153 protein-coding genes and 5 pseudogenes are annotated in these 163,514 nt (G+C 58.0%); 94 read left to right on the forward strand and 64 right to left on the reverse strand.

Going from position 1 to position 163,514, the window contains the following annotated elements:
* A partial coding sequence (locus ACTJJ7_RS17385; RefSeq protein WP_440968289.1) for a HAMP domain-containing protein occupies positions 1 to 315 on the reverse strand: 315 nt, incomplete at its 3' end.
* Positions 308 to 1,003: a response regulator gene (locus tag ACTJJ7_RS17390; RefSeq protein ID WP_440968290.1), complete on the reverse strand. Its 696-nt coding sequence runs from the start codon at positions 1,001 to 1,003 to the stop codon at positions 308 to 310. The genes ACTJJ7_RS17385 and ACTJJ7_RS17390, both read right to left, overlap by 8 nt.
* Before the next feature lie 992 nt (positions 1,004 to 1,995).
* Between ACTJJ7_RS17390 and ACTJJ7_RS17395 the strand changes: the two genes are divergently transcribed.
* The 3 genes from ACTJJ7_RS17395 to ACTJJ7_RS17405 all read left to right on the forward strand — a co-directional run bounded on the left by ACTJJ7_RS17395 (position 1,996) and on the right by ACTJJ7_RS17405 (position 3,627).
* Positions 1,996 to 2,688, forward strand: a complete 693-nt coding sequence (locus tag ACTJJ7_RS17395; protein ID WP_440968291.1) for an RNA polymerase sigma factor — start codon at positions 1,996 to 1,998, stop codon at positions 2,686 to 2,688.
* A gap of 87 nt (positions 2,689 to 2,775) precedes the next feature.
* Positions 2,776 to 3,300: a DUF4142 domain-containing protein gene (locus tag ACTJJ7_RS17400; RefSeq protein ID WP_440968384.1), complete on the forward strand. Its 525-nt coding sequence runs from the start codon at positions 2,776 to 2,778 to the stop codon at positions 3,298 to 3,300.
* A 9-nt stretch (positions 3,301 to 3,309) separates the two neighbouring features.
* A complete protein-coding gene (locus tag ACTJJ7_RS17405; protein WP_440968292.1) occupies positions 3,310 to 3,627 on the forward strand; it encodes a cupredoxin domain-containing protein in 318 nt (105 codons plus the stop codon).
* 123 nt (positions 3,628 to 3,750) lie between these two features.
* Here ACTJJ7_RS17405 and ACTJJ7_RS17410 read toward each other — a convergent pair whose 3' ends face one another.
* Positions 3,751 to 4,731 carry a nitrilase family protein gene (locus ACTJJ7_RS17410; protein ID WP_440968385.1) on the reverse strand — a complete coding sequence of 327 codons (981 nt, stop codon included), beginning with the start codon at positions 4,729 to 4,731 and terminating at the stop codon, positions 3,751 to 3,753.
* Between the two features lie 89 nt (positions 4,732 to 4,820).
* On the opposite strand from ACTJJ7_RS17410, the gene ACTJJ7_RS17415 reads away from it, so the two are divergent.
* The 3 genes from ACTJJ7_RS17415 to arr all read left to right on the forward strand — a co-directional run bounded on the left by ACTJJ7_RS17415 (position 4,821) and on the right by arr (position 7,085).
* Positions 4,821 to 5,690: a LysR family transcriptional regulator gene (locus ACTJJ7_RS17415; RefSeq protein WP_440968293.1), complete on the forward strand. Its 870-nt coding sequence runs from the start codon at positions 4,821 to 4,823 to the stop codon at positions 5,688 to 5,690.
* 155 nt (positions 5,691 to 5,845) lie between these two features.
* Positions 5,846 to 6,445: a Crp/Fnr family transcriptional regulator gene (locus tag ACTJJ7_RS17420; protein ID WP_440968294.1), complete on the forward strand. Its 600-nt coding sequence runs from the start codon at positions 5,846 to 5,848 to the stop codon at positions 6,443 to 6,445.
* 217 nt (positions 6,446 to 6,662) lie between these two features.
* Complete coding sequence (arr, locus tag ACTJJ7_RS17425) at positions 6,663 to 7,085, forward strand: NAD(+)--rifampin ADP-ribosyltransferase (RefSeq protein WP_440968295.1); 423 nt, start codon at positions 6,663 to 6,665, stop codon at positions 7,083 to 7,085.
* Positions 7,086 to 7,395: 310 nt separating this feature from the next.
* Here the strand turns inward: arr and ACTJJ7_RS17430 are convergent, their stop codons facing one another.
* From ACTJJ7_RS17430 to ACTJJ7_RS17440, 3 genes are all read right to left on the reverse strand, one after another.
* A complete protein-coding gene (locus tag ACTJJ7_RS17430; protein ID WP_440968296.1) occupies positions 7,396 to 8,304 on the reverse strand; it encodes an NmrA/HSCARG family protein in 909 nt (302 codons plus the stop codon).
* Positions 8,305 to 8,371: 67 nt separating this feature from the next.
* Entirely contained in the window at positions 8,372 to 9,214 is an 843-nt protein-coding gene (locus tag ACTJJ7_RS17435) for an endo alpha-1,4 polygalactosaminidase (protein ID WP_130272102.1), read from the reverse strand.
* A gap of 332 nt (positions 9,215 to 9,546) precedes the next feature.
* The gene (locus ACTJJ7_RS17440) at positions 9,547 to 10,806 is read right to left on the reverse strand and encodes a D-tagatose-bisphosphate aldolase, class II, non-catalytic subunit (protein ID WP_440968297.1); all 1,260 of its coding nucleotides are present in this window, start codon (positions 10,804 to 10,806) and stop codon (positions 9,547 to 9,549) included.
* Between the two features lie 457 nt (positions 10,807 to 11,263).
* Between ACTJJ7_RS17440 and ACTJJ7_RS17445 the strand changes: the two genes are divergently transcribed.
* The 14 genes and pseudogenes from ACTJJ7_RS17445 to istB all read left to right on the forward strand — a co-directional run bounded on the left by ACTJJ7_RS17445 (position 11,264) and on the right by istB (position 26,649).
* Positions 11,264 to 12,322, forward strand: coding sequence for a porin (locus tag ACTJJ7_RS17445; protein ID WP_440968298.1), 1,059 nt, complete (start codon positions 11,264 to 11,266; stop codon positions 12,320 to 12,322).
* Positions 12,323 to 12,627: 305 nt separating this feature from the next.
* Positions 12,628 to 13,434 carry a DeoR/GlpR family DNA-binding transcription regulator gene (locus tag ACTJJ7_RS17450; RefSeq protein ID WP_105733177.1) on the forward strand — a complete coding sequence of 269 codons (807 nt, stop codon included), beginning with the start codon at positions 12,628 to 12,630 and terminating at the stop codon, positions 13,432 to 13,434.
* On the forward strand, positions 13,359 to 14,378 hold the full coding sequence (locus ACTJJ7_RS17455; protein ID WP_440968299.1) for an N-acetylglucosamine kinase: 1,020 nt from the start codon (positions 13,359 to 13,361) through the stop codon (positions 14,376 to 14,378). Before ACTJJ7_RS17450 ends, ACTJJ7_RS17455 begins: the two co-directional genes overlap by 76 nt.
* Positions 14,375 to 15,625 carry an ABC transporter substrate-binding protein gene (locus ACTJJ7_RS17460; protein ID WP_440968300.1) on the forward strand — a complete coding sequence of 417 codons (1,251 nt, stop codon included), beginning with the start codon at positions 14,375 to 14,377 and terminating at the stop codon, positions 15,623 to 15,625. Before ACTJJ7_RS17455 ends, ACTJJ7_RS17460 begins: the two co-directional genes overlap by 4 nt.
* A complete protein-coding gene (locus ACTJJ7_RS17465; RefSeq protein WP_440968301.1) occupies positions 15,625 to 16,527 on the forward strand; it encodes a carbohydrate ABC transporter permease in 903 nt (300 codons plus the stop codon). The genes ACTJJ7_RS17460 and ACTJJ7_RS17465 overlap by 1 nt, the downstream gene beginning before the upstream one ends.
* Positions 16,527 to 17,378: a carbohydrate ABC transporter permease gene (locus tag ACTJJ7_RS17470; protein ID WP_440968302.1), complete on the forward strand. Its 852-nt coding sequence runs from the start codon at positions 16,527 to 16,529 to the stop codon at positions 17,376 to 17,378. Before ACTJJ7_RS17465 ends, ACTJJ7_RS17470 begins: the two co-directional genes overlap by 1 nt.
* Before the next feature lie 13 nt (positions 17,379 to 17,391).
* A complete protein-coding gene (locus ACTJJ7_RS17475) occupies positions 17,392 to 18,336 on the forward strand; it encodes an SIS domain-containing protein (RefSeq protein ID WP_440968303.1) in 945 nt (314 codons plus the stop codon).
* Positions 18,337 to 18,349: 13 nt separating this feature from the next.
* Complete coding sequence (locus ACTJJ7_RS17480) at positions 18,350 to 19,669, forward strand: alpha-glucosidase/alpha-galactosidase (RefSeq protein ID WP_440968304.1); 1,320 nt, start codon at positions 18,350 to 18,352, stop codon at positions 19,667 to 19,669.
* A 10-nt stretch (positions 19,670 to 19,679) separates the two neighbouring features.
* A complete protein-coding gene (locus ACTJJ7_RS17485; RefSeq protein WP_440968386.1) occupies positions 19,680 to 20,735 on the forward strand; it encodes an ABC transporter ATP-binding protein in 1,056 nt (351 codons plus the stop codon).
* Positions 20,736 to 20,826: 91 nt separating this feature from the next.
* Positions 20,827 to 22,074, forward strand: a complete 1,248-nt coding sequence (locus tag ACTJJ7_RS17490) for an ABC transporter substrate-binding protein (RefSeq protein WP_440968305.1) — start codon at positions 20,827 to 20,829, stop codon at positions 22,072 to 22,074.
* 18 nt (positions 22,075 to 22,092) lie between these two features.
* A complete protein-coding gene (locus ACTJJ7_RS17495; protein WP_440968306.1) occupies positions 22,093 to 22,956 on the forward strand; it encodes a carbohydrate ABC transporter permease in 864 nt (287 codons plus the stop codon).
* Complete coding sequence (locus tag ACTJJ7_RS17500) at positions 22,953 to 23,774, forward strand: carbohydrate ABC transporter permease (RefSeq protein WP_440968307.1); 822 nt, start codon at positions 22,953 to 22,955, stop codon at positions 23,772 to 23,774. Before ACTJJ7_RS17495 ends, ACTJJ7_RS17500 begins: the two co-directional genes overlap by 4 nt.
* Positions 23,775 to 24,324: 550 nt before the next feature.
* Positions 24,325 to 25,850, forward strand: a pseudogene (gene istA, locus ACTJJ7_RS17505) (IS21 family transposase).
* A complete protein-coding gene (gene istB, locus ACTJJ7_RS17510; protein WP_223616131.1) occupies positions 25,840 to 26,649 on the forward strand; it encodes an IS21-like element helper ATPase IstB in 810 nt (269 codons plus the stop codon). The pseudogene istA and the gene istB overlap by 11 nt, the downstream one beginning before the upstream one ends.
* 137 nt (positions 26,650 to 26,786) lie before the next feature.
* Here the strand turns inward: istB and ACTJJ7_RS17515 are convergent, their stop codons facing one another.
* The gene (locus tag ACTJJ7_RS17515) at positions 26,787 to 27,671 is read right to left on the reverse strand and encodes a LysR substrate-binding domain-containing protein (RefSeq protein WP_440968308.1); all 885 of its coding nucleotides are present in this window, start codon (positions 27,669 to 27,671) and stop codon (positions 26,787 to 26,789) included.
* 99 nt (positions 27,672 to 27,770) lie between these two features.
* Here ACTJJ7_RS17515 and ACTJJ7_RS17520 point away from each other — a divergent pair, with 99 nt between their 5' ends.
* On the forward strand, positions 27,771 to 28,781 hold the full coding sequence (locus ACTJJ7_RS17520; RefSeq protein WP_105733205.1) for a YeiH family protein: 1,011 nt from the start codon (positions 27,771 to 27,773) through the stop codon (positions 28,779 to 28,781).
* 91 nt (positions 28,782 to 28,872) lie between these two features.
* On the opposite strand, the gene ACTJJ7_RS17525 is transcribed toward ACTJJ7_RS17520, so the two are convergent.
* Complete coding sequence (locus tag ACTJJ7_RS17525) at positions 28,873 to 29,730, reverse strand: nitroreductase family protein (protein WP_440968309.1); 858 nt, start codon at positions 29,728 to 29,730, stop codon at positions 28,873 to 28,875.
* A gap of 493 nt (positions 29,731 to 30,223) precedes the next feature.
* On the opposite strand from ACTJJ7_RS17525, the gene ACTJJ7_RS17530 reads away from it, so the two are divergent.
* Positions 30,224 to 33,223 carry a type III effector HrpK domain-containing protein gene (locus ACTJJ7_RS17530; protein WP_440968310.1) on the forward strand — a complete coding sequence of 1,000 codons (3,000 nt, stop codon included), beginning with the start codon at positions 30,224 to 30,226 and terminating at the stop codon, positions 33,221 to 33,223.
* Between the two features lie 87 nt (positions 33,224 to 33,310).
* Here ACTJJ7_RS17530 and ACTJJ7_RS17535 read toward each other — a convergent pair.
* Both ACTJJ7_RS17535 and ACTJJ7_RS17540 read right to left on the reverse strand, forming a co-directional pair.
* Positions 33,311 to 34,108, reverse strand: a pseudogene (locus ACTJJ7_RS17535) (YjhT family mutarotase); the annotation flags it as partial.
* 58 nt (positions 34,109 to 34,166) lie between these two features.
* A complete protein-coding gene (locus tag ACTJJ7_RS17540) occupies positions 34,167 to 35,723 on the reverse strand; it encodes an ISL3 family transposase (protein WP_440968311.1) in 1,557 nt (518 codons plus the stop codon).
* On the opposite strand from ACTJJ7_RS17540, the gene ACTJJ7_RS17545 reads away from it, so the two are divergent.
* From ACTJJ7_RS17545 to ACTJJ7_RS17555, 3 genes are all read left to right on the forward strand, one after another.
* Positions 35,722 to 36,072, forward strand: coding sequence for a hypothetical protein (locus ACTJJ7_RS17545; RefSeq protein WP_440968312.1), 351 nt, complete (start codon positions 35,722 to 35,724; stop codon positions 36,070 to 36,072). The genes ACTJJ7_RS17540 and ACTJJ7_RS17545 overlap by 2 nt on opposite strands.
* A 7-nt stretch (positions 36,073 to 36,079) precedes the next feature.
* A complete protein-coding gene (locus ACTJJ7_RS17550) occupies positions 36,080 to 36,937 on the forward strand; it encodes a hypothetical protein (protein ID WP_440968313.1) in 858 nt (285 codons plus the stop codon).
* A gap of 666 nt (positions 36,938 to 37,603) precedes the next feature.
* Complete coding sequence (locus ACTJJ7_RS17555; RefSeq protein WP_440968387.1) at positions 37,604 to 38,515, forward strand: nucleotidyltransferase and HEPN domain-containing protein; 912 nt, start codon at positions 37,604 to 37,606, stop codon at positions 38,513 to 38,515.
* Between the two features lie 243 nt (positions 38,516 to 38,758).
* Here the strand turns inward: ACTJJ7_RS17555 and ACTJJ7_RS17560 are convergent.
* Positions 38,759 to 39,135 (reverse strand): annotated as a pseudogene (locus ACTJJ7_RS17560) (12-oxophytodienoate reductase); the annotation flags it as partial.
* A gap of 70 nt (positions 39,136 to 39,205) precedes the next feature.
* On the opposite strand from ACTJJ7_RS17560, the gene ACTJJ7_RS17565 reads away from it, so the two are divergent.
* Both ACTJJ7_RS17565 and ACTJJ7_RS17570 read left to right on the forward strand, forming a co-directional pair.
* Complete coding sequence (locus ACTJJ7_RS17565) at positions 39,206 to 39,655, forward strand: alpha-isopropylmalate synthase regulatory domain-containing protein (RefSeq protein ID WP_440968314.1); 450 nt, start codon at positions 39,206 to 39,208, stop codon at positions 39,653 to 39,655.
* Positions 39,656 to 39,730: 75 nt separating this feature from the next.
* Complete coding sequence (locus tag ACTJJ7_RS17570; protein WP_440968315.1) at positions 39,731 to 39,877, forward strand: hypothetical protein; 147 nt, start codon at positions 39,731 to 39,733, stop codon at positions 39,875 to 39,877.
* A 139-nt stretch (positions 39,878 to 40,016) separates the two neighbouring features.
* Here ACTJJ7_RS17570 and ACTJJ7_RS17575 read toward each other — a convergent pair.
* A pseudogene (locus ACTJJ7_RS17575) lies at positions 40,017 to 40,671 on the reverse strand (carbohydrate ABC transporter permease); the annotation flags it as partial.
* Here ACTJJ7_RS17575 and ACTJJ7_RS17580 point away from each other — a divergent pair.
* Positions 40,642 to 41,274, forward strand: a pseudogene (locus ACTJJ7_RS17580) (ThuA domain-containing protein); the annotation flags it as partial. The pseudogenes ACTJJ7_RS17575 and ACTJJ7_RS17580 sit on opposite strands and share 30 nt — an antisense overlap.
* 130 nt (positions 41,275 to 41,404) lie before the next feature.
* On the opposite strand, the gene ACTJJ7_RS17585 reads toward ACTJJ7_RS17580, so the two are convergent.
* Both ACTJJ7_RS17585 and ACTJJ7_RS17590 read right to left on the reverse strand, forming a co-directional pair.
* Positions 41,405 to 41,710 (reverse strand): hypothetical protein, encoded by a 306-nt coding sequence (locus ACTJJ7_RS17585; RefSeq protein ID WP_440968316.1) that lies wholly within the window; start codon positions 41,708 to 41,710, stop codon positions 41,405 to 41,407.
* Between the two features lie 288 nt (positions 41,711 to 41,998).
* On the reverse strand, positions 41,999 to 42,805 hold the full coding sequence (locus ACTJJ7_RS17590) for a GntR family transcriptional regulator (protein ID WP_440968317.1): 807 nt from the start codon (positions 42,803 to 42,805) through the stop codon (positions 41,999 to 42,001).
* A 228-nt stretch (positions 42,806 to 43,033) separates the two neighbouring features.
* On the opposite strand from ACTJJ7_RS17590, the gene ACTJJ7_RS17595 reads away from it, so the two are divergent.
* The 4 genes from ACTJJ7_RS17595 to ACTJJ7_RS17610 all read left to right on the forward strand — a co-directional run bounded on the left by ACTJJ7_RS17595 (position 43,034) and on the right by ACTJJ7_RS17610 (position 46,914).
* Positions 43,034 to 44,056: an ABC transporter permease gene (locus ACTJJ7_RS17595; RefSeq protein WP_440968318.1), complete on the forward strand. Its 1,023-nt coding sequence runs from the start codon at positions 43,034 to 43,036 to the stop codon at positions 44,054 to 44,056.
* 33 nt (positions 44,057 to 44,089) lie between these two features.
* Positions 44,090 to 45,031, forward strand: coding sequence for an ABC transporter substrate-binding protein (locus ACTJJ7_RS17600; RefSeq protein ID WP_440968319.1), 942 nt, complete (start codon positions 44,090 to 44,092; stop codon positions 45,029 to 45,031).
* Between the two features lie 62 nt (positions 45,032 to 45,093).
* The gene (locus ACTJJ7_RS17605; RefSeq protein WP_199538024.1) at positions 45,094 to 45,906 is read left to right on the forward strand and encodes an ATP-binding cassette domain-containing protein; all 813 of its coding nucleotides are present in this window, start codon (positions 45,094 to 45,096) and stop codon (positions 45,904 to 45,906) included.
* Between the two features lie 12 nt (positions 45,907 to 45,918).
* Complete coding sequence (locus ACTJJ7_RS17610; RefSeq protein ID WP_440968320.1) at positions 45,919 to 46,914, forward strand: zinc-binding alcohol dehydrogenase family protein; 996 nt, start codon at positions 45,919 to 45,921, stop codon at positions 46,912 to 46,914.
* 382 nt (positions 46,915 to 47,296) lie between these two features.
* On the opposite strand, the gene ACTJJ7_RS17615 is transcribed toward ACTJJ7_RS17610, so the two are convergent.
* The 4 genes from ACTJJ7_RS17615 to ACTJJ7_RS17630 form a co-directional block, all read right to left on the reverse strand.
* Positions 47,297 to 47,944 (reverse strand): glutathione S-transferase family protein, encoded by a 648-nt coding sequence (locus ACTJJ7_RS17615; RefSeq protein WP_130272006.1) that lies wholly within the window; start codon positions 47,942 to 47,944, stop codon positions 47,297 to 47,299.
* Entirely contained in the window at positions 47,941 to 48,381 is a 441-nt protein-coding gene (locus ACTJJ7_RS17620; protein ID WP_105733286.1) for an SRPBCC family protein, read from the reverse strand. Before ACTJJ7_RS17620 ends, ACTJJ7_RS17615 begins: the two co-directional genes overlap by 4 nt.
* Positions 48,378 to 48,716 carry an ArsR/SmtB family transcription factor gene (locus tag ACTJJ7_RS17625; protein ID WP_105733287.1) on the reverse strand — a complete coding sequence of 113 codons (339 nt, stop codon included), beginning with the start codon at positions 48,714 to 48,716 and terminating at the stop codon, positions 48,378 to 48,380. Before ACTJJ7_RS17625 ends, ACTJJ7_RS17620 begins: the two co-directional genes overlap by 4 nt.
* A 174-nt stretch (positions 48,717 to 48,890) precedes the next feature.
* Positions 48,891 to 49,154, reverse strand: a complete 264-nt coding sequence (locus ACTJJ7_RS17630) for a hypothetical protein (protein WP_130272002.1) — start codon at positions 49,152 to 49,154, stop codon at positions 48,891 to 48,893.
* 52 nt (positions 49,155 to 49,206) lie between these two features.
* Here ACTJJ7_RS17630 and ACTJJ7_RS17635 point away from each other — a divergent pair, with 52 nt between their 5' ends.
* The 5 genes from ACTJJ7_RS17635 (at position 49,207) to ACTJJ7_RS17655 (ending at position 54,154) form a co-directional block, all read left to right on the forward strand.
* Positions 49,207 to 50,037, forward strand: coding sequence for a transporter (locus tag ACTJJ7_RS17635; protein ID WP_440968321.1), 831 nt, complete (start codon positions 49,207 to 49,209; stop codon positions 50,035 to 50,037).
* Between the two features lie 114 nt (positions 50,038 to 50,151).
* Complete coding sequence (locus tag ACTJJ7_RS17640) at positions 50,152 to 51,153, forward strand: helix-turn-helix transcriptional regulator (RefSeq protein ID WP_440968322.1); 1,002 nt, start codon at positions 50,152 to 50,154, stop codon at positions 51,151 to 51,153.
* A 242-nt stretch (positions 51,154 to 51,395) separates the two neighbouring features.
* On the forward strand, positions 51,396 to 52,424 hold the full coding sequence (locus ACTJJ7_RS17645) for a DUF1254 domain-containing protein (protein ID WP_440968323.1): 1,029 nt from the start codon (positions 51,396 to 51,398) through the stop codon (positions 52,422 to 52,424).
* Between the two features lie 62 nt (positions 52,425 to 52,486).
* A complete protein-coding gene (locus ACTJJ7_RS17650) occupies positions 52,487 to 53,308 on the forward strand; it encodes an acid phosphatase (RefSeq protein ID WP_245457834.1) in 822 nt (273 codons plus the stop codon).
* 48 nt (positions 53,309 to 53,356) lie between these two features.
* Positions 53,357 to 54,154 carry a hypothetical protein gene (locus ACTJJ7_RS17655; protein ID WP_130272000.1) on the forward strand — a complete coding sequence of 266 codons (798 nt, stop codon included), beginning with the start codon at positions 53,357 to 53,359 and terminating at the stop codon, positions 54,152 to 54,154.
* Between the two features lie 77 nt (positions 54,155 to 54,231).
* On the opposite strand, the gene ACTJJ7_RS17660 is transcribed toward ACTJJ7_RS17655, so the two are convergent.
* Positions 54,232 to 55,452, reverse strand: coding sequence for a hypothetical protein (locus ACTJJ7_RS17660; protein WP_440968324.1), 1,221 nt, complete (start codon positions 55,450 to 55,452; stop codon positions 54,232 to 54,234).
* 211 nt (positions 55,453 to 55,663) lie between these two features.
* Between ACTJJ7_RS17660 and ACTJJ7_RS17665 the strand changes: the two genes are divergently transcribed.
* The 3 genes from ACTJJ7_RS17665 (at position 55,664) to ACTJJ7_RS17675 (ending at position 57,071) form a co-directional block, all read left to right on the forward strand.
* Complete coding sequence (locus tag ACTJJ7_RS17665) at positions 55,664 to 56,353, forward strand: Crp/Fnr family transcriptional regulator (RefSeq protein ID WP_440968325.1); 690 nt, start codon at positions 55,664 to 55,666, stop codon at positions 56,351 to 56,353.
* Between the two features lie 182 nt (positions 56,354 to 56,535).
* Entirely contained in the window at positions 56,536 to 56,796 is a 261-nt protein-coding gene (locus ACTJJ7_RS17670; RefSeq protein ID WP_105733841.1) for a CopG family ribbon-helix-helix protein, read from the forward strand.
* Entirely contained in the window at positions 56,796 to 57,071 is a 276-nt protein-coding gene (locus ACTJJ7_RS17675; protein ID WP_105733292.1) for a type II toxin-antitoxin system RelE/ParE family toxin, read from the forward strand. Before ACTJJ7_RS17670 ends, ACTJJ7_RS17675 begins: the two co-directional genes overlap by 1 nt.
* 159 nt (positions 57,072 to 57,230) lie before the next feature.
* On the opposite strand, the gene ACTJJ7_RS17680 is transcribed toward ACTJJ7_RS17675, so the two are convergent.
* The 7 genes from ACTJJ7_RS17680 to ACTJJ7_RS17710 form a co-directional block, all read right to left on the reverse strand.
* On the reverse strand, positions 57,231 to 58,391 hold the full coding sequence (locus ACTJJ7_RS17680; protein WP_440968326.1) for a helix-turn-helix transcriptional regulator: 1,161 nt from the start codon (positions 58,389 to 58,391) through the stop codon (positions 57,231 to 57,233).
* 410 nt (positions 58,392 to 58,801) lie between these two features.
* On the reverse strand, positions 58,802 to 60,634 hold the full coding sequence (locus ACTJJ7_RS17685) for an ABC transporter ATP-binding protein (RefSeq protein WP_440968327.1): 1,833 nt from the start codon (positions 60,632 to 60,634) through the stop codon (positions 58,802 to 58,804).
* A 4-nt stretch (positions 60,635 to 60,638) separates the two neighbouring features.
* Entirely contained in the window at positions 60,639 to 62,420 is a 1,782-nt protein-coding gene (locus ACTJJ7_RS17690) for a gamma-glutamyltransferase family protein (protein WP_440968328.1), read from the reverse strand.
* 19 nt (positions 62,421 to 62,439) lie between these two features.
* Positions 62,440 to 63,315 carry an ABC transporter permease gene (locus ACTJJ7_RS17695; RefSeq protein ID WP_440968329.1) on the reverse strand — a complete coding sequence of 292 codons (876 nt, stop codon included), beginning with the start codon at positions 63,313 to 63,315 and terminating at the stop codon, positions 62,440 to 62,442.
* Complete coding sequence (locus ACTJJ7_RS17700; RefSeq protein ID WP_440968330.1) at positions 63,312 to 64,259, reverse strand: ABC transporter permease; 948 nt, start codon at positions 64,257 to 64,259, stop codon at positions 63,312 to 63,314. The genes ACTJJ7_RS17695 and ACTJJ7_RS17700 overlap by 4 nt, the downstream gene beginning before the upstream one ends.
* Positions 64,260 to 64,331: 72 nt before the next feature.
* On the reverse strand, positions 64,332 to 65,837 hold the full coding sequence (locus ACTJJ7_RS17705) for an ABC transporter substrate-binding protein (RefSeq protein ID WP_440968331.1): 1,506 nt from the start codon (positions 65,835 to 65,837) through the stop codon (positions 64,332 to 64,334).
* A gap of 108 nt (positions 65,838 to 65,945) precedes the next feature.
* A complete protein-coding gene (locus tag ACTJJ7_RS17710; protein ID WP_105733297.1) occupies positions 65,946 to 66,668 on the reverse strand; it encodes a FadR/GntR family transcriptional regulator in 723 nt (240 codons plus the stop codon).
* A 259-nt stretch (positions 66,669 to 66,927) separates the two neighbouring features.
* On the opposite strand from ACTJJ7_RS17710, the gene ACTJJ7_RS17715 reads away from it, so the two are divergent.
* Positions 66,928 to 67,194, forward strand: coding sequence for a helix-turn-helix transcriptional regulator (locus ACTJJ7_RS17715; protein ID WP_440968332.1), 267 nt, complete (start codon positions 66,928 to 66,930; stop codon positions 67,192 to 67,194).
* Between the two features lie 16 nt (positions 67,195 to 67,210).
* Here the strand turns inward: ACTJJ7_RS17715 and ACTJJ7_RS17720 are convergent, their stop codons facing one another.
* From ACTJJ7_RS17720 to ACTJJ7_RS17760, 9 genes are all read right to left on the reverse strand, one after another.
* Positions 67,211 to 67,900 (reverse strand): nitroreductase family protein, encoded by a 690-nt coding sequence (locus tag ACTJJ7_RS17720; protein WP_105733299.1) that lies wholly within the window; start codon positions 67,898 to 67,900, stop codon positions 67,211 to 67,213.
* A gap of 87 nt (positions 67,901 to 67,987) precedes the next feature.
* Positions 67,988 to 68,650, reverse strand: coding sequence for a GntR family transcriptional regulator (locus tag ACTJJ7_RS17725; RefSeq protein WP_440968333.1), 663 nt, complete (start codon positions 68,648 to 68,650; stop codon positions 67,988 to 67,990).
* 66 nt (positions 68,651 to 68,716) lie between these two features.
* Positions 68,717 to 69,346 carry a DedA family protein gene (locus ACTJJ7_RS17730; RefSeq protein WP_105733301.1) on the reverse strand — a complete coding sequence of 210 codons (630 nt, stop codon included), beginning with the start codon at positions 69,344 to 69,346 and terminating at the stop codon, positions 68,717 to 68,719.
* A 183-nt stretch (positions 69,347 to 69,529) separates the two neighbouring features.
* On the reverse strand, positions 69,530 to 70,978 hold the full coding sequence (locus ACTJJ7_RS17735) for a M20 family metallopeptidase (protein ID WP_440968334.1): 1,449 nt from the start codon (positions 70,976 to 70,978) through the stop codon (positions 69,530 to 69,532).
* Between the two features lie 60 nt (positions 70,979 to 71,038).
* A complete protein-coding gene (locus ACTJJ7_RS17740) occupies positions 71,039 to 72,583 on the reverse strand; it encodes an ABC transporter substrate-binding protein (RefSeq protein ID WP_440968335.1) in 1,545 nt (514 codons plus the stop codon).
* 22 nt (positions 72,584 to 72,605) lie between these two features.
* On the reverse strand, positions 72,606 to 74,237 hold the full coding sequence (locus ACTJJ7_RS17745; RefSeq protein WP_440968336.1) for an ABC transporter ATP-binding protein: 1,632 nt from the start codon (positions 74,235 to 74,237) through the stop codon (positions 72,606 to 72,608).
* The gene (locus ACTJJ7_RS17750) at positions 74,234 to 75,052 is read right to left on the reverse strand and encodes an ABC transporter permease (RefSeq protein ID WP_105733305.1); all 819 of its coding nucleotides are present in this window, start codon (positions 75,050 to 75,052) and stop codon (positions 74,234 to 74,236) included. The genes ACTJJ7_RS17745 and ACTJJ7_RS17750 overlap by 4 nt, the downstream gene beginning before the upstream one ends.
* Positions 75,049 to 75,993 carry an ABC transporter permease gene (locus ACTJJ7_RS17755; protein ID WP_105733306.1) on the reverse strand — a complete coding sequence of 315 codons (945 nt, stop codon included), beginning with the start codon at positions 75,991 to 75,993 and terminating at the stop codon, positions 75,049 to 75,051. Before ACTJJ7_RS17755 ends, ACTJJ7_RS17750 begins: the two co-directional genes overlap by 4 nt.
* A gap of 188 nt (positions 75,994 to 76,181) precedes the next feature.
* Positions 76,182 to 77,090 carry a LysR family transcriptional regulator gene (locus tag ACTJJ7_RS17760; protein WP_440968337.1) on the reverse strand — a complete coding sequence of 303 codons (909 nt, stop codon included), beginning with the start codon at positions 77,088 to 77,090 and terminating at the stop codon, positions 76,182 to 76,184.
* Positions 77,091 to 77,391: 301 nt separating this feature from the next.
* Here ACTJJ7_RS17760 and ACTJJ7_RS17765 point away from each other — a divergent pair, with 301 nt between their 5' ends.
* The 3 genes from ACTJJ7_RS17765 to ACTJJ7_RS17775 all read left to right on the forward strand — a co-directional run bounded on the left by ACTJJ7_RS17765 (position 77,392) and on the right by ACTJJ7_RS17775 (position 81,869).
* A complete protein-coding gene (locus ACTJJ7_RS17765; protein ID WP_105733844.1) occupies positions 77,392 to 77,910 on the forward strand; it encodes a DUF992 domain-containing protein in 519 nt (172 codons plus the stop codon).
* A 325-nt stretch (positions 77,911 to 78,235) separates the two neighbouring features.
* The gene (locus tag ACTJJ7_RS17770; RefSeq protein WP_130271970.1) at positions 78,236 to 79,459 is read left to right on the forward strand and encodes an oxalate decarboxylase family bicupin; all 1,224 of its coding nucleotides are present in this window, start codon (positions 78,236 to 78,238) and stop codon (positions 79,457 to 79,459) included.
* A gap of 109 nt (positions 79,460 to 79,568) precedes the next feature.
* Positions 79,569 to 81,869 carry an FdhF/YdeP family oxidoreductase gene (locus ACTJJ7_RS17775; protein WP_440968338.1) on the forward strand — a complete coding sequence of 767 codons (2,301 nt, stop codon included), beginning with the start codon at positions 79,569 to 79,571 and terminating at the stop codon, positions 81,867 to 81,869.
* Positions 81,870 to 81,891: 22 nt separating this feature from the next.
* Here the strand turns inward: ACTJJ7_RS17775 and ACTJJ7_RS17780 are convergent, their stop codons facing one another.
* The 6 genes from ACTJJ7_RS17780 to ACTJJ7_RS17805 all read right to left on the reverse strand — a co-directional run bounded on the left by ACTJJ7_RS17780 (position 81,892) and on the right by ACTJJ7_RS17805 (position 87,759).
* On the reverse strand, positions 81,892 to 82,827 hold the full coding sequence (locus ACTJJ7_RS17780) for an alpha/beta hydrolase (RefSeq protein ID WP_440968339.1): 936 nt from the start codon (positions 82,825 to 82,827) through the stop codon (positions 81,892 to 81,894).
* A 55-nt stretch (positions 82,828 to 82,882) separates the two neighbouring features.
* Positions 82,883 to 83,419: a DUF1003 domain-containing protein gene (locus ACTJJ7_RS17785; protein ID WP_105733311.1), complete on the reverse strand. Its 537-nt coding sequence runs from the start codon at positions 83,417 to 83,419 to the stop codon at positions 82,883 to 82,885.
* Between the two features lie 82 nt (positions 83,420 to 83,501).
* The gene (locus tag ACTJJ7_RS17790; RefSeq protein WP_105733312.1) at positions 83,502 to 84,128 is read right to left on the reverse strand and encodes a response regulator transcription factor; all 627 of its coding nucleotides are present in this window, start codon (positions 84,126 to 84,128) and stop codon (positions 83,502 to 83,504) included.
* Entirely contained in the window at positions 84,125 to 85,639 is a 1,515-nt protein-coding gene (locus tag ACTJJ7_RS17795) for a sensor histidine kinase (protein ID WP_440968340.1), read from the reverse strand. The genes ACTJJ7_RS17790 and ACTJJ7_RS17795 overlap by 4 nt, the downstream gene beginning before the upstream one ends.
* A 103-nt stretch (positions 85,640 to 85,742) precedes the next feature.
* Positions 85,743 to 87,107 (reverse strand): sensor histidine kinase, encoded by a 1,365-nt coding sequence (locus ACTJJ7_RS17800; protein ID WP_440968341.1) that lies wholly within the window; start codon positions 87,105 to 87,107, stop codon positions 85,743 to 85,745.
* Entirely contained in the window at positions 87,094 to 87,759 is a 666-nt protein-coding gene (locus ACTJJ7_RS17805; RefSeq protein WP_105733315.1) for a response regulator transcription factor, read from the reverse strand. The genes ACTJJ7_RS17800 and ACTJJ7_RS17805 overlap by 14 nt, the downstream gene beginning before the upstream one ends.
* A 115-nt stretch (positions 87,760 to 87,874) precedes the next feature.
* On the opposite strand from ACTJJ7_RS17805, the gene ACTJJ7_RS17810 reads away from it, so the two are divergent.
* The 4 genes from ACTJJ7_RS17810 (at position 87,875) to ACTJJ7_RS17825 (ending at position 91,963) form a co-directional block, all read left to right on the forward strand.
* Positions 87,875 to 88,651, forward strand: a complete 777-nt coding sequence (locus tag ACTJJ7_RS17810; RefSeq protein WP_105733316.1) for an ABC transporter ATP-binding protein — start codon at positions 87,875 to 87,877, stop codon at positions 88,649 to 88,651.
* Positions 88,652 to 88,665: 14 nt separating this feature from the next.
* Positions 88,666 to 89,532 carry an ABC transporter permease gene (locus tag ACTJJ7_RS17815; protein ID WP_105733317.1) on the forward strand — a complete coding sequence of 289 codons (867 nt, stop codon included), beginning with the start codon at positions 88,666 to 88,668 and terminating at the stop codon, positions 89,530 to 89,532.
* A 52-nt stretch (positions 89,533 to 89,584) separates the two neighbouring features.
* Positions 89,585 to 90,595 carry an ABC transporter substrate-binding protein gene (locus tag ACTJJ7_RS17820; RefSeq protein ID WP_440968388.1) on the forward strand — a complete coding sequence of 337 codons (1,011 nt, stop codon included), beginning with the start codon at positions 89,585 to 89,587 and terminating at the stop codon, positions 90,593 to 90,595.
* 195 nt (positions 90,596 to 90,790) lie between these two features.
* Positions 90,791 to 91,963 carry an ABC transporter permease gene (locus ACTJJ7_RS17825; RefSeq protein WP_105733845.1) on the forward strand — a complete coding sequence of 391 codons (1,173 nt, stop codon included), beginning with the start codon at positions 90,791 to 90,793 and terminating at the stop codon, positions 91,961 to 91,963.
* Between the two features lie 11 nt (positions 91,964 to 91,974).
* Here ACTJJ7_RS17825 and ACTJJ7_RS17830 read toward each other — a convergent pair whose 3' ends face one another.
* Complete coding sequence (locus ACTJJ7_RS17830; RefSeq protein WP_440968342.1) at positions 91,975 to 92,751, reverse strand: class I SAM-dependent methyltransferase; 777 nt, start codon at positions 92,749 to 92,751, stop codon at positions 91,975 to 91,977.
* A 189-nt stretch (positions 92,752 to 92,940) separates the two neighbouring features.
* Here ACTJJ7_RS17830 and ACTJJ7_RS17835 point away from each other — a divergent pair, with 189 nt between their 5' ends.
* The 13 genes from ACTJJ7_RS17835 (at position 92,941) to ACTJJ7_RS17895 (ending at position 106,803) form a co-directional block, all read left to right on the forward strand.
* Positions 92,941 to 93,837 carry a LysR family transcriptional regulator gene (locus ACTJJ7_RS17835; protein WP_440968343.1) on the forward strand — a complete coding sequence of 299 codons (897 nt, stop codon included), beginning with the start codon at positions 92,941 to 92,943 and terminating at the stop codon, positions 93,835 to 93,837.
* A gap of 93 nt (positions 93,838 to 93,930) precedes the next feature.
* On the forward strand, positions 93,931 to 94,428 hold the full coding sequence (locus ACTJJ7_RS17840) for a GAF domain-containing protein (protein ID WP_440968344.1): 498 nt from the start codon (positions 93,931 to 93,933) through the stop codon (positions 94,426 to 94,428).
* A gap of 186 nt (positions 94,429 to 94,614) precedes the next feature.
* Entirely contained in the window at positions 94,615 to 95,637 is a 1,023-nt protein-coding gene (locus tag ACTJJ7_RS17845; RefSeq protein WP_440968345.1) for a LacI family DNA-binding transcriptional regulator, read from the forward strand.
* Between the two features lie 39 nt (positions 95,638 to 95,676).
* Positions 95,677 to 96,630 carry an ABC transporter substrate-binding protein gene (locus ACTJJ7_RS17850; protein ID WP_105733323.1) on the forward strand — a complete coding sequence of 318 codons (954 nt, stop codon included), beginning with the start codon at positions 95,677 to 95,679 and terminating at the stop codon, positions 96,628 to 96,630.
* Complete coding sequence (locus ACTJJ7_RS17855; RefSeq protein WP_130271947.1) at positions 96,627 to 97,442, forward strand: ATP-binding cassette domain-containing protein; 816 nt, start codon at positions 96,627 to 96,629, stop codon at positions 97,440 to 97,442. Before ACTJJ7_RS17850 ends, ACTJJ7_RS17855 begins: the two co-directional genes overlap by 4 nt.
* Positions 97,439 to 98,443 (forward strand): ABC transporter permease, encoded by a 1,005-nt coding sequence (locus ACTJJ7_RS17860; protein WP_105733325.1) that lies wholly within the window; start codon positions 97,439 to 97,441, stop codon positions 98,441 to 98,443. Before ACTJJ7_RS17855 ends, ACTJJ7_RS17860 begins: the two co-directional genes overlap by 4 nt.
* 50 nt (positions 98,444 to 98,493) lie before the next feature.
* The gene (locus tag ACTJJ7_RS17865) at positions 98,494 to 99,516 is read left to right on the forward strand and encodes a phosphotriesterase family protein (protein WP_440968389.1); all 1,023 of its coding nucleotides are present in this window, start codon (positions 98,494 to 98,496) and stop codon (positions 99,514 to 99,516) included.
* Positions 99,517 to 99,558: 42 nt separating this feature from the next.
* Complete coding sequence (locus tag ACTJJ7_RS17870) at positions 99,559 to 100,323, forward strand: glutamine amidotransferase (protein WP_105733326.1); 765 nt, start codon at positions 99,559 to 99,561, stop codon at positions 100,321 to 100,323.
* A gap of 52 nt (positions 100,324 to 100,375) precedes the next feature.
* Positions 100,376 to 101,218 carry a BtpA/SgcQ family protein gene (locus ACTJJ7_RS17875; protein ID WP_440968346.1) on the forward strand — a complete coding sequence of 281 codons (843 nt, stop codon included), beginning with the start codon at positions 100,376 to 100,378 and terminating at the stop codon, positions 101,216 to 101,218.
* Positions 101,219 to 101,222: 4 nt separating this feature from the next.
* Entirely contained in the window at positions 101,223 to 101,870 is a 648-nt protein-coding gene (locus ACTJJ7_RS17880) for a TenA family protein (RefSeq protein ID WP_105733327.1), read from the forward strand.
* 18 nt (positions 101,871 to 101,888) lie between these two features.
* Entirely contained in the window at positions 101,889 to 102,788 is a 900-nt protein-coding gene (locus ACTJJ7_RS17885) for a ribokinase (RefSeq protein WP_440968347.1), read from the forward strand.
* A 195-nt stretch (positions 102,789 to 102,983) separates the two neighbouring features.
* Positions 102,984 to 105,137, forward strand: a complete 2,154-nt coding sequence (locus ACTJJ7_RS17890; RefSeq protein ID WP_440968348.1) for a carboxy terminal-processing peptidase — start codon at positions 102,984 to 102,986, stop codon at positions 105,135 to 105,137.
* Between the two features lie 265 nt (positions 105,138 to 105,402).
* Positions 105,403 to 106,803: an amino acid permease gene (locus ACTJJ7_RS17895; protein WP_440968349.1), complete on the forward strand. Its 1,401-nt coding sequence runs from the start codon at positions 105,403 to 105,405 to the stop codon at positions 106,801 to 106,803.
* Between the two features lie 141 nt (positions 106,804 to 106,944).
* Here ACTJJ7_RS17895 and ACTJJ7_RS17900 read toward each other — a convergent pair whose 3' ends face one another.
* On the reverse strand, positions 106,945 to 108,048 hold the full coding sequence (locus tag ACTJJ7_RS17900; RefSeq protein ID WP_440968350.1) for a porin: 1,104 nt from the start codon (positions 108,046 to 108,048) through the stop codon (positions 106,945 to 106,947).
* Between the two features lie 375 nt (positions 108,049 to 108,423).
* On the opposite strand from ACTJJ7_RS17900, the gene ACTJJ7_RS17905 reads away from it, so the two are divergent.
* From ACTJJ7_RS17905 to ACTJJ7_RS17930, 6 genes are all read left to right on the forward strand, one after another.
* Positions 108,424 to 109,092: a GntR family transcriptional regulator gene (locus ACTJJ7_RS17905; RefSeq protein ID WP_105733332.1), complete on the forward strand. Its 669-nt coding sequence runs from the start codon at positions 108,424 to 108,426 to the stop codon at positions 109,090 to 109,092.
* 220 nt (positions 109,093 to 109,312) lie between these two features.
* Positions 109,313 to 110,272 (forward strand): biotin synthase BioB, encoded by a 960-nt coding sequence (gene bioB, locus ACTJJ7_RS17910; protein WP_245457848.1) that lies wholly within the window; start codon positions 109,313 to 109,315, stop codon positions 110,270 to 110,272.
* Positions 110,269 to 111,414: an 8-amino-7-oxononanoate synthase gene (locus ACTJJ7_RS17915; protein WP_440968351.1), complete on the forward strand. Its 1,146-nt coding sequence runs from the start codon at positions 110,269 to 110,271 to the stop codon at positions 111,412 to 111,414. Before bioB ends, ACTJJ7_RS17915 begins: the two co-directional genes overlap by 4 nt.
* Positions 111,411 to 112,049: a dethiobiotin synthase gene (bioD, locus tag ACTJJ7_RS17920; protein WP_440968352.1), complete on the forward strand. Its 639-nt coding sequence runs from the start codon at positions 111,411 to 111,413 to the stop codon at positions 112,047 to 112,049. The genes ACTJJ7_RS17915 and bioD overlap by 4 nt, the downstream gene beginning before the upstream one ends.
* On the forward strand, positions 112,046 to 113,326 hold the full coding sequence (locus ACTJJ7_RS17925; RefSeq protein WP_440968353.1) for an adenosylmethionine--8-amino-7-oxononanoate transaminase: 1,281 nt from the start codon (positions 112,046 to 112,048) through the stop codon (positions 113,324 to 113,326). The genes bioD and ACTJJ7_RS17925 overlap by 4 nt, the downstream gene beginning before the upstream one ends.
* Positions 113,323 to 114,297: a beta-ketoacyl-ACP synthase III gene (locus tag ACTJJ7_RS17930; RefSeq protein WP_440968354.1), complete on the forward strand. Its 975-nt coding sequence runs from the start codon at positions 113,323 to 113,325 to the stop codon at positions 114,295 to 114,297. The genes ACTJJ7_RS17925 and ACTJJ7_RS17930 overlap by 4 nt, the downstream gene beginning before the upstream one ends.
* 32 nt (positions 114,298 to 114,329) lie before the next feature.
* Here ACTJJ7_RS17930 and ACTJJ7_RS17935 read toward each other — a convergent pair whose 3' ends face one another.
* The gene (locus ACTJJ7_RS17935; RefSeq protein WP_158531303.1) at positions 114,330 to 114,983 is read right to left on the reverse strand and encodes a TetR/AcrR family transcriptional regulator; all 654 of its coding nucleotides are present in this window, start codon (positions 114,981 to 114,983) and stop codon (positions 114,330 to 114,332) included.
* A 103-nt stretch (positions 114,984 to 115,086) separates the two neighbouring features.
* Here ACTJJ7_RS17935 and ACTJJ7_RS17940 point away from each other — a divergent pair, with 103 nt between their 5' ends.
* Genes ACTJJ7_RS17940 through ACTJJ7_RS17955 form a run of 4 tightly spaced genes read left to right on the forward strand, consistent with a single transcriptional unit; the run spans position 115,087 to position 121,499 of the window.
* On the forward strand, positions 115,087 to 116,232 hold the full coding sequence (locus ACTJJ7_RS17940; protein ID WP_440968355.1) for an efflux RND transporter periplasmic adaptor subunit: 1,146 nt from the start codon (positions 115,087 to 115,089) through the stop codon (positions 116,230 to 116,232).
* Positions 116,229 to 117,314, forward strand: a complete 1,086-nt coding sequence (locus ACTJJ7_RS17945; RefSeq protein ID WP_440968356.1) for an efflux RND transporter periplasmic adaptor subunit — start codon at positions 116,229 to 116,231, stop codon at positions 117,312 to 117,314. The genes ACTJJ7_RS17940 and ACTJJ7_RS17945 overlap by 4 nt, the downstream gene beginning before the upstream one ends.
* Complete coding sequence (locus tag ACTJJ7_RS17950) at positions 117,311 to 120,400, forward strand: efflux RND transporter permease subunit (protein ID WP_440968357.1); 3,090 nt, start codon at positions 117,311 to 117,313, stop codon at positions 120,398 to 120,400. The genes ACTJJ7_RS17945 and ACTJJ7_RS17950 overlap by 4 nt, the downstream gene beginning before the upstream one ends.
* Positions 120,401 to 120,446: 46 nt before the next feature.
* On the forward strand, positions 120,447 to 121,499 hold the full coding sequence (locus ACTJJ7_RS17955; protein WP_440968358.1) for a CaiB/BaiF CoA transferase family protein: 1,053 nt from the start codon (positions 120,447 to 120,449) through the stop codon (positions 121,497 to 121,499).
* Between the two features lie 66 nt (positions 121,500 to 121,565).
* On the opposite strand, the gene ACTJJ7_RS17960 is transcribed toward ACTJJ7_RS17955, so the two are convergent.
* The 3 genes from ACTJJ7_RS17960 to ACTJJ7_RS17970 all read right to left on the reverse strand — a co-directional run bounded on the left by ACTJJ7_RS17960 (position 121,566) and on the right by ACTJJ7_RS17970 (position 125,059).
* The gene (locus ACTJJ7_RS17960) at positions 121,566 to 122,678 is read right to left on the reverse strand and encodes a porin (protein ID WP_105733342.1); all 1,113 of its coding nucleotides are present in this window, start codon (positions 122,676 to 122,678) and stop codon (positions 121,566 to 121,568) included.
* 589 nt (positions 122,679 to 123,267) lie between these two features.
* Positions 123,268 to 124,200 carry a hypothetical protein gene (locus ACTJJ7_RS17965; protein WP_440968359.1) on the reverse strand — a complete coding sequence of 311 codons (933 nt, stop codon included), beginning with the start codon at positions 124,198 to 124,200 and terminating at the stop codon, positions 123,268 to 123,270.
* A gap of 301 nt (positions 124,201 to 124,501) precedes the next feature.
* Positions 124,502 to 125,059 carry a TetR/AcrR family transcriptional regulator gene (locus ACTJJ7_RS17970; RefSeq protein WP_245421038.1) on the reverse strand — a complete coding sequence of 186 codons (558 nt, stop codon included), beginning with the start codon at positions 125,057 to 125,059 and terminating at the stop codon, positions 124,502 to 124,504.
* A 238-nt stretch (positions 125,060 to 125,297) separates the two neighbouring features.
* On the opposite strand from ACTJJ7_RS17970, the gene ACTJJ7_RS17975 reads away from it, so the two are divergent.
* The 12 genes from ACTJJ7_RS17975 (at position 125,298) to ACTJJ7_RS18030 (ending at position 136,106) form a co-directional block, all read left to right on the forward strand.
* Positions 125,298 to 125,552, forward strand: coding sequence for a hypothetical protein (locus ACTJJ7_RS17975; protein WP_440968360.1), 255 nt, complete (start codon positions 125,298 to 125,300; stop codon positions 125,550 to 125,552).
* 352 nt (positions 125,553 to 125,904) lie between these two features.
* A complete protein-coding gene (locus ACTJJ7_RS17980; RefSeq protein ID WP_105733346.1) occupies positions 125,905 to 126,951 on the forward strand; it encodes a glutamine synthetase beta-grasp domain-containing protein in 1,047 nt (348 codons plus the stop codon).
* A gap of 168 nt (positions 126,952 to 127,119) precedes the next feature.
* The gene (locus tag ACTJJ7_RS17985) at positions 127,120 to 127,545 is read left to right on the forward strand and encodes a hypothetical protein (RefSeq protein WP_440968361.1); all 426 of its coding nucleotides are present in this window, start codon (positions 127,120 to 127,122) and stop codon (positions 127,543 to 127,545) included.
* A 96-nt stretch (positions 127,546 to 127,641) separates the two neighbouring features.
* Positions 127,642 to 128,013 carry a YbaN family protein gene (locus ACTJJ7_RS17990; RefSeq protein ID WP_440968362.1) on the forward strand — a complete coding sequence of 124 codons (372 nt, stop codon included), beginning with the start codon at positions 127,642 to 127,644 and terminating at the stop codon, positions 128,011 to 128,013.
* A gap of 163 nt (positions 128,014 to 128,176) precedes the next feature.
* Positions 128,177 to 128,656 carry a GNAT family N-acetyltransferase gene (locus tag ACTJJ7_RS17995; RefSeq protein WP_130271898.1) on the forward strand — a complete coding sequence of 160 codons (480 nt, stop codon included), beginning with the start codon at positions 128,177 to 128,179 and terminating at the stop codon, positions 128,654 to 128,656.
* A 37-nt stretch (positions 128,657 to 128,693) separates the two neighbouring features.
* On the forward strand, positions 128,694 to 129,719 hold the full coding sequence (locus ACTJJ7_RS18000; RefSeq protein ID WP_130271896.1) for a glycoside hydrolase family 3 N-terminal domain-containing protein: 1,026 nt from the start codon (positions 128,694 to 128,696) through the stop codon (positions 129,717 to 129,719).
* Positions 129,720 to 129,752: 33 nt separating this feature from the next.
* Positions 129,753 to 131,405, forward strand: coding sequence for an ABC transporter substrate-binding protein (locus ACTJJ7_RS18005; RefSeq protein ID WP_440968363.1), 1,653 nt, complete (start codon positions 129,753 to 129,755; stop codon positions 131,403 to 131,405).
* A 55-nt stretch (positions 131,406 to 131,460) separates the two neighbouring features.
* Entirely contained in the window at positions 131,461 to 132,438 is a 978-nt protein-coding gene (locus tag ACTJJ7_RS18010; RefSeq protein ID WP_440968364.1) for an ABC transporter permease, read from the forward strand.
* A gap of 15 nt (positions 132,439 to 132,453) precedes the next feature.
* Complete coding sequence (locus ACTJJ7_RS18015; RefSeq protein ID WP_105733849.1) at positions 132,454 to 133,332, forward strand: ABC transporter permease; 879 nt, start codon at positions 132,454 to 132,456, stop codon at positions 133,330 to 133,332.
* Positions 133,329 to 134,144 carry an ABC transporter ATP-binding protein gene (locus tag ACTJJ7_RS18020; protein WP_440968365.1) on the forward strand — a complete coding sequence of 272 codons (816 nt, stop codon included), beginning with the start codon at positions 133,329 to 133,331 and terminating at the stop codon, positions 134,142 to 134,144. The genes ACTJJ7_RS18015 and ACTJJ7_RS18020 overlap by 4 nt, the downstream gene beginning before the upstream one ends.
* On the forward strand, positions 134,141 to 135,067 hold the full coding sequence (locus tag ACTJJ7_RS18025; RefSeq protein WP_440968366.1) for an ABC transporter ATP-binding protein: 927 nt from the start codon (positions 134,141 to 134,143) through the stop codon (positions 135,065 to 135,067). Before ACTJJ7_RS18020 ends, ACTJJ7_RS18025 begins: the two co-directional genes overlap by 4 nt.
* 136 nt (positions 135,068 to 135,203) lie before the next feature.
* Complete coding sequence (locus ACTJJ7_RS18030; protein ID WP_105733355.1) at positions 135,204 to 136,106, forward strand: AraC family transcriptional regulator; 903 nt, start codon at positions 135,204 to 135,206, stop codon at positions 136,104 to 136,106.
* A 3-nt stretch (positions 136,107 to 136,109) separates the two neighbouring features.
* Here the strand turns inward: ACTJJ7_RS18030 and ACTJJ7_RS18035 are convergent, their stop codons facing one another.
* From ACTJJ7_RS18035 to ACTJJ7_RS18060, 6 genes are all read right to left on the reverse strand, one after another.
* Positions 136,110 to 137,186, reverse strand: coding sequence for an ABC transporter ATP-binding protein (locus ACTJJ7_RS18035; RefSeq protein ID WP_440968367.1), 1,077 nt, complete (start codon positions 137,184 to 137,186; stop codon positions 136,110 to 136,112).
* Positions 137,183 to 138,118: a PfkB family carbohydrate kinase gene (locus ACTJJ7_RS18040; RefSeq protein WP_440968368.1), complete on the reverse strand. Its 936-nt coding sequence runs from the start codon at positions 138,116 to 138,118 to the stop codon at positions 137,183 to 137,185. The genes ACTJJ7_RS18035 and ACTJJ7_RS18040 overlap by 4 nt, the downstream gene beginning before the upstream one ends.
* A gap of 4 nt (positions 138,119 to 138,122) precedes the next feature.
* A complete protein-coding gene (locus tag ACTJJ7_RS18045; RefSeq protein ID WP_440968369.1) occupies positions 138,123 to 139,145 on the reverse strand; it encodes an SIS domain-containing protein in 1,023 nt (340 codons plus the stop codon).
* Positions 139,142 to 139,987, reverse strand: a complete 846-nt coding sequence (locus tag ACTJJ7_RS18050) for a carbohydrate ABC transporter permease (RefSeq protein WP_130271882.1) — start codon at positions 139,985 to 139,987, stop codon at positions 139,142 to 139,144. The genes ACTJJ7_RS18045 and ACTJJ7_RS18050 overlap by 4 nt, the downstream gene beginning before the upstream one ends.
* Positions 139,987 to 140,868, reverse strand: a complete 882-nt coding sequence (locus ACTJJ7_RS18055) for a carbohydrate ABC transporter permease (protein ID WP_440968370.1) — start codon at positions 140,866 to 140,868, stop codon at positions 139,987 to 139,989. Before ACTJJ7_RS18055 ends, ACTJJ7_RS18050 begins: the two co-directional genes overlap by 1 nt.
* A gap of 77 nt (positions 140,869 to 140,945) precedes the next feature.
* The gene (locus ACTJJ7_RS18060; RefSeq protein ID WP_440968371.1) at positions 140,946 to 142,184 is read right to left on the reverse strand and encodes an extracellular solute-binding protein; all 1,239 of its coding nucleotides are present in this window, start codon (positions 142,182 to 142,184) and stop codon (positions 140,946 to 140,948) included.
* 223 nt (positions 142,185 to 142,407) lie between these two features.
* On the opposite strand from ACTJJ7_RS18060, the gene ACTJJ7_RS18065 reads away from it, so the two are divergent.
* Entirely contained in the window at positions 142,408 to 143,622 is a 1,215-nt protein-coding gene (locus tag ACTJJ7_RS18065; protein ID WP_440968372.1) for an ROK family protein, read from the forward strand.
* Here the strand turns inward: ACTJJ7_RS18065 and ACTJJ7_RS18070 are convergent, their stop codons facing one another.
* Positions 143,623 to 144,951, reverse strand: a complete 1,329-nt coding sequence (locus ACTJJ7_RS18070; protein ID WP_440968373.1) for an aspartate aminotransferase family protein — start codon at positions 144,949 to 144,951, stop codon at positions 143,623 to 143,625. It abuts the gene before it with no gap.
* A gap of 149 nt (positions 144,952 to 145,100) precedes the next feature.
* Between ACTJJ7_RS18070 and ACTJJ7_RS18075 the strand changes: the two genes are divergently transcribed.
* Positions 145,101 to 145,649, forward strand: coding sequence for a cupin domain-containing protein (locus ACTJJ7_RS18075; RefSeq protein WP_105733364.1), 549 nt, complete (start codon positions 145,101 to 145,103; stop codon positions 145,647 to 145,649).
* Here ACTJJ7_RS18075 and ACTJJ7_RS18080 read toward each other — a convergent pair whose 3' ends face one another.
* Positions 145,650 to 146,237, reverse strand: coding sequence for a LuxR C-terminal-related transcriptional regulator (locus ACTJJ7_RS18080; protein WP_440968374.1), 588 nt, complete (start codon positions 146,235 to 146,237; stop codon positions 145,650 to 145,652). It abuts the gene before it with no gap.
* Between the two features lie 82 nt (positions 146,238 to 146,319).
* On the opposite strand from ACTJJ7_RS18080, the gene ACTJJ7_RS18085 reads away from it, so the two are divergent.
* The 5 genes from ACTJJ7_RS18085 to ACTJJ7_RS18105 all read left to right on the forward strand — a co-directional run bounded on the left by ACTJJ7_RS18085 (position 146,320) and on the right by ACTJJ7_RS18105 (position 151,182).
* On the forward strand, positions 146,320 to 147,066 hold the full coding sequence (locus ACTJJ7_RS18085; protein ID WP_440968375.1) for a CoA transferase subunit A: 747 nt from the start codon (positions 146,320 to 146,322) through the stop codon (positions 147,064 to 147,066).
* 1 nt (position 147,067) lies between these two features.
* Positions 147,068 to 147,709 (forward strand): 3-oxoacid CoA-transferase subunit B, encoded by a 642-nt coding sequence (locus ACTJJ7_RS18090; RefSeq protein ID WP_440968376.1) that lies wholly within the window; start codon positions 147,068 to 147,070, stop codon positions 147,707 to 147,709.
* Between the two features lie 295 nt (positions 147,710 to 148,004).
* Positions 148,005 to 149,264, forward strand: coding sequence for an efflux RND transporter periplasmic adaptor subunit (locus ACTJJ7_RS18095; RefSeq protein ID WP_440968377.1), 1,260 nt, complete (start codon positions 148,005 to 148,007; stop codon positions 149,262 to 149,264).
* Entirely contained in the window at positions 149,261 to 149,980 is a 720-nt protein-coding gene (locus ACTJJ7_RS18100; protein WP_105733368.1) for an ABC transporter ATP-binding protein, read from the forward strand. Before ACTJJ7_RS18095 ends, ACTJJ7_RS18100 begins: the two co-directional genes overlap by 4 nt.
* 2 nt (positions 149,981 to 149,982) lie before the next feature.
* Positions 149,983 to 151,182: an ABC transporter permease gene (locus ACTJJ7_RS18105; RefSeq protein WP_130271868.1), complete on the forward strand. Its 1,200-nt coding sequence runs from the start codon at positions 149,983 to 149,985 to the stop codon at positions 151,180 to 151,182.
* Between the two features lie 648 nt (positions 151,183 to 151,830).
* On the opposite strand, the gene ACTJJ7_RS18110 is transcribed toward ACTJJ7_RS18105, so the two are convergent.
* The 4 genes from ACTJJ7_RS18110 to ACTJJ7_RS18125 all read right to left on the reverse strand — a co-directional run bounded on the left by ACTJJ7_RS18110 (position 151,831) and on the right by ACTJJ7_RS18125 (position 155,538).
* Positions 151,831 to 152,463, reverse strand: a complete 633-nt coding sequence (locus ACTJJ7_RS18110) for an outer membrane protein (protein ID WP_105733370.1) — start codon at positions 152,461 to 152,463, stop codon at positions 151,831 to 151,833.
* Between the two features lie 378 nt (positions 152,464 to 152,841).
* Complete coding sequence (gene ubiA / locus ACTJJ7_RS18115) at positions 152,842 to 153,756, reverse strand: 4-hydroxybenzoate octaprenyltransferase (RefSeq protein WP_440968378.1); 915 nt, start codon at positions 153,754 to 153,756, stop codon at positions 152,842 to 152,844.
* Positions 153,757 to 153,791: 35 nt separating this feature from the next.
* Positions 153,792 to 155,207: a sensor histidine kinase gene (locus ACTJJ7_RS18120; RefSeq protein ID WP_440968379.1), complete on the reverse strand. Its 1,416-nt coding sequence runs from the start codon at positions 155,205 to 155,207 to the stop codon at positions 153,792 to 153,794.
* A 145-nt stretch (positions 155,208 to 155,352) separates the two neighbouring features.
* A complete protein-coding gene (locus ACTJJ7_RS18125; RefSeq protein ID WP_440968380.1) occupies positions 155,353 to 155,538 on the reverse strand; it encodes a hypothetical protein in 186 nt (61 codons plus the stop codon).
* A gap of 265 nt (positions 155,539 to 155,803) precedes the next feature.
* Between ACTJJ7_RS18125 and ACTJJ7_RS18130 the strand changes: the two genes are divergently transcribed.
* Positions 155,804 to 156,070 carry a helix-turn-helix domain-containing protein gene (locus tag ACTJJ7_RS18130; RefSeq protein ID WP_105733374.1) on the forward strand — a complete coding sequence of 89 codons (267 nt, stop codon included), beginning with the start codon at positions 155,804 to 155,806 and terminating at the stop codon, positions 156,068 to 156,070.
* Between the two features lie 88 nt (positions 156,071 to 156,158).
* Here the strand turns inward: ACTJJ7_RS18130 and ACTJJ7_RS18135 are convergent, their stop codons facing one another.
* The 4 genes from ACTJJ7_RS18135 to ACTJJ7_RS18150 all read right to left on the reverse strand — a co-directional run bounded on the left by ACTJJ7_RS18135 (position 156,159) and on the right by ACTJJ7_RS18150 (position 159,860).
* Positions 156,159 to 156,989: an alpha/beta hydrolase gene (locus ACTJJ7_RS18135; protein WP_440968381.1), complete on the reverse strand. Its 831-nt coding sequence runs from the start codon at positions 156,987 to 156,989 to the stop codon at positions 156,159 to 156,161.
* Between the two features lie 83 nt (positions 156,990 to 157,072).
* On the reverse strand, positions 157,073 to 157,987 hold the full coding sequence (locus ACTJJ7_RS18140) for an ABC transporter permease (RefSeq protein WP_105733375.1): 915 nt from the start codon (positions 157,985 to 157,987) through the stop codon (positions 157,073 to 157,075).
* 5 nt (positions 157,988 to 157,992) lie between these two features.
* Positions 157,993 to 158,775, reverse strand: coding sequence for an ABC transporter ATP-binding protein (locus tag ACTJJ7_RS18145; protein ID WP_130272123.1), 783 nt, complete (start codon positions 158,773 to 158,775; stop codon positions 157,993 to 157,995).
* Positions 158,776 to 158,885: 110 nt separating this feature from the next.
* Positions 158,886 to 159,860 carry an ABC transporter substrate-binding protein gene (locus ACTJJ7_RS18150; protein WP_105733376.1) on the reverse strand — a complete coding sequence of 325 codons (975 nt, stop codon included), beginning with the start codon at positions 159,858 to 159,860 and terminating at the stop codon, positions 158,886 to 158,888.
* Between the two features lie 117 nt (positions 159,861 to 159,977).
* On the opposite strand from ACTJJ7_RS18150, the gene ACTJJ7_RS18155 reads away from it, so the two are divergent.
* The 3 genes from ACTJJ7_RS18155 to kynA are packed head-to-tail and all read left to right on the forward strand — an operon-like array spanning position 159,978 to position 162,815.
* On the forward strand, positions 159,978 to 160,721 hold the full coding sequence (locus ACTJJ7_RS18155; protein WP_440968382.1) for a GntR family transcriptional regulator: 744 nt from the start codon (positions 159,978 to 159,980) through the stop codon (positions 160,719 to 160,721).
* 22 nt (positions 160,722 to 160,743) lie between these two features.
* On the forward strand, positions 160,744 to 161,979 hold the full coding sequence (gene kynU / locus ACTJJ7_RS18160; protein ID WP_440968383.1) for a kynureninase: 1,236 nt from the start codon (positions 160,744 to 160,746) through the stop codon (positions 161,977 to 161,979).
* On the forward strand, positions 161,976 to 162,815 hold the full coding sequence (gene kynA, locus ACTJJ7_RS18165; RefSeq protein WP_105733379.1) for a tryptophan 2,3-dioxygenase: 840 nt from the start codon (positions 161,976 to 161,978) through the stop codon (positions 162,813 to 162,815). The genes kynU and kynA overlap by 4 nt, the downstream gene beginning before the upstream one ends.
* Positions 162,816 to 162,832: 17 nt before the next feature.
* On the opposite strand, the gene ACTJJ7_RS18170 is transcribed toward kynA, so the two are convergent.
* On the reverse strand, positions 162,833 to 163,192 hold the full coding sequence (locus ACTJJ7_RS18170; protein ID WP_105733380.1) for a hypothetical protein: 360 nt from the start codon (positions 163,190 to 163,192) through the stop codon (positions 162,833 to 162,835).
* Positions 163,193 to 163,514: the final 322 nt, after the last annotated feature.

Here is a 163,514-nt window from a genome sequence, read left to right on the forward strand (position 1 = left end):
AATCGTCTCGGCTCGCGCCGAAAAGTCGCCGCCGGCAATGGCACGGACGGCCTTGGCGATGGATTTGAGCGGCCGGACGACATTTTGGGCGAGCCGCCAGCCGACGATGATGGCTCCCATCAGGCCGAGCGCCAGGATGAGACCAAGCGCCACTGCATCGCTGGCGCTCCATAATTCAGTGTAGGTCGCCTCCGGAAAGAGCCAGTCATAGACATAATAGGCATATATGAACCAGCCAAACGCCAGCAAGGCCAGAGCCGACAGCGTCAGAACGCTCATGGCAATGACCAGTTTTGTGATCAGGCTCTTAGCCATAATGATCCGCCAGCCTGTAGCCGACGCCGCGAACGCCCGACAGGAGCCGGTCAGCCCCGGCGGCGGCAAGCTTACGTCTGAGATTGCTCATATGGCTGTCGACGGTGCGCTCAAGCGCCTCGCCTTCCGGCAAACAGGCATCGACAAGCTCCGAGCGCTCGAACACGCGATTGGGTGAACGCGCCATGTAACTCAACAGCCGGAATTCCGTGCGTGTCAGTTCCAGCACCGCCGGGCCGGTCGGGTGCTCGACCGATGCCAGATAGGCACCCGGATCGACCGTCAACGGCCCCACGCGCATCGGCTGCTGGACGTCGCGGCCAGTGGCCCTGCGTAACACAGCCTTGGCGCGCGCAACCACCTCGAGCGGATTATAGGGTTTGACCACATAGTCATCCGCCCCGATCCGCAGCGCCTGAAGCTTGTCGAGGTCCTCGGCCAATGCGGTCGCCATGATCACCGGCGTATCGCCGCGCCGGCGGATTGCGGCAAGAACTTCATAACCATCCAGGCCCGGCAGCTTGACGTCCAGAATGATGAGGTCCGGCTTGAGACGCTGATGATGCGCCAGACCGATCGTTCCATCGCTGGCACTGATGGTTCTGAAACCTTCGCGGCTGAAATAGACGTCAAGTATCTCCACGATTTCCGGCTCGTCCTCGATAATGAGGATCAGTGCGTTTTCCATAGCCTTTCTCCCGCTGCCAATCATGATTGCCACAAGAGGCGCTTGTACCGTCAAGGTCAAGAATGGAACAGGCATCTCCATGCAAGCTCCACACAACCTTCACATGTCCTGAAGGCGGGCGATCTCGGCGGGACATTGGCATGGGGATAGTGCCGGACTTTGGTCCGTTCACAGTGATCGCGATGCAGGCGGTGAGCGTTTGCAGCTTCGGTCCTTTTGCTCCTGGCGGTCGTGATGATTCCGCGATCGAAGCAGCCGTTGAGAGATACTATGACGGCGTGCATACAGAATTCAGCCGGCGCCGTCTCCAAGCTCTATCGTCATTGAGTATTCCGCCCGAATATCCCAGCTAATCGCTCTTGATTGCGACCCCGCCTCTTGCCGATTCTTCCACCAGATCTCCATTCAACAGTCACGCAGTCTCAACAGCGATGGCGCAGAGATCGCAACCATCCATTCGCGGCCAGTTGCCTCATGAAACATGGTCGTTCGATCATCCAGATCCCTTGAACAGCCGTCGAAAGCGAAAAGGCCGAGTTGAAAGTGTCATCCTTTGCCCATTTCATCAAAAGCCTGAGTGAGGTTGAAATTACGCTTGTGGTTTCCTTCCTATCTTTGATCGTTTTGGCCCTCGCCTATGTGTTTGGAAGATGGTGCGGCAAGACCGGGCCATGGGCCAGGCCTTCAAACAATTACGGTGTGACGGAAGATCAGTTCAAACGATCGCCGGAACCCGGAGCGGAACACGCGCGCTTGCGGCCTACCGTTCGGCGGTGACTTTCGATGACGCGCTTGACGTAGCCACCCTGCACAAGAACGTCGACCTGCTTGAACGCCGGTTCAGAAGGCAGTATCCGGGAGCGGTCCGGGTGGTTGGCCATGCCGAGCCGCGTTTCGCGACAATCCTGTCCCAAGCTAGGTTGATCTGAGTTCGAACAACACCGGGAACCTTTTGCTGCAATTATCATCTATGGTGGCTAGAGGAGTTCAGGATGATGGCATTGCGAGCAAAGTCAGGTTTCCCATTCGGTCATGGGGACGATGTTGAACTTGTTCGACGCGCCCTTATCAGGGACGCCGATGCTTTCCGCATAATAATGCGGACGCACAATCGCCGGCTTTACCGCATTGCCCGCGGCGTCATTCGGGATGACGCCGAAGCCGAGGATATCGTTCAGGAAGCCTATTGCTCTGCCTTCTCTCATCTCGACCAGTTTCGAGGTGAATCCTCACTCGCAACCTGGCTTTCCCGCATTGTCATCAATGAAGCATTGGGACGTTTGCGCAAAAAGCGGCGTGCACCGGATTTTGTGACTGCGATAAGCCAGAATGCAGACAAGCGGATCATCCAGTTTCCCATCAAAACAGGTGAAGACCCGGAGCGGTTAATGGCACAGCGGCAGATTTTGCAAATGGTTGAACGGGCAACCGATGCTCTTCCCGACGTGTACAGGACAGTCTTTATCGCGCGCGTGATCGAGGGGCTCAGCCAGGAGGAGACTGCGGACCTGCTTGGTATCAAAACTGAAACGGTGAAGACACGCCTGCATCGCGCTCGTGCGCTTGTACGCAAACAGTTGGACGATCAGATCGGCCCGGTCTTGATGGATGCCTTTCCATTCGCTGGACAGCGCTGCGCCCGTTTGACAACAGCAGTCATGAAGCAGCTCGGCTTCATCGAGTGAACTCCGGGAACCTTTTTCGCTATTCAACATCAAATGGCTGTCAGTGGAAAAAGCGACCCGGATACCCTTCCGGGTGAAGGAGGTATTATGTTCTGTCGAACAATGACGGCCCTGGCCGTTCTTTCCCTATTGGGCAGCACTCATCTCGCTCATGCAGCGGACAAGCCAACCGACCCGCAAATTGCACACATTGCCTATACGGCAGGCATCATTGACGTCGAGGCTGCAAAACTGGCGATTGCCAAATCAAAAAACAAGGATGTTGTTGCATTCGCCAGGGACATGGTGCGCGATCATGATGCGGTCAATACGCAAGCGCTCGCACTGGTCAAAAAGCTGAAGGTCACGCCCGAGGATAACGACACCAGCCGTTCGCTCGTCAAGGCCGCTACCGCCGAACGCGCCAAGCTGGACAAGTTCGACGGAGCAGCCTTTGACAAGGCCTATGTTACCAACGAGGTTGCCTATCACAAGCAGGTCAATGGCGCGCTTGAAACCTTGCTCATTCCTTCTGCAAAAAATGCTGAGCTTAAAAGCCTTTTGGAAACTGGACTGAAGATATTCCAGGGGCATGAGCAGCACGCCGAACATGTAGCAGCTGGTCTCAAGTAGAGCAGACACATGGTATTACAACTCAAGGCGTGGATCTCAGTTGTCCTGATAATGGGTCTGGGGTCCATTGCTGCCAGAGCGGAAACCATACGGGTCACAATCGAGAAAATGGTATTCACCCCAGCCGTCATCACCGCAAAAGTTGGCGACCGGATCGAATGGATCAACAAGGATATCGTGGATCATACGGCAACAGTGAAAGGCAGATGGGATGTCGTGATCTCCTCCGGCAAAGCGGTAACGCTCCAGCTTGAGCAAGCGGGGTCCGTTGATTTCTATTGCCGCTTTCATCCCAACATGAAGGGGCGCGTCACGGTGACCCCCTAGGATGCACCTTTGTCCCACCGACATCTCCGGCCAGGATCACCGGGGTTCGTCTACCACTCCCTTCCATCTTCAAATCGGTCATTGTAGCCGGCGATTTTGTGTCACCACACGCACTCACTTCGTCTACTCTGTGCGCGAGGACGCCCGTGTTGAGACTTCAGAATACCGAGCTTCCATGGGCGAAAGGCCATCTGGATTGGGCTGCGTGAAGATGCCGTAGAGTTCGGGGCGCCGCCCACGGATCCAGCGTTGCCCCGTGCATTTGTCGAGCAGTGCCAGATCGAGATCAGCAGTGACGATCGCATCGTCAGCCAACCATGTCTCCGCCAAAATTCGGCCGTAAGGATCGAGAATCATGGCATTTCCGGTTCGCACTTCATCCTCGTCCTGGCCTACGCCATTGCTGAAGATGAGGAACATACCATTATCGTGCGCGCGTGATGGTAGCCAGCGCATGAACCATTCGCGGCCGTTCGGTCCCCGAATTTCCGCCTCGATGGCCTCCGGATCTTCATAACGGCGTACCCATTTTTCGACAGGTATCCGTTTCATTCCGTGCGGGCTCACCGACTGGCCGCCTCCGGCCTGATGGGGCGCGATCAAGAGTTCTGCGCCGAGCAAAGCAGTTGCTCGGGCGTTTTCGACGAGATTGTTGTCCCAGCAGATCAGAATGCCTGCGCGTATGTCCCATGGAGTGTCGAAGACGGTGAACCGATCGCCGCTCGATATCGCGCGATGCTCCCAGGCATGCAGTTTGCGGTGACAGTGGATTTGACCATCCGGCAGACACACGGCGTAGGAATTGTATATGGCACTATCATCGCCGAGCTCCAGAAAACCCACGCCGATCCCGATGCCATGTTCTCGCGCCAAACCGGCCACATACGATATCGATGGCCCCGACAGTGGCTCTGCAAGTGTGTGGATCGCTTCGGCATCGAGCTTTGGAACGTGCCAATAGCCGCAGATGCACATTTCCGGGAATATCACCAGCTGGCTGCCGTCGCCTACGGCTTGTTGCGCAAGGGCAGTAACCCGCCCGAGATTATAGGTCTTGTCATTCGCTCGATGCTGAAATTGGATAGAGGATACTTTCAACATGATTGCCATTGCTCCTTATATCTGGCGCAATTTGACCATATGCGTTTCATTCCGTAAAATGATAACTTTGATGAATTTAAGTCGTAAATCGAATGGATATCAAACTACTCCGCTCCTTTGTCCTCCTCGCCGATACCGGTCATTACGGCAAAGCGGCAGACAGGCTGTTCGTCACGCAATCGACCTTGACCAAACAAATCCAGGCACTGGAGGCAATGGTCGGCGGTCAACTGTTCGAGCGCGGGCGACACGGCGCGAGGCTGACGGTGCTTGGAAAGCTGCTCGAAAAGGAAGCACATAAGCTCTTGCGATTGAGCGATGAGCTCGATGTGAGGATGCGCCGTGCCAATGCAGGTCTTGCCGGTCACCTGGATATCGCGTTCGGAATTTCGACACTTATTCTCGCTCCCCGGCTGATTGCCGACTTCAGGGCGGCGACATCTGATTGCCAGATCACGCTCGACGATATGCCCTCCAATGAACAGCATCAGCGTCTGCTCGACGGACGGCTCGATGCCGGCTTTTGCCGAGCGCCGATGGAAGGAGAAGGGTTATCCTTCATGCCGTTGCTTGAGGAGCGGCTGGCGCTTGTGCTTCCGCTTGCCATGACTGAACCGTCCTCAAGTCAGCTATCGACGTTAAACAGTCTGGGTTTCGTTGCGCTTTTGCCAAGCCGTGGATCGGGATTGGATGCACAGATCGCGCGCTGGTGCTCAGCCTCGCACTTCAAGCCGCGTATCATTCAGTATGCCGACGACATCCTGACGGTTCACGCCGTCGTTGCCGCAGGGCTGGGGGCGGCGTTCCTCCCCTGGTATGGCGTGGAAGCCTTGGGCGGACGTACGCGCCAATGGCAGATGTCCGGCCCTGAATCAGGCTGGCCGATTGGGTTGTGCTGGCGCAGCGCAAACAGCAATCCCTTGTTGTTGCGGTTCGTCGACCATATTTCGAAGCACCGGTGAGACGGCCGAATGCTCACTCTCAACCCCGACGCTCGATGATCTGATCCGCTACCGGCACGCGGCGATTTCACAAGCCGCTTTCGGGTACTTAGATGCCACGGTCCAGCCGCCCGACGGTGTGGAACGATCGTCTCACCGACTTGAGGATTGGGCTCGTGAACACAGAAGCATTCTTCACCAAAATCGGAACCTTCACCCATCTGTCAGAGAAGGCCGTGCGCGCCTGGTCATCACCCCTTAGCTCGAGGCAGTATAGCAGGGAGGAGCCCTTCATTCGGGCGGGCGACGTACCGACGGCCTACGCCTTCGTTGTCGAAGGTCTATTGTGCCAGCACTATGTCGGCCGCGACGGCGACCTGATCATTAAAAGCTTCTTCCCCGAAAACCGCATTGCCGCTTCAGTCAGCGCGACCTTGCTCGGCGAACCTAGCCTATTCACGATAACGGCCATTGAGCACAGCATCGTCCTCGAATATGACTTCGCAGCTTTCAAGTCGCTCGTCAGTGACTTCCCAGACATTGCAGCGTTTTACATCAGCTATATGGAGCGCCATTGGATTATCGAGAAAGAACCGGGCGAGATTGCGTTTCTGTATGACGACGCGATGCAGCGCTATATCGATTTCAGCCGCAGGGAGCCGGAACTGCATAAGCGTTTGAAGCAGTATAACATCGCCGCTTGCTTGGGTATCACCCCGGAAAGCCTCAGCCGGCTGCGAAGAACAATCGCCATCACAAGGCCTGACAGACGCTGACGTGATTTCTTACCAAACATCAATTCTTTCGCGACCGGATTGCTCCATTTCTGTGGGCAAGGAACCACCGTGACGGTCACGGTGAGACGCCGAACGGCGGAGGGATTAGCCTGATTATCATCGAATCACGGATTGGCGAGCACTCGACTCCATCGCGGACGTTGGCATCGCTTGGCTCACTGACTACAAGCGAACTTATAAGATAAGGAGGATCACGATGACCGAAGCGCTGGATGAGGGACCCTTCTTTCACGGCACAGTCGCGGATTTGCGCGCGGGTGATTTCCTCACTGCAGGATACCGGTCGAACTATCGTCCCGAAGTGGTGATGAACCATATCTACTTCACTGCCATTGTGGACGGTGCCGGGCTTGCCGCTGAAATCGCGGCTGAACTCACCAAAGGTGGCGCAATCCCGCGTGTTTACGTCGTAGAGCCGACCGGGACATTCGAGAACGACCCGAACGTGACCGACAAGAAATTTCCTGGAAACCCCACGCGGTCGTATCGCAGTAGCGCGCCGCTCAAGGTCATCGGCGAAATCACGCATTGGACCAGATTGACGCCCGAAGCACTACAGGTATGGAGAGAACGACTGACCGCGCTGCGCTCAGACGAACGAGGCGAAATCATCAATTGATGCGAGGCGACACGCTCCTGTGCTCATTAAGCGACTGAACCATTAAAAGGAGACGATTAGATTTCCACCGCGAATTGAACAACCAGGCCGCCCCGTACGCAGAATGGCAGCTTTGAAGAAATGCCGTCGCCTGGCTGGAGGGCTGTGGCCTAAACGTGGTTGCTATCTTCATGGTCGGCGCATCGCGCGGCGGTTCACGTAGTCGACGATGAACCCAGCCTGACCTGCGACCGGCCAGCCTCCGTACGGCTTGCGTGGGAATTCGCATCACTGTGATCCAACAGACTTGAAAGTTCCACGCGATCAATGACTAAGATCGATTGGCCTGAACCATCTCGCTACCTGTTCTGAAAGCGGCATCCAAAGCCTTGTGGCCGCTGCCAGAAAGCCACGATTTGAACGAGAGTAGTTCCGGATTGAGTTCACGCATGACGTTCAGATCAACGAGTTCTGCCAGTGGGCCATCCTCCAGGCTGGACGCCATGTGCGCGAGATCCACATTAGCTGCCAGTACCTCATCTGAAAACCGGGAATAGGTGATAGGTTTGCCAGCGATTTCGGTGAAGGCAGCCTCCAACTCGTGACCTGTAACTCTGTCGCTGGCGATTTTTAATGTAACGCCGCCAAACCGAGCTTTGTCGGTGAACATCGCCGCAACAATTTTTCCGATGTCTTCCACAACAGTGAGCTGTATCGAGTGTTCGGGGCGGATCAGGGAAATCAGCCGGCCTTCGTCCAGGCCAAAGCCGGGCCGCACGAGCATCTCCATAAAGATCATGGGTCGGATAATGGTTGCTGTGAGCGACAGTTCGCGGATATGTGCCTCGATACGAGGCTTGGCATCAAAGCGCGGAACGCCCGTCAATGTGTTGCCAACGCTAGCGCCCGAGGAATAGATGAAGTGATCGACGCAGCTCTTTGTGGCCAGATCTGCGATGGACGTACCGTACCTGACCTCATCCTCCGCCGACAGGTTGGCTGGCAGCACGCTGAAGACGCCATGTACATCCTTCATTGCAGCAGCAATTACGTCGGTGTGTTCGAACGATCCCTGCACGATTTCAGCACCGGCGTCCTTCAATGCAATAGACGCGGGTTTTGAAGGATCGAGCACGAGGGCACGAACAGGCCATCGGGCTTCTAGCAACGCCCTGGCAACCGATCCTCCCTGCCGACCAGTGGCTCCGAAAACTAAAATTGGACGTCGATCATTTGTCATGGGATATCCTCGTGCAAGCAGGCAGCGTGGTGTATGATACAGCCAATCTGCTTCCTGCCAATTTGGCTTATTTGCACCACTTATATTCGTATTGTGGCGAACTGGACGGAACTACTTTTCGGTCGCGGTAAATTATCGAACTTGTCTTGCCGCGCGCCGCGCAAGCGGCATTGAAAAAGCTTATTGGATCAACAGGCGCACCGTTCGCATCCTTATCGTTGTCGTTATACTCGATTTCGTAAACTAAATTTCCATATCCGCCGGAGTAGGCATCGCATTCCGAAAAAACTTGGCACTCTTCCACGATTGCGAAATCGAAACCGATCTGCGACGCGCCAATGGATACCAGACTGGATGTATTTTTTTGCGCAATTGCGAGTTTGGCAGAATGCGCACGATTGACCAGCAATTTCGCAAATTCCGTATTGCTGGCTTCTGTTAAAACGCCTTTGGAGCGTGCAAAGGAGTCAAGATTGTCCGGTTCGACCGCATTGAAACCATCCGCAGCGCACTTATCAATCCAGGGACCAACTATCGCTATGAGCGCCGAACGCTTCGTCTCCGTAGAGGTATCCATCAGATATTCGTCTTCCCATTTTGGATCGGTAACATACTCACCGTTTTTCTTAACCAATAACTCCGGATGATTTGATTTCCACCAATCAGCATCGGCCGGCTGGGTTTGAAAAGTATTCACGTAGCAGATGTTGTATTTACCAGGGACAGGTGTAACTCGCCGGTCGCGAACAACGACTGCTACCTGGTTTAGAGGGGTATATTCGCCTCCAAGCTGATAATCGAATTGGCCATGAGCTGGTGGCAGTGTCACAGCTTGAGCATTGACCGAGAAAACAATATTGCTCGTTGCGACGATGGCGAGAACCGTCTTTCGAAACCATAGTACTCTCATTTGGGGTGATGACCTTGTCTGGCTGTTTTCCCCGCCTCGAGCAGGTCGCTCTGGCGTGGCAAGTGACGGATTGGATACCGGCTGGGAACAGCTGGAACATTTGTGACTAGTCCGTAAATTGTCGTCAAGGGGGATTACAACATCGAAAGCCAAGATTGTGTCATGTGAGTTCCCTGCGCGATTGTGATCGAACCAGCAGACTGCCGCAATTTCGGCAAGTGTTACCCGAAATTTTCTATCAAGCCCGCCGCATCATTCATGGAAGGAGGACATTGAATGCAAGAGCGTACTTTCCTTTGGCGGTTTGATATGAGGCACATCTTCTGCTCCTCCTATCCGCAGGCGTCAGCGTAGGTCGTGAGCACCCGCGTTATTGCTGCTTGAGTAAGGGCTGCTGCGGTAGGAGGGGTCAATCCATTCATGACTTCCGGCCACGCCATGGCAAGATGCTGGCTGATTAATGTTTCCGGCAAAAGATCATCACCAAGTCGAGCCATCAATTCGGCCACTGCCTTCAGCGCGGACGGATGTGTCCAGTAATAACGAATGCGATCCGAATAGCTGAAATGTCGTTGGATCCGTTGTTCGTTGGCAGCTCCCGGATAGTACTTTGCCCAGTGTTGTGGTTCCTTGATCATCAGGCTTTCCATTGTTACCTTCAAGCTGGGAGGTGTCCCGTTGAGTTCGGCGGCGATGAGATCAAGACCGTAGAGCGCTTCGCGAAGCGCAAACGTCAAACCCGGCCCCACCTTGAGAATGGCATATCCATCGCGAACCAAAGCCTGCAAAGCCGCTGGCGTTTGGTAATCTGTGGAATGCGCTTCAAAGATGATGTTGGGAAGCGAGTGAAGGCTCGCCGACAAAGATCTGGCTGCAGCGGGATTGTAGGCCACCACGTTTTGATTTCCAAACTCAACGCCCGGCTGCACGACCAGTCCCACCACCCGTTCGAACGCGCCTTCCAGTCCACGCGCAGCAAAGAACGACCTATGGATTTCAACAGTTTCACGCGCTGCATTTGCTGAGGTGATTTCGAGTTGTTCGACCTCCTCGAGCGCTCCGCCTGGAACTGGAACTTCTGTACCGATTACATAAACCAGTGACGCGGATGCATGACGCTCTGCAACGAATGCGAGTTCGGCAGCCCGGCTCGCCGTTGCCTCGTCGCCAAGGGCTATTGGCTCCCCTGCGCAACCCATTGAACAGTCCAGGTGAATCTTCTCAAATCCCGCCGCGGCGTAGGCAGCAACCATGGTACGGGTCTTGTCAAAAGCCTCATCAACCGGCAGATGCTTCCAGGGATTCGGACCGAGATGATCGCCACCAAGAATTAGTTTGGAGATGTCGAAATTTTCCTCTTTCGCAATGTTTTCAACAAATTGGCGAAAGGCGGCCGGCGTCATCCCTGTATAGCCGCCATCCTGATTGACCTGGTTACATGTTGCTTCAATCAGCACAGGTTTGCCCGTTCTCCGTCCATGCGAGAGAGTTGCGCGGATGACGCCGGGGTGGGCGGAGCAAACCGAAGTTACACCTTTAGGCTTACCTGAACGGTGAAGAAGAGACAGTGAGCGAAGCAGGTCTGTAGACATTTCAATCTCCTGAATGAGTGAATTGAATCAATATCAATCAAAAAAATGATTGACAATGATTCTTTTATGCGGAATCAGTGCGCTATGTTGATTTATTTGGAGGTAATTCTGCGCCAGAAACAGGCTGCAGCTACGCAACTGGGAAATCCTTTATGGCGTGTCCTCAGTGGGGGCGGTTGTGCAGAGCGGCGGGCGCTTCAGTTCCGGCGTCCGTGCCAACTGGCCTAGTATGAAGATCGCGGCGTGTTGAACCGCTTGCCAAATAGTCAGGGGCGATGTCGCCTTTAATCAATAAAGGCGATGTGGCTCGGAATTCAGCCCTGCAGTCTCGGAGTCGACGACAAGAGGGAAAACAACCCGGTTTTCTACCGGGAGGCGACGCGGATTTTTCCACGAAAATCCGCGTCGGTGAAATGCAAAAAACAAGCTTCTGAACAAAAACAATAGGGGATCAAATATGAAAATTGAGTGCTTTCTTCTTGGCTCGGCCGCGGCTCTGCTTGCGGTAACTGGAGCACGTGCTGCCGATGCAATTACCGTAGCCGAACCAGAAGCCGTTGAATATGTTCGCGTTTGCGACGCCTATGGCAAAGGCTTTTTCTATATTCCTGGTACAGAGACATGTCTGAAGATCAGCGGCTATGTACGCTATGACGCCATGGGCGGCGATGATGTCTATAAGGGTGGCAAATATGGAACGTGGCAGAAAAAAACCCGTGCCACTCTCCGGTTCGATGCCCGTTCCGAGACCGAACTCGGCACATTACGCTCGTACATCGAAACAGAATTCAATTATGAGAATGGCTCAACTGCTGACGGCATCAAGCTTCCACATGCCTACATCGAGCTTGGCGGCTTCCGTATCGGTGCAACCGACGAGATCTTTGGTTCATTTGTCGGATATGCAGGGGACATTATCAATGACGATGTCATCAATTATAACTCGGATGAGACCAATCAGGTCAGCTACACTTTCACCGGCAGCAATGGTTTTTCGGCTATCATCGCAGCGGAGCAGGGAGATGGTGTGTATGTCATCGATGATTACACGCCGCACCTTCTCGCGGGTGTGAAGTATGAGCAGTCCTGGGGAGGCATATCAGGTATTGCCGGTTACGATTCCAAGGCTGAGGAATGGGGTTTTAAAACGCGTCTGGATGTAAAGCTTACCGACAAGGTGTCCGCATGGGTCATGGGCGGGTATCAAACGAATTATGATGACGCACCGTTGGCCCGCCGCAACTGGTTTGGCACCTGGGACGGAGACTATGCCATCTGGGGTGGCCTGGCCGCCAAGGTTTCGGACAAGGCTACCATCAATGCACAGCTTGCCTATGAATCCGAAGGCACACTCGCTGGTGCTCTTAATGTTGCATATGAAATCGTTCCCGGCTTCACGGTCACGCCCGAGTTCAACTACACCAAGTTCGACGGTGCCCGTAAGAATGCTTCCCTCGCGAAAGGTGGCAACGATGATGCGTTCGGAGGGATCATTCGTTTCCAGCGCAATTTTTAATTTGGAATAGGGTAACTGGGCGGTGCTGGGGCTGATTGGTTGGAAACAGCGCCGCCAGTTCGATCATCCATTTGCAACGGAGCGACGTCTCTGACTATCGCACCTGGACAGGGTCCTTCCATCGGTTGGCGAAATGAGAACGTTTGATCCTCTTACTTGTACGTGGCTGGCAGGTGAGAGGCAATGTGCAGTTGCGAAGCCTGGTTCGGAAAGCTTCAACTTCATATCAGTAAAACAATCAATAAAAATCATGAATATGATTGACATTGATTTATATATGCAGAATATTCGCATGAAAGTGAACAATCGAGATGCTTATTCCCATGAAAATCGACCGTGCCCAAGCGATACGCCAATTCCTGTTTTCCAATGGATCATCGTCAATTGGTGCGATCGCGCTTGCTGTAGGTACGTCTATCCCTACGCTTCGTCGCGATCTTATTGAGCTCGAAGAGCAGGGTGTCGTGGTGCGAACGCATGGTGGCGCACGGCTTGCCGATCAGTTCGAGGTTGAGGTTGCTTTCGAACAGCGCGAAGCGCAGGCGTTGACCGCGAAGCGGGCCATCGGTGATCTGGCGCATGATATGCTGCGCCCGGGTTCATCGGTGTTTCTTGATTCCGGCACAACGGTATTGCAGCTAGCGCGGCGTATTCGCGTTAATCCGATGCCTCTCAACGTCTTCACCAATTGTCTACCGGCCGCGCAGATGCTGATTGATGTCCCCGAGGTAAAGGTCACGCTTCTGGGTGGCCAGCTTCGCAAGGAAAATTCGTCTGTTGTTGGACCTTTGGCGGAGGACATGCTCGGGCGGCTTTGGTTCAATCAGCTTTTCCTTGGTGCGGGTGCAATCGCTGATGATGGAGCGATGAGTTCCATCGATGAAAATGAAGCGCGGCTGAATTCAGTTATGGTGTCGCGGGCTGAAAATCGCATTCTTCTCGCCGATTCAGGAAAATTTGGCTCGCGACTTACTTACCAAGTGGCGCTTCTAACCGACGTGCAAAGTGTTGTAACGGATGCCGCGCTTCCCAAGGAATGGGTGGAGCGTATCCAGACGATGCGTGTCGACCTGCGTCTGGCCAAGCCGGCGAACGGAGCCGCCGCAGGATGACAACTGTTCTGGGGCTGGATTCCGGTGGCACGAAGACCTTGGCGGTTATTGCTGACGGGAGCGGAAACATCCTTAGGCATTGGACCGGTCCCGGGTTCGATCCGATGGCGGGCGATCGCTGGATCAGTGACCTATCGGATGCTGTTTCCTATCTTTGTACCGACGAAAACCCGGTTGCCGCTGTTCTGGGTTTGCCTTTCCATGGCGAAATTGCGGATGCGTCTGATCGGCAGATTGCCGCGGCGCGCTCAGTGTTCGCCTGCCCCCACCTTGTTCTCAACGATGTAGAAGTCGCGTGTGACGGTGCATTTGCCGGCGGGGATGGTGTCCTTCTGCTTGCTGGAACTGGCAGCATGGCCTGGGCAAAAGTTGGGACGCAGAGCCTTCGTACCGGTGGCTGGGGAGAGGCATTTGGCGACGAGGGTTCGGCCTATTGGATTGGCCGTGAAGCGCTGTCGCTTGCTTCGCAGACGCTTGATGGGCGGATTCAGGCGCCGGAATTCGCCGCGGCAATGCTTAAGGCGTGCGGGACTGACCGTTCGGGTTTGCTCGCATGGGCCTATGGACAAGAGAACCCACGTGCAAGCTATGCAGCGCTTGCTGTTCAAGTGAGCATGCTTGCGGAAGCAAACAATGGCACTGCCCGCGATCTTCTCAGTCGGGCAGTGCGATATCTGGGCGACCATATCATCGCAGTACGCCGCCTGCTTGAGCGGCCTGAACTTGCGTGGTCCTATGCGGGCGGCCTGTTCCAGTCATCGTATATTCTTAAGGAGGCACGCCTTTTGCTTGGCGAGCCTTTGCTGCCGAAATTGCCGCCTGTTGGAGGCGCACTTTGGCGTGCCGCCGCGCTTGCAGGCAGCGAGCCCGGTGACGATTTCATCCGTTCGCTTGGCGCATCGCTGGAAAAGCTTTCCTTTGTAACAGGAGCTGAAATACAATGAACCGTCGTATAGTGTTGTCGGGCGCTGTTGCTCTTTGTTTGAGCTCAGCCGGTCTGCCCTTTACCGCCACAGCTTCCGAACCGCTCTCGGTGCTGCTTCCGCCGTGGGTGACCCTTCCCAAGGAAATGACGGATAAATACACCGCGGAATCAGGTGGCAAACTTGATATCCAGACGCTCGGTTGGGACGAGATCCGAACCAAGATCGTCACTTCAATGATGGCAAAGACTGCGCCTGCGTCAGTGACTGAGATGGATTGGTCCTGGGTTGGACAGTTCGGGAGCGCGGGCTGGTACGATGATCTTTCCGGCGCTTTGTCCACGGAACTTAAAGCAGATCTGCCGACGACATCGATCTTTACCTATAATGGCAAGCTGATCGGTATCCCTTACAACAATGATTTCCGCGTCCTCATCTACAACAAGGCGCATCTGGCGAAGGCTGGTATCGTTCAAGCGCCGAAGACGCCCGATGAATTGCTGGCAGACGCAATGGCCGTGAAGGAAAAGGCCGGCGTGGCATATCCAATAGGCCTGCCACTTTCGGCGACAGAGGGTTCGGCGACAGTCTGGTACCTGCTGACCAAAGCATTCGGCGGCGATCTTTTCGATGCCAATCACAAGCCACTTTTTACCAATCCGGAAAGTGCTGGCTACCGGGCGATGTCCTTTGAAATACAGGCATTGAAGGACGGATTGATTGATCCCGCTTCGACATCGCTGAAGGATGTGGAGATCCAGGAATTGTTCAAGTCCGGTAAGGTCACATTCGATATCGCCGGCTGGGCGGGTAATCTTGCCGTGTATACCGATCCAGCAAAGTCGCAGGTTGCGGCCGATGCTGCTGCTGCCCTGGTTCCGAGTATTAACGGAAAATCCCGTACGATCGGCTTGCCCGGTGCGTTGGCGGTTCCTGTTTCCGCCGGGCACAAGGACACAGCCCGCGCCTTTATCGACTGGATGCTCGATCCTGATACGATGGTCGACAACTATGTAAAACTTGGCAACCTGCCAACCAGGATTTCGGTTCTGGAAAAGCTCAACCGGGATGGCAAGCTGACGCAGGGTGACGTGCTGGTTGCGCAGGCTGCAATGGTTGAACCGCTTTTTCCAGAGGGAACACCCGGCTGGTATCCTGAGTTTTCAGCGGCTGTCGCAAACAATCTCAATGCCGCCGCCAAAGGGCAGGTTTCCGTAGAAGAGGCTTTGACCGCGATCGCCGCTGCGGCCGAAGAGGCGCAACAGTGATGACCAGCCGCTTCATTCCGAAGCGACCATTGTTCGGACAGGAGGCACGGCTCGGGCTTTGTCTCACCGCTCCAGTCATCCTGATCATGGGCGTGCTCGTTATTCTGCCGCTGATCCTCACTGTCGTTGAGAGCTTCTACAGGGTTGAACCAATGAAGCAGGGCATTCCCTTCATCGGCTTCAAAAACTACGCCAACCTCATGCTCGACAAGGATGTGCTGAAAAGCTGGAATAATACATTTATCTATGTGGTCATTGCCGTTGCAATCGAGACCTTGGGCGGACTCGGTGCAGCGCTGGTGCTGAACAAGGTAAAGATCGGTCGCAGGTGGCTTCTGGCAGTGGTCGTGCTTCCCTGGTGCCTTCCGCCTGTCGTCAACGCCATTATCTGGCTGTGGATATACAATCCAAGTTACGGGCTGCTGAATGCCCTGTTGCGTTCTGTCGGGCTGATTTCCGAGAGTCACGTCTGGTTCAATGACCGGTTCACGGGTCTCTTTCTGGTTGCGGTTGTCCATGCCTGGCGCATGCTGCCCTTGACCGCGATCATCCTGCTTGCCGCGCTCCAGTCGATCCCGGCAAACCTCTATGAAGCAGCACGTCTTGATGGGGCTAGTGCATGGCGGCAGTTTTGGCTCATCACGCTGCCATTGATCTCAGGTGGCCTTGCAATATCACTCAGCCAATCTACGGTCTTCGCCTTTAACCTGTTCGATGAGGCGTGGATCCTGAATGGCAGTTCCATCGGCACGCGCAGCCTGATGGTCCAGGTCTATATGTCGGCCTTCCAGAACATGAAATTCTCCCTCGGCATGGCCCTGTCTATTATGGCGATGATTGCTTCACTGATCGTCTCGGCGATCTATGTCCTGAGGGTCTACAAAGAGACGAGGTTCGATTGATGCGCCGTCTCGGTTTTTATGCAGCACTTGCGATTCTCATCCTCTGGTCAATCGGTCCGGTCTACTGGGCATTGGTCACGTCAGTCACGCCGCCCAATGCGCTCGTCAGCGATCATCTTCGGCTCTGGCCGGAGCAGATGACATTCGAACATTACGCCAAACTCTTTGGCGCGACATCGACAAGCCAGGGCAACGAGGTACAATCGGTGTGGCCGCAATTCTCGCGGGCGTTCTTCAACAGCTTGCTGACTGCATTTGCGGCAACGGTTTTGACGGTCCTTATCGCTGCCTTCGGCGCGTGGGCCTTTGTCCGTTTGCGCTTCCCTGGCCGTGATCTGATATTCGTCGTGATCGTCGGGACGCTTGGGGTTCCAGCCTATACAGTGATGATCCCGCTTTACCGCATCATGATCAGCGCGGGGCTTGTTGATACCTATACCGGCGTTGTTCTCATTTATGTCTCGGCCTTCCTGCCGCTCGCGCTGTGGCTCATGCGTAGCGTGTATCAGGCGATGCCACTTTCGCTTGAGGAAGCCGCTTGGCTTGATGGAGCATCGAAGCTCTACACGCTTGTGCGTATTGTTCTGCCTCTTGCCGGTCCAGGCCTGGTTGCAACAGCCATCCTCACGTTTCTTTCGGCCTGGGGGCAATTCATGGTGCCGCTGGTCTTTTCACCAACGCTCGATACCAAGCCCCTGACCGTTCTCATTCCAGAGTTCGTCACCCGCAACTATGTCGACTACGGGCTGATGAACGCGGCCGGCATCGTGGCCATCGTTCCACCGGTACTGCTGGTGATCTTCCTCAACCGCTTCCTCGTGCAGGGCCTCATGGCCGGTGCGAGCAAATAAAGGACATGACAGAATGAATTTGACCGAGAAAGTCATCAAGGAGCAGTTCCCTTTCTGGGAACAGGCGATGAAACAGGAACTGCCCGACGTGCCGGGAAAAACGGTGGTGATCACCGGTTGCGGTACGTCGTACTATCTCGCGCAGTCTATTGCCGTTGCCTTCAACGCGAATGGACGAAGTGCCATTGCCGTTCCCGGCGCCGAATGGGCACGTCGCATGAAGGACTATCTGGCGGACCGCTCCGATATCTGCGTTATCGGCTTGTCGCGTTCGGGAACAACGACAGAAACCGTGCAGGCAATCGAGAGCTCCCGGCAGGCAGGCATCCCGACGATTGCCATCTCATGTGAACCGGAAACGAGCCTTCTCAAAGCTGCTGACGTCGCGATCTATCTGCCGACCCACAGCCAGGAAGGGATCGTTATGACCGCTTCCGCGTCGCTGATGCTTCTTGCCGGCCTTCGGATGGCCGGGGTCCAGTTGGGTTCCGTTGCCCACGCTAAAGATGCGCTTGATGCGGTCGAAGGTGCAACGCCACTTCTCAATGGCAGGAGCCATTTTGTCTATCTCGGGGCAGGGGCACTGTATGGGATGGCAACTGAAGGCTGTCTGAAACTCCAGGAGATGTCGATCACTTTCAGCCAGGCCTTTCACCCTCTTGAATACCGCCACGGCCCGATCAGTCTTATCGACGATCAGTCGCTGGTTGTCCTCCTCTACTCCGCCGAGACGGTGGATGAGGAAGCCAAGGTCGCCCGCGATGTCCAGTCGCTCGGAGCTAAGGTGATCGGCCTTGGCGGGCCGGGTGACTTCAGCATACCGCTCACCCAGAGCGGTGCTGCCCGTGCGCTCGAGCTCCTCCCGGCCCTGCAGGTTCTCGGCGAACGGGTCGCCAATCAGAAGCGGATCGATACCACGCAACCTCGTAACCTGACCAAAGTGGTCGTATTGCAGTAAGGAAAATTCGATCATGGCCAAAATTTGCCTGATTGGTGCGGGCAGCACCGTTTTTGCCCAGAATATCCTGTCCGACGTTTTGTCGAACCCCGATCTCGCCGATAGCGAAATTGCGCTCATGGATATTGATACCGAACGACTTTCGACTTCGGAAATCATGTCCAGGCGAATTGCCGATACACTCAGTTTGAAGAGCCTTCGCATCACGTCCTATACTGATCGCCGCCTCGCAATGAAGGATGCCGATTTCGTCATTCTGATGATGCAGGTCGGTGGTTACAAACCGGCAACGGTGGTTGATTTCGAGATCCCAAAGCAATTTGGCTTGCGCCAGACCATTGCCGACACACTTGGTATTGGTGGGATTTTCCGGGCGCTGCGTACGATACCAGTCATATTCGATATCGCCAGGGACATGCGCGATGTCTGTCCCGGCGCGCTGATGATGAACTACGTCAATCCGATGGCGATGAATTCATGGGCAATGGCGGAGGCTTTTCCCGATATTCGATATGTGGGCCTTTGTCATTCGGTGCAGGAAACCTCCGGATATCTCGCCCGCTCGCTTGGCGAGGACATTTCCACCATTGATTACCGCTGTGCGGGGCTCAATCACGTTGCCTTCTTCACCAAATTCGAGAAGCGCCACCCAGATGGACGTCGCGAGGATCTCTATCCGAAGCTTCGCGCTATTGCGGCGAGTGGTAATTATGACAAGGAAGAGGCAGTTCGCTGGGAGACCTTGAAGCATTTTGGTCATTTCGTCACCGAGAGCTCAGTCCATTTCAGTGAATACACGCCTTGGTTCATCAAGCGTGGCCGTGAGGATCTTCTGAAACAGTATCAACTACCGCTGGATGAATATATCACCCGTTGTGAAGATCAGATTGCCCATTGGCACGTGCTTCGCAAGGAACTGGAGGATGCCGGAAAGCCGCTCGAGGTTTGCCGGTCGAACGAATACGCTTCGGCCATCATCCATGGCATGGTGACAGGCACCAATTATCTCATTTATGGAAATGTGCGCAACGATGGCCTTATCGACAACCTGCCGCGCAATGCAGCCGTCGAGGTGCCATGCCATGTGGACCGCAATGGCGTACAGCCGATCCGGGTGGGCTCTGTACCAGTACAGCTTGCCGGCATCATGCGGATGTCGCTCAACGTGCAGGAGCTGACGGTTCAGGCAGCCCTTACAGGCAAGCGAGAACACATCTACCATGCTGCTGCTCTTGATCCGCATACCGGCGCAGAGCTATCCCTGGATCAAATCCGCGACCTTTGCGACAAGCTGATTGCTGCTCATGGCAATTACTTGCCTGCCTATCATTGAGGGGCAGGCCATGGCTCATGTATCACTCAACAACATCATCAAATCTTACGGCAGTTCGCAGGTTATGCATGGTGTGACATTCGATGTGGCGGATGGTGAATTCGTCGCACTCGTCGGTCCTTCCGGATGCGGAAAATCCACACTTTTGCGGATGGTCGCCGGCCTGGAGGACATCAGCGGCGGGACGATTTCCATTGCCAACCGGATCGTCAACGATGTCGAGCCGAAGGAGCGTGATCTGGCGATGGTATTCCAGAACTACGCGCTTTATCCCCATATGACGGTTCGCCAGAATATGGGATTTTCGCTTAAACTCAGAAACGCACCGAAGACCGAAATTGAAACACGGGTGGCGGAAGCTGCAGGAATATTGGGCCTGAAGGATTATCTCGACCGATTGCCCAAACAACTGTCTGGCGGGCAACGACAGCGTGTAGCCATGGGGCGCGCCATTGTCCGCCAGCCAGCTGTGTTCCTCTTCGATGAGCCACTTTCGAATCTTGACGCGGCGCTGCGTGTGCAGATGCGCGCTGAAATCCGCGCCCTCCACGACCGGCTCCAATCAACATCGATCTTCGTTACCCATGATCAGGTTGAAGCCATGACAATGGCGGACCGGATCATCGTTCTGCGATCGGGACGCCTGGAGCAGGCGGGTGCACCACTCGAACTTTACGACCGACCGGCCAACGCGTTTGTGGCCGGGTTTATCGGATCTCCCGCCATGAACCTTCTGAGGGGGCAAGCCGTCGATGGCATGATCAAGCTGACAACGAAGCTGTCTGTTCCGCTTCCGGCTGCTGCTGACGGCCCGGTGATATGGGGCATTCGCCCGGAACACTTAAGTCTCGTGCCTGCAGGGAGTGAGGGGGCTCTGCGCGTCCGGGTGACAGCGGTCGAAAGCACGGGCCATGCCACGTTCGTTATGGGCGACATGGATGGCATTATGATCACGGCCCTGTTTACTGACCGCCCGCCACTCAGCAAGGGCGATCAGATTTATCTCAAGGCCAGCCCCGAAAAACAGCATCTTTTTGATACGACCACAGAGGTGCGCATCAACTGACCTGCGCTAGCTGGAGCGAGCATAAATAAGTGTGCACTGGCCCGAGGGACGGCAGCAACACTTCAAAGAACAATACGAGGAGAACTAAGCCATGAAACTGCTGAAAGCCACCACCCTTGCGCTGTTGCTGACCACATCCTGCGCCTTTGCCGATACGGAAATCACCTATCAATTCTGGGGTAGTCCCCAGGAAGTTGGCGTCTGGAACAGCGTTGCCCGTGCGTTCGAGACCGAACACCCCGGTATCAAAGTCAAAATCGAAGCATCCGACTGGGACAGCTATTGGGAGAAACTCAAGGTGAAAGTTGCTGGCGGGACTCCGCCTGATGTCTTTGCCATGGATGCCCCGCTCTATAAGGATTGGCAGTCTCGTGGCGTATTGTTGAACCTGAAACCCTATCTGGACAAGGAACCCGGCATTCTGGACGGCGTCTATCCATTGACGTTGAAGGCTTACGAAACGCCGGATGGTTTCTATGGTTTGCCGCGCGACTTCCAGACCATCGTTCTATATTACAACAAAGACATGTTTGATGCCGCCGGTGTCGCCTATCCGAATGATGGCTGGACCTGGGAAGACTTTCGCACAGCTGCAAAGAAACTGACCAAAGACAAGGATGGCGACGGCAAGACCGATCAATGGGGCTTCTGGGAAGCCGGCTATGATATGGAGCCGTTCTGGGGGGCTCTGGTCTGGTCTTTTGGTGGCGAAGTCGTCAATCCAGAGACGCACAAGACGCTGATTTCGTCACCGCAAGCGATGGCAGCTTTCCAGTTCATGTCCGATATGTGGCTGAAAGATAAATCCATGCCCTCGGAACAGCAGCTTCGCCAATATGGTGCTGATGGATTTTTTGCCGGCATTTCCGCGATGGGTGTTTCCGGGCATTGGTCAGTTCCCGAATATAGCCAGGTTGCCTTCAAATGGGATATTGCACCCTTGCCAAAAGGTCCCGCCGGCCGCGTAACCTCAGCCAATTCCGCCGGCTTCGTCATCGCGAAGGACAGCAAGCATCCAAATGAGGCTTGGGAATTCGTGAAATATGCCTTTGGCGAGAAAGGACAGACGGAGCTTGCCAAGATCGGTCTGGCCATTCCGGTTCGCAAATCCATTGCCGAGCGCCCGGCCTATCTCGACCAGTCGACGAAAATAGATCATTCACTCTACGTCAAAGCGCTGGACTATGCGCATCTGAAACCTGTCTTCAAAGGCTATGAGGAATGGTCTGGTGCGGTCGGCGATGCGCTCCATATGGCATGGACCGGCGAGATGAAAATCACAGATGCACTTGCCGAAGCTGTTGCCAACGGTGACGAAGTTCTGGCCCGGAGCAAGTGAATGAGTGCCCTAAGGCCAATGGGATCCGAACGCTGGTGGGTTTGGCTTTTCCTTTTACCCACGCTTCTTGGCTTGGCGTTGGGCACTTTCGGGTCGATCTTCGCGACTATTGGCCTGAGTTTCACCAATTGGGATTTGCTGACGCCACCGCAATGGGCAGGGGTTGATAATTACGTCGATCTTCCTGCGGGCAGGATGTTTACCAAAGCGTTCTGGAACACGCTGGCATTTTCGGGCCTCTATGTCCCGCTCACGGTTGTGCTGTCGTTGGTTGTGGCGATCGGCCTCAACCGGCGGATAAAGGGTATCGGCTGGTTTCGGGTGATGTATTTCCTGCCGGCGGTTTGCTCGCCGACGGCGACGGGCCTTCTATGGAACTGGATCTATGCCCCGGACAACGGTGTTCTCAACGCGGCTGTTACTGCTGTCGGAGTATCACCAGTCAGTTGGCTTGGGCCGCGCATGGCGCTTTATTCAATCGTTGTCGTCAACGTCTGGGGTGCCATCGGTGGCGGAATGATCATTTTTTTGGCCGGATTGCAGGCGATTCCAAAGGAGTACTTCGAGGTAACGCGGCTGGACGGAGCAACTGCCTGGCAAAGGCTGCGTTTCGTGACCTTGCCAGCCTTGGCACCCAGTCTGTTTTTCCAGACGGTGCTGACCACAATCAATGCCTTCCAGGCATTCGATTACATCTACGTGCTGACAAGTAGCGGAAATGGCAATTCGACCATGCCAACGCTGGTATTCTCGATCTATCGCAGCGGGTTTCGTTTTTTCCGCATGGGGGATGCTGCAGCGCAGGCTGTTGTGCTGACGGCAATGATTTTCGCGCTCACGCTTGTCTATTTCCGGCTTCAGAAGAAATGGGGTGAACCATGATCCGAAAGAGCAAAGCTGACTGGGCAGCGTTCCTTGCCCTTTCGACAGGTGCCATAGCCATGGTCGGGCCGTTCATATGGTTGATTTCGACAAGCTTGAAGCCAATGGCGGAACAGTTCGACATGACGCTCGTGCCGCGTCATCCGACCCTTGCAAACTATATCGAACTCTTTCACATCATGCCGTTCCATCTGCTGATCTGGAACAGCTTGAAAATATCGGCGATCTCGACGCTGGGGCAATTACTGACCTGCTCAATGGCGGCTTTCATCTTTGCGGTTGTGCGGTTTCCAGGACGCAATGTTCTTTTTGCCTTGCTGCTCCTCACGCTCATGGTCCCGGCGCAGATCACCGCCATTCCGCAATTCATAATATTCAAGTTTCTCGGACTCTACGGAACGCAGGCGCCACTCTATGTACCTTCGTTTCTGGGAGGCGCTTTTGGAACGTTCCTGATGCGGCAGTATTTCCAGACGATACCGCTTGAACTGGCGGAGGCGGCGCGGATGGATGGTGCATCGCTCTCACGGATATTCTTTACAATCTACCTGCCGCTGGCAAAACCGGCGCTGGCTGCATTTGCCATTATCGCCTTCATGTTCTCCTGGAACGATCTTTTTACAGCGCTTATCTACCTGCCGTCCGATGTGGAAAAAACGACACTGACCGTTGGTCTTGCGCTTTTCCAGACTCAGTATTCTGGTCACTGGACTCTCATGATGGCGGCTTCCGTGATTTCCGTCGCCCCGATAGTGATTGCCTTTTTCCTGGCGCAGAAACATTTCATCTCAGGCATGGCGATGACTGGAATGAAGTAATGGCGCCTTTGCACTGTTTTATGTGTAGGCATGCGGTAAAGGCCGCAAATTACGCGGCCTTATCAGCGGCAATTGTTGTGGCATAAAGGCGCTCGGCCTCGACAAGTGCATTCGCGCACAAACGCTCGATTGTCGTGATTGCAGGCAGAATGATCTTCCTAGGCCTGCACTCCTCCACAAACGGGAAGCCAAGTAGAAGATCGTTGCCCTGCAGTTTTGCGCAACGCATCATTGTAACAGCTGCGTGAATAATCCGTATGTTGCAGGATGAGCACCAAACCTTCAGATCTTATTTTGCGAGATTTGGTAATCGCATACCTGGTAGCGGTTTGAAATATCACTCAAAGAGCGAAGTGCGTCGACCAACAAGTTAAAGTCACACTGCTAAAGAGGGAGAGGGTATCGAATATGGCGTGCTCGTTACGAGCAATCCGGAATATTGTTGATTTGCATTGAGAGCTGACCCGGGATTGCGGGAAAATATCACTGAGAATTGACCCATGTTTCAATCATCCCCTGTGGTTTCAGCGGGGGCACTGGAGTGATCGACATGGCGTTACTGAGCGTAATCCGACGCTGGCATTTTCGGGATGATCTATCGATCCGGGAGATATGCCGCAGGACGGGCCTATCGCGGAATACTATCCGCAAATACCTGCGTGGCGGCGACGTGGAGCCGAGATTCAAGGTACCGGAGCGACCGAGCAAGCTTGATCCGTTTGCAGATCGTTTCTCGGTCTGGCTGAAGACGGAATCCAAAAAGAGCCGCAAGCAGAAACGGACGATGAAGCAGTTGCATTCTGATCTTGTGAGCCTTGGCTATGACGGCTCCTACTGCCGCGTTGCAGCCTTTGCTCGCGAATGGAAAGCGGACCGGCAGAGAGAACTCCAGACAACAGGACGCGGCACGTTTGTCCCCCTGGCATTTGAGCCGGGTGAGGCGTTCCAGTTCGACTGGTCTGAGGATTGGGCGGTGATTGGCAATGAGCGCACGAAGCTGCAGGTGGCGCATACGAAGCTGAGCTACAGCCGCGCCTTTATTGTCCGGGCCTATCTGCTGCAAACGCACGAGATGCTATTCGACGCGCACAATCATGCGTTCCGCGTCTTCGGCGGAATTCCTGGCCGCGGCATCTACGACAACATGCGCACAGCGATCGACAAGGTTGGCCGTGGAAAAGAGCGCGACGTCAATATCCGTTTCATGGCAATGGCCAGCCATTACCTGTTCGAACCCGAGTTCTGTAATCCTGCAGCCGGCTGGGAGAAGGGACAGGTGGAGAAGAACGTTCAGGACGTGCGTCATCGCTTCTTTCAACCGACGCCGCGCTTTCCGTCACTGGAAGCCCTAAATGACTGGCTTGAGATTCAATGCAAGGAGTTCTGGGCAAAGACCCTACATGGTCAGATGCGCGGCACCATTGCCGACATCTGGGCAGAGGAAGCGCCGGCTCTCATGCCCGTTTCCAGGCCGTTCGATGGGTTCGTCGAGTACACGAAACGGGTCACACCAACCTGCCTCGTGCATCTGGAGCGCAACCGCTACAGCGTCCCCGCTTCTTTCGCCAATCGGCCAGTGAGCCTGCGGGTCTATCCCGATCGTATTGTTGTTGCAGCAGAAGGTCAGATCGTCTGCGCGCATCATCGCGTCATCGATCGTTCCCATGATCGGCCGGGACAGACCATCTACGACTGGCGGCACTATCTGGCTGTCGTGCAGCGCAAGCCGGGCGCTCTGCGCAATGGTGCTCCGTTCGCCGAGCTACCGGACGCATTCAAGAACCTGCAGCAATATCTGCTCAAGAAGCCCGGAGGCGACCGCGAGATGGTCGATATCTGGCACTTGTCCTTCAGCACGACGAGCAAGCCGTGCTGAAGGCCGTGGAGATGGCGCTGAAGTCCGGGGTTCCCACCAAGACGCATGTGCTGAACCTGCTGCATCGCCTCGTCGACAGCAAATCCTTCACGCCTCCAACCCTCGACGCACCTCAGGCACTGACGCTTACCAACGAGCCCAAGGCCAATGTGGAACGGTACGACACCTTGAGAAAGACGGAGGTCCGCCATGCGTCATAATCCGGCAAGCGGCGCGATCGTTATCATGCTGCGGCAACTGAAGATGCACGGCATGGCCCAAGCCGTCGGTGAACTGACCGAACAAGGAGCGCCGGCGTTCGAAGCTGCCATTCCCATCCTGTCGCAACTCCTCAAGGCGGAGACGGCCGAACGAGAGGTGCGGTCTACGGCCTATCAGCTCAAGACGGCACGCTTTCCTGCCTACCGCGATCTGAACGGATTTGACTTTAGCAGCAGCGAGATCAACGAGGCGCTCGTACAACAGCTTCACTGCTGTAACTTCCTCGACGACGCCAACAACATTGTCCTGGTCGGCGGCCCCGGTACGGGCAAAACGCATGTTGCCACAGCGATCGGTGTCCAGGCCATCGAGCAGCATCACAAGCGCGTTCGGTTCTTCTCAACTGTGGAGCTGGTCAACGCGCTTGAGCAGGAGAAGGCTCAAGGTCGCTCGGGGCAGATCGCCAATCGCCTCGTGCATTCCGACCTGGTCATCCTTGACGAGCTTGGTTATCTGCCATTCAGCGCTTCAGGTGGTGCGTTGCTCTTCCACCTGCTGAGCAAACTCTACGAGCGCACCAGCGTCATTATCACCACCAATCTCAGCTTCAGCGAATGGGCCAGCGTCTTTGGTGATGCAAAGATGACAACCGCGCTGCTCGACCGGCTCACCCATCATTGCCACATCCTTGAAACCGGAAACGACAGTTTCCGCTTCAAGAACAGCTCGGCTCATGAACCCAAAACAACGAAGGAGAAGCCTAGGAACTTGACCACCACCAACACGAGCGATACCTAAAGGCGGGTCACTTCTCGGCGCAAATCCCGGGTCAGCTCTCAGTGCAAATCAACAGACTTCGTCCTCTTGTTTGAAATAATCTGTACAAATAAGATCAATCAAACCCGCCATTGCCTTGCCCGAACTGGTGGCCACTATTATACGGCAAGGCACATCTCCATCAGCTTCGCTGCGGCTTGGCTCTGATGTCGCTCCTTATGCCTCAAAGCCGTAAAGGCGCGAGGTGGGAGAGAAAAGTCCACTATCGTCAAATCGCCCTGTCTCACGAAAGATGCCGAGACAATGCTGGAGAGGGCCGCGGCGCAACTGCCTTCTAGCAGGGCGGAAAGGACGGCCTCATTTGAGGGTAAGGTCATGGCGATTTTCAGACATGACAGATCGCAACCGCCAGCGGTCAACGCGGCTTCAAACTCCGAGCGTGTACCGGAACCCGCCTCTCTCATTATCCACTGTGTCTCAGTCAGGAGCTCCTCTCCCTTCACCCCCTTCCTGTTTGCGAAGGGATGGGAGGGGGAAACGACAACGACCATTGCATCCTGCGCTACGGGGCGGCTCGAAAGCGTGGGATCATTGATCGTACCCTCGACAAAACCGACCTCCGCCAGCCCGTCGTGAACAGCCTGCGATACGGTCTTCGTATTGCCGACGGTCAATCGAATGTCGATGCCCGGGAATGCCCGATGGAAGCGCATGAGACGCTGCGGCAGCCAATAGCTTGCAATGGTTTGGCTGGCATAGACATCAAGCGTTCCGCGTTCCAAGGCGCCGAGTTCACTGAGCACGAGTGCTGCCGAACGAGCCCGAGCCAGCGTGGCTTGTGCCTCTGCGACGAAGATTCGTCCAGCCTTCGTCAATTCAATGCCGCGCCCGACGCGGTGAAAAAGCTGAACCCCGTAGAACGCTTCAAGTGCTTTGATCGAGGCGCTGACAGCCGATGGCGTAAGGCCAATGGCGGCGGCGGCCTTGGTAAGATGCTCGCGCTCAGCGACGGCGACAAAAATGGAAAGCTGTTCGAAGGTCATGGTTATCATCAAGTTTCATCGAATGAAACATACAACATTATTCGATAGAAGTCCACAAATGAAGGTGGCATCAGAGGGTGGAAACACGAAGGTCCTCTCATGTCCATCAAGCAATACGTATTTTCCCATCTACCCGGTCTTGCCCTAACGATAGCCGTCGCAGTTGTTGCGCTGGCCATACAAATCATCGAAGTCGATTATTTTGGACAACCCTGGATCGAGGGGCTGGTCTTGGCCATCCTGCTCGGGACGGCAATCCACACGATATTTGGTCTCAATCCAGCATTCAATGCGGGCATCCAGTTTGCGTCCAAGACCTTGCTGGAGATCGCCATCGTCATGCTCGGCGCATCGATCAGTCTTTCCGCGATAGGCGATGCAGGGGGGATGCTTGTTTTGTCCATCGCAGCGGTCGTAGCGTTGGCGCTAGGAGCGAGCTATATCATTGGTCGGGCTCTGGGTCTGCCCGCCAAGTTGGCCATGCTCGTCGCATGTGGCAATTCGATCTGCGGAAATTCTGCCATCGTTGCGGCAGCCCCCGTTATAGATGCGCATTCAGATGATGTGGCGGCATCAATCGCCTTCACCGCAGCCCTTGGTATCTTCGTCGTACTGCTTTTGCCGCTGTCTCAGATATATTTCGAAATGAGTGACAGGCAGTATGGGATCGTTGCCGGCATGACGGTCTATGCTGTTCCACAAGTTCTCGCGGCAACAGTTTCTGGAGGCATTCTGGCAACGCAGATCGGCACGCTCGTCAAGCTGATCCGGGTTCTCATGCTCGGGCCAGTGATCGTTCTGCTCGGTTTCACGATGGGGGATCGAACGCGCGGCAGACCGTCCCTCGGTCGAATGGTGCCATGGTTCATCGTCGGCTTTCTCGGCATGATGGCGTGCCGCTCCCTTGACCTCATTCCTCATGTGGCGCTTAAGCCTGTCAATGAAGCATCGACAGTCCTCACCATTATCTCAATGGCGGGCCTGGGGTTGACTGTCAACATCCGCACGGTCGTTCATGCAGGAGGCCGAGTTCTGGTGGCGGGGATTTTGTCGCTTCTCGTGCTCGCGGCAATCAGCGCGGCGGTCTTGTTCGTGCTCAGCATTCATTAGAGCGCGTCACGTCCGATTGGGGCGCACAAAGGACGTTTTAACACTTCGATAATCCAAAAACCGGACGTCACTTTGGAAAGCAGTGGCCTGCTCACTTCAGCAAAAAGCCCATCTCTTTCACGACGGATTTCAGCTTGTCGCGTCCCGACAAATGGCTCGGTCCACTCACCCGTTTGCCCGAATGCTCGGACCAAGGGGGGCGCTTCATCTGCTGGCTATTATAAAATTCCGCCATGACCGTGTCATAATCGTCGATGCGGCTTATAGCCTTTTCCAAGGAATAGGTTTCGCGAAATAGAACTGTATCCTGTGAAAGTCTCGGCTTGATGGCTGCTGGTCGAGTTTCATCGGGGTAGCCAACGCACATGCCGAAAACGGCAAAAACGCCGCTTGGCAACCCCAGCAGGCGGGCAACCTCCAGAGGACTATTACGCATGCCGCCGATGAAAACGACGCCGAGCCCCATTGCCTCGGCTGCCACCGCCGCGTTTTGTGCGGCTAATGCCGCATCAATACAACCCATCAGGAACAGTTCGAAATAATCGAGACCGTCGGATTGAATATCCTGTTCCGCGCAAACGGCGCGCAATCGTGCCAAGTCAACCAGCCATATGATTTGCACCGGTGCCTCGATAATGGCTCGCTGATTGCCGGCGAGGGCCGAGAGAGCCGCCTTCCTCGTCACATCCGTAACGGCAACGGCGCTCCATGTCTGAAGATTGGACGAGGTGGACGCAGATTGCGCAGCAGCTATCATCGTTTCCAGCGTAAATTCTGGAAGAGGCTTGTCCAAATAAGCGCGAACCGAGCGGTGGGACAATAGATTGCCAATAGCGGCATCTTCGATGACGTTAAGTGCATCCTTTCTGCCATATCGCTCGGAAAGCAATTTCTTGAGCGAAGCGGCGTCTCCAGCATCCATGCCCATCGCGATCTTAAAACTTTCCATCACAGAGTGCCTTCTCTCAGTCGCCACCTTGCCATTAATGTTTGCGCAGTCGATTGCGAATTTCTCCCATCCAAACGCTGAAGGCCGGTAATTTGTCACGCTCGAAGAGCAAATACATGTGACCACATAAGCACCGGCTGGAAGACACGGGTCAAGCTCAAAGACCGGGACATATAATGCAGAAATTGCATGCGGCGCGGACGCACAGAATTGCTTTGTTAAGCTGCAAATGATGATCAGAATCCTGCGGTGCTTTCGTCCGTCTCCGCCCGCGATAGTGCGGCGTCAAATTTGCGTTGGGATATTTGGTGGCCGTTTAGGGCACGCCGTTACAACCTAGGGGCGGTTGGCAGGACTGGATACCCGCTGCAATCCGTACAGGGCAATGGATTCTATCCGTACTGTCACAGCCCCTTCACAGTGTGCCGTTTAAAGTCGTCCGACTTTCGCGGTAACGGGTGGAAAATGTCGTTGAGATAGAAAGGTATTTCCAATGGCTAAAGTCGGCGCAGCTACCAGCACGAATGGTGCTTACAATCCCACATCCACCAATCCCGACGCCGTCAAGACGTGGGACGAGGCAAAGAAGCAGGCCCAGGACGCGGGCATTCTCTGGGAGCGCCCAAAGGATGACAAGCGCTCGGCCGATGACATCCTCAAGGATACGCCCATCCTGCGCGATCTCGGAAATCAGGAGCACGTGAGGGATTTGCTGCAAGACCGGGTGGGCGGTGACATCAAAACCGATGCCGACGCCGCTTTCCGTGCGGCGCAGATCCTCGAACATATCGAAAAGCTGGATGGCGACGGCAAACGGATTGCCGGCGGTGACATCGGCAATGGACGCGTTGACGGTTTCACCCGCGGCGGCGAAGCGCGGCATAATACCGAGGCCGGCCGCTTGAAAGATTTCGGTGAACAAGGCTTCTCAGTCCTCAAAGGTAAGTTGCCTCACGCATCGACCGCCAACGGCAACCCGGAAGCGCGAAAGCAGGCCGAGGATCTGGATATCAAATGGGAGTTGCCGGAGAGCGACAAGCGTTCTGCCAAGGATATCATCAATGACAATCCTGTCCTGAAAAACCTCGGCAACCAGAGCAACATCAAGGACATGTTGAAGGAACAGGTCGGCGATTTCGAAAACGACGCCAATGCCGCCTATCGCGCCAGTCAAGTGATCGACCGTGTCGTGATGTATAACGAGAAGGGCGAAGTTCTGTCGGGGACAGATGTTTCCAACACCAGCATCGACGGTTTCACCAAAGGCGGAGAAGCCAAGCACGGCACCGAGGCGGGCCGCCTGCAGGACTTCGGCAAATACGGCTTTTCATCGCTGCCGAAGATCAACAAGACGGAAGACAGCAGCTACAAGGATTTCATCGACAAGAACAAGAGCGCCGACGAGACCTCGAAGATTTTTGCCAAATATGCCTCGCTGATCAACCAGAACTACGACCTGATCAAGGGCAAGACCGGTGCCGGTGACGGGCTGACGATCAAGGATTTGCAGAATTTCAAGGATCAGAATCCGCAGATCGGCAATGATCTCAAGGAAGCGTTGAACTTCTGGGCGCAGCCCGGAGCGTTTTCGAAGCTTGAAACCGGAGCCAACCCGTTGACCTCCAAGCCGGATGGCAAGCTCAGCAAAGACGACATAACGGGCTGGATCAAAAACGAGGCTCCGAAGGACTCGTCGTCGGCCATGTCCTTCCTGTCGAGCATCGTCAATAAGAATGTCGTCAGCGGCGTTGATACCAGCAAACTGAACAAGGATATTTTCGAACATCCGGAAAAGCATTCCACCGAGGACAAAGCGGCTGCGTTGCAGGAATTGCTGCTTGCCCAGCAACTGGTAGTCAAGGGCGGGCAATCGGGCATGTGGGGGGACGACTACTCCAAAGTTGCCATTTCCAACATTGCCAGAACCAATCCCGACCCGAAGGAAATCCTGAAGGACATCGACAAGCAGATCGACATCCTTCAGGGCGACCCGGAAGTGGTCAAATATCTCAACGAAAACAGCGCCAAGCAGATGGACAAGTTGCTTGAGGGCAATAAGGGCCTGAAAGACGCACTGCAGAAGACCTATGAGGACGACATCAAGTCTGGCAAGGCGCTCGACAAAATCTGGGACAGTGCGAGCAAGGATGGCAAGACTGATCAGCGGTCGGCCCTCGCTGAATTCGTGACGAATGCGAAGCTGTATCAAAGTGCGCTGAAGATGGACCCGAAGGCCGCGGCGAAGGATATCCAGGACGCCGTTTCAAAATCCAAGCATATCGGCGAGTTCAAGTCCTACTACGAAAACCAGCTCGTTTCTGGTGATCGCCTGAAGGCTATGCTCAAGGATCACTCCTTCCAGGATGCGGTCAGCACGTTCTCCATGGAGACGGCACTCTATGGCTCGGTGCTGCCGCCGGAATTCACGGAGAAGCTGGATAAGAAGCTGAATGAAAATTTCACGAATCTTGCAAATGAGCACATCGCCGACGGCGGTTCGTTCAAGGATATCCAAAAGGTCTTTGGTCTCGAAGGAAGCGGTGATCTCGATGTGGCAAAAGTCCAAAAGCTGATCGAGGAGGTCAGCAAGACCAATCCGGATTTCTTCCTCAACAAGGATGGGGTTCTCATAAAGCCGGAGCAGATCGTTGCAAGCCTGAGGGGAGACTGGGATTCCCTGCGTCAGGGCACAAAGACGTTGAAGGAGGTTATGGATATTAAGGGCTCGACAGGGGCGAATGCGACGGACAAGGGCATTCTGCATGGCGTCAGCGGGCTCTTGATGGCTGGTATCACGATTGCCAGAGGCGCCGGAAGTGGCGGCCCGTTGAGTGACAAGCAGAAGGTCGACATCACTATCGGTTCCGTTCAGGCGGTGACGCTGCTGGCGGAAGGCGGCGCCAAGGGCTATCAGGATTATCTGAAGGGATTGAACAGCAATGTGAAGGAGTCACTCGGTAAGCTTAATGATAAGCTCCGCTTCCTTGTGTCTGATCCGGCCAAGATGCAAGTTGAACTGAATGACAGGATGGGGAAAAACGCGAAATCATTGGAGCAATCCGCCAAAGGTGTCGGGGCCATTGCCAATGTTATCGGCAGTGCCTATTCGCTCTTCGAGGGCGTGAAAGCGTTGCGCTCCGGGGACAAGGTTTCCGCCGGGATGAACCTGACCTCCGGCGCGTTGGGCATCATGGCCGGCGGTGCCTCCGCGATCGAGGCGGGGGCTGGGCTCTTCTTCCCCAATTTGGCGAAAACGGCGCTTTCCGCTCTCGGCTTCACCGGTGGCGTCCTTGGCATTCTCTCCGCCGGCGCCGGTATTCTGGCGATGCTCCCGTCGCTTATCCAGGAAGGCAAAGCCCAGCAGAAGGCCAACGATTTTGGCAATCTGCTCGGCAGTTATCTGACGAAATACGAAATCGACGGCGTACCGAACGGCAATATCGGCGATCTGCCCGACAGCGCCTGGCCGAAGGACACCAGCGTCGCGTCGTAAAGACATGACTGGCCGATGTGCCGCGGGTCTTTCGGGATCTGCGGCACATCGCATGACCCGCGGTAAACGGGAGCTTGCCGTTATTTCTTAGTCTTCGACTGACAACGCTCTGCCGTTCCAGTTGAGAAGAAATACTTCCTTCCGCGCCTCGCCATCCTTGTCTTCGCCGCCAACGATGAGTATTCCGTTTGGCACGGAGAATGAAGCGCCATACGCAAGACCACGCGGCAAGTTTCCAACTTCTTTCCAATCCCTGCCATCGAACGCGTAGACTTCCTCACGCCAGCTTTTTGCAATGCCATCATGAGTGAACCATTTTCCAGCATCGGCGTTGGATTGCGCACCTTTGAAATTAGCCCCTCCCGCCACCAGACTTGCGCCGCCCGAGGAACCTGCAAATGCGCCTGCCACACCCTCCTGGCGCGCGTCGGCCGTGGGCTTGGGGAGGGGCGGAAGTTTCTGCCAAGTTGCTGTCTGATTCCGGATCGTCACTGATTTGACATCCGGAGTGCGCAATCCAGGTTTGATCTCGCCGCCTACCAGCGTGAATGCATTGTCCCCCTGGCTGACAATCGCAGAGTCACAATTGGGCAGGTATGGATTGTCACCAAACGAGCCCCATTGACCTGTATTGGGATCAAAGGAAAGCACCTTGGCATTCCACCTGTAATCCTCCGGCTTCATGCTCATGTACGAATTGACAAAGTTCTTGAAAACCTCCGGGTTTTTCTCTTTGTCAATTCCGGCGATGCCGGAGACATAGTTATCAAACAAGTGCTTGTTGTACCCGCCAACAATAGCAATTTGTCCATCGCTCAAAGCAATCGCTTTGCCGCCGGAGAGGCCGACAGGCGTTTTTGTGTTCATTTTTCGCCACGCATCGGATCTGGTATGTCAATCGGCGCGCAATGTTGGCTCTGACGCAGTTTTGGTGGTCAGATGCCTATCCGGCGCCAATGACGCGGGCCTGAAGGAGGTCGATTTTCCCTCGGCCATACATCTGGCGTTTTACAAGCTTGAGCTTGGTAATCTGCCCCTCTGTCTGTCCATTTGACCAAGGCGAACTGATCGCGGCACTCACGGCTGCCCAGTCTTTGGCGACACCCTTGGCGAAGGCCGCGACCAAGCTTGATCGGGCGCGTTCCAGCCATGGTTCGAGATCGGCGAGAGATTTCTTGCGGATCATGGCTTGGAAAGCGGCGACGACTTCCCGCGCTTCCACGAGTTGCGGCACGCCGCCTTCAATCGCGGCAACCGTAACGGTCTGAGACTTGGAGAGATCGTCGCGACCGATGGTCATGAGGCGTGCGACAGCCCGTGCCGACGGTGTACGGCTCAACGCCTCGCAATCCATCTTTTCCGCCTTTCGTCGACGCGTCGCCCATTCGGTTACGACGCGAAGGCAGCCATGGAATCCCTGGCGCGTCAGCTCTCGCCACAACTGTGTGCCATTGCGGTGACCGGCACTCCATTGAGCATCGAGCCATGGGAGATAAACTTCAAGCGAGTTCGCCCGCACGCGGAACACGTCGGATCGCTGACCGCGTAGCACTCGCCTGACGAGGCCACGACTGTGACCGGTGCGACGAACGATTTCTTTGATTGCAACACCGGACTTGGCCAAGTCCAGAATGACGGCGTTCGTGTCTTCTCGATGAAGATATCCCTGATATTGGATCCGCTCAGCGGCCGTCAGCAGGTCCGGATTGATCGTTGCGGACCCGATCGCTGTTCTGATCTGGCGCATGGATTTCCGGACGGCGTCGAGGAATGCCCGACTGGCGTTCTCCATCAAATGCCATCGATCGGCCACTTGGGTTGCCTCAGGCAGTGCCTTGGCTGCAGCAAGGGCGTAGGCGCCACCGCGGTCGCGGGCGACAATACTGATCTGTTGCTGATCCGAAAGCCAGGCCTGAGCGGTTGCCGGCTCTCGGTCCGGCAGAAGTGCAATGGTTTTACGCCGTTCGAGATCGCAGATGATCGTCCCGTAACGCTGGTTGCGCCGCCACGCCCAGTCGTCGATGCCGATCACCGTCGGCGGGACGAAACGCGGCGTGCCGCGCCGTCGGACGACGCGCAACAAGGTGTCGTTGCTGACCGGCACCATTAGTCTGTGGGCGAAAGCCGCCGCCGGCCGGCCACCCAAAGCAAGCCCGAGATGATGGACGATATGATCAAGCCGCGCCGTACGCCGCGCCCACGGCGCCAGGACATCTGTCTCGAAGCGCTCGGTAAAAATCCTTCGGCCACAAAGCACCGCGTCGCAGTAGAACCGGCGCGCGGCAATAACCAATCGCACAGACTTTCCAGCGATGGGCAGATCCGTCAGGCGTCGATGATAACGACTGTGTATCCGCTCCGATCTTGTTCCGCAGCCTGGACAACCGCTGGATATATCCGTCGATCGGACAGTGAGTATGATCGCGTCGCCAGCAGAAGCTGTCTCATCGATGACAAAGCCTCGAGGCACGAGTGCGGAGGGGCGAAGCGAATGAACCATGGCGCTGATTCCTTTTGCAAAACAAACGCCAGCCGACGCCCAGAATTCATCAAAAGTGAGTCAGAGCCAATATTCCACGCCGAAACATCCGCTCAGAAACGCCATATTCGCCCGCAAGGCATGCCAAAATAACCGCTGGCATAGCCATTTTGCCACGATCCAGAGAGTCTATGAGACACTCATCTTTGTCTTTATTTTATCTCGATCGACCGTGGTCAATCGCACATGGAAAAATGGGTCAACTGGTGATGAAACTCAACAACAGTATTTTACCTTGATGAAAGCTAAGGTTACGGTGCCGTTGAGAAAGCTTGTTCAGAGGCAATCCTTGTTTCAAAAGGTCAAATGATCAGTTGATGAAATTCACCGCAGCACTGCGCATCACAACATTCGCCATGATGTTGCCAACCCAAGCCCTTGCGGATTGCGATATCACAGATACTTTGCTCAAGCAGGCTTACCCTATGGCAGAGCAGGCTGCAGACGGTTTGGCTGTCAAAAGTGGTGGCTATGCCCAGGTGATCAATCCCGACAACGTGGTGTGCAAGGCCTGGCCCTACAGGCCGGAACTCACTTTAGCTGCGATACCGATAGTCGAGGCCCGCCCTCCTGCCGAGGGTGAGAACAAGGGCGATGTGGAGATTATCGTCTTCGATCGCACCATCGGCAAAATACTCGCCAGACGTCTTGAGACGGGTATGGCCTTCTCCGATGCGATTCGGTTCAGCAGCCTCGAACTCGATACGGCCCGCTACGATGTGAGCAGTGAGCTGCGCGCCTTTGGTCTGCGCACTTCGCAATATGGCAGTTCGCGTGTTAACCCCTATGACGAACATGCCCTGTGGCTCTACACTTTTAACAATGGCGGCATTGAACGGGTGCTGGATGGATTGATTGTGGAGCGCACGAATGGGGAAAATGACGGGGACTGCAGCGGCAGCTCGACGACGATCAAGCGTACGCTCACAATTGTTCCAAAAAAGGAACCAGGCTATCGCGAACTGCGGGTCGAACAGACGGTGATGCACGAGACGTCAACCAAAACGGCCGCGGAATGCCATTCCAGCAATCGCTTCGACCAGCCTGTGCACTTCAGTCTGGCCTATCGAGACGGCCGCTATCGCCCGGTTGCGGGTGTTAACGTCGGCTCTGACAATGGTGATGTCGACGATGATTTATTCTCCAGCATCACGGTAGGAGCTGGCAAACCCTAACAGTGTCTCGCATTCGTATTTCGCAAGTCGGTTGAGCGTACTTTGGACGCGCCATCGACATTCCCCTCGTATCATCGGGTCTTTGGATTTCTCCACCTCAGTCGACGTGACTCGATATATCGATAAGACCTCTGAACGTCGCTGATGTCGAAGGCCTCGGCGAGCGATTGCGGAATATTCGTCATTAATCGAGATAACATAAAGCTGGCTGCTATCGGCCTTTCCAAAGGAAGTTTTTGACAGCTTTGCAGAGCTCGATTGGCTGAAACGCAAAGTCGTCTGCGGCTTTCATCAAAGGGGTCAATCAGCGCGCGTTTGTTTGCCTTCACTGGCTATCGCCCCGCGGGTGAAACGGGCTTCTCAATGAGAAGTCCTATCCTGCCAAGACAAATCACCCCCTCATCTCCATCGAAAATGAACGGCCGGCCAACCCTTGGGCGCGCCGGTCCCAGCCATGGCCGGACGGCGCTGGAATAAGGCGGGCTAGGTTTGTGCACGCTTGATTTGGGGCACAGGCAACCGATCTTGAAAGTGACCCTTTTGCAGGGCAATCTTGGCGGGGAGTGCAGAGGCTGTTGCTGCCCGCCGGCAAACATGGCACACCGGGGCAGCTGGCGCCTGCGCTGCAGGATGGAAAGAACCGGCCGGGAGACAGAGCACCGCATGATGAAGTCCAGTCTTGATCATCTGCCCGAACGCAAGCAGCGGGAGCTCATGCGCATTGTCGACCTTCTCCTGGAGGAATTCGAGGATGCGCTGAAGGATGCAACGGCCGACTTCAAGAAGAAGGGCCGGATCCTGAAAGTCATCCTGTTCGGCTCCTATGCGCGCGGGGACTGGGTGGATGAACCCCACACCATGAAGGGGTACCGGTCCGACTATGACCTGCTCATCCTTGTCAACAACCGCAAGCTGACCGACTTTGCCAGCTACTGGTACAAGGCGGCCGACCGGCTGCTCCACGACAAGGGCGTTCCCACGCAGGTCGGCTTCATCGTCCATTCGCGCCGCGAGGTGAACACGGCGCTCAGGCAAGGCCAGTATTTCTTTTCCGACATTCAGCGCCAGGGCATTGTGCTCTACGAACTCGACGACGAGCCGCTGGCCGAACCGCGCCCGCTCACCCCGGCCGATGAATACAAGGTGGCAAGGGAACATTTTGAGGGACGTTTGCCAAACGGCCGTGAATTCTACGAGATTTACAAGTTCGCCATTGAGAAGGGTTGGACAACAAAAGCTGCTTTCTTGCTTCATCAAACGATCGAAACATACTATTCAACCCTGCTGCTCACCCTCACCAATTACGGCCCGGCATCGCACAATCTGAGCTTTCTGCGCACCTTGGCCGAAGGCCGGGACCGGCGCCTTGCCGAGGCCTGGCCGCGCGACCAGCAGCGCTACCGCGCCTGGTTCAATACGGTCAACGAAGCCTATGTCAAATCGCGCTATTCCAAGCATTACGAGATTAGCGAGGAAGCGCTTGTCTGGCTCGGCGAGCGGACCGCCATCCTGCATGACCTTGTCGAGACGATCTGCAGGGAACATCTCAGCGAGCTTGAGGCGAAAGCGGCCGGCTAGTTCAATGTTTTCGTAGCTTAGCTAGCCCTGATGTTACGGATTGCATTATCCGGCCTTTCGGAGACCCTGTGCGCCAAAGATCAGTCTGCGGCAAGCGGTTGAAACATGCACTGGATTGGACTGCCGCATTCGACCGATGCCGTGTGGCCGGTCGGCCGATTTCCAGAAGCCCTCAATCGCCGCTGGTTGTCAAAGCCAGGGTAGAGGCATGCCGTGGCTTTGACGATTGGTGTGGCTAGTGTCCTATGCCAGCTCGAGCATTGCGGCAGGGCTGAAGCTTTTCAGGTTTTCCGTGTCGCCACTGCGAACTTTCTTGATCCACGAGGGATCGTTCAAAAGAGCGCGGCCCACGACGATCAGGTCAAACTCTTCGCGTTCAAGACGGCGAACCAATTTGTCCAGGCTTTCAGGTTGGGAACTCTCGCCGCCGAAGGCGGCCAGGAATTCGCCGGACAGTCCCACCGACCCCACGCTGATTGTGGCAGCGCCCGTCAGCTTTTTGCCCAGCCTGCAAAGTTCAATCCGTCTTCGCCGTCGATTTCCGGAAATTCAGGCTCCCAGAAGCGCCGCTGCGAGGCATGGAATATCCGCGTCAACAGCCAGTCCGGCAAAGGTGGCGTCGCGTGGCTGCTCGAACAGGACAAAGGTCTCAGGCTGCCACGCGCACTGCAGGTGCATTTCAGTCACCGCGTGCAAGCGATCGCCGACAGTTTGAGCCGCGAGATAACAGCGGAGGACATCTGGGCCGCATTTTGCAGAACATACTATATTGTACATGCCCAGGCATTGGAACTCATTGAGTTACGGGAGAGTAGTCCCCGCCAATCAGCGTCTGAGCGGGTCTTTTCGGGCCGGATTATGCGCGGAGGAATCGAAGTCTCCATCCTCGATCGAGGCAACGGTCTTGTTTCCGCAGCCATCGTGGCCGTTGCTGATCAGTTTGGGGTTGACCTCGAAGTGATCGACTATCATGAACATGCGCTGAAAAAGGGCGCGGATGCGATGGCCGCCGCCTATATTCAATGCACGGACTCGACGGGCTCGCACGTATTCGGTGTCGGGATTGACACTGACGTCGCTATGGCCTCCATAAAGGCGGTCTTGAGCGCGGCAAGCGCTGTTCATCAGGGATGCCCGTGACGACGGTCCCGAGCCGGTCTGCTGGCCGGCTCAGGAGTCGAAGAGGCTGCCGCGGCAAAGGCGCGGATCAAGAAAATGATGGCCACAGTCATAACCTTTGCGCTGGGCTGTGGTTTCGGCGCAGCCGGTTACATGCTTGCTCCCGCCGCGGCGTTCAGCCTGGTGGCCATTCTCGCGGTGGCCGCGCTGTTCGCCAGCACAGCGGGTGCGGAAGCGAACTAGCACATGAGCCGTTTGCCTCATTGACGACTATTCCGGATTTGGCAAGGAGAAGGACGTGGATGACATGCAGTATTCGACAGGCTTTTGCCGGTATTGTACAAGTTCGACGGATGCTACGGGTCTTGTTCTACGGTTCTGGTCATGATTTGACGGCACCCGCCGTGAGGCCAGCAATGATGTATTTCTGGGCAATGAAAAAGACGATGATCGTCGGAAGAATTGTGAGGGTAATGAACGCCAGGGCGAGCTGCCAGTTCGTGCCGTATTCATCCCGCTACACCATGATCCCGAGCGGCCAGGTGTACTTGCTTTCGGAGTTCAGCATGATCAGCGGCAGGATATAGCTGTTCCAGCTTTCAACAAACGAGATGATGCCAACCGTGGCAATGATCGGCCGGGCGAGGGGGAGTGAAATGTACCAGAAGAAGCGAATATAGCCGCAGCCGTCGACAAATGCCGCCTGAAACAATTCTTCCGGCAGATTGCGGAAATAGTTGCGGAACAAAAGGATACTCATGCCAAGCCCGAAGGATACCTGGGGCAGGACGACGCCCCAGTAGGAATCCAGCAGTCCAAGGTCACGAATACGAATAAACAAAGGCAAAGATGGCCGTTGCCGCCGGAAACATGAGGCCAATCAGGAAGTAATTCAGCAAAAAGCCGGAACCGAAAAACCGGACATGGGCAAAGGTGAAGGCGGCCATCGCCGAGACGACAAGCGTCAAAAATACCGTCAGGCCGGCGATGACCAGAGAATTGATCATTTGTCGCCAATAGCGGTCACCGAACAGGATGGCCATGAGCCGCAGGAATGCGCCTCTCTCATCAAGGACATCCTCAAAGGCGATGGTTTCAAAGTCTATGTGGAGCACAGTACCGAAGCCTTCGCAGATCCGGCGATCCATGATCTCAGCCTCATTGTACCGATTATGACGATGTCAAAGATCGGGAAGGAGGAAGCCAAGAACCTTGCGGCGGCGGTTGAGAACGGCGTTGGCATAGCCGGATATCATGGCGGAGCCGGTGATGCTTTTCGCGAATGCGTTGAGTATCAATTCATCATTAGCGGCCAATGGGTTGCCCATCCTGGCAATATTATCGATTACACGGTCAACGTGACCAGGCCGGACGATCCACTGATGCAGGGTATTGACGATTTCCCCTATACGTCCGAGCAATATTACATGCATGTCGATCCGTCGAACGAGGTGCTTGCGACCACAACATTCAATGGCGACCACGCGTACTGGATTGACGGCGTCGTCATGCCGGTTGTCTGGAAGCGCAGATATGGCAAGGGCCGGGTATTTTACTCGGCGCTTGGACACGTCGTCAGGGAATTTGATGTACCGCAGATACGCACGATATTCCAACGGGGCGCGAACTGGGCCGCCCGCTCAGGTGGCCTTCTGCAAAAGATGATCCGGCCGCGATGCCAATGCGCGGTCACTGCACAATACGCGCAACGGTATCGCGATTTACTGCGCGCCGGGGCAGGAAATACCCAGGCAGGGCAAGCTGCCGAGCCTAGCGCTGGTCGTTGTAAGGTTCTTTCGATTCCCCAACCAGTTTTGCAAGTTCGGAGAAAGACCACGGCGTCTCGGCGCCGGTATCGTTGGCGATTTGTAAAACTCTGATGGGAAAGCACACTGCATCCCGGTTGGACGGAGACATGTTTTCGGTGAATCTGTTATCGCTTCGCGCAGTTGCTTCCGCCTTGTCGAAGGCAACATCCAATTCTTCTTGAGAGATGATACCCTTCGAAACCAGCAGGCGGTTGACCGACGCGATAGCCAAACAGAGTCCTTCAATTTGCAGATTCGCGGCATGCATAGCGCTTCTCCTTTTAGTTTGAATGTTCCCTATGCCTTCAACGCGCGAATGTCTGGAATGATCCCGATCCAAAGATTGAGGCATGAACAAATTCAATTATCCTCGCGCTGAGAACGCAGTGCTTCCGATCAATCGGCTGTTATCTTGCTGAACGAGGATTGTCCCATCCTTCCAACCATTCATTCCGCCAAGGGCCAGGAATAGACGGCGTCCCGGCGACCTCGATCGCCGTGCAATCTCGACGCGATTCACACGCCGTAAGGGGTAGCACCGCCGTCTTGGACGACGCTAGGGGAGGGCGTGAATGCGCAGCGAGGAGAGGAGCGTCTGCTTTGACGTACGCAGATGATCGCGCGCTGCAGCAAGTGCCGAGATTTCGTCGCGCGATTTCAGGGCTGCGATCAGTCTTAGATGTTCTCCGATCGCCGCAGCATTGCGCGCGCGCTCGTCCTTCTTGTCCCATTGATAATGGTAGTGGAAAATCAAGGAGATCACCTTCTGGAATTCGGCGACGAAGCGATTGCGCGTGACGCTGCCTATTGCCAGATGAAAGCGCTCGTCCAGCAGGGAGAAATCATGAAAGCGCTCATCAATTGCCGCTGCCAGCGCGCGATGCGCCGCCTCGAGTTCCTCGATCGTGCGCCAGATCGGGTGGCTGTCGGGCAGCGCAATGAGCTGTGAAACCGCGTTAAGCTCGATCATCATGCGGAAATCAGACAGCTCAATCGCAAAATCAGAGGTGAATCCAACCAACTCCCAGCCATTTTTGGGCCGCCGCTTGACAAGTCCGAACCGGCTGAGCGAGGCCAAGAACTCCTGCAGGCCGTAGACGCTGACCCGGAACTGCCGTGCAAGTTCGGCAACATTGAGCGGTGTGCCCGGCGGCACGTCAAAGCGCAGGATCCAATAGAGGAACTGACGTTCGAGCTCTTCGGGAGAAACCTGACTGGCATTCACCGTCAGCCAATCGTCTGGAGATGGCGCACGCAAGAGCGCTTTCTGCCTTCCCCTCCATTTGATCACCCCTATCATATCCAAACGCTCGAGGATTGAACGGATCACCGTACGGCTCACCTCAAACTGCGCTGAAAGCACCAGTTCCGAAGCCAGAAGATCCCCCGGTTTCAACGCGGAACACTCATCGAGAACCGCATTGAAAGCCGCCCTGAAGCGCTCGTCCGTCCGTGCCATCGCCCGCACCTCCCTGTCGCTGCCTTCGATACATCAAGAGCGAATAGTCGACAATAATTAAAAACAATTGACAGCGGATTTCGCGACCTGCAGTCTGCACTTAATAATTTTATACCGCTCGGGAGGGGTGCCATGTCAGTTGAAGCGGACCGGCTTGTTGGCCGATTGGCCGGGTTCAAAATTTCATCCGATGCCCTGCACAAGCTTTCTGCACTGTTCACGCTGTTCATGCTGGTTGCACTTTTCGCTTTCGGCAATGCGGCCTTTCTGAGCGTCGGCAACGGGCTCACAGTGCTGTTGCAAACGTCAGTAATCGGCCTGCTCGGAATCGGAATGACGCTGGTAATCGTGACTGGCGGGATAGATCTCAGCGTGGGTTCGGTGCTGGCGCTTTCGGGAACCGTGGCCGGTCTTGCGGTGAAGGCCGGAATTCCCGTACCGCTCGGCATGGCCATGGGAATTGGTGTGGGCGCGCTGTGTGGTGCCGTCAATGGCATTGTGATTACGAAAATGCGCATCACGCCCTTTGTTGCCACACTCGGCATGATGCTGATGGCGCGGGGCATTGCCTTGCAAATCACCGGCGCCGCTCCGATTTCACAATTGGGCGAGGCATTCGGCAGACTGGGAAATGGTTCGCTGTTTCGTGTGATCGGCATGGGTGGAAATGGCCTGCCGAAAGTCATCTTCCCGGGAATTCCCTATCCCGCGATTCTGCTTTTGGTTGTGGCCGTGGCCGTCGCCTTCATGCTGCGCCGTCGCTCGATCGGCCGCCATATCTATGCCACGGGCTCGAATGAGGAGGCCGCTCGGCTTTCGGGCGTCGAGGTCGATCGGACCAAGTTTGTCGCCTACGTCATGACCGGTGCGCTCGCCGGACTGGCTGGGATTGTTTTAATGTCCCGCCTGGTCACAGCGCAACCCAATGAGGGCGTCATGTATGAACTCGACGCGATCGCTGCGGCCGTTATCGGTGGGGCATCGCTGATGGGCGGGGTTGGAACCGTTTCAGGAACGATGATCGGTGCCTTCATCATCGGCGTCTTGCGCAATGGTTTGAACATGGCTGGCGTCTCAGCCTTCATTCAGCAGATCATCATCGGCTTTGTCGTGATTATGGCGGTCTATGTCGATCAGTTGAGAAGCCGCCGTTAACCGGCACAACTGTCTTCATTGGAGGAGGAGAACATGAAGAAGACCTTGAAAGCATTGTTTCTGGCAAGCACGATGATCGCTGCCCCCGCCACCGTCATGGCGGGCGAAATCGCTGTGATCGTCAAGACGACCAATTCGAACTTCTGGCAGAACGTCAACAAGGGCGCTTCGGCCGCGATCGCTGGCCACAGCGAACACACCATGACCTTCAACGGCCCGGCAGCCGAATCCGCAATCGCCGATGAACTCAGCATGGTCGAAAACGCCATCAATCGCGGCGTGGTTGGCATCGTGCTTGCGCCGTCAGATCCCGATGCGCTTGCGCCGGCCGTCAAGAAGGCCAATGAAGCCGGTATTCCCGTCGCAATCATTGATTCCGCGCTCTCGGAGGCCGCCAAGAATACCTATCAAACCTTCCTTGCGACCGATAATTGTGCGGCAGGCAAGCTTGCCGCGACCATGATGATCGGAAAGGTCGGCACCGAAGGCAAGGTGGCCGTGATGTCCTACGTCGCGGGCGTCGGTTCGGAAGTGGGCCGCGTCGGCTGCTTCATTGATTATCTCAAGGCGAATTCCAAGCTGGAAATCGTTGGCCCGCTTTATTCGCAATCGCAGATGGCCACGGCACTCAACCAGACGACCGACGTGCTCTCCGCCCATCCGGATCTCAAAGGTATCTTCGGTGCCAACGAGCCGACGGCGGTCGGCATGGGCCGGGCAATCGTCCAGGCTGGCAAGACGGGGCAGATCGTCGCCATCGGCTTTGATGGCAACGAAGACCTGCAGGCCTTTGTCCGGGATGGCACGCTCGCTGCAACCATGGTCCAAGGCTCCTACCAGATGGGAGAACTCGGCGTGAAGGCCATTCTCGACATTATCGGCGGCAAGAAGGTCGAGCCGAAGATTGATACGGGCGTTGTCGCCGTCACCAAAGACAACATCAGTGCTCCCGAGGCCAAGAACGTTCTCTATTGAACGGCTAGCCGGGAGAAGGCAGGGCTTCGGCCTCTGCCTTCTCCTCCCATCAGGAAAGTCCCATGAACGCGCAAGTCTCAAAATTGCAGCCGCTGGTCGAGATGATCGATATCCAGAAAAGTTTCGGTGGCGTGCACGCCGTGGAACATGTGTCGGTTGATCTCTTTCCCGGAGAGGTCGTTGGAGTCCTGGGCCACAATGGTGCTGGAAAATCCTGCCTGATGCGGATTCTTTCGGGTGCGATGACACCGAACACCGGCAGAATCAGGATCGGGGATGAGGATGTCCGGTTCCTGTCGCCGCAAGACGCGCGGCGCAAGGGGGTCGAGGCCATCTACCAGACGCTGGCGCTTGCCGACCACCTTGATGCACCGTCAAATCTGTTTCTCGGCCGTGAGCTGAAAACGCGCTGGGGCAATCTTGACGACAGGAAAATGCTGGAGGAAGCGCGCCGGATCCTGCATCGGCTCAACCCAAACTTCAAGAATTTGAGCGATCCTGTTTCTCAATTGTCCGGCGGTCAGCGGCAGGTCATTGCCATTGCCCGCGCCATCTATTTCAATGTGAAGATTCTCATCATGGATGAGCCGACGGCTGCGCTTGGACCGGCCGAGACAGCCATGGTCGCCGATCTCATCCGGCAATTGCGGCGTGAGGGTATCGGCATCTTCCTCATCAGCCACGACATGCATGACGTTTTCGATCTCTGCGACCGCATTGTGGTGATGAACCGGGGGCGCAATGTTGGCGCCTACCACGTCAAGGAAGTGACCAAGGATGACGTGCTGAGCCTGATCATCAAAGGTGAGATGCCCGACGGCTGGCGGCCGCGTGATGCGGCAAGCAGACTGCAGCCTGGTTTGGATTCAAATTGAGGAGAATAATGAATGTTGTGCGGCACCTGTGTCGAACCGGGACGGTTCGAACTCATCGAACGGCCCCTTCCATTGGCCCTGCCGGAAGGCTGGGCTTTTGTCGACATCACAGCGGTCGGCATCTGCGGTACGGATTATCACATCTATGCCGGCAAGCACCCCTTTCTCAATTATCCGCGTGTTATCGGCCATGAACTGAGTGGCCGGCTGGTCACCCCTGCCGGTGGCCTCAAGGCAGGCACACTTGTCGTGATCAATCCTTATATCGCGTGCGGCAAATGCCGCGCCTGTCTGCGCAGCAAGCCCAATTGCTGTGCGAACATCGCGGTCTTGGGTGTTCATTGCGATGGCGGTCTCTGCCAGCGTATCGCCGTTCCGGCGGAAAATCTGATCGCTGCCGACGGACTGGATGACATTCAGGCCGCCATGGTCGAGTTTCTGGCGATCGGTGCCCATGCAGTGGCCCGGTCGGGTCTGGCTGCCGGTGACCGTGTGCTGGTCACAGGCGCCGGACCGATCGGCATCGGGACCGCGCTCTTTGCCCGGCTCGCAGGCGCCGAGGTTCATCTTTTGGACGTGAGCGCGCAGCGGCTCGCCATAGCCGGCGAGAAATTCGGTTTTCAAGATTCGTATGACGATCCATCGCGGGTCCTCGACGGCGACCGTGCCGACGGCTTCGATACAGTCTTCGATGCGACGGGGGCTGCCGCAGCCATCGAAGCAGGCTTTCCATTCCTCGCGCATGGCAGCAGTTATGTGCTCGTCAGCGTCGTGAAGGATCATATTCGTTTCGACGATGCGGAATTCCATAAGCGGGAAACCCGTATTGTCGGCAGCCGCAATGCCGTCCAATCCGATTTCGAAACCGTCATGACGGCCATGCGTGCCGGCAAGATCCCCACGGATGCTCTTTGTTCGGTGACATTATCGCTGGCCGAACTGCCGGAACGCTTTCCCGAACTCGCCCGGGACAGGAGCGGACTGATCAAGGCGATCGTTAGGGTCTGACGGTGCCAACCCCGAAAGCGGGTATCCTATTGCGATGCTTGCATCGACGAATATGGGCTGCATGATCATGACAGGTCAGCTGGGGTATCGAGCATTGCTACCTCGGCAACACGCCAGCTTCCTCACGTAGTGCGTGCCTAGCATCCGGTGTGCCTCCACAGCTTTGTTGAGTAGGAATGTTCCGGCGACGTGAACCTCAAACGAGCTTGAGCCGATGATTTCGTTGAGCGTGCTGGTTGCAGTTTGGCTGCGATCGCCATTGTACATCAACAATTGCACGCCTGTTGGGACGTTTGGCTCGGGGAACCCGCCATATGGGCAAGCAACGCGGTCGCCGCGCTTTAAAAGCCGTAGCGCGCGGTCAGATGCCTCGCCACCTGAATCAAGCTGCATCTCCCGCAGCAAAATGGGCCATCTGTTCGTCGTATGCTTTCAGGAATGCCGGCCGCGCCGTCGCGCGCGCGACGTAGGTGCAGCAAGCAGGGTACTTTGTGAGCCCGTCAAATCGGTCTACCTGCCGCAGTACGTCCGCCATCAGAAGGTCGGCCACGGTGAATCGACCGGCCGCCAGCCAGTCCCTGCTGGCCAGCACCGCTTCCATCCGTTCAAGCCTGGCCTTCAGAAAGTCGTCCACAAACCTGGCCTCGGGCGATTCACCGGGATAGCCCATGAAGCGGAACAGCGCCCACGGCTGGCTCGGCAGGTCGACGGAGTTCAGCGCAGCGATCACCCACTCCACAACTTCGGCCCGGCTGCGCGAATCGGTGGGCATGAGCGCTGCGCTTTTCTCGGCGAGGTGCAGCAGGATGGCGCCGCTCTCGAAGATAATGAGGTCTCCATCGGTCAGCCACGGAACCTGGCCGAACGGCTGCGCTGCAAAATGGTCGGGGCCTCGATCTCGAAACGGCGTGCTCTCCACCCGATAGGCCAGCCCGGCCTCCTGCAGAGCCCAACGCACCCGCAGGTCGCGCACCATGCCGCGCGGCATTTCGGGAACCCAATCGAAGGTGGTGAGAATTATGTCGCTCATCTGTCGTCTCCAAGGAATACGGGAAGCTTGTCGAGAAGGCCGTTCCAGCCATGCTCATGACTATTGCGGGCCTCTTCATCGGGCAGGTGCTCGTGGGTCAGGGTCAACATGGTTCCGCCGTCGAACGGTTCAAGCCGGAACGTCACCAGGGACTCCCGTTCCTTCGTCCCGGGCAGATCCCAAGTGAAAACAAGCATTTTTTCGGGAATTACCTCCTGATAGATGCCGGTTGGATTGTGCTCGTCGCCATTGACCAGCCGGAACACGACACTGAAGCGGCCGCCCGGCCGCACATCGGCCACCACGCTGATGGTTGGTCCCGCATCGGGACCCCACCATTGCATCATCAAATCAGGTTGCGTAATGGCGGCCCACACCTTTGCGGGCGAAGCATTGATCCGGCGCACGATGGTCACGCTCGGGAGCCGGTCAGTCATTGTTCCCCATCCTCTTCAACGAGTGCGACAAGCCGGTCGAGACTTACCGCCCAGAAGCGTTCATACTGGTTGAGCCAAGTCATCGCCTCCCGCATCGGGGCGGCTGACAGGTTCACTGCCACGGTGCGGCCTGTCTTGGTCCGCGTGATCAGTCCGGCGTCGGACAGGACGTCCAGATGCTTCGTCATGCCGGGAAGCTTTAGCGAAAAGCGCCCCGCGAGATCGCTGACCGAAAGCCCCGGTTCCACCATCAGGCGCTGCAGGACGCCCCGCCGGGTTGGATCGGCCAGCGCCCAGAATGTGCGATCGATTCCTGATGTTTTAAGCTTCGCCATGTAGCGAAGTGTTTAACCTTTACATCGGTAGAGTCAACCATTTGATAGGGCTCTGCCGCAAAATATTTAACCCTCGCAAGTCGATAGCTCTCGACGGCAATCAGGGCGACTACGACGGTTTCCAACGCCGGACGGGCATTGGCACCAAATGGCAAGACCGATGGTCTTCCTCTGCTAGAAACGATCCAATGGGAATTTGCCGGTCGATCGCGCAATGATCGGTTGGATGGCGTTTTCTTGCCCCGTGCCGATCTCCGGTGGAATGGCACGGAAGCGGTTCGTCAGGGGGAATATTGTGAGCTGGGTCATGAAAAAAGGGCTGTGTGCTGGGTATTCGCCCGTGACATACGCAGCACTTTTTCTCCAATTTTTCCCATTGGCAACTGTGCCGATCAGCACAGTTGCCAATGGGAAAATGTGAAACATTACAAACAGCATGGTCTTGCTAGTGCAAGATTAGTTCATGGTCTATTTAGGGGAAGGGTGGAAAATGCAGTACACAAATGATCTGTTCAGTGGGCTTAAACGGCTCTGCGCCACGATTATTTCGATTATTGGCTTTGTCACATTTAACCCTGGTGCGGTTCGGTCGCAACCTTCAGCCGACGATCTGTCGCAGCAATTGGCCAATCCTCTGGCTAGTCTTATCAGCGTTCCCCTCCAAAGTAATTTTGATTTTAAAGCCGGTGCCAGCAAGAGCGGCTTTGCCTACGGGCTCAACATTCAGCCGGTTGTTCCATTCAGTCTGAACGATGAGTGGAACATCATATCACGTACAATTATACCGATTGCCTATCGTGATTATACGCCAGGTGGAAGCGTTTCCGGTTTGGGCGATATAAATGCCAGCCTTTTTCTATCTCCTAAAAATGCAGGGCCTGGCGGTTTGATATGGGGTGCCGGTCCCGTGTTTCTTCTTCCCACGGCCACTGATGAATATCTTGGCAGCGGCAAATTTGGTCTTGGGCCGACTGCGGTAGCGCTTGTCCAGCGAAAAGAGTGGACGGTCGGCGCATTGGGGAATCATATTTGGTCCGTCGCGGGCTCTTCGAGCAGGCAGGATGTCAGCGCCAGTCTGTTGCAGCCATTCGTTTCCTATAGTTTTGGCCACGGAAGATCGATGTCGCTTAGCGTGGATTCGACCTATGACTGGCAGGCTAATCAATGGACAGTGCCAATCAATTTGGGCGTTAGCCAGGTTTTCAAGATCAATGATCAGGCCATGAGCCTTCAACTGGGCGGGCGCTACTACGCCGATGGGCCCGAGGGCAGCCCGGAATGGGGCCTGCGCACAACCCTAACATTTATGTTTGCCAAATAAGCGAGCCGACTGTGCTGGCAATATAACAGCGAAATTCACCACTCCCAAAAAGGTGTAATTCCCATGCGATTTTGGCAAGTGATAGCGTCAACCACGTGAGCGCGACGAGATGCAATGGCCACCATCCCTATAACGCGCAGCCAGTTTCTTCTTCCTTTTGTCGGGATTCTTGATGAAATTGGTGCGCCGACAAATTCGCTTCTGGAAAAATTCCGGCTACCATCGTCTCTGGAAGCGAAAAGCGATCTCTACGTCCCGCTCTTGCCTGCGATCCACTTTATTGAGACCGCCCAGAGCACCCAGGGCATCAAGGATTTTGGCTTCTTGGCCAGCCAACGTCTGCACTATTCGCATCTTAGGGAAAAGACCAGAGCGCTGATCGCTCACTCCCCGACACTGCTGGTTGCGTTGCGGCACGCCTGCAACTGGGCGTCACGGGAGGATACGATCCTGAGCATGTGGATCGAACACGATAACGATCACGTGCGGGTTTGCAGCAGACTGGGCAGATCAAGTGCGCTCCTGCACCTGGAGCATGCGCAATGGCTCCAGAATATTTTCTCTGTCTACATCGTCCGGCAATTCGCGGGGCTCAACTGGATGCCGCCGGCGATGGCTTTTGAAGCGCGTTACACGCCGAGTGCGGCGACGCAATCCTTCTGGCCAAACGTGCGCTTCCTGTCCGAACAGCGTGCCGCTTGGATCAGCATACCGATCCCATGCCTTAGTCTCTCCAATCATTCGGCCGAATTGTTTCCCTCGTCGCAGGAGCACGAGGATGGGCCTTCAGGCTACGATATCGTTGAAGTGCTCAAACTGATGTTGCCATCCTATCTCGACGGAGCCGTTCCAACGCTTCCCGAGGTGGCGGAGATGGCGGGGGTCAGCACGCGCACCTTTCAACGCAAACTCTCTCACATTGATTTTGCATATTCCGATATACTCGACAGCGTCAGATTTGAGCGCTCGAGCGCCCTTTTACGTGATACTGATTCCAAGATTATCGATATCGCATTTGCTTCTGGATACTCTGATCCAGCACATTTCAGCCGTGCATTCCGGCGAATCGCTGGTGTTACGCCACAGCAGTTTCGCGCGCAGTCGCGGTTACGATAGGTGCGTTTCTCCCGGAATATTTATCGCCATATCGCGCCCTTTTCGCGCGAATGGGAAAATGCCGTCGCCGGACAGACATTGGCACAAAATGGCAAGACCGGTGACCCGCCTGTGCCTAAAACGGACAGATCAGAATTTGCCGGTCGATCACATGATGATCGGTCAGATGGTGTTTGCATGCTCCGTGTCTCCCCAGTGGAATGGCATGGGGTCGTTAGTCAGTTTGAAGAAGAGGTATATCCATGTTCCGCTCGGTTAAGATCAGTCTAGCAGTTGCTTCGGTGGTATGGGCCAGCGGAGCATTTGCCGAAACATCAGGCAGCAAAATGCCGGTCACAGTGGACAATTTCATCCGCGCTGAGACCGACCATTACCTTGCAGCCAATACGAAGGACATAGGCGGACTGGGCAAGTTCAAGCACTCGCGGGAGCCCGTACCGGTTGATAAGCAAACGGTCATCCGCATGAATCGAGATACGCTTTATTCGTTTGCAGTTTTTGATCTTGCTGGCGGGCCGGTAACGCTGTCGCTGCCTGACGCGGGCAAGCGCTATATGTCGATGATGGTCGTTGATCAGGATCACTACCTGCCAATCGTCGCCTACGGAACGAAGCCGGTTACGCTGACGCAGAAATCGGTTGGCACCAGATATGCCTTCGTCGCCATCCGGACGCTGGTTGACCCCAATGATCCGAAGGATCTCGACGAGGTTCACAAGCTTCAGGATGCCATCAAGGTCAGCCAGAAGGACACAGGCAAGCTCGATCTTCCAAACTGGGATGAAGAGGGCCTCACGGATGTTCGCAATGCGCTGCTTTCGCTGGCAAAATATCAGACGTCGTATCACGATTCCTTTGGAGCGCGCGGCGAGGTCGATCCGATCCAGCACTTGATTGGTACAGCCTCCGGATGGGGTGGCATTCCGGAAAAGGACGCCATGTACCCGAGTTTCACTCCCGAGAAAAACGATGGCAAAACGGTTTACACCCTTAACGTGCCAAAGAGCGTGCCGGTGAAGGCATTCTGGTCGATCAGCGTCTACAACGCAAAAGGCTTCTTCGAGAAAAACGACTACAACGCCTATTCGATCAACGACATCACTGCGACGAAAAATGCCGACGGATCGGTGACTGCCCAGTTCGGAGGCTGCGACGGCAAAATCCCGAACTGCCTGCCGATCGTTGAGGGCTGGAACTACACCGTACGGCTTTATCGTCCGGAGCCAACCCTTGTGAGTGGTGAGTGGAAGCTTCCCGAGGCCAAGCACTAAACCGAATCCCAGGGGAACCACACGCCGAGGGTGCCCGGAGCCATATCTTGAGGAACAGTTGGATGTTGTCAAAAATCTGTCAGATGGCCTTCCTCACCGCCGTCGCCTTATCTGGCCAAAGCATAAGTTCTGCTGTGGCGGAAACGGCTGTTGGGCCGAAGGTGACGGACCCACATTTCCATCTGATTCCGGGCTATCTGCAGTCGAGCGAGCTTCCCAACAGCCTCGTTTTACTTGGGCCCCCTCCGGCAGACGGAAGTGCGGCGTTGGCGCGTGACGAGGCTGCCAGAGAAGCTACAATGGCGCTGCGCGGAAAAGCGCGCTGGAATCTCGCGCGGAAAGACGCCGATTTGCAGTTTCCCCAGCCCGCAAAGAATTTTTCTTGTGCTATGGGCGCTGATATCAGCGAAGGGAAAACACCGCATCTCTATCGTCTGATGCAGCGAGTGCTGACGGATGCAGGGTTGTCGACCTATGGCATCAAGAACCGGTACAACAGAACCCGTCCTTTCGTCGTGCACAATGAGGGCACGTGTCAGCCAGACGAAGAAGCTGTGTTGCGCCAGGATGGTTCCTATCCATCGGGGCACACTGCTGCGGGCTGGGCCTGGGCGCTCGCTTTGGCCGAAGTCAACCCAAAACAAGCCGATAACCTGCTCAAGCGCGGATTGTCGTTTGGGCAGAGCCGGGTGATCTGTAATGCCCATTGGCAAAGCGATGTCGATGGGGGACGCATTATGGGCGCCGCAACGATTGCCAAACTCCATAGCAATCCCGAATTCCTTGCCGATGTTCAAGCAGCGCGCAAGGAACTGGAAACAGCCAGTTCCCCGGCAGCCGATTGTGCCGTTGAGGACGAAGTGCTCTCAGAACAAAAGCGCTGACAATTCTTTCTCTAAACACATCACCAGAGCTTGATGTCGGGGGGACCAATGCATCACCATAGGCTATTCGCGTTTTCGCTGGCTGCGTTCATCGGAGGCCAGCATGCGGCTGTCGCCGCAGATATTCCGCTGACGCCCGCCGTACCTGAGTTTGACAGGCAGGAGATCAAACCGGATGGATGGCGTTTTAGTGCAAGTCCTTATTTCTGGGCCGCTGGCATCAGCGGCACTGCAGGGCAATTCGGGTTGCCTCCTGCAAAAATGCAATCAGATTTCGGCAGTCTTTTCAATGACCTGGACTTCTCGTTCATGGGTATCATCGAAGGGCATTATGATCGCTACAGTCTGTTCAGCGATATCATTTATACAAAAATATCGACAGGTGGTCAGACCCCTCTTGGTGTATTCAGCAAAAGCGTCGATGTTACATCTCAAACCTTTTCCGGCTTTTTCGGCGGAGGTTACAGTCTGCTTGAAAATGGAAGAAGCCGTCTTGATGCTGTGGCGGGAGGACGCGTCTGGTATGCAAGCACGGAAATCTCCTTTAATGGCGGATTGTTCGACGGACACAGTGGACGCGACAGCGCCGCATGGGTTGACGCCGTCGCAGGCATAAGGGGAAAGTATTTCCTCACAGACAATCTGTATTTCAGTGGTTGGGGCGTCGTGGGGGCCGGACAGGCAAAGATCGATTGGGACGTGGCCGGAACAATCGGATACCAATTCAGGGACAACCTGTCGGCAGTCGCAGGCTATCGCGCACTTGGTGTCGACTACAGTCACGATGGCTTCGTCTACGACGTGGTTCAAAAGGGGCCAATATTGGGGATGGTGTTCCATTTCTAGCTCTGGCGAACGGAAGGGAAAGCGGCCGTTCTCCTATGGAGGCCGCGTTCACCGTTGTTGTTGATCGGTCTTGCGCATCAAAGAAGCAGCAATTTCTTCACGAGTGATAATACCTCTTTGAAGGGTAGTTTTGTCGCGCCCGCCACCGCGAAAGGAATGAGGGCTGCGGCCGCAACCGGCACCACGGCGCTTCTATCAACGAGGACAGTTGAAAGCTTGCGTGTCGCGTCATAGAGCTTGCTTGGGTCCGAAAGCTCCGTATCGGTCTCGTCCGCGGAATCGGAAAACACGTTCCGGCCAAGAGTCTTCCGCTCCGCAGATCGACAAAACTGCGTTGCCTGAGCTGCCAGCAATGAAAGGCTTTCCTCCTTCAATCGAAGAAGTGGAGGGGTGAAGGCAGATAGCGGATAGGCGAAGAAACCGATGACGATCGCAAGCCAACCGCTCATGACCATACTGAGCATTGTTATGGAGGGATCTTCGTGGGCCAGGCTCTTGGCGACGACCGACGCAATGCCGCAGCTCAATCCAAAGACAAAAATGGCGTAGGCATTGGGATAGCGTCCCAGAAAGGCCAATCCGCCCTTGCCGTCGGGGTGGGTTGCAACCAGCCGGAGATCAAGCTTTGCAAGTTTGCGCAGCATGCGCGCCCACAAGAGGTGCCTCCATCCTCCCCGCGCAAGAAGAAAGACGAACAATGGAAGGCTGACGCAGATCGACCACCAGCCGGCAAGCGTCACACGATTGCTGGCGGCGAGATGTTCGACCGCCCACGACGATGCTTGAGCCGCGTGGAGGTTAAGATAAGAGAGGATCGAGGCGAAAAGCGCCAGGACCAGGCAGGCAAACTCAGCCATGCGGGAATCGCGTTCGCGAAGCGTAGAGGCTACGATGCTTGCGGCGGCCGGGATGAATGTCGGAGCGATGATGGGTGTGCGCACAAGATGGGACAGTCTTGCCTTCAGGCCCGCTTCGACCTGTTGTTCGGCCAGAACAAATGCACCGATCCCGATGAAGAACTTTGCCCATACTCCGAGATCGGCAAGATAGGCTTCGGGACTGTGCTCCAATGAAAAATTGCGCGGCAAGCCAAGCAGAAAGGGGCCTCCCCAGGCCAAGGCCACAAACAGGGCGGCACGGGGCCCGACGCGGAGCGTATTGTGGCGAAGCAATTTCAGTTGCCGTTGAAGTTCGAAAAAGGGCCCGCCATGGGAGACAAGAAATTCCCCGAGATCAGGCGCGCCACTCGAGGGCGGATTTTGCGTATTCGCGGGGCTCTGGTTCGACGTATCGTTCATTTCCCAATCCATTTGTTGAAAGAGCGACCCTCGACAACACCAGCTGCGATCTCAGGGCGGCTGTGCGGGCGGCCGAGCAATTCAATGGGCATGAGCATGCATCAGGACGCGAACAGCCATAAGCCATCGCATCCTCTTTTCTCTTGTCACAAAGTTGATACAAGGCTTTTGAACGGGACATTGTGTCAAACCGCACAATCGGGAGAAGAAAATGGCGCGTATGTCACGAGCGAATGCGGAACGCATCATGTGCGAGGCCGGCTGGCTGGCTCAAATGCCCGAAGCCTTCCGGGTCCGCTTGTTCCAAAATGCGCTGCTTCAGAAATTTGACGCAGGCCAGGTCATATTCCGTCCCGGCGACCCGGCCGGCGGCATCTATGGTCTCGTCTCAGGAACTGTGACGGTGGATACCGCACCCCTCGACTCAACGCCGCGCCTGATCCATATCGCCGTCCCCGGCGGATGGACGGGCGAAGACAGCTTCATGACCGGGAAGCCGAGACGGATAGAGCTGTTCGCGCGCAGTGAGACATGGGTGATGCATGTGCCACTTGAGACGATGGAGCAGATGGCCGCCTCCGATCCCGACAACATTCGCGCTTTCGGCGTCATTTCGATCTTGGCGGCCGACAAGCTTCTCAGGATCGTGCATGATCTGCAGAAAAAAAGTGTCAGCTCCAGGATCGCTTCAGTCCTGCACCGCATGTCATGGGCGACGGACGTTCCGATTTCCGTTTCCCAGGAAAATCTCGGTATCCTGACAAACACCTCACGCAAGCAGGTCAATAACGCCATCCAACGTTTCATTGAGGCGGGTTGGATTGAAACCGGTTATCGCTCCATAACCGTCACCAATCCCCTGGCTTTGCGGCGGCATGCCGAACAGGACGTTGTGGACTGATCTGTTTCAGCGACCGGAGCGCTACGGCGAAACGTCGAGTTCTGCTGTCGCCGTTCGCATGCCATGCTCGATCGGTCTTTTCATTCATTTTACGATGGCCCCAAGATCATAAACTTAGATGGCGGATATTGTTTAATCACTATTAATCACTATGATTAAACATGACGACATGGAGCTATCCGATGCAAACAAAAGTACTGACTGCGCATGTCCCTCTGCCGCTTGCTCAGAAGGTTGACGAACTGGCTGGCCGATTGGACCGGTCAAGGGGCTGGATTGTAAAACAGGCCTTGGCGGCCTGGATCGAACAGGAAGAGGAACGGCATCAACTGACACTTGAAGCCCTTGCCGACGTTGACGCCGGCAACGCGATAGATCATCAGGCTGTGAAGGCCTGGGCCGCAAGTCTTGCAACAGATAAGCCGCTGCCTGTTCCGCGCTGATGCAAATCGAATGGACCCTTGCCGCACTGTCTGACCTGGCACGGCTTTATGATTTCCTTGAGCCCGTCAATCCAGCTGCTGCTGCGCGGACGGTTCAATCACTTACCGCGGCGCCGGAACAGTTGCTGCTTCATCCTCGCCTGGGTGAAGGGCTTGATGAATTCCAGCCGCGTGAGGTTCGCAGGATTCTGATTGGCCGTTACGAAATACGCTATGAGATCCAGAACCTGACAATCTATGTTTTGCGGATATGGCACACGCGTGAAGACCGTTGAATGATGAGGGTTTGTAGCGCTGATCGGCAAACGCTGATTTTTGTCTTTGATGAAAACCGCTTGGAGGCGAGCACGACGCGGTGCCCAGTACGATAGCAGTACTGCCCACGAGACATTGTGTTCTTCAAACAGCGTGATATTTTTTGCAGCAGGCCCGTTTCAATCGGTCTGTTGCAGAGAATGCATCTGGATGGGAGGCACTGCAAGAGTAGCAAGCCGCATGAGCTCCGACTGCCGCCGGACGCCGGTCTTTTGAAAGATATTGTTGAGATGAGTTTTGACCGTCGTCATGGCGATACCCAGCTCTTCCGCTGTGTCCGCAAGTGTGCGGCCGGCCACCAGGCAGTTTGTCACCTTCGTTTCAGCGGGTGTCAGTTTAAAGGCCGCTGCAAACGTGACAGCAGCATGCTTGTCGTCGGAATTTGCATCGATGAATACCGCGGCGACAGCCGCAGGATGTAATCTTGTTCTCACATCGCCACCGGTCATGGGGAGAACATGCGCGAACATGGGGTGCAGGTTGGTCTCTGTCAGCCGGATAGAAACGCCTGTCCGGCCAAGCTTGGATTCATCGCGTGATGCAAGCTTGATTGCTTTTTGCAATTCGTTGTTCGCCGAGCGCGAAGTAGCGATGAGCGAGCCGCCATTGCTCACAATGGGATGCCGGTTCAGGAGCATGTCTTCCGCCGACCGGTTTGCGTGCAATATTGCTCCACGCTCGCTGATCAACATGACCGCGTTGCGAAGTGCGTCCAGCGTTTCTGCCATGCGGTCCCGCTCTACTGTTCTCACGTCAAGAACGTTACTGATCGTTACCGCACGGCGCAGATGCGGCAACAAGAGCATGCCGTCTTCAATTTCATGCTTGGTAAAAATCCCGCGCCGATTTTGTTTGGCAAGTACCAGTTCCGAGAAATGTGCGGGTGTTGAAACCAGAAAATAATGGGCGATGTCTATGATGCCAAGTGGTTGCAAACATTCACGAACATAAGCCGAATTCTCAGCTTGGGACGCCGGAATTTCAATGGAACCGACAAACGGTTGATCCAGTGATGTTTGGCGTAGGAGCCATGGAGTCAGTTTGGCGTGGATCTCCGGAAGATGTTTATTCCGTTGTTCCAGCCAGTATGGTTCCCAGCCCGTACTCCGATTGATCAGGATGCGATCGCGTTTAATATCGTTGAGCGATAATATTCCGTGCTCGCATTCGAGCGCCTGTGCCACCTCAGCCAGCGTGTTGTCCCATCGCTGTGGATCGAGAGCGCAGTCATATATTGATCCGATCAACGCAGACAATTCCTGGTTCGATAGTGTTGTCACTGCCGTCTCCCTCGCCACAAGATGATCTGGTTTGGCGAAAAGGCACGCCTTGCCTCCCCCAAACCTATGGATGTACCAACCCGCCTCCGGAAATATAGTAGGCCGGAAGCGTTCATCGCGGTAGAGGGCCAAGGAGTTCAAAAAATGGGAAGAAGAGTGATGCAAGCAATGGGCGTTGCTTATTGTAAATAGTGCCGTTCAGGGATGAAAGCTGTAGAAGGTGAGAAGAATTAATATTGGTGCGTTATTCTCGGTTCCCTGATCTTTAAAGGTAAATATATATTCCTGTGCGGTTATATTCTATACAACGGTGGTTTTCTATTGGCGTCATCGAATGTGCTCCGATGCCGGTATTTTCTGCCATAAACGGGCATGCCGGATGAGTGGAATACCGCGATCAGATGGCTCGCTCACTGCTGAACAAAGTGGCCTTCCGTTACTTCCACATAATCACGCCGGGGTGCCTTGTAGCCGACAGGACGCACGGGGCTTTTCAATTCGCTGACGACGGTGTTGCGTTTGATTGCGCGCCGGGCCGGGTCGGGGACGGGGACGGCGTTCATCAATGTTTTCGTGTAGGTGTGTTGCGGGTTGTCGAAAACTGCGGCGCGCGGTCCGATCTCGACAATCTCGCCGAGATACATAACGGCCACGCGGTGGCTCACCCGTTCGACAACGGCCATATCGTGCGAAATAAACAGGAATGACAGGTTGAAATCCTGCTGCAGATCAAGGAGCAGGTTGACCACCTGCGCCTTGATCGACACATCAAGCGCGGACACCGACTCATCAGCGACAATGACCTTGGGATCAAGCGAAAGTGCCCGGGCAATGGCGATACGCTGGCGCTGCCCGCCGGAAAACTCGTGCGGATAGCGGTTGAACATGTCGGCAGACAAGCCAACCCGTTCAAGCAGATCCACGGCTTTCTCGCGCGCCTGCTTCTGGGTGCCCAGCCGATGGACGATGAATGGCTCGGCAATGGTTGCGCCGACGCTCATGCGCGGGTTGAGGCTGGCGAAGGGATCCTGAAAGATCATCTGGATGCTCTTGCGCATAGTGCGCAGAGCTGTCGGGTCAAGGCTGAGGACATTGGCGCCGTCGAGGAGCACCTCGCCGCTGTTGGGTTGCACGAGACGTGTGATGGACCGGCCGGTGGTCGATTTTCCGCAGCCGGATTCGCCAACGAGGGACAGCGTCTCGCCCTGGAACAGGTCAAACGACACATTCTCGACCGCATGAACCGCACCGGTCTTGCGCGAGAACAAGCCGGAGCGGATATCGAAACGGGTGGTCAGGTTCCTGACTTCGAGGATCGGTGTTTTGTGCCTGCCGACCGTATCGGCCGCTGCGGCTGGAATGGTGGTTTCGCCGGTTTTGATGTCGACAATGGGAAAGCGCAGCGGCCAGTGCTGCCCCTTCATGGACCCGAGGCGAGGCACGGCTGAAAGCAGTGCCCGCGTATAGGGATGCTTGCCGCGATGAAAGATGTCGGCGGTCAGTCCGCTCTCGACCGCTTCGCCGCGATACATCACAATGGTGCGATCGGAGATTTCGGCGACCACGCCCATGTCATGGGTGATGAAGAGGACCGCCATGCCTTCCTCTTCCTGCAGGACCTTGATCAGGTCCAGAATCTGTCCCTGGATCGTGACATCAAGGGCCGTCGTCGGTTCATCGGCGATGAGGAGCTTGGGGCGGCTTGCAAGCGCCATGGCGATCATGACCCTCTGGCGCATTCCGCCGGAGAACTGATGCGGGTACTCATCGAAGCGGGCCGCAGCATTGGGAATGCGGACCTTTTCCAGCAGACGTATGGTTTCGGCCCGCGCCTCCGTCGGTGTCATCGCGCGGTGACAGGTCAAGGCCTCCGAGATCTGCCGTCCGATGGTGAATATCGGGTTGAGGCTGGTCATCGGTTCCTGAAAGATCATCGCGATGTCATTGCCCCGGATATCACGCATCTGCCGGTCAGAGAGTGACAGCAGGTTCCGGCCGTTGAGGATGACATTGCCCTCGATGCGGCTGGTTGCCTTTGCCAGCAGGCGCATGATGGAGAGCGATGTGACGCTCTTTCCCGAGCCGGATTCCCCGACGATGGCAACGGTCTCGCCAGGCATAACCTCAAAGGACACGTCGCGTACCACGCTTTTCCAGCTGCCGTCGACGAGGAAGGACGTGGTCAGTCCTTCGACTGACAGCACGGGGCTGGTTGCGGGTGCCGTCAAAGGGGGCATCGTCATGCTGTCAGCGTCCTGCCGCATAGGCCTGCATCAGGCGCGGAGTGGCAGCGGCGCGCAGCAGTCCGTCTGCTTCGCGTTTCGCCGCGGTCAGGCGGCCCACGGTCCACGGGTCCGCGGGGGTGATCAGATGGCCCTTCTGCTTGAGCGCGTTCAATGCGTCCGCTCCGATGCTGGTCTCGATGGTGATGTTTCCAGGCTCGCTCGTGCGCGGATAGAAGGAGCTTGGGAAATGCGCCGTGTGGAACAGCGGCTGGTCGATTGCTTCCTGGAGATTCAGGCCGTGATGGACATGGCGCAGGAAGAACGGCAGCTGCCATTGGTCCTGCTGGTCGCCGCCTGGGGTGCCGAAGGCCATGGCTGGCCGCCCTTCAAACAGGGCGATGGTGGGGGTCAGCGTGGTGCGGGGGCGTTTGCCGGGCGCAAGCGATGTCGGCAGTCCCTCCCGCAGCCAGAACATCTGTGCGCGCGAGTTGAGACAGAAACCGAGACCGGGAATGACGGGCGAGGATTGCAGCCAGCCGCCGGATGGGGTGACCGAGACCAGATTGCCGTCCCGGTCAATCACGTCGATATGGACTGTATCCCCGCGCTTTTCCGACAGGTGCGCCATGGTCGGTTCATAGACAACACCGCCGCCCATGCCCTTCAACATCTGCATGGTCAGGTCATATTGTGCGTCAAAGCCCGGTATCCTGCCCGGTTGAAGCGTGCGGGAGGCTTCTCCCGTGATCAGCTTGCGGCGCTCATCCGTATAGGCATCGGACAGGAGATGGTCGATCGGCACATCGGCGTGCATTGGATCGCCGTAATAGACTTCCCGGTCCGCGTAAGCGAGTTTCATCGCCTCGACCACCGTGTGCACGAACTCCGCGCTGTTCGGGTCCATGGCCGCAATGTCAAAGCCCTTCAGCAGCGCAAGCGATTGCAGCAGGGCAGGTCCCTGGCCCCACGGGCCCGTCTTGGCAACGGTCCAGCCGTGATAGTCGTAGGTTTGCGGTGCTTCGATCGTTGCGTGCCAGTTTGCCATGTCGCCGGCGGTCAGGACTCCCCTGTGGCGATTGCCGCTGGCATCCATGACTTCGGCGCTGTGCAGATAGCCGGCAATATGCTCGGCGACAAAGCCGCGATAAAACGCATCGCGCGCGGCTTCGATCTGGCTTTCGCGTTCCTTCCTGCTTTCAGCTTCGGCAATGATGCGCTTCCAGGTTGCCGCAAGGACCGGGTTTTTGAAATTGGCATGCGGCGCCGGGGCCGCACCGCCCGGCAGCCATGTGGCGAAGGAGGTCGGCCATTGCGTGCGAAAAAACTCTCCCAAACCGCTGATGGTCGCGGCGACACGCGGCAGAACGGGGTGCCCGTTTTCGGCGTAATGGATCGCCGGTTCCAGCACGTCCCGTACCGACATCGTGCCATAGTCGCGCAGCATCAGCATCCAGCCGTCGAATGCGCCGGGTATGACGGTGGCCAGCAGGCCATCGCCGGGGATCAGATCCAGTCCCTCGCGCTTGTAATGGTCGATCGTCGCGCCTGCCGGCGCCGGTCCCTGTGCGCAGATGACTTCAACCTTGTTTTTCTTCTTCGAGTAGAAGATTGCCGGCATGTCACCGCCAGCACCGTTCAGGTGCGGTTCCACCACCTGCAGGACCATGCCTGTTGCGACGGCCGCATCAAACGCATTGCCGCCCTTTTCCAGAATGCTCATGCCGACGGCGGTGGCGATCCAGTGGGTCGAGGTGACAACGCCAAAGGTTCCAAGAATCTCGGGCCGGGTGGTGAAACGGGTCATAGTGTCGTCCTTTCAGATATTATGCTTCGCGCGGATCGAGGGCATCGCGCAGGCCGTCGCCAAGGAGGTTGAAACCGATAACTACGAGAAAGATGGCGGCACCCGGCCACATGGCCATCCAGGGTGCCTGGGAGAGGAAGTTCTTGGCGACATTGAGCATCGAACCCCAGCTTGGGGCGGGAGGCTGCTGCCCGAGCCCGAGGAAGGACAGGCTGGCCTCGGCAATGATGGCGGTCGCGATGGTGAGGCTTGCCTGTACGAGCAGCGGCGAGAACACGTTTGGCAGGATGTACCGCGTGATGATCCGGTAGTGGCCAAGCCCGACGGACCGCGCGCCTTCCACATAGTCTTCGGTTTTCACGGTCAGCACCTGTCCGCGGGTCAGCCGGACAAAAAGCGGCATGGCGGAAAACCCGATGGCGATCATTGCATTGCCAAGGCTTGGTCCAAGAAAGGCGGCAAGCGCAATGGCCGTGATGAGGAACGGCATGGCCAGAAATGCCTCGGTGATGCGCGAAATAATGACGTCGATCCAGCCGCCGAAATAACCGGATATCAGCCCCAGCGGCACGCCGATGGCAACGGCGATGCCCACGGAGAATACGCCCGCCATCAGTGAAGCGCGGGCGCCCCAGATCATGCGTGAAAGAATGTCCCGGCCGATATCGTCGGTTCCCAGCCAATGCGCGGCGGAAGGAGCTTTGCGAATGGCGGACCAGCTGGTGGCGACAGGGTCGGCGATGGGCAAAAACGGCGCCGCGACGGCGAGGATCAGGAAGATGCTGATGATCACAAGCCCGGCGAGGGCACTCTTGTTCGCCTTCAGTTTTTTCCACGCACGGTTGCCTGAACGGCTTTGCGGGCGCGCCGCCGGTATTGTCTGCTGTATCGTCATAGCGCGGCTCTCATTCTGGGGTTGAGCAGGATGGAGAGCACGTCGGCGACGAGGTTCATCAGGATGAAGCCTGCCCCGGTGCACAGGACAACGCCTTGGACAACCGCGTAGTCCCGGTTGAAGACCGCATCGACGATCAGTTTGCCGAAACCGGGGATGGTGAAAATCTGTTCCGTCAGCACGGCGCCCGCCAGCAATTCGCCAAAGAGAAGCGCGGTCATGGTGATGATGGGAAGGAGCGCGTTGCGGAAGGTATGCCGCAGAATGACGGACCGTTCGGAAACGCCTTTGGCGCGGGCTGTGCGGATGTAGTCGGCACCCAGCACGGTCAGCATGGACGAGCGCGTGTGGCGCATGAGGGTTGCCGCCAGTGCCAGCCCGAGAACGAAGGCCGGCATGATCATAGTCTGCAGCGACCGCAGCGGCTCCCGGAAAAACGGTTCGTAGCCCGATGCGGGGAGCCAGCCCAGTTTCACCGACACCAGCAAAATGAGCATGATGCCCATCCAGAAATTGGGCACGGAGAGGCCCGAGAGCGCAACAATGTTGGCGATGTAGTCGACAACGGTATTCTTCTTCACTGCGGCTATTATTCCGATGGGCACGCCGATGGCGAAGGCGAAGGTCATGGCCATGATGGCCAGTTGGATTGTCACGGGCAGCTTTTCGGCAATCAGGGAAAGGACAGGCTGGTTGGTCCGCAAGGATATGCCGAAATCTCCCCGGAGGGCGGAGCCCACCCAATAGAAATACTGAATGATGACGGGGTCGTTCAGGCGGTACTTGTCGCGCAGGAGTTCCAGCACCTGCGGATCGCGTTCTTCGCCGGCCATGGCGAGAATAGGGTCACCCGGCAGCAGCTTTTGCAGCGAGAATGCAAAGATCGATATGATGATCAGTGTCGGTATGGCCAGCAGAAGCCGCTTTCCGATGTAAGTGTACATGGGCTGAAAATCCTGACGCATCGCCTGGCGGCGAGGCTGCGGTACTCTGCAGTCTCGCCCCAAGCCGTTTCGTTAGCTCTTCTTGACGCCCTGCAGGCGGATCATGCCGTCAGGGGTTGGCACAAAGCCCGTCACATTCTTCTTGAGCGCCCAGATCCAAGCCTGATGGCCAAGATAGATAATGGGCATATCGTCATTGAGAATCTGCGCTGCCGCATCGTATTTCTGTTTGCGCACGGCGTTATCCGTGGAACTGCGGGCCTCGTTGAGAAGGGTGTCCACTTGAGGGTTGCAGTACTTGGCATCATTGATGGCACCCTTGCAGGTGACAAACTCGCGCAGATTGCCATCCGGATCAACACGTCCTGACCAGTCGGCATGGCCAAATTGGAATTTCCCGGCGGGCAATTCTGACTGGAGTGTCGCGAACTCGGTTGTCTTCAGTTTGACGTTGAACCCGGCCTCCGCAACCATCGATTGAATAACCTGCATTCTCTGCATGGTCACCGGATTATTGGGCGTTGAAAATTCGATGTCGAGCGTTGCAAAACCAGCCTCTTTCATCAGGGCTTTGGCCTTTTCGACATCGCGGGCCGGTACGGGAATATCCTTGTCATACCAGGGACTGTTGGGCGGAAAGGGCTGGTTGCCGGCAACCGACGTGCCTTCGTAAACAACCTGGTTGACAGCTTCGCGATCAATGGCCAGCGAGAAGGCCTGTCGCAACCGCTTGTCCTTGCCGAATGGATTGTCGGCGCGCGGGCCATTGCCCACATTGGCGATCATGGCCAGATATCCGACACCGATCGCATCGGCATAGGTCAGTTTCGGATCCGCTTTGACGGCTGCCGCGTCCGTGGCGGCGAGACGTTCCAGCATGTCGAGATCGCCGGACTGCAGGTTGGCAAGACGGACGGTCGAGTCCGGAATTGGCAGGAACGTCACCTTGTCGATGAAGACGTTGGCCGCATTCCAGTAGTGTGGAAATTTCTCAAGCACGATGCGATCCTGCTGCACGCGCTCGACGAACTTGAAGGGACCGGAGCAGACCGGTTTGTTGCCAAGGTTCGCCCCCAGTTCTGCTGCGGCCTTTGGCGAAACCATCATGCCGCTGCGATCCGACAGCTGCGCAAGCAGGGACGCATCGGGACTCTTGAGAGTGAATTTGACCTGATAGTCGCCCATTGCCTCGACGCTCTTCACGGATGACAGTTCGCTCTTGCGGCGCGATTCCGGCAGTGTCTGCGAGCGCTGGATGTTGGCGACGACGGCCGCGGCGTTGAACGGCGTCTCGTCATGGAAAACCACGTCCTTGCGCAGGTTCATGGTCAACTCGGAACCGTCATCGGACCATTTCCAGTCCGTGGCCAGCTGCGGTACGATCTCCAGTGTGGGGCTGACATCGACCAGCTTGTCGCACAGGGCCGTATAGACGATGCGGCCAACGAAGGTTCGCGACTGGGCCGGGTCGAGGACGTCGGCGTCGTCCTGAAGGCCGATGCGCAATTCACTGGCGCTCGCGGGTGCCGCAATGAGAATGCCGGCTAGCAGGCTTGCAAGAAGTCTGGTCTTTTGCATTGAAGTTCTCCTCTTTTCGTCAGAGCGGTGAAATCCGCTTGTTTGTTCCGTGTTGATGGCCGGTTATTTTCCGGTCCTTATCGCGATGGTGGTCCGTGCCTGCGGTATTTATCCGGGCTGCTTCGTTTCGAATCCGTCCAGCGATGTCAGGCGGATCAGCCATTCCTGCAGCATCAGCAAGTGCTGGCGCATTGCTTCGCCCGCCTTCAGCGGGTCGCGGGATTCGATGGCGTCGATGATGGCTGAGTGATGGTCGTAGGATGTGGCCGCAGCGTTGTTGCCACTGCGCGCGCGCTCACGGATGACCTGCCATGCTTCGTCCTGGCGAACCCGGTTGACGACATCGAAAATGGTCAGAAAAAACGGGTTGCCGGCGCTCTGGGCAATTTGCCGATGCAATGAACCGTCCCACAGCTCGTGCGAGTCGGCGTCCTGGCTTTCGCGCGATTTCAGCGCCAGTTCACGCATGCGGTCGATATCGGTTTTTTTGGCCCGCATGGCCGCGAGCTGTGCCAGCTGCGGTTCTATCCTCAGGCGGACCTCCATGATTTCCATGAAGTTCGTCCCGGCGATAATGGTGTCGACGTGCTCGCCCCAGCCATCGGGTTCGCGTCCGGCAAATGTGCCTTGGCCCTGCCGCCGCCATATCCGGCCTTCTGCCTCCAGCACTTCCAGTGCCCGTCGGACCGAGCGGCGGCTGACGCCGAGTGATTCCGACAGCGCGCGTTCAGTTGGCAATTTGCCGTCTTTTCCGAATTCGTCGGATGCAAGAAGCCGCCGCAACCGGTCAAGCGCGTAGTTCGAGTTTTCCTGAGACTGGTTGCTTGCCATGCGGTATTGGTCCGGACCAATTATGATATTGGTTCAGTCGACGGTATTTTTCCGATGGCGTCAAGATGTTATTTTAAGCATTTATGCCTCTGCTCAAATTGTGGGCATGTGCGTACTGGCTAACTCCTTGGAATCAGACGTTTTGCGGCAGAAACTTTTGTTCGCGACTTGCCACTTTGACGCCACGTTTTTTACATCGGTCTGACATGAGGCGCTGGTAGGAATCCTTGACCGAAGCGAAACGGAATCGGTGACGAAGATGCGCGCCACACCTGATCAATGGAATCCGCACTGGGCCGTACATCCCGGCGAGCATCTGGCGGCCTGTATCGGATCGCATGGGCTTTCGCGCGAGAGATTCGCCCGGGTCACCGACATTCCCGTGGAAACCATCGATGCAATCATTGGCGGTCAGCACCCCATTACGCTCGATATCGCCATACGCATCGAGCGTTCGCTGGGCATCATGCCGGATCTCTGGTTCATCCTGCAGTCGAAATGGCATCGCCAGCAGAAGGCGTCCTAGCTCGCTCAGAATGGGGTCATAGAAAAGTTGCGATGTCTTCCAGCCGCCGTTTTTCCGTCGCATGCGCGGGAATGGTTGCGCCCGGACTGGGATAGCCGACAACCAGCATGATATAGGGCTTGTCCTGTGCGGGGCGCCCGCAAATCTCGTTCAGGAATCCCATGGGGTTGGGTGTGTGGGTCAGCATGGCCAAGCCGGCCTTGTGCAGTGCGGCGATGAGAAAGCCGGTCGCGATGTTGACCGATTCCGGCACGTAATAATTCTTGCGCAATACCCCGTCGGCGGAGCGGCTCTTTCGTTCGCCGAAAATGCAGATGAGCCAGGGAGCGTCTTCTAGAAAGGGTTTGCTGCTGTCGGTTCCCAGCGGTGCCAGTGCCTCAAGCCATTCTTCACCGGCACGGCCGGCATAGAAAGCCTGCTCCTCTTCTTCCGCAGCAATGCGGATCTGCCGCTTGATAGCGGGATTGCCGATGACGGCAAAATGCCATGGCTGGTGATTGGCACCATTGGGTGCTGTGCCCGCTGCAAGCAGGCAGCTTTCGATGATATCCCGAGGTACTGGCCTTGTATCGAAATCCCGCACGGTATGACGACGGCGAATTTCCTCGTAGAAATCAAGCGCATTGCGGCGCATGAGGTCGACAGGAAGTTCCTGATAGTCCGGCAGGGGGATCGGTTGATAGGCCGCGGGCTTGGTTTGGCTCATGGTGAAATCCTCGCATATTGTCCGCTTATATTGTCAGACAATTTCTGCGAAGCAATCCCTCTTCGTATAGGAGGCTGGCCTTTATCCCTAATCGGCGGTGAAATGGTCGTCGGCCAGCGACTGTATGAGTGTGCGTGATGCTTCTATATGGTTGAACATGATAGCCTCGGCGCGCTGCAGCTGTCCGTCAAGAATGGCTCTTACCAGTGCCTGATGCTGGGCATTGGAGTTCAACACTTCCTGGCGGTGAACCAGCATACGGAACTGCAGCCAATAGATGGAGTTGTTGAGGCGTCGCAAGGTTTCCGCCAGAAGTGCGTTGCCGGCGCTTTTCACAAACAAACCGTGAAACTCTTGGTTCAGATCCGAGAATCGCTGCATGTCGCCGCTGGAAACCGCTTTATCCAGCTCTGTCTGCAGGGTCTCAAGCTTTGCCGGCTCGGCCAGGATGACCGGAGCCGCCAGACGGACGGCCAGCACCTCAAGCGCCCCGCGAACCTGAAACAGCTGATCCACACCCTTGCGTGACAATTGTCTGACCGTTACCCCGCGATTGGGTTCAAAGGCCAGGAGACCGTCGGAAGCCAGGCGTTGAAAGGCTTCCCGGACCGTCGATCGCGATACACCGAGGCGCTGGGTAAATTCGCTTTCCGTCAGGCGCTGACCCGGAGCCAGATTGCCTGAGCGAACGCGCGCGGTAATGGCGGTGACCACGTTTTCAACGGTGGAAGCGTGTGCATGGTCACGCATGGTGCGATATTGCCTTCATGTCGTTGTCTGTACCGGGCCTGTGCCGAAGCGCATCGGAACCAGATTCTAACTCTGGCCTGCGCGGCGCTTTCGGCGAAGGCTGAAAAACAGGATGATCGAGCCCTCGGCAATGAACAAGACGACGGATGCCCAGAAGCCGACATGGATGGGATCGTAAGGGGTTCCGCGCAGTGCATAGCCAAGGCAAAGAAACGGCGTGTTCCACAGAAATGTGCCGACCGCGGTGGCCAGGGTGAATGAGCGCGGATCGAGCCGCAGAACGCCTGCGGGCAGTGCGAGGTAGATCCGGACGGTAGGAATGACCTGTCCGGTCAAGGTCACCCAGAAATGATTGCTGCGGTACGAATTGGTCAACCGTTCGTAGAAGGCAGGCTTGAGGAAAACATATCGGCCGTAACGCGCGACGATAGCCTTTGCTCTCTCCGGTCCGAGCAGCCATCCCAGAGAAAACCAGCCCAAGGCCCCGGCAGCGGAACCGATTGTCGTGACCAGAATGGCCAGGCCCAGGCCGCTGCCATCGGGCACCGTCATTCCCAGAAGCATGAACAGGACGTAGGAAGGAATGACCGGAATGAATTTCTCAAGCAATGCCAGAGATCCAAAGCCGACGAGACCAAAGCTCAGGAGTGTCGCGATGGTTGCGGGTGCTTCGGCGGCTATATCGGCTGCAGGCATTCAAGTTCACGATCTTTTATGCCGGGGTCGGCGGTGTAGTGTCTTTCCTCCAACACGGGCCCATCGAGGTCCTGTTGCGCCAGAACCTCTACGGCAATTGTAGCATAACTTCCAGAGCAATGTGCTGGCGCCCAATTCAGCCCGTCAGGCTGTACCGGAAATAATCATGGTTCGCAGCAAAAACTAGGGATGGCCGATCTTCGGCCCGATATGCGCCGGAATTGGACATTGATAGGGGCGTCCTTCGGTTTTTTCCAGCCATTCCGCCTTTGCCTGGGCCAGAAGATCGGGGTTGAGGATGAGATCAAGGCCAGTTGAAGCCAGGGACTTTGCGGCGTGAGCAAAAGCCTTGTGCGCTGCCGGGCTTTTGCCCTGGGCCACCACCTGCCAGGTATGCGGCGCAGTGCCGATCGCCCATGCGGGCGCCCAGCACTGCGCGGTCGGCGTGACCCAGCTGACGTCGCCGACGTCGGTCGAACCGGCGCGGAAATGCGATTCGCCTTCAAAGTCGCGCAGCCCGAGATGCAGCGGGCTTGAACCGTCGACCTTGCCGTTGAGGAATACGTCTTTCTTGATCTGATAGAGCCGGACACTGCTCTTGATGGCTTCCGGTGTCAGCGTGTTCTGTATTTCCTGGGCGAAGGCAACATCCCTGTCGTCAAACGGGACCGGACCAAGATCGACCATATTGGCGTGGATTGCACTTTCGAGAGTGATGTTGGGCAAAAGGTTTGTTGCCGCCCGGTCAAACACGATTTCGACCTCTGTATCCGTCATCATCGCCGCGCCCTTGGCGATCCGGTCAACGCGCGCCGCCAGATCAAGCGCCACCGGCAGTTCCGGCGCGCGCACCAGATAAAGCGCTTCCGTGCGGGATTGAACCACATTGGCGGCTTTCCCGCCGGCGTCGGTGATGGCGTAGTGGACACGGCAATCCTGCGGCATGTGCTCGCGCAGGAAATTGACGCCGACATTCATCAGTTCCAGTGCATCGAGCGCGCTGCGGCCGAGATGGGCGCCGTTGGAGGCATGGGCCGCCACGCCCTTGAAGCGATAGTAAATCTCCAGCACCGCCAGATTGTTGGTGGACCGCACGCCGTTGAACGGCGCGGGATGCCATGTCAGCGCGGTGTCCACATCATCGAAGGCACCCGCACGGGCCATGAATGTTTTTCCCGAACCGCCCTCTTCGCCGGGGCAGCCGTAATAACGGATCGTGCCCGGCAGTTTGTTGTCCGCCAGGTGCTTGGCAAGGGCAACGGCGGCGAGCATCGAGCCGGTGCCGAGCAGATTGTGCCCGCATCCATGCCCCGTGCCCCCGGATTTCTCCGGTTGCTCAACGGCGATACCCGCCTTCTGGCTCAATCCGGCAAGGGCGTCGAATTCACCCAGAAAGGCGATGACCGGCTTGCCATGACCGGACTCGCCAATGAATGCCGTTTCGATATCGGCGATTTCACGCTCGATGCGGAACCCATGCTTCTCCAGCATGGAAATCTGCGTCTGCGCTGAATGGCGTTCGGAAAAGCTCAGCTCCGCATAGTCCCAGATGGCGTCGCTCATGACAGCAAATTCAGGCTGCAACCGGTCGACGGTTGCAGCAATGGCTGCAACAGTTTGCTTGTTGGTCATCATGTCTTCCCTTTGGTTGTTCAATGTCCGGGCACAATGGCCCGCAAACAAACCTTCGAATTAATCGTCGAGCGATACTTCCCAAACCCGCGCATTGGACTGCCACACGGGCGTGCCGTGCACCTTCTTCGATGCGCCCCAGAGGTCCATCAGGTCATAGAGGAAGATGCCCGGTACATCCTGCAGCATGAGTTCGTGAAACTGGTCAAAGATGGCCTGGCGCTTGCTTTGGTCGGCTTCCCGGTAGGCCGCATCCATCAGTTCGATCGCCTTGGGGTTGTCCCACATGAGGGAGGCATTCTTGTCCTTGTTGCCGACATAGAAACTGTACATCAGCGCCGGATCAAGACGCGGTGTCACCGACTGCGAGATCACCTGATAGTTGCCGCTGCGGCGGCGGTCGACCTGCGTGGCGTAGTCAAGCACTTCGATCTGCACATTGAGGCCAACCTGCTGCATCATGGCCTGCGCGACAACGGCAACGGGATAGCTTGGAACATTGCCGCGCTTGTTGGCGATGATCTTGATGACTTCGCCCTTGTAACCGGACTCGGCAAGCTCTTTCTTCGCCTTTTCAAGATCGGCGGCAATGCGTTTTTTCTGCACGTCGGAATAGTAGATCGAGTCCAGCGACACCATGGAGGCATTGGCGGCACCCGTGCCATTGGAAACGGCCCCGACCAGATCGTCGAGATCGAGGGCTGCGGCCATGGCGCGGCGAACGCCAACCTTGCTCAAAACCGGATCACGGGTCTGGATGTAGAGAAGATTCTTGCCGTTGTTGCGCTTCATGATCAGCTGGATCGCGCCATTGTCCTTCAGTTCAGGAACGAGATCGGCGGGTACTTCCGCCGCATCCAGCGCCCCTGACAACAGCCCCGCCTTGACCGTGGAAGCATCGGGAACCGCAGTGAACTTCACGCCATCCACCAGCGGGCGCTTGGAGCCAACCATGCCATCCGGTTTGCCGTCATTCGGCGGCGACACGTACTGGTCGAATTTTGCCAGACGGACATATTCGCCGCGTTTCCATTCACCCCATTTGAATGGTCCTGTGCCGATGGGAGCCATGAAACTGCCATCGGCGGCGATTGATTTGGGACTGATGATGCCGGTGTAACCGCATTCCGGCCGTGCCATGAGGCCGAGGAAAACGGCCGAAGGCGATGCGATCTTCATGGCCACCGTATGGGCGTCGACCGCCTCGATGCCGGTGACCTTGACGGTACGGCTGCCATCGAAATCAGCGCGGCACGTCCACTTGGTATCCTCTGCCATGTAACGGTTCCAGTTCCACACCACATCGGCGGCGGTCAGCGCGTCGCCATTGTGGAATTTCACATCGTCGCGCAGCGGGAATGTATAGGTCAGGCCATCCGCCGACACATTGACGGATTGGGCAAGAAGCGGCTTCACATCGCCGTTCTCCGTATAGCCCACCAGCCCTTCGACCAGATGAAATATGACGGAGTCGGTGTTGCCGTCGCGGTTGACGCCGGGGACGTTGCTGCGAATATCCGAGCTTTGCGCGACATTGATGTCACGGGCCTGAGCGAAGCCGCCGGCCGTCATCAGGATTGTTCCTGCGAGAAGTATTTTTTTCATGTTCCACTCTTTTTCCATGGGTTCAGGCGTCCAGCCGCCATTTGAGTTTGACGCCGCCACTGTCGTTGAGATCCAGTGCGGGAATGGCTGAAAGCAGTTTGCGCGTATAGGCCTCCTTCGGCGCGTCAAAGATCGCGTTCCGGTCGCCCTGTTCGATGATCCGGCCGTCCTGCATGACGATCACGCGGTCGGCGATCTGCTCGACGACGCCAAGATCATGGCTGATGAACAGGCAGGAAAAGCCGTAGCGCTTCTGCAGGTTTGAAAAGAGATCGAGAACCTGCGCGCGTACGGTCACGTCCAGGGCGGATACCGGTTCGTCGGCAATGAGAAATTTGGGTCGCCGGGCAATGGCCCGGGCGATGGCAACGCGCTGGCGCTGACCGCCGGAAAGCTGGTGCGGATAGCGGCGGGCAAAGGCCTCGCCGAGGCCGACTTCCTCAAGTGTCTCGGCGGCGCGCTGCTTCTTTTCAGCCGCTGTCAGACGGGGGATAAGCCGCAATGCTTCCTCGACAAGCGAAAGAATGGTCATGCGTGGATCGAGCGAGGAGTAGGGATCCTGAAACACCATCTGGCAGTTCATGCGGTAATGGAACCAATCATTGTCGCGGCGCTTGCCCTGAAACAGGACCTCGCCGCTGGTTTCCTTGACCAGTCCGGCAATGGTGCGGCCAAGTGTGGTTTTCCCCGAACCCGAGCCGCCGACCAAAGCCACCACCTCGCCGGGATGGATATCGATGCTGATGCCATGCAGGGCGCGTTTGGCAGCACCCTTCTTGAACAGGCTTCTGCGTCCGGGATAGTCAACGACGATATCGCGCGCCGAAACGATCGGGTTGACGCTTGTGTCGATGGCCCGAACGTCGCCGCGGAACGGCAGGGAGGACAGAAGCTTGCGCGTATAGGGATGCTTCGGTCTTGAGAGGATTTCCTCGGTCGTTCCCTGCTCGACCACCACACCCCGTTCCATCACCACAAAACGATGGGTGTAGCGGGCGACCATCGGCAAATCGTGGCTGATCAGGAGGACGGCCGTTCCTTGCTCCTTCGTCAGTTCAACCATCAGTTCCATGACATCGCGCTGGACGACGGCATCGAGCGCGGTTGTTGGTTCGTCGGCAATCAGCAGGGCCGGTTTCAGGAGCATGACCGAGGCCAGCATGATACGCTGGCGCATGCCGCCGGAAAACTCGTGCGGATAGGCGGTCAAGGCGCCCGCCGGGTCCTTCAGGCCGACGCGGGTCAGCATGTGCAGGATGTTGGTCCGGCGTATCTCGGCTGTCTGTTTGGTGTGGAGAATGAGCCCTTCTTCCAACTGGCGGCCAATGGTCATCGATGGATTGAGGGAGGTCATCGGTTCCTGAAAGACGACGCCGATTTCACCGCCGCGCAAACGGCGCAACGTGCGGTCACCGGCCTGCAGCGTATCCTGACCCTTGTAAACGATCGAACCGCTGGCATGCCGGATGCCCGGCGCAATCAGTCCGATGATCGACCGTGTCGCCAGTGTCTTGCCCGATCCGGATTCACCGACGATGCCGACAATCTCTCCGGGCGAGACATCGAAGCTGACATCTTTGACAACGGCGCCGCCATTGTGGATGACCTCAAGCGTCAATCCGCGAACGCTGAGCAGTGCGTTTTGATCGCTCATTTCAAACCTCTCATGCGGGGATCGAGCTTGTCGCGCAGCGCATCGCCAAGCAGGTTGATGCCGAGAAGGGTCAGCGCGATGCAAAGGCCGGGAAAGAAGCCAAGCCAGGCTGCCTGTTCGATGAACGGCCGGCCGGCGGCAAGCATGTTCCCCCACGTTGGCGCGGGGGGTGGAACGCCAAGGCCAAGGAAGCTCAGCGCACTTTCCGAAAGGATTGCCCAGCCGAACATGGACGTCGCAAGAACTGTAATCGGTGCCAGGCAGTTGGGCAGGATGTGGCGCAGGATCGTATAGATTTCGCTGTTGCCCATGACCTTGGAGGCTTCGATGAATTCCCGTTCGCGCAGGGACAGGACGGCACCGCGCACGATACGTGCCATTGAGGGGGTGTAGGCGATCCCAAGTGCAAAGATGATGCCGTACTGGTTGGCGCCGAAAACCGCGAGCAGCCCGAGGGCGAGAAGAATGCCGGGAAAGGCCAGCAGTGCATTGTTGAACGCCATGATGATGCCATCGGCCCAGCCGCGGGCATAACCGCTGATCAGGCCGATAAGTGTACCGAAGAACACGGCAAAGCAGACAGTGGCAAAGCCGATCCAGACACTTGCCTGTGCCCCGACCATCAGCCGGCTCAGGACATCCCGCCCGAACTCGTCCGTGCCCAGAAGATGCGCGCCGCTCGGTGCGGCGAGACGCGCGGAAAAACTGAGCTTCATCGGATCGAACGGCGTCCAGAACATGCCGATGGCCGCGACGATAAAGAGGAGGGTGATAATGGTGCCGCCAATCACCCCGTTGAATGTAAGCTTTTTCATTCTGCCACCACGCGCGGATCAAAGAGTGGATAGAGAAGGTCCACGACGAGGTTGACCAGAACATAGGCAACCGCGACCAGCAGGAGACAGCCCTGAATAACGGGATAGTCGCGCTGGAAAATGCTGTCGACGAGCAGGCGGCCAAGGCCCGGTATGGAGAAGACGGTTTCAATGACGGCGATGCCGCCAAGCAGATTGCCGAGAATCAAGCCGATCATCGTCCATGTCGGACCGAAAGCGTTCTTGAAGGCGTGACGCCAGAGAACGGCCTGTTCCGACAGGCCTTTGGCGCGGGCATGGGTGATGTAGTCAAGGCGCAGAACTTCCAGCGTCGATGCGCGGGCCATGCGGATGATCACACCCATCTCATGGATAAAGAGAGTGGCAACCGGCAAGGCCATATAGATGAGCCCGGCCTTCCAGTCGGTTGTCACCGAGACGTAACCGAGCACCGGCACCCAGCCGAGTTTCAGCCCGAAGAAAAGCAGCAGCAGAAGTCCGAGCCAGAATGTGGGAATGGACAGGAGAACCGTTGCCGTGCCGACAAGGGCAAGGTCGGTGAGGCTGTTCTGTTTCCATGCCGCGATAACACCGGCCGGGACAGCGATAATGCTGGCAATGAACACGGCAAGCACAACGATCTGGGCGCTGATGAAAAAGCGCGAGAGCACGAGGTGCAGGACGGGTTCACCCGTGACGATGGACTTGCCGAAGTCTCCGTTGAACAGGTGGCCGACCCAGATCATGAACTGCATCGGTATGCTCTGGTCGAGCCCCAGCGTGGAACGCAGGGCGGCGATCTGCTGCGGTTCGGCAAGATCCCCAAGCATCAGGGCTGCGGGGTCACCGGGAATGAGGCGTATGAGGGTGAACACTGCCACTGCCACGATGACAATCGTGGGCACAGCCATTAGCATTCGGCCGAGTATAAATTTGATCACGTGGTTCCCATTCTGCTCTTTTGGCTGCGGGGGAGTTTCCCGCAGTCATCTGGCCATTGTGTGCCGGACTATGAGCATATGTGAAAACCATGCGCAATATTATGAGTAAATGTCATAGTGTTATGCAAACGGGTACTTGCGTGCCGGTCATCGGGGCTACCCATGCCGCTGACGGAACCTGTGTGCTTTCAGTTTTGCGGCCCCTCGACATTTCGAAGCATGTGCTTCATCCGCCTGCTGAGCGCTTCGGCAGCGATGGAAAGCGGAACGCCAGCCGCCTTGGCAAGGCCAAAGCTCTGCGTGAGCGGCGGATCGAAGGGGCGTATGACAATCCTTGCATCCTTGGTCAGGTGCGCAAAGAAGCTGTTGATGATCGCAATCCCAAGCCCATGGGCGGCATAGGAAAAGGCGGAATTGTTGCTGTGCGTTTCAATCTTGACGGTCTGCGTGACACCGGCCTGGCGGAAAATCTCGTCGAGTTTCATGCGGGTGGGCCGGTTGCGACCGGTCAGGATCAAAGGAATATTGCGTAAATCCCTGGGTGTGACGATGTCCAGCCCGGCGAGAGGATGGCCGGCGGGAATGACGCAGACCTTCCGGCCGCTGACAACCACTTCAAGTTCGACACTGCTGCTCTGCTGGCCCTCATAGCGCAGAAAGCCAAAATCCACGATGCGCTGTTCTATGAGGCGCGTGATGGCGCCCGACGTGTCGAAGAATGTTTCTATGCGCACCCGCGGAAAGTCCCTGTCAAAATCCGCGAGAAGATCCGGGGTAAACTGGTCGGCAAGACTGTTGGGCAGGGCAATACGCACCGATTCGGGCCCAACGGCACCGCTACGCAGATCCTGCGCAAGGTTAGTAAAGCGGTCTATGCCGGCAAGGACAAGTTCGGCGTCATAGGCGAGTTTTTCCGCTTCGGGTGTCGGGATCAGCCGACCCTTGTCCCGTGCAAAGAGCTGCATCGACAGGTTGGCCTCGAGCTGCTGCAGCAGGCGGCTGACACCGGACTGGCTCAGGCCCATGGCGCGCGCCGTTGCGATCGTCGAGCCGGTGACGAGCAGGGTGCGCAGGACTTCGAGCTGCCGGACGTTCATTGGTTTCTCACAGGTCTCATGGACAGGGTGATTGTGTCTCGATTCGATGGAATAGGCTGAGCCTCGTCGAAGCTAAACTGTTAATTTTGCGTAAACAATCCTTCATGTGCCTTCAAAATGTCCCATTGGGAGGCGAATTGTGAATGGTCTGTCACTTGCGCATTCCGGCACGCCTTCACATGTGTTGCTTCAGGTCTATCGAATGAGATCGCCCGGCGATACCTTTTGTAACCTGTTGCTGAATTTGTGGGCTGGAGGATCGATTGCGGTGCACCGGTCACAATTTGAGAAGGAGAGTATGATGAAGAAGACACTTGCTATGGCACTTGCGACCACGTCGTTGGCAATTGCTGGCGCAACGGTTGCTGTTGCAGCGGATATGCCGGCGACCTACCAGGAGCCAGACGCGCGCAATGGCGTGAGGATCGGTTATCTCACCTGCGATATCGATGGCGGCGTTGGCTATGTGCTTGGGTCGGCCAAGGAAGTCGATTGTGTCTTCCGTTCGACAGTCGGCCGTGAGCGTTCGGATCACTATACCGGCGCAATCAAGAAACTCGGTGTCGATCTCGGCTTTACGACACGCAGCCGCCTCGTCTGGGCCGTGTTTGCACCGACCGCCGGGTATCACCAGGGGTCGCTGAGCGGCGTTTACCGCGGTGCGACAGCGGAAGCCACACTTGGCGCCGGTATCGGCACCAATGTGCTGTTTGGCGGTACCGCAGGCTCCGTTCATCTGCAGGCAATCAGCGTAACAGGCCAGATTGGCCTGAACATTGCTGCTACTGGCACGTCGATGACGCTTGCTTCGGCCAACTAGGATTGGCTGGTTTTCCTCGCGCTGCGGTGCGAGGGTTCCATTGAAATGGGCATCACCGAACAGGTTTCGGTGGTGCCCATTTTCTTTATGCGAGCCCGTTCAATGAACCTATACCAAGGTATAGGCGAGCCGAAACCAACAGCCGATATCCCGGCTGAACGGCGCGGCATAGGCTGGCGGCTGTAGACTGTTCTCACCGGGCAACCAGCCAAAACGGACTGACAGCACGATCAAGGCACTCCTGCGAAGGGGAGGCGCGGGCCGTTCATGGTTGCTTGTCCATCTCTTTCATCCCGTGGCTCACCTGGCCGAGGAGGAAACGAACATGACAATATTCAATCGCCGCGACGCTCTCGTAACATTGACGGCAGGGAGCATTGCCGCCGCTGCTTCGTCGAAGGCATTTGCTGCTGACGTACCGCAACCGCGCCGTGCTGGCGCCGGCGGTGATGATCCTGGGCCGCGCAATGTCGGGCGTGACATCCAGAACCCGGATATTCTCAACCAGCCCATCACCGATGCCGGGACCCTGCCGAATCTACGCTTCTCGTTTGCCGATGCACCAACCAAGGAATATCCGGCGGGCTGGACACGCCAGATCACCATCCGCGAACTTGGAATCTCCAAAAGCATCGCCGGCGTCGACATGCGCCTCAATGCCGGCGGCATGCGTGAACTGCACTGGCACAAGGAGGGGGAATGGGCGTTCATGCTCTATGGAAACGCCCGCATTACCGCCGTTGATGCCGATGGCAAGAATTTTGTCGGCGATCTCGGGCCGGGCGACATATGGTACTTTCCCTCCGGAATACCGCATTCCATTCAGGGATTGGGACCAGACGGCTGCGAGTTCCTGCTTGTCTTTGATGACGGAAGTTTTGACGAGGACAGCACATTCGTCGTGAGCGACTGGTTCAAGCACGTGCCCAAGAGCGTCCTGGGCAAGAATTTCGGCATAGCGGAAACGCATTTCAACAGCCTCCCACCACCCAGCGAACGCTATATCTTCCCCCTTCCCATCCCAGGCAGTCTAAAAAGCGATGAGATCGCTGGCGCCACGGCTGTCTCGAGCGGTTTGGTGCATCGAATGAGCGCGCAGGAACCGATCAAATCGAGCGGCGGCACGGTTCGTATCGCCGATTCAAAGAACTTTCCTGTTTCGAAGACAATTGCTGCAGCACTTGTTGAAATTGAGCCGGGCGGCCTGCGTGAACTGCATTGGCATCCGAACACTGACGAATGGCAGTATTACATCGAAGGCGTCGGACGCATGGGGGTGTTCGCCGCAAACGGCCATTCCCGCACATTTGATTTTGCTGCAGGTGACGTTGGCTATGTGCCGTTCGCCATGGGCCACTACATCGAGAACACCGGCGATACACCGCTCAGGTTTCTCGAAATGTTCAAGAGCGATCATTATGCCGACGTGTCACTCAACCAGTGGCTGGCGCTGACACCACCGGAAGTGGTTTCGGGTCATCTCAATTTCGATGCCGCAACAATGGCGGCGTTGAAAAAGAACAAGGAACCCGTGGTGAGCGGCGGCTGATGTGATTTCGCCGGCATACCCCGGAAGAACGGCATGCGGCATCCCGGTTATCTGCTACAATGGCGCATGCCTATCTGCCCATCATTGACCAGATTCCGAGGAGTATGACATGTCGAGAAAGCGACCGGAGGGTATTGAACGCTACAACGCACCGGCAGGCGGCTGGGGGGCATTGAAGGCGGTGGCAGAGAGCCTTGCCCGTCAGCAGATTGTCGCCCAGGGGGCGGCAACGCTGCTGAAGGCCAACCAGCCCGATGGTTTTGATTGTCCCGGTTGTGCCTGGCCGGACCCGAAGCACACTTCTTCTTTCGAATTCTGCGAGAACGGGGCCAAGGCCGTCACCTGGGAATCGACAGCCAAGCGTATCGGGCCATCCTTCTTCGCTGAGCATACGGTTTCGGAATTGTGGAACTGGTCCGATCATGATCTGGAAGATGAGGGCCGCTTGACCCATCCGCTGATCTATGACGCCGCGGCCGATACCTATGTTCCCATCGAGTGGGACAGGGCTTTCGCGCTGATCGGTGCGCAATTGAATGCTCTGCCCGATCCCGGTATGGCCGAGTTTTATACCTCCGGCAGAGCCTCGAACGAGGCCGCATTCCTGTTTCAGCTGTTCGTCAGGGCCTATGGGACCAACAATTTTCCAGATTGTTCGAACATGTGCCACGAGGCGACAAGCGTCGGGCTGCCGCATTCAATCGGCGTCGGCAAGGGAACCGTCACCCTGGAAGATTTCGATCATGCCGATGCCATTTTCAGCTTTGGCCACAATCCCGGCACCAACCATCCGCGCATGATGGCGACTTTGCGCGATGTGGCGCGGCGTGGTGCCCCGATCATCGTTTTCAACCCGCTGAAGGAGCGGGCTCTCGAACGCTTTGCCTCGCCGCAAAGCCCGGTGGAGATGGCCACGCTCGGTTCGACGGATATCGCGTCCGCCTATCATCAGGTTCGTATTGGCGGCGACGTCGCGGTGCTCAAGGGCATGATGAAAAGGGTTTTCGAGCTTGACCGGCGTGATCTGGAGCGCGGTGGAAAGGGAGTCCTCGACCGCGATTTCATTGCCGAACACACATCCGGCATCGAGGCCCTGAGAGAGGATATCGATGCAACGCGCTGGGAAGATATAGAGCTCATGTCGGGCCTTACCCGCAGTGCGATCGAGAGTGCGGGCGATGTCTATGCAAAATCCAAAAATGTCATCCTTTGCTACGGCATGGGCGTCACCCAGCACCGGAATGGCACGGCGAACGTTCAGCAGATAGCCAACTTCCTGATGCTGCGCGGCAATATCGGCCGGGAAGGCGCAGGCATATGCCCTTTGCGCGGTCATTCCAATGTGCAGGGTGACCGCACGGTCGGCATTACCGAAATTCCCAATGCTGCCCTCATCGACGGTATGGAGCGGGCGTTCGGCTTCCGGCCGTCCGCCGCCAAGGGGCACAATGCCATCGAAGCGATAGAGGCAATCATCGACGGCAGGTCCAAAGCGCTGGTTTGTCTTGGCGGTAATCTGGCTGTCGCCATGTCCGATCCCGATGCAACATTTGCAGGTATGCGCAAACTTGATCTTGCCGTGCATCTGACGACCAAGGTCAACCGTTCGCATCTTTTGACGGCCAAGACCACCATTGTGCTGCCCGTGCTTGGGCGCACGGATGCGGATGTTCAGGCCACAGGCCGGCAATCCGTTACGGTTGAAGATTCCATGTCGATGGTGCATGCCTCGCGCGGCTTCCTCAATCCTCCCAGCGGCGATCTCCGGTCGGAACCCGCTATCATAGCGGGAATGGCAAAGGCGACTTTGGGTGATCGTTACGGCATCGAGTGGGACGCCATGATCGCGGATTACGGCCGGATACGCGACAAGATTGAAGTTGTTTTCCCTGACTTCAAGGATTTCAACGCGCGTATCCTGGAGCCGGGCGGGTTTCGCCTGAGCGTACCCGCCGCGCATCGCGAATGGAAAACACCGAACCGGAAAGCCTGTTTCCTGGTGGCGAAAGGCTTGAGCGAGGACCCGCGCGTTCTGGAAGCGAATGTGCTGACGCTGACGACAATTCGCAGCCATGATCAGTACAACACAACGATCTATGGTTTGGATGACCGGTATCGCGGAGTATTTGGGCGGCGGGATGTGATCTTTTTGAATGCGAAGGACCTGGCCGAAAGAGGCTTGGCCGACGGTGATACGCTCGATGTTGAAGCAGCGCGCGATCATGCCGATCCCGATGACCGGCCGCGCCGGGTCAAGCGCTTGACTGCGGTAGCCTACAATATTCCGCGCGGTTCGGCCGCTGGCTATTATCCGGAACTCAACGCGCTGGTCGCACTGTCCCATTACGACCGGCAGTCGGGAACGCCGTCTTTCAAATCGATTCCCATCCGGATCACCCGTGCCGCCTGATCCATAGGCGGGGTATCGATCGTCAGCGGCGCGCTGGTGCCGCTGACGTGAAGGGTGCCAGCCAGGCGGAAAAATAATCCGGCCACAGACCGGTCGGCGTATCCTTCTCGCCCATGCCAAAACCGTGACCGCCGCTGGCCAGTTGATGCAGTTCCACAGGTATGCCTGCCCGTTTGCAGGCGTCTGCCATGATGCGGGTATTCGCCGGGTCGGAAATGGGGTCATCCTGCGCCTGAACCAGAAACATGGCAGGGCAGCCGTCGCGAACATGGGTTTGAACCGACCATTCCGCACTACGTTCCGGGCTTGGATGCGTGCCAATCAGGATGCGCCGTGTCGACGTGTGGTCATAGGGCGGCTCCAGCGTAATGATGGGGTAGATCAGTGCTGAAAACGACGGCCGGGCAGACAGGCTGTCCACCGCATCGATCCGCTCGTAGGACGGAAAAGCCGAGCGGACGGAAGCCATTCCAAGCAGATGCCCGCCCGCAGAAAATCCAAGGACGCCAAGGCGTTCCGGATCGACCTGGAAGCGGCCAGCGTTCTGGCGGATCAAACGCAATGCGCGTTGCGCGTCCTGCAAGGGCGCAAGCGGTCCCGCATGCCATCCTTCTCCGGGGAGCCTGTATGTCAGGGTGAAGACGGTAAAGCCCCGGCCGGTCAGCCAGCGGGCCGCCGAAAGGGCCTCCTTCTTCATTTCAATGCGCTTGTAGCCGCCCCCCGCCGCGACGAGAACGGCCGCGCCATTGGGTTTTTCCGGCTGGAAAACCTCCATCGATGGAACGCCGATATTGCTGATCGCCCCGCGCGCGCTTTCATTGACCGGCCCTGCCGGTCCGCCCCCACCGGGCGGCGTTGCGGGCCAGAGCGGAATTATCGTGTCGGCGGTGCTGGCAAAGAGTTTTGCCGGATATGCGGCGATACCGATTGCAGCCAATACCGTTCGACGGGTCACCATCATTCGCTTCCTTACCTGTTTGCCCCGCAGCGGCAGATTTTATCATCCCTGCAATTCACGGTTGAGCCGTTGGTGTTTGTCCCTGGTCGCAAAGCCTCTGGATCGACTCGGTCAAAGCCAGGACTTCCTTGTCCCTGAGAAGATCGATCTTCTGGTGAAGCAGTTCCATCTTCTCATGCAGCAATTCGATTTCCAGTTCAGCTTTGATGTTGATGCGGTAATCATGCTCAGCTTCCTTCCGGTCAATATCCTGCTGCCGGTTCTGACTCATCATGATGAAGGGCGCCGCATAGGCCGCCTGGAAGGAGAGGGCGAGATTAAGGAGAATGAACGGATAGGGGTCCCAATGCTGGATATAGGCCGTCACGTTCAATATGATCCAGAAGAACAGGATCGTGGTCTGGATGATGATGAATGACCATGATCCCATCGTCGCAGCTACCTGATCGGCAATTCTCTGGCCGCTGGTCAGCCTGTCGCCTATTTCCTCGGGCTTGAGGCTTCTGTCTCGCCGGCGGAGCGTGCGTAAATGATGCAGCAGCGCCCGTTCGGTTTCCCAAAGCCCCCTGTGTTCAGTGTCCGTGTGTGTCATCGCTTCATTCCCTGTGACTCATCTGGAAACAGTGCCTAACAAACGCCTTTCAGGCAATGCAGCGCCCGATCCGCTTCACCCGTTAGATGCCGCGTTCGGGACGAAGCATTTGGTAGATTTTGACCAGTTCAGCCAATGTCCTCACCCCCATTTTTTCCATCAGGTGCCCCCGGTGGATTTTGACGGTGATTTCGCTGACCCCGAGTTGTCCGGCAATCTGCTTGTTCATCAGCCCGGTGGTGACCAGGGCGATAACCTCACGCTCCCGCGCTGTCAGGCTGTCGTAGCGCGCCCGCAAAGTGGACAGTTCGCTTTCGGCCGCACGGCGCTCCCGGTCCAGCGCCAAGGCATTCGATACCGCATCAAGCATGTCCTGATCGCGAAACGGCTTCATGAGGAAATCCAGCGCTCCGGCTTTCATGGCACGTACGGACATAGGAACGTCGCCGTGGCCGGTCATGAAGACAATGGGTATGGTGTTGCCGCGTTTTGCCAGCTGGGTCTGGAAATCCAACCCGCTGACACCGGGCAAACGTATGTCGAGCACCAGACAGCTTTCGCAAGTTGCCGGGCCGCGCGCCAGAAATTCGGCCGGCGAACCGAACAGCTCGACCTGCATGCCGACGGAACGGAACAGGCTGCCAAGCGCTTCACGCAGGGAGACGTCGTCATCGACGACAAACACCAACGGAGACGGGGTCCCGGTCATGACACTGGTTCCTCTTGCAATGGAATCGTGAACTCGAAACTGGCCCCGTTGCCAGGCTCCGAATGCGCGCTGATCCGGCCTCCGTGCGCCGTGACAATCGACCGGCAAATGGAGAGCCCCATGCCCATGCCATCAGCCTTGGTTGTATAAAATGCATCGAATAAATGCGCGGCTTTCGTCGCGGCGAATCCGGTGCCGCTATCTCTCACGTTCAATTGGACGGCGTCGCCTGCTCTTCTGGTTGCGATCAGCAGTGTCCGTGTTGCAACGGCAGGATCGGCCATTGCCTGTATGGCATTGAGGATCAGGTTGATGATTACCTGCTGCAGTTGTATCCGGTCGCCGATAACGAGGGGCAATTTTCGCGCCAGTTCGGTGCGAAGACTGATCTTGTGGCTCGTGATTTCGCGCTGGACAAGGGCGATGCTTTCCGCAGCAATCTCACTGAGATTGACGGGGGCGGCCTGGGGTGTCGTCTTGCTCGAGAGCGTCCGCAGGCGCTTGATGACTTCGCTGGCCCGGCCAGCATCGGCGATCATACGCTGCATCGCAGTCTCCACCTCGCCGAGGTCTGGCGCGCTGCGTTTGAGCCATCGCAAACCTGCTCCGCCATTGGTGACAATGGCGGCAAGCGGCTGATTGACTTCATGGGCTATGGAGACGGTCAATTCGCCAAGCGTTGCTATGCGTGTCACGTGGGCGAGTTCGGTGTGGGCTGCATGCAGTTCGTTCTCCGCTTGGCGCCGGGCCGTAACATCCACGATACTGACCAGGACGGTATCGAGCAGAGGACGATCGGCAGGCATGGCCACATTGTAAAGAATGGCGATACGGTCACCATTCACATCGTTCATCATGGTTTCGGATTCGTAGACTGGACGCCCATCCCATATGGCTTCGAGCAGAGCCCAGATGGCGCCCTCCATGTCCTCGCCGATCAGCGTCGGCAAGGCAGCTTTGAGCGTATTGAAGTCCTTTGCGCTGAATGTTGTCAGAGCGGTATTGTTCACCTTTGTCAGCTTCATCATTGCGATCGCCTTGCTGGCGAAGCTGGGATCCTTCGCTGCGACGGCGCGGATGTCGGCAAAGCCTTGGCTTTTCAGCTGATGGACGGCTGCCTTCACCAGGGTGAAATCCATTTCAAGTATGGCAACGCCGGTTGCCAGAAAGATTGTGCGGTAGCGCTGCTCGCTTTCGCGCAGGATCGCGATTCCCGTTTTGACCTGGTAGGCGAGGAACGTCGTAATCCCGATGGCGGACAGGCTGACAAAACAGCGTGCCGTGGCATCAGACGTGGGATCCTCGCCATGGGAAACAGCAAAGCTCAGCAGCGTCAGCCCCATGCAACCGGCGCCAATGGCAAGCAGGTTCTTCTTGGTGGCGAAGGAAAGAGCGAGCAGCACGACCGTGACGTAGAGCACGGCGATGGCCATATCAAAGGTCGTCAGCGTGTCGAGAGCGAATATCGCGACGGCAATGAACATTGCAACAAACGGCGAAAATCGTGACATGCTGTTCCCCGAACGAGAGATCATGTGAACCGGCATTAGCAGATCAATGGCACAATGAGCGAGAAATATTGTCAGCCGGCGACATGCCAGGGACAGTCAACCGTCACAACGGCAACGCCAGCCGCACGCAGAAGCCGTTCTCGACAACGGGAAAAGTGAGCTCTCCGCCATGCGCCTTGGCAACCTCCGCCGCAATGGCGAGGCCCAAACCCGAACCCGATGCCGAACCCGAGCCGACCTCGAAGGGTTCAAGCAGCCGCGCCTGTTCGGCGCTTGAAATGCCGGGGCCGTCATCAAGCACGCTGATCCATGCCTTGTTCTCATCGCGGCCCAGCTCGACAGAAAGGCGCGTCGATGCGCCGTGGGTCAGAGCATTCTGGATCAGATTGGTCAGCGCCTCGCGGATGCTGATCATATCGCCCTGGATATGAGGCTCTGCCGGGGAGGGCAAAAATGCGATCGTCACTTCCCGTTCCAGTGACAGCGGGACGGCTTGAGCCAGCGTGGTTTTCGCCAGTGCGTTCAGATCGATCGGCGTAAAGCCAACGGTGCCGGCGCGATGAATGACCATGGCATGGTCTAAAAGCTGACCGGTGAGATTGCCGAGCGCGTTCACTTTTGTGCCCAATTTCTGAATCTGTTCCTGCAGTCCCGGGCCGGCGTCGTTTGAGAGTATTTCCACCTGTGCATTGAGTTCGGCCAGAGGGGTACGCATCTGGTGGGCTGCGTCGGCGATAAAGCGCTGCATCAGCGCTATGCGATCGGCAAGCCGGCGCATGAAGTCATCAAGAACGCTAACCAATGCGCGGATTTCATAGGGCGGCGTAACCTGTATGGCGCGCAGGTCGTCGGGTTTGCGCGCTGCGATTTCCCGTTCGATGCGCGTCAGCGGCTTCAATGCAATACGGACGGAAATGGCGCCGGCGATCAGGGCGAGGAGGCTCATGATGGCGATCATGCCGACAGCCTTGCCGGCAAGATCCCAGGCGAGGGATTCCCGCGCCCGTAAGGTTTGTGCCACGACGATTTCCACCCAGCCGTTGCCGGAGCCGGTATCAATCTGCTTGCCGATTGCCGCAACGCGGACCTGCTGCCCCTGATAGGTGTCGTCGGCAAGGACCACGCCTTTGCGAATGCTTTCCGTCGAAATTTTCGGTGCAAGATCGCCATAGCCGGCGACAACGACACCGCGGGGATCGGTTACCCGGTAAAAAACGAGATCATAAGCCGACAGTGTCGCAAACGCGGCCGCTGGCGGGTCGAGGGTTACAACTCCGCCCTGTATGTAGACGTTTTCCGCAACCTGTATTGTCCCGCCGATCAAAAGCTTGTCATAGGCATCGCGCGCGGCAATGCCGGCATATTGCCAGGCAGCAAGCGCAAGGACGATGGCGCCGACACCCAGAATGAGCGCAATGAAGACGATAATCCGGATGTGCAGGGAGTAGCGGATATCATTTGCTTGCAAGTTGATAGCCCAGCCCGCGCGAGGTGCGAATTTCGATCGAAGTGTCCGCGAGCTTGCGCCGCAACCGCGTCACATATTGCTCGACGGCATTGGCGCTCGGCTCCTGGTCGAAGTTGAAAAGCTGCTCCACCAGTTCTTCCTTGGAGACGAAGCGCTTGGGCCGGGCTGCCAAAATCTCGAGAACGATCAATTCACGCCGAGTAAGATCAAGAGCGGTACCGGCAACGCTAGCCGTGCGCCCGGCGCGATCAATGACGAGGTCGCCGAAGCGCAGGGCATTGTCGGACATCCCGGCGCTCCGGCGCAGCAGCGCACGGGCGCGTGCTTCCAGCTCGCGAAAATCGAACGGCTTGGTCAGATAATCGTCAGCACCAAGATCAAGGACGTCGACGCGGTCATCGACCGCCGAGCGCGCCGTCAGGACCAGGACAGGCGTCTTGTCCTTGCGGCCGCGCAGTCCTTTGAGAATCTCGAAACCATCGGCGCCGGGCAGCATCATGTCGAGGATGATAAGATCATAATCCTGCACCTGCAGCACTTCGCTGGCCGTACGGCCATCGGTTTCGCAATCAACGGCATGGCCGATCTTTTCAAAGCGCTGGGCAATCGCCTTGGCGATATCGGGCATGTCTTCCACGACAAGAATGCGCAAATCGTGCCCCCGAAACGTGAGTCAGGTATGTGTCAGTTACCGCAAGTACAGTCGAGGTGGGAGTTTTGTCAACGTTACGGCGTTGTGCAAAAGAGACGACGCATTGGGAGGAAGTATGACTTTGCATCAGTCCTTTGATGCTCGCGGCGCATTATTGAGCGTCGAGGGCGTCACACTGCAATACAAGACGGAAGATGCGCTGGTGACTGCCACGCATCGCGTCGATTTTCAGGTTTTTCAATCCGACCGCTTTGTACTGCTCGGGCCATCGGGCTGCGGCAAGTCGACCTTGCTCAAGGCCATCGGCGGTTATCTCACGCCGACTGAAGGGCAGATCACGCTCAAGGGCAAGGAAGTCACCGAACCCGGTCCTGACCGGATGATGGTCTTTCAGGAATTCGACCAGCTCCTGCCGTGGAAAACGGTTGGCGAGAATGTCGTCTTCGCCCTCACTGCCAGCGGGCGGGCAAAGCCGGCAGAGGCACGCGAACGTGCCCGCAGCTATATCGACAAGGTCGGTCTGACGAAATTCATCGACAGCTATCCCCATATGCTGTCTGGCGGCATGAAGCAGCGTGTGGCTATTGCGCGCGGCATGGCCATGGAACCGGATGTGCTTCTCATGGATGAGCCGTTTGCAGCGCTCGACGCACTGACGCGCCGCAAGATGCAGGATGAATTGCTGCAACTCTGGGACGACACACATTTCACCGTCCTGTTCGTGACCCACTCTATCGAGGAGGCCATCCGCATCGGCACCCGCATTCTGCTGCTTTCGCCCCACCCGGGCCAGGTGAAAGCCGAACTGAACAGCATACCGCCCAGCGAGCTTGGCACCGGTACGCAGGCGGCACTCGAAACCCGCATCAACGACATGTTGTTCGCCAGTTGAGATTGGAAGATTCGATGACTGAAGTTCTCTACACACGTCCGGAGATTGTGCGCGGCGACGGCAAGAAGGATTTCCTGCAGGTCGAGAAGACGCTCTCCGCTTTCGAACGCATCTATCGCATCGGTGCGGTGCGAAAAGCTTTTATCCTGTTCGTTCTCGCTGCGGCCTGGGAGATTTACGGGCGCTGGCTTGGCAACCCGCTGCTGTTCCCGAGTTTTTCCGAGACGGTGACGGCTTTCGCTGCCAATATTGCTGACGGCACCATTCCGGCCAGAGCACTCGCATCCATCAAAACGCTGCTCATCGGCTATGGCATCGGCATCGTGCTGGCCGCGCTCTTGACCACGCTCGCCATTGGATCGCGCATTGGTGCCGATCTGCTGGAAACACTGACCTCCATGTTCAATCCGCTCCCGGCCATTGCATTGCTGCCGCTGGCGCTGATCTGGTTCGGTCTGGGGCAGGGGAGCGTGATCTTCGTGCTGGTGCACTCGGTGCTGTGGGCCATCGCCTTGAACACCCATGCCGGTTTCCGGTCCGTTTCCAACACGATGCGGATGGTCGGCCTGAATTACGGCCTGCGCGGTCTCAAGCTCGTCCGCCATATCCTGATACCGGCTGCCTTTCCATCCATTCTGACGGGTTTGAAAGTCGGCTGGGCCTTTGCATGGCGTACGCTGATCGCCGCCGAACTGGTGTTCGGCGTATCGTCCGGTTCCGGCGGTCTCGGCTGGTTCATCTTCGAGAACCGCAACCAGCTGGAAACCGCCAATGTCTTTGCAGGCCTGTTTACGGTTATCTTGATCGGCCTTGCCGTCGAGAACCTGATCTTTGCCACGATTGAAAAGAAAACCATTCGCCGCTGGGGAATGCAGGCTTGAGTTTAAACCGCCGGGAACCGGTATGTATCAAGGGAGGACTACGATGAAAATGATGAAGCAGCTCTGTGCCGCCGTGCTCGGCATTGGCCTTGGATTGGCAGGCGCAACGGGTGCTGCCCGCGCCGAAGTCAGCGAAGTGCGGATTTCCAAGGGATACGGCATTCTCTATCTGCCGCTGATCGTCATGGAAAACCAGAAACTGATGGAAAAGCAGGCGGCCAAAGCCGGTCTTGGCGACGTCAAGGTGACTTGGCTGATGCTGGATGGCGGCAACGTCATCAACGATGCGATGATGGCCGGTTCGCTCGATTTTGCCGGAACCGGCGCGCCGGGCTTTGTCACCCTCTGGGCCAAGGCCAAGGGCATTCCGAATGTCGAAGTTGTCGGCATCAGCGGTCTCAGCGCAACGTCGCTGTGGCTGAATTCGAACAATCCCGAGGTCAAGACGCTGAAAGATCTGACACCCAAGGACAAAATTGCCCTGCCGGGAATCAAGACTTCGCTGTCGGCGGTTGTCCTGCAGATGATGGCGGCGCATGAATTCGGACGCGAGAACTATGCCAAGCTCGACCCGCTGACGGTCAGTCTGCCGCATCCAGAAGCCCTGGCTGCGGTAACAAGCGGCCAGACCGAGATCACCGCCCACTTCACCTCACCGCCGTTCTCCTATCTCGAGTTGAAAGACCCGAAGATTCACCGGGTAGTCAATTCCGTTGATGTCATCGGCAACATCACGCTTGATGTGACCTTTGCGCCGAAGAAGTTCGTCGATGCCAACCCGAAAACCACAGAAGCGTTCCTGGCGGCGCTGGATGAGGCTAATGCTTTCATTGCTGGCAACAAGCAAGCCGCCGCGGAGATTTTCGCCAAGAGTTCGAAGGTGAAAGTGTCCGTCGACGAGGTCCTCGAGATGCTGAACGACAAGGATTCGCAATTCTCGACGACGCCGAATGGTGTCATGCAGTTCGCCGAGTTCATGCATTTGGCCGGTACGATCAAGGTCAAGCCTGCAAGCTGGACCGACCTGTTCATTCCGCAGCTCCATGCGCGCAGCGGGAGTTAAGGCAGGGCTGTCTTTCACCGACCCGCCAAGTTGACCAACAAGAGCCGGTTGTTATCAGCGATAACGGCCGGCTTTTTGACGCCGCTGGTGGCGGAAACGTGATGACCGGCAGGATCTATGTTTTGGGTTTTGCTTGCCAGAATCGACCAGCCGGGGGATAAAGCAGCGACTTCACAAAGCGAAAGTATTGCGGCCATGGTTGATGCGACACACGAACACGGCACGTCAGGCCAGCCGCTCAATGTCAGCTTCAACACTGAAGATGGTCAGGCCATGGTTGTCCTGGCCGGCTCCTGGGTTACACGCTATGTCGGGCGTGTGAACGCGCAAATGCGCAAGATCGAGCACCGGAAGGATTTCTCCACCGCCGTCATCGATCTGTCCGGTGTCGACGCGCTGGATACGGCGGGTGCCTGGCTCGTCGACCGCATGCGCGTTGCGCTGGAAACCGCCGGCAAGCAGGTCGAGATACGGGGGCTCAAACAGCATTGGGAAACGCTTTTTGACGCCGTCGGGAAAACCGCATCTGCTCAGGCAGATGCAAACCCGCCGCTGCATAAGCCGAATCTTGGAATTCAGATTCTCGATACAATTGGCCGGACAGTGGTCAATTTCGGCGATGATTTTATCAAATCCATGCACGTGCTGGGTGCGGTAGTCACCGGGTCCCAGATGCGCGGCGGCAAGGGAAGCCCGATCCGGTATCCGGCATTCTTCCACCAGATCGACCGGCTGGGTGTCGGGGCAATCCCGGTTGTCGTGCTGATTTCATTCATCATGGGTGCCATTGTCGCGCAGCAGGGTGCCTACATGCTGAGCACCTATGGCGCAGAAACTTACGCGGTGAATCTCGTCGGCGTGCTGGTCCTGCGCGAGACCGGCGTCCTGTTGACGGCGATCATGATCGCGGGCCGTTCGGGAAGCGCCATCACCGCGGAACTCGGGTCGATGAAAATGCGCGAGGAAGTCGACGCCCTGCACGTCATCGGTCTCAACCCGATCAGCGTTCTGGTGTTCCCCCGCCTGGTTGCGCTGAGCATTTCGTTGCCGCTTCTGACAATTATCGCGGATTTCGCCGGGCTTGCGGGCGGTGCCGTCGCCCTCTGGCTCTATTCGGACGTATCGCCCGGCATCTATGTCGCCAATCTGCGCGATGCCATCACGGTCCAGTATTTCCTCGCCGGCCTGATCAAGGCCCCTTTCATGGCCATGATCATCGGTACCATTGCCGCGGTTGAAGGAATGAAGGTTGGCGGAAGCGCGGAGTCGCTGGGTCTGCGCGTGACAGCGTCGGTGGTCAAATCGATCTTCATCGTCATCGTCCTCGATGGCGTCTTTGCCATCTTCTATGCTTCGATCAATTTCTGAGACCCGCCGGTTTACCTGCGGCTGATGATGAGCCGCAGGGACCCCTCAAAAAAGGGTTGCTTGCGCAGGCTTCCATACATGGCGTCCCAGACGCCCGTGTCGAGATCGTCGCCCAGTCTGTCGACAAACCGTTCCGCGACAGACGGGTCGACAAAGCTCCAGGCCGAATTGGCCAGCCGCGCACCTTTTTCCAGCAGGCGTTCGGGGCGTCCGTAATAGGCTTCGCCAAAGCCGTCGATGCAGTTGAGCGGTATCGGGACAGGGATGATCTCAGCCCTGCCGCCAAGCCCGTCCCGGATCGACCGCATCGAGGGATAGCGCCGCGCTTCGACCGCAATCATTTCCGGCGCGTATTCGGCAAGCCATGACCGGTGCAGTTCATCGGGATCACAGGACAGGATCAGGATGACGCCACGCGTCACCCGGCGCATTTCCGCCAGACCAGCGGCAAGGTCGGGCCACTGGTGCACGGTGAAGGTTGCCATGCTCGCATCGAAGCTCTGGTCCGGGAACGGCAGGTTTTCAGCAACGCCGTCGACGGCAACAGGCAGATGAGGCGGCCGTTGCGCGCGCATGGATGCGGAGGGCTCAAGGGCTGTTACTTCCCGGTCGACGGGTTCATACGATCCTGCACCGGCACCGACATTGAGAACAGTCCGCGCATCACCAAGGGCCGCACGAATGAATTCCGCAATGTGCGGGTCCGGTTGGCGGTATTGTGTGTAGCCTGTGCCGATCACGCCGTAATTGGCATCGCCGGCACTGCCGTCCTTATGTCTGTTCAGCACGATCATGTCTCCTCGATCAGGGGATTGCAGTTGCAGGTTTAGTCACATGGCGCCCGACGGGCCCGGCGGCGGTTAGTCCCGAGGTCGTGTACCCATGTTCAGAGAATCTGCAGGTTTGTGTGGAGAAAACACTGTTGAAGCCTTGCTGAAAAGCGATATGATTGAACAAGTATTGTTCGGAAAACGCACATGGCTCGTAAAATTCCCTCCCTGACGGCGCTGCGTGCGTTCGAGGCAGCCGGTCGGCATGGGCGCATGACACTGGCCGCCGACGAACTCAATGTGACGCACAGTGCGATCAGCCGTCAGGTCCAGCATCTGGAGGATGTGTTGGGCGTTCCGCTGTTCGAGGGGCCGAAAAATGCTCTTCGTCTCACCGACGCCGGAACGCGGCTGCTGTCGGGACTTGTCCCGGCTTTCGACCAGATCGACCTTGCCGTGCGGTTGGTGGCGGATACGGAAGACGGGCCGCTTGACGTCTCTTGTCCCGGCACATTCACGATGCGGTGGCTCATCCCGCGCCTGTACCGGTTTCAGGCGGCACATCCTGATATCGACGTTCGTCTGACCTCCTCAAGCAAAGCGGTTGATTTCTCCCGTGACGGGTTTGATGTGGCAATCCGTGTTGGATCGGATCCGTGGCCGGAAGCGGCAGATGTCATTCCGCTTTTCAGTGAGCAGATCGGCCCGGTTCTGGCATCATCGCTCGCACCCATGGCATCAGCGGGTTTTGCCGGCATTGCGCTGCTGCATTCGAAGACGCGTCTGCATGCGTGGCCGGACTGGTGCGCGCGGTCAGGCATAGCCATAGGCCATGCACCGGGCAGGGAATATGAGCATTTCTATTTCATGCTGGAAGCGGCGATGGGCGGCCTTGGTGTCTGCATCGCGCCCTGGCCGTTCGTTGCGGACGATATAAGAGCCGGCCGTCTCGTCGCGCCACATCGCTTCATCGGCAGCGGGCAGGATTATGTCGCGTTGCGCCGGGCGCGCCGTCATCGCAAATCATCACTCTTCTGTGCGTGGCTCGCCATGGAAGCGCAGGCCTTCGCCGCCGCCTCGGAAGCGGTGCTGTTGCAGAGGTGAGATTCGCGCTGTATCTCTGTCTGGGTAGCCGTTCTCCCATGCGAGGCGGCGGATTGCAGCCACGATGGTTGGCACGAAAAGGATAGGCATCCGATGTTTGCGGCAAAGACGATGGATCACACAGATAAGGGCGAGTTCTATCGCGAACTCTGCGATCAGTTGAGCGGCCTTCTCGCTGGTGAAAACGATGCCATTGCCAATGCTGCCAATACCTCGGCCCTGATCTTCCAGATGGTGCCCGATCTCAATTGGGCCGGATTCTATTTTCTCTATTCCGATGACGAACTTGTTGTCGGCCCCTTTCAGGGCAAGCCGGCCTGTGTGCGTATTGCTGTCGGCAATGGTGTCTGCGGAACAGCGGTTGTGCAGGGAACCTCGATTCTCGTCGAAGATGTCCACGCCTTTCCCGGACATATCGCCTGCGATGCCGCATCCCGTTCGGAGCTTGTCGTGCCGCTTTTCCATGATGGACGCATCCTGGGTGTTCTTGATCTGGACAGTCCGATACCCGGCCGGTTTGACAGCATCGATCAGTTCGGCATGGAAAAACTCGCCACAATCTATGTGGCCGCGTGCAATTGGGACGATTGAGCGATAATTTTTCGCATCGACCAACATCTTGTTAAAATTCCATATTTTTCGATTTTTGGATCGGCTCTGACCGGGAATCTCACAGGTTCTTGCGGTCGGTTCTGAATCCCGGTTGACAAGAACCGCGAAGTGCAGTTGTCTTGTAAAGCGATTTACTAAACCGCTTTACAAATGGGGAAAGCGCTTGTGATCAAGAAGACAACGCCCAGTCTGAAAGACGTCGCTGCTGCTGCCGGTGTTTCCGTGACCACCGTTTCCCGGCTGGTCAATGGCAGTCTTGATCTGCCCTACCACACCAAGAAGCGCATCGAGGATGCGATCAAATCGCTGAACTACATTCCCAACCCGCATGCGCGGCGTTTGAGCATGGGCCGCTCGGACACTATCGGTCTGGTGGTTCCCGAAATTGCCAATCCGTTCTTTTCAACCCTGGTTGCTGCCGTCGAGCAGGCAGCGGACGAGCGCAAGCTGGCGGTCTCGCTGCATGCGACACTCAACCGGGCTGGGCGTGAAATCGAGTATCTGCAACTGATCGAGCGCAATCATGTTGACGGGCTCATCTTCATCACCAACCACCCGGATGACGGTGCGCTTGCGGGCCTTATCAACCGCTCGGGCAAGGTCATCATCGTCGATGAAGACGTTCCGGGTTCGAAAGCGCCAAAACTGTTCTGCGACAATGATCACGGCGGTTATCTCGCCGGTCTGCACCTTGCGCAACAGGGGCACAGCCATGTTCTGTTCATCGGCGGCGACGAGCGCATGATCAGTGCGCGCCGCCGTTTCGATGGCCTGATGCGCGCGCTGCGCGGACAGCATGGCGATACGGCGAAGGTTGACCGGTACGCCGGTGAATACACCATCGATTATGGACGGCAGGCCGCCATCCGCTATCTGGAAGAGCAGCACGCAGCAACCGCCATTTTTGCCAGCTCCGACGAAATTGCCATCGGCCTGATTGAGGTTTTCAAGGATCGCAATGTGTCGGTTCCCGGCGATGTTTCGATCATCGGTTTCGACGATGTCGGGCCGCTGCATCTCTTTGCGCCGCCGCTGACCGTCATTCGTCAGCCGGTCCGCCAGCTCGGGCGCCGGGCGCTTGAACTGCTTCTGGAAACAAACTGGCAGGAGTGGAAGCCTTCCGCTTCGGAAGAGCTGCTGCCGGTCGAAATCGTCGTGCGGAACTCCGTTGCCCCGCCGGCGAAATAACAAGATGGAACGGTAAGAAAACCAACAGAGGATGAGAACATGACTTTGAATTTGAGCAGGAGAACATTGATTGCATTGGCTGGCTTCACGGCATTGAGCTGCGCCAGCGCATCGACAGCAATCGCACAGGAAAAGAAGACGATCGCGCTGGTGCAGATCAACCAGCAGGCGCTTTTCTTCAACCAGATGAATCAGGGCGCGCAGAAGGCCGCGGACGCCGCCGGCGTCAAGCTGGTTATTTTCAATTCCAACAATGAACCGACGGCGCAGAACAGTGCCGTTGAGACCTATATTCAGGAAAAGGTATCGGGTCTTGCGGTCGTCGCCATTGACGTCAACGGCCTGATGCCCGCCGTCAAGCAGGCCGCCGATGCGGGTATTCCGGTTGTCGCCATCGACGCGATCCTTCCCGAAGGTCCGCAGAAAGCCCAGATCGGCGTCGATAACGCCAAGGCGGGTGCCGATATGGGCAAGTTCTTCCTTGATTACGTCAAAGCCAATATGGGCGGCAAGGCCAAGATCGGTGTTGTCGGCGCGCTGAACTCCTATATTCAGAATGTCCGGCAGGAAGGCTTTGAAAAGACGATCAAGGGTGCTGACGGCGTTGTGATTGCCGGTGTCGTTGACGGCCAGAATGTGCAGGACAATGCGCTCGCGGCAGCCGAGAACCTGATTACCGGCAATCCGGACCTGACAGCGATCTATGCAACCGGCGAGCCTGCCCTGATGGGCGCCATCGCCGCCGTGCAAAGCCAGGGCAAGCAGGGCACCATCAAGGTATTCGGCTGGGATCTGACTGCTGAAGCCATTGCCGGCATTGATGCCGGATTTGTCGCTGCAGTTATCCAGCAGGACCCGTCGGCAATGGGTGCCGCCGCCGTGAATGCCTTGCAGAAGGTTGCGGCTGGCCAGACCGTCGAGAAAAACATCGCCGTTCCCGTCACCATCGTCACCAAGGCGAATGTTGATCCATACAGGGCCGTGTTCAAATGATCGAGGTCGGTCAGCAAAGATCTGCTGCCACCGGTTCCGGAGGGGGTATTCCCTCCGGACACATCGGCGACGCACATTCCACCCCGCGTATTTCCCTGCGCGGCATACGCAAATCATTCGGCTCGCACCAGGCACTGCGTGGAGTTGATCTCGATATTTATCCCGGCGAATGCCTTGGCCTTGTCGGTGACAATGCCGCGGGCAAGTCGACGCTGACAAAGATCATTTCCGGCACCTACATTCCGGACGGCGGCACCATGTCCATCGAGGGCGAGGACATTCATCTCACCGGCCCTGGCGACGCGCGCAGCCGGCATATCGAAATGGTCTTCCAGGATCTGAGCCTTTGCGACGAGATCGACGTGGTCGGCAATCTCTTTCTTGGCCGCGAGCTTAGCAAGGGCATGTTCCTTGACAGCAAGGCAATGCTGGCCGAAGCGCGCAAAATGCTGGACGCGCTGGAAATCCGTATTCCCAAATTGACCAGCAAGGTTGCCCATCTCTCCGGCGGCCAGCGGCAGGCCATCGCGATTGCCCGTGCAGCGTCGTTCAAGCCGAACGTCCTGATCATGGACGAGCCGACATCGGCGCTCGCCGTGGCCGAAGTTGAAGCGGTTCTCTCCCTGATCAATCGCGTCAAGGCCAATGGCGTCTCGGTCATCCTCATCACGCACCGCCTTCAGGATCTTTTTCGCGTCTGCGACCGGATTGCCGTGATGTATGAGGGCACGAAGGTTGCAGAACGCCAGATCGGCGGCACCAATCTTGAGGATCTTGTCAAACTGATCGTTGGCGAAGGAGCGAAGCAATGACCGTCTATACCGAACGCGGTCACGGATCGCGCCTTGCTGACTTTTTCGGCGAGCACGCGCAGGTTCTGTCGATCGCTGTGTTTTTCATCGCCTGCATGGTGTTTTTCTCGATCGGCAGCGATACGTTCCTGACCCTTGGCAATATTCTCAATATCGTGCGGCAGGCGGCTCCGCTGCTAATTGTTGCGATCACCATGACCTTCGTCATCATCACCGGCGGCATCGATTTGTCGGTGGGCTCGCAAGTCGCCCTTATCAATGCGGTTGCGGCTGTCGTCATGGCGATGGGATATCCCTGGCCATTGGTCGTGGTTGCAATGATTGTGCTCGGCGGCGGCCTTGGTTTCGTTCAGGGCTGGTTCATCGCCTATCAGGGCATTCCAGCCTTCATCGTTACACTTGCCGGTCTTTCCATCCTGCGGGGATTTGCGCTCTACCTGACGCAGGGCTATTCGATCCCCATTCAGGATGCGCCGGGTTTCTTTGCGCTGGGTCGCGGCGTGATTGGCGGTGTCCCCGTTCCGGCCATCATCGCCGCCGTCGTTGCCGTTCTGGGCTACGTGGCGATAACATCGACCAAATATGGCCGTCAGGTTGTGGCGGTCGGTTCCAACGCGGAAGCCGCCCGCCGGGTCGGCATGCCTGCCAAGTGGATCATCGCTTCGGTCTATCTCATTTCCGGCGTGGCCTGCGCCGTGGCCGGTTTGCTGATCGCGGCACGACTGGGGTCCGGATCGTCCAATGCGGCTGTCGGTTTCGAACTGCAGGTGATCGCGGCTGTCGTTCTCGGCGGCACATCGCTGATGGGTGGGCGCGGCACCATCCTTGGAACGGTTCTCGGCACGCTGACCATCGCGGTGATCGGCAACGGGCTGATCCTGATGCACATCTCGCCATTCTTCACGCAGATCGTCACCGGTGCGATCATCCTGATCGCTATCTGGCTGAACACACGGATATTCACGGCAAACTTCCGCTTTGGCAGCGGCAGGAAGAGGTGAGCGCCGTGAGCCACGATCTGTCAGAAGCCCATATCCGTTCCGGCAAGGTGATGACGGTCAATGGCCCCATCGCAGCGGAAGCGCTCGGCATCACGTTGATGCATGAGCACATCCTCAACGATTGCCGCTGCTGGTGGCATGCGCCGAAGACGCCGGAACGGCAGTACCTCGCCGGTGGCTTCGTCTGCATGGAAATATTGGGCGAACTCAAGCAGGACCCTTTCGTCAACAAGCACAACATCACGCTCGATGACGAACCGCTGGCGATTTCGGAGCTGCGCGCCTTTGCCAATGCCGGCGGTCAGACCGTGGTGGAGCCGACATGCCGGGGCATAGGCCGCAATCCGCTGGCTCTCCGGCGTATCGCCAAAGCCGCGGGTCTCAATGTGGTGATGGGGGCCGGCTATTATCTCGGTTCCTCCCATCCGGCCGAAGTCGCTGATATGACCGTTGGCGATATCGCCAACGAGATCGTGCGGGAGTCGGTGGAGGGTGTCGATGGCACCGACGTCAAAATCGGGCTCATCGGCGAAATCGGCGTTTCGTCGGATTTCACTGCCGAAGAGGAGAAGTCGTTGCGCGGTGCGGCTCAGGCGCAGGTGCGGACGGGTCTTCCCCTCATGGTGCATTTGCCTGGCTGGTTCCGGCTCGGTCACCGCGTGCTCGACGTCGTGGCACAGGAGGGGGCCGATGTAGGGCATACAGTTCTTTGCCACATGAACCCATCCCATGACGATTTCAGCTATCAGAGTGAACTCGCCGCCCGCGGTGCGTTCATTGAATATGACATGATCGGCATGGATTTCTTCTATGCGGATCAGCAGGTGCAATGCCCAAGCGATGAAGAAGCCGCCCGCGCCATCGTACGCCTGGCCGAGGCCGGTTATCTCGACCGGGTTCTGCTGTCGCACGATGTGTTTCTGAAGATGATGCTGACCCGCTATGGCGGCAATGGCTATGCCTATGTGCTGCGCCATTTCCTGCCGCGCCTCAAGCGGCATGGCCTCGACGAAACGGCCCTCGACCAGATGATGCGGGCCAATCCGCGCGCTGTTTTTCAGGCTGGTGCCTGACGCTAACCCCTATTTTGACATTTATGAAAGTTTGGTGATCCCATGACAAAGAAAGTCCTTCTCGTCGGTGAAAGCTGGGTCAGTTCGGCCACGCACTACAAAGGTTTCGATCAGTTCGGCAGTGTAACGTTTCACCTGGGCGCAGAGCCGCTGGTCAAAGCGCTCGCGGGCAGTGCATTCGAGCTGACCTATATGACGGCGCATGAAGCGGTCGATAAATTCCCCTATGAGATGGCAGGGCTGGATGTCTATGACGTCATCATCCTGTCGGATATCGGCGCAAACTCCCTGCTGCTGCCGCCAGAGGTGTGGCTGCATTCGCGCACCGTCCCCAACCGGTTGAAGCTGATCAAGGCCTGGGTGGAAAAGGGCGGGGCGCTGCTGATGGTCGGCGGGTACTTCTCGTTCCAGGGCATCGACGGCAAGGCGCGCTGGCGGCGGACGCCCGTGGAAGACGTACTGCCAGTGACCTGCCTTCCCTATGATGACCGCGTTGAAATTCCTGAAGGCACGACGGCGAAGATCCTCATGCCGGACCATCCCGTCATGGCCGGTCTTGGCGGCGAATGGCCGGTGCTTCTCGGGGTCAATGAGGTTGAAATTCGTGACGGAGCGGATGTCGAAGTGGTTGCGACGCTGCCGGACGATCAGGGCGGTCATCCGCTGCTGGTTCTCGGGCGTTATGGCAAGGGCAACACGGCCGTCTGGACCTCCGATATCGGGCCGCATTGGTTGTCCCCGGCCTTCTGCGAATGGGAAGGCTACGGCAAACTCTGGAAAAATATTCTGGCCTGGCTGACGCGCTGATTTTTTTCGAAGCGCGCAAGCCGCTATCTCAAAACCTATGAAAGGGAACGACATGCAGGAAATATCGGATCGTAGCTCCAACGCGGTGCAGGAGATATTCGGCACCAACAAGGTGCTCATTGGAATGATCCATTGTCCGGCATTCCCCGGGGCCCCCCGTTACAAGGGGGCTGACATGGATGCGATCTATGATGCCTGCATGCGGGACGCCGAGGCCTGCGTGGAAGGAGGATTGCACGGACTGGTCATTGAAAACCATGGCGATATCCCCTTTTGCAAGCCCGATGATATCGGGCCCGAAACAACCGGATTCATGTCCGTTGTCACGGATCGCATTGCCCGGGCCATCGGCATCCCGCTCGGGATCAATGTGCTTGCCAATGCGCCCATTCCGGCTTTTGCCATTGCCATGGCCGGCGGCGCCAAGTTCATTCGGGTCAATCAGTGGGCCAATGCCTATGTGGCGAATGAAGGCTTCATGGAGGGCAGGGCGGCTGAGGCGATGCGCTACCGGTCGATGCTGCGCGCCGAGCACATCAAGGTCTTTGCCGACAGCCACGTCAAGCACGGCAGCCACGCCATCGTTGCAGACCGGACGATCGAAGAATTGACGCGTGATCTTGCGTTCTTTGATGCCGACGGTGTCATCGCTACGGGGCAGCGCACGGGCAACGTCGCAACAATTGAAGAGATCGAGGAAATCGGCTCGGCAACGCATCTGCCGCTTCTGGTTGGATCAGGTGTCAACCGCGACAACATCGTCGAAATACTCAAGCGGACCAACGGCGTCATCGTGGCATCCTCGCTGAAGCAGGGCGGTGTCTGGTGGAACCCCGTGGACGTTGAGCGGGTCAAGGCGTTCCGTGCCGCCGCAGAACCGGCGCTGGAGCGCTGAGGGCATGGAAAGCGAAAGCCTCTCCGACCGTATCCTGCGGGAAAATGCGGCGGTCCTGCAGACGATGCTGGACCACCGTTTCGTCAGGGACATAAAGCACGACGCGCTGAGCAAGGACGCCTTCGATCGCTACCTCGTCTATGAAGGCGCTTTTGTCGACACGGCGATTTCGATCTTTGCCTATGCAGCGGCGACGGCGCAAACCATGGAGCAGAAGCGCTGGCTCATCGCGGTGCTGGATGCGCTCGCCAATGAGCAGATTGTCTATTTCGAGCGCACCTTCGCGCGCCGGGCCATCGATCCCGCCGCATTCGACGTTACGATTCCAGCGGTTGAGGCCTTCCGGTCGGGGATGCTCTGCATTGCTGCCGAGGGCGGGTTTCTCGACATCATTGCCGCGATGTTTGCGGCGGAATGGATGTACTGGACCTGGTCAAAGGAGGCTTCGATGCATCGCATCAGTGATCCGCTTCTCAAGGAGTGGGTTGATCTGCATGTAAGCCAGGGGTTTGCCGAACAGGCATTGTGGCTGAAGCATCAGCTTGATCTGGCGGGGCCAGGTCTTTCCGAGCAGGGACGTGTCCGGCTCAGCAGTATATTCGGCCATGCCATGCAGCTCGAAATCGATTTTCATGACGCGCCATATCTCTAACCTTCAAAAGGTCTGCCAATGCGCGCCTATGTAATCGGCAATGTCACCATCGATGAAACAATAATCGTGGATTCACTGCCGGCGTCCGGGGCCTCTATCCTCGGCGAAGTTGGAGCGCACGATCTGGGCGGGAAGGGAACGAACCAGGCTGTCGTCATGGCCCGGTGCGGGCTGCCAACGACATTGGTCGCGCCGGTCGGAAATGATGCGCGCGCGGCCGTGATCCGCCAGCGCTTGCTGGATGAGCCGCTCACGACGGAGCTGGTCGAACTGGATGGAAAGTCGAGTGATACCTCCATCATCTTCCGGTTGCCCGACGGCGAAAATGCGATTGTCACGACAACCGAGTCCGCACAGAACCTCAGCTCATCTGCCGTTGCCGCAAAACTCTCCGCCGCTCGACCGGGCGATCTGGCGATCCTGCAGGGAAACCTGTCGCATCAGGCGACGCGTGAAATCCTCAGGCAGGCCAGGGGACTTCAGATGGTGACTGCATTCAACCCGTCGCCTTTGCGCCCCTATTTCGCGGATCTCTGGGCACTGGTGGACATCGTATTTCTCAACCAGGGTGAAGCCGCGGCTTTGACCGGAGCCACGGGGAATGCTGCAGCGAGCCATCTTCTGGAACGCGGTCTCCGGGATGTCGTGCTGACACTGGGGCGCGAAGGCGCAATTCTTGCGAACCAGCGGGGGACCATCGCCGTTCCGGCCCATCCCGCCATCGTGGTTGACACGACCGGGGCCGGAGATACGTTCATGTCCGTGGCTCTTGCATCATCGGCCCGGCGCAACTGCCGTCTGGACAGGCTGGCAATCGAGCATGCCGTGCGGGCTGCCGCCATAACCGTATCCAGACGGGGGACCCAATCTGCTTTTCCGACCTCTCCGGAGCTGGAGGCCTTGCTGGCACTGCCTTGAGAATCGGCAGCTTCAAGCCGTTGTGAATTGTCAGCGCTCGTTTTGCGGCGGATAATTTGGCTGCACCTGCGGGCTGAAACAGAATTTATCGGGATGACGGCATGAATAATCTGCTGTCTGGTTGCCAAAAAACCATAATTGTTCCACCAACATTAAACAGCGAAACTGAAACGTTGAAATCGGATCGAAGCTTTAATGCGTATACAATATGGTTTGCTCAGTGTGTTTCTGGCGTTTGCGCCTCCGGCTTACGCACTGGACGCAAGTTCACCGCCGGTTCTGGCACCGCTGCAGCAGCAGGCGCAGGCCGCCCGCTTGAGCGCAGAGTTTCTGTCGCGCTATCATTACAAGCCTGTTCCGCTGGACGATGCCCTGTCCGCCAAGATCATGGACCGGTTTCTCAAGGCGCTTGATCCCGACAGGTTCCTCTTCGTCCAGACTGATATCGACGAGTTCATGGGCGACAGCACGAAGATCGATGACGCGATCAACAAGGAAGATCTGCGCATCCCTTTTTCCATTTTCAACGTTTATGAGCAGCGCGTTGTCGACCGTCTGACCTATGCCCGTTCGCTGCTCAAGCAGAATTTCGATTTCAGCGTGAAGGAAGATTATCCCTTTGTCCGGGACAAGGAGCCCTGGCCGAAATCCGAAGCGGAGAGCGATGAGCTTTGGCGCAAGCGGGTCAAGAATGACTGGCTGCGCCTGAAGCTCGCCGGAAAGACCGACGCTGCCATTCGCGATACGCTCGACAAACGCTATCAGAACTCGCTGGAACGCGCTTACAAGTACAAGAGCGACGATGTGTTCCAGATTTTCATGGATGCTTACACCACGTCCATCGAACCGCATACGGATTATTTCGGAGCAACAGCATCAGCCGAATTCGATATCTCGATGAAGCTGTCGCTGGTGGGCATCGGCGCGGTCCTGCAGGAGCGCGAAGACTACACGACCATTCGCGAGCTGATGGCGGGCGGTCCCGCACAGCTGTCCGGCAAGCTGGCTGTTGGCGATCGCATCACCGGTGTGGGTCAGGGCGAGCGTGGTCCAATAAAGGAAGTGGTCGGCACGCGCCTCGACGAAGTCGTCAAGATGATCCGCGGCGCAAAGGATTCCGTTGTCAGGCTGGACATATTGCCCGCCGATGCCGGTCCAGACGGCAAGCACCGGGTGATCAGCCTCGTGCGTGACAAGATCAGCCTCGACAAGCAGGCCGCCAAGAAGACCATTCTGTCGATCAAGGATGGTGATGCCACGCGCAAGATCGGCGTCATTACGCTGCCGGCCTTCTACGAGGATTTTGAAGCGCGCCGCAAGGGTGACAAGAACTACCGGAGCGCCAGCCGCGACGTGGCCAAGCTCCTGGCCGAACTGAAAAAAGACAAGATCGATAACGTTCTCATCGATCTGCGCAACAATGGCGGCGGTTCGCTGGCCGAGGCCATTGACCTGACAGGCCTGTTCGTCGGCAAGGGGCCAATCGTACAGGAGCGCAATGCCGGCGGCGAGGTCAATGTCGAGAAGGACAATCTGCCCGCACCGGCATGGACCGGCCCGCTTGCCGTCCTGATCAATCGCGGTTCTGCATCCGCATCCGAGATTTTTGCGGCGGCGATACAGGATTACGGCCGGGGTGTCATCGTCGGTGAGCCCAGTTTCGGCAAAGGCACGGTTCAGACCGTCGTCAACCTTGATCAGATCGCCCGCAACAGCAAGCCGAAATTCGGCGAACTGAAGATGACGGTTGCACAGTTCTTCCGGATAAACGGCGGCACGACGCAGTTGCGCGGCGTCACCCCGGATATCACCCTGCCTGGCTTCTCCGATCCCAAGAGTTTCGGCGAGTCGAGCTACGACAATGCTTTGCCGTGGGCGCAGGTCAAACCAGCTGATTATACGCCGATCGGCGATGTGAAGGCATTGCTGCCGCAACTGCAGAACCTGCATGACGCGCGGGTGCAAAAGGATCCGGACTTCCAGCGTTTCGTGGAAGATATGGCCGACCTGAAAGCGCAGCGGGAGAAGCGGGTTATCTCGCTCAATGAAACCGAACGCCGCGATGAGATGGCGGCGCAGGCCAGCCGCGTCAAGTCGCGCGAGAAGGTGAATGACGGGACAGGCACGGGCGACGATGACGATTCAGCCGACGCGACGACCCAGGATGACGGCCTGCAGGCCAATGAGCGCAGTCTGAGCGCTGATATCGCCATTGAGAAAGCCCGCAAGAGCGCCAAGGATGTGCTGTTGAACGAGGCGGCCCATATTCTCGGCGATGAAGCGGATTTGCTGGCAGGCGTTCCGAAACTTGCCGCACAGCAGCCGGCCAACAATACAACCGGCAAGTAAACGGCCGGACACCGTTTTTGCGATGCTGCTCCGCCCGGTCAGGCCGGGTGGGGCGGCATGGCACTGCCGATGATATTTTCCATGAAATATTGCATGGATTCACTGCGCTTTTTTAATGAACAAGTGTTCATCAAGTTAGGTTTCAATAGGTCAATATTATTGACCTACACCCCGCTCCAGTCTCATCCGATCCATGTAATATCCCGCCGACTTCAGAGTCGCATCGACGATTGCTTGATGACATCAGCCAGGAGGAGGGACCGCTATGACTATGTCGAGCCAATCACAGGATTTGCCCGCAGAGGGTGATCTCGCCCGCAAACTCAAGAGCCGCCACATACACATGATCGCCATTGGCGGCGCCGTCGGCGTGGGCTTGTTCCTTGGATCAGGCAAGGCCATTTCCATGGCCGGCCCCGGGCTGCTGCTCAGCTATGCCGCCGGCGGCATAGCCGTTTTCTTCATCATGCGCGCACTGGGCGAACTGCTTTTGCACAAGCCGGTTGCAGGCTCTTTCGCTACCTATGCGGAGGAATATGTCGGCCCGTTTGCGGGTTTTGCGACAGGCTGGTCGTACTGGTTCATGTGGGTCGTGATCGGCATGGCTGAAATCACGGCTGTCGGCGTCTACATTCACTATTGGCTGCCGAACGTGCCGCAATGGATCCCCGCCATGATAACGCTTGCAGCGCTCTACATCGTCAACGTCGTTGCGGTCCGGCTGTTTGGTGAACTGGAATTCTGGTTCGCGCTGGTCAAGGTGATAACGATCGTGGCGCTGATCCTCGGCGGTCTTGCCGTTATTGTCTTCGGCATCGGGGAGCTTGGACAGAAGGCCAGTTTTTCGAACCTGTGGTCACATGGCGGTTTCCTGCCGTTTGGCGTTTTGGGCGCGGTGCTGGCCCTGCAGATGGTGATGTTTGCCTATCAGGGTGTGGAACTGATCGGGGTGACGGCCGGAGAAGCCGAGAATCCTGAACAGGTGCTGCCGCGGGCCACGAATGGCATCATCTGGCGAATCCTGATTTTCTATCTTGGCGCGCTGGCCGTCATCATGGCTTTGTTGCCGTGGAACCAGCTCGATCCCAACACCAGTCCGTTCGTTTTCGTTTTTGACAAACTCGGACTGAGCATCGCTGCCGATGTCATCAATTTCGTCGTCATCACGGCGGCCGCCTCGTCCTGCAACAGCGGTATTTTCAGCAATGGCCGCATGCTGTTCACCTTGGCCCGGGCCGGTCAGGCGCCCCGCATGTTCGGCCGCGTCAACCGCAATCATATTCCGTTCCTGGGGATCACCGCATCGACGGCGGTGATGTCGATCGGTGTTGTCCTCAACTATGTGGTGCCCGAACAGGCCTTTATCTGGATCACCAGCATCTCGCTTGTCGGCAGCCTGTGGACGTGGTCGATCATCATGATTGCCCATCTTGGATATCGCCGTGCGGTTGCCAAGGGGGAAGCCAAGGCCGTGCATTTCCGCATGCCGGGTGCGCCGGTTGCCAATTGGCTGGTCGTGGCGTTTCTGGTGATGGTGGCCGTGTTCCTGGGTTTCGACCCGTCGACCAGGGTTGCGCTCTATGTTGCCCCGATCTGGTTCGGATTGCTGGCGATTGCCTATCAGTTCACGCGGCGGCAGCGGGTGCCCGTACTGACCGCCAGCTGATGGCAGGTTGCCGGACGTGAAAAACGGCGGACCGGTATGGCCCGCCGTTCTGTGCAAAGGATTTGACTGGAGATCGTATCAACTTTGCCACTTGGCGATGCTGGCTGAATGTCAGCATCGCCAAATTTCTTGCATCGGGTATTAGAAGTTGCGCTGGAAGCGGATCGCACCACCGAAGGCATCGTCGTTGCCGCCATGGGCAAGCGAGTAATCCTTACGGGCGCCATCGAACTTGGTGTAGTTGAATTCGGGCGTGATCGTGAAGCCCGGAACGATCTCATAGGCAACGTTCAAAGCGCCAGCCAGCGTGCCTTCGGATTCATAGGCAAGCTGTGCGTTGATGGTGGCCTTGTCGGAAACCTTGGCAGCCAGGCCGCCCCAGATGGCATAATCGCCTTCCCAGGTGCCGAACCAGTTGCGGCGGCCGAGCGGTGCATCGTCATAATTGGTCTGATAACCGCCCATAACCCATGCCGACACCGTGTCGGTGAACTTCACGTCCAGACGCAGCTTGCCAGCCCATTCTTCGACACGGGAGTCGTAGCCGACGATGCCGGAGATCTTGCCCCAGGACTGTTCGTACTTCGCACCGGCCAGCACATGCGGCATGTAGTCGTCGATGCGGTAGTCGTAGTTGAAGTAGCTGGCCGTCTGTACCTGGCCCTGTTCGGCGCCAATGATGGCGGAGAAGCCATTACCGGCATTGAACGTGTAGCTGACCTGGTTGCTGTAGCCAGACTGGTAGTTGATCACGTCGTCGTTGATGACGTTGCCGGCGTCACCTGTCCAGGTGCCGAAGATTTCATCGACCGTACCGATACGGAAACCGCCGAGCTCGATAAAGGCCTGGGGAATGGACGAACCGTTGGAACCGTTCCTGTAGTTGAAACGTGTTTCAATGAAGGAGCGCAGTGTGCCGAGTTCTGTTTCGCTGCGTGCATCGAAACGGACAGTTGCGCGGGTCAGAAAATCATAAGTGCCATCGCCATCGGGATCGGAACCCTGATTGACGTGTCCGCCCTTATAGACGTCATCACCGCCTTTGACATCAGCGCGCAGATAGCCGCCGATTTTCAGGCAGGTTTCGGTGCCGGGAATGTAGAAAAAGCCTTTGCCGTAGGCATCGCAAACGCGAACATATTCAACGGCTTCTGGTTCGGCGACGACAACTGCGTCAGCAGCGCGTGCGCCGGTTACTGCAACGAGCGCTGCAGCCGAGCCGAGTAGAAAGCTCTTGATCGTCATGGGGGATCTCCACAATCTATTGAAGAAGTTGCTCAGCCGTATTGCCTTGCAACGAACAGATGAAATCGCTGTCTGCACAGTCCGTAATGGAGATTTGTAACGGTTTTATCACGCAACTGATCTGGGCAGGCGAGCCAATGTGGTTTCTTATAAAAACCATGTCATGTCTCGGCCTGTGTGCCTTTCCTGCAACAGTCGGAAGCCGCTCATTTGAGGTCAGGCCAATGCAATACCGTGACTGAAAACGCGGTGAGTCGGTCGCCGTGCACGACCTGCCGGCCGCGGCAAAACATTTGCAATGAGAACTGTTTGATTGCGCCGGTAAAACACAGCGGCGGGCTCGACAGGGGATATGAAGCAAAATAACACTGAACCATGACCGCAGCCAACGAAGACACCATCGCCAATCGCATTAGCCGCATCCTTGCGGACCGGATTGTGACCGGCCAATTGGAGCCGGGTGCAAAGCTGCGGCAGGATCATGTGGCGGAAGAATTCGGAGCAAGTCACGTACCGGTCAGGGAGGCCTTTCGCAAACTTGAAGCACAGGGCCTTGCCGTCAGCGAGCCGCGCCGGGGCGTGCGCGTTGCGTCGTTTGATCTGGCGGAAGTGCGCGAGGTTGCCCTGATGCGCGCCGAGCTCGAGGGGCTGGCGCTCCGCCACGCTGCGCCGCATCTGACATCCTCCATTCTGGACGAGGCAGAACAGGCCACCGTTGCCGGTGACAATTCCCGCGACGTGCGGTCCTGGGAGGAGGCCAACCGGCGTTTTCATCGGCTGATCCTCACGCCATGCGCCATGCCGCGTCTCTTGGCGGCCATCGATGACCTTCATGCGGTCAGCGCCCGCTTTCTGTTTTCCGCCTGGCGATCGGAGTGGGAAGTTCGAACCGACCACGATCACAGGGCAATCCTGGGTTTCCTGCGCCAGGGCAATATCGAAAATGCCGTTGCTGTGCTTGAGCGACACGTGCAGTGGATCGGACAAAAGCCGGTCAAAAGCCCGACGGGCTCGACGCGCGACGTTTTCGCTATCGTCGGCTGACCGAGGCAGGACTTCGTCAGCTTTTCAACTTTTCTGATCAAACCGACATTGCCGATTGTGCCTGCCGTTCGCGGTGGTTGCGTTTTCGTGCGTCTTTTATAAAATTATAGATAATTTATGATTCTATCTATAATATCCCGTCAAATGACGCATGAACATACGAGGTCGCACGCAAATGTTGGAACTGTCCACGCAGAAGCCAGACGAATATCCGCCCGCAATGGAGGTGGAGGAGCGATGGAACATCGATACAGCGAAAAAAATCTATAATTTGCCGTTCAACGATCTGCTGTTCCAGGCGCAGACGGTGCACAGGCAGCGCTTCGATCCCAATGCCATCCAGTTGAGCAAGCTGCTGTCGATCAAAACCGGCGGATGTCCTGAGGATTGCGGCTATTGCAGCCAGTCGGCGCATTATCCCACCGGGCTCAAGGCTTCAAAGCTCCTGCAGGTCGAAAAGGTTGTGGCAGAGGCGCGCAAGGCGCGTGACAGCGGCGCAACGCGATATTGCATGGGCGCTGCGTGGCGAAGCCCCAAGGATCGCGACATCGACATGGTCGTTGCCATGGTTGAAGGTGTCCGTGCGCTTGGCATGGAGACCTGCATGACGCTGGGCATGCTCTCGCCGCAGCAGGCAGCAAGGCTGGCCGGTGCGGGCCTCGACTATTACAACCACAACATCGATACATCGGAACGCTTCTACAGCGCGATCATCAGCACCCGCAGCTTTGCCGATCGCCTCGAAACGCTGGCGCATGTGCGCGATGCCGGCATCAAGGTTTGCTCCGGCGGCATCCTTGGCATGGGCGAGACGGTGGATGACCATATCGCCATGCTGGTCACATTGGCGAACCTGCCCGTGCCGCCTGAGAGCGTGCCGATCAACATGCTCATCCCCATTCCAGGATCGAAGCTGGCCAATGCTGCGCCGGTGGATCCCATCGAGTTTGTCCGCGCCATAGCCCTTGCCCGCATCCTGATGCCTGAAACCCATGTTCGTCTCTCCGCCGGGCGCTCGGACATGAGCGACGAGATGCAGGCCTTGTGTTTCCTTGCCGGTGCCAATTCGATCTTTGTCGGCGACACGCTGCTGACAACCGGCAACCCCGGCGAGGACCACGATGCCGCCCTGTTTCGCCGGCTGGGTCTGAAGGCCATGCCGCTGGGTGCATCGGAATGACGTCCGGATTTCTCGCTGGATACGAAAAATCCCTGGCCGGACTGGACCGGAGGGGGAGGCGGCGTTCGCTCGTGCCCCATGGCGGGGTCGATTTTACGTCCAATGACTACCTCGGCTTTGCCCATTCACAGCGCATCAAAAGCGCTATCGCCGCAGCGATGGAGCGCGGCGTCCCGGCTGGGTCAGGCGGCTCGCGTCTCCTACGCGGAAATCATGCGGAACATGCCTTGCTGGAAGAAGAGGCGGCGGCCTTTTTCGGCTCGCAGCGGATGCTGTATTTCTCAACCGGTTACGCCGCCAACGCCGCGCTGTTTTCAACCCTGCCTCAACGTGGCGATCTCATCGTCCATGATGCGCTTATTCACGCAAGCGCGCGTGAAGGCATTGCCGCGAGCCGGGCGCAGGCGGTGGCGGCGCGGCACAATGATGCCGAAAGCTTTGAAAATGAATTGGCCAAGTGGCGCAAAGCGGGCGGGCGCGGCCATGGCTGGATCGCAGTGGAAAGCCTCTATTCGATGGATGGGGACCGCGCGCCGCTTGCTGAACTTGCGGCGCTCGCGGACCGTTATGACAGCTTTCTTGTGATCGACGAGGCGCATGCCACCGGTGTGTTCGGCAGGGATGGCCGTGGTCTCGCAACCGGACTGGAACGGCGGGACAATGTTGTCCTCCTGCATACATGCGGCAAGGCGCTGGGGGTATCGGGTGCGCTCCTGGGGGCAAATGCTATGGTCTGCGACTACCTCGTGAACCGCGCTCGCTCCTTCGTCTACTCAACCGCCCCGTCTCCGCTGATGGCGGCAGGGGTGCGCGAAGCGCTCAAAATGCTGGCCGAAGAACCCGGGCGCCGTCTGGATCTGCAGCGCCTTGCGATGTTTGCGCAGACATATCTTGCCGAAACAACCGGCAGGGGAGGCAGCGGCTCGCAAATACTGCCCGTCATGATCGGTGATGCGATCCGTGCTTTGCGTGTCGCCGAGCGCATGCGCGCGGAAGGGTTCGACATCCGCGCGATCCGCCCGCCAACGGTGCCGGAAGGCACCGCGCGATTGAGGATAGCGATCACATTGAATATCGATGAAACCGCCATCGCCCGGATGCTGGATTGCCTGAAAACAGCCCTTGCCGAGGAGGCCGCATGACACAGCGTTTTGTCGTGACAGGAACCGATACCAATATCGGCAAGACGGTCTTTTCCGCCGCATTGGCCGATGCGCTCGGCGCTTCTTACTGGAAGCCGGTCCAGGCCGGTCTTGAGGGGGAAACGGATAGCGAGGCTGTCAAGCGCCTCGGCGGGATCCCTGCCGAAAGGATCATGCCCGAGGCATGGCGCCTGCGCACGCCGGCATCTCCGCATCTCGCTGCCCGGCTGGACAATGTCCGGATACAGCCGGAATTGCTGGTTCCACCCCCGATGCGGTCGCCACTGATTATCGAGGGTGCCGGCGGCGTCTTGGTTCCCCTGACGGAAACAATGGTGTTCGCCGATGTCTTCTCACGCTGGCAGATACCGGTCATTCTGTGCGCCCGCACGGGATTGGGAACGATCAATCATACATTGCTGTCGCTGGAGGCGTTGCGGCAGCGCTCGGTACCGGTTTTCGGCGTCGCCTTCATTGGCGATGAGGTCGCGGATAGCCAGCACATCATCGGTGCACTGGGGCAGGTCCGCTGCCTCGGACGGCTGCCGCTGCTTGAAGCCATGACACTCGACACGCTGCGTCAAGCCTTTCGGCAGCATTTCGACATTGCGCATTTCCGGACGGTGACCGCATGACCGGCGCCCTCGCATCATCGCCGGTCTGGCATCCATTCACGCAGCACGCGCTTGAACCCGCAATGAAACACATTGTCAAAACGGAGGGAGCCTGGCTGTTCGACGCGCAAGGCAATGCCATCCTTGATGCGATTTCTTCCTGGTGGGTCATCACGCACGGCCATCGGCATCCACTGATCATGGAGGCGATCCGCACCGCCTGCGACAGCTACGACCAGATCATCTTTGCCGAATTCACCCATGAACCGGCGGAAAAGCTGGCGCGCGGCCTGCTGGCCGTGGCGCCCGCAGGCCTAGCGCATGTGTTCTATTCGGACAGCGGGTCGACCTGCGTGGAAGTGGCATTGAAGATGGCGCTCGGCTTCTTCCACAACACCGGTGCGCCGCGCTCGCGCATTGTCGTCATGGAAGACAGCTATCACGGCGACACGATTGGAACCATGTCGGCCGGGGAGCGCGGCACCTTCAATGCGCCCTACCAGTCTCTGTTGTTCAGCGTCGACCGGCTGCCGTTTCCATCGCCCGGCCGCGAACAGGCCACGCTCGATGAATTTGAAAGGTTGTGCCTGGGCGGTCAGGTCGCGGCATTGCTGGTTGAGCCGCTGGTGCTCGGGGCAGGGGGCATGCGGATGTATCCGGCTTTTGTGCTGGCCGAACTGAACCGGATTGCCGGGCGGCATGGCGCATTGCTCATCGCCGACGAGGTGATGACGGGCTGGGGGCGTACCGGAACGCTCTTTGCCTGTGATCAAGCTGGCATTGCGCCGGACATATTGTGCACGTCAAAGGGTTTGACCGGCGGTGCCCTGCCGCTGGCCGCCACGCTGTGCACAGCGCCGGTCTTTGACGCACATCTGTCGACAGACCGCAGCCGGATGTTCTTTCATTCGAGTTCCTACACCGCGAATCCGATTGCCTGCGCAGCGGCCCTCGCCAACCTTGCCGTGTGGGAAAACGAGCCGGTCGAGGCGCGTATTCAAGCGCTGCAAGCCATGCATCGCGAAAAACTCAAACGGTTTGCGGCCGATGACCGGTTCAGCAATGTGCGGCAGACGGGCACGATTGCAGCGCTTGATCTGGACGTTCCCGCATCGGGTTATCTCTCGGATGCCGGACCGAAACTGCGGGCGTTCTTCCGCTCCCGAAACCTGCTGATCCGCCCGCTCGGCAATGTCGTCTATCTGATGCCGCCCTATGGCGTGGCTGAGGCCGATCTTGATCGTGCCTATGACGCGATTGACGAGGCCGCGGACTTGTTTGCGACAGGCGCACGATGAGCCGTATCGCCGGTTTGGGCCATTACGTTCCGGAGCGCCGCGTGGAAAACGCGGAGATAGAGAGCAACCTTGGGCTCGAACCCGGCTGGATCGAGCGAAGGACGGGTATCCGCACCCGGTACTGGGCAAGGGATGGCGAACGGCTCACCGACCTCGCCGCAAAGGCCGGGCAGTCGGCAATCGATGACGCCGGGCTGCAACCGGCCGATATCGCCTTGACGCTGCTGGCCACCTCAACGCCCGACCATCTCCTGCCGCCGTCGGCGCCGCTGCTTGCGCATCGGCTCAAGCTCGTCAATTCGGGTGCTCTTGACCTTGCGGGCGCCTGTTCGGGTTTCCTCTATGCGCTGACACTCGCGGATGGTTTCGTGCGCACGCAGAAGCGTCCGGTTCTCGTGGTTGCCGCCAACATCTTAAGCCGCCGCATCAACCCGGCCGAGCGGGCCAGTGCCGTCCTCTTTGCCGATGCGGCAGGGGCGGTCATTCTGACGCCATCGGCAGAACCGGACGCAGGTCTGCTCGGTGTGGATTTGGCCGCCGATGGCAGCCATTATGACCTGATCTCCATTCCCGCCGGAGGATCGAAAAGGCCGTTTTCGCCTGACATGGCGGCGGCGGACGGCCTGATGACCATGCGTAACGGCAAGGAAATGTTCGCGCAGGCCGTGCATATGATGACGCGCTGCGCCGAACGGGCAATGGCGGATGCGCGTATTGGCCCGCAGGACGTCAGCCGCTTCGTGCCGCACCAGGCCAATGCGCGTATTTTTGATCTCGTCAGCGGCAATCTTGGCATTGACGGGGCGCGGACGGTCCGTACCATAGCGGCCTACGGCAATTCCTCGGCGGCCACCATTCCGCTGTCCCTGTCGCTGGCGCATCGTGACCGGCAATTCATGCGCGGTGAACGGCTGTTACTGACGGCTGCCGGTGCCGGTCTGACCGGCGGTGCCGTCGTCTGGGGTGTCTAGGCCGGTGTCCGAGTGAGTTGGCACGCGCCGCACTATTTCTGAATGTTGCGCATGATCATGTCGTAATGCGCGTTCACATAGTCGTCGAGTTGCGGCAGGTTGGTCTGGCAGTCCAGGAGTTTGTCGATCGTCAATGTCAGTGCCGGGCTAAGCAGGATATGGCTGCTCTCGCTGGTCGCGGCTCCCGGCCGGAAAACACCTTCCCGGACGCCCTTTTCAATGAGGTTCTGAAACATGGTCAGCATGGGCAGGACAAACTCATTGTAATGAGCCGCAGTCAGCTCGGGAAAACTCCGGCCGTCGGAAATCAGAAAGCGCAGGATTTCCCGCGAGTAAGGATTGACGGTCATGTGCTCGTAGACCGTGTCGAGGAAAAGCCGGATGAGCTCATGCGGCGGGCGGTTCTGATGCTCGCTCAGAAACTGTTCCTCGTTGAAAATCGGCTGCGAGAGTTTGCGCACGACATCGTGAAACAATTCTTCCTTGTTCTGGAAATAGAGATAGATCGTGCCTTTGGTCACGCCTGCCCGCCTGGCCACATCTTCGATGCGGGTGGCCGTATAGCCGCGCTCGACGAATTCATCGAACGCCGCATGCAGAATCTCCTGCGGACGCTGCGCCTTGCGGCGGGCCCGCACGCCGGTGCCTGGTCCGGTTGCGCTTGACGCATTTTTTATTTCGGCCATGATTTCATCCAATGGAGCCTTGAAGTCGACTTGGACAACATTATACATTGACTGAACAACCAGTCAATAATATACCCGTCACACCTTTTCATGGATTGGTTGAATGATGCGGCCTGACTTTTACTCCTCTGGATTTGTGGTTGAGCGCCAGCGGCAATGGTATGATCCGTCTGCCGTGCCCAAGGTGCTGGCATTGGTTTTAGGGCTTGTCCTGCTGGCGGGTTGTCAGCCGCAAAAGGCCGCTGAACAGAAGCCGCCGGCGCAGGTGAATGCTGCGAAGGTTGAATTCACCGACTATGCGCAGAGTGTTTCGGTGGCCGGCGAGATTCGGGCGAAGATCGACAGCAATCTTTCGTTCCGGGTGAGCGGCAAGGTGACCGAACGGCTTGTGGATGTAGGGGACCATGTTGCTGCGGGCGACGTGCTTGCGCGCATCGACCCGGCCCAGCAGCAGGCCGACGTTGCCGCGTCCGATGCGGCGGTGCGCTCCGCCGAGGCGCAGCTGCGCCAGACCACTTCCGCCTTCGACCGGCAAAAAGCGCTGCTCGCACAGGGTTTCACCACGAGGAGCGCCTATGACAGTGCTGAGGAAGCCCAGCGTACGGCACAGGGCTCTCTCGATGCGGCCAGGGCGCAGTTGCAGACATCGCGCGAAACCCTGTCCTATACGGAGTTGAAAGCTGATGCTCCCGGCGTGGTGACCGCGCGCAATATCGAAGTGGGGCAGGTGACGCAGATCGCATCGACCGCTTTTACGGTGGCGGTGGATGGTCCGCGCGATGCTATCTTCAACGTCTATGAAGGATTGGTGACGCGCAATATCGGCAATCAACAGATCCAGATTGTTCTGTTCGACAATCCCGCCGTAACGGCTGCCGGAACCATTCGCGAGGTCTCCCCGACGGTCGACGGTGCCTCGGGTACCGTGCGGGTCAAGGTCGCGGTACAAAACCCGGCACCTGAGATGGCCCTTGGTTCCGTGGTGATCGGAACGGTGAAGTTGCCGGCCGTCAAGGCAGCCGTCCTGCCATCGTCAGTCTTGACATCGGACAATGGCAAGCCTGCCGTATGGGTCATCGATCCGCAGACCGGTGCCGTCGGCCTGCGCGATGTGACCGTAACGGCCTATGAGTCGCTGACCGTCGCCATCGGTGGCGGATTGCAGGCGGGCGAACAGGTCGTGACGACAGGCGGGACGCGGTTGCGGCCAACCGAGATTGTAGCAATCAAGAGTGGTGATCCGTCATGAGGCGTGTTCTCGTTTACGGCGCAAGCCTTGTGTGTCTGGGTGTTGCTCTCAGTGCCTGCCAGAGGGAAGGCGAGGCCAAGCAGCCGGAAGTCGTGCGTCCGGTCCTGTCGGTCGTCGTCAAATCGCAAACACTGCAGGTCCGGGGATTTGCCGGCAAGATCGAACCGCGTTTTGAAACCCAGCTCGGCTTCCGTACCCTTGGCCGTATCGTGCGTCGCGACGTGTCGGTCGGAGACCAGGTTTCAAACGGACAGGAGATTGCGGCAATCGATCCGCTCGCGCTGGAACTTGCTGTGCAGGCGGCGCAGGCGAACCTGTCATCGACCAAGGCCCAGCTGGCCAATGCGGCGTCAACAGCCGACCGGCAGAAGGCACTCCTCAGCCAGAATTCGGCAACAGAAGCCGTCGTCGATCAGGCGCAGCAGGCCTATGAAGCCGCCGTCGCCTCGGTTGTGCGCTCAGAGGCTGACCTGACGAAGGCGCGCGAAGAACTCGGTTATGCGGTACTGCGGGCCGATTTCGATGGCGTGGTGACGTCTTTGCAGGCGGATGTCGGGCAGACGGTGACTGCGGGCCAGCTGGTGGCCGTTGTCGCGCGGCCTGACGTGCGTGAGGCGGTCGTCGATATTCCCGAAACGGTGGCCGGCGCGATCACAGCCGGAAGCAAGTTCGGTGTCTCGCTGCAAACCGATCCGACCATACAGACGGCGGGTGTCGTCCGGGAAATCGCGCCTCAGGCGGATGAAGCCACGCGTACGCGCCGGACACGCATCACGCTGCAGCAGCCGCCGGAAGGGTTCCGCCTGGGAACCACGGTGACGGCGTATCTCACCACCGCCGCCGATCCGCGCATCCGCATTCCGGCAACGGCAATCCTCGACAGGGATGGCAAGGCCTTCGTCTGGCTGGTTGATGAAAAACAGGCGGTGGTTTCGGCCAGGGAAGTCAAGCTGGAAGACCGCACCCATGCGGATGCCATTGTCGTGTCCGGGCTGGCCGACGGCGACCGGATCGCCACGGCCGGGGCGCATAGCCTGGCCGAAGGCCAGAAAATCAAGATGACTGACGGGAATCCGCTATGAAGAAGTTCAACCTCTCGGAATGGGCGCTCGATCACCGCTCTCTCGTCTGGTATTTCATGATCGTTTTCACGATTGCCGGGATTTTCTCCTATCTCAATCTCGGCCGTGAGGAAGACCCGAACTTCACCATCAAGACCATGGTGATCTCAGCGCAATGGCCGGGAGCCTCGGTCGAGGACACGACGACTCAGGTCACCGAGCGGATCGAAAAGAAGCTCGAGGAACTCGATACGCTGGACTACACCCGCAGTGTCAGTTCGCCGGGATCGACGACGATTTTCCTCAACCTCAAGGATACTGTGCGCGGCGATGCCGTCACGCAAACCTGGATCCGTGTCCGCAACATGATCCGCGATATTTCCCCGCAATTTCCGCAAGGTGTTGTCGGCCCGTTCTTCAACGACCAGTTCGGCGATGTCTATGGCAATGTCTACGGTTTCACTTCGGACGGGTTGAGCCGGCGGCAACTGCGTGATTACGTCGAGGACATCAGACGTAAAATCCTGACAGTTCCCGATGTCGGCAAGGTCGAGCTTGTGGGTGCGCAGGACGAGGCGATCTATCTGGAGTTCTCGCCCAAGCAGGTTGCGGCCCTCGGGCTCGACCAGCAGGCCATCATCAGCACCCTGCAGGCGCAGAATGCGATTACCCCGTCGGGCGTCATCGAAACCGGCCCTGAACGGGTGATGATCCGGGTGAACGGCCAGTTCGTATCGGAGAAGAGCCTGCAGGCCATCAACCTTCGCGTCAATGACCGCTTCTTCCGGCTGAGCGATGTCGCACGGGTTACCCGCGGCTATATCGATCCGCCGACGAGTCTGTTCCGCGTGAACGGCAAGGAAGCCATCGGTCTTGCCATTGGCATGAAGCCGAACGGAAACCTCTTGAAGTTTGGCGAACACCTCAAGGCGCAGATGCAGCAGATCACGGCCGATTTGCCCGTGGGCGTTGGCGTCAATCTGGTTTCGGACCAGCCGCAAATCGTCGAGGAGGCCGTATCAGGCTTTACGCGCGCGCTGTTTGAAGCTGTTGCTATTGTGCTGGCGGTCAGCTTTGTCAGCCTGGGCATGCGGGCCGGATTCGTGGTTGCACTGGCCATTCCGCTGGTCCTGGCGATCACCTTCATGGTGATGGAATATATGGGCATCTCGCTCCAGCGTATTTCACTGGGCGCGCTGATCATCGCGCTGGGTCTGCTCGTGGATGATGCGATGATCGCCGTCGAGATGATGGTGGCGCGGCTTGAGGCAGGAGACAATCTGCGCAAGGCCGCCACCTATGTGTACACGCACACGGCCTTTCCAATGCTGACGGGCACGCTGGTGACGGTGTCCGGCTTCATTCCCGTTGGCCTCAACAGCAGCGCGGCGGGTGAATTCACCTATACGCTGTTCGTCGTGATCGCCGTATCGCTGATTGTTTCGTGGATCGTGGCGGTCATTTTCACACCGCTGCTCGGCGTGACATTGCTGCCGAAGACCATGAAGAACAAGCACGAGAACCCTGGGCGGTTTACCCTGTGGTTCCAGCGCATTCTCCTGCTCTGCATGCGGTTCCGCTGGGTGACCATCGCCGCCACTGTCGTGATTTTCGCGGTGTCTTTGTACGGAATGGGTCACGTCCAGCAGCAGTTCTTCCCCAACTCCGACCGTCATGAGCTGATCGTTGACTGGAACCTGCCGCAGAATGCCTCGATCCTCGAAACCAAGGCGCAGATGGACAAGTTCGAGGCGGAACAACTGGCCGGCAACGCCGATATTGATCATTGGAGTTCCTATGTCGGGCAGGGTGCCATCCGCTTCCTCCTGTCATTCGACGTGCAGCCGTCAAATCCGTTCTTCGGGCAGACGGTGATCGTAACGAAGAGCCTGGAGGCCCGCGACCGGCTGCGGACGAAATTGCAGGCCTGGCTGAAGAACGAGTTTCCGAGCACGGACGCCTTTGTGCATCTGCTGGATATCGGCCCGCCCGTCGGCCGCCCGGTTCAGTACCGGGTCAGCGGTCCCGACGTGCAGAAGGTGCGCGACTACGCCCACGATATGGCCAATCTGATTGCCGGCAATCCGTCCATCGGCGACATCACCTTTGACTGGAACGAGCCCTCCCGCGTCATCAAGGTCGACGTGCTGCAGGACAAGGCGCGGCAGCTCGGAATCACCTCGGAATCGATTGCCTCGTCGCTGAATGCCGTTGTCGGCGGTTCGACGATCACGCAAGTCAGGGATTCGATCTATCTGATCAATGTGGTTGCGCGGGCCCGCGCCGATGAACGCGGCTCGATCGATCAGCTTCGCAATATCCAGCTGACGACCAGCAACGGCCAGTCCGTGCCGGCTGCCGCTGTTGCAAACTTCCGCTATGAACTCGAGCAGTCCGTGGTCTGGCGCCGAGCACGCCAACCCACCATCACGCTGAAGGCCGGTATCCTTGGCGATCTTCAACCAGCAACAGTGGTGTCGCAACTCGCACCCAGGGTTGCCGAGTTCGCCGGCAAGCTGCCGCCCGGCTACGGCGTCGTCGTTGGCGGTGCGGTGGAAGAAAGCGGCAAGGCCCAGGCGCCCATCGCGGCGGTTGCTCCGCTCATGCTGTTTGCCATGGTGACCCTTTTGATGATCCAGTTGCAAAGCTTCCAGAGGCTGTTCCTGGTCTTTGCGGTGGCACCGTTGGCCATCATCGGTGTCGTTGCCGCGTTGCTCTCCAGCAATTCCCCGTTGGGTTTTGTGGCTTTGCTTGGCGTCCTCGCATTGATCGGCATTCTGATCCGCAATTCGGTGATCCTTGTCGTCCAGATCGAGGATCTCAGACGGGAAGGCAAGGATCCATGGAGCGCGGTGGTCGAAGCGACGGAGCATCGCATGCGGCCGATCATGCTGACGGCTGCCGCGGCCAGCCTTGCGCTCATTCCGATCGCCCGGGAAATATTCTGGGGTCCGATGGCCTATGCCATGATGGGCGGCATTATCGTGGGCACGGTGCTGACGCTTCTGTTCCTGCCTGCTCTCTACATCGCGTGGTTCCGCATCAAGGCGCCGGACAATACTACCCCGCCGCAAGCGCATCAGGAACCGGCAGGTGTAAACGCATGACGGATAAGGCGGGCGCCAAGTGCTCCCGCCAGAGAATGGAAACAGCATGAGTAACCCGGCACCGGACCATCCTCTTCACACGCTGCGCGTCATCGAGTTCGAGGGAATAGGGCCGGGGCCGCTTGCCGGGCTCATGCTCACCAATCTTGGTGCACAGGTGACGGTGATCACCCGCCCGGTGCAACAGCAGCTCATGCGGGCGTTCGGCGGCGATGCGGATGAGAATCCCCTGCGCCGCAACAAGCGGGTCATTCCGCTTGACCTCAAGACGCCGGCGGGTGTTGAGCAGGCGCTTGCCCTGATCGCGGGCGCAGATGCGTTGATCGAAGCCAACAGGCCGGGTGTGATGGAACGTCTTGGTCTTGGGCCTGCCGAATGCGCGGTTCATAACCCACGGTTGATCTATGGACGCATGACCGGCTGGGGCCAGACGGGACCGCTGGCGCAGGCCGCTGGTCACGACCTGAATTATCTGGCTTTGACGGGGCTTCTTTCGCTCGCAGGCCGTCCGGGTGAGCGGCCTATGGTCCCGCCAACCGTTGTCGGTGACGCTGCGGGCGCGCTTGGCCTGTGTTTCGGTATCGTCAGCGCCGTGCTTGATGCGCGCGTGTCGGGCAAGGGCAGGGTGGTTGATGCGGCCATCGTCGACGTGGTTGCCATGCTCGGAACAATTGTTCAGCTGGCGCGATCGAGCGGACAGATCGACAGCGCCTCCGCAAGCCCGTTCCACGACTCGCCCTTCTACGACAGTTATATCTGTGCCGACGGGCGCTTCATCACGGTCGGGGCGCTTGAAAACCAGTTCTATGCTTTGCTGCTTGCCAAACTCGGGCTTGCCGATATTGATCCCGCGTCCCAATATGACCGGACGCAATGGGCGGGGCTGAAAAGAAGATTCACTGACCTGTTCGCGAGCCAGCCGCGCGAGCACTGGTGTGCACTTCTGGAGGGAAGCGATGTGTGTTTCGCACCGGTCCTCAGCATCGCCGAAGCCGTCGGTCACCCCCATAACAAGGCGCGTGAAATCTACAGGCAGACGTCTTCCGGCCTGATAGAAACCGCTCCGGCGCCGCGGTTTTCCTATTCCAAACCCGACTGACAGACGAAATTGGCGCCAATAAAAATCCGGGGCCTTGCGGCCCCGGATATTCACATCTTGCGATGATTAGAAGTTGCGCTGGAAGCGGATGATACCGCCGAAGGCATCGTCGTTGCCGCCATGGGCAAGCGAGTAGTCCTTACGCGCACCGTCAAACTTGGTGTAGTTGAGTTCCGGTGTGATCGTGAAGCCAGGAACAAGTTCGTAGGCCACGTTCAAAGCAGCAGCAAGGGTGCCCTGTTCTTCGTAAGCAACCTGTGCATTGACCGTTGCCTTGTCGGAAACCTTGGCAGCCAAGCCGCCCCAGATGGCGTAATCGCCTTCCCACGTACCGAACCAGTTGCGATGGACGTTGGTGTTGAAAGACCTGTCGTCATAGTTGGTCTGGTAGGCACCCATTACCCATGCGGTAACGGCATCGGTAATCTTCACGTCCAAGCGAGCCTTGAAGCCCCATTCTTCGACGGCAGAATCATAACCGGCGATACCGGAGATCTTGCCCCAGCTCTGTTCCCACTTCGCACCAATGAGTGCATGGGGCATGTAGTCATCGATGCGGTAATCGTAGCTCTGACCATTCAACGTTTCAGCTTCGCCCTGTTCAGCGGCGATGATGGCCGAGAAGCCGTTTCCGCCCGTATAGGTGTAGCTGACCTGGTTGCTGGCAAAGCTGTTGTACTGGATCACGTCGTCGTTGATGATGTCGCCGGCATAACCAACCCACGAACCGAAGATTTCATCGGCGACGCCGATGCGGAAACCGCCCAGTTCGATAAAGGCCTGCGGAATGGAAGTGCCATTGGAACCGTTCCGGTAGTTGAAACGGGTTTCAATGTACGAACGCAATGTGCCAAGTTCAGTTTCCGTACGGGCATCAAAGCGGATCGTGGCACGGGTCAGAAAGTCGTATGTGCCGTCACCGTTGGGATCGCTGCCCTGATTGACGTGACCGCCGGTGTAAACACTGTCACCGCCCTGAACGTCAGCACGCAGATAGCCGCCGATCTTCAGACATGTTTCCGTGCCCGGAATATAGAAGAAGCCGGCACCATATGCGTCACACACTTTGACGTATTCGACGGCTTCCGGTTCAGCGACAACGACTGCATCGGCAGCGCGGGCCCCCGATACCGCGATAAGCGCAGCAGCGGAGCCAAGAAGAAGACTTTTGATATTCATGTTGATCTCCAGTTAAGGATCATTGTTTTAGGGGCAAGCCAAATTCGCAATGCCTCACTTATGTCTTACTTTGGTACCCTTTTGGTCAAAGGACATAACTGGTGGTATATTGCTACTAGAAGCATTGTTGCCAATTTGCATCAATCGTTCATGTCCAAAATGGCATCATTGCGAACCTGTTTTGGTTTTCAGGCCGAGCGAAACGCCCAGCCGGCTTAGAGTTTTTCGATGCAAATCAAATCTTTGTAAGGCTTGAGCCACGCCAGGGGATGCCAACAGAACCCGCACATGAAAACCGCAGTTTTCGGTAAATGGCGCGGGAAAGCGGTGTTTGGAGCGATTGTGCGGTGCAAAATTGGTAGCAAAAAGCCACCAGTTTTATCCTTTGACTGCCTTGGAAATCGGATGCAACGTGACGAGGCAAATTCTCGTCCGCGCAGAAGGACTGCGTCGGACGGAAGGCAAATGAGTTTAATTGATCTCCAGTCAATGCTCAGCGACCCCGCCCCATTCCTTGAGGCGGGGTCATTTCATTTGAGCGTGAAGAGGCTGGGTGGCCGGGGAATCTGCTCTGTCAGAGCGGCCGCATTCAGGCGTTGCGGTCTATAGGCAGCAGATCATAATCCTCGTTGGCGAGATGAAGGTCGAATTGGGCGCGGGCTATGTGGGCGGCGACCATGTTTTCGAAGACATCATCAAGGGCCGGCAATATCTCGATCTGCCGGCCGCCGTCTTCCAGCAGACGGACGAGCCCTTCCGCTTCAGCCCGTTTCATGAGCCGGCGTATGTGGGTGCGTGACACGCCGAAGAGATTGCCGATTTCATCATAGGGAAAGCTGACAATGTTCTCCCGGTCTGCCGTTTGCTGTTCCTTCATTGTCATCAGCTTGCACAGAAGGACTCCACCGCCATCGCTGATGGCGAAGAGCTGGGAACTGTGCAGGTTGGAAATCATGGTGCTGACATTGAGCAGCGAGTGCAGGCTGGAGGCGAAATAGCGCTCAACGAAACCGTCGGTGCCGTCAATCAACTGCTTGTAGTGCCGCGAAGGAAACAGTTTGTCGGCCGCAGCGATGGCAACGCCGACAATCCTGCGCATGCCGGATATCAGCTTGTCGGTTGGTTGGATCAGATGGTTCCGGTGGTCGGTTTCATCAAGGACGCGGCTGACAAGGCCGATATTCTCCAGGAGATCGATCGTCGCGGACGTGGTGTTCTTGCTGCAGAGCTTCAGGCTCGATGTGATGTTCTGGACGCTGGAAATGGTTGCGCCGTGATGGCCGTTGTCACGGGTGAAATGCAGCGCAAGAATCGACATGCAGATGACCTGGCGGGCCACATTGGCCATAACCTTGTTGGCCATGTACCGGCCTTCAAAAATTCCGACGGCATCCTCTGCATAGTCAGCCGCCGCTTTGCTGAAGTTCGGATGCTGGCGCAGGATCGCAACGCGCTGCAGCAGCCACTGGGACCGTGTTTCATGGCTTATGAAAGGAAGGGTTTCCGGCATCCGGTCGTTCATGAAGGCTATTCCCATTCGATTGCCACTCCGTCTGGATTCGCACCAGTATGATTTTGCCCCTTGCGGGCAGTTGGTTCGGCGGGTGTCGGGAAGCCCTGTCCTGATTGCGTAATGTACATGCTCCTGCGACGAACGCTGATAACAAGTGCGTGAATCAGAACGGGCTCATTTGAAGGTTGTCCGGCTTCCCGGAGATAGGGCGAACAGCCTCCAGCCCCAGGCAATCGATCTTGCCTGGCGCGCGGCTTTTCGCGGCTGGATTATCAGGGTTATGGCGGCGAAGGCTGGGCGCCTGCGGCCGTCATTTGGCGGAGTAGGCGGCAATCATGGCATCGCACGCCCGTTTCAACTGTTGCTGGGGGCCCTCCACCCCAGCGCTTTGGCCGCATACGCGTGCGCCTTCGACAAGCAGCACAAGGGCATCCGCCAATTGTTCGGCTTGGCTGATGCCTGCCATGCGGCAAAGATCGATCAGGCGCTGCTTGTGCACTTGCTTGGCATCGACGATCACTTTGAACGCCGGATGATTCGCTTCCTTGAGTTCAATGGCGGCATTGGCCAGATCGCATCCGCGCGGATCGCTGAACACGCATTCGGCGGCTTCATGAATCCAGCCGCGTATCTGCGCCAGCGGATCATCCGGAAAGGCCGCTTCCAGATCGCGCCAGATCTGTTCACGCCGTGCGGACACCTGTTTGAGGCATTCGCAGATCAGATCGTCCTTGGATCCGAAATGGCGGTAGAGCGTCATCTTGTTGGAATCGGCGGCCTCGGCAATGGCGTCAACACCGACACCCTTGATGCCCTGCTGGCGAAACAGCTCAATGGCGCTGGCCACGATGCGGGCGCGCGGCGGCATTCGGCTGCCGTCGGATTCCCCTGATGTAACAGTATCGTGAGGTTTCGAAATTTCCTGCGTAGGCGCGCTTGACATAGATGTTACCGTCCAGTAACTATGGGTTGTTACTTACCGGTAACACGCATTTGGTTCTCATGTCAATTTTTCAAATTGGTGTTCGGGCCCGCGCCTTATAAAAGTACTGATTTACCATTCTATTCGTTGTTGCGGCGCGATTGCCGCTGAGAAGGAGAGCATCATGCCACAGACATATGCCGATCTTACCCTTGCTGAAGCTTTATCAGATCCCATGATCAACGCCGTGATGCGCGCTGACCATGTGACCCGCAGCGAGCTTGAACTCCTTATGAAGTCTGTGGCGCGAAAAAATATTGAAGCTGCCACATCCAATACGTGGCGACGCCCGTTTACGGTAGACCAGCCCGCCGTATCCAAGAGCCTGCTTGCCATGGGCGCGCGCGTTCGCTCCGCCTGCTGCGAAGGTTCCGTTTAGCGTTCGGGCAGGCCGCGGATTGCCAATGTGAATGATCGCCGGCAGTTCCCACGGGAGCTGCCGGTTTTGTTTTGCGGCGAGCGCTGCTGCACAGGATTTTCGCAGTTGCACAAAATATCGGCAGACACTGTGCAATCGGTGAGCGCGGGTTTTTGCCTTGGCGGCCTGGTTTTGTTTGCTGGCAAGCTATCATGTGCTGTTTTTGCGCGTGCGGGCAGGGCAGCAATAAGGTTTCCGCTGAAAGTGGCACGCAAATTGCTTTGGGTAGTGTATCCGCAGGTGATGGCGCACGATTGGGCGCAGCACCCGCAAAAAGGATCAGCACGCACACCTACCTATGAGAGAAGCCATAATGACAAAATACAAACTCGAATACATCTGGCTCGACGGTTATACGCCGGTCCCAAACCTTCGCGGCAAGACGCAGGTCAAGGAATTCGATGCTTTCCCCAAGCTGGAACAGCTGCCTCTCTGGAACTTTGACGGAAGTTCGACAATGCAGGCCGAGGGCAGAAGTTCGGATTGTGTTTTGAAGCCGGTTGCGGTCTATCCTGACAGCGAACGCAAGAATGGCGTTCTCGTCATGTGCGAAGTGATGATGCCCGACGGCAAGACACCGCATCCCTCCAATATGCGCGCGAGCATCAATGATGATGAGGGCGCTTGGTTCGGCTTCGAACAGGAATATTTCCTCTACAAGAATGGCCGTCCGCTCGGCTTCCCCGAAACCGGTTTTCCTGCACCCCAGGGCCCCTATTATACGGGTGTTGGCTACAGCAATGTCGGCGACGTCGCCCGCAAGATCGTCGAAGAACATCTCGATATCTGCCTGGCTGCCGGTTTGAACCACGAAGGCATCAATGCGGAAGTGGCCAAGGGACAGTGGGAATTCCAGATTTTCGGCAAGGGCTCCAAGACGGCCGCCGATGAAATCTGGATGGCGCGCTATCTCCTGCAGCGTCTGTGCGAAAAGTACGGCATTGACGTCGAATACCATTGCAAGCCGCTTGGTGATACCGACTGGAATGGCTCCGGCATGCATGCCAACTTCTCGACCGCCTATATGCGCGAAGTCGGCGGCAAGGAATATTTCGAACAGGTCATGGCGGCATTTGAAGGCGCCTGCGACGATCATATCGCCGTATATGGGCCGGACAATCACCTGCGGCTGACCGGCAAGCACGAGACCCAGTCCATCCATCAGTTCAGCTATGGCGTTGCCGATCGCGGCGCGTCGATCCGGGTACCGCACAGCTTTGTCGCCAATGGCTATCGCGGCTACCTCGAAGACCGCCGCCCCAATTCTCAGGGCGATCCCTACCAGATCGCGGCGCAGATTCTGCGCACGATCGGATCGGTTCCTGAGCCGGTCGAAGACAGGCTCGCTGCTGTCGCTTGATTATGTGAACGGCAGCAGATTACCGGCTCTATAGTGGCTTGTGCGCCCGGACAGTTCAATGGCCTGTCCGGGCGTTTCTGCTTGCAACTTCACGCCTTTTCTGGCGTCATCCAATGCTCACAGAGGCCGTATAGTATCCGGCTCTGCTCGCGCAAACAGGAGAATGCCATGCCGATCCAGGATCTGGTGACCACCATCGCGACCCAAGCCAATCTCGATCCGCAGGCCGCGGAAAAGGCAGCGGGAACCGTGCTGTCCGTGCTCCAGCATGAAGCCCCGGAACAGGCCGCCAGCCTTTTCGCAAAAATGCCGGGCGCCGCGCAATTGGCGCAGAGTTTTGATGTCATGGCTCCGGGCAACCAGTCGGGCGGGCTCATCTCCAGCATAACGGGGTTTCTCGGCGGCGCTGCGGGTGAAAAAGTCGGCGCGCTCGTCAATGGCATGGCTGCGCTCAAGGCCAGCGGCTTGACGATGGAGCAGATCCAGCAGGCGGGTACCGCCGTGATCGCCCATGCCAAACAATCCGCCGATCCGCAGCTGGTCGACAAGATTGTTGCATCGGTCCCCGGCCTGAAAGGGCATTTTGGCCTGTGAAGCGACCGCTTTGATGCGGTTGCCGGCTGACAACCGCCGCATCACGGGATAAACCGCTTCTCGTATCGCCACGGGTTATGCGAAGGAGCGGGCAGGATGAACGGAACGCGACGCGCGTTTTACTTCGCGCTTGGCTGGGTGATGGTTGCGCTCGGTTTTATCGGCGCATTGCTTCCCGTCATGCCCACCACCATTTTCCTGATTATTGCCGCCTGGTGTTTCGGCCGTTCTTCGCCGCGTTTCGAGAAATGGCTGCTGGAACACCCGGTCTTCGGCCCGGCACTGGTGCAGTGGCAGCGCCATGGCGCCATTCCGCTCCGGATAAAATGGATTGCCTGCGGCGGCATGGCATTCGGTTTTGCCACGTTCTGGTATTTCGCCCGGCCAGCGCCGCTTCTGGGTGCCGTTGTGGCGTTGTTCTTCATCGCCTGCGCCCTGTATGTCGTGTCCCGTCCGAACGGACAATGATGCGCGCCGGTGAACGAAAAGGTGCAGGAAACGGGTGGACATCGGGCATGAGGGAGCAGCGCCGCCCCGAAAAACAGTTGACAAGCGCGTGCAAAAATCCAACTCTATTACATTAAAAGGGGATATATTCCATTGTAATGGAATTATTGGATGAGGAGCGGCGGTGTCTGATTTACTTGTAAGCTTGTACACCGGCAAGCTGGCCGACCTGAAGAACCGGGCTGAAGCTGTGGCTGTCACCATCCGTCCGGTGCTTGCGCCCGAGGCGCAACTGGTCACAGACTGGGTCCGCGAGCATTTCAGCGCCAACTGGGCGAGCGAAGTCACGGTTGCCATCACCCGCCAGCCTTCCGCCTGTCTTATCGCCATCGAGGATGGCGCGCTTGCAGGATTTGCCTGTTACGACGCGATTGCGCGCGGCTTTTTCGGCCCGACGGGCGTGCATCCCGACAAGCAGGGCAGAGGTATCGGACTGGCGCTTTTCTCGGCAGCCCTGCAAACCATGAAGGCGCTCGGCCATGCCTATGCGTTCATCGGCGATGCGGGTCCGGTGGACTTCTATGTGAAAGCCGCCGGCGCCATTGAGATCCCGGCCGACGACAAAGGCATCTATCAGGGCATGTTGCGCGTGAAGCGGACATAGGCCTCTCCCCAATCACAGTTTCCATGGAGTGAATACAGTGTCCAGCCAATTGCCTCTCGCCCTGTTCGTCGGCATTCCCAATCCGGTCCTGTCGCCCGATGAGATCGCGCTGTTTCGCGAGACCAATCCGCTCGGCCTTTTTGTTGGCCGCCGCAACCAGCGCGAACCCGAGCAGGTCAAGGCATTGATCGAAAGTTTCCGCGAGGCTGTGGGACGCGCCGATGCGCCGGTCTTCACCGATCAGGAGGGCGGCCGCGTTCAGCACCTTGATGCCGGTCCATGGCCGCTCTTCCGCAGTTTTGGCGAGTTTGCCCGCCTCGCGCGGCATGACCTTGAGGTGGCGCGAAAGGCGCTGCGGCTCTCTTCCCGTGCGATGGGCACGATGATGACCGAGCTTGGTCTTTCCAGCGGCTGCTCGCCAGTGCTCGATCTGGTGTTCGATACCACAAGCGATGTCATCGGCGCCCGGTCGTTCGGGGCTGATCCGGAACTCGTGACGCTGCTCGGCCGCGAGGTGATCGACGGTCTGCTGGAAACGGGCAACATGCCGGTTATGAAGCACATTCCGGGTCATGGCCGCGCCACGCTGGATTCGCACAAGGAGCGGCCTGTTGTCGATGCGAGCAGGGAGACCCTCCTTGCCACGGACTTCAAACCCTTCATCGATCTTAAGGATACGCCTTGGGCAATGGTGGCTCATGTTGTCTATTCGGCCTATGACAAGGAGCGGCCCGCTTCCGTCTCTCCCGTCATGCTTGATGTCATCCGCAAGGATCTGGGGTATGACGGCGTCCTTATCTCCGACTGCATTTTCATGAATTCTCTGAGCGGTACCATGCCGGAGCGGGTTGCGCAGGTTCTCGATGCGGGTTTCGATATCGCCCTGCACAGCCATGGCGATCTTGCCGACAGCGAAGCGGCAGCAAAGGCATCGCGTCCGCTGACGGATGACGCAGCCCGCCGCATTGCCACGGCCAATGCCCGCCTTGGATCGCTGAAAGTGGACGTCAAGGCAGTGCACGCCGAAGTCGAAGACATGTTTGCCGGCGCGCTGGTCAGCTGATCGTCTTTAATCAATAAAAACAGGGGAATACGCATGTCGAGAAACCGTCTGTTTGCAGCAGCTTCTGCAATGATGCTCCTGTCTGCGCCTGCCATGGCGCAGACAGTGCTGACCGTCAACATTGAGCCTGCCACCACCTGGGTGCGCAATTTCAATCCGTTCAACCAGACATCGGCGCGTCAGAGCACGCTTGATTTCATCTACGAGCCGCTTGTCATCTTCAACCGCTTCGACAACAACAAGCCGAACTATCGCCTCGCCGAAAGTTTCAAGCTGGCGGACGATCTGAAGAGCATCGAGTTCAAGCTGCGGCCGGACATGAAATGGTCGGATGGCAAGCCGCTGACCTCCGCCGACGTCAAATTCACCTATGACTATCTGCAGAAGTTCCCGGCGCTGGATTTCGTCAGCATCTGGAAATTCATCAGCGGCGTCGAGGTTGTCGATGCGCAGACCGTTCGGTTCACGCTGGTCAATCCCAGCTCGCTGGCCGCCGACCAGCTGGTGCAGGTTCCGATCATTCCGGAACATGTCTGGAAGGAGATTGCCGATCCGGTGACTTTCGCCAACGAGAACCCGGTCGGCAGCGGCCCCATGACCGAGATTGCGCGATTCACCGGTCAGACCTACGACCAGTGCCGCAATCCGAACTACTGGGATGCCAAGGACCTCAAGATCGACTGCATGCGCTTCCCGCAATTGGCCGATAACAACCAGATCCTGACCGCAACCGCCAATGGTACGCTCGATTGGGGTGTGTCGTTCCTGCCGGATATCGAAAACACCTATGTGGCAAAGGACCCGAAAAACTTCCACTACTGGTACACGCCGGGCAGCATGGTTGCCTTCCTGTTCAACCTGGAAACGGCCAATGCCAACAACCGCAAGGCTTTTAACGACGTGAAGTTCCGCCGTGCCGTCAGCATGGCGCTTGACCGCAAGGGCATGATCGACGTGGCCGGTTACGGCTATCCCACGCTGAACGACGATCCTTCGGGCATGGGCGAACTGTACAAGAACTGGTCCGATCCGTCCGTGCTCGCCGATTTCGGTAAATACGGCAAATATGACACGGATGCGGCCAAGGCACTCCTCGATGAGGCGGGCTATGTGGACAAGGACGGCGACGGCTTCCGTGACAATCCCGATGGCACCAAGCTGTCGTTCTCGCTGATCGTGCCCAATGCCTGGACGGATTGGATCGACACGGTGCAGATCGCCATTGAAGGCATGCAGGCAGCCGGGCTCGACGTGAAGATTGCGACGCCGGAAGAAGCCGTGTGGTCGGGTAGCCTGATCAATGGCAATTTCGACATGGCCATCAACAGCCTGCCGGCGGCTGCCTCACCCTATTATCCCTATCAGCGCGCCTATAACGAGCAGGACAAGGGCAAGACCCGCTTTACCGCGCAGCGCTGGTTCAACCCTGATCTTGCCAAGCTGCTGGTGGATTTCACACGCACCGCCGATCCGGCCGAACAGAAGACCGTGATGAACAAGGCCCAGCGCATTGTTGCGGAAAACCTGCCGATGATGCCGGTGTTCAACAATCCGAACTGGTATCAGTACAACACCAAGCGGTTCACCGGCTGGTCGACAAAGGAGCACCCCTTCGTCAATCCGTCGATCACCCGCAACAACCCGGCGCGTCTCATTCACCTCCTGGCGCTCGAGCCGGTCAAATAGGCATCGCACAGGCGGGGACCGGTAAAACCTGTCCCCGCTGCGATGGGAGATGCATATGGCCTTTCTGCTTCGACGCCTCGGATTCTATCTGGCTGCCTTTATTGCAGCTGCCACGATCAATTTCTTCCTGCCGCGCCTCATGCCGGGGGATCCGATCCAGATCATGTTTTCCAGCACCGGCACGGAACTGTCGGCGGAAAACCTCGCATCGCTGAAACTGACCTTCGGTTTTGTCGACGGGCCGCTCTGGCAGCAGTATCTCACTTATCTCAAGAGCATTTTTACCGGCGATCTCGGCCGGTCGATCAAGTATTTCCCGCTGCCCGTCACCCAGGTGCTCGGCCATGCCCTGATCTGGACCGTGGCGCTGATGGGGACCGCCACGCTGATCAGTTTCACACTCGGGACGTTCCTCGGCATTCTCGCCGCCTGGCGGCGCGGCAGCGTTTTTGATGTGGTCGTGTCCGTTGGCGCGATCTTCGCCACCTCCGTTCCGGCGGTGGTCACGTCGCTGATCGTACTCTTCTTCTTCGGCTTCACGCTTAACTGGTTTCCGACCGGCTATTCCGCCGATCCGGCGCTCGATCCCGCGTTCTCCCTGACCTATATCCTCAGCGTCCTCTATCACGGCATCCTGCCGATGCTGACCCTGTGCACGGTGCTGACTGGCGGCTTTGCCGTCACCATGCGCAACAACATGATCAATCTTCTTGGCGAGGATTACATTGTCATGGGGCGGGCCAAAGGGCTTTCCGACAGCCGGGTGATGATCTGGTATGCGGCGCGCAATGCGCTCCTGCCGACGGTCAGCAGTCTTGCCATCGCCATCGGCACCGTGCTCGGCGGCTCGCTGGTGACCGAAGTCGTGTTCAATTATCCCGGCCTCGGTAATATCCTCTATCAGGCCATTCTCGCCCGCGACTATCCCGTCATTCAGGGCCAGCTCCTGATCATGACCATCGCCATGCTTGTCGCCAATTTCATCGTGGATGTCAGCTATGTGCTGCTCGATCCGCGCCTGCGGAGGACATGAGCCATGCAACCTCTCATCGCCGGACTTGTCCGCAACCGCAAAGCTCTGGTTGGCATGATCATCCTCCTGATCATTGTCCTGATTGCGCTCGCTGCACCGCTGCTGACGGAATATGATCCCGCTGCCCGCGTGGGCCGGCCGCACCAGCCGCCATCGGCCGAGCATTGGCTCGGCACCACGCGTATCGGTCAGGACGTGTTTGCCCGGCTGATCTACGGTGCGCGGACATCGCTTGCCGTCGGCTTCGGCGCCGGGCTCCTGATCACGGTGCTTGGCACAGCACTTGGAATCATTGCCGGATACCGCGGCGGCAAGACGGATGAGGCCATCAGCTTCTTCACCAATATGGTGCTTGTGGTGCCCAACCTGCCGCTGCTGCTGGTGCTTGCTTCTTTTATCGGACAGGCCAGCCCGCTGGTCATCGCCGTCATTCTCGGCTGCACATCCTGGGCCTGGGGCGCGCGCGTCACCCGCGCCGAAACCCTGTCGGTCAAGCAGAAGGATTTCGTCAAATCGGCCGAAATGATGGGCGAGCCGCGCTGGCGCATCATGACCTTTGAAATCTTTCCGAACCTCATTTCCATTGTCGGCATCAATTTCATCGGCAGCGTGATTTTTGCGATCATTACGGAGGCAACGCTGGAATTCCTTGGTCTTGGCGATCCCAAGACCGTGTCCTGGGGCATGATGCTGTACAACGCGCAAAAAGCGTCGGCCCTGTCCGTCGGCGCTTGGTGGGATATCCTGACCCCGTGTTTTGCTCTCGCGTTGCTGGGGATCGGCCTGTCGCTGCTGAACTTTGCCGTCGACGAGATCGCCAATCCGCGCCTTCGCACGGGAAACAGCATGAGCCGCTGGTCGGCGCTGATCCGCTCCGGGGAGGGCCGCCTGTGACCGCGCCGCTGCTTCAGGTGAAGAACCTCACCATCGATTACATCGGCGACAGCACGGATTTTCGCGCAGTGGACGATGTCAGCTTCGACGTCGCCCGCGGCGAAGTCTTCGGTCTTGCCGGAGAGTCCGGTTGCGGCAAGAGCACCATCGCCTTTGCCATCAGCCGTCTGCACAAGCCGCCGGCATTGATCCGCTCGGGCCGGATATTGCTGGAGGGCAGGGATGTGCTCGATCTCAACCCGGCGCAGCTGCGGGATTTCCGCTGGCGCGAAGTCGCCATGGTGTTCCAGAGCGCCATGAATTCGCTCAATCCCGTGCTGCGCGTTCAGGAACAGTTTTATGACGTGCTGCGCACGCACCAGAAGATGAACCGGGCGCAGGCGCGCGAGCGGACGGCGGAGATGCTGCGCCTTGTCGATATTCCGCCCGACCGGATGAAGGATTATCCGCACCAGTTTTCCGGCGGTATGCGCCAGCGTATCGTCATTGCCATCTGCCTTGCGCTCAATCCGAAGATCGTCGTGATGGACGAGCCGACCACGGCGCTCGATGTGGTGGTGCAGCGCGAAATCCTGCAGCGCATCAACGAGCTGCGCCGCACCTTCGGCTTTTCCGTGCTGTTCATCACCCATGATCTCGGCCTGATGGTGCAGTTCTGCGACCGCATCGGCATCATGCTGGCGGGCAAACTGGTTGAGCAGAACACCGCGGAAAACATTTTTGGCGCGCCGCAGCACGACTACACCAGAAAGCTCTGGGCTTCCTTCCCCTCGCTGCATGGAGAGCCTGTCATGGAAAAGGTATCGATATGAGCGATCCGCAAACCGCTATCCTTGCGCTCGACCGCGTATCGAAGTCCTTCGGCACGGCGCCCTACAAGGTGAATGCGGCGCAGTCGGTTTCCTTCGAGCTGCATGCCGGACGAACCCTTGCGCTTGTCGGTGAATCCGGCAGCGGCAAGACCACCTGTGCCCGGCTGGTGATGCGGGAATATATGCCAAGCGAAGGCCAGCTGCTGTTCAAGGGCAAACCTGTCTCGACCGGTAATGCCAAGGCGCTCGCCGCCTATCGCCGTTCGGTGCAGATGATCTTCCAGGATCCGTTTTCCTCACTCAACCCGGCCCATACCATCGACTATCACCTGCGCCGCCCGCTGCAGCTGCACCGGCGCGACCTCCGGGGAAAACAGATCGATGCGACCGTTGAGGAATTGCTGAGCCGGGTCAAGCTCGACCCGAAAATCGTCGCGCGCAAACACCCGCATGAGCTTTCGGGCGGACAGCGCCAGCGCGTCAACATCGCCCGCACGCTGGCGGTCGGTGCTGAAGTGATCGTGGCAGACGAGCCGACCTCGATGCTCGATGTGTCGGTGCGTCTCGGTGTTCTCAATCTGCTCAACGAGATGAAGCGGGACATGAAACTTGCGCTGCTTTACATCACCCATGATATCGCCACCGCCCGCTACGTCGCCGAGGATATTGTCGTCATGTATGCCGGACAGATCGTCGAATGGGGCGATGTCAATAAGGTGATCGACAACCCGCAGCATCCCTATACCCGGCTTCTTCTCTCGGCGGTGCCCGATCCGGAGATGCGGTTCGACGATCCGAAGGCGCAATTGAAGGCGGCCGATGTCGACGAAGTCCGGCGGTTATCGGCGGTGCCGCAGGACCGCATCGTCGCTGTCGAGCCCGGCCATTTCATCCGCCAGATCGCGAGCGGCAGGGCGGCGTAAGACGCGCGGTCGCGATTGACCAAAACTGCCGGATGATTGCACAATCCTCCAAAGCGGATCAAAGCTGGCGGTTCGGCACTGGTTCGCGCGCGGGATGACACCTAGATAGGGTGGGCATTACCCGAGGAGAGCTGCCGTGGACAAAATTACCGAGCTTGCACAATTGATCGAAAAGCACACGGGTGCCGATGGGTTGTTTTCAACGGATATTCCGCGCCTGAACCTTGCCCGTGCCACGGCACCGACGGAGCCGAACCATGTGGTGCATGAACCGGCGGTCTGTGTGATCGCCCAGGGCCGCAAGCGCACCATGCTGGGTGACGAGGTCTATTATTATGACAAGGCAACCTATCTGACCGTTTCGGTTGACCTGCCCATTGTCGGGCATGTCATCGAAGCGTCGGAAGACGAACCCTATCTGTCGCTGCGCCTTGACCTTGATCCCACCATGCTCAGCGCATTGCTGCTGGAAGCGCCGAAGGAAAGTTTCAGCAACCAGTTGCCCGACCGCGGCATGTCGCTCAATCCGATGGGGCCGGACCTGCTCGACAATGTCGTGCGGCTTGTCCGCCTTCTCGATACGCCGAAGGACATTTCCATGCTGGCGCCGCTGACCGAGCGTGAACTGCTCTACCGGCTCCTGACCGGCGAACAGTCCGGCCGCCTGCGCCAGATCGCCCAGTCGGAAAGCCGCCTGCATCAGGTGAACAAGGCCATCGGACTGATCAAGCGCAATTTCCGCAAGACGCTGCGCATTGAGCATGTGGCCTCCGAAGCCAATATGAGCCCGTCCTCCTTCCATCAGCACTTCAAGGCGGTGACGTCGATGAGCCCGCTGCAATACCAGAAGCAGCTGCGGCTGCAGGAAGCCCGGCGGCTGATCCTCAGCCAGTCGCTGGATGCGGCAACGGCCGGCCATGCGGTGGGCTATGACAGCCCGTCGCAGTTCAGCCGCGAATATGCGCGCCTGTTTGGCCAGCCGCCGCTGCGCGATATCGCCCGGCTGAAGGACATGCCGGACTATCTGCTGGAAGGCTGAAGATTAAAGCCGCTTGCCGGTTGCCTTGTCGAATATGTGCAAGGCACCGGCATCGATGGCAAAGCGTTGGGCCATCCCGGCTGTCACCGTCGATTTCGGCGGCAGGCTGGCGGTCAGGCGCTGGCTGCCGATGGTCGACGTGACCACCAGTTCGGGGCCGGTCAGTTCCACCACCTCGACCATGGCATCGATGCCAAGCGCTGCATCACCCGCCGGAGCAAGGCTGAGGCTTTCAGGGCGGATACCGATGATGACATCGCGTACCTGACCGGCCTTTTCCCGGATATCGGCGGGAAGGGCAAAGCCGCTCAGCGATCCGTCAATATGGGCAATACCTTCGGCCACCGTGGCTTCCAGCATGTTCATCGGCGGCGAGCCGACGAAGCTGGCGACATAACGGGTGGCTGGGCGGTTGTAGATCTCATCGGGCGTTGCCAATTGTTCGATCTGGCCGTCGCGCATCACGGCGATGCGGGTTGCCAGCGTCATCGCTTCGATCTGGTCGTGGGTGACATAGACAATCGTCGTCCCCAGCATCAGGTGCAGGCGCTTCAGTTCGGTGCGCATTTCCATGCGCAGTTTGGCATCGAGGTTGGACAGCGGCTCGTCGAACAGGAAGATTTGCGGATTGCGCACCAGAGCCCGGCCGATGGCCACGCGCTGGCGCTGGCCGCCGGAAAGCTCGGAGGGCTTGCGTTCGAGCAGATTCTCGATCTGCAGGATTTTCGCGGTCTTGTGCACGGCATCCGCGCGTTCTGCCGCCGGAACCTTGCGCATTTCCAGCCCGAAGCCGATGTTGCGCGCCACCGACATGTTCGGATAGAGCGCGTAGGACTGGAAGACCATGGCGATGTCCCGGTCCTTCGGATGCACGCCGGTCACGGAGCGGTCGCCAATGCGCACATCGCCTTCCGTTGCTTCCGCCAGCCCCGCGATGATGTTGAGAAGCGTGGACTTGCCGCAGCCGGAGGAGCCGAGCAGCACCAGGAACTCGCCGCTGGCGAGCGACAGGTCGATACCTCTCAGGGTTTCAATGACGCCATAGCGTTTCCTGATGTCGATGAGTTCAAGGGCGCTCATTGCGCATTCTCCGGCGTGGTGTCGAGGTCATGGCTGTCATAGCGGCGGGGTACGGTCGAGATGGCTTTGGATGCCACATGGACACCGGCGGCGATGCAGTGTTGCAAGGGCATGTCCCGGGCGAGGGCGGCGAGGAAAGCTGCATTGAAAACGTCGCCCGCGCCAATCGTGTCGGCAACGGATACCACCGGCGCATCGGCTGTCACCAGCTGATTGTCCGGACCGACGGCCAGGGCGCCATCCGCTCCGCTTTTGACCACGATGATGGCGTTTTCCGGCATCAGCGCCTTCAGCGCGTGCGCCGCGTCTGCGGGCTCGATCCTGTTGGCAAGCCGCGTCGTTTCCACCTCGTTGAACAGGGCGCAGTGACAGCGCGACAGCCATTGACGTGCTGCCGCACGGTTGGCTTCGCTCCAGCCGCCGGCTGGCCAGCCGGTGTCGAGCGCGACGCGGATATCGTTGGCATCGGCCCAGTCGAACAGCGCGTCGTAATCCGCAACCAGCGCATCGGTCAGGAACGAGCCGCACAGGAGGACATAGCCGCCACGCAACCGGTGCGTGTCCAGCATCGACAGGACATCCGGCCAGGAAAGCGCGCCGAGATGGCCGCGCGTCGTGAAGAATGTGCGTTCGCCATTGGGATGGGTAATACCGACGGACAGGGTTGTTCCCATCGGGGCGACAGGCCAGCGCTGACCGCGCACGCCGAATTCCTCGCGCAACCATTGGCCGAACTGGTCGCTGCCGACATTGGCGGCAATCTGGAAGTCGATGCCGAGTCCTTCCCAGGTCAAAGCCGAATTGCCGGCCGAACCGCCGACGCGCAGTTCGTCGTAGTCGACCATGATCTCCGTGCCGGGCGTCGGCCATGGATCGGCAGGGCCGAGGATCAGGTCCACGTTGACATTTCCAATGACGGCCAGCGGGCGCATGATCCTATTCGCTCCGCGTAATCTTGGTCGAGCGGACAGGCGTTCCGACGTCGGCAACCCGTTCACCGGCAAAGGCGATCATGAAACGCTGCGCGGCAGGCAGCAGGGCGAAAATCGCGGCGATGCCGGCGGCTTCACCTGTGCTGACGGTGGTGACGCCATCAATCGGCTTTTCGCCCGAGGCGTCGAACACCACGACAGGCGATCCTGCTTCGCACGCAGACATGGCCATTCCGGCAACCAGTCCGGCGGTGGCATCCTTGCCGCGGAACAGCAGGACACCGACCCTTGGCCCAAGCATTTCCATCGGCCCGTGGCGCAGTTGCCCGCCTTCCAGGGAGAAGCAGGGGATGCGCGACAGTTCGGTCAGTCCCAATGCAATGGCTTCGGCGACACCCTGCAACCGGCGGCCGGAGGTTACAACCGAGGAAACATGGGAGAGGGCTTTGACGGCCGCATCGATCTGCGCTGTGCTGCCGCCTTCAAGGCGCGCGAGCGCCGCCGAGGGATCATCGCCCAGCGCCGCGAGGATGGCGAGATGCAGGCCAAAACTGACAGTCAGGCTGCGGGTGGCGGCAAAGGCGTTTTCCGTGCCGCCCGCGCCCACAAGCGAGGGAACGGTGCGGGCCAGCGTCGATCCGCCTTCGAGCGTCAGACCGAACGTATCGGGCGCCACGCCTGTCTCGGCAAACCAGCGCAGCACTTCGGCGCTTTCACCGGACTGGGAGGTTACAAACACTGTCTTGCCGCTTGTCGGCACCGGCTGCCCGAGCTGTTCCGACAGGGGCAGCGCCACCGCATCGATGCCCAGGCTGCGATAGAGCGGCTCGACGGCCCGGCTGACCGCGTGGGAGCCGCCCATGCCGAGCAGCAGGAGACGTCCGGTCTGGCGCAGCGACTGGGCGATAGTCGCGGCAAGCGGCTTTGCCGCTTCGAAGGACGCGATTGCATCGGCATTCTGCCGTGCCATTTCCCGTTCAATCGCCATCAGGCCGGTGGGCCGGTCCGGGTCAGATGTCATGCTCATCCCTTGACGCCGCCATTGGTCAGGCCCGAAATCAGGGCACGCTGCATGAACAGACCGATGATCAGCGGCGGCAGGGCGGCCAGCACACCCGCTGTGGCGATCAGTCCGTAATCGGAAACCCGGCCGCCAGCCAGATCGGCAATGGCGACGGTAAGGGTCTTGGCCCGCTGGTCGGAGGTGAACAGCAGCGCGTAGAAGAATTCATCCCAGGCGAGCAGGAAGGCAAAGAGCGCCGCGGTCGCCATGACGGGCGCGGCCAATGGCAGGGTGATCAGGCGCAGAATCTGGTCAAGCCGCGCGCCGTCAACCGTCGCGGCACTTTCGATTTCGCGCGGAATGGAATCGAAGCCGGATTTCATCAGCCAAGTGGTGAAGGGCGCAAGGATGGTCAGATATACCAGGGCCAGCCCGAAAACATTGTTGAGGAGACCGAGGGCTGACAGGGCCATGTAGAGTGGAACGGCGAGCGCCACCGGCGGCAGCATGTAGGTGGCGATAACCGCATAAAGCGACCAGCCGACGCTTGGCGTGCGCGAGACCGCCCAGGCCGAGGGTATGGCGACGACAAGCGCCGCCGCAGTTGCCATCCCCGCCACTTTGAGACTGTTGAAAAGCGAGGCGACGAACGCTTCTCCGGCGCTGTTGGCAACGCTCGACAGGAGAACGCCATAGCGCGAGAGGTCGATGGTTTCGGGCCACCAGCGCAACGGCTTGGTGATGAGGTCGGTGGTCGAGGAAATGCTCATGATGAACAGCCAGACCACCGGCGCGAGGATGACCGCCGCCAGCAGGAGCGCTGCGGCATGGACAAGGATGGTGGCTGTCAGGCTGCGGCGTTCCATCAGGAGGCTCCTGCGCTTTTGCGGATCAGGGCGGCATAGGCGACGGCAAGAATGGTGACAAGAAGCGTGACGATCAGGGCAAGCGAGGCACCGGACCCGGCGCGCTGGAACGAGAAGGCTTCCTGATAGACAAGGATGGACAGCGTGCGGGTGCTGTTGGCCGGGCCGCCCCGCGTCATCACCCAGATGAGGTCAAAAACCTTGAATGCTTCGATGGTGCGAAGGACCAGTGCCACCATCAGCGGACCGGCCAGATAGGGCATGATGACGAAGCGGAACCGGGCCCAGGCACCGGCGCCGTCCACCATCGATGCGGCGGTGATATCACGCGGCACGGCCTGCAGCGCGGCCAGCGCGATCAGCGCCACCAGCGGAAAATTCTTCCAGCAGTCGGCAACGATCAGGGCGGTCAGCGCCGTGCCGGGCTCACCGAGCCACGAGCGGTAGGTGTCGAGAAGGCCGATCTGTGTGAGCGCCGCATTGAGCGCGCCATATTCCGGGTTGTAGATCAGCCGCCACAGCGTGGCATTGACCACCGTTGGCAGAGCCCATGGCAGGATCATCAGCGCCCGCAAGACGGAGCGGCCGTAAAACTGCTGGTTGAGGAGCAGCGCTGCGAGAACGCCGATCACCATTTCCGCCGCGACCGAAAGCACGGCAAAGAGCGTGGTGGTAACAAGGGTTCGCTGGAAATTCGAGCCGGACAGCATTTTCACATAATTGTCGAGGCCCACGAAGCTGCCCGCCGTGCCGACCAGTTTGGCATCGGTGAAGGAGAGGCGCACGGTATCGACCAGCGGCCAGCCGATAATCGCAATCATGACGATAAGGAGCGGCAGCATCAGGAGCCACGCGCGTGTCGTAATCCAATTGCTCGTCATGAAAAGCAGCCTGCCACACTATCAATCATTGAGAAAGATACGGGCGGCGGTGCACATCCGCCGCCCGCATGGTTGCATCACAGGCCGCTGTTTGCGGCGGCTGTCTTGAGCGCATCTTCCGGCTTGGCCTGGCCGAGCAGCGATTCCTGCACCGCCTGCTGCAGGGCGGTCGACAGCTCCTGATATTTCGGCGTCGTCGGGCGCGGATACATGACCGCAAGGCTCTGCTTGGCGGCGGCAATCAGTTCTTCCTGGCCTTTTGAGACAGCCGGGTCCGCATAGGATGACGTCCAGATCGGCAGGCTCAGCTTGGCATACTGGTTCTGCGTCTGTTGCGAGGTCATGAAGGCAATATATTTCCACGCCTCATCGGGGTGCTTGCTGGTGGAGGTGATGCCAAGGCCCATCGAGCCGTTGACGGCGGAGACAGTGCTCTTGCCGTCGATACCCGGAGCGGGAACAACGCCGACCTTGCCGGCAACCTTGCTGTCCTTCGGATCATTGGCCATGTTGTACATGTAGGTCCAGTTGAGCGCGAAGGCAGCTTCGCCGTTCTGGAACACGCGGCGCACATCCTCTTCGAGGAATTCCTTGGAGTTGGGGTTAGTCAGGCCGGACTTGTAGCTGTCGACCATGTAGTTGAGCGCATCGAGGCCGCCGCCCGACTGGAAGACGGGCTTGCCGTCCTTGATGAAGCTGCCGCCATAGGCACTGACCAGCGTGGCGTAATCGCAGATCGCGGCTTCCGCCTGCGACCAGCTCCAGGCAATCGGCGTGGCCAGGAGGCCCTTGTCCTTGATGATCTTGGCCTGCTCGGCCAGTTCCGCCCAGGTCTTCGGCGGCGTCTTGATGCCGGCCTTTTCGAGGATTTCCTTGTTGTAGAACAGGTATTTTGTGTCAAGAATCCACGGCATGCCGTAGCGCTTGCCCTGATATTCGACCGTGGTCCATGCACCCGGTAGCACGCCGGTCTTCATGTCGCCGGTGATCTTGTCCGAGACGTCAAGCAGCACCTTGTTGGTGGCGTATTCCGCCGGCCAGATCACGTCGAACAGAACCACGTCGTAACCGCCGCCCGAACCCTGGGCCAGCACGGTCTTGTCATGCAGGCCTTCATAGGGCACGAATTCGAGATTGACGGTGACATCCGGATTGGCCTTGGTGAAGGCCTCGGTCATGGCGCGGACATCGGCTTCGCTATAGGCAGCCTGCGCCATGAAAAGCGCATTGATCTTGGTTTCTGCATGGGCGGGAGAGGCAAGTGCGGCTCCCAGAAGTGTTGCGCCAAGCAGCGCGGTCTGGATGGATTTCAACATGGTACCTCCTATTTGGCTCTTGTGGCCGGAACCTGTCCGTGACGAACCGGCGCCGGTTGATGGTCATTATGCGCGGGAGCTTTGTCATTCAGGACCTGTCCGCGACGTGCCAACGTCCAGCCAGTGCTCACGTTCCCCCAAGACTCTTGCGGTCTTTTGTATTAAATCAATTGTCTTGACTTATTTCTTGATCAATATTGATCTGGTGTCAAGAGGGGGCGGAATGGACGCGAGAAAATCGATCCGGGCCAAGAGCGGAACCAATCTGGGTGGCGCAAGCGCGCATAACCGCCGCATCATGATCGATGCGCTGCGGATCAATGGCGCCTTGTCGCGCGCCGACCTTGCCCGTGCCACGGGGCTGACCCCGCAGACCGTGTCCAACATCATCGAGGAACTGGCCCGCGACGGGCTTGTGCAGTCGCAGGCCAGTGTTCGCAAGGGGCGGGGCCAGCCCGCCACGCCCTATCATCTCGTGCCCGATGGCGCTTTTGCCATCGGCCTGCAGATCGACCGGCATGTCACGCGCACCGTCATCGTCAACCTGGTTGGCGACGTGCTGGTGCAGACGGAATCCAAACTGCCCTCTGGCGGTCCGGCGGAAGGGGTTCTTGTCATTCTCGATATCGTTGGGAAGGCCTGCGAAACGCTGACGGCGCAGTTCCCGCATGCGGCGGGCAAGCTTGTCGGTCTCGGCCTTGCCATGCCCGGGCCCTTCGGCATCAATGAACTTTATGACGATCCGTGGATGATGACGGCCTGGCAGAACTTTCCGCTGGCCGAACGGATCGCGGAGGGCACCGGCCTCGAAGTTGCGCTGCAGAACGATGCCTCGGCGGCCGCAACGGCGGAAAGGCTGCTGGGCGCTGCCCACGGCCTTGACCACGTCGTGTGCATTTATCTCGGCTATGGCCTTGGCGCCGGACTGATCCTCAATGGCGAGATCTATGGTGGCGCCTATTCCAATGCCGGTGAGATCGGCATGATGCTGGCGCTGGCTCCCGGCGACGATGCGAATGTCGAGCCGCTGGAGCACTACACATCCATGGCCTCCCTGTGCAATGTGCTGGGTATCGACCCCTCCGATCCCCGGCTCTTTGCCCTCGTCACCGATGCGGTGGCCGATGGCGGTCCGGCGGTGGAGCGCTGGATCAACAATGCGGCGGACCGCTTGCGCCGGACTGTGCAGATGCTGGAATCGATCTTCGATCCGCAGACCACCATTCTGTGCGGCGGTGCTCCGCAAGCACTGATTGACCGGCTGATAGAGCGGATGGGACCGCTGATGCCGTCGATCGCGGACCGGGCCCAGCGTTACCCCGAGCCCCGCCTTCAGGCAGGGCTCGCTGATCCTTGGTCGGTCGCCTTGGGAGCGGCAGCGGAACCGATTGCACGGGCCTTTAACCCGCGCTTCTCGGCAATTCTGAAAACGCCCTGATCAGGCTGCTTTCTTGATGGCGTCGCCCAGCATGGAGACGATGGTGTCGATCTGCTCTTTCTCGATGATCAAGGGCGGAGAAAGAGCAACAATGTCACCGGTGACACGCACCAGCAGGCCGTTTTTGAAGCAGTCGGTGAAGACATCGTAGCCGCGCGCACCAACAGCGTCTGGACGCGATGCCAGTTCGATGCCGGCAACAAGGCCGATGGTGCGGATGTCGACAATGCCGGGCAGGCCCTTGAGGCTGTGGATCGCATCCTGCCAATGGTCGGCCATGGCGGCAGCGCGGGTCAGGAGCCCTTCCTCCTCATAGACTTCTAGCGTGGCCAGACCGGCGGCACAGGCGACGGGATGCCCGGAATAGGTATAGCCGTGGAAAAGCTCGATCTGGCTCTCGGGGCCGTGCATCAGCGCGCCGTAGACAGTCTCGCTGGCAAACACGGCGCCCATGGGCACCGCCCCGTTGGTCAGGCCCTTGGCCGTGGTGACGAGATCGGGCACCACGCCAAAGTAATCGACGGCAAAGGGGGTGCCGAGGCGGCCGAAGCCGGTAATGACTTCATCGAAAATCAGCAGGATGCCATGCTTCTGGCTGAGGGCGCGCAAACGCTCGAGATAGCCCTTCGGCGGCAGAAGAACGCCGGTCGACCCGGCAACCGGTTCGACGATGACGGCGGCAATGGTTTCCGCGCCATGCAGCGCGACCAGCCGTTCCAGATCGTCGGCCAGATCGGCACCGTGTTCAGGCAGCCCTTTGACGAAGGAATTGCGGACGGGATCGTGCGTGTGGCGGATATGGTCGGTGCCCGGCAGGAGCGGGAAGACGCGGCGGTTGTTGACAAGGCCGCCGACGGAAATGCCGCCGAAGCCGACGCCGTGATAGCCGCGTTCGCGGCCGATGACCCGGGTGCGCGTGCCCTGTCCGATGGCGCGCTGATAGGCGATGGCGATCTTCAGCGCAGTGTCGACGGATTCCGAGCCGGAGCCGGTGAAGAACACTTTTGTCAGGCCTGCCTTCTTGCCGCCCGGGGCGTGCGCCGCTAGTTTTTCAGCAAAGTCGAAGGCCAGGGGATGACCCATCTGGAAGGACGGCGCATAATCCATGGTAATCAACTGGCGCGCCACGGCATCGGCGATCTTTTCGCGCCCGTGCCCGGCATTGACGCACCAGAGGCCCGCCGTGCCGTCGAGCACCTGTCCGCCATCGACGTCGGTGTAGTACATGCCCTTGGCGGAGGCGAGCAGGCGCGGCGCTGCCTTGAACTGCCGGTTCGCCGTGAATGGCATCCAATAGTTTTCGAGTGATGGGGTATTGCTCATGAGCATACGGGTTTCTCCTCTTCTTATCACAGGGAGCCATGCTTTCTATTGACCAACAAGTCCTTTTCTGCGTTGACGTAAGATATTGATTTTACTTATATTGATTTTCATAAATTCATTATATCGAACATATAGAACAGCCAAAGGAGCATCCGGTGCAAATAGATCTGGGCGGGCGTCTGCGTTTCCTGCGGCAAAGGCACAACCTGTCGCAGCGCGAACTGGCCAAGCGGGCGGGTGTGACCAACTCCACCATCTCGCTGATCGAGTCCAACCAGACCAATCCGTCCGTCGGTGCGCTCAAGCGCATTCTCGATGGCATTCCCATCGGCCTGTCCGAATTCTTCGCCCTTGAACCGGATCGCAAGCAGAAGGTGTTCTACGAGGCGGGCGAGCTGGTCGAAATCGGCAAGGGCAACATCTCCTATCTGCAAATCGGCGAGAATCTGTTCGGCCGTGCCCTGCAGATCCTGAAAGAGCGTTATGAACCCGGCGGCGATACCGGCCGTATCATGCTCGTGCACGAGGGGGAGGAGGGCGGCGTCGTCATCAGCGGCCGGATTGAAGTCACCGTCGATGACCAGCGGCGCATTCTCGGTCCGGGCGACGCCTATTATTTCGAAAGCCGCCAGCCGCACCGCTTCCGCTGTGTCGGCCCCAATCCCTGCGAAGTCGTCAGCGCCTGCACGCCGCCGACATTCTGATCAGCGCAGGGAGGAAAACCAGGCGATCAGCTCGGCACTGTTGCGCAGCCCGAACGCGCGCATGATGCGGGCGCGATGCGCCTCGATAGTGCGTTTGGACAGGCCGATTTCCTGGGCAATCTGCGCATTGGTCTTGCCCTGCGAGACCAGCGTCAGCACCTGCTTCTGCCTGTCTGAAATGAGGCTGGCATTGCCAGCCACTGTCCGGTTCATCGGCTCGAAACAATAGAGCGCCTCGGCGAAGGGATCGGCGTGGTTGCCGCTGCGCCCGCGCACCCGGCACCAGAAGCTGGCGCCGTCGCGCCGCCGCATCACCCGCTCGTCGTAGTAGACGCGGCCGCCGGCGAAATTTGTTCGCCACATTTCTCCGGTACGAACGAAATCGGTGATCTTGGGATAGAGGCGGCTAAAACTCTGGTCGATCAGTTCGCCGCGTTCATAGCCGAAGGTCTCGGCGAATTCGAAATTGCAATCACGTATGATACGGTGTGTCGCATAGACCATCGGCACCGGCATGTCGGTCAGTACGAAGCGTTTTGCGCTTCCTGCAACGGCAATGTCGGAGATAGGAAACTCGGCTGTGGTCATGCAGTATTAATACGACTACCAGTGCCATCAAGACAAGCCATACCGTTGCGGCAACGGCAGCGTTCAGACCCTGCCGCAGAGGATGCAGAACAATGGGAGAGTGTTCTTGAAAAAAGTTCGATCAAATGTAAGCGATGCGCTGGACAGCGTGCTGTTTGACGGCATGACGATCATGGCGGGAGGCTTTGGCCTGTGCGGCATTCCGGAAGCCCTGATCTATGCGATCCGCGATTCCGGCGTGAAGGATCTGACGGTCATTTCCAACAATGCGGGCGTTGATGGCATCGGTCTTGGCGTGCTCCTGGAAACCAAGCAGATCCGCAAGATGATCTCGTCCTATGTCGGCGAAAACAAGCTGTTCGCCCAGCAATATCTCTCGGGCGAACTGGAGCTGGAATTCAATCCGCAGGGCACGCTGGCCGAGCGCATCCGCGCCGGTGGCGCCGGTATTCCGGCATTCTTCACCAAGACAGGCGTTGGAACCATCATTGCCGATGGCAAGGATGTACGCGAGTTCGATGGCGAGTCCTATGTCATGGAACGCGGCCTGTTTGCCGATCTGTCCATCGTTCATGCCTTCAAGGGCGATACTGAAGGCAATCTTGTCTACCGCAAGACGGCACGCAATTTCAATCCGATCATGGCGACAGCCGCCAAGGTGACGATTGCCGAAGTGGAAAACCTGGTCGATGCCGGCAAGATTGACGGCGACCATGTCCATACGCCGGGCATTTTTGTCAAGCGCATCGTGCATGTGCCGAACCCCGTCAAACATATCGAACAGCGGACGACACGTCCGCGTCTTGTCGCTGCAAGCGAGGTGAACTGAGATGGCCTGGACACGTGATCAGATGGCCGAACGGGCCGCGAAGGAACTGCAGAACGGTTTTTATGTCAATCTCGGCATCGGCATTCCAACCCTTGTCGCCAATTACATCCCGACCGGCATGAGCGTTCAACTGCAGAGCGAGAACGGCATGCTCGGCATGGGGCCATTCCCCTACGAGGGCGAGGAAGATGCCGACCTCATCAATGCCGGCAAGCAGACCATCACCGAACTGCCGACAACCAGCTATTTCTCCGGTGCCGACAGTTTCGGCATGATCCGCGGCGGACACATCGACCTGTCGATCCTTGGTGCCATGCAGGTGGCGCGCAATGGCGATCTGGCCAACTGGATGGTTCCGGGCAAGATGGTCAAGGGCATGGGCGGCGCCATGGACCTGGTGGCCGGTGTCAAGAAGGTCGTGGTCGTCATGGAACATGAGGCCAAGGGCGAAGCCAAGCTTCTGGAAGCGTGCACGCTTCCGCTCACGGGACAGCGCGTCACCGATCTCGTCATCACCGATCTTGGCGTTTTCACCCTTGAACGGCGCGGCGAGCCGAAAATGACTCTCATCGAGATTGCGCCTGGCGTTACCGTGGACGAAATCAAGGCAAAGACACAGGCGGTATTCGACGTCGCCCTGTAAAGGCGGCCGATCTTCGGTGCGATATGCGAGCCGGCAGGGCATCAGCCTTTGCCGGCTCTTTTCTTTTCCGGCGGGCGTTAACGCCATTTTATCTCGATTCCATCGGCATTTGGTCTGCAATGCTGCCGCAATCTCGTCCTGCGATGATCGAAACCAGGATAGAATGACGGCCGTTGCCCCGGCGCGCGGTCGATAGTAAAAAGGTTCATCGCATTGAAGTCGGTTTTTTATGCGCTTATGTCACCCCGAGCGCTTAGGCGCATTGTGCAACCCATCAAGCGAATGGCGTAACGGCGTGGACTCCTCAAGCAATCAACCTGATCTGAGCAAGACTCTGGCGTCCATTGTCGACAACAAAAGCCGGCGCAATATCGTTCGCAGGCATCCCTTTCTGTTTGGCGGCGGATTTCTCATCATCCTGGCTTTGCTGGGCCTGAGCTGGTTTTCACGCGGAACGCACTATGAATATACCCAGAAGCCGCTGACGAAGGGCACCCTGTCCATCACCGTGTCGGCGACCGGTACCGTTCAGCCCACCGAACAGGTGGATGTATCAAGTGAGCTTTCCGGCACCGTGCGCACCGTTCTGGTCGACTACAACAGTTTCGTCGCCAAGGGCGACGTGCTGGCAACGCTGGATATTGACACGATCAAGACCAACATCGAGAGCTCAAAGTCAAAACTTCTGGCGTCGCGTGCGCGGGTCGTGCAGTCGCAGGCAACGCTTGAAGCCAAGAAGAACGCGTTCGAGCGCATGACGTCGCTGCAGGACAGCAAGGTTTCATCGGTGCGCGAGCTGGATGTGGCCAAGTCGGAATATGACTCTGCAGTTGCGGCGCTCGACGTCGCCAATGCCGAGGTGGCGGTTTCGGAAGCGGACCTGCAGGTCAACGAAACCTCCCTGCGCAAATCCAAGATCGTTTCGCCGATTGACGGTGTCGTGCTCAGCCGCTCGGTCGATCCGGGGGCAACGGTGGCGGCCGCCTTCCAGGCGCCGGTTCTGTTCAAGCTTGCCGGCAACCTGAAGAAGATGCAGCTTCAGGTCAATGTCGACGAAGCCGATGTTGGTCTGGTCAAGCCGCAGCAGGACGCGACCTTCAACGTCGATGCCTATCCGGACCGGACATTTCCGGCGAAGATCGTCAATATCCGCTTCCAGCCGGAAACCGTGTCGAACGTCGTAACCTACAAGGCGATGCTGGCCGTGGAGAATGACGATCTGGCTTTGCGTCCGGGTATGACGGCGACGGCCTATGTCAAGGTCAGGGAGGTCAAGGATGCCCTGCTGGTGCCGAATGCCGCCCTGCGCTTCACGCCGCCCAACGAGCCGGCGAAAACCGAGGCGGCCGTCAGTCCAGAGCAGACGGCAAGCACGCCCGATACGGCGAAGAAGGAAGCCGGCGTGCAGCGGTCGGTCTGGGTGCTGCGTGCCGGCAAGCCGGAAAAAATCGAGGTACGGGCGGGGTCGACGGATGGGCGCAACACGATTGTTCTGTCCGGCGGCGTCAAGGAAGGCGATCAGGTCATCGTGGCAGCGAGCACGCCGCCCAAATGACCATCCAGTCCGTGCAAAAGACCGTGCCGCTGATCGAATTCCGCCGGATTACCAAGAGTTACGGTGCGGGCGAGGCGGCAGTCCACGCGCTGGCCGGGGTGGACTTCGCCATCGAACGGGGGGATTTCGTGGCCATCATGGGGCCTTCCGGTTCCGGCAAGTCGACGGCGATGAACCTCATCGGCTGTCTCGACCGGCCGAGCACGGGGCAGTATCTGTTCGGCGGCACCGGCATCGACCAGCTCGACCGGCATCAGCAGACGACGCTGCGGCGCGAATTGCTGGGCTTTGTCTTCCAGGGGTTCAATCTGCTGCGGCGCACATCCGCCGTGGAGAATGTCGAGCTGCCCCTCATCTATCGCGGCATGGGCGGTGCGGAACGGCGAAAGCGGGCGCTGGAGGCGTTGCGGCAGGTGGGGCTGGCCAGCCGCGCCAATCACGTCCCTTCGGAATTGTCGGGCGGCCAGCAGCAGCGCGTGGCGATTGCCCGCGCCATCGTCACCAACCCGCAGGTGCTGCTTGCCGACGAGCCGACCGGCAATCTCGATACCAAGACCAGCGTCGAGATCATGGAGCTGATCTCCGGCTTTAACCGCGACAACGGCATTACCGTGATCATGGTCACGCACGAGCCGGATATTGCCGCCTATGCCAAGCGCATCATCCGCTTTGTCGATGGCCACATCCAGAGCGACGAACGCAGACAGGATATATAACCATGCTGCTTGAAGCGTTCCGGCTGGCACTGCACTCCATGTCGCGCAACATGATGCGCTCCTTCCTGACGATGCTGGGCATTGTCATCGGCGTCGGCGCGGTGATCGCCATGGTCACCGTCGGCAACGGTACCCGCCAGAGGGTCACCGGCGAAATCTCCAAGCTCGGGACCAATCTCCTTTTTGTGTCGCCGGGCAATCCCGAACGCCGGTCAACCCTTCCGCCGCGCCCCTTTGATATCCGTGATATCGATGCGGTCCGCGACCAGGTGCCGGGCGTGGCTGCAGTTGCGCCGCTCGGCCAGGTGTCGGGCACCGCCATCCGCGAGGGCAGCAGCAGGACCGTATCGATCGTCGGTTCCACCAATGACTACTTCACCACCATGAACTGGCAGCTTGCCACGGGCCGTAACTTCCTGGAATCGGAGGAGCGCAGCGGCCGCTCCGTCTGCATTATCGGCCCGACGGTGCAAAAGGTGCTTTTCGGCAACAGCGTGCCCGATGGCGAGCGGATCCGCATCAACCGCATTTCCTGCGAAGTCATCGGTACGCTGCTTTCCAAGGGCAAGGCGATCGATGGGCAGGATCAGGACAATATAGTCCTCATCCCGTTCCGCATGTTCCAGCGGCGTATTGCCGGCTCGACCGACGTCTCCCTGATAACGATATCGGCGAGAGATGGAGCGACGGCGCCGGTCAAGGCGGCACTTGAGGACCTGTTCAAGGAGCGCCGCAAAATCCGCCAGTCTGGCGACAGGGATTTCGAGGTGACCGATCTCAGCCAGATCCTCGGCATCGTTTCCATGACCACGGTGATCCTGACCGGGCTTTTATCGTCCATCGCTGCGGTCAGCCTGCTCGTCGGCGGCATCGGCATCATGAACATCATGCTGGTCTCCGTCACCGAGCGCACGCGGGAGATCGGCGTGCGCCTGGCCATCGGCGCGACGGAACGGCAGGTGCTGACGCAGTTTCTGGTCGAGGCCATCGTGCTTTGCCTGTTCGGCGGCCTGATCGGCATGATTATCGGGCTGGCGCTTGCCTTCACGGCGGTGACTTTGATGGGCGTGCCGTTCGTGTTCGATCCGTCGATCGTTCTTATCGCCTTCGGTTTTTCCGCCCTGATCGGTGTGCTCTTCGGTTATTTCCCGGCACGCCGTGCGGCGCGAATGAACCCCATCGATGCATTGCGCTACGAGTAATCAAATAAAATGATGTGGACTTGAAAATACAAAATGCGGATTTTTGGTATTTACTGTTCAAAACATATGGTTAAGTCGAAGTAATTCAAAATTAGCAGCAAAAATGAATTATAACAATTTGTTAGAGATGAGGATTGCTATTGAGTAATAATGGAGATGCAAATTTATTAACATGGAGGAATGTTAATGTTTGGAGATCTCATTAAAGGCGTTCTTGAGGCTGTTGCCCATCTTATCGCTGGTATACTCGGCAGCCTGCCAATCTAATATCTTCGCCCGGATGTTAAGATTTAACATCCGGGCGATTCTATCGTTTTAAAGATCTTTGCCGGACGTATTTTTCAAACGCTCTTTTCGGAGTTTCCCCCGCAGTCATGGCTCCCGAGACAGGACAGCTGCGCTGTTCGTTTTTCTGTCATGGCGAAACCTGCTTCAAACATGAACGGAGAGAAAACAGTCTCAGGCGGGCAGGGACTGATGGGCGGGATCGCTGCCGGCGCTTTGACCATTCTCTCTCCGAACAGTGCCCATCACGGATAGGCACTTCTACACCGCAAGCGTGTGAACGGGACTGAAATCCACACCGTTGCGGAGTGTAGTCAGACATGATCCCGGCAGCACTGGCGCCGCTGGGATCATGCATCGTCATTAGAACCGGTAGTTGAGACCGGCTTTAAGCTCGTGACTGCCGATGTCGGTCTCGCTGCGGCCGAGGTCCGATGTTGCCTTCACATTGGGTGTGCGGATGTAGTTGTATTCAACCTTGGCGGAGATGCCGCCGGCAAAGGCCCGTTCGACGCCGGCACCGACGAGATAACCGGTCTTCCAGCCGCTGGTGTCGCGCACGCCGTCACCGGAATCGAATTTGGTCATGGCCACGCCGGCCGTTCCGAACACGAGCGTCCGGTCGAAGGTCAGGCCCGCTTTGGCCTTGGCTGCAGCACGCCATTTTTCCTCGACCTTGCCGCCAAGGACCTTGTGTTCGGCGCCGCCGAGATAGGAGCCTTCCAGTTCGGCGCCGAGGACAGCCGGTCCCATCTGGTAGTTGTAGCCGCCCTGGATGCCGCCGCTCCAGCCGTTTCTATCGGCAAAGGGGTTGGGAAACTTGGTGAAGGCGGTTCCGCCATGGGCGCCGATATAAGCACCGCTCCACTGGAATGCGGGCGGGTCAATATAGGCGGGTGCGGAATTGTAGAGATCGGCGGCTCGCGCCGACCCGGTTGATAAGGCTGCCAGCGCAAAGGCGCCGGCAAGCAAGACAGTCGTTCTCTGAGAGGACATTCGCATTACTCCAAACATACAAGCGCATGATCCACCGAACTGTCCGGCGACATGTTGATGCGCGGGTTCAACTCCTGAGAGCCTGATACACGTGGGCTGATCGTGCTCTGGTACAGGTGTCTTCCGGCGCACTGGTCGCCTGATCCATGAAATGGCCACCGAAACTGACGCAAAACCCCTGCAATCGACCACCCCATTTCCAGCAATGACTCTTGTGCCGGAAGACATGGTTTATTTTGCAATTGAAGATTGCATGCACATTGCACAGAATTGGGAAGTCGAGTATTTTATTATATATTTCAATAATTTATAATACTTTTTGTTTACGATTTCTTAAGTAAGTTGGTCTTTGGGCCGATTGGGCACACCAGCGGGCAGCTACCATGTTCCGGCAAGCGCCGTGCACGCCAGAAGCACACCAGTCAGAATATTCGACAGGAAGAGCCTGAAATTCAGCTCCGGGCGCCCAAGGTCGAGACGCCAGACCTGCCAGGCCAGATGCCCGGCGATGACCGTCATTCCCATGGCATAGCCCACCGACATGCCCGACAGCCAGCCGCCCAGTGACCAGCACAGGATGGCGAAGGCGTAGGACAGGCCGATACAGGCCTTTCCTCTCCGCCCGAACAGGATGGCTGTCGACTTCAAGCCGAGGCGCGTGTCGTCTTTTACGTCCACATAGGCATAGACGGTGTCGTAACCGATCTGCCAGGCGATGGCGCCCATCCACATGAGAACGGCGGCAGCCGGGATGTGTCCTGCCACCTCGGCCCATGCCATCAGCATGCCCCAGTTGAATGCCGCGCCCAGCACCGCCTGCGGCCAGTGGGTGAAGCGCTTGCACAGCGGATAGAGGAACACGAGCGGCACGACGGCGATGGCAATCAGACGTGTATAGGGCGTCAGAAACACCAGCAGCGATGCAGCCAGCGCCAATTCGGCAAGCAGGAATGCCACGGCCTGTCCCGTGCCGATCTGGCCGCTGGCGAGGGGGCGAAAGCGTGTCCGTTCGACATGCGCGTCGAACCTGCAGTCAGCAATGTCGTTGACCGTGGAACCGGCGCTGCGCATCAGCAGGGCGCCGAGGCAAAAGACGGTGAGCTGCCAGAGCGCGGGAAATCCGTGCGCCGCCTGGATGAGTGCGGCAAGACAAGGAAACAGCGTAAGCCACACGCCGACCGGCCGGTCGAGGCGTGCAAGCCGCGTATAGGGCCGCCAGGCGGACGGCAGCCGGCGATCAACCCAGTCGCCGGGATGGATATCGCTCAGGTCAGGGCGGCTCATTGCAGGCATGCTGGACTTCCCGTTTGCAATCCCGATTGGCGATCTTATTCCGGGTTGGAACTGCCTTTCCAGCCCAATGTGAGGGCCGCAACGTCGCAGCACCGGCCTAGCCTTTCGGTGCCAAGCGGCAGGGTGATACGGAAGCAGGCGCCTGCAGTCTCTTCTTCGACCACGGCCACATGCCCCTGGTGGCGCGTGACGATTTCCCGGACAAGGTGCAAGCCCAGTCCGGCGCCGCGCTCGCGCGGATGCAGCCGGTAAAACGGTTCGAATATCAACGCGCGTTCCGCGCTGGGTATGCCGGGACCCTCGTCGGCAACCTCCAGGGTGCCATCCTGCTCAACGCGAATGATGATCGCCCCGCGGTGTTCTCCGTGTTCAATGGCATTTTGCACGAGATTGGTCACGGCGCGGCCCAGTGCTCCGGAATCCCCCCGCACAATCACCCGCCTTTCCGTCGTCTCGAGGGAAAGTTCATAACCGGCAGTGATGGCAATCGGCGCGAGATCCGCAGCGACACGCTGGCAAAGCTCCACCAGATTGACGTCGTGAAACGTTTCACCGGGCTGATTGATCCTTTGCAGATCCAGCATCTGTTCCGCCAGCCCGGCGACGCGGTTTGCATCCAGCAAAAGGCGGGTGCGCAGCGCGCCGGGGGGCATGGTTTCTAGGCGCGTTTGCAGGATGGCTATGGGCGTGCGCAGTTCGTGTGCCGCGTCGATAAGAAAGCGCTGGTGGCGCTGGTAACCGTCGTCGAGCCGCCCGAGCGCGCCATTGATGGCTTTGACCATCGGCTGCACCTCGACGGGTATCTTGTCTTCAGGCAGGCGCGTTCCCCGGCGGTCGATATCGATCTGTTCGGCCCGCGCTGCCACCGTTGCAATGCCGGAGAGCGCGCGGCTGACAATGATGGGAATGGCAATCAGGGCAACCAGGGTCAGCAGCAGCAGGATCGGCACCATGAACAGGTGCGACAGCAGGACGATGACAAACAGCGTGCTCACCATGGAGCCATTGCCGGCAAGGATGGTGAAGTCGCCAATATCGGTGCTGACCGTGCGCACCACCACCGCCAGATTGTACGGCTCGACCGTATCGCGCATTTCGCCATAGCTGAGCCGATCGAGGACCGCGGCAAAGGGGCGGTAGGTTTCGGGCACGGCACCGCCGGTAATGACCTCGCCAGCCTTGTTGCGGGCGATGAACCAGATATTGGGCGAGGTTTGCTTGAGGGCAAGCACATCAGCCGTGTCTGTGACAACAAGCTTTCCGTCCGGCTGCCGTTCTATGGCCGCGCCGATCACGTCGACACCGTCCGTATCCATGAACTTGCCGCCGAGATCAGCGCGCACCAGCAGCATGATCAGGGCGACGACAACCGCGATCAGGATGGCCGATTGCAGAAACAGGAGCTGCCATATGAGCCGCCGCTTGAGCGAACGCTTGCGGAAAAACCTCATCGTATTGTTCGAAAATCTGTGGGGAAAATGCGCATTCCCTGTTCCCGTCGCTGGACTCGTTGGGGCGCATCATAGGGCGCACCATTGCCGCAATATGACGCAAGTTGCGCCTTGTCCCCGCTGGCGCTGTCATTCCCGGAAGGGCTTAACGGGTCTTTTTCACCACGCAGACCGGACCCCGGTCCGGATGGCGCGAATCCGTGTCGACACAGGTCGCATCGTAGCGGAATGTATCGTAATAAACACCGCCGGCGCATCCTGTCAGCAGGGGAAGGCCTGCGGCCAGCGTCAAAAATACCGGTTTGAAATATTTCAGGGCGTGATGGTTCATTTCCGTCGCATCTTTCCTATATATAGCCTGTCACATGTGACACAGTGGCGTAACAATCCACTGATATTCTTTAGGAATTGGTCGAGTTAACATTCCACGAATTACAGTATTCTACGGACATCTGGTGCCTAAATAAGGCATGGTCGGGCGGACCTTTGCGATCACGTTTTCTGTGATCGCCGATAAAAGGCTTGATCGAAGATGATGGACGTATAAGTTCTGCCTTCCGATTTGTTAACCAACCATTCACGTTAGGAGCAAAGCGATGAGCACAACCGTCGGCGACTATTCATTGCCAGAAGCCATTTCCACGGCGATAGCCAATGGTACAAACATTGTTAGGGCGTTCCGCGAACAATTCGGATATTCCGTAGAGGATTTGGCCGTTGCGTGCGGTCTTACAACCCTCGAAATTGATACAATTGAGAGCGGGCAGAATTCGGACCCGACGAAATTGGAACGCATTGCCCATGCCCTCGGGCTGCCGGCAAATGCCATGACGCCTGACGTTTCAAAACGTCTAAGCGCATGAAATAACTGATTTTTTAAATCAAAAATCCAAAAGACTGCCAGAGCTAAATCCCAACTCTGGCAGTCTTTTGATTCCGGTGGCTCCCTGGCTACAGGCAGAGCAGTGCGCGCGTCAGCGGGTGCTCGCCATCGGCAAGGCCGTCAATGACATCGAAATGATGTTTGCCGGGCTCTTCCACCATATCGGCGCAGCACTCGAAGCCTGACCAGATATTGGCCAGCAGCGCACTCTGGCGCCGGAATTCCGGCCGTTCCGCACCGCCAACCCAGGCCGTCACATCAATGCCTTCCTGCGGTTCGAGCAGGGCAGGGCTCTCCAGCCGTGCCTCGACGGCATCGAGATGAAACGTTTCATTCATCCGCGTCCTCATCAGGGGGCGCAGGTCGCCGAGCGCCGATATGGGCACGGTTTTGCGGATGCGATGGCGAATCGGCTGCCCGAGCGGAGAGGTGGACGACACCATCCGCGCGACGAGCTGCCCGCCGGCCGAATGACCGGTCAGATGGATCGGGCCGGGGACTTCTCCCGCGGCATGGGTGATGGCGGTGCCAATCTGCACGGTGATGTCGCTGATGCGGGCCTGCGGACACAGCTCATAGGAGGGGATGGCAACGGCAAAGCCGTGCGTGAGCGGGCCTCTTGCCAGATGCGACCATGCCGACTTGTCGAAACTCATCCAGTATCCGCCATGCACGAACACGGCAAGGCCCTTCATCTCGCCGCGCGGCATGAAGAGATCCAGGACATTGCGCGTGTGCGGACCGTAGCTGATATCGGCCTTGAGCCGGCCGGCATCCGTCATTTCGGCGCGAAAATCCGCGGCGAGCGTTTTCCATTTCGGCGGAAAATCATTGCTGCCGGGGATATAGGCGCCGTTGGAATAGGCTGCGTCCCAGTCGATTTTCTTCATTGCAACCATGACGGTTCCCCCATCGATGCCGTTGCCCAAGCCTATCAGAGGCCGCGCCCGGCGCAAAATGCCGGGCCCGGTCAGGCGGATGCCTATTCCCGCACCTTTTCGCGAATCTGCGTGCCCGAGCCGGACTTGCGCAGGTTCGGCAAGGCCAGCATCAGCAGAACGAATGCGCCGGTGGCGAATTTCAGATCGGCGGGGGCAAGGCCAAGCGTCAGGCAGAAGGAAATCAGCTGGTAATAGACGATCGAACCGACCACGGGCGCCATGACCTGACGCAGGATCGTTTGCCGTCCGGTGACCGCTTCGCCGATGATCAGCGCGGCAAGGCCGTTGATCAGGATGCCGAAGCCCATATTGACGTCGACGAAGCCCTGGGTCTGTACCATGATGCTGCCGCCGGTTGCCGAAAGCGCACTGGCAACGCCGACACCCATGATGGTGGCGATGCCGACATTGATGCCCTGTGCTTCCGCCATGTCGGGGCTTGCGCCGACGGCACGCATCGACGTGCCCTTTTCAGACATGAAGAAATACAGCATCAGGCCGACAACCAGGGCAATCAGCGCGCCGACGATCAGGATTTTCACCCAGGGAACGTTGGCCGAAGGGCCGGCAAGAATGGTGAAGACGGTGTCATAGGTGAAGAGCGGAATGTTTGTGCGGCCCATGATGCGCAGATTGATGCTGTAGAGCATCGTCATGACCAGAATGCCGGCGAGCAGCGTGTTGATCTTGAAGCGCAGATGGATGAACGCCGTGGTGCAACCGGCAAGGAAGCCGCAGACCAGCGCTACACCGCAGGCCAGGAACGGATTGACGCCCATGCTGATCAGCGTGCCGCAGACGCAGCCGCCGAGCGGAAATGCGCCTTCCGACGTTAGGTCCGGGAAATTCAGAATGCGAAACGGCAGCATCACGCCGAGCACCACGAAGGCGACGATCAGGCTCTGCGCTATCGTGACGGGGATGAGACCGTAGAAACTGGTAAGAATGTCCAGCATGCTGCTCAACTCCCCTGCAATGCGATGGCGTCGGATTTGGTGTGAAACCGGTCGATGAGGTCGGGTACTGTGATACCGCGTTTCTCCTCCTGTCCGATCTCCAGCAGAACCTTGCCCGCATCCATCATGACGATCTTGTTTCCGTACTTGATCGCATGTTCCATATTGTGCGTGACCATCAGCGTGGTCAGCTTCAGTTCCTCGACGGCGCGCACGGTGGTGTCCATCACCAGCTTGGCGGTGCGCGGATCGAGCGCGGCCGTATGCTCGTCGAGCAGCAGCAGTTTGGGCCGGGTCGACACCGCCATCACCAGGGACAGGGACTGGCGCTGGCCGCCGGACAAAAGCCCGACCGGCATGTCCAGCCGGTTCTCCAGGCCGAGATTGAGTTCGGAAAGCTGCTCGCGGTACCGGGCCTTGCGCGGCGCGGTCAGCCCGTAGGAGAAGCCGCGCGGCTTGCCGCGCAGTTCGGCCAGCAGCATGTTCTCACCGATGGTCATGGTCGGCGCCGTGCCGATCATCGGGTCCTGGAACACGCGGGCAATGAACTGGGCGCGGCGATGCGCGTTGAGCTTGGTGACATCCTGCCCGTCAATGCTGATGCGTCCGGCATCGAGCGGCAGCTTGCCGGAGACGGCATTGAGAAAACTGGACTTGCCCGCGCCATTGCTGCCGATGACGATGCAGAAGTCTGCCGGTTTGAGCGCGATGTTCAAGCCATCAAGCGCCCGGCGTTCATCCAGCGTGCCGCGATAAAAAATCTTTGTGCCGCCCGTTACGGCAAGCATGTCGGTGGTCATGTTTGAGCCCCTCAAACCAGGACGAAACGCCCCGTGTCAAAAGTTCCTGCGCCTGTGATGGCGCAGGAACTATATGTTTGCAGACGATAGGAGAAGGCTTATTTGACGAAACAGCCGCAATCCTTGAAGGAATCCGGGGCTTTGTGCCCAGCTTTTTCCAGAACCTTCTCATTGATCAGTGCCGTGTGATCCGCATAGGACGGCTTGATCGGTGCGAGGGTGGCGACGGATTTGCCGGCAATGATCTCGGCGGCAAGCTTGGCGGCGTTCTGGCCAACCTTGGTGTAGGACACTTCGAAGGCAGCGGCGACAAGCCCGTCGCGCACGGCCTGGGCCGAGGCATTGACGATCGGGATATTGATGCTGAGCGCTGCGGCGGCAACAGCAGGAACGGCCGGCTGCACCAGGTTCGAGGCCGGTACGTAGATGACATCGGCCTTGCCAGCCAGCGAGCTTACGCGCATCGGAATGTCATTGGTGTTGTCGAGACCGACTTCGACAACGGTCAGGCCCTGGGCGGCCGCGGCTTCCTTGATCAGCTTCAGCACGGCAACGTCATTGTCTTCGCCCGGATTGTAGAGATAGGCGAGACGCTTGGCATCGGGCAGCAGCTGCTTGATGAACTTGACGACGGAATTGACATCCTGCAGGTCGGACGCGCCGGTCATGTTCTTGTCGCCAGCCTCCCAGGACGGGGTCAGCTTGGCAACGACCGGATCGGTGACGGCGGCGAAAACAACCGGCGTGCCGGTGTTGCCGACGATCTGGCGGGCGCCCTGTGCCACCGGCGTGGTGACGGCGAGGATCAGCTTCGGATTAGCCGAAGCCAGTTTTGTCACCATTTGCGGGATGAGCGTCGCATCGAAATTCACCTGCAGCTCATCGAAAACCGCATCGGCAATGCCAAGCTTGACCAGCTCGGCCTTGAAGGCGGTAACGGTTTCGTCCAGCTGCGGATGCTTGCCGAACTGCGCAATGCCGATCTTCGTCTCCGCATAGGCTGCGCTGAGCCCAAGCCCCATTCCCAGTGCTGCAGCAAGCGCTGTCCGCACGACGTGTTTCACACCGATCATCGATTGTTCTCCATTTTTTGTTGGCTTTTTATTGGCCTCGCCTCCTCAGGCTTGAAAATAATATAACAAACGTGAAATGATATACAAACAGAAAATGGCAAAGGCCGAGGGAACGCAATGGCCGAAAGCATCAAGTCGGAAAACCTCTATGCAGCGTTGCGCTCGCGCATCCTGAACGGCGACCTGCAACCAGGGCAATCCCTGCGGTTGCGCGCGCTGGCGGCCGAACTCGGCAGCAGTGCCACGCCGGTCCGCGAGGCGCTGAACCGGCTGCAGGCGGAGAGTTTCGTGACCACCGAGGCCAACAAGGGCTTTCGTGTCGCCATCGTCACCCTGGAGGAGCTGCAGGATCTCGAAGCGGCGCGCTCCGTCATCGAAACCCAGCTTCTCGTCAGTTCCATCGAGAATGGCGACCGGGACTGGGAAGCCAATCTCGTCGGGGCTCATTACCGGTTGTCGACCTGCGAAGTGCCCAATTCCTTTTCCCAGTTCGAGGCGATCGATATCTGGGACATCGCCCACACCGAATTTCACATGGCGCTCATCGCCGGGGCGTCGTCCAAGTGGCTGCTCAATTTTGCCCAGCAGCTGCATGCACAGCTGCACCGCTATCGCCGCCACATCATCCTGCGGATCGATCACCTGACCCGCGTTGCGCAGGAAAACAGCGACAAGTCGCTTGGCAACCTGTCGCGTGAAGCGCTGGGGATCGATGCCCATACCGCGCTGATGGAAGCAGCGCTGGCCCGTGACAAGGCCAGGGCGGCGGCCTTGATGCTGGACCATGTGCGGCTTGCCAAGGACGCCTTTCTGAAACTCGCCAAAGCCAGTGGCATCGCCGGATTCGATACGGCTGCCTGACAGATCAAAGAGAAGAGTGACGATGACACGGATCAATGCAACACAGTCGGACGCGACGGATCCCCTGCGCCATTTCCGCGAGCGGTTCGATCTGCCGGATGGGGTGATTTACCTCGATGGCAATTCACTGGGCGCCCTGCCGAAGACGGTGAAAGCCCGCGTGGCCCATACAATCAGCGAGGAATGGGGCACTCAGCTCATCCGCAGCTGGAACACGGTGGGCTGGGTGCATCTGCCGCAAAAGGTCGGCGGGAGGATCGGCCGCCTGATCGGGGCGCAGGAGAATTCTGTCGTGGCTGCGGACAGCACCTCCATCAACCTGTTCAAGGTGCTGTCCGCCGCGCTCAGCCTCAATCCCGACCGCAGCAAGATTGTCTCGGAACGGGAGAATTTCCCGACCGATCTCTATATCGCCGAGGGCGTTGCCAGGCAGATCGGCCAGGGCCACCGGCTGGTTCTGGCTGACAAACCTGCCGATATCCCGGCGATGCTGGCGGACGACGTCGCGGTTCTCATGCTCACCCACGTGAACTATCGCACGGGCTATCGCCACGACATGGCCGCGATCACCAAAGCGGCGCATGACAAGGGCATTCTCGTCATCTGGGATCTCGCCCATTCCGCCGGTGCCATGGCGGTGGATCTCGCGGCTGCGGACGCGGATTTTGCCATTGGCTGCGGTTACAAATATCTCAATGGCGGTCCCGGTGCCCCGGCGTTTCTCTATGTCAATCCGCGCCATCACGGCGGCTTTCGCCAGCCGCTGTCCGGCTGGTTCGGGCATCGCGCGCCCTTCGCCTTCGAGGCGTCCTATGCGCCGTCGAACAGCATTGACCAGTATCTGTGCGGCACGCCCTCCGTGCTTGGCATGGTGGCGATGGATGAGGCGCTGGCGCTGTGGGACGAGGTGGACATGGATGCGCTGCGGGCCAAGTCCGTGGCGCTGTGCGATTTCTTCATTCAGGAAGTCGACAGTTTTGCCGGGGAATTCGGCCTGACGCTGGTCACGCCGCGCCATGCCGATCAGCGCGGCAGCCAGGTCTCCTATTCCTGCGACAATGGCTATGCCATCATGCAGGCACTGATTGCCCGCGGCGTCATCGGTGATTTCCGCGCACCCGATATCATCCGCTTCGGCTTTACGCCGCTGTATCTCAGCTTTGCCGAAGTGTCCGAAGCGGTTGCCATCCTGCGGGACATTCTGTCCACGCGGGCCTGGGATGCGCCGAAATACAAGGTGAGGGAGGCCGTCACATGAGCCGCACACCCTACAACCCGGAGACGGAAGGCGCGCAGATGTCCTTCGATGGGCGCATGTCCTATGGTGACTACCTGCGCCTCGACAAGATTTTGACGGCACAGGCTCCGCTCTCCCATGCCCATGACGAGATGCTGTTCATCGTGCAGCACCAGGCGTCGGAAATCTGGATGCGGCTGGTCATCCATGAGCTGATGTCGGTCTGCGAACACATTGCCAAGGACGATCTCGCGCCGTCATTCAAGATGCTCAGCCGCGTCTCGCGCATTCTCGACCAGCTGAACTCCGCCTGGGACGTGCTCCGGACCATGACGCCGAGCGAGTACACGACCTTCCGCGAGGCGCTTGGCATGTCCTCGGGCTTCCAGTCGTTCCAGTACCGGGCCATCGAGTTTCTGGCCGGCAACAAGAATGCCGCCATGATGCGCCCGCACGTGCACAGACCCGAGATTCATGCCTGGCTTGAGGGTATTCTGCGTGCGCCCAGCATTTACGACCAGTCGATCCGCCTGCTGGCGCGCAAGGGCTTTGCCATCGACGCGGCGGTGCTGGAGCGGGATTGTGCGCTGCCCTACGAGGCGAACGACAGCGTACGCGATGCCTGGCTGGTGGTCTACCGCGCACCGGAGGCCCATTGGCCGCTCTATGAACTGGCGGAAAAGCTGGTGGATTTCGAGGACTATTTCCGCCGATGGCGGTTCAACCACGTCACCACGGTGGAGCGCATCATCGGCTTCAAGACCGGGACGGGCGGAACATCCGGCGTCAACTACCTGCGCAAGATGCTCGATGTCGTGCTGTTTCCGGAATTGTGGAGCATGCGGACCGAGCTGTAAGCGCGGCCCGCGGCGAATCAGGCGGCGAATTTGTCGATGGCGACGCAGTCCATCGCCGACTTGGCGTGAATGTGGTTGCTGTGGGCAAATCCATGCTTGGCAATGGCCGCCAGATCGTCGTCCGGCTTGATCGGCCGTGACCACCAGTTGTCGTTGAGCACCCAGCCCTGGGCGGTGGCGCTTTCAACCTCCTGGCTGTCGGGGCGCAGCACGCAGGACTCATGCATGATTCGGGCATTGGGGGAGCGCCTGTTCATCATCTTGCGGCCTTCGGCGAGGGCAGTGGCCTCGTCTTCGGCAATGACAAGCTGATGAAACAGATGACGTGTCTGTTTGTACTTGGTCAGATAGGCGAATTTGACTTGATACGCTGGCACTTCATTCTCCTGTACCAAAGACTCAGTCGTTAACCATTTATTAATATTGGCACTTGACACGGTTTTTTCAAGGAGAGCTGGGTTTTATACAGATTTATTTGCGCGCGGTTATCCCCATCCGCACTTTCATCAACGCATTGTTTTCAAATGATAAAGTGAATTTATTCCATGGCCGAAATAAAAAGCCGTCCTGACCTCGGGTCAGAACGGCGCAAGAATGGCGTCAATCGGCTTGACGCGGATCAGCCATAAACGAGCTTGTCCTGCCGCTGTCTGAGTTCGACGATTTTCGAGCCGGGGATGGGGGCGGCGTTGGCGCTGG

The organism is Phyllobacterium sp. 22229, from assembly GCF_052056495.1.
GTDB lineage: Bacteria > Pseudomonadota > Alphaproteobacteria > Rhizobiales > Rhizobiaceae > Phyllobacterium > Phyllobacterium myrsinacearum.

Bases quoted from the DNA above. Each gene is read 5' to 3' on its own strand.
- ACTJJ7_RS17390 (WP_440968290.1), bottom strand. From the start codon at position 1,003: ATGGAAAACGCACTGATCCTCATTATCGAGGACGAGCCGGAAATCGTG.
- ACTJJ7_RS17395 (WP_440968291.1), top strand. From the start codon at position 1,996: ATGATGGCATTGCGAGCAAAGTCAGGTTTCCCATTCGGTCATGGGGAC.
- ACTJJ7_RS17400 (WP_440968384.1), top strand. From the start codon at position 2,776: ATGTTCTGTCGAACAATGACGGCCCTGGCCGTTCTTTCCCTATTGGGC.
- ACTJJ7_RS17405 (WP_440968292.1), top strand. From the start codon at position 3,310: ATGGTATTACAACTCAAGGCGTGGATCTCAGTTGTCCTGATAATGGGT.
- ACTJJ7_RS17415 (WP_440968293.1), top strand. From the start codon at position 4,821: ATGGATATCAAACTACTCCGCTCCTTTGTCCTCCTCGCCGATACCGGT.
- arr (WP_440968295.1), top strand. From the start codon at position 6,663: ATGACCGAAGCGCTGGATGAGGGACCCTTCTTTCACGGCACAGTCGCG.
- ACTJJ7_RS17430 (WP_440968296.1), bottom strand. From the start codon at position 8,304: ATGACAAATGATCGACGTCCAATTTTAGTTTTCGGAGCCACTGGTCGG.
- ACTJJ7_RS17435 (WP_130272102.1), bottom strand. From the start codon at position 9,214: ATGAGAGTACTATGGTTTCGAAAGACGGTTCTCGCCATCGTCGCAACG.
- ACTJJ7_RS17440 (WP_440968297.1), bottom strand. From the start codon at position 10,806: ATGTCTACAGACCTGCTTCGCTCACTGTCTCTTCTTCACCGTTCAGGT.
- ACTJJ7_RS17445 (WP_440968298.1), top strand. From the start codon at position 11,264: ATGAAAATTGAGTGCTTTCTTCTTGGCTCGGCCGCGGCTCTGCTTGCG.
- ACTJJ7_RS17455 (WP_440968299.1), top strand. From the start codon at position 13,359: ATGGGTGGAGCGTATCCAGACGATGCGTGTCGACCTGCGTCTGGCCAA.
- ACTJJ7_RS17460 (WP_440968300.1), top strand. From the start codon at position 14,375: ATGAACCGTCGTATAGTGTTGTCGGGCGCTGTTGCTCTTTGTTTGAGC.
- ACTJJ7_RS17465 (WP_440968301.1), top strand. From the start codon at position 15,625: ATGACCAGCCGCTTCATTCCGAAGCGACCATTGTTCGGACAGGAGGCA.
- ACTJJ7_RS17470 (WP_440968302.1), top strand. From the start codon at position 16,527: ATGCGCCGTCTCGGTTTTTATGCAGCACTTGCGATTCTCATCCTCTGG.
- ACTJJ7_RS17475 (WP_440968303.1), top strand. From the start codon at position 17,392: ATGAATTTGACCGAGAAAGTCATCAAGGAGCAGTTCCCTTTCTGGGAA.
- ACTJJ7_RS17480 (WP_440968304.1), top strand. From the start codon at position 18,350: ATGGCCAAAATTTGCCTGATTGGTGCGGGCAGCACCGTTTTTGCCCAG.
- ACTJJ7_RS17485 (WP_440968386.1), top strand. From the start codon at position 19,680: ATGGCTCATGTATCACTCAACAACATCATCAAATCTTACGGCAGTTCG.
- ACTJJ7_RS17490 (WP_440968305.1), top strand. From the start codon at position 20,827: ATGAAACTGCTGAAAGCCACCACCCTTGCGCTGTTGCTGACCACATCC.
- ACTJJ7_RS17495 (WP_440968306.1), top strand. From the start codon at position 22,093: ATGGGATCCGAACGCTGGTGGGTTTGGCTTTTCCTTTTACCCACGCTT.
- ACTJJ7_RS17500 (WP_440968307.1), top strand. From the start codon at position 22,953: ATGATCCGAAAGAGCAAAGCTGACTGGGCAGCGTTCCTTGCCCTTTCG.
- istB (WP_223616131.1), top strand. From the start codon at position 25,840: ATGCGTCATAATCCGGCAAGCGGCGCGATCGTTATCATGCTGCGGCAA.
- ACTJJ7_RS17515 (WP_440968308.1), bottom strand. From the start codon at position 27,671: ATGACCTTCGAACAGCTTTCCATTTTTGTCGCCGTCGCTGAGCGCGAG.
- ACTJJ7_RS17520 (WP_105733205.1), top strand. From the start codon at position 27,771: ATGTCCATCAAGCAATACGTATTTTCCCATCTACCCGGTCTTGCCCTA.
- ACTJJ7_RS17525 (WP_440968309.1), bottom strand. From the start codon at position 29,730: ATGGAAAGTTTTAAGATCGCGATGGGCATGGATGCTGGAGACGCCGCT.
- ACTJJ7_RS17530 (WP_440968310.1), top strand. From the start codon at position 30,224: ATGGCTAAAGTCGGCGCAGCTACCAGCACGAATGGTGCTTACAATCCC.
- ACTJJ7_RS17545 (WP_440968312.1), top strand. From the start codon at position 35,722: ATGGCGCTGATTCCTTTTGCAAAACAAACGCCAGCCGACGCCCAGAAT.
- ACTJJ7_RS17540 (WP_440968311.1), bottom strand. From the start codon at position 35,723: ATGGTTCATTCGCTTCGCCCCTCCGCACTCGTGCCTCGAGGCTTTGTC.
- ACTJJ7_RS17550 (WP_440968313.1), top strand. From the start codon at position 36,080: ATGAAATTCACCGCAGCACTGCGCATCACAACATTCGCCATGATGTTG.
- ACTJJ7_RS17555 (WP_440968387.1), top strand. From the start codon at position 37,604: ATGAAGTCCAGTCTTGATCATCTGCCCGAACGCAAGCAGCGGGAGCTC.
- ACTJJ7_RS17570 (WP_440968315.1), top strand. From the start codon at position 39,731: ATGATGGCCACAGTCATAACCTTTGCGCTGGGCTGTGGTTTCGGCGCA.
- ACTJJ7_RS17585 (WP_440968316.1), bottom strand. From the start codon at position 41,710: ATGCATGCCGCGAATCTGCAAATTGAAGGACTCTGTTTGGCTATCGCG.
- ACTJJ7_RS17595 (WP_440968318.1), top strand. From the start codon at position 43,034: ATGTCAGTTGAAGCGGACCGGCTTGTTGGCCGATTGGCCGGGTTCAAA.
- ACTJJ7_RS17600 (WP_440968319.1), top strand. From the start codon at position 44,090: ATGAAGAAGACCTTGAAAGCATTGTTTCTGGCAAGCACGATGATCGCT.
- ACTJJ7_RS17605 (WP_199538024.1), top strand. From the start codon at position 45,094: ATGAACGCGCAAGTCTCAAAATTGCAGCCGCTGGTCGAGATGATCGAT.
- ACTJJ7_RS17610 (WP_440968320.1), top strand. From the start codon at position 45,919: ATGTTGTGCGGCACCTGTGTCGAACCGGGACGGTTCGAACTCATCGAA.
- ACTJJ7_RS17615 (WP_130272006.1), bottom strand. From the start codon at position 47,944: ATGAGCGACATAATTCTCACCACCTTCGATTGGGTTCCCGAAATGCCG.
- ACTJJ7_RS17620 (WP_105733286.1), bottom strand. From the start codon at position 48,381: ATGACTGACCGGCTCCCGAGCGTGACCATCGTGCGCCGGATCAATGCT.
- ACTJJ7_RS17625 (WP_105733287.1), bottom strand. From the start codon at position 48,716: ATGGCGAAGCTTAAAACATCAGGAATCGATCGCACATTCTGGGCGCTG.
- ACTJJ7_RS17630 (WP_130272002.1), bottom strand. From the start codon at position 49,154: ATGCTGTTTGTAATGTTTCACATTTTCCCATTGGCAACTGTGCTGATC.
- ACTJJ7_RS17635 (WP_440968321.1), top strand. From the start codon at position 49,207: ATGCAGTACACAAATGATCTGTTCAGTGGGCTTAAACGGCTCTGCGCC.
- ACTJJ7_RS17640 (WP_440968322.1), top strand. From the start codon at position 50,152: ATGGCCACCATCCCTATAACGCGCAGCCAGTTTCTTCTTCCTTTTGTC.
- ACTJJ7_RS17645 (WP_440968323.1), top strand. From the start codon at position 51,396: ATGTTCCGCTCGGTTAAGATCAGTCTAGCAGTTGCTTCGGTGGTATGG.
- ACTJJ7_RS17650 (WP_245457834.1), top strand. From the start codon at position 52,487: ATGTTGTCAAAAATCTGTCAGATGGCCTTCCTCACCGCCGTCGCCTTA.
- ACTJJ7_RS17655 (WP_130272000.1), top strand. From the start codon at position 53,357: ATGCATCACCATAGGCTATTCGCGTTTTCGCTGGCTGCGTTCATCGGA.
- ACTJJ7_RS17660 (WP_440968324.1), bottom strand. From the start codon at position 55,452: ATGAACGATACGTCGAACCAGAGCCCCGCGAATACGCAAAATCCGCCC.
- ACTJJ7_RS17665 (WP_440968325.1), top strand. From the start codon at position 55,664: ATGGCGCGTATGTCACGAGCGAATGCGGAACGCATCATGTGCGAGGCC.
- ACTJJ7_RS17670 (WP_105733841.1), top strand. From the start codon at position 56,536: ATGCAAACAAAAGTACTGACTGCGCATGTCCCTCTGCCGCTTGCTCAG.
- ACTJJ7_RS17675 (WP_105733292.1), top strand. From the start codon at position 56,796: ATGCAAATCGAATGGACCCTTGCCGCACTGTCTGACCTGGCACGGCTT.
- ACTJJ7_RS17685 (WP_440968327.1), bottom strand. From the start codon at position 60,634: ATGACGATGCCCCCTTTGACGGCACCCGCAACCAGCCCCGTGCTGTCA.
- ACTJJ7_RS17690 (WP_440968328.1), bottom strand. From the start codon at position 62,420: ATGACCCGTTTCACCACCCGGCCCGAGATTCTTGGAACCTTTGGCGTT.
- ACTJJ7_RS17695 (WP_440968329.1), bottom strand. From the start codon at position 63,315: ATGACGATACAGCAGACAATACCGGCGGCGCGCCCGCAAAGCCGTTCA.
- ACTJJ7_RS17700 (WP_440968330.1), bottom strand. From the start codon at position 64,259: ATGTACACTTACATCGGAAAGCGGCTTCTGCTGGCCATACCGACACTG.
- ACTJJ7_RS17705 (WP_440968331.1), bottom strand. From the start codon at position 65,837: ATGCAAAAGACCAGACTTCTTGCAAGCCTGCTAGCCGGCATTCTCATT.
- ACTJJ7_RS17710 (WP_105733297.1), bottom strand. From the start codon at position 66,668: ATGGCAAGCAACCAGTCTCAGGAAAACTCGAACTACGCGCTTGACCGG.
- ACTJJ7_RS17715 (WP_440968332.1), top strand. From the start codon at position 66,928: ATGCGCGCCACACCTGATCAATGGAATCCGCACTGGGCCGTACATCCC.
- ACTJJ7_RS17720 (WP_105733299.1), bottom strand. From the start codon at position 67,900: ATGAGCCAAACCAAGCCCGCGGCCTATCAACCGATCCCCCTGCCGGAC.
- ACTJJ7_RS17725 (WP_440968333.1), bottom strand. From the start codon at position 68,650: ATGCGTGACCATGCACACGCTTCCACCGTTGAAAACGTGGTCACCGCC.
- ACTJJ7_RS17730 (WP_105733301.1), bottom strand. From the start codon at position 69,346: ATGCCTGCAGCCGATATAGCCGCCGAAGCACCCGCAACCATCGCGACA.
- ACTJJ7_RS17735 (WP_440968334.1), bottom strand. From the start codon at position 70,978: ATGACCAACAAGCAAACTGTTGCAGCCATTGCTGCAACCGTCGACCGG.
- ACTJJ7_RS17740 (WP_440968335.1), bottom strand. From the start codon at position 72,583: ATGAAAAAAATACTTCTCGCAGGAACAATCCTGATGACGGCCGGCGGC.
- ACTJJ7_RS17745 (WP_440968336.1), bottom strand. From the start codon at position 74,237: ATGAGCGATCAAAACGCACTGCTCAGCGTTCGCGGATTGACGCTTGAG.
- ACTJJ7_RS17750 (WP_105733305.1), bottom strand. From the start codon at position 75,052: ATGAAAAAGCTTACATTCAACGGGGTGATTGGCGGCACCATTATCACC.
- ACTJJ7_RS17760 (WP_440968337.1), bottom strand. From the start codon at position 77,090: ATGAACGTCCGGCAGCTCGAAGTCCTGCGCACCCTGCTCGTCACCGGC.
- ACTJJ7_RS17765 (WP_105733844.1), top strand. From the start codon at position 77,392: ATGAAGAAGACACTTGCTATGGCACTTGCGACCACGTCGTTGGCAATT.
- ACTJJ7_RS17770 (WP_130271970.1), top strand. From the start codon at position 78,236: ATGACAATATTCAATCGCCGCGACGCTCTCGTAACATTGACGGCAGGG.
- ACTJJ7_RS17775 (WP_440968338.1), top strand. From the start codon at position 79,569: ATGTCGAGAAAGCGACCGGAGGGTATTGAACGCTACAACGCACCGGCA.
- ACTJJ7_RS17780 (WP_440968339.1), bottom strand. From the start codon at position 82,827: ATGGTGACCCGTCGAACGGTATTGGCTGCAATCGGTATCGCCGCATAT.
- ACTJJ7_RS17785 (WP_105733311.1), bottom strand. From the start codon at position 83,419: ATGACACACACGGACACTGAACACAGGGGGCTTTGGGAAACCGAACGG.
- ACTJJ7_RS17790 (WP_105733312.1), bottom strand. From the start codon at position 84,128: ATGACCGGGACCCCGTCTCCGTTGGTGTTTGTCGTCGATGACGACGTC.
- ACTJJ7_RS17795 (WP_440968340.1), bottom strand. From the start codon at position 85,639: ATGTCACGATTTTCGCCGTTTGTTGCAATGTTCATTGCCGTCGCGATA.
- ACTJJ7_RS17810 (WP_105733316.1), top strand. From the start codon at position 87,875: ATGACTTTGCATCAGTCCTTTGATGCTCGCGGCGCATTATTGAGCGTC.
- ACTJJ7_RS17815 (WP_105733317.1), top strand. From the start codon at position 88,666: ATGACTGAAGTTCTCTACACACGTCCGGAGATTGTGCGCGGCGACGGC.
- ACTJJ7_RS17820 (WP_440968388.1), top strand. From the start codon at position 89,585: ATGAAGCAGCTCTGTGCCGCCGTGCTCGGCATTGGCCTTGGATTGGCA.
- ACTJJ7_RS17825 (WP_105733845.1), top strand. From the start codon at position 90,791: ATGGTTGATGCGACACACGAACACGGCACGTCAGGCCAGCCGCTCAAT.
- ACTJJ7_RS17835 (WP_440968343.1), top strand. From the start codon at position 92,941: ATGGCTCGTAAAATTCCCTCCCTGACGGCGCTGCGTGCGTTCGAGGCA.
- ACTJJ7_RS17840 (WP_440968344.1), top strand. From the start codon at position 93,931: ATGTTTGCGGCAAAGACGATGGATCACACAGATAAGGGCGAGTTCTAT.
- ACTJJ7_RS17850 (WP_105733323.1), top strand. From the start codon at position 95,677: ATGACTTTGAATTTGAGCAGGAGAACATTGATTGCATTGGCTGGCTTC.
- ACTJJ7_RS17855 (WP_130271947.1), top strand. From the start codon at position 96,627: ATGATCGAGGTCGGTCAGCAAAGATCTGCTGCCACCGGTTCCGGAGGG.
- ACTJJ7_RS17860 (WP_105733325.1), top strand. From the start codon at position 97,439: ATGACCGTCTATACCGAACGCGGTCACGGATCGCGCCTTGCTGACTTT.
- ACTJJ7_RS17865 (WP_440968389.1), top strand. From the start codon at position 98,494: ATGACGGTCAATGGCCCCATCGCAGCGGAAGCGCTCGGCATCACGTTG.
- ACTJJ7_RS17870 (WP_105733326.1), top strand. From the start codon at position 99,559: ATGACAAAGAAAGTCCTTCTCGTCGGTGAAAGCTGGGTCAGTTCGGCC.
- ACTJJ7_RS17875 (WP_440968346.1), top strand. From the start codon at position 100,376: ATGCAGGAAATATCGGATCGTAGCTCCAACGCGGTGCAGGAGATATTC.
- ACTJJ7_RS17880 (WP_105733327.1), top strand. From the start codon at position 101,223: ATGGAAAGCGAAAGCCTCTCCGACCGTATCCTGCGGGAAAATGCGGCG.
- ACTJJ7_RS17885 (WP_440968347.1), top strand. From the start codon at position 101,889: ATGCGCGCCTATGTAATCGGCAATGTCACCATCGATGAAACAATAATC.
- ACTJJ7_RS17890 (WP_440968348.1), top strand. From the start codon at position 102,984: ATGCGTATACAATATGGTTTGCTCAGTGTGTTTCTGGCGTTTGCGCCT.
- ACTJJ7_RS17895 (WP_440968349.1), top strand. From the start codon at position 105,403: ATGACTATGTCGAGCCAATCACAGGATTTGCCCGCAGAGGGTGATCTC.
- ACTJJ7_RS17900 (WP_440968350.1), bottom strand. From the start codon at position 108,048: ATGACGATCAAGAGCTTTCTACTCGGCTCGGCTGCAGCGCTCGTTGCA.
- ACTJJ7_RS17905 (WP_105733332.1), top strand. From the start codon at position 108,424: ATGACCGCAGCCAACGAAGACACCATCGCCAATCGCATTAGCCGCATC.
- bioB (WP_245457848.1), top strand. From the start codon at position 109,313: ATGGAGGTGGAGGAGCGATGGAACATCGATACAGCGAAAAAAATCTAT.
- ACTJJ7_RS17915 (WP_440968351.1), top strand. From the start codon at position 110,269: ATGACGTCCGGATTTCTCGCTGGATACGAAAAATCCCTGGCCGGACTG.
- bioD (WP_440968352.1), top strand. From the start codon at position 111,411: ATGACACAGCGTTTTGTCGTGACAGGAACCGATACCAATATCGGCAAG.
- ACTJJ7_RS17925 (WP_440968353.1), top strand. From the start codon at position 112,046: ATGACCGGCGCCCTCGCATCATCGCCGGTCTGGCATCCATTCACGCAG.
- ACTJJ7_RS17930 (WP_440968354.1), top strand. From the start codon at position 113,323: ATGAGCCGTATCGCCGGTTTGGGCCATTACGTTCCGGAGCGCCGCGTG.
- ACTJJ7_RS17935 (WP_158531303.1), bottom strand. From the start codon at position 114,983: ATGGCCGAAATAAAAAATGCGTCAAGCGCAACCGGACCAGGCACCGGC.
- ACTJJ7_RS17940 (WP_440968355.1), top strand. From the start codon at position 115,087: ATGATGCGGCCTGACTTTTACTCCTCTGGATTTGTGGTTGAGCGCCAG.
- ACTJJ7_RS17945 (WP_440968356.1), top strand. From the start codon at position 116,229: ATGAGGCGTGTTCTCGTTTACGGCGCAAGCCTTGTGTGTCTGGGTGTT.
- ACTJJ7_RS17950 (WP_440968357.1), top strand. From the start codon at position 117,311: ATGAAGAAGTTCAACCTCTCGGAATGGGCGCTCGATCACCGCTCTCTC.
- ACTJJ7_RS17955 (WP_440968358.1), top strand. From the start codon at position 120,447: ATGAGTAACCCGGCACCGGACCATCCTCTTCACACGCTGCGCGTCATC.
- ACTJJ7_RS17960 (WP_105733342.1), bottom strand. From the start codon at position 122,678: ATGAATATCAAAAGTCTTCTTCTTGGCTCCGCTGCTGCGCTTATCGCG.
- ACTJJ7_RS17965 (WP_440968359.1), bottom strand. From the start codon at position 124,200: ATGAACGACCGGATGCCGGAAACCCTTCCTTTCATAAGCCATGAAACA.
- ACTJJ7_RS17970 (WP_245421038.1), bottom strand. From the start codon at position 125,059: ATGCCGCCGCGCGCCCGCATCGTGGCCAGCGCCATTGAGCTGTTTCGC.
- ACTJJ7_RS17975 (WP_440968360.1), top strand. From the start codon at position 125,298: ATGCCACAGACATATGCCGATCTTACCCTTGCTGAAGCTTTATCAGAT.
- ACTJJ7_RS17980 (WP_105733346.1), top strand. From the start codon at position 125,905: ATGACAAAATACAAACTCGAATACATCTGGCTCGACGGTTATACGCCG.
- ACTJJ7_RS17985 (WP_440968361.1), top strand. From the start codon at position 127,120: ATGCCGATCCAGGATCTGGTGACCACCATCGCGACCCAAGCCAATCTC.
- ACTJJ7_RS17990 (WP_440968362.1), top strand. From the start codon at position 127,642: ATGAACGGAACGCGACGCGCGTTTTACTTCGCGCTTGGCTGGGTGATG.
- ACTJJ7_RS18005 (WP_440968363.1), top strand. From the start codon at position 129,753: ATGTCGAGAAACCGTCTGTTTGCAGCAGCTTCTGCAATGATGCTCCTG.
- ACTJJ7_RS18010 (WP_440968364.1), top strand. From the start codon at position 131,461: ATGGCCTTTCTGCTTCGACGCCTCGGATTCTATCTGGCTGCCTTTATT.
- ACTJJ7_RS18025 (WP_440968366.1), top strand. From the start codon at position 134,141: ATGAGCGATCCGCAAACCGCTATCCTTGCGCTCGACCGCGTATCGAAG.
- ACTJJ7_RS18035 (WP_440968367.1), bottom strand. From the start codon at position 137,186: ATGAGCGCCCTTGAACTCATCGACATCAGGAAACGCTATGGCGTCATT.
- ACTJJ7_RS18040 (WP_440968368.1), bottom strand. From the start codon at position 138,118: ATGCGCCCGCTGGCCGTCATTGGAAATGTCAACGTGGACCTGATCCTC.
- ACTJJ7_RS18045 (WP_440968369.1), bottom strand. From the start codon at position 139,145: ATGAGCATGACATCTGACCCGGACCGGCCCACCGGCCTGATGGCGATT.
- ACTJJ7_RS18050 (WP_130271882.1), bottom strand. From the start codon at position 139,987: ATGGAACGCCGCAGCCTGACAGCCACCATCCTTGTCCATGCCGCAGCG.
- ACTJJ7_RS18055 (WP_440968370.1), bottom strand. From the start codon at position 140,868: ATGACGAGCAATTGGATTACGACACGCGCGTGGCTCCTGATGCTGCCG.
- ACTJJ7_RS18060 (WP_440968371.1), bottom strand. From the start codon at position 142,184: ATGTTGAAATCCATCCAGACCGCGCTGCTTGGCGCAACACTTCTGGGA.
- ACTJJ7_RS18065 (WP_440968372.1), top strand. From the start codon at position 142,408: ATGGACGCGAGAAAATCGATCCGGGCCAAGAGCGGAACCAATCTGGGT.
- ACTJJ7_RS18070 (WP_440968373.1), bottom strand. From the start codon at position 144,951: ATGCTCATGAGCAATACCCCATCACTCGAAAACTATTGGATGCCATTC.
- ACTJJ7_RS18080 (WP_440968374.1), bottom strand. From the start codon at position 146,237: ATGACCACAGCCGAGTTTCCTATCTCCGACATTGCCGTTGCAGGAAGC.
- ACTJJ7_RS18085 (WP_440968375.1), top strand. From the start codon at position 146,320: ATGCAGAACAATGGGAGAGTGTTCTTGAAAAAAGTTCGATCAAATGTA.
- ACTJJ7_RS18090 (WP_440968376.1), top strand. From the start codon at position 147,068: ATGGCCTGGACACGTGATCAGATGGCCGAACGGGCCGCGAAGGAACTG.
- ACTJJ7_RS18100 (WP_105733368.1), top strand. From the start codon at position 149,261: ATGACCATCCAGTCCGTGCAAAAGACCGTGCCGCTGATCGAATTCCGC.
- ACTJJ7_RS18105 (WP_130271868.1), top strand. From the start codon at position 149,983: ATGCTGCTTGAAGCGTTCCGGCTGGCACTGCACTCCATGTCGCGCAAC.
- ACTJJ7_RS18110 (WP_105733370.1), bottom strand. From the start codon at position 152,463: ATGTCCTCTCAGAGAACGACTGTCTTGCTTGCCGGCGCCTTTGCGCTG.
- ubiA (WP_440968378.1), bottom strand. From the start codon at position 153,756: ATGCCTGCAATGAGCCGCCCTGACCTGAGCGATATCCATCCCGGCGAC.
- ACTJJ7_RS18120 (WP_440968379.1), bottom strand. From the start codon at position 155,207: ATGAGGTTTTTCCGCAAGCGTTCGCTCAAGCGGCGGCTCATATGGCAG.
- ACTJJ7_RS18125 (WP_440968380.1), bottom strand. From the start codon at position 155,538: ATGAACCATCACGCCCTGAAATATTTCAAACCGGTATTTTTGACGCTG.
- ACTJJ7_RS18130 (WP_105733374.1), top strand. From the start codon at position 155,804: ATGAGCACAACCGTCGGCGACTATTCATTGCCAGAAGCCATTTCCACG.
- ACTJJ7_RS18135 (WP_440968381.1), bottom strand. From the start codon at position 156,989: ATGGTTGCAATGAAGAAAATCGACTGGGACGCAGCCTATTCCAACGGC.
- ACTJJ7_RS18140 (WP_105733375.1), bottom strand. From the start codon at position 157,987: ATGCTGGACATTCTTACCAGTTTCTACGGTCTCATCCCCGTCACGATA.
- ACTJJ7_RS18145 (WP_130272123.1), bottom strand. From the start codon at position 158,775: ATGCTTGCCGTAACGGGCGGCACAAAGATTTTTTATCGCGGCACGCTG.
- ACTJJ7_RS18150 (WP_105733376.1), bottom strand. From the start codon at position 159,860: ATGATCGGTGTGAAACACGTCGTGCGGACAGCGCTTGCTGCAGCACTG.
- ACTJJ7_RS18155 (WP_440968382.1), top strand. From the start codon at position 159,978: ATGGCCGAAAGCATCAAGTCGGAAAACCTCTATGCAGCGTTGCGCTCG.
- kynU (WP_440968383.1), top strand. From the start codon at position 160,744: ATGACACGGATCAATGCAACACAGTCGGACGCGACGGATCCCCTGCGC.
- kynA (WP_105733379.1), top strand. From the start codon at position 161,976: ATGAGCCGCACACCCTACAACCCGGAGACGGAAGGCGCGCAGATGTCC.